199 protein-coding genes, 4 tRNA genes and 1 riboswitch (1 of these 204 only partly in view) are annotated in these 225,828 nt (G+C 72.0%); of the genes, 94 read left to right on the top strand and 109 right to left on the bottom strand.

What is annotated here, in order from left to right; genetic code table 11:
- Together ACIGAN_RS18025 and ACIGAN_RS18020 are read right to left on the bottom strand one after the other, a co-directional pair.
- On the bottom strand, positions 1–2,435 hold the 5' portion of the coding sequence (locus ACIGAN_RS18025; RefSeq protein WP_399858579.1) for a glycosyltransferase family 2 protein. It extends 1,258 nt beyond the left edge of the window; 2,435 of the gene's 3,693 nt are visible here — the first part of the coding sequence; it begins with the start codon at positions 2,433–2,435; its stop codon lies off the left edge, out of view.
- A gap of 161 nt (positions 2,436–2,596) precedes the next feature.
- Positions 2,597–2,860, bottom strand: a complete 264-nt coding sequence (locus tag ACIGAN_RS18020; RefSeq protein ID WP_010034659.1) for a WhiB family transcriptional regulator — start codon at positions 2,858–2,860, stop codon at positions 2,597–2,599.
- Between the two features lie 663 nt (positions 2,861–3,523).
- Here ACIGAN_RS18020 and ACIGAN_RS18015 point away from each other — a divergent pair.
- From ACIGAN_RS18015 to ACIGAN_RS18000, 4 genes are all read left to right on the top strand, one after another.
- Positions 3,524–4,030: a cysteine dioxygenase gene (locus tag ACIGAN_RS18015; protein WP_399858576.1), complete on the top strand. Its 507-nt coding sequence runs from the start codon at positions 3,524–3,526 to the stop codon at positions 4,028–4,030.
- Positions 4,031–4,124: 94 nt separating this feature from the next.
- The gene (gene cofD, locus ACIGAN_RS18010) at positions 4,125–5,084 is read left to right on the top strand and encodes a 2-phospho-L-lactate transferase (RefSeq protein ID WP_365744577.1); all 960 of its coding nucleotides are present in this window, start codon (positions 4,125–4,127) and stop codon (positions 5,082–5,084) included.
- Positions 5,081–6,397, top strand: a complete 1,317-nt coding sequence (locus ACIGAN_RS18005; protein ID WP_399858573.1) for a coenzyme F420-0:L-glutamate ligase — start codon at positions 5,081–5,083, stop codon at positions 6,395–6,397. Before cofD ends, ACIGAN_RS18005 begins: the two co-directional genes overlap by 4 nt.
- 96 nt (positions 6,398–6,493) lie before the next feature.
- Complete coding sequence (locus tag ACIGAN_RS18000) at positions 6,494–7,495, top strand: DNA-3-methyladenine glycosylase family protein (RefSeq protein WP_365744581.1); 1,002 nt, start codon at positions 6,494–6,496, stop codon at positions 7,493–7,495.
- A gap of 64 nt (positions 7,496–7,559) precedes the next feature.
- On the opposite strand, the gene ACIGAN_RS17995 is transcribed toward ACIGAN_RS18000, so the two are convergent.
- Positions 7,560–8,642, bottom strand: a complete 1,083-nt coding sequence (locus ACIGAN_RS17995) for a sugar phosphate nucleotidyltransferase (protein WP_399858571.1) — start codon at positions 8,640–8,642, stop codon at positions 7,560–7,562.
- Positions 8,643–8,785: 143 nt separating this feature from the next.
- Positions 8,786–10,240, bottom strand: a complete 1,455-nt coding sequence (locus ACIGAN_RS17990) for a peptidoglycan recognition protein family protein (protein ID WP_399858569.1) — start codon at positions 10,238–10,240, stop codon at positions 8,786–8,788.
- A gap of 149 nt (positions 10,241–10,389) precedes the next feature.
- On the opposite strand from ACIGAN_RS17990, the gene ACIGAN_RS17985 reads away from it, so the two are divergent.
- The 5 genes from ACIGAN_RS17985 to ACIGAN_RS17965 all read left to right on the top strand — a co-directional run bounded on the left by ACIGAN_RS17985 (position 10,390) and on the right by ACIGAN_RS17965 (position 18,460).
- Complete coding sequence (locus ACIGAN_RS17985) at positions 10,390–11,145, top strand: TIGR03089 family protein (RefSeq protein WP_365744587.1); 756 nt, start codon at positions 10,390–10,392, stop codon at positions 11,143–11,145.
- Positions 11,146–11,303: 158 nt separating this feature from the next.
- A complete protein-coding gene (locus ACIGAN_RS17980) occupies positions 11,304–12,530 on the top strand; it encodes an LCP family protein (protein WP_399858567.1) in 1,227 nt (408 codons plus the stop codon).
- A 241-nt stretch (positions 12,531–12,771) separates the two neighbouring features.
- Complete coding sequence (locus tag ACIGAN_RS17975; protein WP_399858565.1) at positions 12,772–14,580, top strand: LCP family protein; 1,809 nt, start codon at positions 12,772–12,774, stop codon at positions 14,578–14,580.
- Positions 14,581–14,813: 233 nt separating this feature from the next.
- Positions 14,814–16,580 carry an LCP family protein gene (locus tag ACIGAN_RS17970; RefSeq protein WP_399858563.1) on the top strand — a complete coding sequence of 589 codons (1,767 nt, stop codon included), beginning with the start codon at positions 14,814–14,816 and terminating at the stop codon, positions 16,578–16,580.
- Between the two features lie 221 nt (positions 16,581–16,801).
- Positions 16,802–18,460 carry an LCP family protein gene (locus ACIGAN_RS17965; RefSeq protein ID WP_399858561.1) on the top strand — a complete coding sequence of 553 codons (1,659 nt, stop codon included), beginning with the start codon at positions 16,802–16,804 and terminating at the stop codon, positions 18,458–18,460.
- 59 nt (positions 18,461–18,519) lie between these two features.
- On the opposite strand, the gene ACIGAN_RS17960 is transcribed toward ACIGAN_RS17965, so the two are convergent.
- On the bottom strand, positions 18,520–19,557 hold the full coding sequence (locus tag ACIGAN_RS17960; RefSeq protein ID WP_365736137.1) for a glycosyltransferase family 2 protein: 1,038 nt from the start codon (positions 19,555–19,557) through the stop codon (positions 18,520–18,522).
- A gap of 127 nt (positions 19,558–19,684) precedes the next feature.
- Between ACIGAN_RS17960 and ACIGAN_RS17955 the strand changes: the two genes are divergently transcribed.
- Positions 19,685–21,169, top strand: coding sequence for an LCP family protein (locus ACIGAN_RS17955; RefSeq protein WP_365092626.1), 1,485 nt, complete (start codon positions 19,685–19,687; stop codon positions 21,167–21,169).
- Between the two features lie 31 nt (positions 21,170–21,200).
- Here the strand turns inward: ACIGAN_RS17955 and ACIGAN_RS17950 are convergent, their stop codons facing one another.
- Positions 21,201–21,758, bottom strand: coding sequence for an acyl-CoA thioesterase (locus ACIGAN_RS17950; protein ID WP_365092629.1), 558 nt, complete (start codon positions 21,756–21,758; stop codon positions 21,201–21,203).
- Between the two features lie 119 nt (positions 21,759–21,877).
- Between ACIGAN_RS17950 and ACIGAN_RS17945 the strand changes: the two genes are divergently transcribed.
- Positions 21,878–23,155 (top strand): LCP family protein, encoded by a 1,278-nt coding sequence (locus ACIGAN_RS17945; protein ID WP_399858558.1) that lies wholly within the window; start codon positions 21,878–21,880, stop codon positions 23,153–23,155.
- Between the two features lie 58 nt (positions 23,156–23,213).
- On the opposite strand, the gene ACIGAN_RS17940 is transcribed toward ACIGAN_RS17945, so the two are convergent.
- Positions 23,214–23,579 carry a four-helix bundle copper-binding protein gene (locus ACIGAN_RS17940; RefSeq protein ID WP_309098026.1) on the bottom strand — a complete coding sequence of 122 codons (366 nt, stop codon included), beginning with the start codon at positions 23,577–23,579 and terminating at the stop codon, positions 23,214–23,216.
- A 223-nt stretch (positions 23,580–23,802) separates the two neighbouring features.
- Between ACIGAN_RS17940 and ACIGAN_RS17935 the strand changes: the two genes are divergently transcribed.
- Positions 23,803–25,008, top strand: coding sequence for a phospholipase D-like domain-containing protein (locus tag ACIGAN_RS17935; RefSeq protein ID WP_365092635.1), 1,206 nt, complete (start codon positions 23,803–23,805; stop codon positions 25,006–25,008).
- An 87-nt stretch (positions 25,009–25,095) separates the two neighbouring features.
- Here the strand turns inward: ACIGAN_RS17935 and ACIGAN_RS17930 are convergent, their stop codons facing one another.
- Positions 25,096–26,253, bottom strand: coding sequence for an acyl-CoA dehydrogenase family protein (locus tag ACIGAN_RS17930; RefSeq protein ID WP_365092638.1), 1,158 nt, complete (start codon positions 26,251–26,253; stop codon positions 25,096–25,098).
- 187 nt (positions 26,254–26,440) lie between these two features.
- Here ACIGAN_RS17930 and ACIGAN_RS17925 point away from each other — a divergent pair, with 187 nt between their 5' ends.
- Positions 26,441–27,784 (top strand): UDP-glucose dehydrogenase family protein, encoded by a 1,344-nt coding sequence (locus tag ACIGAN_RS17925; RefSeq protein ID WP_365092641.1) that lies wholly within the window; start codon positions 26,441–26,443, stop codon positions 27,782–27,784.
- Positions 27,785–27,989: 205 nt separating this feature from the next.
- Here the strand turns inward: ACIGAN_RS17925 and ACIGAN_RS17920 are convergent, their stop codons facing one another.
- The gene (locus tag ACIGAN_RS17920) at positions 27,990–28,499 is read right to left on the bottom strand and encodes a CGNR zinc finger domain-containing protein (RefSeq protein ID WP_365736132.1); all 510 of its coding nucleotides are present in this window, start codon (positions 28,497–28,499) and stop codon (positions 27,990–27,992) included.
- 117 nt (positions 28,500–28,616) lie between these two features.
- Between ACIGAN_RS17920 and ACIGAN_RS17915 the strand changes: the two genes are divergently transcribed.
- Together ACIGAN_RS17915 and ACIGAN_RS17910 are read left to right on the top strand one after the other, a co-directional pair.
- On the top strand, positions 28,617–28,988 hold the full coding sequence (locus ACIGAN_RS17915; RefSeq protein ID WP_399858553.1) for a VOC family protein: 372 nt from the start codon (positions 28,617–28,619) through the stop codon (positions 28,986–28,988).
- Between the two features lie 14 nt (positions 28,989–29,002).
- Positions 29,003–29,395 carry a VOC family protein gene (locus ACIGAN_RS17910; RefSeq protein ID WP_365092646.1) on the top strand — a complete coding sequence of 131 codons (393 nt, stop codon included), beginning with the start codon at positions 29,003–29,005 and terminating at the stop codon, positions 29,393–29,395.
- Between the two features lie 31 nt (positions 29,396–29,426).
- Here the strand turns inward: ACIGAN_RS17910 and ACIGAN_RS17905 are convergent, their stop codons facing one another.
- Both ACIGAN_RS17905 and ACIGAN_RS17900 read right to left on the bottom strand, forming a co-directional pair.
- Positions 29,427–30,560, bottom strand: coding sequence for a dipeptidase (locus ACIGAN_RS17905; protein ID WP_399858551.1), 1,134 nt, complete (start codon positions 30,558–30,560; stop codon positions 29,427–29,429).
- A 107-nt stretch (positions 30,561–30,667) separates the two neighbouring features.
- Positions 30,668–31,027, bottom strand: coding sequence for a MerR family transcriptional regulator (locus tag ACIGAN_RS17900; protein WP_365736159.1), 360 nt, complete (start codon positions 31,025–31,027; stop codon positions 30,668–30,670).
- A gap of 52 nt (positions 31,028–31,079) precedes the next feature.
- Here ACIGAN_RS17900 and ACIGAN_RS17895 point away from each other — a divergent pair, with 52 nt between their 5' ends.
- Complete coding sequence (locus ACIGAN_RS17895) at positions 31,080–32,222, top strand: alkene reductase (protein ID WP_399858548.1); 1,143 nt, start codon at positions 31,080–31,082, stop codon at positions 32,220–32,222.
- Here ACIGAN_RS17895 and ACIGAN_RS17890 read toward each other — a convergent pair.
- The 3 genes from ACIGAN_RS17890 to ACIGAN_RS17880 are packed head-to-tail and all read right to left on the bottom strand — an operon-like array spanning position 32,162 to position 35,018.
- Positions 32,162–33,349, bottom strand: coding sequence for a dipeptidase (locus ACIGAN_RS17890; protein WP_399858546.1), 1,188 nt, complete (start codon positions 33,347–33,349; stop codon positions 32,162–32,164). The two genes, ACIGAN_RS17895 and ACIGAN_RS17890, sit on opposite strands and share 61 nt — an antisense overlap.
- A 5-nt stretch (positions 33,350–33,354) precedes the next feature.
- Positions 33,355–33,882 carry a 5-(carboxyamino)imidazole ribonucleotide mutase gene (purE, locus tag ACIGAN_RS17885; protein WP_365092657.1) on the bottom strand — a complete coding sequence of 176 codons (528 nt, stop codon included), beginning with the start codon at positions 33,880–33,882 and terminating at the stop codon, positions 33,355–33,357.
- Positions 33,879–35,018, bottom strand: coding sequence for a 5-(carboxyamino)imidazole ribonucleotide synthase (locus tag ACIGAN_RS17880; protein WP_399858543.1), 1,140 nt, complete (start codon positions 35,016–35,018; stop codon positions 33,879–33,881). The genes purE and ACIGAN_RS17880 overlap by 4 nt, the downstream gene beginning before the upstream one ends.
- A gap of 183 nt (positions 35,019–35,201) precedes the next feature.
- Between ACIGAN_RS17880 and ACIGAN_RS17875 the strand changes: the two genes are divergently transcribed.
- On the top strand, positions 35,202–35,693 hold the full coding sequence (locus tag ACIGAN_RS17875; RefSeq protein ID WP_365092664.1) for a GtrA family protein: 492 nt from the start codon (positions 35,202–35,204) through the stop codon (positions 35,691–35,693).
- Positions 35,694–35,721: 28 nt separating this feature from the next.
- On the opposite strand, the gene ACIGAN_RS17870 is transcribed toward ACIGAN_RS17875, so the two are convergent.
- Together ACIGAN_RS17870 and ACIGAN_RS17865 are read right to left on the bottom strand one after the other, a co-directional pair.
- Positions 35,722–36,999, bottom strand: a complete 1,278-nt coding sequence (locus tag ACIGAN_RS17870) for an ATP-binding protein (RefSeq protein WP_365736122.1) — start codon at positions 36,997–36,999, stop codon at positions 35,722–35,724.
- 31 nt (positions 37,000–37,030) lie between these two features.
- Complete coding sequence (locus ACIGAN_RS17865; protein ID WP_150481273.1) at positions 37,031–37,708, bottom strand: response regulator transcription factor; 678 nt, start codon at positions 37,706–37,708, stop codon at positions 37,031–37,033.
- Between the two features lie 520 nt (positions 37,709–38,228).
- On the opposite strand from ACIGAN_RS17865, the gene ACIGAN_RS17860 reads away from it, so the two are divergent.
- Positions 38,229–39,767: a peptide MFS transporter gene (locus tag ACIGAN_RS17860; protein WP_365092670.1), complete on the top strand. Its 1,539-nt coding sequence runs from the start codon at positions 38,229–38,231 to the stop codon at positions 39,765–39,767.
- Positions 39,768–40,239: 472 nt separating this feature from the next.
- On the opposite strand, the gene ACIGAN_RS17855 is transcribed toward ACIGAN_RS17860, so the two are convergent.
- Both ACIGAN_RS17855 and ACIGAN_RS17850 read right to left on the bottom strand, forming a co-directional pair.
- Complete coding sequence (locus ACIGAN_RS17855; protein ID WP_365092673.1) at positions 40,240–40,794, bottom strand: ATP-binding protein; 555 nt, start codon at positions 40,792–40,794, stop codon at positions 40,240–40,242.
- Between the two features lie 243 nt (positions 40,795–41,037).
- On the bottom strand, positions 41,038–41,415 hold the full coding sequence (locus ACIGAN_RS17850; RefSeq protein WP_309095574.1) for an STAS domain-containing protein: 378 nt from the start codon (positions 41,413–41,415) through the stop codon (positions 41,038–41,040).
- A gap of 238 nt (positions 41,416–41,653) precedes the next feature.
- On the opposite strand from ACIGAN_RS17850, the gene ACIGAN_RS17845 reads away from it, so the two are divergent.
- Positions 41,654–42,580, top strand: coding sequence for an RNA polymerase sigma factor SigF (locus tag ACIGAN_RS17845; protein ID WP_365092675.1), 927 nt, complete (start codon positions 41,654–41,656; stop codon positions 42,578–42,580).
- A 74-nt stretch (positions 42,581–42,654) separates the two neighbouring features.
- Here ACIGAN_RS17845 and hutI read toward each other — a convergent pair whose 3' ends face one another.
- Genes hutI through hutU form a run of 4 tightly spaced genes read right to left on the bottom strand, consistent with a single transcriptional unit; the run spans position 42,655 to position 48,177 of the window.
- Positions 42,655–43,950, bottom strand: coding sequence for an imidazolonepropionase (gene hutI, locus ACIGAN_RS17840; protein WP_399858537.1), 1,296 nt, complete (start codon positions 43,948–43,950; stop codon positions 42,655–42,657).
- Positions 43,947–45,296 carry a formimidoylglutamate deiminase gene (locus ACIGAN_RS17835; protein WP_399858534.1) on the bottom strand — a complete coding sequence of 450 codons (1,350 nt, stop codon included), beginning with the start codon at positions 45,294–45,296 and terminating at the stop codon, positions 43,947–43,949. Before ACIGAN_RS17835 ends, hutI begins: the two co-directional genes overlap by 4 nt.
- The gene (locus ACIGAN_RS17830; protein ID WP_399858530.1) at positions 45,293–46,516 is read right to left on the bottom strand and encodes an allantoate amidohydrolase; all 1,224 of its coding nucleotides are present in this window, start codon (positions 46,514–46,516) and stop codon (positions 45,293–45,295) included. Before ACIGAN_RS17830 ends, ACIGAN_RS17835 begins: the two co-directional genes overlap by 4 nt.
- Complete coding sequence (gene hutU, locus ACIGAN_RS17825) at positions 46,513–48,177, bottom strand: urocanate hydratase (protein WP_399858528.1); 1,665 nt, start codon at positions 48,175–48,177, stop codon at positions 46,513–46,515. Before hutU ends, ACIGAN_RS17830 begins: the two co-directional genes overlap by 4 nt.
- Positions 48,178–48,304: 127 nt before the next feature.
- Between hutU and ACIGAN_RS17820 the strand changes: the two genes are divergently transcribed.
- A complete protein-coding gene (locus ACIGAN_RS17820) occupies positions 48,305–49,720 on the top strand; it encodes a diaminopimelate decarboxylase (protein WP_399858525.1) in 1,416 nt (471 codons plus the stop codon).
- A 94-nt stretch (positions 49,721–49,814) separates the two neighbouring features.
- On the opposite strand, the gene ACIGAN_RS17815 is transcribed toward ACIGAN_RS17820, so the two are convergent.
- A complete protein-coding gene (locus ACIGAN_RS17815; RefSeq protein WP_399858522.1) occupies positions 49,815–50,456 on the bottom strand; it encodes a hypothetical protein in 642 nt (213 codons plus the stop codon).
- Positions 50,457–50,604: 148 nt separating this feature from the next.
- A complete protein-coding gene (locus ACIGAN_RS17810; protein ID WP_365736107.1) occupies positions 50,605–51,447 on the bottom strand; it encodes a MurR/RpiR family transcriptional regulator in 843 nt (280 codons plus the stop codon).
- 212 nt (positions 51,448–51,659) lie between these two features.
- On the opposite strand from ACIGAN_RS17810, the gene ACIGAN_RS17805 reads away from it, so the two are divergent.
- Positions 51,660–52,082 carry a hypothetical protein gene (locus ACIGAN_RS17805; protein ID WP_365092804.1) on the top strand — a complete coding sequence of 141 codons (423 nt, stop codon included), beginning with the start codon at positions 51,660–51,662 and terminating at the stop codon, positions 52,080–52,082.
- A gap of 16 nt (positions 52,083–52,098) precedes the next feature.
- Here ACIGAN_RS17805 and ACIGAN_RS17800 read toward each other — a convergent pair whose 3' ends face one another.
- Positions 52,099–52,860, bottom strand: a complete 762-nt coding sequence (locus ACIGAN_RS17800; protein ID WP_399858519.1) for an SDR family oxidoreductase — start codon at positions 52,858–52,860, stop codon at positions 52,099–52,101.
- Positions 52,861–53,005: 145 nt separating this feature from the next.
- Between ACIGAN_RS17800 and ACIGAN_RS17795 the strand changes: the two genes are divergently transcribed.
- The gene (locus ACIGAN_RS17795; RefSeq protein ID WP_399858516.1) at positions 53,006–53,863 is read left to right on the top strand and encodes a helix-turn-helix transcriptional regulator; all 858 of its coding nucleotides are present in this window, start codon (positions 53,006–53,008) and stop codon (positions 53,861–53,863) included.
- 359 nt (positions 53,864–54,222) lie between these two features.
- Here ACIGAN_RS17795 and ACIGAN_RS17790 read toward each other — a convergent pair whose 3' ends face one another.
- Positions 54,223–55,611 (bottom strand): cystathionine beta-synthase, encoded by a 1,389-nt coding sequence (locus tag ACIGAN_RS17790; RefSeq protein WP_365092705.1) that lies wholly within the window; start codon positions 55,609–55,611, stop codon positions 54,223–54,225.
- Between the two features lie 158 nt (positions 55,612–55,769).
- Between ACIGAN_RS17790 and ACIGAN_RS17785 the strand changes: the two genes are divergently transcribed.
- The 3 genes from ACIGAN_RS17785 to ACIGAN_RS17775 all read left to right on the top strand — a co-directional run bounded on the left by ACIGAN_RS17785 (position 55,770) and on the right by ACIGAN_RS17775 (position 59,229).
- Complete coding sequence (locus ACIGAN_RS17785) at positions 55,770–56,798, top strand: SGNH/GDSL hydrolase family protein (protein ID WP_365092708.1); 1,029 nt, start codon at positions 55,770–55,772, stop codon at positions 56,796–56,798.
- Positions 56,799–56,940: 142 nt separating this feature from the next.
- Positions 56,941–58,158 (top strand): acetyl-CoA C-acetyltransferase, encoded by a 1,218-nt coding sequence (locus tag ACIGAN_RS17780; protein WP_365092711.1) that lies wholly within the window; start codon positions 56,941–56,943, stop codon positions 58,156–58,158.
- 273 nt (positions 58,159–58,431) lie between these two features.
- The gene (locus ACIGAN_RS17775; protein ID WP_365736100.1) at positions 58,432–59,229 is read left to right on the top strand and encodes a hypothetical protein; all 798 of its coding nucleotides are present in this window, start codon (positions 58,432–58,434) and stop codon (positions 59,227–59,229) included.
- Positions 59,230–59,283: 54 nt separating this feature from the next.
- Here the strand turns inward: ACIGAN_RS17775 and ACIGAN_RS17770 are convergent, their stop codons facing one another.
- A complete protein-coding gene (locus ACIGAN_RS17770) occupies positions 59,284–59,589 on the bottom strand; it encodes a hypothetical protein (protein WP_365092717.1) in 306 nt (101 codons plus the stop codon).
- 101 nt (positions 59,590–59,690) lie between these two features.
- Here ACIGAN_RS17770 and ACIGAN_RS17765 point away from each other — a divergent pair, with 101 nt between their 5' ends.
- Positions 59,691–59,921: a DUF4287 domain-containing protein gene (locus tag ACIGAN_RS17765; protein ID WP_059424410.1), complete on the top strand. Its 231-nt coding sequence runs from the start codon at positions 59,691–59,693 to the stop codon at positions 59,919–59,921.
- 84 nt (positions 59,922–60,005) lie between these two features.
- On the opposite strand, the gene ACIGAN_RS17760 is transcribed toward ACIGAN_RS17765, so the two are convergent.
- The 3 genes from ACIGAN_RS17760 to ACIGAN_RS17750 form a co-directional block, all read right to left on the bottom strand.
- Complete coding sequence (locus tag ACIGAN_RS17760) at positions 60,006–60,917, bottom strand: Bax inhibitor-1/YccA family protein (RefSeq protein WP_399858510.1); 912 nt, start codon at positions 60,915–60,917, stop codon at positions 60,006–60,008.
- Positions 60,918–61,067: 150 nt separating this feature from the next.
- Positions 61,068–62,249 carry a 4-hydroxybenzoate 3-monooxygenase gene (locus ACIGAN_RS17755; protein WP_399858508.1) on the bottom strand — a complete coding sequence of 394 codons (1,182 nt, stop codon included), beginning with the start codon at positions 62,247–62,249 and terminating at the stop codon, positions 61,068–61,070.
- Positions 62,250–62,472: 223 nt separating this feature from the next.
- Positions 62,473–62,556 (bottom strand) — tRNA-Leu (locus ACIGAN_RS17750).
- Between the two features lie 415 nt (positions 62,557–62,971).
- Between ACIGAN_RS17750 and ACIGAN_RS17745 the strand changes: the two genes are divergently transcribed.
- Positions 62,972–63,742: an ABC transporter ATP-binding protein gene (locus tag ACIGAN_RS17745; protein ID WP_365092725.1), complete on the top strand. Its 771-nt coding sequence runs from the start codon at positions 62,972–62,974 to the stop codon at positions 63,740–63,742.
- Positions 63,743–63,779: 37 nt separating this feature from the next.
- Positions 63,780–66,314 (top strand): ABC transporter permease, encoded by a 2,535-nt coding sequence (locus tag ACIGAN_RS17740; RefSeq protein WP_399858506.1) that lies wholly within the window; start codon positions 63,780–63,782, stop codon positions 66,312–66,314.
- A 77-nt stretch (positions 66,315–66,391) separates the two neighbouring features.
- Here ACIGAN_RS17740 and ACIGAN_RS17735 read toward each other — a convergent pair whose 3' ends face one another.
- From ACIGAN_RS17735 to ACIGAN_RS17660, 16 genes are all read right to left on the bottom strand, one after another.
- Positions 66,392–67,699 carry a class I SAM-dependent methyltransferase gene (locus ACIGAN_RS17735; protein ID WP_399858503.1) on the bottom strand — a complete coding sequence of 436 codons (1,308 nt, stop codon included), beginning with the start codon at positions 67,697–67,699 and terminating at the stop codon, positions 66,392–66,394.
- A gap of 239 nt (positions 67,700–67,938) precedes the next feature.
- Positions 67,939–69,327: an NAD(P)/FAD-dependent oxidoreductase gene (locus ACIGAN_RS17730; RefSeq protein WP_365092734.1), complete on the bottom strand. Its 1,389-nt coding sequence runs from the start codon at positions 69,325–69,327 to the stop codon at positions 67,939–67,941.
- Positions 69,328–69,748: 421 nt separating this feature from the next.
- Positions 69,749–70,690, bottom strand: a complete 942-nt coding sequence (locus tag ACIGAN_RS17725; RefSeq protein WP_399858500.1) for a Ppx/GppA phosphatase family protein — start codon at positions 70,688–70,690, stop codon at positions 69,749–69,751.
- Positions 70,687–71,217, bottom strand: coding sequence for a DUF501 domain-containing protein (locus ACIGAN_RS17720; protein WP_399858498.1), 531 nt, complete (start codon positions 71,215–71,217; stop codon positions 70,687–70,689). The genes ACIGAN_RS17725 and ACIGAN_RS17720 overlap by 4 nt, the downstream gene beginning before the upstream one ends.
- A gap of 53 nt (positions 71,218–71,270) precedes the next feature.
- Entirely contained in the window at positions 71,271–71,747 is a 477-nt protein-coding gene (locus ACIGAN_RS17715) for an FtsB family cell division protein (protein WP_365092741.1), read from the bottom strand.
- A gap of 110 nt (positions 71,748–71,857) precedes the next feature.
- A complete protein-coding gene (gene eno, locus ACIGAN_RS17710; protein ID WP_365092744.1) occupies positions 71,858–73,138 on the bottom strand; it encodes a phosphopyruvate hydratase in 1,281 nt (426 codons plus the stop codon).
- Between the two features lie 252 nt (positions 73,139–73,390).
- Complete coding sequence (locus ACIGAN_RS17705; RefSeq protein WP_365736085.1) at positions 73,391–74,092, bottom strand: transglycosylase family protein; 702 nt, start codon at positions 74,090–74,092, stop codon at positions 73,391–73,393.
- Positions 74,093–74,096: 4 nt separating this feature from the next.
- Positions 74,097–74,263, bottom strand: a riboswitch (cyclic di-AMP (ydaO/yuaA leader).
- Positions 74,264–74,491: 228 nt separating this feature from the next.
- Positions 74,492–75,484, bottom strand: a complete 993-nt coding sequence (locus tag ACIGAN_RS17700) for a transglycosylase family protein (RefSeq protein WP_399858494.1) — start codon at positions 75,482–75,484, stop codon at positions 74,492–74,494.
- A gap of 143 nt (positions 75,485–75,627) precedes the next feature.
- On the bottom strand, positions 75,628–76,920 hold the full coding sequence (locus ACIGAN_RS17695; RefSeq protein WP_399858492.1) for a cytochrome P450: 1,293 nt from the start codon (positions 76,918–76,920) through the stop codon (positions 75,628–75,630).
- A gap of 46 nt (positions 76,921–76,966) precedes the next feature.
- Positions 76,967–77,974 (bottom strand): nucleoside triphosphate pyrophosphohydrolase, encoded by a 1,008-nt coding sequence (locus ACIGAN_RS17690; protein WP_365092756.1) that lies wholly within the window; start codon positions 77,972–77,974, stop codon positions 76,967–76,969.
- 167 nt (positions 77,975–78,141) lie between these two features.
- A complete protein-coding gene (locus ACIGAN_RS17685; RefSeq protein WP_365736078.1) occupies positions 78,142–78,786 on the bottom strand; it encodes a SurA N-terminal domain-containing protein in 645 nt (214 codons plus the stop codon).
- 142 nt (positions 78,787–78,928) lie between these two features.
- Complete coding sequence (locus ACIGAN_RS17680; protein ID WP_399858489.1) at positions 78,929–80,470, bottom strand: serine/threonine-protein kinase; 1,542 nt, start codon at positions 80,468–80,470, stop codon at positions 78,929–78,931.
- Positions 80,467–81,114 carry a hypothetical protein gene (locus tag ACIGAN_RS17675; protein ID WP_365736075.1) on the bottom strand — a complete coding sequence of 216 codons (648 nt, stop codon included), beginning with the start codon at positions 81,112–81,114 and terminating at the stop codon, positions 80,467–80,469. The genes ACIGAN_RS17680 and ACIGAN_RS17675 overlap by 4 nt, the downstream gene beginning before the upstream one ends.
- Before the next feature lie 197 nt (positions 81,115–81,311).
- Positions 81,312–81,449: a hypothetical protein gene (locus ACIGAN_RS17670; protein ID WP_399858487.1), complete on the bottom strand. Its 138-nt coding sequence runs from the start codon at positions 81,447–81,449 to the stop codon at positions 81,312–81,314.
- A 17-nt stretch (positions 81,450–81,466) separates the two neighbouring features.
- Positions 81,467–82,243, bottom strand: coding sequence for an HNH endonuclease family protein (locus tag ACIGAN_RS17665; protein WP_399858483.1), 777 nt, complete (start codon positions 82,241–82,243; stop codon positions 81,467–81,469).
- A gap of 189 nt (positions 82,244–82,432) precedes the next feature.
- On the bottom strand, positions 82,433–83,269 hold the full coding sequence (locus tag ACIGAN_RS17660) for an SCO6745 family protein (protein WP_399858610.1): 837 nt from the start codon (positions 83,267–83,269) through the stop codon (positions 82,433–82,435).
- A gap of 194 nt (positions 83,270–83,463) precedes the next feature.
- Here ACIGAN_RS17660 and ACIGAN_RS17655 point away from each other — a divergent pair, with 194 nt between their 5' ends.
- Positions 83,464–84,150, top strand: a complete 687-nt coding sequence (locus tag ACIGAN_RS17655) for a TetR/AcrR family transcriptional regulator (RefSeq protein WP_399858481.1) — start codon at positions 83,464–83,466, stop codon at positions 84,148–84,150.
- A 317-nt stretch (positions 84,151–84,467) separates the two neighbouring features.
- Here ACIGAN_RS17655 and mfd read toward each other — a convergent pair whose 3' ends face one another.
- The 3 genes from mfd to ACIGAN_RS17640 form a co-directional block, all read right to left on the bottom strand.
- A complete protein-coding gene (gene mfd, locus ACIGAN_RS17650) occupies positions 84,468–88,001 on the bottom strand; it encodes a transcription-repair coupling factor (RefSeq protein WP_399858479.1) in 3,534 nt (1,177 codons plus the stop codon).
- A gap of 345 nt (positions 88,002–88,346) precedes the next feature.
- Positions 88,347–90,926: an ABC transporter permease gene (locus ACIGAN_RS17645; RefSeq protein ID WP_399858476.1), complete on the bottom strand. Its 2,580-nt coding sequence runs from the start codon at positions 90,924–90,926 to the stop codon at positions 88,347–88,349.
- Positions 90,923–91,711, bottom strand: a complete 789-nt coding sequence (locus ACIGAN_RS17640; RefSeq protein WP_362279706.1) for an ABC transporter ATP-binding protein — start codon at positions 91,709–91,711, stop codon at positions 90,923–90,925. Before ACIGAN_RS17640 ends, ACIGAN_RS17645 begins: the two co-directional genes overlap by 4 nt.
- A gap of 470 nt (positions 91,712–92,181) precedes the next feature.
- Here ACIGAN_RS17640 and ACIGAN_RS17635 point away from each other — a divergent pair, with 470 nt between their 5' ends.
- From ACIGAN_RS17635 to ACIGAN_RS17620, 4 genes are all read left to right on the top strand, one after another.
- Positions 92,182–93,675 carry an MFS transporter gene (locus tag ACIGAN_RS17635; protein WP_399858474.1) on the top strand — a complete coding sequence of 498 codons (1,494 nt, stop codon included), beginning with the start codon at positions 92,182–92,184 and terminating at the stop codon, positions 93,673–93,675.
- A gap of 20 nt (positions 93,676–93,695) precedes the next feature.
- Positions 93,696–94,226 carry a GNAT family N-acetyltransferase gene (locus ACIGAN_RS17630; RefSeq protein WP_399858472.1) on the top strand — a complete coding sequence of 177 codons (531 nt, stop codon included), beginning with the start codon at positions 93,696–93,698 and terminating at the stop codon, positions 94,224–94,226.
- A gap of 340 nt (positions 94,227–94,566) precedes the next feature.
- Positions 94,567–94,848: a DUF485 domain-containing protein gene (locus ACIGAN_RS17625; protein ID WP_399858470.1), complete on the top strand. Its 282-nt coding sequence runs from the start codon at positions 94,567–94,569 to the stop codon at positions 94,846–94,848.
- A complete protein-coding gene (locus tag ACIGAN_RS17620) occupies positions 94,845–96,458 on the top strand; it encodes a cation acetate symporter (protein ID WP_399858468.1) in 1,614 nt (537 codons plus the stop codon). Before ACIGAN_RS17625 ends, ACIGAN_RS17620 begins: the two co-directional genes overlap by 4 nt.
- 47 nt (positions 96,459–96,505) lie before the next feature.
- Here ACIGAN_RS17620 and ACIGAN_RS17615 read toward each other — a convergent pair whose 3' ends face one another.
- The 4 genes from ACIGAN_RS17615 to ACIGAN_RS17600 form a co-directional block, all read right to left on the bottom strand.
- Positions 96,506–97,390 carry a cellulose-binding protein gene (locus ACIGAN_RS17615; protein WP_399858466.1) on the bottom strand — a complete coding sequence of 295 codons (885 nt, stop codon included), beginning with the start codon at positions 97,388–97,390 and terminating at the stop codon, positions 96,506–96,508.
- Between the two features lie 89 nt (positions 97,391–97,479).
- A complete protein-coding gene (locus ACIGAN_RS17610; protein WP_399858463.1) occupies positions 97,480–97,638 on the bottom strand; it encodes a hypothetical protein in 159 nt (52 codons plus the stop codon).
- Positions 97,639–97,737: 99 nt separating this feature from the next.
- Positions 97,738–100,695, bottom strand: a complete 2,958-nt coding sequence (locus ACIGAN_RS17605; RefSeq protein ID WP_399858460.1) for an SUKH-4 family immunity protein — start codon at positions 100,693–100,695, stop codon at positions 97,738–97,740.
- A gap of 8 nt (positions 100,696–100,703) precedes the next feature.
- Positions 100,704–101,738, bottom strand: a complete 1,035-nt coding sequence (locus ACIGAN_RS17600) for an SMI1/KNR4 family protein (protein WP_365094936.1) — start codon at positions 101,736–101,738, stop codon at positions 100,704–100,706.
- 387 nt (positions 101,739–102,125) lie between these two features.
- Here ACIGAN_RS17600 and ACIGAN_RS17595 point away from each other — a divergent pair, with 387 nt between their 5' ends.
- Together ACIGAN_RS17595 and ACIGAN_RS17590 are read left to right on the top strand one after the other, a co-directional pair.
- Positions 102,126–102,731 carry a YwqJ-related putative deaminase gene (locus tag ACIGAN_RS17595; protein ID WP_365736051.1) on the top strand — a complete coding sequence of 202 codons (606 nt, stop codon included), beginning with the start codon at positions 102,126–102,128 and terminating at the stop codon, positions 102,729–102,731.
- Positions 102,732–102,817: 86 nt separating this feature from the next.
- Positions 102,818–103,312, top strand: a complete 495-nt coding sequence (locus tag ACIGAN_RS17590) for an SUKH-3 domain-containing protein (protein WP_365094942.1) — start codon at positions 102,818–102,820, stop codon at positions 103,310–103,312.
- 25 nt (positions 103,313–103,337) lie between these two features.
- Here the strand turns inward: ACIGAN_RS17590 and ACIGAN_RS17585 are convergent, their stop codons facing one another.
- On the bottom strand, positions 103,338–104,639 hold the full coding sequence (locus ACIGAN_RS17585) for a sensor histidine kinase (RefSeq protein ID WP_365736049.1): 1,302 nt from the start codon (positions 104,637–104,639) through the stop codon (positions 103,338–103,340).
- A 167-nt stretch (positions 104,640–104,806) separates the two neighbouring features.
- Here ACIGAN_RS17585 and ACIGAN_RS17580 point away from each other — a divergent pair, with 167 nt between their 5' ends.
- The 8 genes from ACIGAN_RS17580 (at position 104,807) to ACIGAN_RS17545 (ending at position 111,230) form a co-directional block, all read left to right on the top strand.
- Positions 104,807–105,622 (top strand): helix-turn-helix domain-containing protein, encoded by an 816-nt coding sequence (locus ACIGAN_RS17580; RefSeq protein ID WP_399858456.1) that lies wholly within the window; start codon positions 104,807–104,809, stop codon positions 105,620–105,622.
- 12 nt (positions 105,623–105,634) lie between these two features.
- Positions 105,635–105,706: transfer RNA gene (locus ACIGAN_RS17575), tRNA-Gln, on the top strand.
- Between the two features lie 122 nt (positions 105,707–105,828).
- On the top strand, positions 105,829–107,277 hold the full coding sequence (glmU, locus tag ACIGAN_RS17570) for a bifunctional UDP-N-acetylglucosamine diphosphorylase/glucosamine-1-phosphate N-acetyltransferase GlmU (protein WP_399858454.1): 1,449 nt from the start codon (positions 105,829–105,831) through the stop codon (positions 107,275–107,277).
- Positions 107,278–107,411: 134 nt separating this feature from the next.
- Positions 107,412–108,392, top strand: a complete 981-nt coding sequence (locus ACIGAN_RS17565) for a ribose-phosphate diphosphokinase (RefSeq protein ID WP_094053509.1) — start codon at positions 107,412–107,414, stop codon at positions 108,390–108,392.
- A gap of 171 nt (positions 108,393–108,563) precedes the next feature.
- Positions 108,564–109,160: a 50S ribosomal protein L25/general stress protein Ctc gene (locus ACIGAN_RS17560; RefSeq protein ID WP_365736043.1), complete on the top strand. Its 597-nt coding sequence runs from the start codon at positions 108,564–108,566 to the stop codon at positions 109,158–109,160.
- Positions 109,161–109,229: 69 nt separating this feature from the next.
- Positions 109,230–109,832, top strand: a complete 603-nt coding sequence (gene pth / locus ACIGAN_RS17555; RefSeq protein WP_399858451.1) for an aminoacyl-tRNA hydrolase — start codon at positions 109,230–109,232, stop codon at positions 109,830–109,832.
- A gap of 54 nt (positions 109,833–109,886) precedes the next feature.
- Complete coding sequence (locus ACIGAN_RS17550; RefSeq protein WP_365094957.1) at positions 109,887–110,378, top strand: hypothetical protein; 492 nt, start codon at positions 109,887–109,889, stop codon at positions 110,376–110,378.
- Positions 110,379–110,516: 138 nt separating this feature from the next.
- The gene (locus tag ACIGAN_RS17545; RefSeq protein WP_399858448.1) at positions 110,517–111,230 is read left to right on the top strand and encodes an LPXTG cell wall anchor domain-containing protein; all 714 of its coding nucleotides are present in this window, start codon (positions 110,517–110,519) and stop codon (positions 111,228–111,230) included.
- A gap of 67 nt (positions 111,231–111,297) precedes the next feature.
- On the opposite strand, the gene ppc is transcribed toward ACIGAN_RS17545, so the two are convergent.
- Positions 111,298–114,030, bottom strand: coding sequence for a phosphoenolpyruvate carboxylase (gene ppc, locus ACIGAN_RS17540; protein ID WP_399858446.1), 2,733 nt, complete (start codon positions 114,028–114,030; stop codon positions 111,298–111,300).
- Positions 114,031–114,324: 294 nt separating this feature from the next.
- On the opposite strand from ppc, the gene ACIGAN_RS17535 reads away from it, so the two are divergent.
- Entirely contained in the window at positions 114,325–115,344 is a 1,020-nt protein-coding gene (locus tag ACIGAN_RS17535; RefSeq protein ID WP_365736035.1) for an acyl-CoA desaturase, read from the top strand.
- The gene (locus ACIGAN_RS17530; RefSeq protein WP_311681662.1) at positions 115,341–116,018 is read left to right on the top strand and encodes a TetR/AcrR family transcriptional regulator; all 678 of its coding nucleotides are present in this window, start codon (positions 115,341–115,343) and stop codon (positions 116,016–116,018) included. Before ACIGAN_RS17535 ends, ACIGAN_RS17530 begins: the two co-directional genes overlap by 4 nt.
- A gap of 113 nt (positions 116,019–116,131) precedes the next feature.
- Here the strand turns inward: ACIGAN_RS17530 and ACIGAN_RS17525 are convergent, their stop codons facing one another.
- Positions 116,132–116,950 carry a trans-aconitate 2-methyltransferase gene (locus ACIGAN_RS17525; RefSeq protein WP_399858443.1) on the bottom strand — a complete coding sequence of 273 codons (819 nt, stop codon included), beginning with the start codon at positions 116,948–116,950 and terminating at the stop codon, positions 116,132–116,134.
- Positions 116,951–117,089: 139 nt separating this feature from the next.
- Here ACIGAN_RS17525 and tamR point away from each other — a divergent pair, with 139 nt between their 5' ends.
- Complete coding sequence (tamR, locus tag ACIGAN_RS17520; protein ID WP_309093749.1) at positions 117,090–117,587, top strand: MarR family transcriptional regulator TamR; 498 nt, start codon at positions 117,090–117,092, stop codon at positions 117,585–117,587.
- On the opposite strand, the gene ACIGAN_RS17515 is transcribed toward tamR, so the two are convergent.
- Positions 117,546–118,313: a response regulator transcription factor gene (locus tag ACIGAN_RS17515; RefSeq protein ID WP_365736030.1), complete on the bottom strand. Its 768-nt coding sequence runs from the start codon at positions 118,311–118,313 to the stop codon at positions 117,546–117,548. The two genes, tamR and ACIGAN_RS17515, sit on opposite strands and share 42 nt — an antisense overlap.
- Before the next feature lie 314 nt (positions 118,314–118,627).
- Here ACIGAN_RS17515 and ACIGAN_RS17510 point away from each other — a divergent pair, with 314 nt between their 5' ends.
- Positions 118,628–119,074: a GNAT family N-acetyltransferase gene (locus ACIGAN_RS17510; RefSeq protein WP_399858440.1), complete on the top strand. Its 447-nt coding sequence runs from the start codon at positions 118,628–118,630 to the stop codon at positions 119,072–119,074.
- 42 nt (positions 119,075–119,116) lie between these two features.
- Here ACIGAN_RS17510 and galK read toward each other — a convergent pair whose 3' ends face one another.
- Genes galK through galT form a run of 3 tightly spaced genes read right to left on the bottom strand, consistent with a single transcriptional unit; the run spans position 119,117 to position 122,329 of the window.
- On the bottom strand, positions 119,117–120,280 hold the full coding sequence (gene galK / locus ACIGAN_RS17505; RefSeq protein WP_399858438.1) for a galactokinase: 1,164 nt from the start codon (positions 120,278–120,280) through the stop codon (positions 119,117–119,119).
- A 28-nt stretch (positions 120,281–120,308) separates the two neighbouring features.
- On the bottom strand, positions 120,309–121,271 hold the full coding sequence (gene galE, locus ACIGAN_RS17500; RefSeq protein WP_365094979.1) for a UDP-glucose 4-epimerase GalE: 963 nt from the start codon (positions 121,269–121,271) through the stop codon (positions 120,309–120,311).
- The gene (gene galT / locus ACIGAN_RS17495) at positions 121,268–122,329 is read right to left on the bottom strand and encodes a galactose-1-phosphate uridylyltransferase (protein ID WP_365736025.1); all 1,062 of its coding nucleotides are present in this window, start codon (positions 122,327–122,329) and stop codon (positions 121,268–121,270) included. Before galT ends, galE begins: the two co-directional genes overlap by 4 nt.
- Positions 122,330–122,493: 164 nt before the next feature.
- On the opposite strand from galT, the gene ACIGAN_RS17490 reads away from it, so the two are divergent.
- Together ACIGAN_RS17490 and ACIGAN_RS17485 are read left to right on the top strand one after the other, a co-directional pair.
- Positions 122,494–124,173: a sodium:solute symporter family protein gene (locus ACIGAN_RS17490; protein ID WP_365736023.1), complete on the top strand. Its 1,680-nt coding sequence runs from the start codon at positions 122,494–122,496 to the stop codon at positions 124,171–124,173.
- Positions 124,174–124,193: 20 nt separating this feature from the next.
- Entirely contained in the window at positions 124,194–124,511 is a 318-nt protein-coding gene (locus ACIGAN_RS17485) for a hypothetical protein (RefSeq protein ID WP_399858433.1), read from the top strand.
- A gap of 203 nt (positions 124,512–124,714) precedes the next feature.
- Here ACIGAN_RS17485 and ACIGAN_RS17480 read toward each other — a convergent pair whose 3' ends face one another.
- The 11 genes from ACIGAN_RS17480 to rsmI all read right to left on the bottom strand — a co-directional run bounded on the left by ACIGAN_RS17480 (position 124,715) and on the right by rsmI (position 137,776).
- Positions 124,715–125,395 carry a helix-turn-helix transcriptional regulator gene (locus ACIGAN_RS17480; RefSeq protein WP_365094994.1) on the bottom strand — a complete coding sequence of 227 codons (681 nt, stop codon included), beginning with the start codon at positions 125,393–125,395 and terminating at the stop codon, positions 124,715–124,717.
- 248 nt (positions 125,396–125,643) lie between these two features.
- Complete coding sequence (locus ACIGAN_RS17475) at positions 125,644–127,512, bottom strand: outer membrane protein assembly factor BamB family protein (protein ID WP_399858431.1); 1,869 nt, start codon at positions 127,510–127,512, stop codon at positions 125,644–125,646.
- Between the two features lie 58 nt (positions 127,513–127,570).
- Positions 127,571–129,349, bottom strand: coding sequence for an outer membrane protein assembly factor BamB family protein (locus ACIGAN_RS17470; RefSeq protein WP_399858428.1), 1,779 nt, complete (start codon positions 129,347–129,349; stop codon positions 127,571–127,573).
- A gap of 190 nt (positions 129,350–129,539) precedes the next feature.
- Positions 129,540–131,351 (bottom strand): ABC-F family ATP-binding cassette domain-containing protein, encoded by a 1,812-nt coding sequence (locus ACIGAN_RS17465; RefSeq protein WP_399858425.1) that lies wholly within the window; start codon positions 131,349–131,351, stop codon positions 129,540–129,542.
- Between the two features lie 71 nt (positions 131,352–131,422).
- Complete coding sequence (locus ACIGAN_RS17460) at positions 131,423–131,749, bottom strand: HEAT repeat domain-containing protein (RefSeq protein ID WP_399858422.1); 327 nt, start codon at positions 131,747–131,749, stop codon at positions 131,423–131,425.
- Between the two features lie 67 nt (positions 131,750–131,816).
- On the bottom strand, positions 131,817–132,716 hold the full coding sequence (locus tag ACIGAN_RS17455; RefSeq protein WP_365736013.1) for a 4-(cytidine 5'-diphospho)-2-C-methyl-D-erythritol kinase: 900 nt from the start codon (positions 132,714–132,716) through the stop codon (positions 131,817–131,819).
- Between the two features lie 35 nt (positions 132,717–132,751).
- On the bottom strand, positions 132,752–133,639 hold the full coding sequence (rsmA, locus tag ACIGAN_RS17450; protein WP_365095011.1) for a 16S rRNA (adenine(1518)-N(6)/adenine(1519)-N(6))-dimethyltransferase RsmA: 888 nt from the start codon (positions 133,637–133,639) through the stop codon (positions 132,752–132,754).
- A 32-nt stretch (positions 133,640–133,671) separates the two neighbouring features.
- Positions 133,672–135,189 carry a ubiquitin-like domain-containing protein gene (locus tag ACIGAN_RS17445; RefSeq protein WP_399858419.1) on the bottom strand — a complete coding sequence of 506 codons (1,518 nt, stop codon included), beginning with the start codon at positions 135,187–135,189 and terminating at the stop codon, positions 133,672–133,674.
- 137 nt (positions 135,190–135,326) lie between these two features.
- Complete coding sequence (locus ACIGAN_RS17440; protein WP_365736009.1) at positions 135,327–136,208, bottom strand: TatD family hydrolase; 882 nt, start codon at positions 136,206–136,208, stop codon at positions 135,327–135,329.
- A 106-nt stretch (positions 136,209–136,314) separates the two neighbouring features.
- Positions 136,315–136,731 carry a hypothetical protein gene (locus tag ACIGAN_RS17435; RefSeq protein ID WP_365095020.1) on the bottom strand — a complete coding sequence of 139 codons (417 nt, stop codon included), beginning with the start codon at positions 136,729–136,731 and terminating at the stop codon, positions 136,315–136,317.
- A gap of 199 nt (positions 136,732–136,930) precedes the next feature.
- Positions 136,931–137,776, bottom strand: a complete 846-nt coding sequence (rsmI, locus tag ACIGAN_RS17430) for a 16S rRNA (cytidine(1402)-2'-O)-methyltransferase (protein WP_365095023.1) — start codon at positions 137,774–137,776, stop codon at positions 136,931–136,933.
- Between the two features lie 111 nt (positions 137,777–137,887).
- On the opposite strand from rsmI, the gene ACIGAN_RS17425 reads away from it, so the two are divergent.
- The 3 genes from ACIGAN_RS17425 (at position 137,888) to ACIGAN_RS17415 (ending at position 141,669) form a co-directional block, all read left to right on the top strand.
- Complete coding sequence (locus ACIGAN_RS17425) at positions 137,888–139,636, top strand: dolichyl-phosphate-mannose--protein mannosyltransferase (protein WP_399858415.1); 1,749 nt, start codon at positions 137,888–137,890, stop codon at positions 139,634–139,636.
- A gap of 1,003 nt (positions 139,637–140,639) precedes the next feature.
- Complete coding sequence (locus tag ACIGAN_RS17420) at positions 140,640–141,101, top strand: GntR family transcriptional regulator (protein ID WP_399858412.1); 462 nt, start codon at positions 140,640–140,642, stop codon at positions 141,099–141,101.
- A 1-nt stretch (position 141,102) separates the two neighbouring features.
- Positions 141,103–141,669 (top strand): HD domain-containing protein, encoded by a 567-nt coding sequence (locus ACIGAN_RS17415; RefSeq protein ID WP_399858409.1) that lies wholly within the window; start codon positions 141,103–141,105, stop codon positions 141,667–141,669.
- On the opposite strand, the gene ACIGAN_RS17410 is transcribed toward ACIGAN_RS17415, so the two are convergent.
- Positions 141,657–142,130, bottom strand: a complete 474-nt coding sequence (locus ACIGAN_RS17410) for an NUDIX domain-containing protein (RefSeq protein WP_399858406.1) — start codon at positions 142,128–142,130, stop codon at positions 141,657–141,659. The genes ACIGAN_RS17415 and ACIGAN_RS17410 overlap by 13 nt on opposite strands.
- Positions 142,131–142,132: 2 nt before the next feature.
- Positions 142,133–142,849, bottom strand: a complete 717-nt coding sequence (locus ACIGAN_RS17405; protein ID WP_399858405.1) for an XRE family transcriptional regulator — start codon at positions 142,847–142,849, stop codon at positions 142,133–142,135.
- A gap of 550 nt (positions 142,850–143,399) precedes the next feature.
- On the opposite strand from ACIGAN_RS17405, the gene ACIGAN_RS17400 reads away from it, so the two are divergent.
- From ACIGAN_RS17400 to ACIGAN_RS17375, 6 genes are all read left to right on the top strand, one after another.
- Positions 143,400–143,579, top strand: coding sequence for a hypothetical protein (locus tag ACIGAN_RS17400; RefSeq protein ID WP_399858403.1), 180 nt, complete (start codon positions 143,400–143,402; stop codon positions 143,577–143,579).
- Positions 143,580–143,674: 95 nt separating this feature from the next.
- Positions 143,675–143,944 carry a DUF6284 family protein gene (locus tag ACIGAN_RS17395; protein WP_399858400.1) on the top strand — a complete coding sequence of 90 codons (270 nt, stop codon included), beginning with the start codon at positions 143,675–143,677 and terminating at the stop codon, positions 143,942–143,944.
- A complete protein-coding gene (locus ACIGAN_RS17390; protein WP_399858398.1) occupies positions 143,941–144,387 on the top strand; it encodes a Pycsar system effector family protein in 447 nt (148 codons plus the stop codon). The genes ACIGAN_RS17395 and ACIGAN_RS17390 overlap by 4 nt, the downstream gene beginning before the upstream one ends.
- Positions 144,388–144,529: 142 nt before the next feature.
- Entirely contained in the window at positions 144,530–145,048 is a 519-nt protein-coding gene (locus ACIGAN_RS17385) for a GGDEF domain-containing protein (protein ID WP_399858396.1), read from the top strand.
- Positions 145,045–146,193 (top strand): DUF2637 domain-containing protein, encoded by a 1,149-nt coding sequence (locus tag ACIGAN_RS17380; protein ID WP_399858393.1) that lies wholly within the window; start codon positions 145,045–145,047, stop codon positions 146,191–146,193. The genes ACIGAN_RS17385 and ACIGAN_RS17380 overlap by 4 nt, the downstream gene beginning before the upstream one ends.
- An 88-nt stretch (positions 146,194–146,281) precedes the next feature.
- Complete coding sequence (locus ACIGAN_RS17375) at positions 146,282–147,517, top strand: tyrosine-type recombinase/integrase (protein ID WP_399858391.1); 1,236 nt, start codon at positions 146,282–146,284, stop codon at positions 147,515–147,517.
- A gap of 137 nt (positions 147,518–147,654) precedes the next feature.
- Here the strand turns inward: ACIGAN_RS17375 and ACIGAN_RS17370 are convergent, their stop codons facing one another.
- On the bottom strand, positions 147,655–147,792 hold the full coding sequence (locus tag ACIGAN_RS17370; protein WP_399858388.1) for a hypothetical protein: 138 nt from the start codon (positions 147,790–147,792) through the stop codon (positions 147,655–147,657).
- A 1,309-nt stretch (positions 147,793–149,101) separates the two neighbouring features.
- On the opposite strand from ACIGAN_RS17370, the gene ACIGAN_RS17365 reads away from it, so the two are divergent.
- Both ACIGAN_RS17365 and ACIGAN_RS17360 read left to right on the top strand, forming a co-directional pair.
- Complete coding sequence (locus ACIGAN_RS17365) at positions 149,102–150,733, top strand: penicillin-binding transpeptidase domain-containing protein (RefSeq protein ID WP_399858386.1); 1,632 nt, start codon at positions 149,102–149,104, stop codon at positions 150,731–150,733.
- Between the two features lie 95 nt (positions 150,734–150,828).
- The gene (locus tag ACIGAN_RS17360; RefSeq protein WP_399858384.1) at positions 150,829–152,499 is read left to right on the top strand and encodes a penicillin-binding transpeptidase domain-containing protein; all 1,671 of its coding nucleotides are present in this window, start codon (positions 150,829–150,831) and stop codon (positions 152,497–152,499) included.
- Between the two features lie 21 nt (positions 152,500–152,520).
- Here the strand turns inward: ACIGAN_RS17360 and ACIGAN_RS17355 are convergent, their stop codons facing one another.
- Entirely contained in the window at positions 152,521–152,886 is a 366-nt protein-coding gene (locus ACIGAN_RS17355) for an SsgA family sporulation/cell division regulator (RefSeq protein ID WP_365095091.1), read from the bottom strand.
- Between the two features lie 169 nt (positions 152,887–153,055).
- Between ACIGAN_RS17355 and ACIGAN_RS17350 the strand changes: the two genes are divergently transcribed.
- From ACIGAN_RS17350 to ACIGAN_RS17325, 6 genes are all read left to right on the top strand, one after another.
- The gene (locus tag ACIGAN_RS17350; protein ID WP_399858380.1) at positions 153,056–154,132 is read left to right on the top strand and encodes an energy-coupling factor ABC transporter permease; all 1,077 of its coding nucleotides are present in this window, start codon (positions 153,056–153,058) and stop codon (positions 154,130–154,132) included.
- 1 nt (position 154,133) lies between these two features.
- Entirely contained in the window at positions 154,134–154,895 is a 762-nt protein-coding gene (gene cbiQ / locus ACIGAN_RS17345) for a cobalt ECF transporter T component CbiQ (protein WP_399858378.1), read from the top strand.
- Positions 154,883–155,650 (top strand): energy-coupling factor ABC transporter ATP-binding protein, encoded by a 768-nt coding sequence (locus ACIGAN_RS17340; RefSeq protein ID WP_365735997.1) that lies wholly within the window; start codon positions 154,883–154,885, stop codon positions 155,648–155,650. Before cbiQ ends, ACIGAN_RS17340 begins: the two co-directional genes overlap by 13 nt.
- 10 nt (positions 155,651–155,660) lie before the next feature.
- On the top strand, positions 155,661–156,122 hold the full coding sequence (locus ACIGAN_RS17335) for a MarR family winged helix-turn-helix transcriptional regulator (protein WP_365095102.1): 462 nt from the start codon (positions 155,661–155,663) through the stop codon (positions 156,120–156,122).
- A 112-nt stretch (positions 156,123–156,234) separates the two neighbouring features.
- Entirely contained in the window at positions 156,235–156,699 is a 465-nt protein-coding gene (locus tag ACIGAN_RS17330) for an organic hydroperoxide resistance protein (protein WP_399858375.1), read from the top strand.
- A gap of 38 nt (positions 156,700–156,737) precedes the next feature.
- On the top strand, positions 156,738–157,910 hold the full coding sequence (locus ACIGAN_RS17325) for a serine hydrolase domain-containing protein (protein ID WP_399858373.1): 1,173 nt from the start codon (positions 156,738–156,740) through the stop codon (positions 157,908–157,910).
- A 6-nt stretch (positions 157,911–157,916) separates the two neighbouring features.
- On the opposite strand, the gene ACIGAN_RS17320 is transcribed toward ACIGAN_RS17325, so the two are convergent.
- The 5 genes from ACIGAN_RS17320 to ACIGAN_RS17300 all read right to left on the bottom strand — a co-directional run bounded on the left by ACIGAN_RS17320 (position 157,917) and on the right by ACIGAN_RS17300 (position 160,779).
- Complete coding sequence (locus tag ACIGAN_RS17320; protein ID WP_365095111.1) at positions 157,917–158,192, bottom strand: DUF1876 domain-containing protein; 276 nt, start codon at positions 158,190–158,192, stop codon at positions 157,917–157,919.
- Between the two features lie 72 nt (positions 158,193–158,264).
- Complete coding sequence (locus tag ACIGAN_RS17315) at positions 158,265–159,110, bottom strand: EamA family transporter (RefSeq protein ID WP_399858370.1); 846 nt, start codon at positions 159,108–159,110, stop codon at positions 158,265–158,267.
- The gene (locus ACIGAN_RS17310) at positions 159,107–159,622 is read right to left on the bottom strand and encodes a YbaK/EbsC family protein (protein ID WP_399858367.1); all 516 of its coding nucleotides are present in this window, start codon (positions 159,620–159,622) and stop codon (positions 159,107–159,109) included. Before ACIGAN_RS17310 ends, ACIGAN_RS17315 begins: the two co-directional genes overlap by 4 nt.
- Positions 159,623–159,751: 129 nt before the next feature.
- Positions 159,752–159,937 carry a DUF397 domain-containing protein gene (locus ACIGAN_RS17305; protein ID WP_399858365.1) on the bottom strand — a complete coding sequence of 62 codons (186 nt, stop codon included), beginning with the start codon at positions 159,935–159,937 and terminating at the stop codon, positions 159,752–159,754.
- Positions 159,934–160,779 (bottom strand): helix-turn-helix domain-containing protein, encoded by an 846-nt coding sequence (locus ACIGAN_RS17300; protein ID WP_365735986.1) that lies wholly within the window; start codon positions 160,777–160,779, stop codon positions 159,934–159,936. The genes ACIGAN_RS17305 and ACIGAN_RS17300 overlap by 4 nt, the downstream gene beginning before the upstream one ends.
- Before the next feature lie 137 nt (positions 160,780–160,916).
- Here ACIGAN_RS17300 and ACIGAN_RS17295 point away from each other — a divergent pair, with 137 nt between their 5' ends.
- The gene (locus ACIGAN_RS17295; RefSeq protein WP_365735985.1) at positions 160,917–161,318 is read left to right on the top strand and encodes an ATP-binding protein; all 402 of its coding nucleotides are present in this window, start codon (positions 160,917–160,919) and stop codon (positions 161,316–161,318) included.
- A 61-nt stretch (positions 161,319–161,379) separates the two neighbouring features.
- Here ACIGAN_RS17295 and ACIGAN_RS17290 read toward each other — a convergent pair whose 3' ends face one another.
- Both ACIGAN_RS17290 and ACIGAN_RS17285 read right to left on the bottom strand, forming a co-directional pair.
- A complete protein-coding gene (locus ACIGAN_RS17290; protein WP_399858363.1) occupies positions 161,380–163,587 on the bottom strand; it encodes an MMPL family transporter in 2,208 nt (735 codons plus the stop codon).
- 101 nt (positions 163,588–163,688) lie between these two features.
- Positions 163,689–164,291 (bottom strand): TetR/AcrR family transcriptional regulator, encoded by a 603-nt coding sequence (locus tag ACIGAN_RS17285; RefSeq protein ID WP_399858361.1) that lies wholly within the window; start codon positions 164,289–164,291, stop codon positions 163,689–163,691.
- 155 nt (positions 164,292–164,446) lie between these two features.
- Here ACIGAN_RS17285 and ACIGAN_RS17280 point away from each other — a divergent pair, with 155 nt between their 5' ends.
- Positions 164,447–167,677 (top strand): S41 family peptidase, encoded by a 3,231-nt coding sequence (locus tag ACIGAN_RS17280; protein ID WP_399858358.1) that lies wholly within the window; start codon positions 164,447–164,449, stop codon positions 167,675–167,677.
- 58 nt (positions 167,678–167,735) lie between these two features.
- Here ACIGAN_RS17280 and ACIGAN_RS17275 read toward each other — a convergent pair whose 3' ends face one another.
- From ACIGAN_RS17275 to ACIGAN_RS17260, 4 genes are all read right to left on the bottom strand, one after another.
- Positions 167,736–167,933, bottom strand: coding sequence for a hypothetical protein (locus tag ACIGAN_RS17275; protein WP_351359440.1), 198 nt, complete (start codon positions 167,931–167,933; stop codon positions 167,736–167,738).
- Positions 167,934–168,009: 76 nt separating this feature from the next.
- Positions 168,010–168,894, bottom strand: a complete 885-nt coding sequence (locus ACIGAN_RS17270; RefSeq protein WP_365735978.1) for an SDR family oxidoreductase — start codon at positions 168,892–168,894, stop codon at positions 168,010–168,012.
- Positions 168,891–169,814, bottom strand: a complete 924-nt coding sequence (locus ACIGAN_RS17265; RefSeq protein WP_399858354.1) for an alpha/beta fold hydrolase — start codon at positions 169,812–169,814, stop codon at positions 168,891–168,893. Before ACIGAN_RS17265 ends, ACIGAN_RS17270 begins: the two co-directional genes overlap by 4 nt.
- A complete protein-coding gene (locus ACIGAN_RS17260; protein ID WP_399858352.1) occupies positions 169,811–171,340 on the bottom strand; it encodes a flavin-containing monooxygenase in 1,530 nt (509 codons plus the stop codon). The genes ACIGAN_RS17265 and ACIGAN_RS17260 overlap by 4 nt, the downstream gene beginning before the upstream one ends.
- Before the next feature lie 130 nt (positions 171,341–171,470).
- Between ACIGAN_RS17260 and ACIGAN_RS17255 the strand changes: the two genes are divergently transcribed.
- Positions 171,471–172,112: a MerR family transcriptional regulator gene (locus tag ACIGAN_RS17255; protein WP_399858349.1), complete on the top strand. Its 642-nt coding sequence runs from the start codon at positions 171,471–171,473 to the stop codon at positions 172,110–172,112.
- A 3-nt stretch (positions 172,113–172,115) separates the two neighbouring features.
- Here the strand turns inward: ACIGAN_RS17255 and ACIGAN_RS17250 are convergent, their stop codons facing one another.
- Positions 172,116–172,940: an exodeoxyribonuclease III gene (locus ACIGAN_RS17250; protein ID WP_399858346.1), complete on the bottom strand. Its 825-nt coding sequence runs from the start codon at positions 172,938–172,940 to the stop codon at positions 172,116–172,118.
- Positions 172,941–173,000: 60 nt separating this feature from the next.
- Here ACIGAN_RS17250 and ACIGAN_RS17245 point away from each other — a divergent pair, with 60 nt between their 5' ends.
- Entirely contained in the window at positions 173,001–173,477 is a 477-nt protein-coding gene (locus ACIGAN_RS17245) for a GNAT family N-acetyltransferase (protein WP_399858344.1), read from the top strand.
- Between the two features lie 86 nt (positions 173,478–173,563).
- On the opposite strand, the gene ACIGAN_RS17240 is transcribed toward ACIGAN_RS17245, so the two are convergent.
- From ACIGAN_RS17240 to galU, 7 genes are all read right to left on the bottom strand, one after another.
- Positions 173,564–173,637 (bottom strand) — tRNA-Ala (locus ACIGAN_RS17240).
- An 81-nt stretch (positions 173,638–173,718) separates the two neighbouring features.
- On the bottom strand, positions 173,719–174,936 hold the full coding sequence (gene glpR / locus ACIGAN_RS17235; protein ID WP_365735969.1) for a divisome protein SepX/GlpR: 1,218 nt from the start codon (positions 174,934–174,936) through the stop codon (positions 173,719–173,721).
- A 172-nt stretch (positions 174,937–175,108) separates the two neighbouring features.
- The gene (locus ACIGAN_RS17230) at positions 175,109–175,726 is read right to left on the bottom strand and encodes a GNAT family N-acetyltransferase (protein ID WP_365095161.1); all 618 of its coding nucleotides are present in this window, start codon (positions 175,724–175,726) and stop codon (positions 175,109–175,111) included.
- Between the two features lie 26 nt (positions 175,727–175,752).
- Positions 175,753–176,250 (bottom strand): MogA/MoaB family molybdenum cofactor biosynthesis protein, encoded by a 498-nt coding sequence (locus ACIGAN_RS17225; RefSeq protein WP_365095164.1) that lies wholly within the window; start codon positions 176,248–176,250, stop codon positions 175,753–175,755.
- Positions 176,247–176,756 (bottom strand): cyclic pyranopterin monophosphate synthase MoaC, encoded by a 510-nt coding sequence (gene moaC, locus ACIGAN_RS17220; RefSeq protein WP_365095167.1) that lies wholly within the window; start codon positions 176,754–176,756, stop codon positions 176,247–176,249. Before moaC ends, ACIGAN_RS17225 begins: the two co-directional genes overlap by 4 nt.
- Before the next feature lie 82 nt (positions 176,757–176,838).
- Positions 176,839–178,179, bottom strand: coding sequence for a molybdotransferase-like divisome protein Glp (gene glp, locus ACIGAN_RS17215; RefSeq protein WP_399858340.1), 1,341 nt, complete (start codon positions 178,177–178,179; stop codon positions 176,839–176,841).
- A 4-nt stretch (positions 178,180–178,183) separates the two neighbouring features.
- The gene (galU, locus tag ACIGAN_RS17210) at positions 178,184–179,083 is read right to left on the bottom strand and encodes a UTP--glucose-1-phosphate uridylyltransferase GalU (protein WP_365735963.1); all 900 of its coding nucleotides are present in this window, start codon (positions 179,081–179,083) and stop codon (positions 178,184–178,186) included.
- A gap of 168 nt (positions 179,084–179,251) precedes the next feature.
- Here galU and ACIGAN_RS17205 point away from each other — a divergent pair, with 168 nt between their 5' ends.
- The gene (locus tag ACIGAN_RS17205; RefSeq protein WP_399858336.1) at positions 179,252–179,800 is read left to right on the top strand and encodes a 5-formyltetrahydrofolate cyclo-ligase; all 549 of its coding nucleotides are present in this window, start codon (positions 179,252–179,254) and stop codon (positions 179,798–179,800) included.
- A gap of 63 nt (positions 179,801–179,863) precedes the next feature.
- Here the strand turns inward: ACIGAN_RS17205 and ACIGAN_RS17200 are convergent, their stop codons facing one another.
- Positions 179,864–182,734, bottom strand: a complete 2,871-nt coding sequence (locus ACIGAN_RS17200; RefSeq protein WP_399858334.1) for a penicillin acylase family protein — start codon at positions 182,732–182,734, stop codon at positions 179,864–179,866.
- Positions 182,735–182,972: 238 nt separating this feature from the next.
- On the opposite strand from ACIGAN_RS17200, the gene ACIGAN_RS17195 reads away from it, so the two are divergent.
- From ACIGAN_RS17195 to mscL, 6 genes are all read left to right on the top strand, one after another.
- A complete protein-coding gene (locus ACIGAN_RS17195) occupies positions 182,973–184,502 on the top strand; it encodes a potassium/proton antiporter (RefSeq protein ID WP_365098237.1) in 1,530 nt (509 codons plus the stop codon).
- Positions 184,503–184,831: 329 nt separating this feature from the next.
- The gene (locus tag ACIGAN_RS17190; RefSeq protein WP_365098239.1) at positions 184,832–186,124 is read left to right on the top strand and encodes an MFS transporter; all 1,293 of its coding nucleotides are present in this window, start codon (positions 184,832–184,834) and stop codon (positions 186,122–186,124) included.
- A 66-nt stretch (positions 186,125–186,190) separates the two neighbouring features.
- The gene (locus tag ACIGAN_RS17185; RefSeq protein WP_399858329.1) at positions 186,191–186,496 is read left to right on the top strand and encodes an FmdB family zinc ribbon protein; all 306 of its coding nucleotides are present in this window, start codon (positions 186,191–186,193) and stop codon (positions 186,494–186,496) included.
- Positions 186,497–186,573: 77 nt separating this feature from the next.
- A complete protein-coding gene (locus tag ACIGAN_RS17180; protein WP_365735957.1) occupies positions 186,574–187,461 on the top strand; it encodes an S-methyl-5'-thioadenosine phosphorylase in 888 nt (295 codons plus the stop codon).
- 258 nt (positions 187,462–187,719) lie between these two features.
- On the top strand, positions 187,720–188,265 hold the full coding sequence (locus ACIGAN_RS17175) for a hypothetical protein (RefSeq protein ID WP_399858607.1): 546 nt from the start codon (positions 187,720–187,722) through the stop codon (positions 188,263–188,265).
- A gap of 150 nt (positions 188,266–188,415) precedes the next feature.
- On the top strand, positions 188,416–188,874 hold the full coding sequence (gene mscL / locus ACIGAN_RS17170) for a large conductance mechanosensitive channel protein MscL (protein WP_365098245.1): 459 nt from the start codon (positions 188,416–188,418) through the stop codon (positions 188,872–188,874).
- A gap of 52 nt (positions 188,875–188,926) precedes the next feature.
- Here the strand turns inward: mscL and ACIGAN_RS17165 are convergent, their stop codons facing one another.
- A complete protein-coding gene (locus ACIGAN_RS17165; RefSeq protein WP_365098247.1) occupies positions 188,927–189,106 on the bottom strand; it encodes a hypothetical protein in 180 nt (59 codons plus the stop codon).
- A gap of 56 nt (positions 189,107–189,162) precedes the next feature.
- On the opposite strand from ACIGAN_RS17165, the gene ACIGAN_RS17160 reads away from it, so the two are divergent.
- The 4 genes from ACIGAN_RS17160 (at position 189,163) to ACIGAN_RS17145 (ending at position 193,974) form a co-directional block, all read left to right on the top strand.
- Positions 189,163–190,392: a low temperature requirement protein A gene (locus ACIGAN_RS17160; RefSeq protein WP_399858325.1), complete on the top strand. Its 1,230-nt coding sequence runs from the start codon at positions 189,163–189,165 to the stop codon at positions 190,390–190,392.
- A 60-nt stretch (positions 190,393–190,452) separates the two neighbouring features.
- Entirely contained in the window at positions 190,453–191,493 is a 1,041-nt protein-coding gene (locus ACIGAN_RS17155) for a P1 family peptidase (protein WP_399858322.1), read from the top strand.
- Between the two features lie 337 nt (positions 191,494–191,830).
- Entirely contained in the window at positions 191,831–193,048 is a 1,218-nt protein-coding gene (locus ACIGAN_RS17150; RefSeq protein ID WP_399858319.1) for a L,D-transpeptidase, read from the top strand.
- Between the two features lie 179 nt (positions 193,049–193,227).
- Positions 193,228–193,974: a DUF6227 family protein gene (locus ACIGAN_RS17145; RefSeq protein ID WP_365098255.1), complete on the top strand. Its 747-nt coding sequence runs from the start codon at positions 193,228–193,230 to the stop codon at positions 193,972–193,974.
- A 16-nt stretch (positions 193,975–193,990) separates the two neighbouring features.
- Here ACIGAN_RS17145 and ACIGAN_RS17140 read toward each other — a convergent pair whose 3' ends face one another.
- The 5 genes from ACIGAN_RS17140 to ACIGAN_RS17120 all read right to left on the bottom strand — a co-directional run bounded on the left by ACIGAN_RS17140 (position 193,991) and on the right by ACIGAN_RS17120 (position 199,893).
- Complete coding sequence (locus tag ACIGAN_RS17140; RefSeq protein ID WP_365098256.1) at positions 193,991–194,146, bottom strand: hypothetical protein; 156 nt, start codon at positions 194,144–194,146, stop codon at positions 193,991–193,993.
- A gap of 168 nt (positions 194,147–194,314) precedes the next feature.
- Positions 194,315–196,366, bottom strand: a complete 2,052-nt coding sequence (locus ACIGAN_RS17135; RefSeq protein WP_399858315.1) for a PTS fructose transporter subunit IIABC — start codon at positions 196,364–196,366, stop codon at positions 194,315–194,317.
- 163 nt (positions 196,367–196,529) lie between these two features.
- Positions 196,530–197,477 (bottom strand): 1-phosphofructokinase, encoded by a 948-nt coding sequence (gene pfkB / locus ACIGAN_RS17130; RefSeq protein WP_365098260.1) that lies wholly within the window; start codon positions 197,475–197,477, stop codon positions 196,530–196,532.
- Positions 197,474–198,235 carry a DeoR/GlpR family DNA-binding transcription regulator gene (locus ACIGAN_RS17125; protein WP_365098262.1) on the bottom strand — a complete coding sequence of 254 codons (762 nt, stop codon included), beginning with the start codon at positions 198,233–198,235 and terminating at the stop codon, positions 197,474–197,476. The genes pfkB and ACIGAN_RS17125 overlap by 4 nt, the downstream gene beginning before the upstream one ends.
- A 161-nt stretch (positions 198,236–198,396) precedes the next feature.
- Positions 198,397–199,893: an MFS transporter gene (locus ACIGAN_RS17120; protein ID WP_399858311.1), complete on the bottom strand. Its 1,497-nt coding sequence runs from the start codon at positions 199,891–199,893 to the stop codon at positions 198,397–198,399.
- 62 nt (positions 199,894–199,955) lie between these two features.
- Between ACIGAN_RS17120 and ACIGAN_RS17115 the strand changes: the two genes are divergently transcribed.
- A complete protein-coding gene (locus tag ACIGAN_RS17115; protein ID WP_399858309.1) occupies positions 199,956–200,927 on the top strand; it encodes a helix-turn-helix transcriptional regulator in 972 nt (323 codons plus the stop codon).
- Positions 200,928–200,985: 58 nt separating this feature from the next.
- Here ACIGAN_RS17115 and ACIGAN_RS17110 read toward each other — a convergent pair whose 3' ends face one another.
- Both ACIGAN_RS17110 and ACIGAN_RS17105 read right to left on the bottom strand, forming a co-directional pair.
- Positions 200,986–201,762: a TetR/AcrR family transcriptional regulator gene (locus tag ACIGAN_RS17110; protein ID WP_399858306.1), complete on the bottom strand. Its 777-nt coding sequence runs from the start codon at positions 201,760–201,762 to the stop codon at positions 200,986–200,988.
- A gap of 515 nt (positions 201,763–202,277) precedes the next feature.
- Positions 202,278–203,276, bottom strand: a complete 999-nt coding sequence (locus ACIGAN_RS17105) for a sigma-70 family RNA polymerase sigma factor (protein WP_351365852.1) — start codon at positions 203,274–203,276, stop codon at positions 202,278–202,280.
- Positions 203,277–203,480: 204 nt separating this feature from the next.
- Here ACIGAN_RS17105 and ACIGAN_RS17100 point away from each other — a divergent pair, with 204 nt between their 5' ends.
- Positions 203,481–204,017 carry a GNAT family N-acetyltransferase gene (locus ACIGAN_RS17100; protein ID WP_399858304.1) on the top strand — a complete coding sequence of 179 codons (537 nt, stop codon included), beginning with the start codon at positions 203,481–203,483 and terminating at the stop codon, positions 204,015–204,017.
- On the opposite strand, the gene ACIGAN_RS17095 is transcribed toward ACIGAN_RS17100, so the two are convergent.
- Positions 204,005–204,790 (bottom strand): dioxygenase, encoded by a 786-nt coding sequence (locus ACIGAN_RS17095; protein ID WP_399858301.1) that lies wholly within the window; start codon positions 204,788–204,790, stop codon positions 204,005–204,007. The two genes, ACIGAN_RS17100 and ACIGAN_RS17095, sit on opposite strands and share 13 nt — an antisense overlap.
- Positions 204,791–204,876: 86 nt before the next feature.
- On the opposite strand from ACIGAN_RS17095, the gene ACIGAN_RS17090 reads away from it, so the two are divergent.
- Positions 204,877–205,410: a MarR family winged helix-turn-helix transcriptional regulator gene (locus tag ACIGAN_RS17090; RefSeq protein WP_365098271.1), complete on the top strand. Its 534-nt coding sequence runs from the start codon at positions 204,877–204,879 to the stop codon at positions 205,408–205,410.
- Between the two features lie 102 nt (positions 205,411–205,512).
- On the opposite strand, the gene ACIGAN_RS17085 is transcribed toward ACIGAN_RS17090, so the two are convergent.
- Complete coding sequence (locus ACIGAN_RS17085; protein ID WP_365735936.1) at positions 205,513–207,042, bottom strand: MFS transporter; 1,530 nt, start codon at positions 207,040–207,042, stop codon at positions 205,513–205,515.
- Positions 207,043–207,353: 311 nt separating this feature from the next.
- Positions 207,354–208,007, bottom strand: a complete 654-nt coding sequence (locus tag ACIGAN_RS17080) for a TetR/AcrR family transcriptional regulator (protein ID WP_365735934.1) — start codon at positions 208,005–208,007, stop codon at positions 207,354–207,356.
- Positions 208,008–208,453: 446 nt separating this feature from the next.
- Here ACIGAN_RS17080 and ACIGAN_RS17075 point away from each other — a divergent pair, with 446 nt between their 5' ends.
- Entirely contained in the window at positions 208,454–209,698 is a 1,245-nt protein-coding gene (locus ACIGAN_RS17075) for a M6 family metalloprotease domain-containing protein (RefSeq protein WP_399858298.1), read from the top strand.
- 448 nt (positions 209,699–210,146) lie between these two features.
- Entirely contained in the window at positions 210,147–211,658 is a 1,512-nt protein-coding gene (locus ACIGAN_RS17070) for an IclR family transcriptional regulator domain-containing protein (protein WP_399858296.1), read from the top strand.
- A 228-nt stretch (positions 211,659–211,886) separates the two neighbouring features.
- Here the strand turns inward: ACIGAN_RS17070 and ACIGAN_RS17065 are convergent.
- Positions 211,887–211,959, bottom strand: a tRNA-Arg gene (locus tag ACIGAN_RS17065).
- Between the two features lie 1,148 nt (positions 211,960–213,107).
- On the opposite strand from ACIGAN_RS17065, the gene ACIGAN_RS17060 reads away from it, so the two are divergent.
- Complete coding sequence (locus tag ACIGAN_RS17060; protein WP_399858294.1) at positions 213,108–214,583, top strand: P-loop ATPase, Sll1717 family; 1,476 nt, start codon at positions 213,108–213,110, stop codon at positions 214,581–214,583.
- 385 nt (positions 214,584–214,968) lie between these two features.
- Here the strand turns inward: ACIGAN_RS17060 and ACIGAN_RS17055 are convergent, their stop codons facing one another.
- Positions 214,969–215,631, bottom strand: a complete 663-nt coding sequence (locus tag ACIGAN_RS17055) for a formylglycine-generating enzyme family protein (RefSeq protein WP_399858291.1) — start codon at positions 215,629–215,631, stop codon at positions 214,969–214,971.
- 627 nt (positions 215,632–216,258) lie between these two features.
- On the opposite strand from ACIGAN_RS17055, the gene ACIGAN_RS17050 reads away from it, so the two are divergent.
- The 5 genes from ACIGAN_RS17050 (at position 216,259) to ACIGAN_RS17030 (ending at position 221,484) form a co-directional block, all read left to right on the top strand.
- Complete coding sequence (locus tag ACIGAN_RS17050) at positions 216,259–216,462, top strand: cold-shock protein (RefSeq protein WP_028799214.1); 204 nt, start codon at positions 216,259–216,261, stop codon at positions 216,460–216,462.
- 237 nt (positions 216,463–216,699) lie between these two features.
- On the top strand, positions 216,700–218,250 hold the full coding sequence (locus tag ACIGAN_RS17045; RefSeq protein ID WP_399858289.1) for a DEAD/DEAH box helicase: 1,551 nt from the start codon (positions 216,700–216,702) through the stop codon (positions 218,248–218,250).
- Positions 218,251–218,502: 252 nt separating this feature from the next.
- Positions 218,503–218,787 (top strand): CBS domain-containing protein, encoded by a 285-nt coding sequence (locus ACIGAN_RS17040; protein ID WP_399858287.1) that lies wholly within the window; start codon positions 218,503–218,505, stop codon positions 218,785–218,787.
- Positions 218,788–219,278: 491 nt separating this feature from the next.
- The gene (locus ACIGAN_RS17035) at positions 219,279–219,629 is read left to right on the top strand and encodes a MerR family transcriptional regulator (protein WP_365735919.1); all 351 of its coding nucleotides are present in this window, start codon (positions 219,279–219,281) and stop codon (positions 219,627–219,629) included.
- 670 nt (positions 219,630–220,299) lie between these two features.
- Positions 220,300–221,484, top strand: a complete 1,185-nt coding sequence (locus ACIGAN_RS17030; protein WP_399858285.1) for a type III polyketide synthase — start codon at positions 220,300–220,302, stop codon at positions 221,482–221,484.
- Positions 221,485–221,811: 327 nt separating this feature from the next.
- On the opposite strand, the gene ACIGAN_RS17025 is transcribed toward ACIGAN_RS17030, so the two are convergent.
- Positions 221,812–223,965: an ATP-binding SpoIIE family protein phosphatase gene (locus tag ACIGAN_RS17025; protein WP_399858282.1), complete on the bottom strand. Its 2,154-nt coding sequence runs from the start codon at positions 223,963–223,965 to the stop codon at positions 221,812–221,814.
- Between the two features lie 296 nt (positions 223,966–224,261).
- On the opposite strand from ACIGAN_RS17025, the gene ACIGAN_RS17020 reads away from it, so the two are divergent.
- Both ACIGAN_RS17020 and ACIGAN_RS17015 read left to right on the top strand, forming a co-directional pair.
- A complete protein-coding gene (locus ACIGAN_RS17020; protein WP_399858279.1) occupies positions 224,262–224,957 on the top strand; it encodes a glycoside hydrolase family 11 protein in 696 nt (231 codons plus the stop codon).
- Complete coding sequence (locus ACIGAN_RS17015) at positions 224,954–225,664, top strand: polysaccharide deacetylase family protein (protein WP_365098309.1); 711 nt, start codon at positions 224,954–224,956, stop codon at positions 225,662–225,664. Before ACIGAN_RS17020 ends, ACIGAN_RS17015 begins: the two co-directional genes overlap by 4 nt.
- The last annotated feature ends 164 nt before the right edge of the window (positions 225,665–225,828 follow it).

Raw genomic sequence — 225,828 nt, 5'->3', positions numbered from 1 at the left:
GCGGCGATCAGCAGCGGGCCCGCGGCCGAGGCGAAGGCGATCAGGGCGGCGACCGGCTGGCGCCAGCCGAAGCTCTGCTCGGCCACTCGCGCGCGTGCCCCGTCGGCGCCGAGCGCGGCGGCCGCGAGGAGGGCGATGCCGTACACGAGGGTGGCGGGGCCGGCCCAGGTGGAGCCGTTGGACAGCACCGCGAGGACGTAGCCGACGAGGGCGACCGTCCAGGCCGTGCGGATGCCCGCCTGGCGTTCCGAGCGCAGCAGGGCGGCGAGCGCGGCCAGCACGATGCCGATGAGCATCAGGCCGCTGACGGTGCCGGGGCCGCCCGGGCTGGCGCCGAGCAGGTCGAGGGCGGAGGCCGCCGAGGCGCCGTACTCCAGGCCGGCCTCGCGGAAGAAGCCGAACGGGAGCAGCGTCAGCGACCAGGGCGCGAGGAGCAGCAGGGGCGTGCCGAGCTGGGCGAGGAAGCGCAGCCCGTAGGCCGGCAGGTCGGACCGGCGCACGGCCAGCAGCGCGAGGCCGAGCAGCAGCGCGATCGGCCACACGACGGGCGTGAACGCCGTGGTGACGGTCAGCAGCAGCGCGTACGCCCAGGTGGCCCGCCAGCTGCCGCGGGTGCCCGCGGGGTTGGCGAGGCCGCTCGCGGCCATGCCCGCGCGGGCGGCGAGCGGCAGCAGCACCGCCAGCACGGCCGTGCCGATCCGGCCGCCGGCGAGGGCGCCGGTGGCAGCGGGCAGGAAGGCGTAGACGACGGCCGCCCACGCGCGCAGCAGCCGGGACGCGACCAGGGGGCGGGAGGCGAAGTAGGCGGTGAGGCCGGCCAGGGGCACCGAGCAGACCAGCAGCAGCGTGACGGCGAGGCCGGTCGAGCCGAACAGCAGGGACGCCAGCATCGCCACGATCGCCACGTACGGGGGCGCGGCGGAGGTGCCACCGGCGCCGACCGGATGCCAGGCGTCCAGGTAACGCGCCCACAGCTCGGCGGAGTCGGCCGGGGCCGGCAGCAGCGCGCCGCCCGCGAGGGCGCCGCCGCCGAGGAGCGCGCGGCAGGCGACCAGGGAGACCAGCAGCAGCACCAGGAAGAGCACGGGGCCGGGCTTGCGGGCGATGCGCTTGAGCCGGGCGAACTGCTCGATCTCCAGGAAGTCGGCGTCGTCGCCGCCGGGGCCCGACTCGACGGCTCCGCCGTGCCGTCCGGCGCCGGAGGTGGCCTCCGGGTCGGAGCGGCCCACGAGGTCGCCGGCGACCTGCTCGACGGTGGCGCGGACGGTCGCGCCGGGTGGCGGGAACAGCTGCCGCAGCTCGCCCTTGTCGATCCGCGGGGCGCCTCTGCCGCGCCGCCCGGCGAGGATCCGCTCGGGCCGCAGCAGCGTGCCCATCAGGCCGCGGATCTCGTCGACGGCCTGTCCGGGGACCTTGCCGACGAGGTAGGCGAGGGTCCGCAGCACGGTGCCCAGCACGATCCGCAGCAGCACCCAGGGGAGCACGGCCGTACGGGAGTTGACCAGGAGGGTGTAGACCGCGCCCGCCTTGTCGACCTTGTGCGGGGAGGCGGCCGTGCGGCCCACGCAGTCGACCGTGCGGCGCTCGCGGGAGGCCGCCTCGGCGTGCCGGACCACCGCCTCGGGGGCGACGAGGACGCGGTAGCCGGCCGCGTGGGCGCGCCAGCACAGGTCGACGTCGTCGCGCATGAGGGGCAGGTGCCGGTCGAAGCCGCCGAGCTCCTCGAAGACGTCGCGGCGGATCAGCATGCCGGCGGTGGACACCGACAGCACGGGCCGGACGTGGTCGTGCTGGCCCTGGTCCTGCTCGCGGCGGTCCAGGCCGGTCCAGCGGCGGCCGGAGTGGGCGATGGTGACGCCGACCTCCAGCAGCTGACGCCGGTCGTACCAGCCGCGCAGCTTGGGACCGACGACGGCGACGTCCTCGCGGCCCAGCTCGTACTCGTTGTCCACGACCCGCAGCAGCTGGGCCAGGGCGTCGGGCTCGGGGGCGCAGTCGTCGTGCAGCAGCCACAGCCACTCGACCGGTTCGCCGTGCGGCAGCTCGGGCAGGTCGTAGGCGTCGTCGCGCCACGTGCGCGTGACGGGGTCCCAGCCGCTGGGCCGCTTCAGGTACGGCAGTTCTTCCGGGGTGAGGTGGGGGGCCGTGCGGTCGCACTCCTCGACGGCCTGGCCGAAGCCCGTGCGGCGGGCCAGGTGCAGGACGCGGTCGGCGCCGAGGGCGTCGGTGACCAGCTGGGCGGAGTCGTCCGCGCTGCCGGTGTCGGCTCCCATCGCGTACTGGACGGGCCGCTCCTGGCCGAGCAGTCCGGCCAGCGCGTCGGGCAGCCAGCGGGCGCCGTCGTGGGAGACGAGGACCGCGGTCACCACATGACGCGGGAACTCAGGTGTGGCAGCGCTGTCGTGAGGAGCTGCCGGGTGGCTGTGCACGGACATCGAGGTACGGGCCCCGGTTCGGTGGACTGCGGTGGACGCCCGCGACCGGTGGGGGCAGCGTGGCGTCTCGGACGAGCGACCACACTATCGGCTGCGCAACAAGGGGGCCCGCCGCCTGTGGACAACCCACCCGCGACGGGCCGTTCACACCGGGGGCCGGGTCAGACGGCAGCCTTCTTCAGCCGGCGGCGCTCCCGCTCGGACAGGCCGCCCCAGATGCCGAAGCGCTCGTCGTTGGCGAGGGCGTACTCAAGGCACTCGGAGCGGACCTCGCAGGCGAGGCAGACCTTCTTGGCCTCCCGGGTCGAGCCGCCCTTCTCGGGGAAGAAGGACTCGGGGTCGGTCTGGGCGCACAGTGCGCGCTCCTGCCAGCCGAGCTCCTCGTCCGCGTCGTCGACCAGCAGTTGCTGCACCGTCTCGGTCATGTGCGCCCCTCGTCTGTCTTTCGCGTCCCCGTGATCTAGCCGTTACCGATTCCGGCTGAACGACACGAGTGAAATTACAAGTGTGCTGCTCCGGGCGAGTCAAGCCGAGATCTGCTATTGAGCCCCTTATTCACTCTGCGGAACCAAGCCCATGCGGAAAGTGTTCAAATCACCATAAAACCTGACACACAGACAGAGCCCCGTGGGGCTCGTGCTGTCCGCCGGACCCCTCGCAGACCTCTGTGAAGAAGGACGCCCAGGAGTTCGATCCCGTTCCGACCCGTCCCTCGAAGCGAACCGGATCACAGTCGGATCACGAGTACGCAACGGGGTTTGTCCGTCCGGATGGACGCCATGTGTCCCGGCAAGGCCATGAACAAACCTTTCATCTGAGCGATCGACCGGATGAGGTGAACCTCATCCCACATCCCGGGTGCCGAGTTGACAGTGCGGGTGTGAACCGGTGTCCTTGTGGGCATGCTCGCGAACTTGGCACTCACCACGACCCGCACCGCCGGGTCCCTCGGTGCTGCCCACGCTCGCTGTAGCTGTTGCTGTTCCAGCTGTTGAGCCCCACCCGCTCCAGCTGAAGGCCCGGACCACCCGTCTCTCGGGCCGCCGTTCCCTCTGACCTTTCTTTTTCGCTGAGGAACCACCACACCCATGAACAGCGACAGCGACCTCCAGATCGCCGGCGACATCCTCGAGGTGACGCACCTGCTCCAGACCCCGCGGGAGCACCCGTCCACCGTCGCCGAGTTCGTCGGACTCGCCCGCACCCTCGCCGAGGACCGCTCCCAGTGGGAGCACCTCGTGCGCTACGACGCGACCAGCCGCTGGTACCACCGGCTGCGCACCGGCCCGGGCTACGAGGTGTGGCTGCTGTCCTGGGTGCCCGGACAGGGCAGCGGGCTGCACGACCACGGCCGCTCCTCCGGGGTGCTCACCGTGCTGGAGGGCACGCTGACCGAGCGCACGGAGCGGGGCACGCGCGCGTTGCGAGCGGGCGCACAGCGCGTGTTCGCGCCGGGGTACGTGCACGAGGTGGTGAACGACGCACTGGAGCCCGCGGTGAGCCTGCACGTGTACCACCCGGGGCTGACGGAGATGCCGATGCACACCGCCCCGCACTGCGAGGCCCGCACCGAGCCCGGCGCCGTCACGGCCTGACCGGTCGAGCCGCCGGCTGTCCCCTGACCGGCCGCGCCGCCGGTTGTCCACAGCCGCGCACCGGTTGTCGCGGGGGCCTGCGAGACTGGCTCCCATGCGCATTGTGGTTCTGGCAGGCGGCATCGGCGGTGCCCGGTTCCTGCGTGGTCTGAAGCGGGCCGTGCCGGACGCGGACATCACGGTCATCGGCAACACCGGCGACGACATCCACCTCTTCGGGCTGAAGGTCTGCCCGGACCTCGACACGGTGATGTACACGCTCGGCGGCGGCATCAACGAGGAGCAGGGCTGGGGCCGGGCCGACGAGACCTTCCATCTGAAGGAGGAGCTCGGGGCGTACGGCGTCGGGCCCGAGTGGTTCGGCCTGGGCGACCGGGACTTCGCCACGCACATCGTGCGGACGCAGATGATCGGCGCCGGCTACCCGCTGAGCGCGGTGACGCAGGCGCTGTGCGACCGGTGGCAGCCGGGCGTGCGGCTGATCCCCATGACCGACGACCGGGTCGAGACCCATGTGGCGGTCGAGCTCGACGGCGAGCGCAAGGCGATCCACTTCCAGGAGTACTGGGTGCGGCTGCGCGCCTCGGTGCCCGCGCAGGCGGTCGTGCCGGTCGGTGCCGACCAGGCCAAGCCGGCGCCGGGCGTCCTGGAGGCCATCGCCGAGGCGGACGTGATCCTGTTCCCGCCGTCCAACCCGGTCGTGTCGATCGGCACGATCCTCGCGGTGCCCGGCATCCGGGAGGCGATCGCCGAGGCCGGGGTGCCGGTGGTCGGCCTCTCCCCCATCGTCGGCGACGCGCCCGTGCGGGGCATGGCCGACAAGGTGCTGGCCGCGGTGGGTGTGGAGTCGACGGCGACGGCGGTGGCCGAGCACTACGGCTCGGGCCTGCTGGACGGCTGGCTCGTCGACACGGTCGACGCGGGCGCGGTGGAGCGGGTCGAGGCGGCCGGGATCCGCTGCCGGGCCGTGCCGCTGATGATGTCCGACGCCGAGGCGACCGCGCAGATGGCCCGCCAGGCGCTGGCCCTGGCGGAGGAGGTGCGTGGCGCGTGAGCGGCGAGGAGCCGCGTACCGGCGGGTTCCGGGTGTGGGCCGTGCAGGGGCTGCCCGAGGTCACCGCCGGGGACGATCTGGCCAAGCTGATAGCGGCCGCCGAGCCGGGGCTGGCCGACGGGGACGTCCTGCTGGTCACGTCGAAGATCGTGTCCAAGGCGGAGGGCCGGATCGTCCGGGCGGCGGACCGGGAGGCCGCGATCGACGCCGAGACGGTCCGCGTGGTCGCCCGCCGGGGCAGCCTGCGGATCGTCGAGAACCGGCAGGGCCTGGTCATGGCCGCGGCCGGGGTCGACGCCTCCAACACCCCGGCCGGCACGGTGCTGTTGCTGCCGCAGGACCCGGACGCGTCCGCCCGTGCCCTGCGCGCGGGGCTGCGGGACGCCCTCGGCGTCGACGTCGGGGTCGTCGTGACCGACACGTTCGGGCGGCCCTGGCGGGCCGGGCTGACGGACGTGGCGATCGGCGCCGCCGGGGTGCGTGTGCTCGACGACCTGCGCGGCGGCACGGACGCCCACGGCAACCCGCTCAGCGCCACCGTCGTCGCCACGGCCGACGAACTCGCCGCCGCGGGCGACCTCGTCAAGGGCAAGGCCGCCGGGCTGCCCGTCGCGGTGGTGCGCGGACTGGCCCACGTCGTGGCGGAGGACGGCGGAGAGGGGGCGCGGGCCCTGGTGCGCGGCGCCCGCGACGACATGTTCCGCCTCGGCACGTCGGAGGCGGTCCGGCTGGCGGTGACCCAGCGGCGCACGGTCCGGGCCTTCACGGACGAGCCCGTGGACCCCGGTGCCGTACGGCGGGCGGTGGCCGCGGCCGTGACCGCGCCGGCGCCGCACCACACCACGCCGTGGCGGTTCGTGCTGCTGGAGTCGCAGGAGTCGCGGACGCGGCTGCTGGACGCCATGCGGGAGGCGTGGATCGCCGATCTGCGGCGGGACGGGAAATCGGAGGAGTCGATCGCCCGGCGGGTGCGGCGCGGGGACGTCCTGCGCAACGCGCCCTACCTGGTCGTCCCCTGCCTGGTCATGGACGGTTCGCACACGTACGGGGACGCGCGGCGGGACGGTGCCGAGCGGGAGATGTTCGTCGTCGCCGCCGGCGCCGGCGTGCAGAACCTGCTGGTGGCGCTGGCCGGGGAGCGGCTGGGATCGGCGTGGGTGTCCTCGACGATGTTCTGCCGGGACGTGGTGCGCGAGGTGCTCGGGCTGCCGGCGGACTGGGACCCGATGGGCGCGGTCGCGGTGGGTCATCCGGCCGAGGAACCGCGGCCGCGGGCGGAGCGGGACGCGGAGGCGTTCATCGCGGTGCGATGAGAGGTCCGTGACAGGCGTGGTGACAGGGGCGGTGGAAGGTACCGGTCCGGGCCTACCCTCATAGAGCCCCATTCGGTCGTCCAGGGACGTTCACTCATGGCAGGACGCTTCGCCCCCGAACCCACGCGTACCACCGTGCGCGGTGGGCATGTCGCCGTGGGCGGGGGCGTGCCGCGGCAGGCGGCGGGGCCCGGGCGGGTGCGGGAGTGGGTGCCGGAGTGGCCGCTGGACCTCGGGCTGGTGCTCGGGCCGTTGCGGCGCGGGCCGGGGGATCCGACGTTCCGCGCGATGCCCGACGGGTCGGTGTGGCGGGCCGCCCTGACGCCGGCCGGGCCCGGGACGCTCCGGGTGTCCGCGGCCGGTGGCCGGGTCCGCGGGGAGGCCTGGGGGCCCGGCGCGCCGTGGCTGCTGGAGCGGCTGCCGGAGCTGCTCGGGGCGGCCGACGATCCGTCGGCGTTCGTGCCGCGGCACCGGCTGCTGGCGATGACGCGGCATCGGCGCCCGGGTTTGCGGCTGACGCGGACCGGGCTGGTGCTGGAGTCGCTGATCCCGTCGATCCTGGAGCAGAAGGTCACGACCGACGAGGCCTACCGGGCGTGGCGGCTGCTGGTGCGCAAGTACGGGGAGCCGGCGCCGGGGCCCGCGCCCGGGCGGATGCATGTGATGCCGGCGCCGCGGACCTGGGCGCTGATCCCGTCCTGGGAGTGGCACCGGGCCGGGGTCGACGACAAGCGGGCGTCGACGATCCTGCGGGCCGTCCGGGTCGCCGCGCGGCTGGAGGAGGCCGTGCGGATGGATCCGGTGGCGGCCCGGGCACGGCTGGAGCTCGTGCCCGGGGTGGGTCCGTGGACGTCGGCGGAGACGGTGCAGCGCAGTCACGGCGCGGCCGACGAGGTCACGGTCGGGGACCTGCACCTGCCGGGGATCGTCGGGTGGGCGCTGGCCGGGGACCGGGACGCGGACGACTCGGTGATGCTGGAGCTGCTGGAGCCGTACGCGGGGCAGCGGCACCGGGCGGCCCGGCTGATCCTGCTGAGCGGGCGGGTGCCGGGGCGCAGGGCGCCGAAGATGCCGCGATGGGACATCGGGCGGATCTGAGGGACTGCCCGATGACCGGTACCCGGCGTCGGCGCCCCGGCCGGGGGCCGTGGCGGGCGGCCCGCTACTGGTCCGACGAGAAGCGGACCGCGCCCGCCGGGATCCGCGCGTCGCACCATATGCGGGCGCCGTCCCGCAGTTCGTTGTCCGCGCCGATCACCGCGCCGTCGCCGATGACGGTGCCGGTGAGGACCGAGCGTTCGCCGACCCGGGCCCGGGTGCCGATGAGGGAGTCGGTGATGACCGCGCCGGGTTCGATGACCGCGCCCGGCAGGATCGTGCTGCCGAAGACGCGGGCGCCCTCGGCGACGAACGCGCCCTCGCCCACCACCGTGCCGCCGGCCAGCTTGGCGTCGGCGGCGACCGTCGCCGTCGGCAGCACCAGGCGGTCGCCGCAGCGGCCGGGGACCGCGGGGGACGGGGCCCGGCCCAGGACCAGGTCCGCCGAGCCCCGGACGAAGGCCGCCGGGGTGCCGAGGTCCAGCCAGTACGTCGAGTCGACCATGCCCTGCAGGTGGGCCCCGGCCGACAGCAGGCCGGGGAACGTCTCGCGCTCCACCGACACCGGCCGGCCCGCCGGGATCGTGTCGATGACCGAGCGGCGGAAGACGTAGGCGCCCGCGTTGATCTGGTCGGTGACGATCTCCTCGGGCGTCTGGGGCTTCTCCAGGAACGCCAGCACCCGGCCCGTGCCGTCGGTGGGGACCAGGCCGTACGCCCTCGGGTCGGTCACCTTCGTCAGGTGCAGGGAGACGTCCGCGCCCGTCGACTCGTGGGTGTCGACCAGGGCCCGGATGTCCAGGCCCGTCAGGATGTCGCCGTTGAAGATCAGGACCGGGTCGTCGGGGCCGGAGTGCAGCCGGGAGGCGACGTTGCGGATGGCGCCGCCCGTGCCGAGGGGCTCCTCCTCCGTCACGTACTCCAGGTGCAGGCCCAGCGCGGAGCCGTCCCCGAAGTACGGCTCGAAGACCTCGGCCAGGTAGGACGTGGCCAGGACGATGTGCTCGACGCCCGCCGCTCTCGCTCTCGCCAGCTGGTGCGTGAGGAAGGGCACCCCGGCCGCCGGGACCATGGGCTTGGGCGTGTGCACCGTGAGCGGGCGCAGCCGGGTGCCCTTGCCGCCGACCAGGAGGATCGCTTCTGTCACGTGTCGTCTCTGCTTCCTGCCGGGACCGGCCGAACTGTCTTTCGGCCGGTCAGTGTATGCAGACCGTTCCGTGGCGCCTTCGCCGGCCGTGCGGCAGTTCCGTCCGTGTCCCCGCATGCCCCCGACGGCGGTCGAGCGTGCCCTCAGCGGCCCTGGTACCGCGCCGCCTTGGAGCGGGCCGAGCCGAGCTTGCCGTAGAGCTTCCGTCCCGGGCACTCCGTGATGAAACCGTCCCGGTGCCCGGAGATCACGTTCAGTCGTACCTTCTTACCTTTGTGGTGCAGATTGCTGCCGGCCGACTTCAGGTACGTCTTTCCCTTCGGATTCACCCGGTACAGGCCCAGCTTCCACGCGGTCAGCCGGGCGACGGCCCGGACGGCGGCCTTCGACGGCTTCTTGGTGTCGTACGACCCGAGGACGGCGATCCCCATGCTGTTGTTGTTGAAACCGAGGGTGTGCGCGCCGAGGACCGGTCGTGCCACGCCCCCGGCGCGGCCCTCGTAGATCTTTCCGCACTTGTCGATGAGGAAGTTGTAGCCGATGTCCCGCCACCCCATGCTCTCGACGTGGTAGCGGTAGATACTGCGGATGAGTGACGAGGCCTGCGAGCAGCGGTAGTTGTTGCCGCTTGCGGTGTGGTGCACGAAGGCGGCCCGGACCTTCTTGGTGTACCGGAAGCCGCTCTCCCGCAACCCCTCGTCCGCCCCCCAGCCGCGTCGCGTGACGATACCGGGGCGCGGCCCGATGTACGGCTTGGCGCGCAGCTGCCGCTCCGTCAGCTCGCCGGCGTTGAGGGCGAGGAACTCCCGCTCGGTCTCCGCCCGGTCCAGGGCCGCGATCTCGGTGGCGCCCAGGGGGGCGAGGTCGGCGTTGACGGCGGAGGCCTCGGTGGCGGCGGAGTTCTCGCCGGCCAGGGCGGCGGTGCGGGGGCCGTCCGCCGGGGCCTCGTCGCCCGGGTCGACCAGTTCGAGCCGGAGGCCGGACGGGAGCGGCGGTGCGGCGGGCCGGCTGCGGGCGCCCGTGCCGTGCCGCGCGGCGCCGGATCCCGCGCTGCCGGACTCCGAGCGGACCCGCAGTTCCACACCGTCGGAGTCGCCCACCCACAGCGGGGCGGTGGCGCCGCGGACCCGGCCCGAGGCGCTCTCGGGGGTGTTGCGGTCGGCGCCGTGGTCGGTGTTGTGCGTCTCGACGTCCTGCCAGCCGGACCAGGAGCCGGTGTCCGCGGCGCGGGTGCGGACCTGGACGCGGCCGTGCAGTTCGGCTTCGGGGTCGTCCCAGACCACGCCGACGAGGGAGAAGTGGCGTACGGCGCGGCGGTGCAGGCCCTGCTCGGTGGCGGGGGCGGAGGGGGTGGCGCGGTGGCGGGCGAGGGGTTCGAGGGGGAGCGACTGGGTGCTGCCGGGGGTGGCCGGTTCGGCCGCGCGCCGGAGGGTCGTGGCGGCGGCCGGGGTCCCCGCGTGGGGCGCGGGTCTCGCCGCCGTCGCGGCTTCCGCGGTCGGCACCGGTCTCGCGGTCGCCGCGACGGCGGTCGGGGTGAGGGGAAGGGCCAGAGCGGCCGCACAGGTGACACCGATCGAGGAAGCAAGGAATCCACGCATGCCCCTGATCTTGGACATAGTCGTATAAGTCTGTCCATTTGGGATTTGACGGTCCGTCGGTCGCGTTCGGCCGAACCGGTGGCCGATCCGGGGCGGGACGGGCGCCGGGCCGTTGGGGCGCGCGGGGTGCGGCGCGTACGCTTGCGCGGGTGAACGCCACCGATCGCACCCCTGCCGACCTGCTGGGTTCCGCGCTCGCCGCGGATCCGGGACGCCCCCTGGTGACCTTCTACGACGACGCCACCGGCGAACGGGTCGAACTGTCCGTGGCCACCTTCGCCAATTGGGTGGCCAAGACCTCGAACCTGCTCCAGGACGAGCTGTCCGTCGAGCCCGGCGACCGGGTGGCGCTGCTGCTGCCGGCGCACTGGCAGACGGCGGTGTGGCTGCTGGCGTGTTCGTCGGTGGGCGTCGTCGCCGACGTGACGGGCGATGTGCGCGCCGCCGACGTCGTGGTGAGCGGGCCGGACCGGCTGGAGGCGGCGCGGGCCTGTTCCGGGGCCCGGGTCGCGCTGGCGCTGCGGCCGCTCGGGGGACGGTTCCCGCAGCCGCCGGAGGGGTTCGTCGACTACGCGGTGGAGGTGCCGGGGCAGGGGGACCGCTTCGTGCCGTACGCGCCGGTGGACCCGGAGGGACCCGCGCTGATCGTGGCCGGACGGGAGTTCAGCGGGGCCGAGGTCGTGGAGCGGGCGCGGGCCGAGGCGAGCGGGCTGGGGCTGACCGGCCCCGGGTCCCGGATCCTGTCGGGGCGCCCGTACGACACGTGGGAGGGGCTCAGCGCGGGGCTGTACGCGCCGCTGGCGACGGGCGGTTCCGTGGTGCTGTGCCGGAATCTGCAGCAGGCGGGTGACGGGGTGCTGGACCAGCGGGTGGAGAGCGAGCGGGTGACGGCCATCGCCCGGTAGCCGCTGCGACGGCACCGGGCGGAGCGGGTCCCGGCGGAGGACTCCCCCGCACGAGCGCGGCCCCTCCCCCGTCCGGCCCATCCCGACCCCGCCCCGGCCGCCCTTCCACGCCATCGTCGGAGGAGCACTGCGCGTGGGACGTGCCGGCGTCAGGAGGGGTGGTTGCTGCCGTGGGCTACAGGGTCGGGCCGGGCGCGGGGGCGTCCGCCAGCGGGCGGGGGCTGCTGCGGCGGCGCCGGGCGCGGCGGGTGCGGATCGCGGCGCTGGCGGCCGCCGGTCTCCTGGTGGCGGGCGTCGCGGCCGGCTGGGCGGTGTACGCGAAGCTCAGCGGGAACATCACCCCCGACGAGGCGGCCGCCGCCGAGCTCAGGCGGTACGAGAAGGAGCGGCCCACCTCGCTGGTCAAGGACGCGCGGAACATCCTGCTGATCGGGTCGGACTCCCGCCGCGGCGACGGCAACGCCCGCTACGGGCGCGACTCGGGCACCGAGCGGTCGGACACCACGATCCTGCTGCACCTGTCGGCGGGGCGGCGCAGCGCCACCGCCGTCTCGCTGCCCCGGGATCTGATGGTGGACCTGCCGGCCTGCCGGCGCCGGGACGGGTCGCGCAGCGCGCCGCGGTTCGCCATGTTCAACCAGGCGTTCCAGGTGGGCGGCTCGGCCTGCACCATCCGTACCGTCGAGAGGCTCACCGACATCCGCGTCGACCACCACGTCGTCGTCGACTTCCACGGCTTCAAGGAGATGGTCGACGCCGTCGACGGGGTCGAGGTGTGCCTGCGCGAGCCGATCGACGACCGGGCCGCCAGGCTGCGGCTGCCGGCGGGGCGGGTGACGCTCGACGGCGAGCAGGCCCTCGGCTACGTCCGGGCCCGCAAATCCCTGGGCGACGGCAGCGACACGGAGCGCATGGAACGGCAGCAACGATTCCTCGGAGCGCTCGTCAACAAGGTACGCAGCAATGACGTCCTGCTGAATCCGGCGAAGCTGTACCCCGTCCTGGACGCGGCCACGTCCTCGCTCACCACCGACCCGGAGCTGGCGAGCCTGCGCGGCTTGTACGAACTCGTGCGCGGTCTGCGCGACATCCCCATGGAACAAGTGCAATTCCTGACCGTCCCCCGGGAGTCGTACGCGTTCGACGCCAATCGCGACCAACTGGTGGAGCCCGAGGCGGACCGGCTGTTCGAGCGGCTGCGGACGGATGCGCCGGTGGTGATCGCGCGGGACGCGCCGCGCGGTTCCGCCCCCTTGCGGCCCACCCGAACCCGTGACGGGTCGTACGGGGATTCGTACGCGGGGCCGTTCTCCGCGCCGGCCGTCACCGTTTCTCCGCCTCCGACGTTCGAGGGGAACACCGCGGCCGAGGACACCTGCGAGTAAAGCGGGCGCCAAGGCACCTTCAACGTAACGAACTCTTCACTTGGGAAATGGGCGAATTGCCCAGGTGTAGGGACGTGGAATTTGTCACCGCCGTCGCTCTGCACTGAAGTGGGCGGTTAGTGTGAGCGATCCGGTGCGCCCGGCCCTGAAGAACGGTCCGGAGGTCGCGCACCGTGTGAACGAGACCCGGGCGCCTTGGTGGGGGAGGCGCCGCGTGCCCCGACGGAGGAAACAGGCAACCGTGGACGCGCAAGGCCGTGGGCGGGCGGACGACATCGACCCCGCAGACCAGTGGGTGCTCAACCCGGACACCGGCGAATACGAACTGCGACTGCCCGCTTCCCCACCGCAGTCGGGCGTGCCCTCGCCCCGCAGGCCGCCCGCGTCCGACGCGGGCCCGCGCGCCCGCTCCCGTTCGCAGGCACCGACCCGTTCGCGCACGGACGCCCCCGGCCGTTCGCGCACGGACGCCCCCGGCCGCTCCGACCCGCCGGCGTCCGGCCGTTCGCGGCCCGAGACGCCCGGCCGCGCGGTGCCGTCGCCACGCAGGCGGCGCGGGGCGCCCCAGGAGCCGCCGGGACGGCGCGGGCGACGGCCGGCCAAGGCCTCCAAGGGCAAGAAGGTCCTGCTGTGGACCGGCGGCACGATGGCGTTCGTGCTGATCGCCGGCGCGGGAGCGGGCTACCTCTACATCGAGCACCTGAACGACAACATCGCCTCGGTCTCCGACGACGGCGCCGGCACCGGCGGCTTCCAGAAGGACAAGGCGATCAACATCCTGCTGATCGGCACCGACAAGCGCACCGGCAAGGGCAACGACAAGTACGGCGACGCGGGCAGCGTCGGGCACGCCGACACCACGATCCTGCTGCATGTCTCCAAGGACCGTTCGAACGCGACCGCGCTGAGCATCCCGCGTGACCTGGTCACCGACATCCCGGACTGCCCCACCACGCAGGAGGACGGCAGCCAGAAGATCATCCCCGGTACGCCGAACGCCCGCTTCAACACCAGCCTCGGCCAGGACGGCCGCACGCCGAGCTGCACCATGCGCACCGTGACCGAGCTGACCGGGATCAAGCCGGACAACTTCATGGTCGCCGACTTCAACGCCGTCAAGACGCTGACCAGCGCGGTCGGCGGGGTCGAGGTCTGTCTGGCCAAGGACATCGACGACCCGGACTCCAAGCTGAAGCTGTCCAAGGGCACGCACACCATCGAGGGCGAGCAGGCGCTGGCCTTCGTGCGCACCCGGCACTCCGTGGGCTTCGGCGGCGACCTGAGCCGCATCGGACTGCAGCAGCAGTTCCTGAGCGCGCTGATGCGCAAGCTGAAGTCCAACGACACGCTCACCAGCCCGCAGAAGATGCTCGACCTGGCGGAGGCGGGCACCAAGGCGCTGACCGTCGACTCGCAGCTGGACAGCATCGGCAAGCTGAAGGACCTCGGCCTGGAGCTGGGCAAGCTCAACGTCAAGAACCTGACCTTCACCACGGTCCCGGTGGTCGACAACCCGGCGGAGAAGGTCAAGAGCACGGTCGTCCTCGACGAGTCGACCGCTCCCCAGGTCTTCGACATGATCAGGAACGACGTGTCCTTCACGGCCGTCAAGGAGCGGAAGAAGAAGGAGGCCGCCGCGGTGGCCGCCCGGCTGAAGGGCAGCAAGGCCCCGGCCTCCGAGGTGCGGGTGCGCATCCTCAACGGCGGTGCCGTCGCCGGCAGTGCCCAGGAGACGCTCAGCTGGCTGCAGAACGAGGAGGGCGTCACCAAGTCGGAGAACGCGGGCAACGCCCCCGCCGAACTGGCCAGGACGACCCTGGAGTACGCGCCCGACCAGGCCGCCCAGGCCCGCCGTCTCGCCGACCTGCTGGGGCTCGCCGGGTCGGCGATGAAGCCGGGCGAGAGCGTGGACAACTCCCAAGGGCTGCCCGCGATGACGCTCACCCTCGGCAAGGACTTCAAGGGCGCGGGCATCCCCCTGACGACGCCCTCGAAGGCGCCCGAAGGCGTGCAGAAATCCACGGCCGACAAGGTGAAGTGCGCCAAGTGACGGTAATCAGGCGGGAGTTCACCGGGCTCCCCGCAAACGAATGGGCGGTATTGCCCAGTTGTAAGAACGTGGAGTTTGTCACCCACGTCGCTTGACGCCGAAGTGTGCGGATAGTGTGTGCGATCCAGTGCTCTCACCCACGAGGTCCGTCCCGGGGACGGGCACTGCTTGACCGACACCGTGCGCCTTCCGGGGGAGGGCGCCGCGTGGCCCGACGGAGGAATCAGGCAACCGTGGACGCGCAAGGCCGTGGGCGGGCGGACGACGTCGACCCCGCAGACCAGTGGGTGCTCAACCCGGACACCGGCGAATACGAACTGCGACTGCCCTCTTCCGCACCGCAGTCGTCCGTGCCCGGCCCCCGCGCCTCCGGCTCCCGCGGCGCCGCGGCGGCGGGCGGCGCGGCGCGCGCCCGCCGGACCGCCACCCCCGCCCGGCGGCCCGGGGCCGCGGCCCCGGGCGGCGAGCCGGCGTCCCCGCGCAGACGCGGCGGCGCCCCGGCCGAGGCGGCCGCCGGGCGGCGCGGCCGCCGCCCCGCGCCGCAGAGGCCGCAGAAGTCGAAGGGCCGGAAGGCCCTGATGTGGACCGGCGGCTCGCTGGCCTTCGTGCTGGTCGGCGTGAGCGCGGCCGCCTACCTCTACTACGAGCACCTCAACGACAACATCACGTCCGTCTCCGACGACGGCGCCGGCACCGGCGGGTTCAGCAAGGACCGCGCGATCAACATCCTGCTGATCGGCACCGACAAGCGCACCGGCGAGGGCAACGAGGGCTACGGCGACCAGGGCAGCTCCGGGCACGCGGACACCACGCTGGTGCTGCACGTCGCCAAGGACCGCTCGAACGCGACGGTGCTGAGCATCCCGCGCGACCTGATCACCGACATCCCCGACTGCCCGACGACCCAGGAGGACGGCTCGGAGAAGGTCATCCCGGGCAAGCAGCGCACGCGCTTCAACGAGAGCCTCGGGCAGGAGGAGCGGACGCCGAGCTGCACCATGCGCACGATCACCGAGCTGACCGGGCTGAAGATGGACCACTTCATGGTGGCCGACTTCAACGCGGTCAAGACGCTGACCAGCGCGGTCGGCGGGGTCGACGTGTGCCTGGCCAAGGACATCAAGGACAAGGACTCCAAGCTCGACCTGCCCAAGGGCGAGCACACGATCGAGGGCGAGGAGGCGCTGGCCTTCGTGCGCACCCGGCACTCCGTCGGCTTCGGCGGCGACCTGAGCCGGATCGAGCTGCAACAGCAGTTCCTGGGCTCGCTGATGCGCAAGCTGAAGTCCAACGACACCCTCACCAGCCCCGCCAAGATGATCAAGCTGGCGGAGGCGGGCACCAAGGCACTGACCGTCGACTCCCAGATCAGCACGATCAAGAAACTGGCCGATCTCGGGGCGGAACTGGGCAAGTTCGACACGAAGAACCTCACGTTCGCGACCGTGCCCGTCGTCGACAACCCCCAGGAGACGGTCAAGGCCACGGTGGTGCTGAAGCAGCCCCAGGCGCAGCAGCTCTTCGCGATGGTCCGGGACGACGTGTCGCTGACCGAGGTCAAGCAGCAGAAGAAGAAGGAGAAGGACGCCGAGGCCGCCCGGCTCAAGGGCAGCAAGGCCCCGGCCTCCGAGGTGCGGGTGCGCATCCTCAACGGCGGTGCCGTCGCCGGCAGCGCCCAGGAGACCCTCAGCTGGCTCCAGGTCAGGCAGGGCGTCACCAAGTCGGAGAACGCGGGCAACGCGCCCGAGGCGCTGGCGAAGACGACTCTGGAGTACGCCCCCGACCAGGCCGCCCAGGCGCGCAGGCTGGCCGCGATCCTGGGGCTGTCCGGAGCCGCGATGAAGCCGGGCGGGAGCGTGGACAACTCCCAGGGGCTGCCCGCGATGACGCTCACCCTCGGCAAGGACTTCAAGGGCGCGGGCGTTCCGCTGACCACTCCGTCGAAGGTCCCGGACGACGTGCGGAAGTCCACGGCCGACAAGGTCGAGTGCGCGAAGTGACCTGACCGTCCTTTCCCGCGTCTCACAGGGGGACAGGACATGCCCGGACATCGGTCCGGGTGTACATCCGAGCGGGCCTGTCAGGCGTCCAACCAGGAGCGGGAACCGCCGTGTCCCGGCGCGGACCGGGAGATTCCCGGTCCGAACGGACACGGTTCGCCCGTGCTCGAACACGACGCGGGACGGGCCCGCAGGTCAGCCGTAGGGGTGGGAGGCAGGGTATGGCGCAGAGTGACGTGCGCGGAGGCGGCACGCGGCGCGACGCGGGGGGCCTGGTCCAGGACGAGCGTCCGGGGGCGGCGGCGGACCCCTCGGGCGGGGACGACGCGGACCAGGGCGGCCCGGGCCGGCAGCGCGGCCGGCGACGCGGCGGCGGACGCCGGATACTGCGCTGGTCCGCGCTGGTGCTGTCGGTCCTGATACTCGGGACGGCCGGCGCCGGATACCTGTACTACCGCCATCTCAACGGCAACATCGACAAGGGCAAGCGCAACGCCGGCGACTCCGACGTGCGGCGCTCCGAGCCCAACGCGGCCGGCCAGACCCCGCTGAACATCCTGCTGATCGGCTCCGACAGCCGGAACTCCGCGGAGAACGTCAAGCTCGGCGGCAGCCGGGACAACGTCGGCAGCAAGCCGCTGGCCGACGTGCAGATGCTGCTGCACGTGTCGGCGGACCGGGAGAGCGCGTCCGTGGTGAGCATCCCGCGGGACACCCGGGTGGACATCCCCAAGTGCACCGACCCCGACACCGGTGAGACCTACCCGGCGAAGAACACGATCATCAACGAGTCGCTCCAGCGCGGCGGGCCGGGCTGCACCTTGGCCACCTGGCAGGAACTGACCGGCGTGTACATCGACCACTGGATGATGGTCGACTTCGCCGGCGTGGTGGACATGGCGGACGCGATCGGCGGCGTCCCGGTCTGCGTCAACCAGAACGTGTGGGACCGGCCGCTGCCCGGCCAGCGCGGCGGCTCCGGCCTGAAGCTCGAGGCCGGCACGCACAACGTGCGGGGCAAGCAGGCGCTGCAGTGGCTGCGCACCCGGCACGCCTGGGGCAGCGACCCGCTGCGGGCCAAGGCGCAGCACATGTACATGAACGCGATGATCCGCACGCTGAAGAAGCAGAACGTCTTCACCGACACGGGCCGGCTGATGGGCCTGGCCGAGGCGGGCACCAAGGCGCTGAAGGTGTCCGAGGAGATCGGCACGGTCAAGGAGCTGTACGACCTGGCCATGCAGCTCAAGTCGGTCCCCACCGAGCGGATCACGATGACGACGATGCCGTGGATCGAGGACCCGCTGAACCGCAACCACCTGCTGCCCAAGCCGGTGGACGCGGACAAGGTGTGGGCGATGCTGCGCGACGACGTCTCCTTCGACAAGGGCGGCAAGGCCGGCAAGACCGGCACCGGCGCGTCCTCCCCGGCCTCGGCCCGGGCCACCGGGCCCGCCGCCGCGCCCGCGGAGGGGCTGTCGGTCACGGTCGTCAACGGCACGGCGGGCGAGCAGGGGCCCGCGGTGCCTCACCGGGCCGCCGCGATCGTGGCCGCCCTGCAGCAGGAGGGGTTCGCCCGGGCGGTCGCCTCGGGGCAGCAGGACCCGCAGCCGCGCACGCTGGTGACGTACCCGAAGAGCACCGGGGCGCAGGGCAGGGCCAACGCGCTGTCGGTGGCCGGGGCGCTCGGCATCCCGGGCGGCCAGGTGCGCGCCACCGACGGTGTCACCACCACGCTGGTCATCGGCGCCGACTGGCGGGAGGGCACCGGCTACCCGAAGCAGGAGCCGGTGAAGGCCGGAGACCTGCCCGACAGCGCGGACGCCCTGACGGCGGACAAGAAGGAGTGCATGGACGTCTACCGGCCCTACCGGTGGTGACGAGGGCCGGACACGCCGCGGGCCCCCTCCCGGGACGGGAAGGGGCCCGGGCGGGAGCGTCAGCGCGTCGCCGCGTCCGCGTGGACCGCGGGGCGCCGGGAGGCGATGACCTTCCGGGCCAGTGAGCGCGGGCTGGTCAGGAAGCCCCAGCCCCAGGACATGTGCATCGTGGCCAGCGCCACGGGGATCTGCAGCCGGGCCTTCAGCGGCAGGCCCTTGCCCGCCGGGACCGAGCCCAGCAGGATCGCCGCGAGGTAGCCGCCGGGCACCACGAAGCCCCACGGGGTGAGCGCCGCGCCCACCAGGATCCCGGCCGCGATCGCGCACACCGCGGTCGGCGGGGCGAGGTAGCGCAGGTTGATCGAGCCCTCGTGGTAGCGGGCGACCACGTGCCGCCAGCGGCCGTAGTCCTTGTACTGCTTGGCGAGCGCCTTCACGCTCGGCCGGGGCCGGTACGACACCTTCAGCTCGGGCGAGAACCAGATCAGGCCGCCGGCCTCACGGATGCGGAAGTTCAGCTCCCAGTCCTGGGCACGGATGAACTCCACGTTGTAGCCGCCCTGTTGCTCCAGCGCCTCGCGCCGGAACACCCCCAGGTAGACGGTCTCGGCCGGGCCCGCCTGGCCGCCGGTGTGGAACGCGGCGTTGCCGACCCCGATCTTCGAGGTCATCGCGGCGGCGACCGCGCGCTCCCAGTCGTTCTCGCCCTCGGCGTGCATGATGCCGCCGACGTTCTGCGCGCCGGTCTCCTCCAGGAGCCGTACGGCGGTGGCGATGTAGTTGGGCGAGAGCATGCCGTGGCCGTCGACGCGGACGACGATCGGGTGCTTCGAGGCGTTGATCGCCGCGTTCAGCGCCGCGGGCGTACGGCCGGTGGGGTTGGGGACGGTGTGGACACGCGGGTCTTCGGCCACGAGCTCGGCGGCGATCTCGTCCGTGCGGTCCGTGGACGGACCGAGGGCGATCACGACCTCCATCTCGCCGGCGTACTCCTGCGCGAGGATGGCTTGGACTGCTCCCCGCAGATGCCGCTCCTCGTTGAGGACGGGCATGATCACGGAAACGGCGGGGTGCCGCACGTCGGGATTGGCGTTCATAGGGGGCTCACGTTACCGCGAACGGGGGACACCGGTGCGCGCCGCGGGGGCGGTACCGCGGGCCGCAGATCGTATCGGCCTACGGTTTCACGGATCCCACGTACGGCCGTCGTCCGGAGGTGTCCCCATGCCCACGCCGCCGCGGTCCCCTCGGTCCACCGCCGCTCCCCAGCGTCGTCCGCAGCCCACCGCCCGCCGTGCCCCGCGCCGGCCCGCGCCGCCCGCCCGGCGCCGCAGGCCGCGCTGGGGCATGCGGGCCGTCACCACGCTGTCGGTGGTGGTGCTCGCCTCGGCCGGGATCGGGCACGCGGTGGTGACCAGCCTGGACGCGGACATCACCCGGGTCGACGCCTTCAAGGACATGAAGAACCGGCCCCGGGCGGGCCACGGGATGAACCTGCTGCTGGTCGGCACCGACGGCCGCGAGAAGATCAGCAGGGCGGAGCGGCACAAGTACCGGCTCGGCGGCGCGCCCTGCCACTGCACCGACACGATGATGATCGTGCACATCTCGGAGGACCGGGAGCGCGCGAGCGTGGTGAGCCTGCCGCGCGACTCCTACGCCGTGACGCCCCCGCACACCGACCGCACCTCCGGCAGGCGGCACGGCGGGCACCCCCTGAAACTGAACGCGGCGTACGCGGAGGGCGGGCCGCAGCTGACCGTGCGGACGGTCGAGAGCATGACCAAGGTGAAGATCGACCACTATGTGGAGGTCGACTTCACCAGCTTCATGAAGACGGTCGACGTGGTCGGCGGCGTGCAGATCTGCACCGCCGACCCGCTCAAGGACAGCTACACGGGCCTGGACCTCGCACCCGGCCGGCACACCCTGGCCGGCGGTCAGGCGCTGCAGTACGTGCGCGCCCGCCATGTCGACGGCGCCTCCGACCTGGGCCGGATGAAGCGGCAGCAGCGCTTCATGGCGGCGCTCGTGGAGCGGATCACCTCGTCCGGGATCCTGCTCAACCCCATGAAGTTCCGGGACGTCACCCGGGCGGTGCTCGGCTCGGTGCGGGCCGACAAGGGCTTCGGCACGGACGAGATGCTCGACCTGGGCCGGGCCATGCGGAACTTCTCGCCCTCCTCCTCGGAGTTCACCACCGTCCCGATCGGGCGCATGGGGTACGCCGTGCGGGGCGTCGGCTCGACGCTGAAGTGGGACCCGGTGAAGTCGGAGCGGCTCTTCCACGCCCTGCGCCAGGACCAGCCGCTGTCCGCGCACCGCTCGCGCGGGGTGGCCCGGATCGTCTCGGTGGCCCCGCAGCAGATCCGGGTCCAGGTGGAGAACGGCACGGGCACGCCCGGGCTCGGCCGCCGGGTCGACGCGGCGCTCGCGTCGACCGGCTTCCGCACGACGAAGGCCCCGGTGAACGCCGCGGCCCGCGACGTCAAGCGCACGGTCGTCGCCTACGACCCCCGCTGGGACCGCTCGGCCAAGTCCCTGGCGACGGCCCTGCCGGGCAGCGAGCTGCGTGCGGTCAAGGGCCTGGGCGCGACGCTGAAGGTGATCGCGGGCGCGGACTTCGAGCGGGTGCGCAAGGTACGCGCCGAGGACCCGGGCCAGGGCGAGTTCGGGGTGGTGCGGGGCGACGAGGTGGCGTGCTCGTAGGAGGCCGCGTGCTCCTGGGTGGCCGGCCGGCTCAGTCCTCGAAGCCCTCCGCCGCGCGCTTCTCGCGCAGTTCCATGATCGCCCGGCGGCGGGCCAGGCGGTGGGTGCGGCGGATCTGGGCCTCCTGGTAGCGGCGCTTGTCGCGCTCGGTCTCCGGGAGGACCGGCGGGACCCGGCGGGGCTTGCCGTCGGCGTCGACCGCCGCGAAGACGAGGTAGGCGGAGCCGACCTGGGTGGGCGGCGCGGACTCGTTCCAGCGCTCGGCCAGCACCCGGACCCCGACCTCCATGGAGGTGCGGCCGGTCCAGTTGACCTGCGCCTTGACGTGGACGAGGTCGCCGACGCGGACCGGCTCCAGGAACACCATCTCGTCCATGGAGGCGGTGACGGCCGGACCGCCGGAGTGCCGCCCGGCCACGGCCCCGGCCGCGTCGTCGACCAGCTTCATGATCACCCCGCCGTGCACGGTGCCCAGCAGGTTCGTGTCGTTGTGGGTCATGATGTGGCTGAGGGTGGTGCGGGAGGCCGAGGTCGGCTTGCCCGGGATATCCGTGGTGCCGGAATCCGCAGCTGGGGCCTGGTCTGTCATGGCCCCTACCTTATGCCGAGGCGGCACGAGGGTGATTTGTGTCAGCTTCGCCACAGCCGTGCTCTGATTTTCCGACGACTCTTGTATGGCACACCTCCGGGACCTGCACACTGTTCGGCATGAATGATTGGCCCGAGGGGTTCTCCGGCGACAACCGCGGCAGCCGGTACGGACGGGGCAGCTCCAGCGCACAGCCGGAGAGCGCCCGTGTCATGCGGCAGGTCCGCCGCGGTCCGGCGGCACCGCCCGGGCAGGGCGGCTACGGCGGGGTGCCGCAGCAGCCGTCGTACGTGGACGGCGGCTACGCCGAGCCGCAGTCGGGGTACGACAGCGGCTACAACACCGGCCAGGTCTACGGCTCCCCCGGCGGCCGCGGCCCCGGCGGGGGAGGCGGCGGCGGGTACGACCGTCCGGCGCCGAACTGGCGCCGCCGGATCAAGGTGACGGCGATCGCGCTGGTGACGGTGCTGGTGGTGACGAGCGTCGCCACGTACTTCTGGGCCGACTCCAAGCTCAACCGCGACGTCGACCTGTCGAAGGTCATCGAGCGGCCGGAGGCGGGCGAGGGCACCAACTACCTGATCGTCGGCTCCGACAGCCGCGCGGGCATGTCGGCCGAGGAGAAGAAGAAGCTGCACACCGGGTCCGCCGAGGGCAAGCGCACGGACTCGATGATGATCCTGCACACCGGCAGCAACGGCCCGACGCTGATCTCGCTGCCGCGTGACTCCAACGTCACCATCCCGTCGTACAAGGGCTCCGAGTCCGGCAAGCTCTACCCGGCCTCGGGCCGGCAGACGAAGCTGAACGCGGCGTACGCCGAGGACGGCCCCGAGCTGCTGGTCCGCACGGTCGAGGCCAACACGGGCCTGCACATCGACCACTACGTGGAGATCGGCTTCGGCGGCTTCGCGAACATCGTGGACGCGGTCGGCGGGGTCGAGATCGACATCCCGCAGGACATCAAGGACACCAAGTCCGGCGCGGACCTGAAGAAGGGCAAGCAGACCCTGAACGGCGAGCAGGCGCTGGCGTTCGTCCGCACCCGCTACGCCCTGAAGGGCTCCGACCTGGACCGCACGAAGAACCAGCAGAAGTTCCTCTCGGCCCTGGCCAACCAGGTCGCCACCCCGGGCACCATCCTGAACCCGTTCAAGCTCTACCCGACCATGGGCGCCGGCCTGGACTCCCTGGTCGTCGACAAGGACATGGGCCTGTTCGACCTGGCCTCCATGTTCTGGGCGATGAAGGGCGTCAGCGGCGGCGAGGGCAAGTCGATGAACATGCCGATCGCGGGCAACGCCCCGAACGGCAACCTCCAGTGGGACACCGCGAAGGTGAAGACGCTGGTGAGCCAGTTGAAGAACGACGAGACGGTCACCGTCTCGGGCAACTGAGCCGGCGGCGACGCGGAAGGGGGCACCCGGGCGGGTGCCCCCTTCGTCGTACGGCTGCTCACATCGTGGTGGCCGACATGGCGCGGCACATCTCGGCGCAGGCGCGACAGGACTCCGCGCAGCGCATCATCTGGGCGTCGTCCGGCATGGACATACACGCCTCGGCGCACATGTCGCAGGCCCGGGCGCACATGGCGCACATGTCGGCCGCGAGGGGCGAGCGGCGCATCATCATGTCGGCGCACATGCGTGTCATCTCGGCGCAGTCCATCACGGCGCGCATGATCTGCATCTGGGCCGGACCGCCCATCTGCAGGCAGGAGCTCATGGTCTCCTCGCACACGCCGTGGCAGGTCATGCACGCCTGGACGCAGTCCTGCATCTCCTTGCTGAGCGGGGCGGTGGTGGCGGGCTGCTGGGTCATGTCTTCCTCCCGTGGGGACGGCGAGGGCCGGGGGCCGGCCCCCGTGCCTTCCGTCCTACGCCTTCGGCCCCATGAGCACCACAGGGCGGACCGGCCCGTGTGCGGCTCGCCACGGTCCTGCGTGAAACCGGCGGCAGCGGCAAAGAGGACCAGCAGGCGCGTCCCGGGTCCGGCGGCGCGCCGCAGGGGGCGGAGAGCAGGCCCGTGGCAGGGGAGACCACACGTGACGACGCAGACGTACGAGGAACGGCGGACACCGGAGCCGAGTACGCCCGAGGAACGCAAGCAGCGGCTGCGCCGGCGGCTGGAGCGGCTGATCGGCATCGCCGCGACCGAGGGCAACGACCTGTTGCCGTTGCGCAACGGGGACGAGATCTTCCCCGCGATGCTGGACGCGATCCGGGCCGCCGAGCACACCGTCGACATGATGACGTTCGTGTACTGGCGGGGGGAGATCGCCCACGAGTTCGCCGAGGCCCTGGCCGACCGGGCCCGGGCGGGCGTGCGGGTGCGGCTGCTCCTGGACGGCTTCGGGGCCAAGGAGATAGAGCCGGACCTGCTGAACGCCATGGACGAGGCGGGGGTCCAGGTGGCCTGGTTCCGGCCGCCCACGCGGCTGTCCCCGATGCGGCAGAACCACCGCTGCCACCGCAAGGTGCTGGTGACCGACGAGCACACCGCGTTCACCGGGGGCGTCGGCATAGCGCAGGAGTGGTGCGGCGACGCCCGCAATCCCGACGAGTGGCGCGACACCCACGTACGGGTCCGCGGTCCCGCCGTGGACGGCATCGCCGCGGCCTTCGCGCAGAACTGGGCCGAGTGCCACGACGACCTCTACGACGAGCACGACCGCTTCACCGCGCAGGAGCAGCCGGGGCGGTCCACGGTCCAGGTGGTGCGCGGCTCGGCCTCCTTCGGCTGGCAGGACATGCAGACGGTGCTGCGGGTGCTGATCACCTCGGCGCAGGAGCGGCTGCGGCTGGCCACGGCGTACTTCGCGCCCGACACGTACTTCATCGGCCTCCTGGCCGACGCGGCCCGGCGCGGGGTCCGGGTGGAGATCCTGCTGCCCGGACCGCACACCGACCAGCGGGCGTGCCTGCTGGCCGGACGGCAGCACTACCAGACCCTGGTCGACGCCGGGGTGGACGTGCGGGAGTACCAGCCGACCATGCTGCACACGAAGATCGTCACGGTGGACGGGGTGTGTGCGCTCATCGGCTCGACCAACTTCAACCGCCGCTCCATGGAGCACGACGAGGAGGTCGTCCTGGCCGTCCTGGACGAGGACTTCACCGCCGCGCTCGACGCCGACTTCGACGCCGACCGGAAGCTGAGCGAGCCGATCGACGCCGCCCGCTGGCGGCGGCGCCCGCTGACCGAGCGCCTCACCGAGGCCGTGGTCACCCCGATCCGCCGCTTCCTGTGAGGGCCCGCAGGCGGTCCTCGCCCGTCCGCGCACGCACGAAGGTCCCCGGCACCAGCCGGGGACCTTCGTGTGTGCGTGCCGTCCGGGCTACGGCAGGTTGCGCGCCATCACGATGCGCTGGACCTGGTTGGTGCCCTCGTAGATCTGCGTGATCTTGGCGTCGCGCATCATGCGCTCCACCGGGTAGTCGCGGGTGTAGCCGTAGCCGCCGAGGAGCTGGACGGCGTCCGTGGTGACCTCCATCGCCACGTCCGAGGCGAAGCACTTGGCGGCGGCGCCCAGGTAGGTGAGGTCGGCGTCGACGCGCTGGGAGGCGGCGGCGGCCTGGTAGGTCAGGGCGCGGGCGGCCGAGATCTTCATGGCCATGTCCGCGAGCATGAACTGGATGCCCTGGAAGTCGGCGATCGGCTTGCCGAACTGCTTGCGCTCCTTGACGTAGCCCTTGGCGTAGTCGAGGGCGCCCTGGGCGATGCCGAGGGCCTGGGCGGCGATGGTGATGCGGGTGTGGTCGAGGGTCTTCATCGCCGTGGCGAAGCCGGTGCCCTCCTCGCCGATCATGCGGTCGGCGGGGATGCGGACGTTGTCCAGGTAGACCTCGCGGGTGGGCGAGCCCTTGATGCCGAGCTTCTTCTCGGGGGCGCCGAAGGAGACGCCCTCGTCGGACTTCTCCACGACGAAGGCGGAGATGCCCTTGGAGCGCTTCTCCGGGTCGGTGACGGCCATCACCGTGTAGTACTCCGACTCGCCGGCGTTGGTGATCCAGCGCTTCACGCCGTTGAGGATCCAGTGGTCGCCGTCGCGGACGGCCCTGGTCTTCATGCCGGCGGCGTCGGAGCCGGCGTCCGGCTCGGACAGGCAGTAGGAGAACATGCCCTCGCCCTTGGCGAGCGGGGTCATGTACTTCTTCTTCAGCTCCTCGGAGCCGGAGAGGATCACCGGCAGGGAGCCGAGCTTGTTCACGGCCGGGATGAGGGAGGACGAGGCGCAGACGCGGGCGACCTCCTCGATCACGATGACGGTGGCCAGGGCGTCGGCCCCGGCGCCGCCGTACTCCTCGGGCACGTGCACCGCGTGCAGGTCGTTGGCGACCAGCGCCTGGTGGGCCTCGCGCGGGAAGCGGGCCTCCTCGTCCACCGCGGCGGCGTACGGCGCGATCTTCGCCTCGGCCAGCGAGCGGACGGCGTCACGGAGCATGTCGTGCTCCTCGGACGGGCGGTACAGGTCGAAGTCAGCCGATCCGGCCAAGGTCTCTCACGCTCCAAAACGCTGCGATGGTGGCGCTAACTACCGTTAAGTAATCAAAAGTTTATGGGGTCGCCCACGGGAGGGATACGTGAGCTAGACGACAGCGAGAAGTTGCCCGGTGAAGCGCGCCGCCATGCCCCGGCTATGCTCGGGCGCGCACCACATGCCGTAGACCCCTGGAGCACCCATGGCCCTGAAGATCACCGTGATCGGCACCGGTTATCTCGGCGCGACCCACGCCGCGGCCATGGCCGAACTGGGCTTCGAGGTGCTCGCTCTCGACGTCGTCCCCGAGAAGATCGAGAAGCTGGAGCGGGGCGAGGCCCCGATGTACGAGCCGGGTCTGGACGAGCTGCTGCGCAAGCACGTCCCCGGCTTCGAGGGCTCCAGCGGGCGGCTGCGCTTCACCCAGGACTGGGCCGAGATCGGCGCGTTCGGCGATGTGCACTTCGTCTGTGTGAACACCCCGCAGCGGCACGGCGAGTACGCCTGCGACATGTCGTACGTCGACTCCGCGTTCGCCTCGCTCGCGCCGCATCTGCACGGGCCCGCGCTGGTGGTCGGCAAGTCGACGGTGCCGGTGGGCTCCGCGGACCGTCTCGCGGCGTACCTGGCGGCGCACGCGCCCGCCGGGCAGGACGCCGAGCTGGCCTGGAACCCGGAGTTCCTGCGCGAGGGCTTCGCCGTCGACGACACGCTGCACCCGGACCGGATCGTGGTGGGCGTGCGCAGCGAGCGGGCCGAGAAGCTGCTGCGGGAGGTGTACGCGACGCCGATCGCGGAGGGCTCGCCGTTCGTGGTGACCGACTTCCCGACCGCCGAGCTGGTGAAGACGTCCGCCAACTCCTTCCTCGCGACGAAGATCTCCTTCATCAACGCCATGGCGGAGGTGTGCGAGGCGGCCGGCGGTGACGTGGCGAAGCTGGCGGAGGCCATCGGTTACGACGACCGGATCGGCAAAAAGTTCCTGCGGGCCGGGATCGGCTTCGGCGGTGGCTGTCTGCCCAAGGACATCCGGGCGTTCATGGCGCGCGCCGGTGAGCTGGGCGCTGACCAGGCGCTGACGTTCCTGCGGGAGATCGACTCGATCAACATGCGCCAGCGCGGGCAGATGGTGGAGCTGACCCGGCAGGCGCTGGGCGGGGGGCCGTTCCTCGGCAAGCGGGTGGCGGTGCTGGGCGCGACCTTCAAGCCCGACTCGGACGACGTGCGGGACTCCCCCGCGCTCAACGTGGCCGGGCAGATCCACCTCCAGGGCGGCCAGGTCACGGTGTACGACCCGAAGGGCATGGACAACGCCCGCCGGGTCTTCCCCACCCTCGGCTACGCGGACTCGGCGCTGGAGGCCGTGCGGGGTGCCGACATCGTGCTGCACCTGACGGAGTGGCGGGAGTTCCGCGAGCTGGACGAGGAGGCCCTGGGCGAGGTCGCGGCGGCCCGGGTCATCCTGGACGGCCGCAACGCGCTCGACCCGGAGCGCTGGCGCAAGGCCGGCTGGACGTACCGGGCGATGGGGCGTCCCAGGGCGTAGGCGCCCGCCGAGACGAGAACAGGCGACGCCGGTTCGGCCGAGGCTCAGTCGGCCGAACCGGCGTCTCGCTGCATTCTGCCCCACGGAACCCGGACGGGGGGCGTCTGTGCCCCCGTCGAGCCGGAGGCACCTGGTCCCTCTCGGCATCGACGGGACGGCTCTCGGGGGTCGTGCGCCCGGAGTCTTCGGCCCCCGGTGGTGTGGCTCAGGTCGCCTTGGACCGGTAGCGGCGCATCTTGGCCCGGGCTCCGCAGACCTGCATGGAGCACCAGCGGCCGCGGCCGGCCGGGCTGCGGTCGTAGTAGGCCCAGTGGCAGTCGGCGGCCTCGCAGGCCTTCAGGCGGGTCCAGGTGCCGGCGACGAGGGCCTCGGCCACGGCGGCGGCCACGCGGGCGCGCAGGGACGTGCCGTCGGCGGGGGCGAGGGCGGCCGAGCCGTCCGCCGGGTCGACCGTGACGACGAGCGGGGCGGCGGCCAGGAGTTCGCCGAGCGGGGGCACCTCACGGTGCGGCGGGTGACCGGCATGGGCCAGGAGCGCGGCCCGCAGCGACTCGCGCAGGGCGCGGGCCTCCGCCGCCTCGTCGTCCCGGCTGATCCCGACGCGCGCCCGGCCCTCCGCCGTGTCCAGCGCGTCGGCGCCCGACTCGATGTCCAGCGTGTTCACCAGGGTCTCGACCAGGGCCAGGCCGCCGGGTGCGGGCGATCTCTCCGTCATGGCTGGACCGTACCTCTCGGGATATCCCTTGCGAGGTTACCGCCGATAGGGGAGCATGAGGTAACGGTTACCGGTTACCCGGCCCATATGGGTAACAGCGACTTCGAGGAGGAAGTCATGGCTCTCGCCACACTGGGTGTCGTCGTCCTGGACTGTCCCGACCCGCGCGCCCTGGCGGGCTTCTACGCGGAGGTGCTCGGCGGCACGCCGTCGGTGCAGACGGACGGCCAGGACGAGTGGGTGGACCTGGAGGTGCCGGGCGGACCGTCGCTGGCGTTCCAGGCCGCCCCCGACCACGTGCCGCCGCGGTGGCCCTCGTCCGAGCACTCGCAGCAGTTCCACCTCGACCTGGTCGTGGAGGACCTGGACACGGCCGAGAAGGGGGTGCTCGCGCTCGGCGCCACGCCGCTGGACGCCAACGACCGGGAGCGCAGCTTCCGGGTTTACGCCGACCCGGCCGGGCACCCGTTCTGCCTCTGCGCCGGCTGAGATCGGGAGGCCCCATGTCCGCAGTGGCACGTTTCCGTTCCGTGGTCGTCGACTGCCCCGACCCCCGCGCACTGGCCCGCTTCTACGCACAGGTGGTGGGCGGCACGCCGGAGGACGACGGCCCCGACTGGGTGGTGCTGCGCGTCCCGGGCGGCCCCCGGCTCGCCTTCCAGCGCTCCCCGGGCTACACACCGCCGGAGTGGCCGCGGGCCGACCGCAACGCCCAGCAGTTCCACCTGGACTTCGACGCCGGGTCGACCTGGGCGGAGATGGACGCGGCCGAGGAGCGGGTGCTGGCCCTGGGCGCGCGGGTGCTGGACCGGGAGGACGACGAGAAGAAGGACTTCCGGGTGTACGCCGATCCGGTGGGGCATCCGTTCTGCCTGTGCCGGATCGAGCACGACTGACCCCACGGGCCCGTCCGCGAGGACGGGCCCGTCAGCCGTCCAGGTCCGAGATCGTCGCCGTGGACGGTGCGCGGCGTTGCTGGGCGGCCCGGGCGGTGAAGTCGGCCCCGCGCAGCACGCGCTGGACGTTGCCCCAGGTCAGCAGGGCCACATCGGCCTCCTCCCAGCCGCGGCGCAGCAGTTCGCCGACCAGCCGCGGGTAGCAGGAGGTGTCACCGAGCTCCTGGGGATGGGCGGAGCCGGTGTCGTAGGTGCCGGACAGTCCGACGCTGTGGGCTCCGGCCACGGCCCGGATGTGGTCGAGGTGGTCGGCCACGTCACGGACGGTCGGGCCGGTCTGCTCTGCGGTCAGCGGCACCAGGCACAGCCCCTTGGCCGCGCCCAGCTCCGCGAGCAGGTCGTCGGGGAGGTTCGCCGGGTGGGGGCGGACGGCCCGGGCGGCGGAGCGGCTGCACAGCACGGGGGCCCGGGAGAGGCTGAGGGCGCGGCGCAGGGTCTGCGGCGAGGCACCGGAGAGGTCCGCGATCACGCCCAGCCGGTTCATCTCGCGCACCACCTCCTCGCCGAACCGGGTCAGCCCCGCCTCGCTCGCCCAGGACACCCCGGTCAGGGTCAGCACGCGCAGTCCGAGCAGATGCAGCTGGCGCAGGGTGCCCAGGGAGTCGCCGAGGGCCGAGGCCCCGGCGGGGCCGAACAGCACGGCGACCCGGCCGCAGCTGCGGGCGTCCACCACCTCCCCGGCCGTGGTGGCGGGGCGCAGGCCCTCGTCGCAGCCGCGGACGACCGTCTTGGCCAGGTCCAGCTGCTCCAGGGTGGCGCCGACGGCCCGGTCCCCGTCCAGCCCCTCCGGCAGGTGCAACGACCAGAACAGGGCGCCCACATGACCCTCGCGCAGCCGGGGCACGTCGGTGTCGACGGTGCTCTCGCCGAGTTCCAGGTCGTAGTAGGACAGGCGCTTGAGGGCCCAGGGCAGCCCGTTGTAGCCGTCGGCGACGGGGTGCGCGGCGAGGACGGCGTGGGCACGGGTCAGCGGCGTGTCGCCGGGGTCGGAGACGGGCTCGTACGACTCGGCCGCGACGACGGCCTCCTCGGCGTACGGGTCGGCCAGGTCGTCGAAGTCGCCGGCCGCGGCGGTGGGGCGCAGGTCGTCCTGGAGATCTGCCATGGCGGCTCCCGTACGGTCGTTCGTGAGGTACGGTCACCGTCGCACGGCGCGGGGGGCGGTTCCTGGTGGGAGCGGCGTTCGGGGTACGGCCCGGTACGGCCGCGCGCTCAGGGCAGCCGGGCCGCCTCGATCACCTCGTCCAGGGTGTCCCGGGAGCGGACCAGGTCGGTGATCATCCGGTCGATGCGGTCCCGTTCGGCGGTGAGGTCGGCGACGAGCTTCGGCGTGGCCACCACGGAGGGGCCGCCGTCGCTGTCCCGCATGCAGGGCAGCAGTTCGGCGATCTTCGCGCTGCGCAGTCCCGCCGCGTACAGCTCCTGGATCCGCACGACCCGGTCCACGGCCTTCTCCGGGTACTCCCGGTGCCCGCCCGGGGTCCGCTCGGCGGTGAGCAGCCCCTGCTGCTCGTAGTAACGCAGCGACCGCTCGCTCACGCCGGTGCGCCGGGCCAGTTCACCGATCCGCACGTGCCCTCCCGGACTTGATTCTGACATCAGCGTCAGGTTCTAGCGTACGGGCATGACGCAGCAGACCACAGCGCTCCTCGCGCCGTTCCGGCTTTCCGCCCTCGACCTGCCGAACCGCCTGGTGATGGCCCCGCTGACACGGAACCGGGCCGCGGCCGACGGCACGCCGACCCCGCTCATGGCCACCTACTACGCCCAGCGCGCCTCGGCCGGGCTGATCATCGCCGAGGCCTCGACGCCCAACGCGGCCGGGCAGACGTACCCGAACATCACCGCCATCCACCGCCCGGCCCACGTGGCCGGCTGGCGGCGCGTCACCGGCGCCGTGCGTGAGGCGGGCGGGCGGATGTTCCTCCAGCTCCAGCACGGCGGCCGGGTCGGCCACCCGGCGACCAGCGGACTCACCCCGCTCGCGCCCTCACCCGTCCCGCTGCCCGAGACGATCGTCACGCCCCAGGGGCACCGGCCGGCCGTGGTGCCCCGGGAGATGACCGCCGAGGACATCCGCACCACGATCGCCGACTTCGCCCGGGCCGCGCGCAACGCCCTGGACGCCGGCTTCGAGGGAGTGGAGGTGCACTCGGCCAACGGCCACCTGCTCCACCAGTTCCTCGCCCGCAACACCAACCTGCGCACCGACGGCTACGGCGGCACGATCGCCCGGCGCATCCGGTTCACGGCCGAGGTGACCGAGGCCGTGGCCGCCGAGATCGGGGCGGAGCGCGTCGGGCTGCGGGTCTCCCCCGGCAACACCGTCAACGGCATCGCGGAGGGCGAGACGGAGGAGCTCTACCCGGCCCTCGCCGAGCGGCTGCGCGGGCTGGGCCTCGCCTATCTGCACCTGGTCCACGCCGATCCGGCCACCCCGGTGTTCCGGTCGGTGCGGGCCGGCTGGCCGGGCGTACTCGTCGGCAACCCGGTGCTGAGGGAGATGACGCCGCAGGGCGTGCTCGCCGCGTCCGGGACACTGCTGGAGGCGGGGGCCGACCTGATCGCGCTCGGCCGGCCCTTCCTCGCCAACCCCGACCTCGTGGAGCGGCTGCGGCGCGGGGCACCGCTGAACCCGCTGCGCGAGCGGTACTTCATGTACGTGGGCGGGGCGGCCGGCTACACCGACTACCCCTCCCTCGACGCTCAGCGGACGGGCGCGTCCAGCGACTCGATCATGGCGTTGGACGGCGAGCGGGTCTGCTGAAGCCCTCGGGCGACGTCCTCGGCCGCGTCCAGCACCCGCACCGCGTTCTTCCAGGTCAGCTTGGCCAGGTCGGCCTTGGACCAGCCCCGGTCGAGCAGTTCGGCGATCAGGTTCGGGTAGCCGGAGACGTCGTCCAGGCCGTCGGGGGTGAAGGCCGTGCCGTCGTAGTCACCACCGATGCCGAGGTGGTCGACGCCGGCGACCTCGCGCATGTGGTCCAGGTGGTCGGCGACCGTCGCGACGGTGGCGACCGGGCGCGGGTGCCGCTCCTCGAAGGCGCGGTGGACCCGCATGGCCTCGGCGGTGGTGTCGAGGTGGTGGAAGCCGTGGGCGCGCATGTTCTCGTCGGCCGCCGCCGTCCAGTCCACGGCCGCCTGGAGCACGAACTTCGGCACGAACGTCACCATCGCCATGCCGCCGTTGGCGGGCAGCCGCTCCAGGACGTCGTCCGGGACGTTGCGCGGGTGGTCGCACACGGTCCGCGCGGAGGAGTGGGAGAAGATCACCGGGGCCGAGCTGGTGTCGAGCGCGTCCCGCATGGTCGTCGCCGCCACATGGGACAGGTCGACGAGCATCCCGAGCCGGTTCATCTCCCGCACGACCTCGCGGCCGAACGCGGTCAGGCCGCCGGCCCTCGGCTCGTCGGTCGCGGAGTCCGCCCAGTCGACGTTGTCGTTGTGGGTGAGCGTCAGGTAGCGCACGCCCAGGCCGTACAGCCCGCGCAGGGTGCCCAGGGAGTTGGCGATGGAGTGACCGCCCTCCGCGCCCATGAGCGAGGCGATACGGCCCTCCCCGCGCGCGGCCTCCATGTCGGCGGCGGTGAGCGCCGGGCGCAGGTCCGCCGGGTGGCGGGCGATCAGTTGCCGCACGCAGTCGATCTGCTCCAGCGTGGCCGCGACCGGGTCGGGAGCGTCGGTGCGGACGTACACCGACCAGTACTGCGCGCCGACCCCGCCGGCCCGCAGCCGGGGGATGTCGGTGTGCAGGTGCTCGCTCTGGTCGACGGCGACGTCCCGGGCGTCGAGGTCGTAGCGGACCTGCTCGCGCAGCGCCCAGGGCAGGTCGTTGTGCCCGTCGGCCACCGGGAACTCGCCCAGGAGTTCCCGGGCCGCCTCCCGGGACGTCACCGCCGTCACTTCCCCGCGCCGAAGCCGAAGCCGCCCGTGCCCTCGACCTTGGAGCGCAGGCGCTTGCCCTTCTCGGTGGCCTGGTCGTTCAGCTCCTGCTGGAACTCGCGCATCCGCGCGCGCAGGTCCTCGTCGTGGGCGGCGAGGATGCGGGCCGCCAGCAGACCGGCGTTGCGCGCGCCGGCGACCGAGACCGTGGCGACCGGGACACCGGCCGGCATCTGCACGATCGACAGCAGGCTGTCCATGCCGTCGAGGTACTTCAGCGGCACGGGCACGCCGATGACCGGCAGCGGGGTCACCGAGGCGAGCATGCCGGGCAGGTGGGCGGCGCCGCCCGCCCCGGCGATGATCACCTTGAGCCCGCGGGCGTCGGCCTGCTCGCCGTAGGCGACCATCTCGCGCGGCATGCGGTGCGCGGAGACGACGTCGACCTCGTAGGCGATCTCGAACTCGTCGAGGGCCTTGGCGGCGGCCTCCATGACGGGCCAGTCGGAGTCCGACCCCATGACGATGCCAACAACGGGGCTCATTCGGTGATAGTGCCTCTCAGATAGCCGGCAGCGTGACGGGCGCGCTCCAGCACGTCGTCCAGGTCGTCGCCGTAGGTGTTGACGTGTCCGACCTTGCGGCCGGGCTTCACGTCCTTGCCGTACATGTGGATCTTGAGCTGCGGGTCGCGGGCCATGCAGTGCAGGTACGCCGAGTACATGTCCGGGAAGTCGCCGCCGAGGACGTTGACCATCACGGTCCACTTCGCGCGCGGGCGCGGGTCGCCCAGGGGCAGGTCCAGCACCGCGCGGACGTGGTTGGCGAACTGGCTGGTGACCGCGCCGTCCATCGACCAGTGGCCGGAGTTGTGCGGGCGCATCGCCAGTTCGTTGACGAGGATGCGGCCGTCGTGGGTCTGGAACAGCTCGACCGCGAGGTGGCCGACGACGCCGAGTTCCTTGGCGATGTTCAGCGCCATCTCGGAGGCCTCCAGGGCGAGGGCCTCGTCGAGGTCGGGGGCCGGGGCGATGACGGTGTCGCACACGCCGTTCACCTGCTGCGACTCCACCACCGGGTAGGCCACGGCCTGGCCGTGCGGGGAGCGGACGACGTTGGCGGCGAGCTCGCGGACGAAGTCGACCTTCTCCTCGGCGAGCACGGGGACACCGGCCTTGAACGGCTCGGCGGCCTCCTCGACGGAGCCGACGACCCACACGCCCTTGCCGTCGTAGCCGCCGCGGACGGTCTTCAGGACCACGGGGAACCCGTCGCCCTCGGCCGCGAAGGCGGCCACGTCCTGCGGATCGGAGACGATCCGGTGCCGCGGGCAGGGCACGCCGATCGAGTCGAGCTTCGCGCGCATCACCCCCTTGTCCTGGGCGTGCACCAGCGCGTCCGGGCCGGGGCGCACGGGGATGCCGTCCGCCTCCAGCGCCCGGAGGTGCTCGGTGGGTACGTGTTCGTGATCGAAGGTGATCACATCGCACCCGCGCGCGAACTCACGCAGCGTGTCGAGGTCGCGATAGTCGCCGACGACGACATCGCTCACGACCTGCGCGGCGGAGTCCTGCGGGGTGTCACTGAGGAGCTTGAACCTGATGCCGAGCGGGATGCCAGCCTCGTGCGTCATACGCGCGAGCTGGCCGCCGCCCACCATGCCGACTACCGGGAACGTCACGCCTCCAGGGTATCGGCCGCGCCAGGGTGGCCGGTTCCCGTCCCCGCCCGCCCCGGTCCGGACCCTCTCCGGCCGTCCACCCGCCGTCCACCGGCCGTCCACCGGCATCCACAGGAAGATCGCGTTCGAGGGTGGTTAGCATGGCTGGGTTGACGCCAACCACGGACGGGGGCCTGCACGACCATGGGACATGGTGCTTCGCGGCTCCGGCGGCTCGTCCACGAGGTCGCCAAGTTCGGCGCGGTGGGCGGGGCCGGCGTGCTGGTCAACCTGCTCGTGTTCAACCTGGTGCGGCACGTCACCGACCTGCCGGTGGTCCGGGCGAGCGTCGTCGCGACCGTCGTCGCGATCGTCTTCAACTACGTCGGCTTCCGGTACTTCACCTACCGCGACCGCGACAAGACCCGCCGCACGCGGGAGCTGACCCTGTTCCTGCTGTTCAGCGCGGTCGGGCTGGTCATCGAGAACGGCGTGCTGTACACGGCGACCTACGGCTTCGGCTGGGACACCCCGCTGCAGAACAACGTCTTCAAGTTCGTCGGCATCGGGATCGCCACGCTGTTCCGCTTCTGGTCGTACCGCACCTGGGTGTTCCGCGCGCTGCCCGCCCCCGGGGCCGTGGCGGACGCGGAGTCGGTCCTGGAGCGGGAGCGCACCCGGCAGCGGGTGCCCTAGCCGGACCCGGTGCCGGCCGCCGGGCCGGTCAGCGGATCGTCGGCTCGTCGTCGCCGTCCGCCGCCTTGCGGACGGCCGTGCGGGACAGGAACAGGCCGAAGACCGGCGGCTTGGTCTGCAGCATCTCCAGCCGGCCGCCGTCGGCTTCCGCCAGGTCGCGGGCGACGGCGAGCCCGATGCCCGTGGAGTTGCGGCCGCTGATCGCCCGCTCGAAGATGCGGGCGCCCAGGTCGGCGGGGATGCCCGGGCCCTCGTCGGTGACCTCGATGACGGCCTGGTTGCCGGTGACGCGGGTGCGCAGGGCGACCGTGCCGCCGCCGTGCATCAGGGAGTTCTCGATCAGCGCGGCCAGCACCTGGGCCACCGCGCCGGGCGTGCCCACCGCCTCCAGGTGCCGTTTGCCGGAGCTGACGATGGCCCGGCCGGCGCTGCGGTAGGCGGGGCGCCACTCGGCGAGCTGCTGCTGGATGACCTCGTCGAGGTCGAAGGTGACGGCGGAGCCGGTGCGCGGGTCGCGCGAGTTCGTCAGCAGCCGTTCCACGACGTCCGTGAGCCGCTCGACCTGCGTGAGGGCGATCGTCGCCTCCTCCTTCACCGTATCCGGGTCGTCGGTGAGGGTGATCTCCTCCAGACGCATGGACAGCGCCGTCAGCGGGGTGCGCAGCTGGTGGGAGGCGTCGGCGGCGAGCCGCCGCTCGGCGGTCAGCATGCGCGCGATGCGCTCGGCGGACCCGTCCAGCACGTCCGCGACCCGGTCCAGCTCGGGCACGCCGTAGCGCTTGTGCCGCGGGCGCGGGTCGCCCGAGCCGAGCCGTTCGGCGGTCTCGGCGAGGTCGGTCAGCGGTGAGGCCAGCCGGTTGGCCTGGCGGACCGCCAGCAGCACCGCGGCCACCACCGCCAGCAGCGCCACCAGGGCGATGATCAGCAGGGTCCGGCCGACCTCCCGGGTGACCGAGGAGCGCGGCTCCTGGACCGTGACCGTCTCGCCCTCCTCGCCGGGCGCGGTCGCGCTGATGACGTCACCGGAGGGCTTGTGGCCGATCTCGATGGGCGCCTCGCCGGGGATCCGGATGACGGCGTAGTAGCGGTCCTGCGTGACCTGCTTGCGCAGCACCTCCGCGTCGACCTGCTGGGCGACGAAGAGCCGGCTGTCGACGATGCTGGCCAGCCGCACCGCCTCGGACTCCACCCGTTCCTGGGCGCTGTTGCTGATCGTCCGGGTCTCGACGATGACGAGCGAGACGCCGAACACGGCGATCACGACCAGCACCACGGCGAGCGTGGACTGGATCAGTCGGCGGCGCATGTCCTGTTACCCGATCACCGTGCTCCGCGGCTCAGCTCTTCTCGAAACGGAAGCCCACACCGCGCACGGTGGCGATGTAGCGCGGGTTGGCCGCGTCGTCGCCGAGCTTCTTGCGCAGCCAGGAGATGTGCATGTCGAGGGTCTTGGTCGACGACCACCAGGTGGTGTCCCAGACCTCGCGCATCAGCTGGTCGCGCGTGACGACCCGGCCCGCGTCGCGCACCAGCACCCGCAGCAGGTCGAACTCCTTGGCGGTGAGCTGCAGCTCCTCCTCGCCCATCCAGGCGCGGTGCGACTCGACGTCGATGCGCACGCCGTGGGTGGCGGGCGGCTGCTGGGGCTCGGCGGCACCGCGCCGGAGCAGGGCCCGGACGCGGGCGAGCAGCTCGGCCAGCCGGAACGGCTTGGTGACGTAGTCGTCGGCGCCCGCGTCGAGCCCGACGACCGTGTCCACCTCGTCGGCGCGCGCGGTCAGGATGAGGATGGGGATGCTGTGGCCTTCGCCACGCAGGCGGCGGGCCACCTCCAGTCCGTCCATGCCGGGCAGACCCAGGTCGAGCACGACCAGGTCGACGCCGCCCTGCAATCCGGCGTCGAGAGCGGTGGGTCCGTCCTCACGCACCTCGACCTCGTAGCCCTCCCGGCGCAGAGCACGGGCCAGCGGCTCCGAGATGGACGCGTCGTCCTCGGCGAGCAGTACTCGGGTCATGGGGTGATGGTAGACCTGCGGGGCCCTGAGCCGGGGTGTGACCGGAAGCCTCGGTTCTTACCGCCTCCACACCGGCTTCTTACGCCCGTCGGGAACCGACACGGACCTGCACCTGTGGGGTGGGATCCTGGTAAGGACCTTGGAAACGGGGCGTACGGTTCCCTCGTCACCTGTGATCCGTGTCTCAAGTCCTTCCATATGCGGCGGTGTCCTGCCGTATGGTGAATCGACGCCTGTAGCACCACGGCGACCTTCGGAGGCCGTTCGCCCTGGAGGTCTCTTTTGTGTGCGGGCCGGTTCGCCGCCGGCCCCCCCGAGTGAAACGACCTGTGGCCGGGCCTCGTCGTGCGGTGACGCGCGTAGAGGCGTGGATCCCGGTGGCGACCGCCCACCGCTTCGCGATCCGGAGCGGACCCCCGTAGGCGTCGGGCGGACGGCCGTACGCACCGGTGCCGGCAACCCCCACCGGGCGCACCACCGCAGTCGCGGACGGCGCGTCCCGAGCAAGCAAGGAACCACCATGGCGTCCAGCCTGACGAAGGACTCGGCCCGCCCGGGCACCCCGGGCCCCGAGCGGACCTTCTTCGGCCACCCCCGCGGACTGGCCACCCTCTTCATGACCGAGATGTGGGAGCGGTTCAGCTTCTACGGCATGCGGGCCCTGCTCGTCGTCTACCTGCTCTCCGGCGGTCCGGACGCCAAGAAGGGCAGCATGGGCGGCGGTCTGGGCATGGACCTCGCCACGACGACGGCGATCTACTCGGTCTACCTGTCGATGGTGTACCTGCTCGCCATGCCCGGCGGCTGGCTCGGCGACCGGGTCTGGGGTCCGCGCAGGACGGTGGCGATCGCCGCGGTCACGATCATGGCGGGTCACCTGGTGCTGGCCCTGCCCGGCGGGCAGGCGCCCTTCTTCGCCGGTCTGGCGCTGGTCGCGCTCGGCTCCGGCCTGCTGAAGGCCAACATCTCCACGATGGTCGGCCACCTCTACGACGGGCCGGACGACCCGCGCCGCGACGGCGGCTTCACGATCTTCTACATGGGCATCAACATGGGTGCCTTCTTCGCGCCGCTGATCATCGGCACCGTCGGCCAGCAGGTCAGCTGGCACCTCGGCTTCGGCCTGGCCGCGGTCGGCATGGGCATCGGCCTGATCGCCTTCCTCCTCGGCACCCGCCACCTGAGCCCGCAGAGCGACATCGTGCCCAAGCCGCTGGCCGCCGAGGAACGCACCGCCTGGCTGCGCAAGGGCCTGCTGTGGCTGATCGTCGCGACCGTCTTCTACGGCGCCGTCGGCTTCACCGGCCACTTCACGCTCAACTGGGCGATGATCCCGCTCACCGTGATCGGCCTGATCATCCCGGCCGGTGTGCTGATCCGCATCAAGCGGGACAAGGAACTCAGCGACGTCGAGCAGTCGAAGATGACCGGCTACATCTGGTTCTTCGTCGCGGCCGCCGTGTTCTGGATGATCTACGACCAGGGCGGCTCCACGGTCCAGGCGTTCGGCGAGACCAAGGCCTCGGGCTCGCTGCTCGGCTTCGACTTCCCGTCCTCCTGGTACCAGTCGCTGAACCCGGTCTTCATCATGGCGCTGGCCCCGGTCTTCGCCTGGATCTGGCTGTGGCTGAACCGCAAGGGCAAGGAGCCGAGCACCGTCGCCAAGTTCGCCGCGGCGCTGTTCTTCATCGGTGTCTCGTTCTTCTTCTTCCTGCTGCCGCTGGGCATGGCCGACGGCGACACGCTGGTCAGCCCGATGTGGCTGGTGGGCATCTACCTGATCCAGACCGTCGGCGAGCTGTGCCTGTCCCCGGTCGGCCTGTCGGTGACCACGAAGATGGCCCCGGCCAAGTACGCCAGCCAGATGATGGGCGTGTGGTTCCTCGCGGTCACCGCGGGCGACTCGGTGACGGGCCTGCTCTCCAACCCGGCCGTCGGCGGCGTGGACCTGAGTGGCACCGGCGCGGTCGCCGTGGAGGCCGTGCTGGCCGCCCTCGCCGGTATCGCGGTGTACATGTACCGCCGGAAGGTCAAGTCCCTGATGGGCGACGTCCACTGACGCCGGCCCCCGGACCGTGACGAGGGCCGCCGCACCGCCGAGGTGCGGCGGCCCTTTCGCGTGCTCATGGCCTTCGGCTTCCCGGTGGGTCGGCGTCCGGGATGCCCGGCGGCGGAGCGGGCGGGGTGCCCGGCGGCGGAGCGGGCGGGCGGGCGCCGGGGGTGTGACCGGGCGGACTCGGACGGCGGGCCCGGTGGGCTCGGCGGGCCCGGTGGGCTCGCCGGGACGGCGATCCCCGTTCACCCGTTCACCCGTTCGGCCGTACGGAAGACACTCGCCTCAAGAGGGCAGATTCACGGTCCGGACAGAAGAAAGCCCAGGCGGTGGGAAGCCCGGGCGGAGAGGAACGCGGAGGGCGCAGCCCCCCGAACGGCCGCACCTCGGAGCGAGAACAGCCCAGAACCAGGGCCGTGTGGCGGTCGGGCCCGGCCGTAGCCGTACGGCACGGGAGCCGTGGGACTCGGGTCGGCCGTCAGGCCGGTGCGCCCAGTTCCGCCCACACCGTCTTGCCGCCGACCCCCGGGGTGCGCACGACACCCCAGTCCAGGCACAGGCGCTGGACGATGAACATGCCGTGCCCGCCGGGGCGGCCCGCGCGGTGGGGCGTACGCGGCGCCGGCTGGCCGCTGCCGCGGTCGGTCACCTCGACGCGGATCACCTTGTTGTCGCAGGTGATCTGGAGTTGGTCAGGCCCCTCGGCGTGCAGGCAGGCGTTGGTGACCAGCTCGGAGACGACGAGCAGGACGTCCTCGGCGGCGGCCCGCTGGTCGGCGGAGGCGGCGGGCAGCCAGCCCCACGCGTACAGCGCCTGGCGGGTGAAGTCGCGCGCGAGGGGGACGACCCCGCTCTCCCCCTCGAAGCTCAGCCGGCGCACCTGCCGACCGCCCGGCGGCGCCGCGGCTCCGTCCTGCGCGGCCATGCCCTCGCCGGCCGCGCCGGCCGCCGCCACGCCACCCTCGGACGCCCCGGAAGCGCCGCTGGGCTCCGGCCCGCGGTCGCCCGGCGAGTAAGGCCGGGTGGTGCTCATCAGCGCTTCACCTCACCGATTCACCAGTTCACGATTCAAAAGATTCAGTACACAGTCAGTCACGCACGTGCGCGGCCCATCGGTTTCACAGCTCCCCCGGTCACCCCGCGGCCGACAGGCTCAGGTTGTCTCCTGCCCGGGCGGACCCGGGGAACACCCCTGTATTGCGCACGAAACCCGTGACGGGGGCAGGACACCGGTCACAGGGGGGCGTCAGGGGCACGGCGGGCCGGGGCACTCCGGTCAGCCCGACTCGTCGGCGAGGGCCGCCTCGAGCGTGTCGTGGACGCTGAAGACCGCATCCGCTCCGGTGATCTCGAACACGCGCGCCACCACCGGCTGCATTCCGGCGAGCGAGACACCACCACCGGCGGCCTCGGCCTTCAGGCGCGCCCCGAGGAGCACGTTCAGCCCCGTGGAGTCGCAGAACTCAAGGCGCGCGCAGTCGATGACCAGGCGCTTGAATCCCTTGGCGAGGCAGTCCTCCAGTGGCTCGCGCAACAGATCGGCGGTGTGGTGATCCAACTCACCCGCCGGGGTCACGACGGCACTGGGGCCCTCTTCCCGCACCTCCACCAGAAGCCGGCCAGACTGTGCGCTGCCGACCGTCCCGCGGTCCATGCCGTCTCTCTCTCCCGACGTCGTGGCTGTTGCTGACGCCCTCGAACACTACGCCTTCCTCACACGCTCCGACACCCGAACAACCACACACAAACGGACATATGCCCACAGAACGCACTTGCGGTCGGCTCAGGAAAGCGGGTAGGCCTAGTAAGGACACGTACCCGACACGGCCGGCTTTGGAGGCGCCGCACACCGCAGTGCACGTACTGGCTCCGGCAGCCATATGCCGAGAACGATGGAGGACATCATGTCACCCCGGCTCGACGCATCGCGTACCCCGAAAGCGACGTCGGCATCCCCTCCGGAACATCTGGAACCCATCGAGCACGACGAGACGCTCGTCACACCCGACGACCTTCTCTCCGGACTTCCGGACATCCCCCCGTACGAGGAAGTCGACGCGGTCGACGCCCGGGCCCTGTCCAAGACCCTCTTCGAGCGGCTGGAGTCGCTGGAGGAAGGGACCCCCGAGTACTCCTACGTCCGCAACACGCTCGTCGAACTGAACCTCGCGCTGGTCAAGTTCGCCGCCTCCCGGTTCCGCTCCCGCAGCGAGCCGATGGAGGACATCATCCAGGTCGGCACCATCGGCCTCATCAAGGCGATCGACCGCTTCGAGCTGTCCCGCGGGGTGGAGTTCCCCACCTTCGCGATGCCGACCATCATCGGCGAGATCAAGCGCTTCTTCCGCGACACCTCGTGGTCCGTGCGCGTGCCGCGCCGGCTTCAGGAGCTGCGGCTCGACCTGGCCAAGGCCGGTGACGAGCTGGCGCAGAAGCTGGACCGCGCCCCGACGGTGCACGAACTGGCCGAGCGCCTCGGCATCTCCAACGACGAGGTCGTCGAGGGCATGGCCGCGTCCAACGCCTACACCGCCTCCTCGCTGGACGCCCAGCCGGAGGAGGACGACTCCGAGGGCGCGCTCGCGGACCGCATCGGCTACGAGGACCACGGGCTCGAAGGCATCGAGTACGTCGAGTCGTTGAAGCCGCTGATCGCGGAACTCCCGCCGCGCGACCGGAAGATCCTGTCCCTGCGGTTCGTCGCCGGCATGACCCAGTCGGAGATCGGCGAGGAGCTGGGCATCTCGCAGATGCACGTGTCGCGGCTGCTGTCGCGGACGCTGGTGCGGCTGCGCAAGGGGCTGACGGTCGAGGAGTGAGCCTCACCGGGTGATCGTGTCCTTCGGGGGCGGGCCGCAGGGCCCGCCCCCGCGCGCGTGCCGGTGCCGACCTCTCACATGACGCGCTTTCCGCGCCGCCAGACCCCGCTGACCAGCGGCACGCCCGGCCGGTAGGCGAGGTGGACGTGGCTCGGCGCGTCCAGGAGCACCAGGTCGGCACGGGCGCCCGGGGTGAGGCGGCCGACGTCGGTGCGGCGCAGGGCCGCGGCGCCGCCCGCGGTGGCCGACCAGACGGCCTCGTCCGGGGTCATCCCCATGTCCCGTACGGCGAGCGCGACGCAGAACGGCATGGACGAGGTGAAGGACGAGCCCGGGTTGCAGTCCGTGGACAGCGCGACCGTCACGCCCGCGTCCAGCAGCCGCCGCGCGTCCGGCCAGGCGGCCCGCGTGGAGAACTCGGCGCCGGGCAGCAGCGTCGCGACCGTCCGGCTGTGGGCCAGGGCGTCCACGTCGGCGTCGGTGAGGTGGGTGCAGTGGTCGGCGCTAGCCGCGTCGAGTTCGACGGCGAGCTGCACGCCGGGGCCGTGGGAGAGCTGGTTGGCGTGGATGCGCGGGTGCAGCCCTCTGGCCTTGCCGGCGGTGAGGATCGCGCGGGCCTGGTCGCCGTCGAAGGCGCCCTGCTCGCAGAATACGTCGATCCAGCGGGCGTGCGGCGCGCAGGCGTCGAGCATCTCGCCGGTGACCAGGGCGACATAGCCGGCCGGGTCGTCGGCGAAGTCGGGCGGCACGATGTGGGCGCCGAGGTAGGTGACCTCGTCGGTGTGGGCGGCGGCGATGCGCAGGGCGCGGGCCTCGTCCTCGACGGTCAGGCCGTAGCCGGACTTCGTCTCGAACGTGGTGGTGCCCTGGCGCAGGGCCTCGGCGAGGTAACGGGTGACGTTGGCCTCCAGTTCCCCGTCGCTCGCCGCGCGGGTGGCGGCGACCGTGGTGCGGATGCCGCCCGCGCTGTACGGGCGGCCCGACATGCGGGCGTTGAACTCCTGCGTCCGGTCGCCCGCGAAGACGAGGTGGGAGTGGGAGTCGACGAAGCCGGGCAGGACGGCCCGGCCGCCGGCGTCGACCCGGTTGTCAGTGGCGGGTGCTTTGCTGTGATCACCGGTCCACACGACGCGGTCGCCCTCGATGGCGACCGCCGCGTCGTGGACCAGTCCGAGGGGGGAACCGTCACCGAGGGAGGGGTCGTTGGTGACCAGGACGGCGATGTTGGTGATGAGCGTGCTCGCGGTGCTCGCGGAGTGGGCGGGGCTGACGGTCGTGGCGTTGCTCATGGCGTCCTCGGTGGCCTGGTCGGCGGTGGGATCGGGTACGGGGGCGGAGCCGGGCCGCGCGGGTGGGTGGCCCGGGGTCATCCGCGCAGGGCTGCGACGGCGTCCGCGAGGGCGCGCGGCACGTCCGGCACCAGGGTGTGGACCCCGTCCCGTACGACGTGCCGGCCTGCCACGACCGTATGCGACACGTCCGCTGCCGACGCGGCGAATACGGCCGTCTCGGCCCCGAGCCGCGGAAGCGGCCCTGCCGTCCTGACGGAGTCGAGGGCGATCGTGGTGAAGTCGGCGAGCGCGCCGGGCTCCAGGGCGCCCGCCTCGTCCCAGCCGAGGGCCGCGTGGCCGTCGGCCGAGGCCGCCCGCAGCAGGGCCGCCGCCGTCCAGTGACCTCGGGTGCGGGTGCGCAGGCGCTCGTTCAGCTCCATCGCCCGCGCCTCCTCGAACAGGTCGATCACGGCGTGGCTGTCGGAGCCGAGACAGAGAGGGGAGCCCTCGTTCTGCAGGGCGGCGGCGGGCCCGATGCCGTCGGCCAGGTCGCGCTCGGTGGTCGGGCACATGCAGGTGCCGGTGGAGCTGGAGCCGAGGAGCGTGATGTCCTCGGCGGTCAGGTGGGTGTTGTGGACGCCGGTGGTGCGCGGTCCGAGCACGCCGTACTGGGCGAGCAGCTGCGTTGGGGTGCAGCCGTGGGCCTCGCGGCAGGCGTCGTTCTCGGCGGTCTGCTCGGACAGGTGCACGTGCAGCGGGGCCCGCCGCTCCTCGGCCCAGCGGGCGACGGTCTCCAGCTGTCCGGCGGGCACGGCCCGCACCGAGTGGATCGCCGCCCCGATCCGTGCGTGGTCCCGTTCCTTGAGAAGTGCACAGCGTGCGGCCCAGGCGTCGGCGTCCCCGTCGGAGAAGCGGAGCTGGTGGCGGGTGGGCGGCCGGCCGAAGCCGGAGGAGAGGTAGGCGGTGTCGAGGAGGGTGATGCGGATGCCGGCCTCGGCGGCGGCCTCGACGAGGGCCTCGCCCATGGCGTTGGGGTCGGCGTACGGCGTGCCGTCCGGGGCGTGGTGCACGTAGTGGAACTCGCCGACGGACGTGATGCCGGCGAGGGCCATCTCGGCGTACACGGCCCGGGCGAGCGCGTGGTACGTGTCCGGGGTCAGCCGGTCGGCGACGGAGTACATGACCTCGCGCCAGGTCCAGAAGGTGCCGGAGCCGACCTGGGCGGTGCCGCGCAGGGCGCGGTGGAAGGCGTGGCTGTGGGCGTTGGCCAGGCCCGGCAGGGTGAGACCGCGCAGGGGCTCGGCGCCGGGGGGCGGGGCGGCCACGTCGGTCCGGACGGCGGTGATGCGGCCGTCGGCGGTGTCCAGGGCGACGCCCGGCTCGACGTGGGTACCGAGCCAGGCGTGCTCCAGCCAGTAGGTGCGGCTGTGCTGGGCGGGCGTCACGGGCAGGCCAGTCCTTCCAGTACGTCGGCGAGGGCGAGCACTCCGGCCACGCAGTCGTCCTCGGCGGCGGACTCGGCCGGGGAGTGCGAGACGCCCGTGGGGTTGCGCACGAACAGCATGGCGGTCGGGATGCTCCCGGAGAGGATCCCGGCGTCGTGTCCGGCGCCGGTGCCCAGGACGGGGACGGTGAGCCCGGGCTCCCGGTCCTTGCCGAGGATGCGGGCGAGTTCGTCGCGCAGGGCGTGGTCGAACTCGACGACCGGGGTGAAGGACTCCCGGGTGACGGAGAGTTCGACGCCGTGGGCGGCGGCGTGCTCCCCGGCGGCCTTCCGCACCCCGGTCACGACGGCGTCCAGGCCGTCCTGGTCGGCGGCGCGCGAGTCGAGCCAGCCGCGCACCAGCGAGGGGATGGCGTTGACGCCGTTCGGCTCCACGGCGATCTTGCCGAAGGTGGCGACCGCTCCGGCCAGTTCGGCCTCGCGGCGGGCGGCGAGCACGGTCTCGGCGTAGGCGAGCATGGGGTCGCGCCGGTCGGCGAGCCGGGTGGTGCCGGCGTGGTTGGCCTCGCCGGCGAAGTCGAACCGCCACCGGCCGTGCGGCCAGATCGCGCTGGCGATGCCGACGGCGTCGCCGGACAGGTCCAGGGCCCGGCCCTGCTCGACGTGGAGTTCGACGAAGGCGCCGATGCGGGCGAGCCGTTCGGGGTCGGGCCCGATCGCCTCGGGGTCGTAACCGGCGGCCTCCATGGCCCGGGGCAGGGTGGTGCCGTCCCCGTCGGTGAGCCGGTGGGCGTCCTCGACGGTGAGCTGCCCGGCCGTGAGCCGGGAGCCGACGCAGGCGAGTCCGAAGCGGGCGCCCTCCTCGTCGCCGAAGTTGACGATGCCGAGCGGCCGGGTGAACTCCACTCCCCTGCCGCGCAGCTCGTCCAGGGCGGCGAACGCGGACACGACGCCCAGAGGGCCGTCGAAGGCACCGCCGTCGGGGACGGAGTCCAGGTGCGAGCCGGTCACGACGGCGTCGCCGCGGGCGGGGTCGCCGAGCCAGGCCCACTGGTTGCCGTTGCGGTCGGTCTCACAGGTCAGCCCGCGGGACTCGGCTTGCTCCTCGAACCAGGCCCGGCAGTCCAGGTCGGCGCCGGTCCAGGCGAAGCGGCGGTAGCCCCCGGAGGCGGAGCTGCGGCCGATCGGCAGCAGCTCCGCCCACATGCTGTGGAAGGTCACGCCCGGTCACCCTCGCGCATCGGGATCCGGACACCGCGCTCGCCGGCGACCGACTCGGCGATGTCGTACCCGGCGTCGACGTGCCGGATGACGCCCATGCCGGGGTCGTTGGTGAGGACGCGGCGGATCTTCTCGCCGGCGAGCGGGGTGCCGTCGGCGACCGTGACCTGCCCGGCGTGGATCGAGCGGCCCATGCCGACGCCGCCGCCGTGGTGGAGGGAGACCCAGGACGCCCCGGAGGCGACGTTGACCATGGCGTTGAGCAGCGGCCAGTCGGCGATCGCGTCGGAGCCGTCCAGCATGGCCTCGGTCTCGCGGTAGGGGGAGGCGACGGAGCCGCAGTCGAGGTGGTCGCGGCCGATGACGACCGGGGCGGCCAGCTCGCCGCTCGCGACCATGTCGTTGAAGCGCTCGCCGGCCTTGTCGCGCTCGCCGTAGCCGAGCCAGCAGATGCGGGCGGGCAGGCCCTGGAAGTGGACCCGCTCCCCGGCCATTGTGATCCAGCGGGCCAGGGACTCGTTCTCCGGGAAGAGGTCGAGGATCGCCTTGTCGGTCTTGGCGATGTCGGAGGCCTCGCCGGACAGGGCCGCCCAGCGGAAGGGGCCCTTGCCCTCGCAGAACAGGGGGCGGATGTAGGCGGGGACGAAGCCGGGGAAGGCGAAGGCCCGGTCGTACCCGGCGAGCTGGGCCTCGCCGCGGATGGAGTTGCCGTAGTCGAAGACCTCGGCGCCGGCGTCCTGGAAGCCGACCATGGCCTCGACGTGCCTGGCCATGGACTCGCGGGCGCGGGTGGTGAAGCCGGCCGGGTCCTTGGCGGCGGCCTCGGCCATGTCCTCGAAGGCGGTGCCGACGGGCAGGTAGGCCAGCGGGTCGTGCGCGGAGGTCTGGTCGGTGACGATGTCGATGGGCGCGCCCAGGGCGAGCAGCTGCGGGACGAGTTCGGCGGCGTTGCCGAGGACGCCGATGGACAGCGGGCGGCGGGCGTCGCGGGCCTCGGTCGCCAGGGCGAGGGCGTGGTCCAGGCTGTCGGCCTTCACGTCCAGGTAGCGGTGCGCGATGCGGCGCTCGATCGCGCGCGGGTCGCAGTCGATGCACAGGGCGACGCCGTCGTTCATGGTCACGGCGAGGGGCTGGGCGCCGCCCATGCCGCCGAGTCCGGCGGTGAGGGTGATGGTGCCGGCGAGGGTGCCGCCGAACTTCTTGGCGGCGACGGCGGCGAAGGTCTCGTAGGTGCCCTGGAGGATGCCCTGGGTGCCGATGTAGATCCAGGAGCCGGCGGTCATCTGGCCGTACATGGTCAGGCCGAGCTGTTCCAGGCGGCGGAACTCCTCCCAGTTGGCCCAGTCGCCGACGAGGTTGGAGTTGGCGATGAGGACGCGCGGGGCCCACTCGTGGGTCTGCATGACGCCGACCGGGCGCCCGGACTGGACGAGCATCGTCTCGTCCTGCTTCAGGCCCTTCAGCGTGCGCACCATCGCGTCGAAGGAGCGCCAGTCGCGGGCCGCCTTGCCGGTGCCGCCGTAGACGACGAGCTGGTCGGGGTGTTCGGCGACCTCCGGGTCGAGGTTGTTCTGCAGCATCCGCAGGGCGGCTTCCTGCTGCCATCCGAGGGCGCTCGGTTCCGTGCCGCGCGGCGCTCGGACGGGGCGGGGTCCGGACATGGTCTGCCTCCTGGTGGGGTCTCCCGGCGGATGTTGCTGCTTCTATTCACATCCTGACCTCATGAATAGAGCTAGTCAATACAGCGGGAGGCCGGCACGGCCGTGGCGTGGATGTTTGGCTGGACGCATGGGCGCACACATCGACACGGAAGATCCGGACGGCACGGACGGCGAGCACGGCACGAATGGCGAGCACGGCTCGGACGGCGAGTACGGCGAGCACGGCTCGGGGGCGTCGCGGGCGGCCCGGCGGGACGAGGCGGTGCGGGCCGCGGTGGAGCAGGGGCTGCTCGGACCGGACCGCCCCCTGGTGGGACTGCTGGACGTCGTCGGCATCCGGGAGTCGGCCGCGGAGCTGCGGGCGGCGTTCGAGGCGGTGACCGCGCCGGGCACGCCCGTGCTGCACGCCTTCGCGGTGAAGGCGACCCCGCTGGTGCCGGTGCTGCGGCTGCTGCGCGAGGAGGGCGTCGGCGCGGAGGTGGCGAGCCCGGGCGAGCTGGCGCTGGCCCGGGCCGCGGGGGTGCCGGCGGGGATGACGGTGCTGGACTCGCCCGCGAAGACGCCGGCCGAGCTGCGCGAGGCACTGGACCTGGGCATCGCGGTCAACGCCGACAATCCGCAGGAGCTGGCCCGCATCGACGGACTGCTGCGGACGCGGTCCAGCGGCTCCCCCCTCGGGATCCGGGTGAACCCGCAGGTCGGCGGCGGCGCCATCGAGGCGCTGTCCACGGCGACGGCCACGTCCAAGTTCGGGGTGGCGCTGCGCGACGAGGGGGCGCGGGAGTGGGTCGTGCGGGCGTATCTGGACCGGCCGTGGCTGACCCGGCTGCACACGCACACCGGCTCCCAGGGGGTCCCGCTGTCCCTGATGGCGCGGGGCGTGGCGGAGGCGTACGCGCTGGCGGAGGAGATCAACCGGCGGGCCGGACGGCGGCAGGTCGACACCCTCGACATCGGCGGCGGGCTGCCGGTGAACTTCGCGTCGGACGCGACGACGCCGACGTACGCGCAGTACGCGCGGATGCTGGCCGGGGAGGTGCCGGGGCTGTTCGACGGGCGGTACGGGCTCGTCACCGAGTTCGGGCGGTCGCTGCTGGCGAAGCACGGGACGGTGGTGGCCCGCGTCGAGTACGCGAAGACCTCCGGCGGGCGGGCGGTCGCCGTGACGCACGCCGGGGTGCAGGTGGCCGCGCGGACGGTGTACGCGCCGGGGAGCTGGCCGCTGCGGATCGCGGCGTACGACGCGAAGGGCCGGGTGAAGGAGGGGCCCGTCGTGGTGCAGGACGTGGCGGGGCCGGCCTGTTTCGCGGGGGACCTGCTGGCCCAGGGGCGGTCCATGCCGCTGCTGGAACAGGGGGACTACGCGGCGGCGCTGGACACGGGGGCGTACTACTTCGCCCACCACTACGGGTACAACTCGCTGGTGCGGCCCGGGGTGTACGGGTTCTGGCCGGGCGGGCGGTTCGCGCTGGTGCGGCGCGCGCAGAGCGTGGAGGAGGTCGTCGCGGAGTCCGGCGGGGCGCAGGTGGACGCGTTGGCCTGAGCACCGCGGGAGTTCGCACGGCGGGGTGGCCGCGGGGGCGTGGGGGCTGATCGCGCGGTTCCCCGCGCCCCCGGAGGCCTGTCCCCGCCGCCGGTCAGACGAGGGCCGGCGTCTTCCTGCGCGTACCGCCGGCGACCGGGGACTTCCTGCGCGTACCGCCGGCGACCGGGGTCTTCCTGCGCGTACCGCCGGGGGCGGCGTCGCCCGCCGCGATGCCCGTGCTGCGGAACGCCTTGACCCGCTTGCCGGTCGGGCGGGCGACACCCGCGCGCAGCCAGTCCACGCGGACCCACAGCAGCACCTCGTCCGCGCGCTCGCGGCGGCCGAGCCACGCCGCCTTCAGCCACAGGCCCACCGCGCAGCCGGCCAGCAGCATGCCGCCCGCGGCGGGCAGCGCGAAGGAGGTGCCCAGGGCGGCGAGGAAGGCCAGCAGGAGCCACCAGCGGTGCGCGCGGCGCCAGTTGCGCGCCGTGACCGCGCGGTCCTGGAGCACGTCGTGCTTGCCGGCCCGGGCGGCCGCGCCGGCCAGCGCCGTGTAGCGCTTGCGGCGGGTCGTGGACACCACGGCCGCGGCCAGCAGGAAGAGGGCCGCCCCCGTCAGCACCCCGATACGGCGGCCGGCGAGCCCCTCGGGCAGCAGCCCGAGGCCGGCCGTCAGTACTCCCAGCCACCACAGCGGGGCGGCACCCGCCCGTACCACGACGGCCACCCGGGCCAGTCCGTGTCCTCCGCGCATGTCAGTCAGCCTCCGTCCGGTACCCGAAGCGTCTGAAGAGTGTTGTAGGAGAAGGACGTTAGCGGCGCAACGTGAGACGAGTCTGAGAATCGCGGCGCGCTCCGTCAGCGGCACGTTCCGTCAGCGGCGCGCTCCGCAGCGCGTTCCGTCAGTCGACGAACAGGCCGCGCGCCGCCGCCTTGGCGTCGAACTCCTCCAGGCGGGCCTGGGCCTCGGGCAGGTCGTCGCACATGGCCTCCAGCAGGACCCGGCCGAGCAGCATCGGGGCGCAGGCCGTGTCGAAGGCGAGCCCGGTGCCGACGGCGGCGGGCAAAAGCAGGTCGGACACCTTGGCGACGGGGGCGAAGGCGGAGTCGGCGACCGTGACAACGGTCAGACCGGCCTCCTTGGCGTGGGCGAGGGCGTCGACGACCTCGCGCGGGTGCCGGGGCAGCGCGAAGCACAGCAGGGCGGAGGCGCCGGCGCGGACGGCTGCGTCGACGCGGTCGGCGAGCATCGTGCCGCCCTCGTTGAGCAGCCGCACGTCGGGGTGGACCTTGGCGGCGAAGTAGGCGAAGCCGTGGGCCTGGGCGGCCGCCGCGCGCAGCCCGAGGACGGGCAGCGGACGGGAGCCCGCGAGGAGCCGCCCGGCCCGCCGCACGGGCCCGGGGTCGGCCAGCGCCTGAGCCAGGTGCCGCAGGTTCTCGATCTCGGCCTCGACGGCCTGCTGGTACTCGTTGGCCGACCCGGCCTCCCCCGCGGGCTCCGCGGGGGCGACCTCGCGCAGGTGGCGGCGCAGGGCGGGGTAGCCGTCGAAGCCGAGGGCGACGGCGAAGCGGGTGACGGAGGGCTGGCTGACCCCGGCCAGCTCGGCGAGCTCCACGCTCGACAGGAACGGCACGTCGGCGGCGCGGCGCACCATGCTGTGCGCGATGCGCCGCTGGGTGGGCGTCAGCCGGTGGCCCTCGAAGAGCGCCTGCAGCCGCGCGGCAGGGCTGTCGGTCGCGCTCATGACGTGCTCCCCCTCGCCTATTCAGTAGCTGAGGATTCTGCATGAGCATATGCAGCCCGGCAAGCGGCGGCAGGCGCCGCGACACCACCCGGACCCGGTCGCCGCCGGGCCGCCGGCCGGGCGGCGCCGTGCGGCAACCCACCGGTCCGACAGGGGGGCTAACCCCAGTGCGGCCCCGGTTCCGGCTGCCTACCGTGGACGGCATGAGCGGAATGGACGCGCGGGACACCGAGCTGAAGAAGGAACTCGACGCCACGCTGCACGCCCGCAGGGAGCTGGGCGAGGAGTACGAGTCGGCGCTGGTCGACTCCTTCCTGGAGAAGGTCGACCAGCGCATCGACGGCGCGGTCGAGCGCCGGGTGCGCCGGCAGCTCGCCGAGCAGCAGATGCAGACGGCCCGGGACTCCCGGACGCCGGGGGCCACGGACTCCTGGGGCGAGCGCTTCGGCTTCGGGATCGTCTCCCTCGTCCTCGCGGTGCCCCTGTCCGCGATCGGCGGGGGCGTGGCCCACCTGCCCGGCCTGCTCACCGCCTGGGCGGGCATCGTCGGCGTGAACGTGGTGCAGGCCGCCCGTACCAACCCCGGCCTGTTCGGACGCCGCAAGTCCTCCCAGGACAGCGGCTGGGAGGACTGAGGGGGCGGCCCGGCGGTCAGACCTGCCGGGTCGGCAGGGCCACGATCTGCCGCAGGTTGACCCGGCGCGGCCGGCTGGTCACATAGGCCACGAGGTCGGCCAGCTCCTCGGCGGACAGCGCACCCACCACGTCCAGCATGCCCTCCACCTGCCGGGACAGCTCCGCGTCGGAGATGTGCGTGCGCAGCTCGCTCTCGACGAAGCCGGGCTCGATGTTGGTGACCCGGACGTCCTGCGGCCCGAACTCGCCGCGCAGCGCCTCCGACAGATAGGTGACGGCCGCCTTGGTCGCGCCGTACACCGCGTAGTTCGGGAAGCTGACGTGCGCGGCGATGGACGAGATGTTCACGAGGTCGGCGGTCCGGCCCGCCCGGGCCGCGCCCACCAGGTCGGCGGTGAAGGCACCGGTGACCCGCAGGACCCCGGCGACGTTGGTGTCGAGCATCCGCTGCCACTCGTCGGCGCGCCGGGCCTCCACGGGGTGCGGCAGCATCACGCCGGCGGCGTTCACCACCAGGTCGGCGGGCCCGTACTCGGCGTGGACGCGGTCGACGGCGTCGGCGACGGACGTCTCGTCGGTGACGTCGGCGGCCACGGCCAGGGCCTGTCCGCCGTCGGCCCGGATCTTCCCGGCGAGGGCCGTCAGGCGTTCCTCGCGCCGGGCGAGCAGCGCCACGCGTGCGCCCTCGGCGGCCAGCAGCGCCGCGACGGCCGCTCCGATGCCGCTCGCGGCTCCGGTGACGACGGCGGTGCGGCCGGCCAGGTTCTCGTACGCCATGGGAGTTCTCCTCGGTGGTGGCCGGGGCGTCTCCCCGGCTTCGTCCACCACCCTCGGCGCCACCGGCCGCCGTACCCAGGGCGACGCTTTTCCTGGGTCCGGCAGTACCAGGTTCGCCGGGCCCGGACCGCCTACGCTCGCAGGCATGGACGGAGAACTGGGAGACTTCCTGCGCTCGCGCCGCGCCCGGATCCGCCCGGAGGAGGTGGGGCTGCCCTGCTACGGCCGCCGGCGCGTCCCCGGACTGCGCCGTGAGGAGGTGGCGCAGCTGGCCGGGGTGAGCGTCGACTACTACGTACGCCTGGAGCAGGGCCGGGGGCCCGGCGGCCCCTCCCGGACGAAGGCGGGGGGCGTCTCCGACGCCGTGCTGGACGCCATTGCCCGGGTGCTGCGGCTGGACGCGGCCGAGCGGGAGTACCTGCGGGCGGTGGCCCGGCCGCACCGGCGGGCGGCGGGCGGACCGGCCGTGCCGGGGGTGCGTCCCGGGATCCGGCTGATCCTGGACGGCATGGACCGCAACCCGGCCTACGTGCTGGACCACCGGATGAACGTCCTCGCGTGGAACGCCCTGGCGGACGCCGTGCTCGGCTTCGACGGCACCGGCGTCGGGGAGCGCAACCTGCCCCGCCGGACCTTCCTCGACCCCGCCTCCCGCGCGCTCTACCCGGACTGGGACGCGATCGCCGAGCAGACGGTCGCCCACCTCCGGCTGAAGGCGGGCCACCACCCGGGCGACGCCGCCCTGGGGCAGCTCGTCGGGGAACTGACGCACGCCAGCGCGGACTTCCGCCGGCTGTGGGCCGACCACCTGGTCAAACCCTGCGACCACGGCGTGAAGCGGCTGCGGCACCCGGTCGCGGGCCTGCTGACCCTGCCGTACGAGACGCTCACCGTCCCGTCCGCACCCGACCAGACGATCGTGGCCTACGCCCCGGAGCCGGGCTCGGAGACGGCGGAGCGCCTGGCGCTGCTGGCGAGCTGGACGACGAGCCGCACGGGCTGATCCGCCCGGGAGGACCCGGGGGCCCGGGGGGAGGAGTTGCGCGGGGACCGCCGCACCCCCGTGAACGAGGGGCGGGACGACGGCGGTCCCCGCGAAGGACGCGGACCTGGTCAGGGCCGGGCCCCCGCGTCCGTGGCGTCGGTGGAGGTCCGGGAGCCGCTCCGGAGGTCCGTGACGCCTACGGCGCCGGCGGGGGCGGGGAGCCGCTCCCGCCCTGCCGACACCCACCACTGTGCAGGGCCCGTGTTAAGCGGGTGCTGCGTGGACGTGACGCCCTCGTACCACTTGCGCGACGTCCGCGAAGATCGCGGACGTCACGGGTTCACCCGGTACGCGGGCCGTTCACCGGCTGTTCGCCGTCACTTCCCGCCGCGGGCGAGGAACGACAGCAGGTCCTGGCGGCTGACCACGCCGGTCGGCTTGCCCTCGACCAGGACGATCGCCGCGTCCGCCTTGCCCAGCACGGCCATCAGGTCCGCGACCGGCTCGCCGGAGCCGACCTGCGGCAGCGGGGCGGACATGTGCTTCTCCAGCGGGTCGTCGAGCGAGGCGTTCTTGCTGAACAGCGCGTCCAGCAGCTCGCGTTCGACGACGGAGCCGACGACCTCGGCGGCCATCACGTCGGGGTGGCCCGCGCCGGGCTTGACGACCGGCATCTGCGAGACGCCGTACTCGCGCAGCACGTCGATGGCCTGACCGACCGTCTCCTCCGGGTGCATGTGGACGAGGGAGGGCATGCGGTCGCCCTCCTTGTCGTTCAGGACGTCGCCGACGCGGGCGCTGGGGCCCGTGTCCTCCAGGAAGCCGTAGTCGGCCATCCACTCGTCGTTGAAGATCTTGCTGAGGTAGCCGCGGCCGCTGTCCGGCAGCAGCACCACCACGACGTCGTCCTCGCCGAGCCGCGCGGCGACCTCCAGCGCGGCGACGACCGCCATGCCGCAGGAGCCGCCGACCAGCAGGCCCTCCTCCTTGGCGAGGCGGCGGGTCATCTGGAAGGAGTCCTTGTCGGACACGGCGACGATCTCGTCCGCGACGGTGCGGTCGTAGGCGGTGGGCCAGAAGTCCTCACCGACGCCCTCGACGAGGTACGGCCGGCCGGAGCCGCCGGAGTAGACGGAGCCCTCCGGGTCGGCGCCGATGACCTTCACCCGGCCGTCGCTGGCCTCCTTGAGGTAGCGGCCGGTGCCGGAGATGGTGCCGCCGGTGCCGACGCCCGCCACGAAGTGGGTGATCTTCCCCTCCGTCTGCTCCCACAGCTCGGGGCCGGTGGAGTGGTAGTGGGAGAGCGGGTTGTTCGGGTTGGAGTACTGGTCGGGCTTCCAGGCTCCGGGCGTCTCACGGACCAGCCGGTCGGAGACGTTGTAGTAGGAGTCCGGGTGCTCGGGGTCCACCGCGGTGGGGCAGACCACGACCTCGGCGCCGTAGGCGCGCAGCACGTTGATCTTGTCGGTGCTCACCTTGTCGGGGCACACGAAGATGCACTTGTACCCCTTCTGCTGGGCCACGATGGCCAGCCCGACGCCGGTGTTGCCGCTGGTCGGCTCGACGATCGTCCCGCCGGGCTTGAGCGCGCCGCTCTCCTCCGCCGCTTCGATCATGCGCAGGGCGATGCGGTCCTTCACCGAGCCGCCGGGGTTGAAGTACTCCACCTTGGCCAGGACGGTCGCCCTGATGCCCTTGGTCACGCTGTTGAGCCTCACCAGCGGGGTGTTGCCGACGAGACTGATCATCGAGTCGTGAAATCGCACCGTTGTCTCCGGATGCCGCAAAAGTTTCGGTCGTAGTGTGCGGCCAGCCTATGACCTCGCCGTCGCCCGTGACGGTCGTTCACTCCCCGTTGAGATTCGGCGACCCCCTGTACGGGGCAAGCACTGGGTGTAGGGGTTCGAGGAGGTGGCGGCGACGCATGTCGAACATGTCGAGGGCGAGGGTGGCCCGGCGGATCGCGGCCGGCGCCGCGTACGGCGGCGGCGGGATCGGTCTGGCCGGGGCGGCCACGGTGGGGCTGGTGCTGGCGGAGGTGCAGCTGGCCCGGCGCCGGGTGGGCAACGGCACGTCGGGGCACGTGCCGAACGCGGACGGGCTGTACGGCCGGACGTACGCCGTCTCCTCCGAGCTGCCGCCGCTGCGGCTGACCATGCTGGGTGATTCCACGGCGGCCGGCCAGGGCGTGCACCGGGCCGGGCAGACACCGGGCGCGCTGCTCGCCGCGGGGGTCGCGGCGCTGGCGGAGCGCCCGGTGGAGCTGCGCACGGTCGCGTTGCCGGGGGCCCAGTCGGACGACCTGGACCGTCAGGTGGCCCTGGTGCTGGCCGGTCCCGGCCCGGTGCCCGACATCTGCGTGATCATGATCGGCGCCAACGACGTCACCCACCGCATGCCCCCGACCCGCTCGGTGCGCTGCCTGGCCACGGCGGTCCGGCGGCTGCGCACGGCCGGCGCGGAGGTCGTCGTGGGCACCTGTCCCGACCTGGGCACCATCGAGCCGGTCCGGCAGCCGTTGCGCTGGCTGGCCAGACGGACCTCCCGCCAGCTGGCGGCCGCCCAGACGATCGGCGTGGTCGAGCAGGGCGGCCGCACGGTGTCCCTGGGCGACCTGCTGGGCCCCGAGTTCGCCGCGAACCCGCGGGAGCTGTTCGGCCCGGACTACTACCACCCGTCCGCCGAGGGCTACGCGACGGCGGCGATGGCGGTCCTGCCGACCGTCTGCGCCGCGCTGGGCCTGTGGCCGGCCGAGGAGGAGCGCCCGGACGCCGCCCGCCGCGAGGGCTTCCTGCCGGTGGCGCGGGCGGCCGCGGAGGCCGCGGCGGAAGCCGGTACGGAGGTCGCGGCGGCCATGCCGACCGGCCCGCGCGGCCCCTGGGCCCTGCTCAAGCGCCGGCGCCGCCGGCGGCTGCCCGAGCAGGAACCGGCGCCCGCGACGCCCTCGGTCTGACGACGCCCGGAGCGACCGGGCAAAGCAAGCGCTTGGAAACTGCGGTCAGAGTCACACCGCGCCACCCGTGACCCGGCCTCGTACGTACGGGTAACTTCCCAGTCAGCCCTGCCCGACCACCCGGTACGTCAATGGAGCCGTGATGCCCGAAGCCGTGATCGTCTCAGCCGCCCGCTCCCCCATCGGCCGCGCCGTCAAGGGCTCCCTCAAGGACCTCCGCCCGGACGACCTCACCGCCACGATCGTCCAGGCCGCCCTCGCCAAGGTCCCCGAGCTGGACCCGAAGGACATCGACGACCTGATGCTCGGCTGCGGCCTGCCCGGCGGCGAGCAGGGGCACAACCTCGGGCGCATCGTCGCCGTGCAGATGGGCATGGACCACCTGCCGGGCTGCACGATCACCCGGTACTGCTCGTCCTCCCTGCAGACCTCGCGCATGGCCCTGCACGCCATCAAGGCGGGCGAGGGCGACGTCTTCATCTCGGCGGGCGTCGAGATGGTCTCCCGCTACGCCAACGGCAGCTCGGACATCCCCGGCACGCACAACCCGCTGTTCGCCGAGGCCGAGGCCCGCACCGCCGCCACCGCCCAGTCCGAGGGGTCCACCTGGCACGACCCGCGCGAGGACGGCCTGCTGCCCGACCCGTACATCGCGATGGGCCAGACCGCCGAGAACCTGGCCCGCGCCAAGGGCGTCACCCGCCGGGACATGGACGAGTTCGGCGTCCGCTCGCAGAACCTCGCCGAGGAGGCCATCAAGAACGGCTTCTGGGAGCGCGAGATCACCCCGGTGACCCTGCCCGACGGCACGGTCGTCGCCAAGGACGACGGCCCCCGCGCGGGCGTCACCCTGGAGGGCGTGCAGGGCCTGAAGCCGGTCTTCCGCCCCGACGGCATGGTCACGGCGGGCAACTGCTGCCCGCTGAACGACGGCGCCGCCGCGCTCGTGATCATGTCCGACACCAAGGCCCGCGAGCTCGGCCTCACCCCGCTCGCCCGGATCGTCTCGACCGGCGTCTCCGGCCTCTCCCCCGAGATCATGGGCCTCGGCCCGGTGGAGGCGAGCAAGCAGGCCCTGCGCCGGGCCGGGCTGACCATCGGCGACATCGACCTGGTCGAGATCAACGAGGCCTTCGCCGCCCAGGTGATCCCCTCCTACCGCGACCTGGACATCCCGCTGGAGAAGCTGAACGTCAACGGCGGTGCCATCGCCGTCGGCCACCCCTTCGGCATGACCGGCGCCCGCATCACCACCACGCTCATCAACTCGCTGCAGTTCCACGACAAGCAGTTCGGCCTGGAGACGATGTGCGTCGGCGGCGGCCAGGGCATGGCCATGGTCATCGAGCGCCTCAGCTGAGCGGCGCACCGTAGCCGCTTTACCACCGGCCGTGAGGCCGTGGCCCAGAACCCGGGAAACTCCTGGGTTCTGGGCTGTTTGGTGATCCAATCTCCCTCAGGATGTGACCTATCTCCCTCTGCACCGGCAGAAGCCCAGGTCACAGCGGCCCCACCCCCTCCCCCGAGCCCGAAGCCCTGTCCGTTTCGTGACGTTACGCACTGACAGCTGGTTAGTCCGCCCTTCAAGCTGATGTAGGAAGTCGGGGGTCGACCTTGAACCGGGAGTACGTCAGTGAGCGCCATGCCGATCGCGTTGCTGGTCACCACGGCCGCCACGGGCGCCGTGGGCGTCGCCGTCCTGCGCACCGTGCTGCAGCTGCGCCGGCAGGTCGCGGCCCTGCACACCGCGCTGGCGGAGAACCGCGCCGCCACCACCCGCGCCCTGCTGCCCGCCGCCCGTACCACCGCCGACACCGACGAGATACGGGCCGCGGTGGCCGCGGCGCTGGCCGAGGAGCGGGAGCGCGAGCTGGCCGAGGCGCGGGCGTTCTGGGCCGCCCAGGAGGCCCGTGACGCCTCGGACGCGCCCTCCCTGCTGGGCCTGGGCGACACCGACCTGTTCCTGCCCCGGCAGGCCGATCTCGCCGGCCTGGAGCAACTCGCCGAGTCCGGCGCGGACGCCGACGAGCCGAGCGTGCGGGACACGCCCTCCGAGTCCGCCGAGCTGGCCGCCGCCCGCCGCCGCCACCCCTCCCACCCGGACTTCGTGCCGAACCCCTCGCCCGTCGTGGGCGACCACGAGCGCACGGTGGCCACTCTGGAGGAGCTGGCCGCCTCGCGCGTCGAGCTCACGGACGTCCGCCCGGGCCCCCTGGGCACGCTGGACGTCTACGTCTTCGCCGACGGCACGACCCTGTGCATGACCCCGGGGCACCGCGAGACGGCGGAGCGTCTGGCCGCGGCCCTGCGCGCGGGCGTGACGCCGACCCTGCTGGGCGGCTCGGGCATCTCCGGCGCGTACACACTGACGTTCGAGTGCGGCGAGGAGAACGTCTACATCCTGGCGGACCGGGTCATCGCGTCGCTCTAGGGCGCCGGGAACCGCGCGACCAGCCACGGCGAGGTCCGCGCCCGCGGACGAGGCTCAGACCCCCGCCCGCTTCTGCGCCTCCTCCACCAGCCGCACCGCCTCGTCGACCTCGGCGTCGCCGGGAACCACCACCGCCAGGTCATGCCCGGCGACGGTGATCTGGTCCGCCGCCGCGAACATCCCCGCGTCCGGCATCTCCCGGGGCTCCACACCTTCGAGGACCTGCGCCCTGCGGGCCAGCTCCCGGGCCAGCCCGAGAGCCTCGGCGGCAGCGCCCCGCTGCAGCCGGCTCTGGGGCGCGGCCCTCAGACGATCGGCGAAATGATCCACCGCACGGGTCAGAGGCGTCGTATCAACCACGCCGCGAGCGTACGCGTCGCACCGGGACTGTTGCCAACGGGCGAACACTCAGGCACGGTGACCTGAAGGACCGGCTTACATCCCAGCGTCCGGAGGCGCCGATGTCCCAAGTCTTCTCCGAAGAGACCCACCGCAACATGCTCGCCCGCATCCCCCACTGCACCGGTCGTGAGATCTCCGACTGGCTGCGCACCGTCGAAGAAGGCCCGGCACTCTTCCGCTTCGAGGAAAAGGTCAGCTGGCTCCGGCACGAACACAACCTGGCGTACGGCCACGCCAAGGCGATCATCCACGAGTACGACCTGAGGAGGGCCGCGCGCAAACTGCTCTAGGCGCGCACCGTTCCGGGTCCGCGGGCCCTGGACGCCGAAGGGCCCCGGCCGGAGCCGGGGCCCTTCGCGCACGACGGCCGGGGACTAGTCGTTGCTGCTGAGGATCGAGATGAGCCTCAGGAACTCCAGGTAGATCCAGACCAGCGTCAGCGTGAGGCCGAAGGCCGCGAGCCACGCCTCCTCGCGCGGGGCGCCGTAGGCGACGCCGTCCTCGACCTGCTTGAAGTCCAGGGCGAGGAAGCAGGCACCGAGGATGATGCCGATGATGCCGAAGACGACACCGAGCGCACCGCTGCGGAAGCCGAGGCCGTCACCGCCGCCGAACACCGCGAACAGCAGGTTCACGGTCATCAGCAGGATGAAGCCGAGCGCGGCCGCCATCACGAAGCCGTAGAAGCGCCGGTTGACGCGGATCCAGCCGGCCTTGTAAGCGATCAGCACGCCGGCGAAGACCGCCATGGTGCCGATCACGGCCTGCATGGCGGCGCCGTCGGCGATGCGGTTGTCGACGATGTTGGACACCACGCCGAGGAAGACACCCTCGAACGCGGCGTACGTCAGGATCAGCGCGGGCGAGGCCTTGCGCTTGAAGGACTGGACGAACGCCAGGACCATGCCGATCAGCGCGGCGCCGATACCGATGCCGTAGCTGCGGCTGATGTTGGCGTCGTCGACCGGCAGCAGGGCCCAGGAGAGCGCCGCGGTGACGATGAGCACGCCGAGCGTGGTCGCCGTGCGCAGGACGACGTCGTCGATGGTCATCCGGCCGGTGGTGGCCGGGGCCTGCGGCGGCGCGCCGTGCTGCAGGTCCTGCGGGGCGTAAGGGTTCTGCGCGTACGGGTTCTGCGCGTACGGGTTGCCCGTCGGCTGCTGCGCGTACGGGTTGCCCTGCGTGGCGACAGCGGGACCCCCGGCCTGCGGCGCGGTGTTGAAGCCCGCGTAGCCGTTGTCGCGGCTGAACCCCCGTCGCGAGAAGACCGGGTTTCTGCTCCTCATTTCACTCCTCCATGGCCACACAGCATGGCCTTGGCTCAAGAGTAATAGGTAGGCAAAGGAATGACCCTACTGCTTGGGGAGGATCTTTCCCTCGTCGTGCAGCGCAACACGCTACGCCGCTTCGTGATTCCCCTCACCGGAGGGGCTCATTCATCCCTCGTCGAACGGGAAGCCCGTGTAGGCCTCCGCGAGGTCCGCCTCGGCGGCACGGGAGGAGGCGATCCGCTCCAGCCGGGCCAGCTGGAGCCGCTCCTCGAAGGGCGTGGCGCCGGGGAGGCGGTGCAGCAGGGTCGTCATGTCGCAGGAGAACCGCTCGGCCTGCCAGACCCGGCGCAGGCAGGTCTCGGAGTAGCCGTCGAGCAGCTCGGGCGAGCCGGTCCGCTCCCGGTGGACGAGGGCCCGGGCGAACGTGACGACGTCGCCGACAGCGAGGTTCAGCCCTTTCGCCCCCGTCGGCGGGACGATGTGCGCGGCGTCCCCGGCGAGGAAGAGGCGGGCGTGGCGCATGGGCTCGTGGACGTAGGAGCGCATGGGGGTGACCGACTTCTGGGTGATCGGGCCGCGCTCCAGGCGCCAGTCGCCGGCGGTGGCGAAGCGGCGCTCCAGCTCGTCCCAGATCTCCTCGTCGCTCCACGCCGCGGCGTCGGTGCCGTCGGGCACCTGGAGGTAGAGGCGGGAGACGGACGGCGAGCGCATGGACAGCAGGGCGAAGCCGCGGTCGTGGCGGGCGTAGACCAGCTCGTCGTGGGAGGGCGGCACGTCGGCGAGGATGCCGAGCCACCCGAAGGGGTACGTCCGTTCGAACTCGCGGGTGAGTTCCGCGGGGATCGCCCGGCGGGCCACGCCCCAGAAGCCGTCGCAGCCGACGACGTAGGAGCACTCCAGGACGTCCTCGCGGCCCTGGTGCCGGAAGCGGACGCGCGGGGCGTGCGTGTCCGCGTCCTCGACGGCCAGCGCCTCGGCCTCGAAGAGCAGCGGCCCGCCCTCCTCCAGCTGCAGGGCGATGAGGTCCTTGCAGACCTCGGTCTGGGCGTAGACCGTCACGGACCGGCCGCCGGTGAGGCCGGGGAAGTCGATCCGGTGGCGGGTGCGGCCGAAGCGGAGTTCGATGCCGTCGTGGCGCAGTCCCTCGCGGTCCATGCGCTCCCCGGCGCCGGCCGCGCGCAGCACGTCGGCCGTGCCCTGCTCCAGGATTCCGGCGCGCTGCCGCCGTTCGACGTAGGCGCGGTCGTGGCTCTCCAGGACGACCGCGTCGATGCCGGCGTTGTGGAGCAGGCGGGCGAGGAGGAGTCCGGCGGGCCCGGCTCCGATGATGCCGACCGTGGTGCGCATCGGGGCGCCTTCTTCCTCGGGTCCGCAGGGCCCGCTCCCGTGGTCGCGTAGTCGCGCAGTTCGTGTGGGTTCGTGTGATTCGCGTAGTGGGTGGTTCGCGTAGTGTCCGGTTCGCCCAGTGAAAAATATTTCACTACTTTCGGATGTGAGTCTCCGACGGCATGTGAACCCTGTCAACGGGCATGCGGTGAACACTTCAATGAAGCATGCAGGGGTCGGAAGGTGCCCGGAGCCGGACTCGAACCGGCACGCCCGCGAAGGGGCAGCGAGGTTTAAGCTCGCCGTGTCTGCATTCCACCATCCGGGCAGGCCATGGGCTCCGCAACGAGGTTCCGAGACTATCGGGACGGATCCCCCGAACAGCGGAAGGGCGGACCGATGTTGTCTTATTTTATTGACGTCTGAGGGTGCATCAGCCCACGGAACGCGCCATCCGCACTTGCCAATAGCCTTACGTGCGCCGGTGGGCGGCGTATGCGGAATGACGGAATTTCACCGCCCGAACGAGGGCACTCCACCTGTTCTCGACACCTGGACGCATCGGTTCCCGACAACGGGGCTCCTCGGGGGCGTTCGTCATTCCCAGGTATGACACCGCGGCGCTCCGTCAGACCGGAGTCGGCCCCGAGAACCGGAACTACGGGTGACTCCAGGGCGGCGTGGGACCCGGACGATGGAACACGTCCTTCCCGCACACCGTCGTCCGACAGGAGTCCCATCCCGTGACCACCGCACCCCTCACCGACCGGGCCACCACCGTGGCCGCGCGCGCCACGGATCTGTCGAAGATCTACGGACAGGGTGAGACCCAGGTGGTCGCCCTGGACCAGGTCTCCGTCGACTTCCGGCAGGCCGAGTTCACCGCGATCATGGGCCCGTCCGGCTCCGGCAAGTCGACCCTGATGCACTGCGTGGCCGGCCTCGACACCTTCTCCTCCGGGTCGGTGCGCATCGGCGACACCGAACTGGGCTCCCTGAAGGACAAGCAGCTGACCAAGCTGCGCCGGGACAAGATCGGCTTCATCTTCCAGGCGTTCAACCTGCTGCCGACGCTGACGGCCCTGGAGAACATCACCCTCCCGATGGACATCGCGGGCCGCAAGCCGGACAAGCAGTGGCTGGACTCCGTGATCGGCATGGTCGGCCTGGCCGACCGGCTGGGCCACCGGCCCGCCCAGCTCTCCGGCGGCCAGCAGCAGCGCGTGGCCGTGGCCCGGGCCCTGGCCTCCCGGCCCGAGATCATCTTCGGGGACGAGCCCACCGGCAACCTCGACTCCCGCTCCGGCGCCGAGGTGCTGGGCTTCCTGCGCAACTCCGTGCGGGAGATGGGCCAGACGGTGGTCATGGTGACCCACGACCCGGTGGCCGCCGCCTACGCGGACCGGGTGGTCTTCCTGGCGGACGGCCGGATCGTCGACGAGATGCACCGGCCCACGGCCGACTCGGTCCTGGACCGCATGAAGGAGTTCGACGCCAAGGGCCGCACGAGCTGATCCCCCGCCAGGACCGACAGGACTGAGAAACACCACCATGTTCCGTACCGCCTTGCGCAACGTCCTCGCGCACAAGGCCCGGCTGCTGATGACCGTGCTCGCCGTGATGCTCGGCGTCGCGTTCGTCTCCGGCACCCTGGTCTTCGCCGACACCCTCTCCCAGGCCTTCCGCAACCAGTCGGCGAAGAGCTACGACGACGTCGCCGTCTCCGTCACCTCGCACGCCGACCCGGACGACCCGAAGGAGGAGCCGGGCCTGACCGGCAAGGTCCTCGACGAGATCGCCGCCGTGGACGGCGTCGCCGGGGTGTACGGCCGTGTCGAGGGCTTCGCCGGGGTCGCCGACCCCGACGGCAAGCTCATCGGCGTCGGCTGGTCCAACAAGGGCTCCAACTTCGCCCCCGGCAAGGACGGCAAGGACGCCGCCTACACGTTCACCGACGGCTCGGGCCCGGTGAAGGACGACCAGATCGCCCTGGACCGGGAGTCCGCCGCCAAGGGCGAGTACCAGGTCGGTGACCGGGTGCGCGTCGCGACCAACGGCCCGGTGAAGGAGTACACCCTCAGCGGCGTGTTCACCACCGAGGACGGCGCCGTCAACGCCGGCGGCAGCCTGGTCCTCTTCGACACCGCCGTCGCCCAGAAGCAGTACCTCGCGCCGGGCTACTTCGAGAGCGTCACCGTCACCGCCGCCCCGGGCGCCGACGACGTGAGGATCCTGGACGCGGTCAAGCCGCTGCTGCCGGACACCGCCGAGGCGCGGACCGGCCGGGCGCTCGCCGACGAGCAGGCCGAGCAGATCGAGCAGGGCATGGGCAACCTCAAGCAGGTCCTGCTCGGCTTCGCGGGCATCGCGCTCTTCGTCGGGATCTTCCTGATCTCCAACACGTTCACGATGCTGGTCGCCCAGCGCACCAAGGAGATCGCCCTGATGCGCGCCGTCGGCGCGTCCCGCAGGCAGGTCACCCGCTCGGTGCTCGCCGAGGCCGCGCTGGTCGGACTGGTCGCCTCGGCCGTCGGCTTCGCCCTCGGCATCGGCCTGGCGGTCGGGCTGCGTTCCGGCATGGCCGCGTTCGACATGAAGATGCCGGACGGTCCGCTGGTCCTGTCCGCCACGCCGGTGGTCGCGGCGTTCGCGGTGGGCGTGCTGATCACGATGCTCGCCGCCTGGCTGCCCGGCCGCCGGGCCGCGAAGATCCCGCCGGTGGCGGCCATGAACAGTGTCCACGCGGCGGCCACGACCAAGTCGCTGGTGCTGCGCAACTCCATCGGTGCGGCCGTCACCGCCCTCGGCGCGGCGGGGATCGTGGCGGGTGCCTCGACCGGCGGCGACGACGGCCGGATGTACATCGGGGCGGGCGCGTTCCTCGCGCTGATCGGCGTGATCATCCTGATCCCGCTGCTGTCCCGTCCCGTGATCGCGCTGGTCCGTCCGCTGCTGGTCGGCCCCTTCGGGGTGGCGGGCAAGCTCGCCGGGCAGAACGCGGTGCGCAATCCGCGCCGCACCGGGGCCACCGCCTCGGCGCTGGCGATCGGACTGACGCTGGTGACCGGCCTGTCGGTGCTCGGCATCACGGTCGGCACGGCCATCGACAAGATGACCACCGACAACATCAAGGCCGACTACATGGTCTCGATGGCCAACGGCGGTCACCTCGACCGGTCCGCGCTGACGGCACTGGAGAAGGCCGACGGCGTGTCCGCGGTCTCGCCGCAGCAGGACGCCTACTTCCAGCTCGACGGCAAGGACTTCGTGTCCGCCTCGGCCGTCACCCCGGGCGACATCGGCAAGGTCCTGACCGTCGACGTCGTCAGCGGCTCCGTGGACTCCCTCGCCGAGGGCCGGATCGCGGTCGCCGAGAAGACGGCGAAGAGCAGGGGCTGGAAGACCGGCGACCGACTCCCCGTCACCTTCGGCGACGACAAGAAGGCCACGCTGACGGTCGGCGCCGTCTACAAGGACAGCGAGTTCCTCTCCCCCGTCCTCATCGACCGGAAGATCGTGGACCGGCACGAGACGAAGCCGTCCATCATGCAGATCTTCGTGAAGATCGACGGCGGCCGGACGGCGGCGAACGAACAGGTTCTCGTCGACGCGCTGGGCGACAACCCGGCGATCACCGTGATGGACAAGCAGGACATCCGCGACGAGTTCGGCGGCGCCATCAACACCCTGCTGAATGTCATGTACGGCCTGCTGGCGATGGCCCTGATCATCGCGGTGCTGGGCGTCGTGAACACCCTCGCGATGTCGGTCTTCGAACGGCAGCAGGAGATCGGCATGCTGCGCGCCATCGGCCTGGACCGGCGCCGGGTGAAGCGGATGGTCCGTCTGGAGGCCGTCGTCATCTCGGTCTTCGGCGCGGTGGTCGGCATCGCTCTGGGCGCGTTCCTCGGCTGGGCCATCGGCGAGACCTTCGCCGACCAGATCCCCGGCTACGCGCTGGTCCTGCCCTGGGACCGGATCGGGATCTTCCTGGTGCTGGCCGGTCTGGTGGGCGTCCTGGCCGCCATGTGGCCGGCCCGCAACGCCGCCCGGCTGAACATGCTGAACGCGATCAAGGCCGAGTGACCTCACCGCTCGACGGAACGGCCGAAGGGCCGGGCTCCCCCGCGGCGGGGGAGCCCGGCCCTTCGGCCGTCGCCGGCTCAGTCGGGGTCGGGCGCACCCCAGGTGCGGGCCCGCAACGGCATCCCGGAGGCACCCGATTCCGGGGTCCGTACGGCCAGGACCTGGTTGACGCCGATGCGGTTGCGTTCGAACGCCAGGGCGGAGGCGGCCATGTAGAGGCGCCAGACGCGGGCGCGGCCGGGGCTGGTGAGCTGGACGGCGCGCGCCCAGTCGGCCTCCAGCCGGGCCACCCACCGGCGCAGGGTGAGCGCGTAGTGCTCACGGATCGACTCCACGTCGCGCACCTCGAACCCGGCGCGCTCCAGCAGGGCGACGGTGCTGCCGACGGGCTGCAGCTCACCGTCGGGGAAGACGTAGGAGTCGATGAACGCGTCGACGCGGTACGCCGTCTCGTCGCGCTGCGGGCGGCGGGCGATCTGGTGGTTCAGCAGCCGTCCGCCGGGCTCGAGCAGCTCGAACAGGGTGGCGGCGTACTCCAGGTAGCGGTCGGCGCCGACGTGTTCGGCCATGCCGATGGAGGAGATCGCGTCGTACGGCCCGTCGCGGACGTCGCGGTAGTCCTGGACGCGGATCTCGACCTTGTCGGTGAGCCCCTCGTCGGCGACGCGCTTGCGGGCGTAGGCGGCCTGTTCCTGGGAGAGCGTGACGCCGACGACGCTCACGCCGTGCTCGCGGGCGGCGTGGACGGCCATCGAGCCCCAGCCGCAGCCCACGTCGAGCAGCCGCTGACCGGGCTTCAGGTCCAGCTTGCGGCAGACGAGTTCCAGCTTGTCGTGCTGGGCCTGTTCGAGGGTGGCGTCCGGGGTGGGCCAGTAGGCGCAGGAGTACACCATGGACGGGCCCAGGACGATCTCGTAGAAGTCGTTGCCGACGTCGTAGTGGTGGCTGATGGCGCGCCGGTCGGTGCGCTTGGTGTGCAGATGGCGGCGGGGGCTGCGGGTCTCCTCGCGCGGCGGGGCGGGGGGCAGCGGGGAGCCGGCCAGCCGGACCAGGCCGCGCACCGCGGCACGGACCTCCGGGTCGCGCAGGGCCTGGGCGAGGGTGCGGGCGTCCTCGCCGCGCTCCCAGATCAGCCCGGACAGCAGGTCGAGGGTGGCGTAGAGGTCGCCCTCGATGTCGAGGTCGCCGGCCACCCAGGCCCGGGCCAGGCCCAGTTCGCCGGGCTTCCACAGCAGGCGGCGCAGGGCGCGGCGGTTGCGCACGACCAGGGTCGGCGCGCCCGGCGGGCCCGCCTGCGAACCGTCCCAGGCGCGGATGCGCACGGGAAGCGGTGCGTCCAGCACCTGTGCGAAGAGGCCCTGCAGCCGCTGCGCGGCGTCTGCCATGGTGTACACCTCCGATAGGGCCGTCCCCTGCTCGAGCGAGGTCGAGAGCGTGGGGAGGGGAATCCCGCAGTGTCCGACACCACGTAAACACCTGCCGGGCTCCGGCGCAGTCCCAGGCACGCGTCATGACTGGGCAAAGCCCCTGGTTCGCCCGCCCGGAGGCGCCGGGCGGGAACGCCGAAGGGCCCCTCGCACCACGGACGGCGAGGGGCCCTTTCGGGGCAGGGACGGACCGGAGGTCAGGAGGCCTTGGCCTTCTCCTCGGTCTTCTCCTTGGGCGCGGCGGCGACCGGGGCCGGCTTGGCGGCCTCGTAGAACTCCTCGCGCGGCGTCTCGATGGCGCCGAGCGAGACGACCTCGCGCTTGAGGAACATGCCGAGGGTCCAGTCGGCGAAGACGCGGATCTTGCGGTTCCAGGTCGGCATCGCCAGGCCGTGGTAGCCACGGTGCATGTACCAGGCGAGACGGCCCTTGAGCTTGATCTTCATCTTGCCCATGACGATCATCGCGACGCCCTTGTGCAGGCCGAGACCGGCCACCGCGCCCTTGTTGGCGTGCGCGTACTCCTTCTGCGGGAAGCCCCGCATGCCGGAGAGGACGTTGTCACCGAGCACCTTGGCCTGGCGCAGCGCGTGCTGGGCGTTCGGCGGGCACCAGGCGTTCTCGTTGCCGGCCTTGCGGGCGGCGAGGTCCGGGACCTGGGCGTTGTCGCCGGCGGCCCAGATGTAGTCGGTGCCCTGGACCTGGAGGGTCGGGGTGCAGTCGACGTGGCCGCGCGGGCCGAGGGGCAGGCCGTAGCGGGCCAGGACCGGGTTGGGCTTGACGCCGGCGGTCCAGACGATGGTGTTGGAGTCGACCTCGAGGCCGTTCTTGAGCACCACGTGGCCGTCGACGCAGGAGTCCATGGAGGTCGACAGGTAGACCTCGACGCCGCGGCCCTCCAGGTGCTCCTTGCCGTACTTGCCGAGCTTGGGACCCACCTCGGGGAGGATCTTGTCGGCGGCGTCGACGAGGATGAAGCGCATGTCCTCGCGGGACACGTTCTTGTAGTACTTGGCCGCGTCGCGGGCCATGTCCTCGACCTCGCCGACGGTCTCGGCACCGGCGAAGCCGCCGCCCACGAAGACGAAGGTGAGCGCCTTGCGGCGGATCTCCTCGTCGGTGGTGGAGTCGGCCTTGTCGAGCTGCTCGAGGACGTGGTTGCGCAGGCCGATGGCCTCCTCGATGCCCTTCATGCCGATGCCCTGCTCGGCGAGGCCGGGGATCGGGAAGGTGCGGGAGACCGCGCCGAGGGCGACGACCAGGTAGTCGAAGGGCAGCTCGTAGGCCTCGCCGACCAGCGGGGAGACCGTGGCGACCTTGCGGTCCTGGTCGATGGTGGTGACCCGGCCGGTGAGGACCTCCGCCTTGGGCAGCACGCGTCGCAGCGGGACGACGACGTGGCGAGGGGAGATGTTGCCGGCGGCGGCTTCGGGGAGGAAGGGCTGGTAGGTCATGTACGACCGGGGGTCGACGACCGTGACGGTCGCCTCGCCGTAACGCATCTTCTTGAGGATGCGCCGAGCTGCGTACAGGCCTACGTACCCACCGCCTACTACGAGGATCCTGGGACGCTCCGTGGTGCTCATGCCATCGAGTATCCACCCGCCTCAGGGGGGTACCTCGTGCGCCCCTTCACAAGGTTGTTCAAGGGGTGTGCTATCCTCCGCCGCCCGCGTGATCCACGTCATGGTGACAACCGGAACCGTTTGTGCACCGCCGGCCGTTGTCAATGCCGCGTGAGCTGCCTCTCTGGGTCCTGCGAGCCCCTGTGAGAACCTCCGGGGGCGTCGATCCGGGGATCTCTCCGACCCCCTCCATACCATGCTTCTGAACATGTTCAAAGGGCAGTTCGGCCCTCGGACGGGTCAACGGGACCCTTCCGATCGCCCGCAGGGGCCGAATTCCTTGTGAAGAACTTCACGAACTTTTCCGACGGACTGTCGCCGGGGGGTTCCCGCGGGCCCCCCGGAGACGCTCATTCGTGATCCATGCCTGCTCAGAAGCGGGCTACGCCACCGACCAGGCGATGCCGTCGAGGATGTCGTGCTCGCTCACGACGACCTCCTCCGCGCCGATCCGCTCCATGATCGACAGCAGGACCAGGGCCCCCGCCCCGATCACGTCGACCCGGCCCGGGTGCATGGAGGGCACGGCCGCGCGCTCGGCGTGGGTGGAGCGCAGCAGCCACTCGGTGATCTCGCGGACCCGCTCCCGCGACACGCGCGAGTGGTGGATGGCCTCCGAGTTGTACGCGGGCAGCTCCTGGGCGATCGCCGACACGGTCGTCACGGACCCGGCCAGGCCCACCAAAGTCCGCGCCTCGCGCAGCGGGACCGTCCCCTCGGCCAGGTCGAGAGCGGCCTCGATGTCGGCCCGCATCGCCGCGATCTGCTCCGCCGACGGCGGGTCACTCACCGCCCCGTCCCGGACCAGGTGCCGCTCGGTCATGCGCACGCAGCCGACGTCCACCGAGCGGGCCGCCCGGACCCGGTCGTCGCCCACGACGAACTCGGTGGAGCCGCCGCCGATGTCCACCACCAGGTAGGGCCTGGCCAGGTGGTCCCGGCCCGTCAGCTCCCTGGTGGCGCCGGTGAAGGAGAACTCCGCCTCCTGGTCCCCGGAGATCACCTCCGGCTCGACGCCCAGGATGTCCAGCACACCGCGCACGAACTCGTCCCGGTTCTCGGCGTCCCGGGAGGCGGAGGTGGCCACGAACCGCAGCCGCTCCGCCCCGTGCTCCTTGACGATCCCGGCGTACTCGCGGCACGCCGCGAAGGTCCGCTGGAGCGCCTCGGGGGCGAGCCGGCCGGTGCGGTCGACGCCCTGCCCGAGCCGGACGATCGTCATCCGGCGGTCCAGGTCGACCAGCTCGCCGGTGGCCGGGTCGGCGTCGGCGACCAGGAGGCGGATGGAGTTCGTACCGCAGTCCACGGCGGCGACACGGGTCACTGGGCGGCCTCCTCGGCACTCGTCACACAGGCGCCCTTGCGCCACCACTCCGGCAGCATGGCCAGCGCCTCGTCGCCCAGCGGGTTCACACCCGGGCCCGCGGCCAGCGAGTGCGCCACCAGCACGTGCAGGCACTTCACGCGGTCCGGCATGCCGCCCGCGCTCGGGAAGTTCTTCAGCTCCTCGATCGCGTCGCGGCGTTGGACGTAGTCCTCGTGCGCCGCCCGGTAGGCCGCCGCCAGCTCCGGGTCCGAGGCGAGGCGCTCGGTCATCTCCTTCATCACGCCGTTCGCCTCCAGCGTGCCGATGGCCGAGTTGGCCTTCGGGCACGTCAGGTAGTACAGCGTGGGGAACGGCGTGCCGTCCGGCAGCCGCGGGGCCGTCTCGACGACGTCGGGCTGTCCGCAGGGGCAGCGGTGCGCGATGGCCCGCAGGCCGCGCGGGGGCCGACCGAGCTGCTGCTTGAAGGCCTCGACGTCCGCGTCGGTGGGCTCGGTGCGCGGGGTGGTCGGCGGGGGCGTTTCCATGACTGTCTTCAGGGTGTCTTTCTCTGGGAGTTCTGCGGGACAACCGGGGCGGGTCACTGGTCGGAGGCGTCGGCCTTGTCGACCCCGTCCCAGACGTTCGCGTACCAGGGGCGGTCGGCCGCCCCGAGGTCGGTGCGCGACTGCTTCGCCGCGTGCGGGTCGATCACGATGAAGCCCGTCTCCCCCGGCATGACGTAGTGCAACCGCCGGCGGATCTGCTGCTCGGCGTACGCGTCGTCCTGCCACCGCGCCTTGAGGTCGCGCAGGCGTTCGACGCGCTCCCGGGCCTGCTGCTGCTCGCGCCGCAGGTCCTCGATCTCGGCGCGCTGGGAGACGTACTGCCGCATCGGGTAGGCCAGGGCCACGATCAGCGAGCACATCACCAGGGCGAGCAGCGCGGCCCGGCCGGTCAGCCGGGAGCGGCGGGCCTGCCGCTTGGTCTGGGACCGGTAGACCCGGGCCGCGGTCTGCTCGCCGAGCAGCCGGATCCTGGTCGCGGTGGAGAACCGGTCCCGGTCCTTCACGGCCATGTCTGTCCGCCTCCCGCTGCACCGTCATACGCGCGTACGTCCCCGGACACGGTACGGGACCGAGTACGGGGACGTACGTACGACGCTGCCTCTTGGGGGCCTTTCGGCGCTCAGCCCTTGAAGCGCGGGAACGCGCTGCGGCCGGCGTACACCGCCGCGTCGTCGAGGATCTCCTCGATGCGCAGCAGCTGGTTGTACTTGGCGACACGCTCGGAGCGGGCCGGGGCGCCGGTCTTGATCTGGCCGCAGTTGGTGGCGACGGCCAGGTCGGCGATGGTGACGTCCTCGGTCTCGCCGGAGCGGTGGGACATCATGCACTTGAAGCCGTTGCGCTGGGCCAGCTCGACGGCGTCCAGGGTCTCGGTCAGCGAGCCGATCTGGTTGACCTTGACCAGCAGGGCGTTGGCCGCGCCCTCCTCGATGCCGCGGGCGAGACGCTCGGGGTTGGTGACGAACAGGTCGTCGCCGACGAGCTGGACCTTGTCACCGAGCTTGTCGGTGATGGTCTTCCAGCCCTCCCAGTCGTCCTCGAACAGCGGGTCCTCGATGGAGACGAGCGGGTACGCGTCGACGAGCTCCGCGTAGTACTCGGTCATCTCGGCCGCCGAGCGCTCCTTGCCCTCGAAGGTGTAGACGCCGTCCTTGTAGAACTCGGAGGCGGCGACGTCGAGCGCCAGGGCGATCTGCTCGCCGGGGGTGTAGCCGGCTTCCTTGACGGCCTCGAGGATGAGGTCGAGGGCCTCGCGGTTGGAGCCGAGGTTCGGGGCGAAGCCGCCCTCGTCGCCGAGGCCGGTGGCCAGGCCCTTGCTCTTCAGGACCTTCTTCAGCGTGTGGTAGACCTCGGCGCCCCAGCGCAGGGCCTCGGAGAAGGACTCCGCGCCGATCGGGGCGATCATGAACTCCTGGATGTCCACGTTGGAGTCGGCGTGCGAGCCGCCGTTCAGGATGTTCATCATCGGCACCGGCAGCAGGTGCGCGTTCGGGCCGCCCAGGTAGCGGAACAGCGGCAGGTCGCTGGCCTCGGAGGCGGCGTGGGCCACGGCGAGCGAGACGCCGAGGATGGCGTTGGCGCCGAGGGAGCCCTTGTTGTCGGTGGCGTCCAGGTCGAACATCGCCTGGTCGATCAGGCGCTGCTCGGTGGCGTCGTAACCGACCAGCTCCGGGCCGATCTGCTCGATGACCGCGAGGACGGCCTTCTCCACACCCTTGCCGAGGTAGCGGTTCGAGTCGCCGTCGCGGAGCTCGATGGCCTCGAAGGCGCCCGTGGAGGCGCCGGACGGGACGGCGGCACGGCCGGTGCTGCCGTCGTCGAGGCCGACCTCGACCTCGACCGTGGGGTTGCCTCGGGAGTCCAGGATTTCCCGGGCTACGACGACGTCGATGGACGGCACGAGCATCTCCTTCTTATGTGACGCGGTGACGCGGGTCGCGTGGACCCGGCGGGGTGCGGGCCGTGGTGGCTCGCGACATGAGCCTAACCGGCTCCGGGCGATCGGCCACCGGGTCGCCCACCCCATGGACAGAACCGAGAGTAAATTGTTTCCGAACGGAACAAAGCCGATTGCCGAAAAACCCCGTCCCGGTGCGTACGGGGGACGACGCATCGGGACGGGGAGCCCGTGGGGACGGGGTGGACCGGCTGCTTACTTCAGGTGCAGCTGCTGGCCCGGGTAGATGAGGTTGGCGTCCTCGACGATGTCCTTGTTCAGCTTGAAGAGCTTCTCCCAGCCGCCCTTGACCTTCTCCTCGGCCGCGATCGAGCTCAGGGTGTCGCCCTTGACGACCTTGTACTCGCCGTCGCCCTTCTTGACCTTCTTGCCGGTCGGGGTGGTGACGGTCTTCTTCGCGGCCGGGCGCTCGTCGGAGCGGGAGGCCGGCTGCTGCTGGGTCTCGCGGGTCTCGGTGCTCTGCTGGCTCTGGCTCTGGCTCTGCGCGGAGCTGCCGGAGTCGGTGGAGCCGCCGCCGGTGTAGCCGGCGCTCGACAGGCCCTTGCCGCAGACCGGCCAGGCGCCCTTGCCCTGGCTCGCGAGCACCTTCTCGGCGATCTCGATCTGCTGGGCCTTGGTGGCCTGGTCAGCGGTGGAGGCGTACTTCGTGCCGCCGTAGCCGGCCCAGGTGGAGGCGGAGAACTGCAGACCGCCGTAGTAGCCGTTGCCGGTGTTGATGGACCAGTTGCCGCCGGACTCGCACTGGGCGACGGCGTCCCACTCGGAGGCGGTGGCGGCGGAGGCGTTGCCGGCCGCCATCAGCGGGGCGGCGACGGCGGCACCGGTGACACCGGCGATGGCGATGGCGCGAGTGGCCTTGGACGGACGGCGGTGCGTGCCCTTGCCGGAAAACAGCATGGAGAGATCCCCTCACCGACGCCTGCGAGGTGAGCTGTCGGGTTCGGGCCGGTTGAGTTGCCCGGCCACGCCCCTCACGGGACGCGGCTCCACCCCAAGCCCTTCCGGCGCAACCGGCCGGTCGGGCACCTACCTTGGGTCCCCCGCTCCTGCCTACGGCGCTTGACGCGACGACTGTTCCCGTGCGGCCGCTGGCAGGATTCGGCGTTGCGGCAGCCGGGGCTCGCATTGACGAGCGGTCACGACCGTAGACAGATGATCGGCGGAATTTCAAAGACGATCAGGGCTTCTGAGATCTATCTCTCACCGCACTTATACGGGACATACGGCGCGAAACATGACGCTAACTCACCCGGTTTCGCGGTGACTTCGACCCTCGTTTCCGCACTGCCCGATGGGCTACCGCTCGTCCGCTTCGCCCTCCGCGGTGAGCGTCTGACCGGGCTGAACGAGGTCCGCGGCGCCGTCGGCGGCCTTCTCGTCCCCGGTGGCCGACTCCTGCCATCCGCCGCCCGCGTTGAGGGAGTCGGCGATGGACCAGGAGCTGTCGCCGACGCCGACGATGTAGGCACCTTCGGACGCCTCGCCGGCACCCGCGTCGCCGCGTGAGGCGTGCCGGCCCGAGGAACCGCTCTCGTGGCCGCCCGCGACTTCGGCGCTCTCCTCGGCGCTGGGACCCCGGTGACGGCCGGAGCCGCGGTCCGCGCGGTCCGAAGCCTCGCCCGCCGTCCGGGAGTTGCCGGACGCTTCCCCCTCGGGCGTGGCCGAGGGCGAGCCGTCGGACGCCCGGCCGGAGGGACGGGAGTCGGGCGACTTGTCGGACTTGGCGGAATCGTCCCGAGCAGTCGACGAGCCGTCAGGCGACTGTGATGCGGACGGGGAAGGCGACGGGGACTCCGGGGACTCCGAAGGCGAGGAAGAAGCGGAGGACTCGGATCCCGGCGAGTCGAGCAGGCCGGACGAGTCCACCGGAGCGGACTCATCGGGCGAACCGGACTTGCCGGACTCCCCCGACGCGCCCTGCTCGAGGCCCGAGAGCAGCCCGCAGGTGCGCCACGCGCCGACCCCCTGGTCGGCGAGGATTCTCTCCGCCACGGATATCTGCTGGGAGCGGCTGGCGAGATCGGCACTCGGCGCGTAATCCAGACCGCCGTAGTTCTCCCAGTCCTCCTGGGAGAGGGCGAGGCCGCCGTAGTAGCCGTTGCCGCTGTTCTGACTCCAGGCACCACCCGTCTCGCAGTCCGCGACCCGGTCCCAGGTCGTGCCGTCGGCCGCGCTGGCACCGGAGGCCCCGAGGAGCGGGATCGCGATGGCGGAGCCGGTCACTCCGGCCGCAACGAGGAGTGCCGGAGCCTGGCGGGGGCGGCGGTGCCGACCGTTCCCGGAGAGCATGCGGATACCTTTCGCGAGACAGCAGTGACCCACGCGGCCCGGGAGTCCCCGGCCGCGCTGATGGGTGAACGTATCGGCACACGATCACTTGTCACAAGTTCATGCCGCGCAGATCACGTGAAGATCACAGAGTTGAGGGCGTGTCACTTTGCGCTCGGGGTGAATTCCACCGGCAGGGTGCGCAGCCCGCGCATGATGAGCCCGCCGCGCCACCGCAGCTCCGCCGGGTCCGCCGCGAGGCGGAGGTCCGGCAGGCGCGTGAGGAGGGTGGCGAGGGCGGTCTGGCCCTCCAGGCGGGCGAGCGGGGCGCCGAGGCAGTAGTGGATGCCGTGGCCGTAACCGAGGTGCTGGTTGTCGCAGCGGGACAGGTCGAGCACGTCCGGGTCGGCGAACCGCTCCGGGTCCCGGTCCGCGGCGGCCAGGACGACCAGGACCGGGTCGCCCGCGTCGATCCGCTGCCCGCCGATGGTGAGCGGCTGCGTGGCGAACCGCCAGGTGGCGAGCTCGACCGGGCCGTCGTAGCGCAGCAGTTCCTCCACTCCGGTCTCCAGCAGGCCGCTCTCCCCGGCGGCGAGGGAGGCCTGCAGGCGGGCGCGCTGCTCGGGGTGGGTGAGCAGGGCGTAGGTGCCGTTGCCGATGAGGTTGACCGTCGTCTCGAAACCGGCGAACAGCAGGATGAAGGCCATGGCCGCCGCCTCGTTCTCGGTGAGGTGCTCGCCGTGGTCGGAGGCGCGGATGAGGCCGGAGATGAGGTCCTCGCCGGGGCCGGGCTCGGCGGGGAGCGCCTCCCGCTTGCGGTGGATGAGGTCGGCGAGGTAGCCGCGCATCTTCTTCACCGACCGGGCCACGCCGCCCCGCGGCCCGCCCTGGTGACGGATCATCATGCCCGCCCAGTCCCGGAAGTCGTCCTGGTCCTCGCGGGGGACGCCGAGCAGGTCGCAGATGGCGTAGATGGGCAGCGGGAAGGCGAACTCGTGGATGAGGTCGGCGGACCCCTTTTGCGCGAACCCGTCAATGAGGGTGTCGGTGAGCTCCTGCACCCGTGGCGCGAACTCGGCGACCCGGCGGGGGGTGAACGCCTTGGAGACGAGTCGCCGCAGCCTGGTGTGGTCCGGCGGGTCGATGTTGAGCAGGTGCGTCATCAGCTCGGCCTTGCGCTCGCCGGGGATGCCGGTCTTGCCCTTGGCGTGCGCCGGTTCGTCGTGGTGCGCCGGGTTCTTGGACAGGCGGGGGTCGGCGAGGGTCTGCCTGGCGTCGGCGTAGCGCGTGACCAGCCAGGCCTCGACGCCGCTCGGGAGCCGTGTCCTGTGGACGGGGCTGTGCTCGCGGAGCCAGGCGTAGGCGGGGTAGGGGTCGCTCGCGAACTCCCAGGTGAACAGGGCGGGGGCGGGGGCGGGCGCCGGAGCGGGCGGGCCGGGCTGGGGCTGGTCGGTCACCCCCCGACGGTATCCGGCCCGCCGCCGCTCCCCCGTGCCGGTCCGCTCAGCCCTCGGCCTGCCTGATCGCGTCCCGGTAGGCGCGGGCCGCCGCTCTCAGGGCCGCCTCCGGGTCCACGCCCTCCGCCTCCGCCCGGACGGCCAGGGCGAGGAGCTCGTAGCCGATGCCCTCCACGGGTGGGAGCGGTATGTCCAGGTTCGCCGTGCGGGCGCGGGACGCCAGCTTGGCGGCGAGGGCGAGGCCGGGCTGGCCCAGGGGGATGCCCTCGGTGATCGAGGTGCGCTGCTTCTCGACCGCCTTGGTGCGCAGCCAGTGGGCCTTGACCTCCTCGGGGGTGGTGGCCGTCGCGTCACCGAAGACGTGCGGGTGGCGGTGGATCAGCTTGGCGACGATGCCGCCGGCCACGTCGTCGACGGAGAACGGCGCCTCGGGGTCCTCCTCCGCGATGCGGGCGTGGAAGACGACCTGGAGCAGGACGTCGCCGAGCTCCTCGCGCAGCTCGTCCCGGTCGCCCTCCTCGATCGCCTCGACCAGCTCGTACGCCTCCTCGATGCCGTACTTGGCCAGGCCCTTGTGGGTCTGCTGGGACGACCAGGGGCACTCGGTGCGGATCCGGTCCATGACCTGGACGAGGTCGAGCAGGCGGGCGCCCGGCAGGTCGTAGGAGGCGGGCAGCAGCTCCAGCTCGGGCATCGCGAGGCGTCCGGTGCCGGCGAGGCGGGCCAGACCGTCGGTGAGGGCCGGCTCGCCCTCGCCCGTCGCCACGACGACCACCGTGCGGCCGCCGGCGCAGGCGTCGACCAGCTCCTGGGCGGTGGGAGACGCCTCCTCGACCGCGATGCCCGCCTCGCGCAGATACGGCAGCTGCGGATGCGCGCCGTCCGCGCACAGCACCCGGTCGGCCGCGTGCAGGGCCTGCCAGGCGGGCCAGGACAGCAGGCCGGGGGCGACGCGGTGGCTGGTGGTGAGCAGGACGATGCGGCCGGGGGCGGCGACCGCGCCGGGGGCGGTCTGCCGGGGGCCCGGGGTGGGTTCGGGGCTGTTGGCGTTCACGGTTCGAAGCTATCCCACGGCGCCGACGGGGCCCGAAGTTGTCCACAGGGCCGGGACCGGTCGGGGCCGCGAGGTTTTCCACAGGGCCGACGGGGCCGGCTGGGTGGGTCGGGTGGAGCAGGGTGAGTCAGGGTGGGTCGGGGTGGAGCGGGGTGGGTCGGGAGGTACTACATGTTTTGCTGAGGCTGTGGCGTCGTCACGTCGCGCAGCCACGGGGTCTTGGCGTCGGCGCGGCTGCTCTTCTTGGCGTCCCACGTGCCGTAGCGCGGGTTGAGGTCGACGTTCAGCTTCTCGGAGGCCTCGGACAGGGCCTTCCAGAACTCGGGGCGGGTGGTGTCCGTGCCGAGCTTCTCGGCGAGCTTCTGTGCCTCCAGCTGGAGGCGGAGGTTCTCCTCCAGGCGCTGCGGCGGGATGCCGTACCGCTGCAGCCAGGTCGTCTCCAGCGCCTCGGCGCCGCCGGCCTGCTCCTCCAGGCCGGACCGCATCTCCTGGATCTCCTTGCGGCTGACGGTCACCCCGGCGTCCTCGGCGGCGCGGTGCAGCACCCGGTCGAGGACCATGGTGTGCAGGGTGTCGCGGGTGAGGGTGCCGGTCCTGGCGATGGCCTGCTGGTACTCGGCGTCGTTGCGCACGGCCGCCCGCTGGGCCGCGCGGACCTCTCCGACCCGCTCCTCCAGCTGGGAGACGGTGATCCGCTGCCCGCCGACCACGGCTGCCGCGCCGGGACGCGCGTCGTTGCCGCAGGCGGTGAGCAGGGGCGCCGCGGCGATCGCGGCGGTGAGGAGGAGCGCGGTGCGACGGCGGCGGTGCAAGGAGACCTCCCGAGGAGATTGTGCGACGGTGCACAAAGTCTTGCGGTGATCGATGGTAGGCAGTGGCCAGGCTCTGGCCAACCCATTCGACCAACGATTCACCGGGACTTCCGGCACCGCCGCGCCCGTTCCGGGACGGTGGTCAGCCGCGGACCTGCCCCAGCCACTGCAGCGTCCTGCGGATCTCCGCCCCGAGGGGGTGGCCGGGACCGTGGGTGCGCTCCACGTCGTGCAGCAGCCGGGCCAGCGTGTCGTGGGCGGCGCCGCGGTCGCCGAGGGCGAGCAGGAGGTGCCCGATGCGGCGGCGGACGTCGTGCGCGAGTTCGGGGCCGCCGGCGGCGACGTACTGGTTCTCGTAGTACGGCAGCACCGCCCGGTACTCGGCGAGCGCCGCCCCCGGTTCGCCGAGTTGTTCGAGGCACTGGGCGGCCTCGTAGCGGAAGCGGAGGGCCTGCGGGTCGGCCTGTCCGGCCTCGGCGGCGCGTTCGTCGGCGAGGCGGCGCAGTTCGGGCAGGGCGCGCCGGAACTGTCCGTCGTCCAGGAGCGTGGCGGCGTACTGCTTGCGCAGCGTGCGCACCACCGGGGAGTTCTCACCGTGCTGCTGCGCCGCCACGGGCAGGATCGCGCCGAGGATGTCGACGGCCTGGGTGATGCGGCCCTCTCCGAGGAGCCGCTTGACCTCGTCGACGGCCCGGGCGATGTCCGTGTGCCCGGCGGCCTCGACGACGGGGGCGGCGGGCGGCGCCGGCTGGGGCGCCGGGGTGCGGGCCCGGTCCGGCCAGGGGGCGTGCGGGCGCAGGAAGGGGCGGGTGGGGTCGAGGGCCGCCCCGGTAGGCGTGCCGCGCGCGGGCAGCAGCGGTTCCAGGTGCTGGTAGACCTCCTGCGCGGAGGCGGGCCGGTGCTGCGGGTCCTTGGCGAGCAGCCGCAGGACGAGGGTCTCCAGGGCTTCGGGGACCTCGGGCCGCAGCCGCCGCACGGGCAGCGGGGGCTCGTACAGGTGCCGGTGCAGGACGCCGAGGGCCGTGGAGCCGGAGAAGGGCACGTCCCCGCTGAGCAGCTCGTGCAGGACGACGCCGAGGGCGTACAGGTCCGTGTACGGGCCGACCGCGCCGCCCATCGCCTGCTCCGGGGCCATGTAGGCGGGCGAGCCGATGGGAGTGCCGGTGTGGGTGAGACGGGTGGTGTCCGCCTCCAGGACGGAGGCGACGCCGAGGTCCAGCACGGTGACCGTGCCGTCCTGCTTCACCATCACGTTCCGCGGCTTGAGGTCGCGGTGGACGATCGGCACGGCGTGCACGGCGCTGAGCACGGCGCACAGCTGCGCGGCGACCGCGACCGCCCAGGGCCAGGGGTACGGGTTCCGCTCCGCGAGGTGGCCGGCGAGGTCGACGCCGTCGATGTGCTGCATGACGAGGAACAGTTCCTCGCCCTCACTGCCCGCGTCGTGCACCGTGACGAGGCCGGGGTGGTCGACCTGCGCGGTGACCCTGCACTCGCGCACGAACCGGCGGCGCAGCTCCTCCGCGTCCTGGCCGGCCACCTTGTCGGGCCGCAGCAGCTTCACCGCCACGCGCCGGTCGAGGCGCTGGTCGTACCCCGTCCAGACCTGGCCCATGCCGCCCTGCCCGAGGAGCGTGGACAGCGCGTAGCGGCCGGCGACGACACGTCCTGCCGTCGCGGTCATCTGCCGCCCTCGCGATCGCCGTCGCGCCGGTCGTCGCCTTCCTGCCGGCGCAGGTAGTCGCTGAGTTCGTCGAGTTCGGCGCGGACCTGGTCGATACGGGCGGGCGCGGGGCGCTGGGGGGTCGGGGGCGGCTGGACGGGAGCCGGGATCCGGGGCGCGGCGTCGTGCGGCACGGGGGTGTGCGGCACGGGGGTGTGCGGCGTGGGGAGCTGCGGGACGGGCGTGGCGGCCTGCGCGTAGGACGAGCCGGGGTGCGGATAGCCGTACGGGGAGTGGACGGTCGGCGCGTGGGGCGAGGCCGGGGGGCCGGTGAACTGCCGCCGCTCGCCGTGGTGGCCGATGTCCACGATCAGGTAGTAGATGGCGGCACCGAAGCCGAGCAGCAGGATCAGGCCCAGTGCGATGTCCGTCCGGACGTCCTCCTCCGGCAGGGTGCCGACCACCAGGAAGCAGGCGATGGACAGGGGCAGGGTCACCCAGGCCAGCACCCAGTCCAGGGCGCGTCCGCGCAGGACGGCCACCCGGAACAGCGGGACGCAGGCGAACACGCCGCACGTGAGGAAACCGGCTGCGGCGAACAGCACGCGCAGGGAGATGACCGTTGCCGCGCTGCGGGGAGGCGGCGCCGCGCCGTGGCCGTACATGACTGCTCCTGGACCGGTGTAGCCGATGGGGACGGATGTGCGAGTGACAGAGCCCGTTGGGAGTCCGAGCGTATAGCCCGACACGGACAACCGGTCACGGGTTGTACCGAACCGTTGTCGTGCTGATCACTTCGGACGCCGATCACTTCGTACGAGCGGCTGGTCCGGACCGCCCCGGAACGGGATCCTCCGGGCCCTCAGAGGGAGTGCGGCACCCACACGTCGGGCTCGGCGTACACCGCGTGCCCGCGCTCCGCCTCGCAGCGCACCGGCATCAGCGCCCCGGGCACCCGGCCTCGGTGGCGCAGGGTGGGCGGGCCGCCGGCATCACCCACCGCCGTCACCCCCCGCCTCACCCGCCGCACTGCCGCAGCATCATCTCCTTGTCGGCCGACGTCACGGGCAGGTCGTACTTCAGGGACACCTGGGCGAAGCGCACCGAGTAGGCGCAGCGGATGCGCCGGTCCGGCGGCAGCCAGGACGCCGGGCCGGAGTCCCCCTTCGCGCTGTTGGTCGGCCCGTCCACCGGAAGGAGGTTGAGCGGGTCGTTGGCGATGGACTCCCGCTTGTCCTCCGTCCAGCGCGAGGCGCCCATCTGCCAGTCGTAGGACAGGGGCATCACGTGGTCTATCTGGACTTTGATCGCACGGGACTTGGTCCACTCGATGACCTTGCCGGTGTACGGGTCGTGCAGCGTCATCGACGTCACGACGCAGTCGGAGCCCGACCGGAAGCGCAGGTCCCGGCCGTCGCGCTTGAGGAGGTCGTTGCGGGAATCGCAGCCGTTGTGCGAGTAGGGGACCTCGCGAGGCGCCGAGTCCATCCAGGCGTAGCCGAACTCGTCCCGGTCGTAACCCGTCCTGGGGCCGCGGCCCTTGGTCTCCACCTTCTCGATCAGGGCGCGCGCCCTCGCCTTGTCCTCGCTGGAGGTGATCGCCGCCAGCCCCGGCTTCGTGCCGTCCGGGTTGTCCAGCGGGTTCGCGGCCCGGGGGTCGCCGGCGGCCGGGGCACCGGATCCGGAGGCTCCACCGCCGTCCACCGGAGGGGCCAGGCCCTCGCAGCCGGTCAGCGCCGCACCGGCGAACACCATGGCGACGGCCAGCGCCGCCCCGCCCCTCAGACGCGTCACTCTGCGCCCCTCCCCTGCTTGCCCGTTCCGCCCTGGCGCGGGCGGCCTGTACCTGGTCCCACGGTAGCGAGGGAGAGGTTCAGACCACACCGGACCGAAATCGGCATTCCTCGCATGTCACGCGTATCGCCAAGACCTGAGTCGTCTTCGGGGGCCACCCCAGCAAGTCACTCGGTGAGCCTGTCCGCGTCAGACCTTGCCTATGCCCAGGGTGTTCTCCGAGGGCAGCAGACCCGACGCGAGCACCGCGACCCAGTAGTCGCCCAGCAGTGCGGCGAGGCGGTCGACGCCGTCCGGGCCGAGCGACTGCCAGGGGGCGGCGGCCAGTCGGTCGGTGTGCTCCTCGACCTGCCGGCGCAGGGCGCGGCCCGCCTCCGTGGCCGTACCGTCCGCGTCGACCAGGCCCCTGGCGGCCAACCGGTCGCGCGCGGCCGCCCATTGGGCACCGCTCCAGCCGCGGCTCTCGAAGCGCTCCACGGACGCGGCGCCCACCGCCGCGAAGGAGACGAGCGCCTCCACCGGATCCAGGCCGGCCACGAGCAGGGCCGCCACGTGACCGTCGCCGCGGTGCTCGCGCAGGATCGTCGCGGCGTGCCACAACTGCAGGTGCGGGGCCCGCGGCCAGGGGAGGGCGGCGTTGGCGGCGGCCAGCGGGCGACCGGCCGTCTCGGCGGCCTCCGCGGCGCGGCGGGCGAGGGCGGCGGCCTCCGCCAGCTCGGGACTGTCCACCCGGTCGCCGAATATCGTGCGGTAGACCCGGTCGACCGCCCGGGACCGCGCGTCGAGCACCGCGTCCGGGGCGGCGATGCGCCACGCCGGCCCGATGTGCTCGGCGACCATGCGCGGGCTGAAGCTGTAGAAGGCCGAGGCGACCTGGCGGGGCCCCGCCGTGCCCAACGGGGCCGCGCGGTAGGGGAAGTAGCTCGGCCAGCGCTCCTCGGTGCCGTACCCGAGGGCGGCCGCTTCCTCGAAGGCCTCCGGCGCGTAGTAGAGCACCGCGTGCAAAGGCTCCAGCAGGTGCCACATCTGCCGGACCCGGGCCGGCTCCAGGCACGCGGCCGCGACCTCCGCGCGCTCGCCGCCCCGCCCCTCTTCGGTCTCTCCGACGCGCTCCGGCATGGTCTGCCTCCGCTCCTCGCCCCGCCCGCAACTTGACACTGACAAGATTGCCCGCCGAGTCCCAACTTGTCAATGACTAGATTCGGCGTACGCTCCTCACCATGAGCTCCGGCGAGGCTTCGGCGAACAAGGCGAGCGAGATGAAGCAGGCGCATGAGGAGGGCAGACCGAGGAAGGCCGTGGCGGGCGGCCACGCGGCGGGCGACAGCCCCTACCACCACGGCGACCTGCGCCGGTACCACCACGGCGACCTGCGCCGGGCCATCCTCACCGCCGCCCTCGACGTCATCGCGGCGGAGGGCCCGTCCGCCCTGAGCCTGCGCGATCTCGCCCGGCGCGCGGGCGTCTCGCACGCCGCGCCCGCTCACCACTTCAAGGACCGTGCCGGGCTGCTCACGGCGATCGCCGCCGAGGGTTTCGGTCTCCTCGCGACCGCGCTCGGGGAGGCGGCCGACCTGAAGGAGGCGGGTGTGCGCTACGTGCGCTTCGCGCGCGAGAACCCCGCCCACTTCCAGGTGATGTTCACACCCGAGCTGCTGCGCAGCGGCGATCTGGAACTGGCCACGGCCCGCGCCCTCGCCGGTGACGCCCTGCGCACGGCCGTCGGAGCGGTACCGCCCGAGGGCCGCGGCACGGACGCCCGGCTCGCCGGTGTCGCCGCGTGGTCGCTGGCCCACGGCTTCGCCACGCTGCTCCTCGGTCACAACCTGGACGGGCCGGTGGGCGACCAGGATCCCGAGGAGGTGTTCCGGGAGTTGGCGGCGATGCTGTTCCGCCACGGCGGGTAGCGAGGTGCCGTCGGCTCGGACCCGCGTCCGCCCCGGCCGCCCCGGCCGACCCGACCGTCCGGACCTCCGGACCCGGTGCTGACGGAGCCTCAGCAGGACCGAGACCAGCAAGAACCCGGGACCGAGACCAGCGAGAACCCGGGGCCTGGACCAGCAAGGGCTGGGGCCGACCCCGGGGACCGGGGACCGACCCCCGAGACCCAGGACCGACCCCGGAGACCCGGGGCCCGCCCAAGGGCCTGGGGCCGACCCCAAAAAGGACCGGCCTCAGGAACCCCGGGACCGACCTCAGGCCCCCCCGGGACCGACCTCAGGAACTAGGAACCCAGAACCGACGTCAGGAACTCCCCCACCCACGCCAGCAGTTCCCGGCCGACCAGTGGCTTGCCGCCGACCTTCGCCGTCTTCGGGCGCGGCACCAGCACCTGGTGCGCCGCCGGCTTGATGACCGCCCCGGGGTACAGCCGCTTGAGCCGCAGCTCCTGCGACTCGCGCAGCTCCACCGGCGCGAAGCGGATGTTGGTGCCCTGCAGCACGATCTCACCGACACCGCACGCGCGCGCGAACATCCGCAGCCCGGCGACGAGCAGCAGATTCTCCACCGGCTCGGGCAGCTTGCCGTAGCGGTCGGCGAGTTCCTCGCGGACGGCCTTGATGTCCTCCTCCGAGTTGGCGGAGGCGATGGCCCGGTAGGCCTGCAGGCGCAGGCGCTCGCCGGGCGCGTAGTCGTGCGGGACGTGCGCGTCGACGGGCAGCTCGATCTTGACCTCGAGCGGCGGCTCCTCCTCGATCTCGCCGGTCTCCAGCTGGCGCCGGTAGTCCGCGACGGCCTCGCCGACCATCCGCACGTACAGGTCGAAGCCGACGCCCGCGATGTGGCCGGACTGCTCGCCGCCGAGGAGGTTGCCCGCGCCGCGGATCTCCAGGTCCTTCATGGCGACGTACATGCCGGCGCCCATCTCCGTGTGCTGGGCGATCGTCGCGAGCCGTTCGTGCGCGGTCTCCGTCAGCGGCTTCTCCGGCGGGTAGAGGAAGTAGGCGTAACCGCGCTCGCGGCCACGGCCCACCCGGCCGCGCAGCTGGTGCAGCTGGGACAGGCCGAAGTTGTCGCCGCGCTCCACGATCAGGGTGTTGGCGTTGGAGATGTCGATGCCGGACTCCACGATCGTCGTGGACACCAGCACGTCGAACTTCTTCTCCCAGAAGTCGACGACGACCTGCTCCAGCGCGGACTCGGACATCTGGCCGTGCGCGGTGGCGATGCGCGCCTCGGGGACGATCTCGCGCAGGCGGGCGGCGGCCCGGTCGATGGACTCGACGCGGTTGTGGATGTAGAAGACCTGGCCCTCGCGCAGCAGTTCGCGGCGGATGGCGGCGCCGATCTGCTTCTCCTCGTAGGGGCCGACGAAGGTCAGCACCGGGTGGCGCTCCTCCGGCGGGGTGGTGATCGTCGACATCTCGCGGATGCCGGTGACCGCCATCTCCAGGGTCCTGGGGATCGGGGTGGCGGACATGGTCAGCACGTCGACGTTGGCGCGCAGCTTCTTCAGCTGCTCCTTGTGCTCGACGCCGAACCGCTGCTCCTCGTCGACGATGACCAGTCCGAGGTCCTTGAACTTCGTCTCGGACGAGAACAGCCGGTGCGTGCCGATGACGACGTCGACCGAGCCCTCGCGCAGGCCCTCCAGGACGGCCTTGGCCTCGGTGTCGGTCTGGAAGCGGGACAGGGCCTTCACCACGACCGGGAACTGCGCGTACCGCTCGCTGAACGTACCGAAGTGCTGCTGCACCAGCAGGGTCGTCGGCACGAGCACGGCGACCTGCTTGCCGTCCTGGACGGCCTTGAACGCGGCCCGCACGGCGATCTCGGTCTTGCCGTAGCCGACGTCGCCGCAGATCAGGCGGTCCATGGGGATCGACTTCTCCATGTCCTCCTTGACCTCGGCGATGGTGGTGAGCTGGTCGGGCGTCTCCGCGTAGGGGAAGGCGTCCTCCAGCTCGCGCTGCCAGGGGGTGTCCGCGCCGAAGGCGTGTCCGGGGGCCGCCATCCGCGCGCTGTACAGCTTGATCAGGTCGGCGGCGATCTCCTTGACGGCCTTCTTCGCCCGCGCCTTGGTCTTCGTCCAGTCCGCGCCGCCCAGGCGGTGCAGGGTGGGCGCCTCGCCGCCGACGTACTTGGTGATCTGCTCCAGCTGGTCGGTGGGGATGTAGAGCCGGTCGCCGGGCTGGCCGCGCTTGGCGGGGGCGTACTCGACGACCAGGTACTCGCGGGTGGCGCCCTGCACGGTGCGCTGCACCATCTCGATGTAGCGGCCCACGCCGTGCTGCTCGTGGACGATGTAGTCGCCCGCCTCCAGGGTGAGCGGGTCGATGGTCTTGCGGCGGCGGGCCGGCATGCGGGCGCCCTCGCGGCCGGACGCCTTCTGGCCGGAGAGGTCGGTCTCGGTCAGCACCGCGAGTCTGAGGGCGGGGTCGACGAAGCCGTGGTCGATCGAACCGCACGCCACGTGCACCACGGACGGGGAGATCTCGCCGAGGTCCCCGTCGAGCCGGGCGGCGATGCCCTCACCGCCGAGCACCTCGACCGTACGGGCGGCGGGGCCGTGTCCCTCGGTGACGAACACCGTCCGCCAGCCGTCGGCGAGCCAGCCCTTGGTGTCGGCGAGGGCCTTGGCGGTGTCCCCGCGGTAGGTCTCCGGGGCGTGCATGCCGAGCTTGAGCGTGTCCGCGTCGAGCTCTTCGTCGGCGGCGAACGGCGACACCGACCACCACATCATGTCCAGCTCGCGGGCCCGCTCGCGCACGTCCGCGATGGACCACAGGGAGGCCGCGCCGACGTCGATGGGCGCTTCCCCGCCGCCGGCGGTGGCCGCCCAGGAGGCCTGGAGGAACTCCTGGGAGGTGGCGACCAGGTCCGAGGCGCGCGTGCGCACCCGCTCCGGATCGCAGACGACGGCCATGGCGCCCTTGGGCAGGACGTCGAGCAGCAGCTCCATGTCGTCGACCAGGACCGGGGCGAGGGATTCCATGCCCTCGACGGCGATGCCCTCGGCGATCTTGCCGAGGAGTTCGCCCAGCTCGGGGTGTTCCTCGGCGAGGGCCCGGGCCCGCGCGCGGACGTCCTCGGTGAGCAGCAGCTCGCGGCAGGGCGGCGCCCACAGGCCGTGCTCGGCGATCTCCAGGGAGCGCTGGTCGGCGACCTTGAAGTAGCGGATCTCCTCGATGTCGTCGCCCCAGAACTCCACGCGCAGCGGGTGTTCCTCGGTGGGCGGGAACACGTCGAGGATGCCGCCGCGTACGGCGAACTCGCCGCGCTTCTCCACCAGCTCCACGCGCGCGTAGGCGGCCGCGGAGAGGGCCTCCACCACCTCGTTCAGATCGGCGCTCTGGCCGGTGCGCAGCGCGACGGGCTCCAGGTCGCCCAGCCCCTTGACCTGTGGCTGGAGCACGGAGCGGACGGGCGCGACGACGACGGAGACCGGGCCGGTCTCGGGGTCGTCGGGGCGGGGGTGCGCCAGGCGGCGCAGCACGGCCAGGCGGCGGCCGACGGTGTCGCTGCGGGGGCTGAGCCGCTCGTGCGGCAGCGTCTCCCAGGAGGGGTACTCCACGACGCCCTCGGGCGGGAGGAGGGAGCGCAGAGCGGCGGCCAGGTCCTCCGCCTCGCGGCCCGTCGCCGTCACCGCCAGCACCGGGCGGCCCGTGTCCCGGGCCAGGGCGGCCACCGCGAAGGGGCGGGCCGCGGGGGGGCCGACCAGGTCGACGTGCATGCGGTTGCCGTCGGCGGCGGCCCTGATCGCTTCCGCGAGGGCGGCGTCCTTGACGACGGCGTCGAGCAGACCGTGCAGGCTCATGGGGGGTGTTTTCCGTCCAGGGGGTGGGCAACACGACGGGCCCGACACGCGCCGCGGGCCGGGGGTCTCCAGCGTACGACGCTGCGCGGCCCGGCGCCGGGGCGTGTGGATGACGCCCCGCTGTGAGGTGCTCGGCGTTGTCACGAGGCTCCCGGAGGGCTCCGCCCCCCCCCCCGGATCCGCGAACCTGTGCCCATCCGCCGCCCGAAGCGGCCGGACGGCAAGCCGGGCCCACGGGTCGTGCACGTGCCCGGCGCCGGGACGTCCTGGAGTGGACTTCCCGGCGCCGGGCCCTCCGCAACCCCCGTGTGCGGTGGTTCCTCGGGATGACGGTGTGCCGGCCCGCTACTCCGTCGCGATCGCGTTCAGCACGTTCATCCGGCCCGCCCGGAACGCCGGGATCAGTGCCGCGAACAGGCCCACGAACGCCGAGCCGATGAAGACGCCGATGATGGTCGGCCAGGGGATGTCGAGGATCATCAGGCCCTCCAGCTCCAGCAGCTGCTGGGCCGTGGCGCCCCAGCCCATGCCCAGACCGAGGCCCAGCAGGGCGCCGAAGAGGGCGATGACCACCGACTCCATGCGGATCATGCGGCGCAGCTGGCGGCGGGAGAGGCCGATCGCCCGCATTAGGCCGATCTCCCGGGTGCGCTCGACCACCGACAGGGCCAGGGTGTTCACCACGCCCAGGATGGCGACGATGATCGCCAGGGCCAGCAGGCCGTAGATCATGTTGAGCAGCTGGCCGATCTGGTCCTTCAGGGCGTCCTTGTAGTCGGTCTGGTCGCGCACGGTGTACTGCGGGTAGTCGTGCAGGGCCGACTTCAGGGACGTGTAGGCGGCATCCTGCTGCCCCTCCTTGGCCGTGGCGAAGACCAGCGTGTCCAGCGGCATCTTGTCGGCCGGGACGTACTTGGCCATCGTCGCGATGGAGGTGTACATCGCGCCCGCGTCGATCACGACGTCACTGCTGGTGATCGCCCGGACCGTGAGGTCGGCCGCGGAGCCGTCCCTGAAGTCCACCTTGATCTTCGAGCCGAGGCGGATGCCGTGGTCCTCGGCGAACTTCTCGTGCACGGACATCGAGTCGGGCTTGTACGCGTCGGGGAGCTTGCCCGCGACGGTCTCGGTGCGCAGGTCCGTCGCGTACGACGGGTCGGCCGCCGTGATGGCCGTGTCCTTCAGGGTCTTGCCGTCGGGGGTGGTGAAGTCGGCCTGGGTCCACTTGTACTCGGTGACCCGCTCCAGCTCCGGCGTCGCCTTCATGGCCTTGACCGCCTGGGGGGTGATCAGCTGCCCGCTGTCGGACTGGACGATGAAGTCCGTGCCGACGGTCTTGTCGAGCTGGTCGGTGGCGGAGGCCACCATGGAGGAGCCGACCACGGACAGGCACGCCACCAGGGCGAGGCCGATCATCAGCGCGGCGCCGGTGGCGCCGGTGCGGCGCGGGTTGCGCAGCGCGTTGCGCTCGGCCATGCGGCCCACGGGGCCGAACATCCGCAGCAGGACCGCGCCGAGGACGCGGACCACGGCGCCGGCGAGCAGCGGGCCGATGACGACGAAGCCGATCAGCGACAGGACCACGCCGATGCCGAGCCACAGCGAGCCGTCGGTGGCCTTGTCGGCCGCCGACGCCAGGTACAGGGCGAAGACGCCGCCGGCGGTGAGGACGGTGCCGAGGATGCCGCGGATCCAGCCGGCCTTGGCGTCGGCCGGGGCGCCGGCGTCGCGCAGGGCGGCCATCGGGGAGATCTTGCCGGCGCGGCGGGCGGGCAGGTAGGCGGCAAGCACGGTGACGATCACGCCGAGGACGAGTCCGACCACGGGGGTCGTCCAGGCGACGGTGAGGTCGTCGGTGGACAGCTCCATGCCCATCTGGCCCATGAGCTTCATCAGGCCGACGGCGAGGCCGACGCCGGCGCCGACGCCGAGCACGGAGCCGACGAGGCCGAGCAGCAGCGCCTCGGCCAGCACCGAGCGGTTGACCTGCTTGCGGGAGGAGCCGATGGCCCGCATCAGGCCGATCTCGCGGGTGCGCTGGGCGACCAGCATGGAGAAGGTGTTGATGATCAGGAAGATGCCGACGAGGAAGGCGATCCCGGCGAAGCCGAGCATCGCGTACTTCATGACGTTCATGAAGCCCTCGACGTCCTTCTGGTTGGCGTCGGCGGTCTCCTTGGCGGTCTTGACCTGGAAGCCTCCGCCGAGTTCGGCGGTGACGTTCTTCTTCAGCTGTGCGTCGCTGACGCCGGCGGCCGCGGTGACGTTGACGTTGGTGTAGACGCCGGTCTCGCCGACCAGGGCCTGCTGGGCGGTCTTCGTGTCGAGATAGAAGATCGCGGCGCCGGGGTTGGTGACGGTGAAGTCGGCGATGCCGGAGACCTTCGCCTGGTGCGTGCCGACCGCGGTGATCACCGCGATCTCGTCGCCGAGCTTCAGGCCGTGCTTGTCGGCGGTGTCGGCGTCGACCATGATCTGGTCGCCGCTCTCGGGTGCCGCACCGGAGATGATCTTCATGGTGCGGGCGTCGGTGGCGTTCCAGCTGCCGACGATGGTCGGGCCGCCGCTGGTGGGCGAGAGGCTGTCCTTGTCGGCGTCGACGACGGTGACCGAGGTGGAGAAGACGGTGCCCTCGGCGGACTTCACGCCCTCGGCCTTGCGCACCTCGGCGAGCACGGAGGCCGGCATGACCGGCGGCTTGCCGTTGTCGGCGGTGGTCTCACCGGTGTCGGAGGCGCCCTTGGCGCTGACCGTGACGTCGGAGGAGGTGGCCGCGAACAGCTTGTCGAACGTGGTGGACATGGTGTCGGTGAAGACGAGCGTGCCGCAGACGAAGGCCACCGACAGCAGGACGGCGATCGCCGACAGGGCCATGCGTCCCTTGTGCGCGAGGAAGTTGCGCATGGAGGTCTTCATGACGGTCATGACGTGCGCCCCCGGGCGTCGAAGTCCTTCATGCGGTCCAGGACGGCCTCCGCGGTCGGCTTGTACATCTCGTCGACGATGCGGCCGTCGGCGAGGTACAGCACCCGGTCCGCGTAGCTGGCGGCGACCGGGTCGTGGGTGACCATGACGATGGTCTGGCCGAGTTCGGTCACGGAGCGGCGCAGGAAGCCGAGGACCTCGGCGCCGGCGCGCGAGTCGAGGTTTCCGGTCGGCTCGTCCCCGAAGATGATCTCGGGCCGGGCGGCGAGCGCCCGCGCCACGGCGACGCGCTGCTGCTGGCCGCCGGAGAGCTGGGTGGGCCGGTGCTTGAGCCGGTCGGCGAGCCCGACGGTCTCGACGACCCGGGCGAGCCACTGCTTGTCCGGCTTGCGTCCCGCGATGTCCATGGGCAGCGTGATGTTCTCGATGGCGTTCAGCGTCGGCAGTAGGTTGAACGCCTGGAAGATGAAACCGATCCGGTCCCGGCGCAGCTGCGTCAGCTTCTTGTCCTTCAGGCCGGTGATCTCGGTCTCGTCGAGGTAGATCTGCCCGCTGGTGACGGTGTCGAGCCCGGCCAGGCAGTGCATCAGCGTGGACTTGCCGGAGCCCGAGGGGCCCATGATCGCGGTGAACTGGCCGCGTGCGATGTCCACGTCGACGTGGTCGAGGGCGACGACCCGGGTCTCCCCGGACCCGTACGCCTTCACGACCTGCCGCGCCCGCGCGGCAACGGCCGTACGCCCTCCAGTACCCCCGTGCCTGGGAATGGTTACAGCCGAAGTCACGGTATGTCTCCTATATCGGTCAGCAGATGGTGAAGCCGGTTGCCCGGTCGGCAGCCGCGGTATGCGCCGCCGGACCTCGGTTCCGTCCGGCGCGCCTTCAGTCTCGCTGCGGGGAGGGGCCCCGCGCCCTGGTGTTCAGCGCAGTCTTGTGCTGAGGAAAACCCCACCCCCGCCGGTGTGTGAAACCGCCCCCCGGCGGCGTAAAGCCAGGTTAAGGAACGCCCCCTCGGCGTCTCGTCCTCCGCCGGTACGAACCCTCCCCAGGTCGTAGTACGGAGGTACCCCTAGGGGCAGTCCACCGAAGGGTGGAGTCCGTCTCAGGGTCGTCTCCTCCCCCCGGCTCATCGAGGCTCCACCCTCCCGCGACGTCAGGGTCAAGTGGGAAGCTGTCCGCGGCAGATACGTGCAAGGGGCAGACACAGGGACGGCGGCCCGGCGAGGGCGGCCGGGGCGAGGGGGAGGGACCCGGGGTGGGCAGCACGAGTCGGGCAGCGCAGCAGACCGCACGGCCCGTCGCGACCGGCCGGCGCGGGGCCGTGGTCGCCGCGCTGATGCTCTCGATGGCGCTGGCGGCGCTGGACTCCACCATCGTCTCGACCGCCGTCCCGCAGATCGTCGGGGACCTGGGCGGCTTCTCGGTCTTCTCCTGGCTGTTCTCCGGCTATCTGCTGGCCGTGACCGTCACGCTGCCCGTCTACGGCAAGCTCTCCGACACCTTCGGCCGCAAGCCGGTGCTGATCGCCGGCTCGGTGCTCTTCCTGCTGGGCTCCCTGCTGTGCGCGCTGGCGTGGAACATGGGGGCCCTCATCGCCTTCCGCATCGTGCAGGGCCTGGGCGGGGGCGCCCTGCAGGGCACCGTGCAGACCCTGGCCGCCGACCTCTACCCGCTGGAGGAGCGGCCCAGGATCCAGTCGAAGCTGTCCACGGTGTGGGCGGTGTCCGCGGTCGCCGGGCCCGGGCTCGGCGGGCTGCTCGCCGCGTACGCGGACTGGCGCTGGATCTTCCTGGTCAACCTGCCGGTGGGCGCGGTGGCGCTGTGGCTGATCGTGCGTCACCTGCACGAGCCGGAGCGGGCCGGGGCCCGGCACGCGCGCGTGGACTGGGCCGGCGCGCTCGCGGTGTTCGCCTGCGGCGGGGTGCTGCTGACGGCCCTGGTGCAGGGCGGGGTGGCGTGGCCGTGGCTGTCGGCGCCCTCGCTGGCCCTGTTCGGGGCGGGCCTCGCCCTGGTGGCGGTGGTGGTGCTGGTGGAGCGCCGCGCGGCCGATCCGATCATCCCGGGCTGGGTGTGGCGGCGCCGGACGATCGCCGCGGTCAACCTGGCCCTGGGCGCGCTGGGGCTGCTGATGGTCGCGCCGACGGTCTTCCTGCCCACCTACGCCCAGTCGGTGCTGGGCCTGGCGCCCGTGGCCGCCGGATTCGTGCTGTCCGTGTGGACGTTGAGCTGGCCGGTGTCGGCGGCGCTGAGCCAGCACGTCTACCGCCGGATCGGCTTCCGCAACACCGCCATGCTCGGCATCGGCGCCGCGGCCCTGATCCTGCTGGCGTTCCCCTTCCTGCCCTATCCGGGGCGGGCCTGGCAGCCGACGCTGCTGATGCTGCTGCTGGGCGCCGCGCTGGGCCTGTTCCAGCTGCCGCTGATCGTCGGGGTGCAGTCGACGGTGGGCTGGGCGGAACGCGGGACGGCGACGGCGTCCGTGCTGTTCTGCCGCCAGACCGGCCAGACGGCCGGCGCGGCCGTCTTCGGCGCCGTCGCCAACGGGGTGCTGGCCGCCCGGCTCGGCGGCGCGGGCGACCTCGACTCGGTGACCCGGGCGCTCGACTCGGGCACCGCGCCGGAGGCGACCCGGCGGGCGATCGCCGACGCGGTGCACGCCGTCTACCTGGGCGCCTCCTGCGCGGCGGCGCTGGCGTTCGTGGTGCTGCTGTTCCTCGCGCCCAGGAAATTCCCGGTGCTGAAGGACTGACCGTCCGTACTGTGCGGTCCATGCTGACCCTGGAACGGCTGCGCGCCGACCACGCGGACGCCCTGCTGGCCTTCGAGCGGGAGAACCGGGCGTACTTCGCCCGGACGGTCCCGGACCGCGGGGACGCCTACTTCACCCCGGCCGGGTTCGCCAAACGTCACCGGGCCCTCCTGGCGGAGCAGCACGCGCGCGTGTGCCACTTCCATGTCCTCCTGCAGGACGAGGTGCTGGTCGGCCGGGTGAACCTGATGGACGCGACCGACGGCAGCGCCGAACTCGGGTACCGGATCGGCGAGCGGGCCTCGGGCCGGGGTGTGGCGACGGCCGCCGTCGCGCTGATGTGCCGAGTGGCCGCCACCGAGTACGGGCTGACGTCCCTCACCGCGCGGACGACCCTGGACAATCCCGCCTCCTTGACGGTCCTGACCCGCAACGGCTTCACACCCGCCGGGGAGACGACCCTGGACGGCCGGCCCGGACTCCGTTTCGTGCGCCGGGAGTTGGCCGCCGCCCCGCCCCAGGCACCCGGAACCGAGGGTCAACGCGGGTAACACCCGAGGTCACGAAGGCAAGCGCATACCGACCAATCAGTTCGGCCAAACCCTCGCGCAGGTCCGGTACTCCGCAGTAACGTGCGGGGCCGCCCGCCCCCCACCTCCCTGCGGTCCGCCGCACCGGATCCGACCCGCGCAAGGAGCACCGGGATGTCCTACGACCCGCCGCCGCCCTCCCCGTACCCGCCGCCGGACTCGTCCCCCGGGTACGACACCTGTCCCTGGGTGCCGCGGCAGGAGCCCGAACCGGCCGGGCGGCGCCGCCGGCACCACACCGCCCCGGGCACCACACCGCCCCGGGCACCACACCGTCCCCGGGCAACACGGCGACCTGCGGATGCTGCGCGGCGCCTACCGCCGGCAGCGGCGCGTGGCCACGCTCACCGCCCTCGGCTACTTCGTGCTGTTCCTGATCCTGTCGGCGTTCGCCCCGTCGTTCATGACGGGCACCGTCACCGACGGCCTGCCCACCGGTCTGCTGCTCGCGCTCGTCCAGGTGCCCGTGACGTGGCTGGCGGTCGCCCTGTACGAGCAGACGGCGCGCCGGCGCGTCGACCCGACCGCGGACCGCATCCGCCGGCAGGCCGCGCCGGGCACCGAGCGGGAGGGGGCCCGGTGACCACCGAGTTCAGCGGAAACGCCCAGGCGATGTCCCTGGTCGGCTTCTCCGCCGTCGCCACGATCACGCTGCTGCTGTGCGTGATGACCGGCCCCGACCGGGACGACCTCGACGAGTTCTACACCGGCTACGGCTCGCTGTCGCCGATGCGCAACGGACTGGCCATCGCCGGCGACTACATCTCCGCCGCGACCGTCCTCGGCACCGGCGGCGTCATCGCCCTGTTCGGCTACGACGGGACCGTCCTGGCCCTGAGCACGGCCCTGTCGCTGATGCTGCTGATGTTCCTGCTGGCCGAACCGCTGCGCAACGCGGGCCGGTTCACCATGGGCGACGCACTGGCCCGCCGCATGCCCGGACGCGCCGTGCGCATCGCGGCCTGCGCGGTGACCCTGGCGGCGCTGCTGCCGCTGATGCTGGTCCAACTGGCCGGGACCGGGCAGCTGATGGCGTTCATCCTCGGCTTCTCCGGCGAGTCGCTGCAGACCGGCTGCATCATCGGCGTCGGCGCCCTGATGATCAGCTACGCGGCGATCGGCGGCATGAAGGGCACCGCCCTCATCCAGATCCTGAAGATCGTGATGCTGCTCGGCTCCGGCCTGGTCGTCGCCGTGCTGATCCTGCACCGCTTCGACTGGGACCCGGGAGCGCTGTTCGGCGCGGCCGCCGAGAACAGCGGGGCGGGCCCGGCGTTCCTCTCGTCCGGACTGCAGTTCTCGGGCGGCGCCAGCCCCGAACTCGACATGATCACCTCGCAGTTGACGATCGTCCTCGGCGGCGCCTGCCTGCCCCACGTCACGATGCGCATGTACACCGCCTCCAGCGCCCGGCAGGTACGGCGCTCGATGTCCTGGGCGGTGTCCGGCGTGGCGCTGTTCGTGCTCGTCATCACCGTCGTCGGCTTCGGCGCGACCGCGCTGGTCGGGCGGGCCGCGATCGCCCGGGTCGACCCGCAGGGCAACACGGCCTATCTGCTGGGCTCCCAGGCGGCGTTCGGCGCGGACGTGTCGGCGGCGGAGACGTTCCTGTTCACGACCGTCACCACGGCCGTCTTCCTCACGCTGCTCGCCTCCGTCGCCGGGATGATCCTGGCCTGCGCCAACTCCCTCGCGCACGACGTGTTCGCCGCCCGGGTGCAGGAGATGTCCCCGCGCCGCGAGATGGCCCTGGCCCGCGTCTCGGCCCTGGCGGTGGGCGTCCCGGCGATCCTGCTGGCCACCCTCGTGCAGCACCGCAGCCTGCAGCCCCTGGTGACGCTGTCGTTCTGCCTGGGCGCCTCGGCCATCGCCCCCGCGCTGGTCTACGGCCTCTTCTGGCGCCGCTACACCCGCACGGGCCTGCTCAGCACGCTCATCGGCGGTTCGCTCGCCGTGCTGCTGCTGATGCCGGGAACGAACCTGGTCTCCGGCTCGCCCGTCTCCGCCTTCCCCGAGGCCGACTTCAACTGGTTCCCGTTCACCACCACGGGCCTGCTCTCCATCCCCCTGGGCTCCGCCTGCGGCTGGCTGGGCACGGTGGCCTCCGGCCGCCGCAGGTCGGCGGAGCAGCGCCGCCAGTACGAGGCGGTGGAGGGCTGGATCGTGGCGGGCGCGGTGCGCCGGAACGACTGAGCGGAAGGGGCGGGACGGCGGGGCGGTCCCGGGGAGCCCCGCCGGGTTCACTCCGCCGTCTGCCCCGCCCAGGCCGCCAGACTGCTGCGGACGTGGTCGATATGGGCGAGCACGCCGTCCCGCAGGCCGGCGTGCTCGCGCAGCAGCCGTTCCGTCTCGCGTTCGACTGCCTCCGCCCGGGCCCGGGCGCGGGCCAGCAGCTCCGCCGCACGCGCCCCGGCCTCGTCCTCCAGCCCGCGGGCCGCGTCCTCCGCGTCGGCGAGGGCCTGCTCCGCCCCGGCCTGCGCCCTTTCGGCGGACGCCCGTTCCTCCGCGTGCCGGGCCTGAAGGGCTGCCGCCCGCCCGGCCGCCTCCCGCTCGGCCTCCTCCCACCGGCCGGCGCGCTCCCTCTCCTGCTCGGCCGGCATGGCCGAGGTGCGCTGCCGCATCTCCCGCAGCGCGGCCACCGCCTCACCGCGCTCCTCCCCCGCCACGCGTTCCGCCTCGCCCCGGATCTCGTCGGCCTCGGCACGCGCCGCGAGCAGCCGCTGCCGGACCCGTTCCTCGGCGTCGGCGCGTACGGCCTCCGCGTGCGCCCGGGCGGACTCGCGCACACCGGCCGCCGACTCCCGCGCCTCCTCGACCTGCCGGCGCGCCTCCCGGTACGCCCCCTCCCGCACCGCCCCGGCCTCCAGCTCCGCCAGCTGCAACAGCCGTCGGGCCCGCTCGCCCAGCGTCTCGTAGGTCTGCGGGCCCCGTCGCGCCACCGCCTCGCGCAGCCGCCCCAGTTCCTCGTCCATCTGCCGGGCGAGCACGGTCAGCCGGGCGGCCCGCTCCCAGGCCGCGTCACGATCCGCGCAGAGGGCCGCGGTGTACGCGTCGACCTGCCCGGGGCGGTAACCGCGCCCCCGCACGACCGAAAAGCCCGGCGAGGACACCGCTGCGCTGCTCATCCTGGAACCCCTCTCCACCACACCGACGCGCTACGCGAGAAATCGGGAGGATTTCGCGCACATCCTGGTGGATCGGACGGGAGTGTTCATCACGCGACACTCCGCGCCCGGGTCACGCGGTTGCACAGGTTCGCCGGCGCGACGACGAGCATCAGCCCGGACGGCTCCCTCTCGTCGAAGTGGCCGGCCACCTCGTCCCCCAGGGCGTCCGGCACGGGCTCCCTGGAGCGGTCCGGCAGCCGCGTCATCGCCCCCGCCGAGCTCGGTCGAACGAACGACCGGGCCTGGTCGAGCGAACGACCGGGCCCGGCTCCCGCACGGCCCGTCGGCCGCGACGCGTCACGGCGTCACAGCAGCCCGTCCCACATCTGCTCCAGCAGCACCGACCACCAGCTCTCCGGCGAACCCAGCGCCGCCGGATCCAGCGCGGCCAGCTGCGCCTGGAAATCGACCGTCCAGCGACCCGCCTGCTCCTGGTTCAGACCGAACCGCAGCCGCCACATCCGGCCCAGCAGCGCCAGGCAGCGCGCGAACTCCGGCAGCCCGGTGTTCACGAACTGCGGCGGTACGGGCGCCCCGCCCGGCCCCGCCTCCACCGGCACGGCCACGATGTGCGCCGTGCCGTACTGGACGCAGATCGCCTTGCCGAAGTCGCTGCCCATCACCAGGTACGAGCCCGCGTCCGAGGCCGGCTGCACACCGCGCTCGGCCGCCAGCTCCGCCAGCGTCGGCACGGGCCGGCCCGGCTGGGCCTGCGCCCAGAAGAACGGGCCCATGTCCAACGGCAGTCCGGCCGCGACCAGCGTGTGCGCCACGACCGGCGGCACGCCCTGCCGGGACACGGCCGCCTGCTCGAACCGGAACACCCCCGGCCCGAACGCCGCAGCCAGCTCCTGCGCGATGCCCTCCGGCGGGATCGGCGGCACCGCCTGCACCGGCGGCAGCGGAGCGCGCACCGGGGCCGGACGCGCCGGGCCGTCCGCCACCTGGTGCAACTCGCCCTGGTGAGCCAGCAGTTGCTGCATGCCCTGCTGCCGGCTGGCGTGATCCGTGCCGTACGGGGCGATGGACGTGATCCGCGCCTGCGGCCACTGCTCCCGGATCATCCGCGCGCAGTACGCGCCCGGCAGCTCGCACGACTCCAGCTCGGTGTGCAGCTCCAGCACCTGGTCCGGGGGCACGTTCATGGCCCGCAGCTCGTGGAAGATCTGCCACTCCGGGTGCGGCACGCCCGGCGCGGAACGCCGGATCAGCTGCTGCTCGGAACCGTCCTGCGCGCGGTAGCGCAGCACGGCCTGATAGCCGGGGCCGACCGTGGGCTGCCCGGCCGGCTGCTGCGGATAGCCGTACGCCGGCGGCTGCCCGGGAACGGGCTGACCGGGCGGCATCACACCGGGCGGCACCGCGCCCGGCATGCCGCCGTGCGGCATCGGAGGCACGCCGGGGGGTGCGCCGGGGGCCTGCGGCGGCGGAGGCACGCCGGGGCCGCCCGCGGGGGGCGTGGCCAGCATGGTCTCCGCGTGATGCACGGGCCCCGGCCCACCGGGCACACCGGGGACACCGGGCGGCTGCGGGGCGCCGGGCGGCCCGGGCGGAGCGGGCGTACCGGGCGCCTGCGGAGCACCGGGCGGATACGGCCCTCCAGGAGGCTGCGGCGCACCGGGCCCACCCGGGGCTCCCGGAACACCGGGCGCACCAGGAGGCCCCGGCGGCTGCGGAGCCTGAGGCCCTCCCGGGCCCATCCGCCCCGGGCCGGCGAGCATGGTGGCGGCGTGATGAACACCACCGGGCGGAGTCCCACCCGGGGCACCGGGACCGCCCGGGGCACCAGGGGGGTTCGGAGCACCCGGCGGCTGGGGCACACCCGGGCCGCCCGGGGCACCCTGACCACCCGGGGCACCAGGGCCACCGGGCACGCCGGAACCGCTACCTGCACCAGGGGGGTTCGGGACACCCGGCGGCAGCGGCACACCCGGCCCCTGGCCACCCGGCCCGCCCGGCGCACCGGGACCGCCGGTGGCGCCAGGGATGCCCTGCCCGCCCTGGCTGCCCGGGCCGCCGGGGCCGCTGGGGCCGCCGGCAGCAGGTGCTCCAGGTCCTCCCGGACCCTCGGGTCCGAGTGCCGAGACCAGCTGCGTGGGCACGTAACCGCCCGCCGGCGTACCCGGAGCTCCCGGGCCCGACGGCGCGGGCGTGTCGCCGGGCCGCGTGCCCGGCGTTCCCGGGGCACCCGGCGGAGGCGGCGTGGCCGGACCCGCACCCAGGTTGCGTCCGGGCGGCGGAGTCGCCTTGCTGGTCGCGGCGTCGGCGATGTCCCCGGCGTTTGGCGCATCCCCCGGCCCGGCCGGGGGATGCGGCACGCCGGAGCTGCCCGGCCCCTGCGGATACCCGTACGGCTGACCCGCCTGCGTGGGCGGAGGCGTGCTGCCGTGCGGCGCACCGCCCGGCGGCGTACCGGGCCCGCCGGGCGCCGCGCTCGGATCGTCGATCGCCGGGGACAGCGCCGTGGGCGGAAGCCGGCTGCCGCCCGCCATCAGGGCCGTCTTGGCGTCCGGTGTCGTGGACGGCGGCGCGTCGCCGTCGCTCTCGCTCAGCGGCGGCGCGAACACCGTCGCGGGCAGCGGCACTGAACGGTCGTCACCGGCGTCACCGTTGGTGTCCGTGCCCGCCCAGGGCGTCGCCCCCGCGGGCGCACCGGGGGCACCCGGCACCTCCGGAACCCCGGACGCATCCGCCGCGGCCCCCGTGTCACTCCCCCCGGCGGCCGGCCACGACGCCCCACTCCCCGGCGCCACGGGCGCACCCTCACCGCCCGGAACACCCGAGGCACCCGGAGCACCCGGGGCACCCGAGACATCCGAAGCGCCCGGAGCGTCCAAGGCGTCCGCAGAGCCACCCGCGCCGGCGGACGTCGTCTCCCGCCGGTCCGGGATCCCCAGCCTGTCCGCCGCGTCCTGCAACCACTCCGGCGGAGTCAGCAGGAACGACGTCTGGTTCAGATCCACCCGCGCGGGCGCCGCCGGCGCGGGCTCGTCCGCCGCGTCGGAACGCCCGTACTCCTCCTCGTACCGGCGGATCACCTCACCGACCGGCAACCCGGGCCACAGCGTCGCCTCGCCGCTGTCCCGCGCGATCACCAGCCGCTGCGCGCCGCCGTCCGACCGCGGCCCGTCCGCCCGGTCCTCGGCCCACACCACGAACCCGAGGTCGAACTCCCGCACCCGCACCTCACGATGCTGGTACGACGGCACGTCCCCGTTGATCCACTCTTCCGCGCGCTCCTGCGCCTGTGCGAAGGTCACCATCGCTGACGTCACTCCCCCACGGCCGACGACGACACCGCGTCCACCGGCACCACACGCGCGAACCCGCCGTCCACCATCAGGTTCGCCACCGTCTCCAACTCCGGCGGACTGCCGGCCAGCCGCGACAGGAAGACGTCGAAGTCGTCCCCGCACGGCAGCAGCAGCCGCTCCACCCGCTCCGCCGGCGGCAGCGAGGGATCCACGTCCCGCACGTCGTCGTACGCGCAGAACCACACCGAACCGATCCGCTCGCCCTTCACCTTCACGGCCAGCAGACCGCCCTGGACGAAGGAGATCCCCAGGTAGTCCTTGGTCAGATGGTCACGCAGGCACTTGTTGACGTACACCAGGTCGTTGACCGCCGCCTCGTCACGCACCGTGAAGAACGGCTGGTCGATCAGCAGCCCCAGCTCCGCGTCGAGCGCGGCACCCACCGGAGCGCAGCCCCCCGCCGCCTTCAAAAACGACCGGTACGCACCCGGCAGCCGGTAGCCGAGGTCCTCCTCGACGCCCTGCACCTGCGACTCCGTCACCGCCACACCCGACTTCGGCAGCCCGAAGTGCGCCGGACGCGTCTCCTGCAACGGCCGCGTGCCCCGCTTGGCATGGTCGACGCCCGAGGTGGCCACCCCGCCGTGATGCCGCAGCAGCGCCTTCACCTCGACCGGGACCAGCTCCAGCCGCCGCGAGCCCACCACGTGGTGCCACGTCCAGCCGTGCGGCGTCGCCACCGCGGGCACCGTGTCCCACAGCTCGTGCCCGGACGCCGCCAGCGCCATGTTCGCCGACACGTAGTCCGTCAGCCGCAGCTCGTCGACGCCGAAACCCTCCGGCGGCTCCGCGATCTCCGCGGCCGCGCGCGCGTAGGGCGAGAAGTCGGGGTAACCACGCTCGTCCACCCGTACCCCTCTCGGGTGACGGGCCGCCCGGACCGGGTCCGGGAAATGCACGACCTGCCCGGCATAGGCCGCGTTCGGCGGCGCGGCTTGTCCCCCGGCCTGGCGGCCGGGAGGTGCCCCCAGCCCGAGCCGACCTGTCGTCATGGCGGTTGCCCCCTGCGGCACTCTGTACGACCCGTATCCACCACCTTGGCGCACTACGGCCCGTATCGACTGTCACGTCTTCTGTCTCGACTGCGGCGCGCCTCGGCACACCGCCACCGCGCGCGCCCACCTCACGGATCACCCTCCGGTTCACTGCATCGATCCCCGAACGGATCACCGCATCGCCCGCGGTGCCGACAGCCTATGCGGTACGACGACACCGGTCACCGGCACCGGCCGGCGCCCCCTCCGCTTCCGTGACCAGGCGTCACCCCACCGTGACGCCACGCCCCGGTACGGGCGTGTCGCCCCGCCCCAGCTTCCGCACGAGCCACGGCATTTGGCAGTCTGTGACCTCCCGGGGGATGCACGGAGGGGAATACGATCATGAACGCGACACAGACGGGACCACACACCGGCAGGCCCGCCGACCCACGAAACGGCGCCCCACGCGACGCCGACCCACGCCGCACGGACCCGCGCCACACCGACCCGCGGACCGGCGACCCCCGCAACGGCGGCGACCCCCGCATCGGCTGGAGCGCCACCGAGGCCGCCCACGCCCCCGTCCTCCTCCACCGCCGCGACGGCATCCTCCCCACCGTCGCCGCCGCCCTCTCCGTCCGCGGCGCCACCCTCACCGGCACCGCCGCCCGCGGCGACACACCCCCCGCCCTGCACCCCCTCGTCCAGGACTTCCTCGACACCCTCCCCAGCGCCCAGCGCGACCGCTTCACCGGCCGCTGCGCCGAGACCATCCTCATCTCCCGCCACATCGCCGCCGCCGACGCCGCGCGCAGCAAACGCGCCGCACGCAAACCCATGACCAACGGCGAGGCACGCAAAGCCCTCAAGCAGGCCAAACTCACCGCCCGCCGCATCCGCGAGGACGGCGACCCCCTCCACGGCAGCTTCGCCACCCCCTGCCGCGCCTGCACCGCGCTCAGCGCCCACTTCGGCGTCCGCATAGTCGACCCGGCCACCCGGAACTGACGCCACCACCCCCCACACCCGCACGACCCAGCACTCCGGCGCGCCCCCTCACGCGCCAGACATGACCTCGACGAGACGAAGGGCAGATGCACACCGACCGCACCTCTTCCACCCGCTTCGCCGTACCCGTCGACGCCGCCCTGCGCGCCGCCGGCTGGCAACCCGGACGCTGGGACATCAAACAGGCCGAGATCTGGGCCGACGCCCTGCGCGACCACGTCTCCCCCGCGGGCCACCGCCACACCGTCTTCCCCGCCGCCGTCGAGGCCTGGGCCGAATTCGGCGGACTCCACATCGCCCCCACCGGCCCCGGCCGCCAGGTCGCCCCCGCCACCCTCCACCTCGACCCGCTGCACGGCCTGCACATGGCCCGCACCCTCGGCGACCTCGGCCGCGCCCTCGGCACCGAGGTCTGCCCCCTCGGCGCCGAGACCGACACCCAGGCCCTGCTCGCCATCGACACCGAAGGCCGCGTCTACACCCTCGACCACACCGGCGACTGGTACCTCGGCGCCGACATCGACCAGGCCCTGACCACCCTCGTCGCCGGCACCGCACCCGCCCGCCTCACCACCGGCTGACCCGGGCCGCGCACCAAGAGGCGGACTACGACGCCGGAATCACCGCCGACACCCGGAAACCCCCCGCGTCCGTCGGCCCCGACACGAACACCCCGCCCAGCGCCGCCACCCGCTCCTTCATCCCCACCAGACCGTTCCCCCCGGACGGCAACCGCGCCGACGACGCCGCCTCCTCCCCCGGCGGCTCGTTCTCCACCTGCATCGCGATCTCCGACACCCGGTGCGCCAGCCGCACGTACGTCTTCGCCCCCGCCGCGTGCTTGTGGACGTTCGTCAGCGCCTCCTGCACCACCCGGTACGCCGTCTGCTCCACCTCCGGCGCGTACGACCGGGGATCCCCCTCCACCGACAGGTCCACCACCATCCCCGCGGCAGCCGACTGCCCCACCAGCTCCTCGATCTCGGCCAGAGACGGCCCCTCGTCGTCGGCCACCCGCGAGGCCGCCGCAGCGGCGGCCACCCCCACCGCCGCCAACGGCACCGACGCGGCCGGCACACGCCGCTCCTCCGCACCGCTGCGCAGCACCCCGAGCATCTCCCGCAACTCGGTCAGCGCCTGCCGCCCCATGTCCCCCACCAGCGCGGCGTTGCGCACCGCCTTCTCGGGATCCTTCCGGGCCACCGCCTGCAACGCCGCCGCGTGCACCACCATCAGACTCACCCGGTGCGCCACCACGTCGTGCATCTCCCGGGCGATCCGGGTCCGCTCCTCGTTGCGGGCCCACTCGGCCCGCTCCTCCGCCCGCTCGGCCAGCAGCTGAAGCTCCCGCTCCAGGCTGTCCGCCCGCTCCCGCAGGCTCTCCATCAGCCGCCGCCGCGCCCCCACGTACAGCCCGAGCAGCACCGGGGGCGCGGTGAAGCCCAGCGACATCGTGACGGCCGCGAACGGCACGAACCAGTCGCCCAGGTCCAAGTCCCCCCGGACCATGTCCTGCTGCGTCTTCACGAACGTCACGATGAGCGTCCCCACCAGCGACATCCCCGCCAGCGAGCCGATGATCCGCCGCGGCAGCTCGGCCGCGGCGAGCGTGTACAGACCGACGATGCCCAGCAGGAAACCCATCTGGGCGGGCGTGATGGCGATCGAGACCAGCACGACGGCGATCGGCCACCGCCGCCGCACCACCAGCACGGCACCGGCGAGCACGCCGAACACCACTCCCGCCGCGACCGGGACCCCCGCGTCCCGCGCGAACGGAATCCCTTCCAGCCCGCACTCCAGCGCGGACACCACGGCCAGACTCACATCGAACACGGCACTGCGCCGCCTGGCCCACCACCACGGCCCTCCCCGGGCCGTCACATGGTCTTCCCCCGTCGCGGTCATGCCTCCAGCCTACGGGCGCCCCCGGCCGGTTTTCCGGTGAGTTTCCCGTACTGGCCCACACCACACAGCGTGACCGTTCGGCTGCGAATCCACCCGATATCCCTCGAACTGCTGAACCACGCACCGTTCGACCCCGGAGCCGGCCATTCCGCCCGGACGGTATGCGTATGACACATGCCACCGGCAAACACACCGACGTCGAAGACCTCCGGGAACGGGCGGTGGCGCTGCGCCGCGAAGGCCACCTCCCGGAGGGCGAGCCCCCGCCAGCCTGGATGAAGCGCCCGAACGCCAAGGACGACCTCCGGGCACGGGCCAGGGAGCTACGGCTCCAGGGCTGGACGTACGACCGGATCCAGGCCGAACTCGGCTGCTCGAAGAGCTCGATCTCACTGTGGGTCCGGGACCTCCCCAAGCCCGAACGCAAGCGGACCCGCGAGGAGGCGTCGGCGATCGCGAGGCGCGGTTGGGAGGCCACGCTGCGCCTGCGCGACGAGGAACGGCAGCGCACCAAGGAGACGGCGAAGCAGGCGGTCGGCGCGCTGTCACCGCGCGAGCTGTTCCTCCTGGGCGTCGGCCTCTACTGGGCGGAGGGCGGCAAGGACAAGCCGTACGACCGCCGCGAGAACGTCTGCTTCGTCAACAGCGACCCCGGGATGATCGAGGTGTTCCTCGCCTGGCTCGACCTGCTGGGTGTGGAACGGGACCGGCTTCGGTTCACCGTGATGATCCACGAGTCGGCCGACGTGGCGGGCGCGGAGAGGTACTGGGCCGACCTCGTCGAAGCCGACCGCTCCGCGTTCAACAAGACGACGTTGAAGAGGCACAACCCCAGGACGGTTCGCAAGAACACCGGCACCGCGTACCGGGGTTGCCTCGTGATCAAGGTGAGGAGGAGCGCCGACCTGTACCGTCGCATCGAAGGCTCTTGGTACGGCATAGTGTTGGGAGCCACCCAGCCGATTGGCAAAATGTCCGATTAGCCGGGTTTACAGTCCCCTGTGGTGTAATTGGCAACACGGGTCACTTTGGATGATTTGTTCCAGGTTCGAGTCCTGGCAGGGGAGCACACACTCGGTTCGGGTCCTGACTGGCAAGCCCAGTCGGGACCCGCCCTCATGTCGGCCGCAAAACCCCCCGGTATCCTGCGGATGTCACCCCCACCCCATCCACAGCCGAAGGGCATCCCGTGAGCGCCAACCGCCCGGCAGCCGTCGTCGTTCTCGCAGCGGGTGAGGGCACCCGTATGAAGTCGGCCACACCCAAGGTCCTGCACGAGCTCTGCGGTCGCAGCCTCGTCGGGCACGTGCTCGCCGCGGCGGGCGAGCTGAACCCCGAGCACCTGGTCGTCGTGGTCGGCCACGCGCGCGAGAAGGTCACCGCGCACCTCGGCGAGATCGCCCCCGGCGTGCGTACCGCCGTGCAGGCCGAGCAGAACGGCACCGGGCACGCCGTCCGGATGGGCCTGGAGGAGCTGGGCGGGTCCGTCGACGGGACCGTCGTGGTCGTGTGCGGGGACACCCCCCTGCTGACCGGCGCCACCCTGCGGGCCCTCGCCGAGACGCACGCCGGGGACGGCAACGCGGTCACCGTGCTGACCGCCGAGGTGCCGGACGCGACCGGCTACGGGCGGATCGTGCGGGACGAGGCGACCGGTGCCGTGACCGCCATCGTGGAGCACAAGGACGCCACCGACGCCCAGCGGTCGATCCGGGAGATCAACTCGGGTGTGTTCGCGTTCGACGGCCAGTTGCTCGCGGACGCGCTGAAGAAGGTGCGCACGGACAACAGCCAGGGCGAGGAGTACCTGACGGACGTGCTCGGGATCCTGCGGGGGGCCGGGCACCGGGTCGGGGCCTGTGTCGCCGGCGACCACCGTGAGATCGCCGGGATCAACAACCGGGTGCAGCTGTCGGAGGCCCGCCGGATCCTGAACGACCGGCTGCTGACGGAGGCGATGCTGGCCGGTGTGACCGTGATCGACCCGGCCACCACGTGGGTCGACGTCACCGTGACGTTCGAGCAGGACGCGGTGGTCCACCCGGGCACGCAGCTGCAGGGCGCGACGCATCTGGCCGAGGGCGCGGAGGTCGGTCCGAACACGCGGCTGAAGGACACCCGCGTCGGTGCCGGGGCGCGTGTGGACAACACGGTGGCCGACGGCGCCGAGGTGGGTCCGGGGGCGTCGGTGGGGCCGTACGCGTATCTGCGTCCGGGGACGCGGCTGGGCGCGAAGGGCAAGATCGGTACGTACGTGGAGACGAAGAACGCCTCCATCGGTGAGGGGACGAAGGTGCCCCACCTGTCGTACGTGGGGGACGCGACGATCGGGGAGTACACGAACATCGGTGCCGCGAGCGTGTTCGTGAACTACGACGGCCAGGAGAAGCACCACACGACGGTCGGGTCGCATTGCCGGACGGGTTCGGACAACATGTTTGTGGCGCCTGTCACGGTCGGGGACGGCGCGTACACCGCCGCCGGGTCCGTGATCACGAAGGATGTGCCGCCCGGTTCGCTGGCCGTGGCCCGTGGTCAGCAGCGGAATATCGAGGGCTGGGTGGCCCGGAAGCGTCCGGGGAGCGCGGCCGCGAAGGCGGCGGAGGCGGCGTCCCGGGAGCCGGCCGGCGAAGGGTGACCGGAAACCGGTGCCTCAAACACGGCGTACGGTGATAAGTGCACACCCGCACCCCACCAGCTGAGACGGCCTCCGGCAAGCCGGCTGCGAGGTCTCTCGACACCCAGCTGCGACACCTCTGAGGAGACAGTGCTGTGACCGGGATCAAGACGACCGGCGAGAAGAAGATGATGTTCTTCTCCGGCCGCGCCCACCCCGAGCTTGCGGAGGAGGTCGCCCAACAGCTGGGTGTCGGGGTCGTCCCGACGAAGGCCTTCGACTTCGCCAACGGTGAGATCTATGTGCGTTATCAGGAGTCGGCGCGGGGTGCCGACTGCTTCCTGATCCAGAGCCACACGGCTCCGATCAACAAGTGGATCATGGAGCAGTTGATCATGATCGACGCGCTGAAGCGTGCGTCGGCCCGCTCCATCACGGTCATCGTGCCGTTCTACGGTTACGCGCGGCAGGACAAGAAGCACCGCGGGCGTGAACCGATCTCGGCGCGTCTGATCGCGGACATGATGAAGACGGCGGGCGCGGACCGGATCCTGACGGTCGATCTGCACACGGACCAGATCCAGGGCTTCTTCGACGGTCCGGTGGACCACCTGTTCGCGCTGCCGCTGCTGGCGGACTACGTGGGCCGGAAGGTGGACCGGGAGAAGCTGACGGTCGTGTCGCCGGACGCGGGCCGGGTGCGGGTCGCGGACCGCTGGTGCGACCGGCTGGGCGCGCCGCTGGCGATCGTGCACAAGCGCCGGGACAAGGACGTCGCGAACCAGGTCACCGTCCACGAGGTCGTGGGTGAGGTGAAGGGCCGCGTGTGCGTCCTGGTGGACGACATGATCGACACGGGTGGGACGATCTGTGCCGCGGCGGACGCGCTGTTCGCGCACGGTGCGGAGGACGTGATCGTGACGGCGACGCACGGTGTGCTGTCGGGTCCGGCCGCCGACCGGCTGAAGAACTCGCGGGTGAGTGAGTTCGTGTTCACGAACACGCTGCCGACGCCGTCGGAGCTGGGCCGGGATCTGGACAAGATCTCGGTGCTGTCGATCGCGCCGACGATCGCGAGTGCGGTGCGTGAGGTGTTCGAGGACGGTTCGGTGACGAGCCTGTTCGACGAGCAGTAGAGATCGTTTTGGGTGCGGCCTTCCCCTCCGAGTAGACTGCTGCAGTTGCTCGGCGAGGGAGGCCGTTCCCGTTTTCTCACGGGTCGGTGGTCCGTTATCGACGCGCTCTTCGTAGCAGGCCGTTCGTGGCCGGGTGACCACGTCCGTTTCTGACTTCGAGGAGTGAGTGCTATGTCCGAGGTGAAGATCTCCGCCGCCACGCGTACCGAGTTCGGCAAGGGTGCCGCGCGCCGTATCCGTCGCGAGGACAAGGTTCCGGGTGTCCTGTACGGGCACGGTTCGGACCCGATCCACCTGACGCTGCCGGGTCACGACCTGCTGCTGGCGCTGCGTACGCCGAACGTCCTGATCGCGCTGGACATCGACGGCAAGACCAACGAGCTGGCGATTCCGAAGTCGGTGCAGCGTGACCCGCTGAAGGGCTTCCTGGAGCACGTGGACCTGCAGCTGGTCCAGCGTGGCGAGAAGGTCACGGTGGAGATCCCGGTGCAGACCGAGGGCGAGCTGGCCCCGGGCGGCAACCTGCTGGAGCACGTGCTGAACGCGCTGCCGGTCGAGGCCGAGGCGACGCACATCCCCGAGTCGGTGACCGTGTCGGTGGAGGGTCTGGAGGCCGGTGCCTCGATCCTGGCCAAGGACATCACGCTGCCGAAGGGCACGACGCTGGCCGTCGACGAGGACGCCGTCGTCCTGCAGGTGCTGGCCGCGCAGGCCGAGGAGGCCCCGGAGGGCGAGGAGGGCGCCGGGGACGAGGCCGCCGAGGCCTGATCCTCCCCGTCGTCGTTTCGTCGGCCGCTGTTCCCGTGCGGGGCAGCGGCCGACGCGTATGAAGGAGACATGGACGTGACGACCGATGCCGCCGCTCCCTGGCTGATCGTGGGGCTGGGCAATCCGGGGCCGGAGTACGCGGGCAACCGGCACAACGTGGGCTTCATGGTGACCGATCTGCTGGCGGAGCGGGTCGGGGGGAGGTTCAAGCGGGCCGGGCGGGCGCAGGCGCAGGTGGTCGAGGGGCGGATCGGGCCGCCGGGTCCGGCGAACCGGCGGGTGATCCTGGCGAAGCCGATGTCGTACATGAACCTGTCGGGTGGTCCGGTGAGCGCGCTGCGGGACTTCTACAAGGTGCCGGTGGCTCATGTGGTGGCGGTGCACGACGAGTTGGACATCGACTACGGGACGCTGCGGCTGAAGCTGGGGGGCGGCGACAACGGGCACAACGGTCTGAAGTCGATGACGAAGGCGTTCGGGGCGGACTACCACCGGGTGCGGTTCGGGATCGGCCGGCCGCCGGGGCGGATGCCGGTGGCGGACTTCGTGCTGAAGGACTTCTCCTCGGCGGAGCGCAAGGAGCTGGACTACTTCGTGGACCGGGCGGCGGACGCGGTGGAGTGTCTGGTGATCGAGGGCCTGGAGCGGGCGCAAAGCACGTACAACTCCTGACTTGTCGCCCGGTGAGGTTGACGGGCCGTTGAGGCATGGCCAATGATCCCGGCCATGCCTGCCCATGCCCCCGCTTCCCGTCCGGCGTCGGTCGTCGTGCTGCGGTTCGGGCGGTTCGTGGCGATGGGCGCGGTCGCGGTGCTGATCCTGGTCGCGGGGGTGTGGGCGTCGTGGGGTACGGCGCAGCACGTGATGCTGACCAAGGGCCGGGAGCGGGGCACGGTCGACGTGGTGGGGTGCGGGGCGGAGACGTGCTGGGGCCGGTTCGCGCCGACGTCGGCGGGGGCGCAGCCGCGGCCGAGGGTGGTGCTGGAGCGGTCGGTGGCGGTGGAGCGGGGCCGGACGTACGCGGTGGTGCTGAAGCCGGGCGGTGCCGAGGCGGTGCGGTCGGGTCCGGCGGGTGTGCTGTACGCGTGGGTGCCGCTGGGTGGTGCGTTGTTGCTGGCGTCGGTGGTGGTGGCGGGCGGGTTGCTGCGGACGCGGGCGGCGTGGGTGCTGGCGTTGTCCGGGGTGGGCTTGCTGACGGCCGCTTTCGTGACTGTCTGAAGGGCCGGGGCGTTCTCCAGGTCTGTGGAGGGGCCCGAGTGTTGTGTGTTCGTGATTGACGTGCCGTCGGGCCGGGCTGGAAGCTGAGCCGCCCCCTCCACATCTTCCCGTCACTTCTCGAAGATGGACTACGTCCCCATGCGAAGCCTTCCCCGCCTCGGCGCCGTCTGCGCCGCCGCCTCCACCGCTTTCCTGTTCGCTCCGGCCGCGCACGCCACTGCGCCCGGCGACGACGGCACGGTCAAGATCCATGACGCCGCCACGGGTGAGGAGTTGCGCCGCAACGAGCCGCACGTGTGCACGTTCTACCTGGACGCCTTCGGTTTCGACGGCGGTCAGCGCGTCGACTGGCGCATCGACGCGATCCCCCCGAGCGAGAACAAGGGGGAGAGGGTGGACTCCGGCGCTCTGACGCTGGACGGCGAGGGCCACGGCCGCAGCGCGGACCTGTCGCTGCCCGACGGGCACTACAAGCTGGTCTGGAACTTCGACGGCGAGAAGGGCGCGGCGAAGCACAAGGTGTTCTGGACGGACTGCGAGGACGAGGAGGAGCCGGGCGGTTCGGTGCCCTCCGGTTCGCCGTCCGGGCCGGCGTCCGGTCCGGCGTCCGCGTCGCCGTCGTCCGGGGTGTCCGGGGCGCCGTCGGGTGGGCCGGGCGCTTCGGCGTCCCCGAGTGCGTCGGCGGGCGGGGGTGTGGCGGCGTCCGCGTCGCCGTCGCCGCAGGGTGCCGGCGGTGATCTGGCCGAGACGGGCAGCGGGGCGCCGGTGGGCCTGCTGTCGGGTGCGGCGGCGGTGCTGCTGGCGGCCGGCGGGTTGCTGGTCTTCCGTCGCCGGCGGGCGGGTCGCGGCTGAGGTGTGACATGAGCGGTGCCCCCGAGCCGGGTGCGGCTCGGGGGCACTGTTCGTGTGCGGGGCCGGGTCAGCCGGTGTTGCGCAGGCCGGCCGCCACACCGTTGACGGTGAGGAGCAGGGCGCGGGACAGCAGCGGGTCGGGGGTCTCGCCGGCGGCGGCCGCGTCGCGCTGCCGCTTGAGCAGGGCGACCTGGAGGTAGGAGATGGGGTCGAGGTAGGCGTCGCGGATGGCGAAGGTCTGCTTGAGGACGGGTTCGGCGTCGAGCAGTTCGTTCTCGCCGGTGACGCGGAGGACCTCGGCGACGGTCAGCTCGTGTTCGGCCTTGATGGTGTCGAAGACGTGCTTGAGCTCGTCGGGGACGAGGGTGTCGACGTAGTGCTGGGCGATCCGCAGGTCGGTCTTGGCGAGGGTCATCTCGACGTTGGAGATGAAGTTGCGGAAGAAGTGCCACTGCCCGTACATCTCGTCGAGGACGGTGTCGAGGCCGGCCTCGCGCAGGGCCTTGAGGCCGGAGCCGACGCCGAACCAGCCGGGGACGATCTGCCGGGACTGGGTCCAGCCGAACACCCAGGGGATGGCGCGCAGGCCGTCGAGCGAGACGCCGGAGCCGGGGCGGCGGGAGGGCCGGGAGCCCAGGTGCAGGTCGGCGAGCTGGTCCACCGGCGTCGACGCCAGGAAGTACGTCGGCAGGTCGGGGTCCTCGACGAGCCGGCGGTAGGCGGCGTGGGCGGCGTCGGAGACGACGTCCATGGCGGCGTCCCAGCGGGCGAGGGCCTCGGTGGACTGGCGGGGCGCGGTGTGCAGGGCGGACGCCTGGAGGGTGGCGGCGACCGTGAGTTCGAGGTTCTCGCGGGCCAGGGACGGGATGAGGTACTTGTCGGAGATGACCTCGCCCTGCTCGGTGACCTTGATCTCGCCCTCCAGGGTGCCCCAGGGCTGGGCGAGGATCGCGTCGTGGGTGGGGCCCCCGCCGCGGCCGACGGTGCCGCCGCGGCCGTGGAAGAGGCGCAGCCGGACGCCGTAGCGGTGGGCGACGTCGCGCAGGCGGCGCTGGGCGCGGTGGATCTCCCACTGGCTGGTGGTGATGCCGCCGAACTTGGAGGAGTCGGAGTAGCCGAGCATGACCTCCTGGACGTCTCCGCGCAGCGCGACCAGGCGCCGGTAGGAGGGGTCGGAGAGCATGTCCTCCAGGATGGTGTCGGCGGCCTTCAGCTCGTCGGTGGTCTCCAGCAGCGGGACGATGCCGATCTTGGCCCAGCCGGCGTGGAGGTCGATGAGGCCCGCCTCGCGGGCGAGGACGGCGGCGGCGAAGACGTCGTCGGCGCCCTGGCACATGGAGATGATGTAGGACTCGATGACCTCGGGTCCGAAGACCTCCAGGGCCTTCTTGACGGTCTGGAAGACGCCGAGGGTCTTCTCGCCGGGCGCGTCCACGGGTGCCGGGGTGGGGGCGAGGGGGCGCCGGGAGCGGAGTTCCTTGGCGAGGAGCTTGGCGCGGTACTCGCGGGGCATGTCGGCGTAGCGCCAGGACTCCTCGCCGAGGCGGTCGAAGAGCTGGCCGAGGGCGTGGTGGTGGGCGTCGGCGTGTTCGCGGACGTCCATGGTGGCGAGCTGGAGGCCGAAGGCGGCGAGGGTGCGGATGGTGCGGGCGAGGCGGCCGTCGGCGAAGAGGCCGCCGCGGTGGGCGCGCAGGGAGTCCTGGACGATCCGCAGGTCGGCGAGGAGTTCGCCGGTGCCGAGGTAGTCGCGGCCCGCGACGTGCGGGGTGCCGTCGGCGAGGCGCTTCTTGGTGTTCTGCAGCTTCTGCCGGATGCAGGTGGCCTTGAGCCGGTAGGGCTCCTCGGCGTTGAGGCGCTTGTAGCGGGGGCTGATCTCGGGGAGGTTCTCCAGGTCGGCCTGGAGGGAGTCCAGCAGTTCGTCGGTGGCGCCGGCGTAGCGGATGGAGTTGGACAGGAAGCCGCGGAGTTCGTCGATGGTCTCCAGGGCGTCGTTGATGCCGTGCTCGTGCTGGAGGATGAGGATGTCCCAGGTCACCTGGGGGGTGACGTTGGGGTTGCCGTCGCGGTCGCCGCCGATCCAGGTGCCGAAGGTGAGAGGGCGGGTGTCGTCGGGGAGCTTGACGCCGGCCCGCTCCAGTTCGGCGGTGAGGTCCTCCAGGACGTCGCCGACGGCGCCGGCGTGGAGTTCGTCGAGGTAGTAGATGGCGTTGCGGGCCTCGTCGGCGGGCTCGGGGCGCACGACGCGCAGTTCGTCGGTCTGCCAGACGAGGTCGATGTTCTCGGCGAGCCGGATGTCCAGGCGGCGGCGGTCGGACTCGATGACCGGGGTGTCCAGGAGCGCGGCGATGCGCCGGAGCTTGTTGAGGACCGACCGGCGTGCGGCCTCGGTGGGGTGGGCGGTGAAGACGGGGCGGACGTTGAGGTTGCGGACCGTCTCGCGCAGGTGTTCGGGGTCGGCGTCCTTGAGGCGGTCGGCGGTGCGGGCGAGGAGTCCGCCCTCGGCGGCGCGCCGGGCGCGCAGCTCGCGGCCGCGGTGGACCTGCTCGGTGACGTTGGCCAGGTGGAAGTAGGTGGAGAAGGCGCGGACCAGCTTGGCCGCGGTGTCGAGTTCGGTGCCGCGCAGCAGCTCGGCGGCGGCCTCGCCGTCCTCTCGGGTGAGGCGGCGTACCTTCTCGACGAGTTCCAGGAGTTCGGGGCCCTCCTGCCGGACGAGGGTCTCTCCGAGGAGGTCGCCCAGGCGGCGGATGTCGGCACGCAGCTCGCTGCTCGTCGTCGTGGTCTGGTCGTCGGCACTGCTCACAGGTGCGGCTCCTTGCAGTGTTGAAGCTCGTCTGGGAGGGAACCCGGACGGCGTCTCGCGCGGCGGGCGCCGCTTACGGGGCCGGACGTCCGGGAAGAAATCAGAGCGGACCGCGCTGTCCGACCGACTCAAGGATAGGTGTCGGGCGGGACGCGCAGGCTGTCGGGCTCTTGCCGCGGAGCGACGCACTGCCATACTTACGATGCCGTAGGTTACGGAACCGTAGGAAGCACCGCACGGATTCCCGTGGCCCGGCTACTCCCTCTTCGGCCACATACCCCCCAGGGGACGCGTATGACCAGTAGTTCCGACGTGATCGAGGACGCCGCGAAGGCGCCCGGTCAGCCCATCGACGCCGCAGCGGAATCCGCCACGCTGGGCGGCGAGAAGAAGCGGTCCATCGAGCAGATCGCCCTCCTCCTCTTCATCACCGTTCCGTTCCTCGCGCTGCTGGCGGCCGTGCCGCTGGCGTGGGGATGGGGGGTGAGCTGGCTGGACCTCGGTCTGCTGGTGTTCTTCTACTTCCTGGGGTGCCACGGCATCACGATCGGGTTCCACCGCCACTTCACGCACGGGTCCTTCAAGGCGAAGCGGCCGCTGAAGATCGCGCTGGCGATCGCGGGGTCGATGGCGGTCGAGGGGCCGCTGGTGCGCTGGGTGGCGGATCACCGCAAGCACCACAAGTTCTCCGACGCGGAGGGCGACCCGCATTCGCCGTGGCGGTTCGGCGAGACCCTGCCGGCCCTGATGAAGGGCCTGTGGTGGGCACACATCGGATGGATGTTCGACGAGGAGCAGACGCCGCAGGAGAAGTACGCCCCGGACCTGATCAAGGACAAGACGCTGCGCGCCATCTCCCGCCAGTTCGTGCTGTGGACGGTGGTGTCGCTGGCACTGCCGGCGGTGATCGGCGGCCTGGTGACGATGTCCTGGTGGGGCGCGTTCACGGGCTTCTTCTGGGGTTCGCTCGTCCGGGTGGCCCTGCTGCACCACGTGACCTGGTCGATCAACTCGATCTGCCACGCGGTGGGCAAGCGCCCCTTCAAGTCGCGTGACCGCTCGGGCAACGTGTGGTGGCTGGCGGTCCTGTCCTGCGGCGAGTCCTGGCACAACCTGCACCACGCCGACCCGACCTCGGCACGGCACGGTGTGATGCGCGGCCAGCTCGACTCCTCCGCGCGGCTGATCCGCTGGTTCGAGCTGGCCGGCTGGGCGTACGACGTGCGCTGGCCGTCACGCTCGCGTATCGATTCTCGGCGTACCACCGGGGAAGGCGGCTCCCGGCGCGGGAAGGAGCCCGTCGAGGCGGCATGATGGTCGCTGTGGCGACCGACTCGAGCAGCACCCCCAGCAATGACAAGCCGCGGCGAGCGCGTCGCACCCGGATGACCGGTGCCGAGCGCCGCCAGCAGTTGCTGGAGATCGGTCGCACGCTCTTCGCCGCCAAGGGGTTCGAGGGCACGTCGGTGGAGGAGATCGCGGCGAAGGCCGGGGTCTCCAAGCCGGTGGTCTACGAGCACTTCGGCGGCAAGGAGGGGCTGTACGCGGTCGTGGTGGACCGCGAGATGCGCCGCCTGCTGGACATGGTGACCGGCTCCCTCACGGCCGGTCACCCGCGCGAACTGTGCGAGCAGGCGGCTTTCGCCCTTCTGGACTACATCGAGGAGTACACGGACGGCTTCCGCATCCTGGTCCGTGACTCGCCCATCCCCCAGTCGACCGGCTCGTTCGCCTCGCTGATCTCGGACATCGCCACGCAGGTGGAGGACATCCTGGGGCGCGAGTTCAAAAGCCGCGGCTTCGACCCCAAGCTGGCCCCGCTGTACGCCCAGGCCCTGGTCGGGATGGTCGCGCTGACCGGGCAGTGGTGGCTGGACGTGCGCAAGCCGAGGAAGGCCGAGGTGGCCGCGCACCTGGTGAACCTGGCGTGGCACGGCCTGGACGGCCTGGAGGCCAAGCCGCACCTGATAGGACGCCGCAAGGCCTAGATGTATTGATCACTGGCCGTGTCGACCGGGCCGGTCCGGTCCCGCGGTTCGGGGTGCGCCTTGCCGGCCGCCCGGAAGTCCTGGCCGACCCCGACGCTCGGCGGCCGTGATCATCAGCCCTTTCTGCGCGCCACGGCGAAGATCCGCCGGAACGGGAACGGCGTGCCGTGCGGGCCGGCCGGATAGGCCTCGCGCAGGGCCGCCCGGTACTCGGCGAGGAAGCCCTCCCGGGCCTCGGGATCGTCCGCGAGCGCGGTGAGCACGGGCCGCAGCCCGGTCCCCTTCACCCAGTCGAGCACGGGATCCTCGCCCGGCAGCAGGTGCAGGTACGTCGTCTCCCACACGTCGGCCTCGCAGCCGAGGGAGTTCAGCCGCTCCAGGTAGGCCGCGGGGGTGTGGACGGCGTCGGCGTGGCGCAGGGTGCCGTCGAGCCGGTCGCGCCAGCGCGGTGAGGCGGCGAGGTCGCGCATCAGCCGGTGACTGGGGGCGTCGAAGTTGCCGGGCACCTGGAAGGCGAGGACTCCGCCGGGTTCCAGCCCGGCGATCCAGTCCGCGAAGCGTTCGGCGTGCCCCGGCACCCATTGCAGCGTGGCGTTGCTGACGATCAGGTCGTAGGGCTCGCCGGGGGTCCAGGTGCGGGCGTCGGCGGGGGCGAAGTCGAGGCGCCCGCCGCCGGGGGTGGGGCCCTCGTGGTCGACGTGGGCCCGGTCGAGCATCTCGGGCGAGTTGTCGTAGCCGGTGATCCGGGCGGTGGGCCAGCGGTCGGCGAGCAGCGCGGTGACGTTGCCGGGGCCGCAGCCGAGGTCGGCGACGCGCGGCGGCTCACCGGGCAGGTCGGGGACGCGGGCGAGGAGGTCGGCGAAGGGCCGGGCGCGGTGCCCGGCGTGACGCAGGTACTGGGCGGGGTCCCAGCCGGGGGCGGCTGCGGGCATGGGTCCTCCTGGAGCCTCGGGGCGGCCGTGCGTCCGGGTCGGCACGGGTGCACACCCAGCGTGATCGGCAATGTATCTCGATGTCAAGATAATGGACGTCAAGAGACTCTACGTCGACACAACCACTACACTGATCGTCATGGAGGACGAGGTCGACCGGCTGGTCGCAGCATGGCGCCGGGAGCGCCCGGACCTCGACGTGGAACCGCTCGAGGTGCTCAGCCGTGTGAGCAGACTCGCCCGGCACCTGGACCGGGCGCGCCGCCTGGCCTTCTCGGAGCACGGCCTGGAGCCGTGGGAGTTCGACGTGCTGACGGCCCTGCGCCGCGCGGGCACGCCCTACCAGCTCTCGCCCGGGCAGCTCCTCACCCAGACCCTGGTCACCTCGGGCACGATGACGAACCGCATCGACCGCCTGGCCAAGAAGGGCCTGGTGGAACGGCTGCCCGACCCCAGCGACCGCCGGGGCGTGCTCGTCCGGCTGACGGACGAGGGCCGGGACCGCGCGGACCAGGCCCTGGCGGGGCTGCTGGACCAGGAGCGCGCGATCCTCGCCGAGCTCACCCGGGCCCAGCGCGGCGACCTGGCGGGGCTGCTACGCCAGCTGACCGCCCCGTTCGACAACATCCCCGGCTAGGTCGACGGGCCCCACTCCGGCCCGCCGGGCGAGGGCCACGGCGGCGAGCGTCGAGTGCACCCCCAGCTTGCCGAGGACGTTCTGCATGTGCGTCCGGACGGTGTGCGGCGACAGGTACAGGCGCTCGGCGACGGCCTTGCGTCCCAGCCCCGCCACCATGCACCGCAGCACCTCGCGCTCACGCGGAGTGAGCGACTCCACCAGCCGCTCGCTCTCCGTGCGGTGCTTGCGGGCGGCGGTCAGCTCGCGCAGCACGCCGGTGAGCAGGGCGGGCGGCAGATGCGTCTCGTCCCGCAGCACGCCCCGGATGACGGTGAGCAGCCGGGACAGCGAGCAGTCCTTGGCGACCCACCCGGAGGCACCGGCCTGCAGGGCGAGCGCGGCCCGGCGCGGGTCGTCCTTCTCCGCCAGCACGACGATCCGTACGTTCGGCTGCGCGGAACGCACGCCCGCGACGAGGGATATCCCGTCCACGAGCCCGTCCTCGTTGCCCTCCTGCACGGGCACGGCCGGGCGCGCGCCCGGCACCTTGCCGCCCAGGTCGGCGTCGACGAGCAGCACGTCGAACCGGCGCCCCTCGGCGACCGCGCGCTCCAGGCTGCGCAGCGCGGCGGGGCCGCTGCCGGCGGCGGAGACGTCGACGTCGGGCTCGGCGGCCAGGGCCGCGGCGAGCGACTCGGCGAAGATGCGATGGTCGTCGACGACCAGGACTCGGATGCGAACCACGAAACCCCCTTACCCGAGCTCTCGGAAGAGCAGGGGATACCCCATCGTCGGGAGACGACACCGCGGGTACGACCCCGGAGTGTGCGTCCGCTGCGTCTGTCCGTCCGTCCTTGCCGCAGCCTGACCGGGGCGCCGCAGCCGCACGGCCGCCGCCGTGCAGGAACCGCTACCCCCACTCCGGGTGTCGTACCCGGCTGTCTCGCCCCCTGAGCGGCACCGGCCCCCACCGGTGCTGTTCATCAGGGTACGGACGGGGGCCCGGAGCGGAAGGTTATTTGCAGAACTGACTGTCCGGCACGTTTATCGTGTGCCGCATGTTTCGTCTTGAGACAGAAGTCGACAAGGCCCGACGTGATCTGCTCCGCATGCGCCTGCGGGACGCGAACACGGCCGCCTCCCCGGTGCTGCGCGCCCTGCGCGGAACACCGGACGAACGGGACGTCCCGTTGCACGTGTGGGCTGTGAACGACACCGGCGGCGAACTGGCCGGCGGCCTGGTCGGCCACACCTGGGCGACCTGGCTGCACGTGACGTACCTGTGGGTGGACGAACGCCACCGGGGACGCGGCCTGGGCGCCGGGCTGCTCGCCCGGGCGGAACACATCGCCGCGACGGAACGCGCCTGCCGCGCGTCCCGCCTGGAGACCTGGGACTTCCAGGCCCCTCGCTTCTACGAGAAGCAGGGGTACGAGGTGGTGTGCGTGGTGCCGGACTACCCCCCGGGGATCACGGAGTACACGCTGGTCAAGAGGCTGGTCTGAGCACACCTCACGGTGCCGGAAGGGGCCGGTCCCGGGGCGGGGTCAGTGCAGGCGGCGGGCTCCCGGGGAGGGGACCGCTTCGAAGACGCGGGGGGTGGTGAAGCCCGCCGCGGCGAAGGCCTCCCTCACCGCCTTCGTGATCGCCTCCACGTCCGCCTCCTCCGCCAGGACGATCGCCGAGCCGCCGAAGCCGCCGCCGGTCATGCGGGCGCCCAGGGCGCCGGCCGTCAGGGCCGTGTCGACGACCAGGTCCAGCTCCGGGCAGGAGATGCGGAAGTCGTCGCGCAGGGAGGCGTGGCCCTCCACCAGGACCGGGCCGATCGCGCGGGTCTCGCCGGATTCGAGGAGGGACACGACCCGTTCGACGCGTTCGTCCTCCGTGACGACGTGGCGGACCAGGCGGCGGACCTCCTCCTCGTCGCCGAGACGGGCCAGGGCCTCGTCCAGCCCGTCGTAGGGGATGTCCCGCAGCGCGTCCACGCCCAGCAGGGCCGCGCCCTTCTCGCAGCCCGCGCGGCGCTTGCCGTACTCGCCCTCGCTGTGGGAGTGCTTGACCTGCGTGTCGACGACCAGCAGGCGCATGCCCTCGGCCGCCAGGTCGAAGGGGATCTGCCGCTGGGAGAGGTCGCGGGTGTCGAGGAACAGCGCGTGCCCGGACTCGCAGCACGCCGACGCCGTCTGGTCCATGATGCCGACCGGGGCGCCGACGTAGACGTTCTCCGCGCGCTGGCACAGGCGGGCCAGCTGCCAGCCGCGCAGGCCGAGGGAGAACAGGTCGTTCAGGGCCAGGGCGACCACGACCTCCAGGGCCGCCGACGACGACAGGCCCGCGCCCGAGGGGACGGTGGAGGCGAGGTGGATGTCCGCGCCCGTCACCGCGTGGCCGGCCTCGCGCAACGCCCAGACCACGCCCGCCGGGTACGCCGTCCAGTTCTTGTCCGACTCGGGGGCCAGGGCGTCCAGGTGGAGTTCGGTGACGCCCCCCTCGACGTCCGCCGAGTGCAGGCGCAGGACGCCGTCCTCGCGGCGGGACACCGCGGCCACCGCCTGGTGCGGCAGGGCGAACGGCATCACGAAGCCGTCGTTGTAGTCGGTGTGCTCGCCGATGAGGTTGACGCGGCCCGGCGCCGCCCACACCCCGTCCGGCGCGGATCCGTACAGCTCCGCGAACCGCCCGGCGACCGTCTCGGCAACAGCCTCGCTCATGCCCTGACCCCTGACCCTTCCGTATGTCCTAGTTGCCGCGCCGCTGCGCGAAGTCCCACGCGTCCGCGACGATTCCCGCGAGGTCCGCGCGGGACGGGTTCCAGCCCAGCTTCTCGCGGGCCGTGGCGGCCGACGCCACCAGCACCGCCGGATCGCCGCCCCGGCGCGGGGCCACGACCTCCGGGATCGGGTGGCCGGTCACCCGCCGGACCGTCTCGATGACCTCGCGGACGGAGAAGCCGTTGCCGTTGCCGAGGTTGCAGATCAGGTGCTCGCCGGGGGTGGCGGCCGTCAGGGCCAGCAGATGGGCCTCGGCCAGGTCGGCGACGTGGATGTAGTCGCGCACGCAGGTGCCGTCCGGCGTCGGGTAGTCGTCGCCGTAGACGGAGATCGCGTCCCGGCGGCCCTGGGCGACCTGGAGGACCAGAGGGATCAGGTGGGACTCGGGGTCGTGGCGCTCGCCGTACGCGCCGTAGGCGCCGGCGACGTTGAAGTAGCGCAGCGAGACCGCTCCCAGGCCGTGCGCCGCCGCCTCGCCGGTGATCATGTGGTCGACGGCGAGCTTCGAGGCGCCGTAGGGGTTGGTGGGCTTCGTCGGGGCGGACTCGACGATCGGGACCTGCTCCGGTTCGCCGTAGGTGGCCGCCGTGGAGGAGAAGACCAGCGTGCGCACGCCCGCCTCGCGCATCGCGGCCAGCAGGGCCATGGTGCCGCCGACGTTGTTGTCCCAGTACTTCTCCGGCTTCACCACCGACTCGCCGACCTGCGAGAACGCCGCGAAGTGCAGGACGCCGTCGAAGGAGGAGTCCAGCCACTTGGCCGCGTCGCGGATGTCGCCCTCGACGAACGAGGCACCGGCGGGGACGCCCTCGCGGAAGCCGGTGGAGAGGTTGTCGAGGACGACGACCTCGTGACCGGCCTCCAGCAGGTGCTGGGCGACCACCCCGCCGACGTATCCCGCGCCGCCCGTCACCAGGTACTTCCCGCTCATGAACTCGCTACCTCTCGCAGTCGTTCGGCCGCGCGCTCCGGCGGCACGTCGTTGATGAACACGTTCATGCCGGACTCGGAACCCGCGAGGAACTTCAGCTTGCCGGAAGTGCGGCGGATGGTGAAAAGCTCGAGGTGGAGCGCGAAGTCCTCGCGCACGACCCCGTCGAACTCCTCCAGCGCGCCGAACGGGGCCTGGTGCCAGGCCGCGATGTACGGCGTCGGCGGCTCGTCGTCGCCGAAGATCCGGTCGAAGCGCCGCAACAGTTCCAGATACATCGTGGGGAACTCCGTGCGCGCGGCCTCGTCCAGGCCGAGCAGGTCGGGCACGCGGCGCTTGGGGTACAGGTGGACCTCGTACGGCCAGTGCGCCGCGTACGGCACGAAGGCCGCCCAGTGCTCACCCTCCAGGACGACCCGCTCACCGGCGAGTTCGCGTTCCAGGACGGCGTCGAAGAGGTTCTCCCCGCCGGTCATCTCCTTGTGGGCGGCGACCGAGCGGAGCATCAGGGCGGTGCGCGGGGTGGTGAAGGGGTAGGCGTAGATCTGCCCGTGCGGATGCTGGAGGGTCACCCCGATCTCGGCACCCCGGTTCTCGAAGCAGAACACCTGCTCGACGGAGGAGAGATGGGACAGCTCCGACGTGCGGTCCGTCCAGGCGTCCAGCACCAGGCCCGCCTGTTCCTCGGAGAGGTCGGCGAAGGAGGCGTTGTGGTCGGAGGTGAAGCAGACGACCTCGCAGCGGCCGGAGTCGCCGGCGAGCGAGGGGAAGCGGTTCTCGAAGACCACGACGTCGTAGGAGGAGTCGGGGATCTCGCTGAGCCGGTCGCCCTGGGAGGGGCACAGGGGGCACTCGTCGGCCGGGGGGTGGTAGGTGCGGCCCTGGCGGTGGGAGGCGATGGCGACACGGTCGCCGAGCAGGGGGTCGCGGCGGATCTCGGACGTGGTGACGGTGCGGTCCAGCGGGCGGCGGTCGGCCGCACCGCGCACGCGGTCGTCACGCAGGTCGTAGTAGATGAGCTCGCGACCGTCGGCCAGCCGGGTCGAGGTCTTCTTCACGCCGGACTCCTCATCCTTCAAACATAACCGAACATATCAAAACACCGCCCCCCTCAACCGTCAACATCACAATCCAACAAAGAGCATCACCCGACGTGTTCAATTGCTGAACGCGGACACGTAGATTCCGCGAGGTATCGGTTCGCGCGACAAAGCGAGGGCTCATGCAAACCCCCACATTCCTGGCAGCCGAGCTACGGCTCCCCACCAACTGGCTCGACTACACCATCCTCGGGATCTACTTCGTCGTCGTCCTCGGCATCGGATTCGCCGCCAGACGTTCGGTGAAGACCAGCCTCGACTTCTTCCTCTCCGGCCGCTCCCTGCCCGCCTGGGTCACCGGTCTGGCGTTCATCGCCGCCAACCTGGGCGCGACCGAGATCCTGGGCATGGCCGCCAACAGCGCCCAGTACGGCGTCTACACGACGCACTGGTACTGGATCGGCGCCATCCCGGCCATGGTCTTCCTCGGCCTGGTCATGATGCCGTTCTACTACGGCTCCAAGGTCCGCTCGGTCCCCGAGTTCCTGCTGCTGCGCTTCGACAAGGCGGCGCACCTGCTCAGCTCGGTCCTCTTCGCCTTCGCCGCCATCCTCATCGCCGGCGTGAACCTCTACGCCCTGGCCATCGTCGTCGAGGCGCTGCTGGGCTGGCCCGAATGGGTGGCGATCGTGGTCGCCGGCTTCTTCGTCCTGGCCTACATCACCCTCGGCGGCCTCTCCTCGGCCATCTACAACGAGGTCCTCCAGTTCTTCGTGATCCTGGCGGCCCTCATCCCCATCACCGTGCTCGGCCTGAAGAGCGTCGGCGGCTGGGACGGCCTGTCCGACTCCCTCACCGAGTCCCGCGGCGGCGACTTCATGACCGCCTGGGGCGGCACGGGCATCGGCAGCGACAACCCGCTCGGCGCGAACTGGCTGACCATCGTCCTCGGCCTCGGCTTCGTCCTGTCCTTCGGCTACTGGACGACGAACTTCGCCGAGGTGCAGCGCGCCCTGTCCGCGAAGAACCTCTCGGCGGCCCAGCGCACCCCGCTGATCGCCGCGTTCCCGAAGATCTTCATCGTGTTCCTCGTGATGATCCCGGGCCTGGTCGCCGCCGTCCTGGTCCCGAAGATCGGCACCGCCGGCTCGGACCTGCAGTACAACGACGCGATCCCCTACCTGATGGAACAGCTGCTGCCCAACGGCGTGCTCGGCATCGCCGTCACCGGCCTGCTCGCGGCGTTCATGGCGGGCATGGCGGCCAACGTGTCGTCGTTCAACACGGTGTTCACGACGGACATCTGGGCCAAGTACGTGGTGCGGGACCGCGAGGACGAGTACTACGTGCGCTTCGGCCGGATCATCACCGCGATCGGCGTCATGGCCTCGATCGGCACGGCGTTCCTGGCGTCGTCCTTCTCGAACATCATGAGCTACCTGCAGACGCTGTTCTCCTTCTTCAACGTGCCGATGTTCGTCGTCTTCATCATCGGCATGTTCTGGAAGCGGGCGTCGATGAAGTCCGGCTTCTGGGGACTGCTCGCGGGCACCACCGCGGCGATGGTCAACTACTTCGTCCTCTACAAGCAGGACATCATCGACATCCCCTCCGACCAGGGCGCCAACTTCGTCTCGGCGATCGCGGGCTTCGTCGCGGGCGCGGTCGTCATGGTGGCGGTGTCGCTGTTCACCGCGCCGAAGCCGGCGGAGGAGCTGCAGGGGCTGGTCTACGGCACGACCTCGCCCGGCATGACCGAACCGGCCGCGCCGGGGGACGAGGCCTGGTACCGCAAGCCGGCGCTGCTGGGCTGGGGCGCGGTCATCCTGGCCGCGGCCTGCTACATCCCGTTCTCGTTCTGACCCAGGGAGGCTGACAGAACATGTCCGAGTTCTACTCCGAGAAGGACGTGCAGCGGGAAGTCTCCGAGCTGCAGGGCAAGTCGGCGACCGCCGCGCGGCTGTTCGACATCCGGCGGATCATCGGCGGGCTGTTCGTGCTGTACGGCGTGATCGTCACGATCGCGGGGCTGACGGCGTCCGACGCCGACATCGACAAGGCCGAGGGGGTGAACATCAACCTGTGGACCGGGCTCGGCATGCTCGCGCTGGGGCTGTTCTTCCTGGTCTGGCTGAAGCTGAGGCCGGTGGCTCCACCGCCGCCGTCAGTCGAGCCGGAGGGTGACGAGCGGGTGGGGTGACCCGGCGGCGTCGATGCTGAGGCCGGGGTGGGTGCGCAACCCGGCGGAGCGGGGTACCGCTGCGCCCACCCGTGCCGCCCCTAGCGGCACGCATGCCCGCAGCCCAAGCGGACCCGCACCGGCGCGGCCCCGCCCCACGCCCCACCGTCAGGCGAAGGCGAGGACGCGCCGCTCATGGGTCCGCCGCTCGCGGGTCCCGCCGCTCACGGCTCCCGCCGCACCGCCCCCGCCCGGTCCAGCAGCCCCGTCCGCGCCGCCAGCGCAGCCGCTTCGAGGCGGGAGCCGACGCCCAGTTTCATCAGCACGCGCTGGACGTGCGTACGCGCCGTCGACGGTGCGATGCCCATGCCGGCCGCGATGACCCGCGTGTCCTCGCCGTCCGCGACCCGGACCAGCACCTCCACCTCCCGCGGCGTGAGCATCGACAGCAGCCGCTGCCCCTCGTCGTCCGGCTGCGCCGCCGGGTTGAGCAGCTCGCCGAACGCCCCCTGCAGCAGCTGCGGCGCCACCGCCGCCTCCCCGGCCCGGGCCTTCATGATGGCCCGCTCGACACCCTCTATGCGCTCGTCGTGCCGGACATAGCCGCAGGCCCCCGCCGCGAACGCCGCCGCGATGCCCCGCGGACTCGGTACCGGGCCCAGCACCAGCACCGCCACCTGCGGCCGCTCCCGCTTGATCTTCACGACGGGGTCGAAGATCCCCGGCTCGGCCGGCGTGGCCGTTCCCAGCAGGCACACCTCGGGCGCCCGCGTGATCACCAGATCGGCCGCCCCCGCGGCGGGCGCCGCCGCGGCCAGCACCCGGTGCCCCCGCAGCTTCAGCGCCGAGGCCAGCGCCTCCGCCAGCAGTCGGTGGTCGTCGACCACCATGAGCCGCACTCCCATCGAGCAACCCCCCAGTCACCCAGTCCCCCCATGGAAGCCCCCCGGCTCCCCCGCCTTCATGCCCCCGGAAGCTACACGCTTGTTCGACGTTGCGCTCCCCCTACCGGCGAGAATCGCCCCGGATCGCCGAAATTCCTCTCATTCGAGGTTGACCGCACCAAACGCGAACGGTCCCGCCCCTGAACAGGGACGGGACCGCACCGGCCAACGGCCGATCAGAAAACGATCAGAAGGCGATCACAGCACCATCAGCCCGTGCCGAAGCCGACCGCGAGGTACTCCTTGTCCCGCCCGGCGGACCGCTTGCTCGCGTACACCTTGGACATGTAGAGCTGCCCGTCGCCGTACAGGAACTCGGAGTAGTCCGGCGACATGCTGGTCTCCACGTCCCGCACCTGGTCGGTCGCGGGGTTCTCCAGCAGGGTCGTCTGCTTGAAGCTGCCCCCGTCGATGCTCACGATCTGCCCGCCCTTGTCGTACGGCGGGCGCTTGTAGGCGATGACGTTGCCGCCGTCCATGCGCAGCGGCGAGATCGTGTAGCCGTCGCCCGCGTCGGCCCGCTGCCCGGTCTGCTTGCCGGTGGCGAGGTCGAAGGCGACGATCTCGTTGGTCTGGCTGTACTTGCCGGTGCCGTCGTGCTCCTCGGTCGGCAGGTAGAGCCGGTCGTTGCCGACGGCCAGCTGGTTGCAGTACTCGATGCGGGTGATGCCCTCGCAGCGGGCCGCGAACTGCTCGCCCGGCGCGGAGATGCGGGTGCGCAGCTTGCCGGTCTTGTTGTCGATGGAGAAGAAGTCGGAGATGCCGCTGCCGTCGCCCGCGGAGTCGCCGACGTCGGCGGCGACCACGAGCGGGTTGGTCGACACGACGCTCGCGTACTCGATGCCCTCGGCCATCTTGTACTCGGAGATCACCTTCCCGGACTTCGGGTCGATGGTCTGGATGTGCAGCTGCCGCTGCTCGTAGGAGCCGCACTTGCGCACCGCGACCAGCTTCTCGCCGCCGCCGTAGCCGGCGTCGTAGCAGGAGTCGCTCGGCTTGGGGCTCCACAGCAGCTTGCCGGAGACGTCGTAGGCGGCGCCGCCGCTGGTGCTGCCGACGGCGATGGTCTTGCCGCTGAGGGTGACGTTGTCGAAGTTGATCGGATCGCCACCGACCTCGACCGTCTTGGTCCACAGCTTCTTGCCCGCGTCGAGGTCGATCAGGGCGATCTGGCTGCACCCGTGCGAGGGATCGGCCTTGGTCGGCATCGCGGGCTGGTAGAGGATCGCCGTCAGGTCGTCGTCGGTGACGTGCCGGCTGACCTGGCAGACCGGACCGGCCAGCGGGATCGACCAGAGCTTGCCGCCCTCGGTCCGGTCGTAGCCGACGAGTTCGGCGATGCCGCTCTTGACGTAGGCCTTGTCGGTGAGCCACGAGCCGGAGACGACGACCGTGCTGTCGTTCTTCACCTCGGGCATCGGGACCTGGAAGAGGACCTTGGCGGCCGGGTCGTCGGGCGCCTTCTCCGTGCCGCCGGAGGAGCTGCCGCCCTTGCCCTCGGTCGTGCCGCCGGTGGCGCCGCCGGAGCTGGCCGTGTCGTCCTTCGTGCCGTCGTCCTTGGACGAGGAGTACCAGACGCCGCCGCCGATGATCAGGGCGATCGCCACGACCGCGGCGACGATGATCGCCACCTGGGCGTTGAACTTCCCGCCGCCGCCCGGCTGTCCGGGGTGCGGCTGGAGCGGCACGGTGGCCTGCGGGTAGCCGTAGCCGGGCTGCTGCCCGTATCCCGGCTGGCCGTATCCCGGCTGGCCGTAGGGCGCCGTCGGCGGCTGCCCGTACGGACCCGGCTGCTGGCCGGGGTAGCCGTAGCCGGGCGGGTTCTGTGGAGGCTGGGCCGGCTGGGGGGCGCCCTGGGGGTAGCCGTACCCGGGCTGCGGCTGCTGCGGCGGAGTGGGCGGGGCGGCCGGCGGGGGCGTCTGTGGGGCCTGCGGGTAGCCGTAGCCCGGCTGGGGTGCCTTGCCGAGGTTCGGCCCGCCGGCGGGCGGCGGGGTCTGCGGGGGCGGGGGCTGGTCCTGCGGCGGCCCGAACCCGCCCCCCTGCGGGGGCTGCTGGGGCGGCGGCGGAGGCTGGGTCATGACGTGGGCACCTCGGGGAAGGGGACGGGCGGCGAAGGGCGTGCGGGGAGGGGAAGGATCACTTGCCGTAGGCGAGCATCAACTTCTCCTTCGTGTCGTCGTTCCCGCTCAGCCGGGTCGTGGAGATGTAGAACCGTCCGTCGACCCAGTCGATGTCCTTGGAGAAGAACCCGTTCTCGATGTCCGCCGCGCCCTGCGGGTTCTGCAGCAGCGTGACCGGCTTGTGGCTGCCGCCGCCGGTCGGGACGGCGACGATCCGGCCGCCCGCGTCGTACGACGGCTGCACATAGGCGATGAGCTTGCCGCCCTCGACCTTCATCGGCAGCATCGACTCGTCGGCCGGGGACTTCACCCGCCACTTCTCCTTGCCGTCGGCCAGGTTGACCGCGACGATCTCGTTGGCGCCGGTGGTCGCCTCGGTCGGCAGGTAGAGCGTGTCGCCGTCGACGGCGACGCCCTGGCAGCCCTGGAGGTCGCGCTCCAGGATGGCCCAGCCGCACTCGGGGGCGAAGTCCTCGTCGAAGCCGACCTGGGAGCGGAACTTGCCGCCGGAGGTGAAGGTGGAGATGTTCCAGGCCTTCTTGTCCTCGTTGGTGCTGTAGACGACCAGCGGGCTGACCGAGTAGGTGCGCGCGACCCGCCAGCCCTTGTCGAACGGCTGGGTCCACTTGGCCTTGCCGGTCTTCGGGTCCAGCTCCTGCACCTCGTCGTGTTCCTTGTCGGTGCCCGCGCCGCAGGAGGAGACGGCGATCAGCTTCTCGCCGCCGGCGAACGCGGCCGGGAAGCAGGAGTCGCCGTAGCGCTTCTTGTCGAAGAGCTTGTCGCCGTCGGTGACGTCGTAGGCGGTGCCCGACTGGGAGCGGCCCACCATCAGCGTCGTGCCGGTGAGGGACAGTTCGACGGAGAGCGTGGAGTCGAACAGGGCGCCGTCGGCTACCTTCTCCGTCCAGCCCTTCTCGCCGGTGGCGAGGTCGATCTCCTGCAGCTGGTTGCACTTGGCGCGGTCGCTGCTGCCGCTCATGTAGGCGACGACGATCTTGTCGTCGGCCGTCTTCTGCGGGGTGGTGGCGCAGATCTTCTGCGGGAAGGTGATGGCGTCCCAGGTGGGCTTGCCGTCACCGACATTGAAGGCGAGGAGCTGCTTGTACGCCGCCTTCACCACCGTCTTGTCGGTGATCCACATGCCGGGGGCGTCGGCGCCGGAACCGGGCGCGTCGGGCGCCTCCTTGTACCAGAGGACCTTGGCCTCGCCGGCCTGGCGGCCCTCGTTGAGGTTCTCCGGGTCCTCGCCGCCGTCGCCGTCGCCGTCACCGGGGTTGACCGGGGCGGAGGCGTCGCCCTTGGGGTCGTCGCTCTGCTGCGCCACCGGCTTCTTCTCGCCCTCGCCGCTGTCGCCGCCGGTGACCGCCCAGACGGTGCCGCCGACGACGAGCAGCGCGGCGACGGCCGCACCGATGATCATCGCCGGCTTGCCCTTGAAGGGGTTGCGGGAGCCGCCGGGCGGCGGGGTGCCGGGGGCGCCGGGGAACGGGGGCTGCTGCGGGTAGCCGTAACCGGGCTGGCCGTACGGGCCCGGCTGCTGCGGCTGACCGTACGGTCCCGGCTGGCCGTAGGGACCCGGCTGCTGCGGCTGGCCGTACGGTCCCGGCTGGCCGTAGGGACCGGGCTGCTGCGGGTAGCCGTAGCCGGGCTGCGGCGGGCCCTGCGGGGGCGGTGGGGTCTGGGGCGGGCCCTGGGGTGGCGGCGGGGTCGGCGCCCCGAAACCACCGCCCTGCGGCGGCGGGTCCTGCGGTGCTCCGAAGCCACCGTGCGGTGGCTGACTGGGCGGCTGAGTCATCAGTCGCTCCCCCCGTTTCACTCATTTCTAGCCACGCCCTGAGGCACGCGATGGGCTCAGAGTCGCTTCACAAAGTTGTAAGACGGCTCTTTCTATCACCCCGTTCCGACGGCGGACCGGGCCGTCTCACCCCCTGTTCCCAAGGGAGGACCGGCCCGTGATGCCGTCGTTATGCGCCTTCACGCACCCTTCACGCGTCCTCGGCCAGTTCCAGCCAGCGCATCTCCAGCTCCTCGCGCTGACCGGCCAGTTCCCTTAGCTCGGCGTCCAGTTCGGCCACCTTCGCGAAGTCCGTGGCGTTCTCGGCGATCCGGGCGTGCAGCGTGGTCTCGCGCTCGGCGACCTTGTCGAGCTGCCGCTCGATCTTCTGCAGCTCCTTCTTGGCGGCGCGCTGGTCGGCGGCGCTCCGCTCCGGGGCGGCCGACTGCTGCGGCGCGGCGGCGGGGGCCGAGGCGGCCGCGGCCTCCTCCATGCGCTGCCGCCGCTCCAGGTACTCGTCGATGCCGCGCGGCAGCATCCGCAGGGCGCCGTCGCCGAGCAGCGCGAACACCCGGTCGGTGGTGCGCTCGATGAAGAACCGGTCGTGGGAGATGACGATCATCGAGCCGGGCCAGCCGTCGAGGACGTCCTCCAGCTGCGTCAGCGTCTCGATGTCGAGGTCGTTGGTGGGCTCGTCGAGGAAGAGGACGTTGGGCTCGTCCATGAGCAGGCGCAGCAGCTGCAGCCTGCGGCGCTCACCGCCGGAGAGATCGCCGACGGGCGTCCACTGCTTCTCCTTGGTGAAGCCGAACGTCTCGCACAGCTGCCCGGCGGTCATCTCCCGGCCCTTGCCGAGGTCGACGCGCTCGCGCACCTGCTGCACGGCCTCCAGCACCCGCGTGTCCGGGTCGAGTTCGGCGACCTCCTGGGAGAGGTAGGCGAGCTTGACCGTCTTGCCGACGCGGACCCGGCCGCCCTCGGGCTGGACCTCCCCGTCGGTCCGGGCCGCCTGGGCCATGGCCCGCAGCAGGGACGTCTTGCCCGCGCCGTTGACACCGACCAGTCCGATCCGGTCGCCGGGCCCGAGCTGCCAGGTGACGTGCTTGAGCAGGACCTTGGGGCCCGCCTGGACGGTGACGTCCTCCAGGTCGAACACGGTCTTGCCGAGCCGCGAGGACGCGAACCGCATCAGCTCGCTGCTGTCGCGGGGCGGGGGCACGTCCTTGATGAGCTCGTTGGCGGCCTCGACCCGGAACCGCGGCTTGGACGTACGGGCCGGGGCGCCGCGGCGCAGCCAGGCCAGCTCCTTGCGGACGAGGTTCTGCCGCTTGGCCTCCTCGGTGGCGGCGATGCGCTCGCGCTCGGCCCGGGCGAAGACGTAGTCGGAGTAGCCGCCCTCGTACTCGTAGACGGAGCCGCGCTGGACGTCCCACATGCGCGTGCAGACCTGGTCCAGGAACCAGCGGTCGTGCGTGACGCAGACGAGCGCCGAGCGGCGGTTCTGCAGGTGCCGGGCGAGCCAGGCGATGCCCTCGACGTCGAGGTGGTTGGTGGGCTCGTCCAGGACGAGCAGGTCCTGCTCCTCGATGAGCAGCTTGGCGAGCGCGATGCGGCGGCGCTCACCGCCGGACAGCGGCCCGATGACCGTGTCGAGCCCCTTGGGGAACCCCGGCAGGTCCAGCCCTCCGAACAGGCCGGTCAGCACGTCCCTGACCTTGGCGACGCCGGCCCACTCGTGGTCGGCCAGGTCGCCGATGACCTCGTGGCGGACGGTGGCCTCGGGGTCGAGCGAGTCGTGCTGGGTGAGGACGCCGATGCGCAGGCCGCCGGAGTGCGTGACGCGCCCGGTGTCGGCGTCCTCCAGCCGGGCGAGCATCCGGATCAGCGTGGTCTTGCCGTCGCCGTTGCGGCCGACGACGCCGATGCGGTCCCCTTCGGAGACGCCGAGGGAAACGCCGTCGAGCAGGGCACGGGTGCCGTACACCTTGCTGACGTTCTCGACATTGACCAGGTTGACGGCCATTTCGCTCCTGACGAGGGGGATGGATCGACCCTCCAGGGTAGTCGGGCCGCGGGGTGCTCCGGCCGGGGTGTTCAGGAGCCGGCGGCACGCTCCCGGCGCCGGCGGTACCGGCTCACGTCCAGCAGCCTGGGGTCGAACGGCGGCTCCGGGCCGAGGGGGCCGATCCGGTGCTCGGCCTCCACGCAGCGCGGATCGTCGCGGTGGGCGAGGCCGGAGACGGCACCGATGCGGACGGACTGCCGCTCGTCGTGGGTGAGGGCGACCAGCGCGTCCTCCACCTCGGGCTCCGGCCCCCGGTGGTGCGCGAGCCACCGGCAGGCCGCCTCGCGCACGCCGGGGTCCTCGTCGCGGGCCAGGGCGAGCACCGCCCGCCGCACGGCCGCGAGCAGTGCCTGCACGCCGCGCCCTCCCCGGTCCTTCGGAATCCGGGGAGCCCAAGCGCCGGTGACCGGCCGCCGCATGTGATTAACGCCCGGCCACCGTCGCCCCGGGCGCCGGGCCCGACGCCGTGCGCACCGCGCGGCACGTCCCGGACGCCAGCAGGGCCTGCGCCACCGCCGCCGCCGACTCGGGGTCGCGGACGAGGAACGCCGTGGTCGGGCCGGAGCCGGAGACCAGGGCCGCGAGGGCGCCCGCGGCGCGGCCCGTGGCCAGGGTGCCGGCGAGTTCCGGGAAGAGGGAGAGGGCCGCGGGCTGCAGGTCGTTGGTGACGGTCGCGGCGAGCGCGTCCGGGTCGCCCTTGGCGAGGGCGGCGATCAGTTCCGGTGAGGCGACGGGCGCGGGGATGTCCCGGCCCGCGCCGAGCCGGTCGAACTCGCGGAACACGGCCGGGGTGGACAGGCCGCGCGTGGCCATGGCGAACACCCAGTGGAAGGTGCCGCCGACCTCCAGGGGCGTCAGCCGCTCGCCCCGCCCGACGCCGAGGGCGGCCCCGCCGACCAGGCTGAACGGCACGTCGCTGCCCAGCTCGGCGCAGATCTCCAGCAGTTCCTCGCGGGTGGCGCCGGTCCGCCAGAGGGCGTCGCAGGCGACCAGGGCCCCGGCGCCGTCCGCGCTGCCGCCCGCCATGCCGCCGGCGACGGGGATGTCCTTGACGATGTGGACGTGGACGTCGGGGCTGCGGCCGTACCGCTCGGCCAGCGCGATCGCGGCGCGCGCCGCCAGGTTCGTCCGGTCCAGGGGGACCTGGCCGGCGTCGGGGCCCTCGCAGGTGACGCGGAGCTCCTCGGCCGGGGTGACGGTGATCTCGTCGTGGAGACCGACCGCGAGGAAGACGTTGGCCAGGTCGTGGAAGCCGTCGGGGCGGGCGGCGCCCACCGCCAGCTGGACGTTGACCTTGGCGGGGACGCGGACGGTGACGCTCACACGGTCTCCTTCTGCTGGTGCCGGTCGGCCGCGGCTCACGCGGTCTCCTCCTGCCGGTGCCGGTCCGCCTTGTGCTCGGCGATCCGCGCGAACTCCTCCACGGTGAGGGACTCGCCCCTGGCCTGCGGCGAGACCCCGGCGGCGACGAGGGCCTCCTCGGCGGCGGCCGCGGATCCGGCCCAGCCGGCCAGGGCGGCCCGCAGCGTCTTGCGGCGCTGGGCGAAGGCCGCGTCGACCACGGCGAACACCTCGGCCTTCGACGCGGTGGTCTTGATCGGCTCGGTGCGGCGGACCAGGGACACCAGGCCGCTGTCCACGTTCGGCGCGGGCCAGAAGACGCTGCGGCCGATGGCTCCGGCGCGCTTGACCTCGGCGTACCAGTTGGCCTTGACCGACGGGACGCCGTACACCTTCGAGCCGGGGGCGGCGGCGAGGCGGTCGGCGACCTCCGCCTGGACCATGACGAGCGTGCGCTCGATGCTCGGGAACGTGTCGAGCATGTGCAGCAGGACCGGGACGGCCACGTTGTAGGGGAGGTTGGCGACCAGCGCCGTCGGGGCGGGGCCGGGCAGCTCGGCGACGTGCATCGCGTCGGAGTGGACGAGGGCGAACCGGTCCGCGCGCCCGGGCATGCGGGCCGTGATGGTGGCGGGCAGCGCGGCGGCGAGGACGTCGTCGATCTCCACGGCCGTGACCCGCTCGGCGACCTCCAGCAGCGCGAGGGTGAGCGACCCGAGCCCCGGGCCGACCTCGACGACGACGTCGTCGGGCCGGACCTCGGCGGTGCGGACGATCCGGCGGACGGTGTTCGCGTCGATGACGAAGTTCTGTCCGCGCTGTTTGGTGGGGCGTACGCCGAGGGCCGCCGCGAGTTCGCGGATGTCGGCGGGGCCGAGGAGGGCGTCGGGGGCGGGGCTGGTCACGGGGACAAGGGTACGGGGGGTTTCGAAGCCGCCTACCCGCGCAGCCGGCCCCCGCAGTGCGGCCAGGGGCTCGCCCCGCGCCGCACGTACAGCTTCTTCGCCCGGTACGTCTGTTCCGCCGCCGGGGCGTCCTGAGGGCGGCCCCGGCCGCCGAGCGCCTGCCAGGTTGGGGTGTCGAACTGGTAGAGGCCGCCGTAGGTGCCGGACGGGTCGACCGCGTCGGGGCGGCCGCCGGACTCGCAGGCGGCCAGGCCCTGCCAGTCGAGGTGGTCGGCGCCCCGCACGGAGGCGGGGCGGGGCTTGGTGCCGAACCTGACCAGCTGCGGACGCGGCTCGCGCACCACCTCGGCCCCGATCCGGCGCGGCTTCTGCCGGACGCCGTTGACCGTGCGCAGGGAGTAGGTGATCCGGCGCAGGCCCGGCTCGCCGGCGCGGTCCACGACCTCCGTGCCCCGGAACAGCTCCGGGTCCTCCGTCCGCCGCACCTGGAAGGGGATCGCCTCCTCGCGGACCTCCCTGCCGCCGGTGATGCGCAGCACCGTGACGGTCTGCCCGTCGCGCGGGAAGCTGCCCTGGGGCACGGACGTGGTGTCCTGGCCGCGCAGGGTGATGCCGGCCTCCTCGACGGCTTCCCGCACGGTCGCCGCGTTGGTGCGGACGGTGCGGGCCCGGCCGTCGGCCATGACCGTGAGCGTGCGTTCGGTCCGCACGTCCAGTGCGAGCCCTTCGCGCCCGATGCGCCGGGAGCGCGAGGTGGAGACGTACGCGCCCTCCTGGCGCACCCCCAGCTGCCGGAGCGCCCCCTCGACCGTGCGGGCCGTGGTCCACACCTGGCGCCGGTGCCCGTCGAGGGTGAGCCGTACCGGGCGGGCGTAGTGCACGGCGATCTCGTCGCCGCTGCTGAGTTCCGTGCCGGGGCCGGGCGCCACCACGTCGTGGGAGCCGATCTCGACGCCCTCCTCGGCGAGCAGTTCGGTGACGTCGTCGGCGAAGGTGTGCAGGGTGCGCGTCGTGCCGTCGACGTTCAGCTCGACGGCCTTGTCCTTGGCGACGAACGCCGTGGTGCCGCCCGCGAGGAAGGCGACGACCAGGGCCTGCGGGAGCAGCCGCCGCAGGGAGCTGTCGGGCCGCTCGGCGTACCGCGTCTTCCGCCGGCGCGCGGATCTGCGGTGCGAGCCGGCGCGCGCCGCGGCGCGCGATTCGGCGCGCGATTCGGCGCGCGATTCGGCGCGCGTCCCGGCAGGGGACTCCGCTCGGGACGCGGCTCGTGCTGCGGCGCGCCCCGCGGGGACGGGCTCCGGCTCCTCGGGGTACGCGGCCGCCGTCCGCCCGTCCGGGCCGCCGGCGCCCTGGCGGGGCAGCCCGGGCAGCGGCGGGGTCTCGTAGGCGGGCCGGTAGGTGTCCTCGTGGACACCCGGCGTCCCGGGCGTCCCGTAGCCGAGCGTGTCGGCGCTGTGCGGCTCGGCGGGCGGCGCGTCGAAACCGCCGTACGCGGGATCCGCGTAGGCCGGGCCATACGTCTCGTACGTCTCGTACCGCGCGTTGCTCACGCCGACACGCTCCAGGGGCCGAGGGGTCCGAAGGGGTCCGGATCGGGCCCCCAGAACCTAGCGGAGCGTTCGTCACTCTCCAAAGCGACGCGACTACGCACAGTCGTGCGGCCGGGGCGGCGCGGTGGCCGCGAGGGTCAGTAGCCGAACGCGCGTGCCGTGTTCGCGCCGAGCGCCGCGGCCAGGGTGTCCTCGTCGACGCCGCGCACGGCGGCCATCGCCCGCACGGTGAGCGGCACGAGGTAGGGGGCGTTGGGCCGCCCGCGGTAGGGCGCCGGGGTGAGGAAGGGCGCGTCCGTCTCCACGAGGAGCAGCTCCAGCGGGGCGACGGCCACCGCGTCGCGCAGGTTCTGGGCGTTCTTGAAGGTGACGTTGCCGGCGAAGGACATGAAGTAGCCCGCGCTCGCGCAGATCTCCGCCATCTCGGCGTCGCCCGAGTAGCAGTGGAAGACGGTCCGCTCGGGGGCGCCCTCCTCCTTCAGCACGCGCAGGACGTCGGCGTGGGCCTCGCGGTCGTGGATGACCAGGGCCTTGCCGTGCCGCTTGGCGATCTCGATGTGGGCGCGGAAGGACCGCTCCTGCGCGTCCTTGCCCTCGGGCCCGGTGCGGAAGTAGTCGAGGCCGGTCTCTCCGACGCCCTTGACCTGCTCCAGCGCGGCCAGCCGGTCGATCTCGGCGAGGGCGTCGTCCAGGGCGGCCTGCCCGCCCGGTGCGCGCGCGCCCTGCCGCGACCAGCCGTCGGGGTCGCCGTGGACGATCCGGGGCGCCTCGTTGGGGTGCAGGGCGACCGTCGCGTGGACGGCGTCGTGGGCCGCGGCCGTCTCGGCGGCCCAGCGGGAGCCCTTCAGGTCGCAGCCGACCTGCACCAGGGTCGTCACCCCGACCGACGCCGCCTTGGCCAACGCCTCCTCGACCGTGCCGGACTGCATGTCCAGGTGGGTGTGCGAGTCGGCGACGGGCACCCGCAGGGGTTCCGGCAGCGGGGGCGCGGCGTGCTTGTCGGAGTCGTTCGAAGGCATGCCCCGATCCTACGGAAGGGCGACGCCCTCCCCGGCGGGGAGGAGCGGGGAGGGCGTCGACAAGGCGAGGTGCGGCAGCGGCGTCGCGGCCGAGCCGCGGGACGGGTCAGCTCGCCTTGCGCTGGAAGGGGTGCAGCAGGTCGGACAGGTGCCAGTGGTGCTGTGCGCGCGGTTCGGCCGGGCCCTCGGCTGCCGGGGCGGGCGCCTCGACGGGACCCGCGGGCGGCGCCACCCGGTGGGACCGGTGTGCCGCGTCCCGGGCCGACGCGACCCGCCCGGGCCGCATGATCCGCAGGACGTGCCCGTCGCAGTTCTGGCAGGAGGGCCTGCTCAGCGGCGAGGGCACGACCTTGCCGTCGGCCACGTAGAGGACGAACTCGTGGCCCGTGGCGTCCGTGTGGTGCTCTATCTCGTACGACTGCTCCCACCCGTGCCCGCACCGCATGCAGGCGAAGGAGTAGGACTCGTTGACGACCGCGGTCGCACCGGCGCGGAGCCCGGTCTGCCCTGCGATCTCACTCATGCCAGCTCCTAGTTCCGCTGAGGCGTGAGAGCGGTTCGGCTCTCGCGCTCCAGTGGACTCCTCGGCCGGCCCGAAGGCAGCAGACCTGTCGAGTGTTGGCCCCGATTTGGGCGTCCCTTGCCCCGGGCCCCCGGCGCTTTTACCCCCGCATGGGGCGCCCGCTCAAACGACAAGCGCCCTGCTCAAGGGGGTGTTCCGGTCAGCCGGAGTTCTTCGCGGCGACCACGGCGTCGAAGACGACCCGCTTCGGCACCCCGGCCTCCACGGCGACCGCGGCGATCGCCTCCTTGCGCCGCTCCCCCGCCTCTTCCCGCAGCCGCACGCGCCGCACCAGCTCCTCGGGCCCCACGTCCTCCGGTCCCCGCTCCGGCGCCCCCTCCACCACGACCGTGATCTCCCCGCGGACGCCCTCCGCGGCCCAGACGGCCAGTTCGCCGAGCCCGCCCCGCCGCACCTCCTCGTAGGTCTTGGTCAGCTCCCGGCACACCGCTGCGCGCCGGGACTCCCCGAAGACCTCGGCCATCGCCGCCAGCGTGTCGTCCAGCCGGTGGGGCGCCTCGAAGTACACGAGCGTCCGCCGCTCCCCGGCCACCTCGCGCAGCCGCCCGAGCCGCTCCCCCGCCTTGCGGGGCAGGAACCCCTCGAAGCAGAACCGGTCCACGGGCAGCCCCGACAGCGCGAGCGCGGTGAGCACCGCGGACGGCCCGGGCACGGCCGTCACCCGCACGTCCCGCTCGACCGCGGCCGCGACCAGCCGGTAGCCCGGGTCGGACACCGACGGCATCCCCGCGTCCGTGACGAGCAGCACCCGCGCCCCGCCCACCAGTTCCTCGACCAGCTCCGGCGTCCGCGCGGACTCGTTGCCCTCGAAGTACGACACCACCCGGCCCTTGGGCGTGACGCCCAGCGCCTGGGTCAGCCGGCGCAGCCGCCGCGTGTCCTCGGCGGCGATCACGTCGGCCCCGGCCAGTTCCTCGGCGAGCCGGGGCGGGGCGTCCGCGATGTCGCCGATGGGGGTGCCTGCGAGTACGAGGGTTCCGATCACGCCCCCATCCTCCCAGGGGCAGGGGACGCGCACTCCTCCCAGGGGCGGAGGATGCGGACGCATACCGGCCATGCACGGGACTCACACAGCACGGTTCCCTACGATGGCGCGGTGACCAGTACCGCGTCCTCCACGGACACCCGGCAGGGCCAGGCACCGCTCGATCAGCGGCCGCCCTGGCAGCAGCGGCTGCGCCGCTTCGGCTACCAGGGGCAGCCCAGCAGCGACGCCCGCGACGTCCGGGACCGCCTGGTGCCGCCGTACACCGAGCCCTCGCCGCGCCTGTGGGCCGCGCTCGGCGTGCCGCACACGCTCGCGGGCCGGCTGGTGCGCTGGTCGGGCTGGATCGGCCCGCTGCTGGTCACGCTGCTGGCGGGGGTGCTGCGGTTCTGGAACCTGGGCAGTCCCAGGGCGGTGATATTCGACGAGACGTACTACGCCAAGGACGCCTGGGCGCTCGTCCACCGCGGTTTCGAGGTCAACTGGGCCAAGAACGCCAACGACCTGGTCCTGTCCTCGGGCGGGAACGTGAAGCTGCCGACCGACGCGGCGTACGTGGTGCACCCGCCGGTCGGCAAGTACGTCATCGGGCTGGGCGAGCTGATGTTCGGCTTCGACCCGTTCGGCTGGCGGTTCATGACGGCCCTGCTCGGCACGGTGTCGGTGCTGCTGCTGTGCCGGATCGGCCGGCGGCTGTTCCGCTCCACGTTCCTGGGCTGTCTGGCCGGTGCGCTGATGGCGCTGGACGGCCTGCACTTCGTGATGAGCCGCACGGCGCTGCTCGACGGCGTGCTGATGTTCTTCGTGCTGGCCGCGTTCGGCTGTCTGCTGGTCGACCGGGACAAGGCCCGCGAGAGGCTCGCCGCCGCGCTCCCGGCGGACGCCGACGGCCGGGTCCGGCCCGACCGGCACGCCGCGGAGGCGACCCGCCTCGGCCTGCGCCCCTGGCGCTGGGCGGCCGGCCTGATGCTGGGGCTGGCCATCGGCACGAAGTGGAACGGCCTGTACATCCTGGCCGCGTTCTGCCTGATGGCGGTGGTGTGGGACGTCGCCTCGCGCCGGGTGGCCGGCGCCCGGCACCCGTACGGCGTGGTCCTGCGCCGCGACACGGGCCTGGCCTTCCTCGCCACGGTGCCGGTCGCCCTGGTCACCTACCTCGCCTCCTGGGCCGGCTGGATCCTCTCGGCGACGAACGGCTCGGGCGGCTACTACCGCGACTGGGCCGCGACCGCGGGCAAGGGCGGCAGCTGGACCTTCCTGCCCGACTGGCTGCGCAGCCTGTGGCACTACGAGCACCAGGTGTACGAGTTCCACGTCGGGCTGTCCTCGCCGCACACCTACCAGTCCAACCCGTGGAGCTGGCTGGTCCTGGGCCGCCCGGTGTCGTACTTCTACGAGTCCCCGGCGCCCGGCAAGGACGGCTGCCCCTCCGACGCCGGCGAGAAGTGCGCCCGCGAGGTGCTGGCCCTCGGCACGCCCCTGCTGTGGTGGGTGGCCTGCTTCGCGGTGCTGTACGTGCTGTGGCGCTGGTTCTTCCGCCGCGACTGGCGGGCGGGCGCCATCGCCTGCGGCATCGCGGCGGGCTACCTGCCCTGGTTCATGTACCAGGAGCGCACGATCTTCTTCTTCTACGCCGTCGTCTTCCTGCCGTTCCTGTGCCTGGCGGTGGCGATGCTCCTGGGCGCGATCATCGGACCGCCCCGCTCCTCGGACACCCGCCGCGTCGCCGGCGCCACGGCCGCGGGCGTCCTGGTCCTGCTGATCACCTGGAACTTCATCTACTTCTGGCCCCTGTACACGGGCCAGGCCGTCCCGATCGACGACTGGCGGTCGCGGATGTGGCTCGATACGTGGGTCTAGCTGGGCTCACGACGGTCACGGCGTGAGGGAGGACGTCACGCCATGACCGTCGTTGTTGGTCGTTAGTGGCCGTCGCTGGTCCCCCTCGGGCGGCCCGGGGACGGCCCCGCCTGCACCCGGAAGTACCAGCTCAGAGACCCGGACAGAGTGCCGGACTTGGCGTGGCTGGTCCGGGACCGAACCGGCCCAGCTACGGCCACAGCAGGCTGTGACGAGGCTTGACGCCCCAGACAGGTCACGTGTCAAAGTTCAGCCGAAATGCGCGATGGACGCACATTCACGGTTCGATGTCCCGAACTTTCAAAGTTGACGCGGCAGCCAAATTGAATCTGTGATGAGACACGCGATTTGCAGGTCTCGTTTCAACCTGGCCGCTAAGGTAGTACCACCAACGCATCGGTTGTTGCGTTTGAGTGGGCCCGCATCATGACGGGTCACACAGGGAGGGGGTCCCTCGTTGCCTGCTAAGCGAAGAGGAACCCCCGTGGGCTAACGGCCGCGTAGAAGCCAGGCCAGGATGAGCCCCGAGGCGACGGCGGCAACCGTTGCCTGCGAGGTCTGGCGGATCCAGCGCTTCGCGCGGCCGTAAGTCTTGCTAGACGTCAGCCGCGCGAGCCAGGACCTGAAGCGCTCCACTCGACGACGTCGAGCCTCGCGCTCCCTGGGCCACAACACCTCAATGAGGCGCCTGATTGCATCCATATCCCAGATGTCACATCCCTTCCATACACCGCGAGTCGTCTCCGGCACGGGGACGTGCCGCCACAAGTGACTCTGATCCAAACTCGTGGTGCACGAGAGGGATGTAGACCCTGGAAGTATTTCGGATCACCCCGCACCCTGTCCTGTAGATCAGCGGAAAAGTCGAGAACCGCAGTCCGAACGCCTTTGCGACTAAGAGTCAGTGCCACGTCCCGCCAGCACATGCTTGCGGGGCAGCCGGGAGACTCGCCTCCCATGCGAAGCTTGGTCGTGACGACTGGCAGACGGAGAGGGAGAGGGAGTGACGCAGCAGGCGAGCCCTCGGGGCACTTTCCTGGAGATCGCGGCGGCAGTTGGGGCCCAAATCAAGGCCGATCCGAAGATGACGACGCTGCCATCGGCAGCCGATCTCATGAAGGCTCATGGGGTATCGCGCGGGGTCGTGCTCCGGGCCTTCGGCGCGCTGCAGAAGGAAGGCGTTGCCGAACCGGTGCCGGGTGGGCGTTGGCGAGTCGTACGCGCAGGCGAGCGGAGTGACCGCCGTCCGCTGGAAGACCGCATTGCGGACATCATCACGGATGAAGGCATGCCCGTCGGGGCAGCGTTTCCCAGTGCGTCTGTCCTGGCCGAGCGCTTCGGAGTCTCACGCCCCACCGTGACCAAGGCTCTCAACAAGCTGGAGGCCGCCGGCGTGCTCGCGGGTGGAGGACAGGGCAGGGTGCGGACGGTTCGCGCCCTGCCGATTCGAGAGGAGCGTTCCTAGCTTGTCGGAGCTGACGAAGTGGGCCTATCCCCTCGCCAAGTCGCTGCTTGCCGAGCCGCTGCCGCGTCGGTGGCAGCACTCACAGGGCGTGGCTGAGCGGGCGCGCATCATCGCGCCCATCCTCGGTGAGGACGCTGAGCTGCTGGAAGCCGCGGCCGTCCTGCACGACATCGGGTACTCACCCGATCTCGCCAAGACGGGCTTCCATCCGCTGGACGGCGCCCGCTACCTCCGGGACGTGGCCAACGCTGACAAACGGGTCGTGAACCTGGTCGCGCACCACTCCTGCGCGTGGATGGAGGCAGAAGCGCGGGGCCTGCGCGAGGAGTTGGAAGGCGAGTTCCCCCGCGAGCCCGCGCAGCTCAATGACGCCCTGTGCTACTGCGACATGAACACCACGCCGGACGGCACACCCACGAACCCGATCGACCGCGTGAACGAGATCGCTGGACGGTACGGGCCGGACAGCCTGATCGGTACGTTCATCCGCCGCGCTGAACCGGAGATCCTGGCGAGCACCTCCCGCGTGCTCGAACGAGTCGCCGCCGCAAAGCGTCAGCCGATGTAGGGAGTCGTGCGCGTCCGGTCCATGGCGTGCTCGATGCGTAGCCGCATGGTGGGGTGGATGTCGAGTTCGGACAGGTCCGCTGGGTCGACCCAGCGGACCTGTGTCGTCTCGTTGCTCGTGCTCAGCTCACCGCCCGTCGGCCGGGCCCGGAAGCAGATGCTGAACTGCTGGCGGACCTCGCCATCGTCGTACTGCATCACGTGACCGGGGTCGGTGTAGATCCCGGACATGTCGACGACTTCGGCCTTGATGCCGGTCTCTTCCCAGACTTCACGCACCACGGTGTCACTGATGGACTCGCCCACGTCGTGCCCGCCACCGGGCAGCGCCCATCGCCCGTTGTCGGACCGCTGAATCACGAGCACCTGCCCCGCATCGTTCTGAACGAACGCCACGACGGAGGGCACGACCGAGTTGGCCGGCGGGGCGTCGGGGTCGTGCAGGTAGTCAATGCGTCCCATGGTCAGGCTCCCGTGATGTCGCTGTCCGTAACCTGGCGAGCGCCTCCCCAGGTCTGTTCGATGCTATTCGCGTACGTGTCGAACAGGCCGCCGCCCGGCATACGACGCAGATGGAAGACGGGGGCCATGTAGGCGCCGATGCCGTAGACGTGGGGATTGACGAGCATCTCGTCATCGGACCTGTAGATGGAGTTGTAGAGCGTCGTGGCGTGCAGTCGGAAGCTGATCTCAGGATGGCTCTCGAAGAGCGGCCGGTAGTTCACCAACACGTTCCGAATCTTGCCGTCCATGATCCGGTGCCCCTCGTCTATGCCCCGCTGCCGAACGGCCTCGCAGTCCGGATCTCCGAGCAGGATGCGCACCTGAGTGTTCCCCTCGACCTTCTTCTTCAGAAGGTCGATGAACAGGGGGTCCTCCGACAGGAAGAGCCCGGAGTAGACGAGCACGTCAAGGTTCGTCTCGGCTCGCGCGTACATCTCACGCCACAGGTTCGGTGGCACCGTGTGGCGGTGCGGGTAGACGGCCACAATCTCCGCCTTGGTCAGGTCCGTTGCGCTCTCCAGCGTGCGGCTGTCGTCCCACAGCGTCGTCACGTCGACCTGGAGCGCTGCGGCTGTGGCGTACTGGTGTCGCCGATACGGAACCTTCCCTTGCGTAATCCAACGTTCGACCGTCTTCGGGTTGACCTTGATCTCTTCGGCTAGGTCCTGAACGGACATGCCGCGAGCCAACAGGGCCGACCGCAAACGCTCGTTGGACATCTGCACCCCCCGATGGGACATCTAGGGACCTCTTGACCGTAGTGAGAACTCCCCGAGCTGTCCACTCATGGGGTAACCAACTCCCCTGACCTGCGGCGATTCTGATGGTGCGCCAAGAAGTCCCGGCGCAAAGCCAAAGAAGTTCTGCGGCCCTACTTGACGGATCCATATGCAATACCTGTAAAACAGGTACTGCATCACCGGACAGGATAGCTCGGCAGGAAGGCGGCTTCGGCCGCACGCCGCGAGCCCCGTACCGGGTGATCTTTGACAACGCTCCGTTGCTGACGGAGCTACATAAGCGGGTTTCTGAGCCGTCTCCCCCGAAGTGACGGCCGCGCGGCTGCAAGACCGCGCACCTGTACGACTTCGCCCCCTCCGCACAGCTCAAGCGCTGCGGTCGGTTGCCTCCCCTGTCTGTCTGGCTCCGCACTGTGTGCGGCGGTCGTACGGGCGGGGCGTGGGGAGCCGCGAGGGCTTCACCCATCACCAATCGAGAGGACTGTTCATGGACCGCATGAAGGCACAGGCCGCTAAGAACCGTGAGGCGGCGAAGGTGCTGCGCCGCCGGGGCAAGGACACCGCCGCGGAGGAGATGGAGGCCCGGGCCAGCGAGCTGGAGTCCGGCCGGGTCACCGACTGCACCGACGCCGTCAGTGACCTCATCTCCTGGGCCTTTCGTCGCTGACCTGGCATTACCCCTTCATCAACGGCGCGCGGCTCCCGGGTGGCACCCCGGGAGCCGCTGTCGGGCCGTTCACCTGTGAGAGGACACACGACCCAATGAAGACCATCGTCACTGTTCAGGACGCTGTTACCGCGTTCGCCGACTGGATGGAGCCGACAGACGCAGAGCTGGACGCGATCGAGCAGGAGATGCCCGTCATCCTGGCGGACATCGAGCTGCTGGACGCGCAGATCAGCACCCTGGACCGCATCCCGACCGAGCTGGACAACCGGCGCCTTCGCCGGGCCCGCCGCCGGGCACTGGCCGCCCGCGTCGCCCTGGCCAACCGCACCGCCGGCGCTGCCCTGCCCGGGGGAGCCGCATGAGCGCCACCGCACGGAGTCTGGCCGCTGCGCACGCTGAGGTGAAGGCGGAGATCACGCGGACCGACACCAAGACCGGTCTTCTGCTGGCGTTCGTCGGCGCGGTGCTGGCCGGCGCCTGGTCGGTCGCCCGGGACCTGCCGATGAACCTGCCCGCCTACCTCGTGGGCGGGGCCGGTATCGCGCTACTGGTCGCGGCGGCCGGGATGCTGCTGCGCTCCACTCGGCCGAACCTGCGCGGCCGGCACGGGTTCCCGCTGTGGGCCACGCTCACCGCCGAGGAGATCACTGACGCCGTCGCGACCGACTTGGCCGCCGACATCGCCGGACTGTCCCGGTTCGCGGTCGCCAAGTTCACGATCCTGCGCCGTGCGGTCGACCTCACCTTGACCGGCGGCGGACTGCTCATCGCCGCCGCGCTGCTCACCATTGGGGGTGCCCGGTGAACGGTCTGCTGCACACGCTGTCCGCCGCAGGCCCACTCGCGGCCGGGTGGGGTATCCACGGCCTGTGGATGCGCCGCCGCCTGACCGCCGCCCGCCGTGACCCGTTGTCGGGTCTGTGGACGAGTCCCGCGCCATCCGCACTATGGCTCGCCGCCCGCACGTCGCCGTCCTCCTGGTCGATCTCGACGGCTTCAAGGCCGTCAACGACCGCTTCGGACATGCGGCCGGGGATGCCGCGATCCGCGCTACCGCCGCGAGCCTGACCGACGCCCTGAACGAGCGTTCGGGTGCGGTCGCCGCGCGGCTGGGCGGGGATGAGTTCGCCGCCGTCATCCCGCTCATCGAACCGGGCGGGCTGCCGTGGCTGTTGCGCGGCCTGCACCACGAGATCACCGCCCCGTTCCGCCACGCCGGCCGTGACCTGACGGTGGGCGCCTCGATCGGCGCCGCCCTCTCCTCCGACCTCGCCTCCGAGGATTCCCGCCCGAGTGAGGCGCTGGGGGCGCTGCTGCGGCTGGCGGACGAAGCCATGTACGCGGCAAAGCGCGCCGGGGGCGGCTGGCACTACCCCGCGACGGACGCCCCCACCGCAGGCACGACGGCCGGGCGCCGCACCGGACGACCCGGCACCCACACCACGTACCGGAAAGGAGCGGCATGAGCGCCGAGAGCCTTCCCCCCTCCACCGGCGCGCCCGCTCCCGGGGTGCCGCCGCTGACCCGCCCGGAGATGGGCCTTGCCGGACTCGGGGCGCTGGCCGCCGCCGGGGTCGGCGCGCTGGGGCTGGTCTCTTCCTTCGACGCCGTATCGGCCGCCGCCGCCCGCTGGGGGTTCGGCGAGCCGTGGATGCTGCCGGTCGGTATCGACGTGGCCATCCCGGTGTTCACCGTGGCCAACCTGCTGCTGATCCGCATGGACATGGCCCTGGCCTGGGTGCGGTTCGTGCCCTGGGTACTCACCCTGATCACCTGCGGCCTGAACATCGCCGCCGGACGCGACGTGTGGGCCAAGGTCGCGCACGGCACGATGCCGCTGCTGTGGGTGGTCTTTTCCGAGATCGGCGCGCACATCTACGCCGTCCGCATCGGCGCAGCCACCGGCCGCCGCATGGAGAAGATCCGCGTCTCACGGTGGCTGCTCGCCCCGGCCTCGACGTTCGCGCTGTGGCGGCGCATGACGCTGTGGGAGGTCACCTCCTACGCCGTCGCGCTGGAACTGGAGCGGGAACGGCAGTTGGCCCGTGCGGATTTGCGCGAGCGCTACGGGCGGCGCTGGCGGTCCAAGACGCCCCGGCGCGAGCGGGTCATGCTGCGCATGGGCGACCACGCCCCCGCCGCGCCTGAAAAGGCCACCCCCGCCCCGCCGCAGCCCACGAGCGCTGAGAGCGGCGAGGCGTCGGCCGGAGGCAAGGCGCCCGTCCCGCGCCGCCGCCCGGCGTCCAAGGCCAAGTCCAAGACCCGGCAGCGCTCTCATCGCGACTCAAGCCCCCTCAAAGCCGCGCTGAGTCGCGATGAGTCACGACTCAGCGCAATGTGGCTCCAACTCACGGAGGACGTAGTGACGCCGCCCCGCCTCCTTGAGGAGACCGATCCCCGCGCCATCCTCCGGGGTGGCCTCCCGGACCGGTACCTCAACCCAGACGACATCGCCGAGATCTTCGACGTGCCGAAAGAGACCGTCTACCAGTGGCGTAAGAAGCGCATCGGCCCGCCCGGATTCCGCATCGGCAAGTACGTCCGATACGACCCCGCCGACGTGCACGCCTACGTCACCAGCCGCAAGGACGCCGAGAACGACGCCGCCTAACGCAGCCCCACACAGCAGCGCAGAACTCCCCGGGGAGGGTCACGCCGTGGCCCTCCCCGTCCCATGCTCAGAAAGGACTACCGCCTACATGGCAGGCCATATCCAAGACCGATGGTTCAAGACCGTCATCGGCCCGGACGGCAAGCCCGTCAAGGTGAAGACCGACCGTCACGGTACGGGACTTCGGTACCGCGCCCGGTACGTCGGCCCGGACGGCACAGAGAAGAGCAAGTCATTCCGTGACAAGGAACTGCGGCTCGCCAAGCAGTGGCTCACCCAGATCGAAGCGGATATGTCGCGCGGCCAGTACGTCGACCCCCGTTCCGCGCGGACCACGTTCCGGCAGTACGCGGAACGATGGGTCAAGACGCACACGGGCGAGATCAACAGTCGCGAGGCCGCGGAACGTCGGCTCAGGCTGCACGCCTACCCTCACATCGGCTCGCGCCCGCTCGGCTCGTTCAAGCCGGAGCACATACGCGCCTGGATCGCAGCCCTGGAAGCCACCGTGCCGGCGGAGTCCCACCGCCGCATCATCGTCGGTACCGTCTCCGCAGCGCTGAGCGCGGCGGTCGACGACGGGCTACTCAGCAAGAACCCCTGCCGCGCCCGCACGGTGCAACTCCCGAAACCGGGCAAGCCGCGCGTCGTCCCGTGGACGGCAGAGCAGGTCTTCGGCGTACGGGCCGTCCTCCCTCGCCGCTACCAGACCGCCGTAGACGTTGGGGCGGGCTGCGGACTGCGCCAGGGCGAGATCTTCGGCCTGGCCGTCGATGAACTCGACTTCGAGGGCGGTTGGCTGGCCGTTGGCCACCAGCTCAAGCGCATCCGCGGCAAGTACGTCTTCGCCCTGCCCAAGGGCGGCAAGGTCCGAGATGTGCCGTTGCCGAGGGCCGTGGCCACCGCACTCCAGCGCCACTCTCAGGAGTTCGAGCCGATCAGCGTCACCCTTCCGTGGCGTACTCCGGACGGCCCGCTCACAACCAAGCGGCTTGTCTTCAGCGGAGTCGGGGGGAGGCACGTTCGGGTGAGCAACTTCAATGACCACCACTGGAAGCCCGCTCTGGCAGCAGCCAACGTTATGCCGGTTCCGGAGCCGGGTCAGCGATACGCCTCGGCTCCGGAACACGGAATGCACGCACTCAGACATTATTATGCCTCGGTACTGCTAGACGCGGGTGAGAATATTCGCGCTCTGAGCCAGTACCTCGGCCACAGCGATCCAGGGTTCACGCTGCGCACCTACACGCACCTCATGCATAGCAGTGAAGGGCGCACCAGAAAGGCGAATATAACGCTTGGAGTGGCACCCACCTTGCGATAGCACGAGGATTGGAAGTGCGAGTAGAATGCGGCGCCCTAGCAGGACTCTCGACTAAAACGCCGCATTCACCGCCAATATGCAGTGGTTGTCGCCGCAGGGATGCGGTACACCCATGTGACACTGGCGAGCAGTTCGACCTAACTGGCCTTGGTGGTGATGCCGCCGCTAAGAACCTGGGTCAGCGGCGGACAGAAGACGTAGGAGATGCCGCTGGACTTCCACACGGTCGCCTCGCGCCAGACCAGGGGCCCACCGTCTTCGGGTCGACAGGTCACATTGGCCCTGTAGTGGCCGCCATTGCTCTTAGTGCACCTGGCCTCCCAGCCATTGTCGAACTTGCCATTGGTGCACCCAGTGGGCCAGCCCGTCGCGCCGGCGGGGGCTGCGCTAGCGGCGCCCTGAACACCGAGGGTCAGACAGGCCGCCAGCCCCGCGGCGGCGAGCAGCTTCGAACTTGACTTCCTCATCACTGCAGATTCTCCTGGTCGATCCGGCGATTTTTCAGTTGACCCGCGTAGTGATTCCCGCACTAATGGCGGACGAATCTCCGGGGCAATACGCGTAAGACGTCCCCGTCTTCTTCCACGGACCCGAAATCCAGTCCACCTTCCCGTTCGGGTACTTGCATGAAGCGTCAGCCCGGTACGATCCCCCGTTGCTATCCGTACAGAGAGCGGCCGTACCCCACTTCCCGAGAACTTCATAGTGACACCCGGTCGGACGCGCTGTAGCGCCGGAATCAGCAGCCGACGCCGGCGATGCCGAACCGAAAGCGAAGAAACCGGCAATCAGGACTCCAAGTGCCGCCATGGAACCGGTTCGACGAGCACGAGCACTTTTTATTTGCACCGACAACTAATTCTCCAGTCCCCGTAGTTGAGGCCTTTCACTGGAAGGCCCTTGGTCACCATCATCCTGACAGTCCGCCATGTGCACCACAACGAGATGACAATGATTTGAGATAGATCTGAGCTTGCAAGGTTCCTCACTCACTCCGCGAGCAGTGCTTAAATTCGCCATAGGCTGTCTTGTTACAGACGATGAAGTAGCGAAGTGACGTGCGCAGCGGAGATCGAGACATTGACTGCAACCGCACTGAGCTGGGTGCAGTCGGAAGGCCAAGAGCACCAGGTGTCCCGCCATGTACAGGCCGGCGACAGTGGAGCTGATCCGACAACCAAGCCATCACATCGCCACTCGCCGCTTCTACGGGCGGCGCGAGACCCGGCCGTGACCGCGACGGAGTGCCGTGCGGAAGCGTGGGATCAAGCGAGATCGCGGCCCAGAGACGGCCCAGGGAGGCGCCTGCGAGCGTCAGTGTGCACAAAATGGCTGGTCAGTGACAGGATGGCAAGAAGGTGACGAACTTCATCTACTTCTGGCCCCTGTACACCGGCCAGGCCGTGCCCATCGACGACTGGCGGGCGCGGATGTGGCTGGACACCTGGGTCTGAGCCGCTATTCGGTCAAAAAACCGAATCAGTCGCCCCCGGTGTCGCCCCGTGCGCCTAGAGTGCTCACGGACCGGGCTTCTGAACACGTTCAAAGGAGCGTGTGAGGCTCGCACGGGGAGGGGACGGCCCAATGGGCAAGGGGGTCAAGGCCGCCGTCATAGGCGGCGTGTTCGCGGTGATGCTGGGCGGGGCCGGCTACGGCACCTACAACATCGTGAGCGCGCTGAGCGGTGACGGGGGCGGCAGCGGCGTGGCCGCACAGCAGAAGTCGGGGCCGCCCGGCGAGGACGAGGTCGAGAAGACCAGCGCCGCCTTCTTCGCCGCCTGGGAGAAGGGCGAGGCCGCCAGGGCGGCGTCGTACACCAACAACGACGCGGCCGCCGAGCAGCTGCTGACCGCCTACGGGGACGACGCGCGGATCACCGACGTGAGGATCACCCCGGGCGCGGTCCGGGGCACCACCGTGCCGTACGCGGTGAAGGCGAAGGTCGTCCACGACGGCCGGTCCAAGCCGCTGAGCTACCGGAGCCGGCTGACCGTGGTGCGCGGGCTCACCACGGGCCGGGCCCTGGTCGACTGGCAGCCGTCCGTCGTGCACCCCGCGCTGAAGAAGGACGACACCCTCGTCACCGGGGAGTCGGCCGCCCCGCCCGTCCAGGCCGTCGGCCGCGACGGCTCCGAGCTGACGAAGGAGAAGTACCCCTCCCTCGGCCCGGTCCTGGACGCCCTGCGCGACAAGTACGGCGAGCGGGCCGGCGGCACCCCCGGTGTCGAACTGGTCGTGCGGCACACCGCCGAAGACGCTCCCGACACCCCGCTGCTCACCCTCGCCGAGGGCAGGCCGGGCAAGCTCACCACCACGATCAGCCCAACCGCCCAGGCCGCGGCCGAGCGGGCGGTCAAGCGGTTCGCCCAGTCCTCGGTGGTGGCCGTCAAGCCCAGCACGGGCGAGGTCCTGGCCGTCGCCAACCACCGCACGGACGCCTTCAACGCGGCCTTCCAGGGCCAGGCGGCACCCGGCTCCACCATGAAGATCATCACCGCCGCCATGCTCATCGACAACGGCGTGACCTCGATGAACGGCCCGGCCCCCTGCCCCGGCACGGCCGTGTGGCAGAGCCAGACGTTCAAGAACCTGACGGGCCTGGCGCCCAAGGAGAACGCCACGCTCGCCGACAGCTTCATGCGCTCCTGCAACACCGCCTTCGTCAAGCTCATCGACGAGAAGCCGCTCACCGGCGCCTCGCTGGCCCAGGAGGCCGAGCAGCGCTTCGGGCTGGGGCGGGACGACTGGAAGACCGGCATCGCCTCCTTCGACGGCAGCGTCCCGGCGGTCGACGGCCCGGACCGGGCGGCCGGTGCCATCGGGCAGGGGCAGGTGCAGATGAGCCCGCTGAACATGGCCTCGGTGACCGCCACCGCCATCACCGGCACCTTCCGCCAGCCCTACCTCGTCACCCCCGAGCTGGACGGCCGGCAACTGGCGCAGGCCCAGGGGCTGAAGGCGAGCACCGCGGCCCAGCTGAAGCAGATGATGCGGCTCACCGCCACCCAGGGCACCGCGCGGGAGGCCATGCGCTCGCTCTCCGGCGACATCGGCGCCAAGACCGGATCGGCCGAGGTCGACGGCAACGCCAGGTCCAACAGCTGGTTCACCGGCTTCCGGGGCGACCTCGCGGCGGCGGCCATGACCGAGGAGGGCGGGCACGGCGGTGACGCGGCCGGGCCGATTGTCGCAGCCGTGCTACGAACGGGTGGCTGATCTCACCCGCGCCGGACGGGACTCTAGGGTGGTGGCCGTCGTTGGGACGGCTGAGGGCACGGGGACCCTGGGGATTCACGGAGGGCACAACAGCAGTGGGCAACAGAAGGCGCGTCGCCGAGCGACGGAAGACGAGCCCCGCCGTGATCGGCGGGATGATCGCCGTGGTCGTCGTGGGTGCCGGGGCCGGAGCCTACGCGCTGTACGGCGGCGGCGCCGCGGCCGACGACGGGACCCGCGCGTCCGCGGACGGCAAGCCCCGGGTGAAGACCGGGCCGCTGTCGGCCACCGAGGTCACCACCACCGCCCGGGCCTTCCTCACCGCCTGGCAGTCCGGGTCGGTCCCGCGGGCCGCGGCGGCCACCGACGACCCGGCCGCGGCCCGGGCCCTGCTCACCGGCTACGCCAAGGACGCCCGCGTCAAGGACGTCACCCTCACCCCGGGTGCGCGCACCGGCGCCAGGGTGCCGTTCTCCGTCAAGGGCACGGTGGCCTACAAGGGAACCGAGAAGCCGCTGGCGTACACCGGCGCCCTCACCGTCGTCCGCCGCGCGAGTGACGGAAAGCCCCTGGTCGACTGGCACGCGGCGGTCGTCCACCCCGACCTGCGGGACGGCGACCGGCTGGTCACCGGCGAGGCGGGCACGCCCCCGGTCAAGGCGCTCGACCGGGACGGCGGCGAACTGACCACGAAGAGGTACGCCTCGATCGGCCCGATCCTGGACGGCCTGCGCGAGAAGTACGGCAAGGAGGCCGGCGGCAAGGCGGGCATCGAGCTGCGGGTCGTGCGCGGGAAGGCCGCCAGGGCCGAGGACCTGTCCGACAAGACGCTGCTGGAGCTGAGCGAGGGCACGCCGGGCACGGTCAGGACCACGCTGGACCCGGCGCTGCAGGCCGCCGCCGAGCAGCAGGTGGCGAAGAAGGCCCGGTCGTCGGTGGCCGTGGTGCGGGTGTCGACCGGCGAGATCCTGGCCGCCGCCAACGCCTCCCCCGGCTTCAACACCGCCTTCCAGGGCTCCCTGGCCCCCGGCTCCACGATGAAGGTCATCACCTCGTCGCTGCTGATCGAGAAGGGCCTGGCCGCGGCGGACAAGAAGCACCCGTGCCCGAAGTACTTCACGTACGGGCACTGGAAGTTCCAGAACGACGACAAGTTCGAGATCAAGAACGGCACGTTCAAGGCGAGCTTCGCCCGCTCCTGCAACACCGCCTTCATCAGCCAGGCGCCGAAGCTGAAGGACGACGACCTGACCAAGCAGGCCCAGCAGGTGTTCGGGCTGGGGCTGAACAACTGGGCGATCGGGGTGCCGTCCTTCGACGGCGCGGTCCCGGTGCAGTCGGCGGCCCAGATGGGCGCCTCGCTGATCGGGCAGGGCGGGGTGCGGATGAACCCGCTGAACATGGCGTCGGTGTCGGCGACCGTGAAGGCCGGCACCTTCCGCCAGCCCTACCTGGTCTCGCCGAAGGTGGACGGGCGCACGCTGGCGAAGGCCTCGCGGACGATGTCGGCGGGCACCCTGTCCCAGCTGCGCGAGCTGATGGCGTACACGGCGGCGGCCGGCACCGCGGCGGAGGCGATGGCCGGGGTCGGCGGGGACGTCGGCGCGAAGACCGGCTCCGCCGAGGTCGACGGGCAGAAGAAGCCCAACGGCTGGTTCACGGCCTACCGGAACGACCTGGCGGCCGCGGGCGTGGTCCAGCAGGGCGGGCACGGTGGCTCCACGGCCGGCCCGATCGTCGCGGCCCTGCTGAAGGCGGGCGGCTGAGGCCCGGGCCGGACACGGGTTTCAGTGCGTGACGGGTTCCGCGGCGGCCGTGTACGTCCGCCGCAGGAACCGCAGCAGCGCCTGCCGCTCGAACTGCACCACCGACACGCCCCGCTCGGAGTGGAACTCCACGATGGCCTGCACCCGGCCGCACGGCCAGACCCGGACCTCGCCGCTGCCCGCGGGGGCCCGCAGCCCCTCCTCCAGCAGCCGCCGGTCGAAGGCCCACTCCCGGCCCCCGGCCCCGGGCAGCGCGATCCGCACCTCACGCGGGTCGCGCTCGGGGTCGTACCGCAGGGTGACCGGAATCGCCTCCAGGTCGTCGATCAGCGGGACCGCCGCGTCCGTGACGATGTGGGCTCGCGCGTACTGCTCGACTACGGACATCGGACGGTCCCTTCACCGTGCGTCGTCTCCGGAGAGAATGTGCGCCCACCCCTTCTCCAATGTCGCATATTTTCCGGATTGCGCCCCTTGAGGCTGCCCATATCACGGATGAGATAAAACGAGGAGCACGCTCTTGCATATCGTTCGCATCTAGCCACATCATCGAACGGTGCATGTACCTGACGGATTCATCGACGCCCCCACCTCCGCGGCCACCGGTGTGATCGCCGCGGGCGCCGTCGCCGTGAGCCTGCGCGGCGCACGGCGTGAGCTCGACGAGCGCACGGCGCCGCTGGCCGGTCTCGTCGCGGCGTTCATCTTCGCGGTGCAGATGCTCAACTTCCCCGTCGCGGCGGGGACCAGCGGCCATCTGCTCGGCGGCGCGCTGGCCGCGATCCTCGTGGGGCCCTTCACGGGCGTCCTGTGCGTGTCCGTGGTGCTGCTCATGCAGGGCATCCTCTTCGCCGACGGCGGTCTGACGGCGCTCGGCGTCAACATCACCAACATGGGGATCGTCACCGTGGTGGTGGCCTACGCCCTCTTCCGCAGCCTGGTGAAGGTGCTGCCCCGCTCCCGCCGCTCGGTCACCGCGGCCTCCTTCGTCGCCGCCCTGGTGTCCGTGCCGGCCGCCGCCGTCGCCTTCACGCTGATGTACGCCGTCGGCGGCACCACCGACGTCTCGATCGGCAAGGTCGCCACCGCCATGGTCGGCGTGCACGTCCTCATCGGGCTCGGCGAGGCCGTGATCACCGCCCTGACGGTGGGTGCGGTCGTCGCCGTGCGGCCGGATCTCGTGCACGGGGCGCGCGGGCTGGAGCAGCGGCTGAAGCTGCGGGTCGGCGGCGAGCTGGTCGACGCGCCGCAGGCCGGGCCCGCGCCCGCCGCCGCCCGCACCTCACGGCGCACGCTGTGGATCACCGGCCTGGTCACCTCGCTCGTCCTCGCCGGATTCGTCAGCTTCTACGCCTCCGCCGACCCGGACGGGCTGGAGAAGGTCGCCGCCGACCACGGCATCGACAAGAAGGCCGAGGAGCACGCCGTCGCGGACTCCCCGCTCGCCGACTACGGCGTCAAGGACGTCGACGACGCGCGCCTGTCCGGCGGGCTGGCCGGGGTCATCGGCGTGGGGGTGACGGTCGTCGCCGGCACGGGCGTGTTCTGGGCGGTGCGCCGCCGCCGTACCGCCGACGCCTCGCCCACCGCCGTGGAGGGGTCCGTGGAGGAGCCCGCCGGGAAGCGCGTCTGACATGGGTGCCGGGCACGCGCACAGGCTCTACCGGCACGGGCACTCGCCCGTGCACGGCCTGCCCCCGCACACCAAGCTGGCGGCCGTGTTCGCCTTCGTGGTGGTCGTGGTGTCGACACCGCGGGAGGCCATGTGGGCGTTCGGGCTGTACGCCGTGCTGCTCGGGGGCGTGGCGTACCTCGCGCGGGTGCCCGCCGCCTTCCTGCTCCGGCGGCTGCTGATCGAGGTGCCGTTCGTGGCGTTCGCGGTGCTGATGCCGTTCGTGGCGGAGGGCGAGCGGGTCGAGGTGCTCGGGCTGTCCCTGAGCGTGAACGGCCTGTGGGGCGCCTGGAACGTGCTCGCCAAGGGCACGCTCGGCGTCGCCGCGTCCGTCCTGCTCGCCGCCACCACCGAGCTGCGCGAACTCCTCCTCGGCCTGCAGCGGCTCAGGCTCCCGCCGCTGCTCGTGCAGATCGCGTCCTTCATGATCCGCTACGGCGACGTCGTCACGGACGAGATGCGCCGCATGCGGATCGCCCGGGAGTCGCGCGGCTTCGAGGCGCGGGGCGTGCGCCACTGGGGCGTGCTCGCCACGTCGGCGGGCGCGCTGTTCATCCGTTCCTACGAGCGCGGCGAGCGCGTGCACCTGGCCATGCTCAGCCGCGGGTACGCCGGTTCCATGCCGGTCATCGACGAGGTGACCGCGACCCGGGCGCAGTGGTCGTACGCCCTCGCCCTCCCGGGCGCCGCTCTCGCCGTCTGTCTGCTGGGATGGACCCTGTGACTGCTTCCCTCGAGGTCTCCGGCCTCGCCTTCGCCTACCCCGACGGGCACCAGGCCCTGTTCGGGGTCGACTTCTCGATCGCGCGCGGCGAGCGGGTCGCGCTGCTCGGCCCCAACGGCGCCGGCAAGACGACCCTGGTGCTGCATCTGAACGGCATCCTCACCGGCGGCGCCGGCACGGTGCGGGTGGCCGGGCTGCCGGTGGACCAGCGGAACATGGCCGAGGTCAGGCGGCGGGTCGGCATCGTCTTCCAGGACCCGGACGACCAGCTGTTCATGCCGACGGTCCGCGAGGACGTGGCGTTCGGGCCGGCGGCGGCCGGGCTGAAGGGCCCGGAGCTGGAGCGGCGCGTGCAGTCGGCGCTGGAGCGGGTCGGGATGGCGGAGTTCAAGGACCGGCCGCCGCACCACCTGTCCTTCGGGCAGCGCCGCCGGGTGGCCGTCGCGACGGTGCTGGCGATGGAGCCGGAGATCCTCGTCCTGGACGAGCCGTCCTCCAACCTCGACCCCGCCTCCCGCCGCGAGCTGGCCGACATCCTGCGCTCCCTGGACGTGACCGTGCTGATGGTCACGCACGACCTGCCCTACGCGCTGGAGCTGTGCCCGCGCTCCCTGATCCTCAGCGAGGGCGTGATCGCGGCGGACGGGCCGACCGCCGGGCTGCTCTCCGACGAGGAGCTGATGCGGGCGAACCGCCTGGAGCTGCCGTTCGGCTTCGATCCGCGTTCCGTGCCGGCCGCGCCCGCCCGTCCGTGACAATGGGCGCGTGACGAACGAGGAGAGCGACGCGTCGCTGCTGCTGGACCAGCAGCTGTGCTTCGCGCTGTACGCCGCCCAGCGCGCGGTGACGGCCGCCTACCGTCCGCTCCTCGACGACCTCGGCCTCACCTATCCCCAGTACCTCGTCCTGCTCGTGCTCTGGGAGCGCGGCGAGACCTCGGTCAAGGAACTGGCCGCGGCCCTGCGCCTCGACTACGGCACCGTCTCGCCGCTGCTGAAACGGCTGGAGTCGGCGGGTCTGCTGCGGCGTGCCCGGTCGGTGCGGGACGAGCGGTCGGTGCGCGTGGCGCTGACCGGGCGCGGGGAGGAACTGCGCGAGCGGGCCGCCCGGGTGCCCGGCGCGCTGCTCGCCGCGACGGGGCTGGACGCGGCACAGGTCGCGCGGCTGCGCGCGGAGCTGGGTCAGCTGGCGGAGCGGGCGGACGCGGCGGCGGACCGGGCCCGCTGATCCCGCTGCCGGGTTACCCCCGGTTGCCACCCCCTGGTGCCCCAGGCGGGTTACTGGTCAGTACCTTGTGCACGATGTACTTGCGCGCATCTGTTCCTGGGGAAGGCCCGCCATGACCGAAGCCACCGCTGCCACCGCCGAAACCGCCGGAGACACCCGGCCCACGAAGATCGTGTACGTCGCCGAGGCCACCGCGCACGGCGGCCGCGAGGGCTATGTCACCAGCCAGGACGGGCAGCTCGACCTCAAGGTCGCGATGCCCGCGCAGCTCGGCGGCGACGGCGACGGCACCAACCCCGAACAGCTCTTCGCGGCCGGCTACAGCTCCTGCTTCCACAACGCCCTGATCCTGGTGGGCAACCGCGAGGGCTACGACCTCACCGGCTCCACGGTCTCCGCGAAGGTCGGCATCGGCCCCAACCGGCAGCGCGGCTACGGCCTCGCGGTCGCCCTCGCCGTCTCCCTGCCGGTCGTCGACCCCGGCCTCGCGACCCGGCTGGTGGACGCGGCCCACGAGGTGTGCCCGTACTCGAACGCGACCCGCGGGAACATCGACGTGACCATCCTGCTTGGGTGAAGGGGAGCGAACCGGCGCGACGAGGAGGAGTCAGGGACGTGGACGTGCACGGCACAGTGGCCGAGGGCTTCGAGCCGGTCAGGGAAGCGTTCGCGCGGAACTTCGACGCCCTCGGGGAGCGGGGCGCGGCGGTCGCCGTGCTGCGGGACGGGCGCCCGGTCGTCGACCTGTGGGCCGGCACCAAGGACGTCGACGGCACGGCCCCCTGGGAGCGGGGCACCGCCCAGGTGGTGCGCTCGGCGACCAAGGGCGTCGCCGCGGCCGTCCTGCTGCTGCTGCGCCAGCGCGGGCTGCTGGACCTGGACGCCCCGGTGGGGCACTACTGGCCGGAGTTCAAGGCACGGGGCAAGGAGCGGGTGCTGGTCCGGCACGTGCTGAACCACCGCGCCGGGCTCCCGGTCCTGGACCGGCCCCTCACGCCCGAGGAGGCCCTCGACCCGCTGCGGGGCCCGGAGGCCGTCGCCGCGCAGACCCCGGTTTGGGAGCCGGGCACCGACCACGGCTACCACGCGCTGACCTACGGCTGGCTGGTCGACGAACTGGTGCGGCGCGTCACCGGGCAGGGCACCGGCGAGTGGCTGGCCGCGCAGGTCACCGGCCCGCTCGGGATCGACCTGTGGCTCGGCCTGCCGGCGGCGGAGGCGGGGCGGGCCGGGCGCGTGGGCCGCGTCGAGGGACCCGAGCCGGCCGGCGGGCTGCGCGCCCGGCCCAAGCGCTCGGTCACCGAGGCCTACCAGGACCCGGAGTCCCTCACCCGCCGCGCGTTCGCGGCGATCACCCCGTTCCCGGAGCAGAACGACCCCGCCTACCTCGCGGCGGCCCTGCCCGCGACCAACGCCGTCGCGACGGCGGAGGGACTGGCCCGCTTCTACGCGGCGCTGATCGGCGACACCGCCGGTGCCGCCCGGCTGTTCACGCCGGAGACGGTGGAACTGGCCCGGGCCGAGGAGTCGGCGGGCCCGGACCGGGTGCTGGTGGTCGGCACCCGCTTCGGCCTCGGCTACATGCTGCACGGCACCGCCTCCCCCTTCCTCGCCCCCGGCTCCTTCGGGCACCCGGGCCGCGGCGGCGCCCTCGGCTTCGCCGACCCGGAGACGGGGATCGCCTTCGGCTACGTCACCAACGGCTTCCGCAAGACGGTGACGGCGGACCCGCGGGCGCAGGCGCTGGTGCGGGCGGTGCGGGACGTACTGGGCCGGCAGTCCGCCTGAGCCCCGCTAGACGTGGATCGGGTGGGAGGTCCGCCCGGACGCCTGGTCGATCTCCTCGTGCGCCTTGGTCAGCAGTTGCATGGCCAGTTCGTTGAGCGCCCGCGCACCGGCGATCTCCTCCCCGACCCGGGGCTGATTCGGGTCGGACCGGTGCCGGCTGGCGTGCCCGTGCGCCCGTACCTCGGTGCCGTCGGGCAGCCGGACCATCGCGGCCGCGCGGGTGTGCTGGTCGTCCTCCATGAACTCCAGCTCGACGTGCCATCCCGTCGTGGTGTGCATCATGTGGATCACCTCCGGAGCGTCTAGTTCCAGGGTGCTCCTCGCACCCGCCCGACGCACCCGTCCCGCCCGGGGCTAACCGGCGTGCAGCATCAGCCCGATACCGACGACGAGCAGCCCGGCCGCCGCGATCCTCGGCCCCCCGAACCGCTCCTTGAAGCACACGGCCCCGATCACCGCGCCCACGACGACCGACGACTCGCGCAGGGCCGCGACAGGGGCGAGTGGGGCCCTGGTCTGGGCCCACAGCACCAGCGCGTAGGCGGCGACGGACAGGGCCGCCCCGGTCAGTCCGAGCGCGGCGAAGGGCCGCAGGGCCGCCACCGTCCCGCCGCGCCGGCGCCACAGGACGTACGCCGGGAGCACCGTCCCCTGCACCGCCATGAGCCAGGCGATGTACCCCAGGGAGGACCCGGAGGCGCGCACGCCCAGCCCGTCGACGACGGTGTACGCGGCGATCGTCAGCCCGGTCGCCAGGGCCGCCCCGACCGCCGCCCGGTCGGGCCGGTGCCCGCGCAGCCCCCACAGGGCGACGCCGGTCAGCCCGGCACAGGCCAGGGCGATGCCCGCGGCGGCCCGGGCGTCGGGCACCTCGTCGGCGAGCAGGGCGGCGAGCACGGTCACGACCAGGGGCGCGGTGCCGCGCGCGAGGGGGTAGGCCTGGCCGAAGTCCCCCAGCCGGAAGGACGTCATCAGCAGCGCGTAATAGGCGATGTGGATGACGGCCGAGGACAGCAGGTACGGCCAGGCCGCGGCCGCCGGGAACGCGGCGAACGGCGTCAGGGCCAGCCCGATCACCAGTCCGCCGCCCGAGATCAGCGCGAAGCCGGCGAGCTTGTCGGTGATCTTGTGGGCGAGGGCGTTCCAGGCGGCGTGGGTCACGGCGGCGAGCAGGACCGCGGCGGTGACCAGCGGTGTCACGAGGTGCGCTCGCGCACGTCCACGAGCGTGCCGCCGGCGTGGGCGACGAGGTCCCGCGGCGCCATGGGGAAGACGGTGTACGGGGTCCCGGCAGCGGCCCAGACGATGTCGTGGGCGAGCAGGGAGCGGTCGGCGAGGACGCGGGTCCTGGTGCGGTGCCCGAAGGGCGGCACGCCGCCGATGGCGTACCCGGTGGTCTCCCGCACGACCTCCGCCTTGGCCCGGGTGACCTGTTCCGCGCCGAGTTCCCGGCGCACGCGCTCGACGTCGACGCGGGAGGCGCCGTCCATCAGGACGAGCACGGGCACCCCGTCCGCCGCGAAGATCAGGGACTTGCAGATCTGGCTCAGTTCGCATCCGAGCGCGGCGGCGGCCTCGGCGGCGGTGCGGGTGGCCTCGGGGAAACGCCGTACGCGCCCTTCGAGTTCGTCGAGCCCGAGGTCGCGCAGGGCACGCGCGAACCGGGGGTGCGCTCCGGAGCTGCCGGCGTCAGTGGCGGCTGTCGTCGTCATGCGGGCACGCTAGCGGTGCGTGTATCGGACACGCGAGCCGGTTTCTCAGGCGGCGCCGTCCTCAGCGGGGACGTCCGCGAACTCCCACCACGCCGTCGTCTCCCACAGGCGGCGTGGGAGGTCCGGCTGTCACTCGGCGACGTACGCGAGGAACGACTCCCACGTGGCGGGGACTACCGTCACGTGGGGAGACCCCGGGGTCTTGGAGTCGCGGACGTGGATCACGGCGGGCGTGTGGGCGACCTCGACGCAGTCGCCGGGCTCGCTGCTGCTGCTGTAGCTGCTCTTGAACCAGTGCAGTTCCGGCGTGCTCATAGTCTCTCCAGGACTTGCTCGATAAAGGTCTGCGACTCCCGCGGCGTGAGAGCCTGCGCCCGGATCATGCCATAGCGCAGTTCAAGGACCCGTAGGTCACGGGGGCTTGAGACCGGACGTCCGTTGAACGCGCCCTCGGAACGCCCGATGGCCGTGCCGTCGGCGAACTTCAGCACCTCGATCAGGCCTTGCGTACCCGCGTGCTCTTCCCGGTCTGTCGGCATGACTTGGAGCGACACATTTCGCAACTTGGCCATCTCCAGCAGGTGTTCGAGTTGGCGACGCAACACCATCTTGCCCCCGAGGGGGCGTTCGAGCGTCACCTGTTCCTGGACAAAACTGAGATCCGGCACGGGGTCCCGCTCGAAGACGGACTTTCGAGCCATGCGTGCGGCGCCCTCCCGCTCGATCACGTCGGCAGAGAGGGCGGGCTGCCGCATCTCGAACAACGCCCTCGCATACTCCGGCGTCTGCAGCAGCCCGTGGATGTTGTGATTGCTGTAGAGCAGCATCTCCACCGCCCGCCCCTCCAGCTCCGCCAGTTCCCGCACCTTCTTCGGATACCGGGCCCGCTCCATGTCCTTCGTGAACGCCCTCAGATGCCCCTGGGCGTTCAGCACCCGGTCCGCCCTGTCCAGGTACTCCGGCCGGGGAATCCGCGCCCCCCGTTCCATCTTGCGGATCATGTCCTCGCCGTAGCCGAGCATGTCGCCCAGCTCGGTGACCCGCAGGCCCGCCGCCTCCCGGCACACCTTCAGCAGCTTGCCCACCGCCTGGACCAGCGGCTCGATCTCGTCGCCCGGCTCGACATCCCAGCCGGCCTCGTCGACAGCCTCGTTCATACCCCACCTCCATCGCGCAGCCGTACCCGTACAACGACCGGGACAGCCGGGACAGCACGAGACAAGGTCGGGACAACAGCGGTACGCCCGCCCGCAGTCGCCGGTCACGGCGCCCGGACTCGGCCACGCTGAGTCACATGGACCAGGAGACCACCATCCGCAACCTCAGCCTTCTGCTCTCCCCGACGCCCCGGGGCGCGCGGCTCGCCCGGCTCCTCGCCGTGGAGCAACTGCGTGCGTGGGACGTGCCGTCGGACCCCGCCGAGCAGATCGTCGCCGAACTCGCGGCCAATGCCGCCACCCACGGCCGCGTGCCCGGCCGGGACTTCCGGCTGACGCTCTACGTCGTCGGCGGCACCCTCCGCATCGAGGTCACGGACACGCGCGGCGACCTGCTTCCCCACGCCACCCGGCCGGCCCCGGACGCCACCACGGGCCGGGGCCTCCTCGTCGTGGCCGCCCTCGCCGGCCGCTGGGGCGTGACACCGGGGCCGCACCCGCGCAAGACGGTGTGGGCCGAAGTCGAGGTGCCCGGGTGAAAGGCCGGTGAGGACGCACCGTCCCACAGTGCGCCCTCACCGGCAGGTTTCTGACGATCCGTCAGACGCGGACCAGTTGCCTGTCTCCGTCGTCGTCGCCGGAGGCGGCGCGCAGGCCCTCGCCCTCGACGTCGACGTTCGGCAGGGCCCGGTCGAGCCACCCGGGCAGCCACCAGGCCTTGCGGTCGAGGAGGGCCAGGACGGCCGGGACGATGGCCATGCGCACGACGAACGCGTCGAAGAAGACCGCGATCGCGAGGCCGAAGCCGATCATCTTGACCATCGACTCGGAGGAGCCGATGAAGCCGGCGAAGACGGCGATCATGATGACCGCGGCGGCGCTGACGACCCGTGCGCCGTGCCGGAAGCCGGTCACGACGGCCTGGGCCGGCTTCTCGCCGTGGACGTAGGCCTCCCGCATCCGGGTCACGAGGAACACCTCGTAGTCCATGGCCAGGCCGAAGACCACGCCGACCATGAAGATCGGCATCATCGACATGACGGGCCCGGTCTGCTCGACGCCCATGAGGCCGGACAGCCAGCCCCACTGGAAGACCGCGACGACCGCGCCGAGCGCCGCCATCACCGACAGCAGGAAGCCGAGGGCCGCCTTCAGCGGGACGAGGATCGAGCGGAACACCACGATCAGGAGCAGGAAGGCCAGGCCGACGACCAGGACCAGGTAGGGCACGAGGGCGTCGTTGAGCTTCTGGCTGACGTCGATGTTCATGGCCGTGCTGCCGGTGACCAGGACGTTCGCGCCGGTGTCGGCCCTGACCTCCGTGCCCGCGTCCCGGATGCCGTGCACCAGGTCTTCGGTGGTGACGGAGGACGGCTTGGAGGCCGGGACGACGGTGATGGTGGCGGTGTCACCGGCCTTGTTCGGCGCGGGCGGCGTCACCGTGACGACGTCCTTCAGGCCCTTGATCTCGTCGCCGACCGCGGTGAAGGCGGCCTTCGGGTCGCCGCTGCCCTTGGCGTCGACCACGACCATCAGCGGGCCGTTGAAGCCCGGCCCGAAGCCCTCGGACAGCAGGTCGTAGGCGCGGCGCTGAGTGGTGGAGGTGGGCTGGGAGCCGTCGTCGGGCAGGCCCAGTTCCAGGCTCGCGGCCGGGACGGCGGCCGCGCCGAGGCCGACGACGCCGAGCAGCAGGACCGCGACCGGGCGGCGCACCACGAAGCTCGCCCAGCGGCTGCCCAGGTTCGGCTTGGCCGGCGCGTCCTGCGCCCTGGCCCGGCCGAACAGCCTGCTCTTCTCCCCGGCCGGCCTGACCTTGCGTCCGGCGTAGCCGAGCAGGGCGGGGATCATGGTGAGGGCGATCAGGACGGCGATGGCCACCGTGGCGGCCGCCGCGACACCCATCTTCGTCAGCATCGGGATGTTGACGACGGACAGGCCCACCAGGGCGATCACCACGGTCAGGCCGGCGAACACCACGGCGGAGCCCGCCGTGCCGACGGCCCGGCCGGCCGCCTCCTCGCGCTCGCGGCCCTCGGCCAGTTCGGCGCGGTAGCGGGAGACGATGAACAGGGCGTAGTCGATGCCGACCGCGAGGCCGATCATCATCGCGAGGGTGGAGGTGGTGCTGCCCAGGTCCAGGGCGCTCGCCAGGGCCGTGATGCCGGAGACCCCGATGCCCACGCCGATGAGCGCGGTGAGCAGCGGCAGTCCGGCCGCGACCAGCGAACCGAAGGTGATGACGAGGACGACCGCGGCGACCGCGATGCCGATGATCTCGCTGGATCCGGTGTGCGGCACGGCCTGCAGCGCGTCACCGCCGATCTCGACGGTCAGCCCGGCCTCGCGCGCGTCCTGCGCGGAGTCCTCCAGGGCGTCCTTGGAGGCGTCGTCGAGCTCCATGCCGGAGACCTTGTACGACACCTGCGCGTAGGCGATCGTGCCGTCCTTGCTGACGGCCTTGGCCTGGTACGGGTCGGTGACGCGGGCGACCTCGGAGCCGTCGGACAGCTCCTTGACGGTCTCGCGCACCGTCGCCTTGTTGCCCGGGTCGGTCATCTTCTCGCCGCTCGGCGCCTTGAAGACCACGCGTGCGGTGGCCCCGTCGGCGCTGGTGCCGGGGAAGCGCTGTTCCAGCAGGTCGAAGGCCTTCTGGGCCTCGGTTCCGGGGATGGAGAACGAGCTGTTGCCCGCGGCGGGGGCGCCGGCCGCGCCGACTCCGGCGAGGGTCAGCAGGGCCACCCATATCAGGGCGATGACGTGGCGCCGCCGGAACGAGAGCCGGCCGAGTTTGTAGAGGAATGTGGCCACGAGGGCGTACTCCCGGTCAGGTCGTGAGGGTCTTCAGGGCAGGGGTGATCAGCCCGACGACGTGAGCGGTGACGTCAGGTGGAGGGCTAGCGGGAAGGGGACTAGTCGGTGGTGGGGACGCCGAGGGCGGGGAGGACCACGGCGTCGATGTACGAGGTGAGGAACGCCTGGGTGGGCGGCTGATCGTCGATCAGCGTGCGCGTGGCGAAGGCGCCGACGAGCATGTGCACGATGTAGTCCAGCGCCGGCCGGCCGGCCGGGACCTCGCCGCGGTCGACGGCCCGTTGCACCACCCGGCGGAACTCCTCCATCTCGGGCTCGATGAGCAGTTCCTTGAACGCCTGGAGGAGGTCCGGGTTGCCGTGCACCGCCATGAACAGGCCCCGCATCAGCGCGGCGTTCTGCTGCATGGCGCAGTCGTCCTCACGTGCGGTGAGGGCGTGCAGGTCGCCGCGCAGGGTTCCCGTGTCGACGTCGGCGATGCTGCCCGGCTTGTTGTGCCGGATCGCCTTGGCCACCAGCTCGGGCTTGCCGCCCCACTGGCGGTAGAGCGTGGCCTTGCTGGACCGGGTGCGAGCGGCCACGGCGTCCATGGTGAGGGCGTCGTAGCCGACTTCGCGGAGCAGGTCGAGCACGGCCGCGTACAGCTCGGCCTCGCGCTCGGGGGTGATCCGACTGCGACGCGCGGTGGCGACCTCAGCCATCCGACTCACCTTCCTGTTCCGAACGACACGGTTTCGTACACCACGACGATAGCGCACCCCGGCACAGAAACGAAACCGTTTCGTACGTGTGCTGGATCACGGCGGCGGATTTGTCCTGACTTGCTGCGGTCCGCACCCGGGCAAAGCATGGTCGGGTGACCTATCTGCGTCTGCCGCATCTCCATGACGACCTGCTGTGCTTCGTCGCCGAGGACGACCTCTGGCTCGCCCCGCTCGACGGTCCGGGCCGCGCCTGGCGGCTCACCGTCGACCGCACCAAGGTGGGCCACCCGCGCTTCTCGCCCGACGGCCGCCACCTCGCCTGCACGAGCTGGCGCAGCCTGGTGCCCGAGGTCCACCTGGTCCCGGTGGACGGCGGCCCGGGCCGGCAGCTGAGCCACTGGGGCAGCACCGACACCCGGGTGTGCGGCTGGACCCCGGACGGCGAGATCCTGGCCGTCGCCTCGCACGGCGAGCCGTTCTCCTACTTCACCTGGGCCTACAAGGTCTCCCCCGACGGCGACCCGGGCCGCAAGCTGCCCTGGGGGCCGGTCTCCGACATCCAGGTGGCCGACCTGGACGGGGAACGCAGGACGCTGCTGCTCACCGGCACGCCCCCGCACGAACCGGCCGCCTGGAAGCGCTACCGGGGCGGCGCCACGGGCCGGCTGTGGCTGCACGGCGAACGCCTGCTCGAAGGCCTCGGCGGCCATCTGCACTCCCCCATGTTCGTCGGCGGCCGGATCGCCTTCCTCTCCGACCACGAGGGCGTCAGCAACCTCTACTCCTGTGCCCACGACGGCACCGACGTGCGCCGCCACACCGACCACGACGCCTTCTACGCCCGGCACGCCGCCAGCGACGGAACACGGGTGGTGTACCAGTGCGCGGGCGACCTGTGGCTGGTGGAGGACCTGTCCCCGGACGCCGAGCCGCGCCGGCTGGACGTACGGCTGGACGGGCCGCGCGCGGGGCGGCGCCCGTACCAGGTGGCGGCCGCCCGGCACGTCGACGGGCTCTCCGTCGACGAGACCGGCCGGGCGAGCGCGGTCGTCGTGCACGGCAGCCTGTACTGGCTGACCCACCGGGACGGTCCCGCCCGCACCCTCACCGACACCCCGGGCGTCCGGGTGCGCCTGCCGGAGATGCTCGGCGCGAGCGGGCGGGTGGCGTACGTGACGGACGCGGAGGGCGAGGACGCCGTCGAGATCGCCTTCCTGCCCCGGGCGAGCGGCGACCGCACCCCCCGGCGGCTCTCGCCGGGCACGCTGGGCCGGGTGCGCGAGCTGGTCTCCGACCCCGAGGGCGAACGCCTGGCGGTCGCCGCGCACGACGGGCGGCTCCTCCTCGTCGACGTCGGCGAGGACGGCGACGGCGGGGTCACCGAGCTGATCAGGTCGGTCAACGGCCCCGTGCGCGACCTCGCGTTCTCCCCCGACGGGGCGTGGCTGACCTGGTCGCACCCGGGCATCGGGCGCACGCTGCGGCAGGTCAAGCTGGCCCGCATCAAGGACCGGTTCGTCGTGGACGTCACCAACGGCCGCTTCGAGGACGAGAACCCGGTGTTCACCCGCGACGGCCGCTACCTGGCCTTCCTGTCCTGGCGCGGCTTCGACCCGGTCTACGACGTGCACACCGGCGACCTGTCCTTCCCGCTGGGCTGCCGCCCCTACCTCGTGCCGCTGTCCTCGGCGACGCCATCCCCCTTCGCGGTGAACCCCGAGGGCCGCCCGGCCGCCGGGGGCCTGGACCCGGTGGAGGACGACGGGAACGGCGAGAGCGGGGCCGTGACCGTCGAGGCCGAAGGGCTGGAGAGCCGGGTGACGCCGTTCCCGGTGGCCGCCTCCAAGTACTCGGCGCTGCACCCGGTGGCCGGCGGCGGACTGGTGTGGCTGCGCTGGCCGATCTCGGGCGCGCTGGGCGAGACGTTCGCCAACCCGGACGACACCAGCGGCCGGCCCACCCTGGAGCACTTCGCCCTCACCAAGGCCAAGAAGTCCGAACTCGCCCAGCAGCTCGACTGGTTCGCGGTCAGCGGCGACGGCAGCCGGCTGGTGGTCGTCGACGAGGGCGAACTGCGCGCGGTACCCGCGAACGAGCCGGGCGACTCCGACTCCACGGTGTGGATCGACGCCCGCCGCATCCTGCACACGGTCGACCCGGCGGCTCAGTGGCGGCAGGCGTACGACGAGGCCGGGCGGCTGATCCGGGCCCACTTCTGGGATCCGGGCATGTGCGGCATCGACTGGGACGCGATCCTGGACCAGTACCGTCCGCTGGTCGAACGGGTCGCCTCCCCGGACGAGTTCGCCGACCTGCTGCGCGAGGTGCTCGGTGAACTGGGCACCTCCCACGCCTACGTCACCGCCGCCCGGCGCAACGAGGGGCCGCCGCACTACCAGCGCCGCCAGGGCCTGCTCGGCGCCAACCTCGTCCGCCGGGACGGCGGCTGGACCGTCCGGCGGATCCTGCCCGGTGACTCCTCCGACTCCAAGGCCCGCTCCCCGCTCGCCGGTACGGGCATCCGGGAGGGCGCGGTCCTCACCCACGTCGACGGCCGCCCGGTGGATCCCCTCGCGGGCCCCTACCCGCTGCTGGCCGGTGCGGGCGGGACGACGGTGGAGCTGACCTTCTCACCCGCCGAGGGCGCGGGCCCGCCCCGGCGGGTCGCCGTCGTGCCGCTGGTCGACGAGCGGCCGCTGCGCTACCAGGACTGGGTGGCCAAACGGCGGGCGGTGGTCCGCGAGTTGAGCGGGGGCCGCTGCGGCTATCTGCACATCCCGGACATGGGCGGCTCCGGCTGGGCGCAGTTCAACCGGGACCTGCGCATGGAGGTGTCCCGGCCCGCGCTGATCGTGGACGTGCGCGGCAACGCCGGCGGGCACATCAGCGAGCTGGTCGTCGAGACGCTGAGCCGCAGGATCCTCGGCTGGGACCTGACCCGTGACGCCCAGCCCGTCTCGTACGCCTCGAACGCGCCGCGCGGCCCGGTGGTGGCCCTGGCCGACGAGGCGACCTCCTCCGACGGCGACATGATCACCGCCGCGTTCCGACTGCTGAAGCTGGGGCCCGTGGTGGGGCAGCGCACCTGGGGCGGGGTGGTGGGCATGACCGGCCGGCACGAGCTGGGCGACGGCACGGTGATCACGGTGCCGATGAACGCGGCCTGGTTCGACGCCTACGGCTGGTCGGTGGAGAACAGGGGTGTCGCGCCCGACATCGACGTCCTGCGCACCCCGCTGGACTGGGCCGAGGGGCGGCACGCACAGCTGGCCGACGCGGTCGAACTCGCCCTGGGACTGCTGGAGACCGACCCGCCGGCGACACCGCCGACCTACCGCGACGTGCCGGACCGCTCCCGTCCGAAGCTGCCGCCCCGGAGGTGACCGGCAGGGGAAAGGGGCGCCCCGCAACGGGGCGCCCCGGTCCGCTCAGCACGCAACGTCAGGCGTCGTAGTCCTGGTCGAAGCGGTCCTCGTGCTCGCGCTCGCGCTCACGGTCGCGCTGCGGCTGCGAGGGGTCCATGTCCTCGTCGCGCCGGCGGCCGCGGCCCTGCATCTGCTCGCGAGCCTGGTCCGCCTTCTGACGGGCCTGGTTCTGGAACTGCTCGGACTTCTCCTGGAACTGGTCCTTCATACCCATGTGGGTTCACTCCCGTTGGGGGTGAGGGGATCTGGCTCGATCAGATTCACACGGGTCGTGACGCTGCGCATGTCGATCACTCACGCACCGTAGTGCGCTGCTGCTCGTCGGCGGCACCACCGGCTCCGACCAGGCCCGTTCGCATGCCCGTCAGCCGGTCGGCGAACCGCCGCATCTCGCGCTGGCCCACCGTCCCGATGACCGCGGGCAGATAGCCGCGCACCCCCTGCATCCCGCGCAGCCACCACTGCCCGTAGACGTGGCTCGACCGCCGCTCGATCCCGGCCACGAGCCGGTCCACGGCCGGGCCCAGCGGGTAGGTCTTGTTGGACGGCCAGGGCAGCCGCTGCCGCAACTCCCGCATGACGTCCTCCTGGTCGGCCCCGCGCACCATGTCGGTGTCGGTCCACGACAGGTACCCGACGCCGACCTTCACGCCCCGGTACCCGACCTCGGCGCGCAGACTGTGCGCGTACGCCTCCACGCCCGACTTGGAGGCGCAGTACGCGGTCATCATCGGCGCCGGGGTGATCGCCGCGAGGGAGGCGATCTGCAGCAGGTAGCCGCGGCTGTCCAGCAGCATCGGCAGGAACGCGCGGGCGGTCACCGCCGAGCCGACCAGGTTGACCTCGATCACCCGCCGCCAGGACTCCGGGTCGGAGTCGGCGAACGGACCCCCGGTCGCCACACCGGCGTTGGCGACGACGATGTCGACCCGGCCGAAGCGCTCCTTCACCTCCTCGGCGACCCGGGCCATCGCCTCGTGGTCGGTGACGTCGGCGTGCCAGTGCTCGCTGTCGCTGTGCAGCCGCGCGGAGACCTGCTTGAGCGCGTCCGGCTCCAGGCCGACCAGGGCGATCCGCACGCCGCGCGCGGACAGCTTGCGCGCCAGCAGCTCCCCGACGCCGCGCGCCGCCCCGGTCACCACGGCGACCTTGCCCTCAAGGTTCACCCTGCTCATGCGCTCTCCTCGGTTACGGCCTCGATGTGGGTGGTGACGAGTTCGCGCATCTTCCCGGTGACCTGCTCCGGCGCCTCGATCGGGGCCATGTGGCCGATGCCGGGCAGTTCGGTGAACCCGGTGCAGTCCGGCAGCGCCTCGCACAGGGCCCGGGCCTGCGCCGGCGGGGTCAGCCGGTCCGCCGTGCCGACCAGGACGGCCGTGGGCACGGTCAGGTCCCGCACGGCGTGGTCGAGGTCGAGCAGGTCCAGCACCCGCGACCAGCCGTAGCGGACCGTGCGGGGGCAGGCGTGCACGATCCGGGCGCACGCCTCGACCATGTCCGGGGCCGAAGCGGGGCCCATGGTCCCGTACTTGAGGATCCGGCGGGCCAGGGGCGTGACCGGCCCGAGCGGAGCGCGGGAGCCGAGGATCCGCCGGGTGAGCCAGGTGCGCACCGGCCCGGGCCGCATGGGCACGACGGTGGAGGCGGCCACCAGCTGCGAACTGCCCGTGCTGCACAGCAGGACGGCGGCGGCGTGCGCCCGGAAGGCGGGCCGCGCGGAGGCCGCCATGACGGTCATGCCGCCCATGGAGTGCCCGGCGATCACGGCCCGTTCGCCCGGCGAGAGGGTGGCTTCCAGGACGGCTTCCAGGTCGTCGGCGAGCGCGTCGGTGCTGCACGCCGGGCTCGCGGGGCTGCGGCCGTGGCCGCGCTGGTCGTAGGCGATGACCCGGTGGTCGGCGGCCAGTTCGCGGATCTGGGCCGCCCAGAAGGCGGTCGAGCAGGTCCAGCCGTGGGCGAGGACGACGGCGGGCGCGAACTCGGGCCCGTGGATCTCGACGTGCAGCCGGGCACCGTCGGCGGAGACGGCGGTCAGCTCGCGCACGGGGGCGGGCGGGGCGTAGGGCCCGGACGCGACGGGCAGGAGACGGCTCACGCGTCCACCTCGGCCTTCCGCTCACCCCGCGCCTGGCTCCGCCCGGTCCCGGGGGCCCGCAGCACGTCGTACTCGGTGAGGTCCACCCGGCGCGTCTCGCGCCGGAACTCGGCGGTCGTGCCGGGCCAGATGGTGGTGTTGCGGCCGTTGGCGTCGAGGTACCAGCTGGTGCAGCCGCCGGTGTTCCACACGGTCCGCTTCATGCGCTCCTGCACCCGGTGGTTCCAGCCGCGCACGGCCTCGGGGCGGGCGTCGAGGGCGACCCGGCCGCCGAGCACGTCCAGCTGGCGGACGTAGTCGGCGAGGTAGTTCAGCTGGGACTCGATCATCAGGATCATCGAGGAGTTCCCCAGGCCCGTGTTGGGTCCGATGATCGTCATCCAGTTCGGGAAGCCGGCCGCGGAGGCGCCGCGCAGGGCCTCCATGCCGCCCTTCCAGGTCTCGGCGAGGGTGCGCCCGTCGGCGCCCACGACCCGTTCGGCGATGGGCATGTCGGTGACGTGGAAGCCGGTGCCGAACACGATCGCGTCCACCTCGGCCTCACTGCCGTCGGCGGCGACGAGGGTCGAGCCGCGCACCTCGGCCAGGCCGCTGGCGACGACGTCCACATTGGGCCGCGCGAGCGCCGGGTAGTACTCGCTGGACAGCAGGATCCGCTTGCAGCCGATGCGGTAGTCGGGCGTGAGCTTGGCCCGCAGCGCCGGGTCCTTGATGGCCCGGGCCATGTTGCGCTTGGCGAGCTGCTCGACGAAGCCCAGCTCGTTCGGGCGCTTGGTGAACGCCTGGACCTGCAACTCCCGGATGCCCCACAGCAGTCCGCGCCGCAGCTGCGAGGTGAAGGGCAGCTGCCGGTGCAGCCACCGCTCGGCGTCGCTGATGGCCCGGTCCATCCGGGGCATGACCCAGGGCGGGGTGCGCTGGAAGAGGGTGAGCCGGGAGACGTCCGGCTGGATGGCCGGCACGATCTGGATGGCCGAGGCGCCGGTGCCCACCATGGCGACGCGCTTGCCGCGCAGGTCGTAGTCGTGGTCCCAGCGGGCGGAGTGGAAGACCTTGCCGGGGAAGGAGTCCAGGCCGGGGATGTCCGGCACCTTCGGGTCGGACAGCGGGCCCGTGGCCGACACGACGAGGTCGGCGGAGAGGTTCCCGCTGCTGGTCTCGATGTCCCAGCACAGCCGCTCGGCGTTCCACGTCATCCGCTTCACCTCCGAGTCGAAGCGGATGTGCGGCCGCAGCCGGAAGGTGTCCGCGACGTGCTCCAGGTAGGCCCGGATGTGCTCCTGCCCGGAGAAGGTGCGCGGCCAGTCCGGGTTGGGCGCGAAGGAGAACGAGTACAGGTGCGACGGCACGTCACACGCGCACCCAGGGTAGCTGTTGTCCCGCCAGGTGCCGCCGACGCTGCTCGCCCGCTCCAGGACGACGAAGTCGGTGACACCCTCCCGGCGCAGCCGCACGGCGGCCCCCAGCCCGCCGAACCCGGACCCGACCACCGCGACGCGCACATGCTCGTGTTCGCGCTCGCCCATGCCGACACCTCCACACACCACGAGAACCGTGCCAGTGAACACTGGCGCAATGGGAGCGTAGAGCAGCGGCGTACTGATGGGTAGGGGGCAGGACGAGGAAGTTACCCGCGGTACGGCTTAGGGTGCCCAGGTGGCCGAGAAGCGTGAATACCGCATGGAAGAGCTGGCCCGCCTGGCCGGGATCACGGTGCGCACCCTGCGCTTCTACCGCGAACGCAAGCTGATCCCGCCACCGCGCCGCGAGGGCCGCATCGCCTGGTACGACGACCAGCACCTGGCCCGGCTGCGCACGATCACGGCCCTGCTGGAGCGCGGCCACACCCTCAGCGGCATCGCGGAACTGGCCGAGGCATTCGACCACGGCCGGGACGTCGGCGACCTGCTCGGCGTGGGCGGCCCGACCGAGGAGGAACCGGTCCACCTCACCCCCGAGGAGCTCGCCGACCACTTCGCGGGCGAGGCCACCCCGGAGAACCTGGCCGCCGCCATGGACCTCGGCTACCTCGGCACCGACGGCGACGAGATCGTCCACATCAGCCGCCGCCTGCTGGAGGTCTCCTCGGCCCTGGTCCACGAGGGCATCCCGCTCGCGGACGTGCTCGCCGCGGCCAAGGAGGTCCGCACCCACACCGACGCCCTGGCCGGCCTCTTCACCGACCTCGTCCTGCGCCACGCCTCCGCTGCGGACCTGCCCCGCCTGCGCCCCCTGGCGCGCAGCGTGGTGGAGGCGGAGCTGTCGCTCGCCCTGGACCGCAGGATGCGCACGCCCTGACGGTCAGCGGCTGCCGGCGGCCGGCTGACCGTCGTAGACGACGGTCACCGGCGCGTGGTCGGACCACCGCTCGGCGTGCGTGGCGGCGCGCTCCACGAACCCCTTGACCGCCCGCCCGGCGAGCCCGGGGGTCGCCATGTGGTAGTCGATCCGCCAGCCGGTGTCGTTGTCGAAGGCCCGCCCGCGGTAGGACCACCACGAGTACGGCCCCTCGGTGTCCGGGTGCAGGGCGCGCACGACGTCGACGTAGCCGCCGTCGGCCGGGTCGAGCACACGGCCGAGCCACTCGCGCTCCTCGGGCAGGAAGCCGGAGGACTTCTGGTTGCCGCGCCAGTTCTTCAGGTCGGCCGTCGTGTGGGCGATGTTCCAGTCGCCGCAGACGAGGACCTCGCGCCCCTCGGCCGCGGCCCGCCCCCGCAGTTCCTTGAGGTGGGCGAGGAACTCGCCCATGAAGCGCTCCTTCTCGTCCTGCCGCTCGGTGCCGACCTCGCCGGAGGGCAGATAGAGGGAGGCGACGGTGACCCCCGGCAGATCGGCCTCCACATACCGTCCGCTGCCGTCGAACTCGGCGGACCCGAACCCGATCCGCACCCGGTCGGGCTCGCGCCGGCTGTACAGCGACACCCCGGCCCGGCCCTTGGCGGCGGCCGGCGCGTGCACCACGTGCCACCCCTCGGGCGCGCGGACGTGCCCGGGCAGCTGCTCCGGCTCGGCGCGCACCTCCTGCAGGCACAGCACGTCGGCGTCGGTTTCGGCCAGCCACTCCACGAAGCCCTTCTTCGCGGCGGCCCGCAGCCCGTTCACATTCACAGAGGTCACAGTGAGCACCCGGGCACGATACCGGCACTCTGGACGGAGTCCAGTTCCGGATCACATACGGTGGTCGGCATGCACATACGCCGGGTCTCCTTCGACCACCCCGACGCCATGAAGCTGAACGACCAGGTCCAGGCCGAGTACGCCGTCCGCTACGGCGACGACGGCGACGCCACGCCCATGGCCGTCGCGGACTTCGACCCGCCGAACGGCATCTACCTGATCGCCTACGACGCGGACGGCACGCCCGTCGCCTCGGGCGGCTGGCGCGCCCAGGACGCCAACGACGAGGGCAACCTGGACGGCGACGCCGAGCTGAAGCGCATGTACGTGATCGAGCAGATGCGCGGCCGGGGCCTGGCCCGCCGCATCCTGGCGGCGCTGGAGGAGGACGCCCGCGCGGCCGGCCGGGTCCGCATGGTCCTGGAGACGGGCACCAAGCAGCCGGAGGCCATCGCCCTGTACACGTCCAGCGGTTACGAGCCGTGCGCCAAGTTCGGCTACTACCGCCACCACGAGGCCAGCCGCTGCTTCGCGAAGCGGCTCTGACGCCCCGACGGACCGACGGGCCCTTCGGGGCCCGCGAACAGAGCAGAGCCCCTGTCGGCTGTCGCCGACAGGGGCTCGAAGCTGCGTGGACCTGAGGGGATTTGAACCCCTGGCCCCCTCGATGCGAACGAGGTGCGCTACCGGACTGCGCCACAGGCCCTTGCAACGAGTGAAACTCTAGCACCCCGATCGGCCCGCATAAAAATCCGTTCCGGAGCCGGTGACCCGCGGGTGCGCGGGGCTACTCGTTGGCGGCCCGGGGCCGGTCCCCGTCCTCGTACTGGTCGAACAGCGGCGTACGGCCGCGCTCCCGGGCCCGCCGGGCGGAGGCCGCGGCGGGGTTCGCGCCGCGGCCGCGCTTCCGGGCGGGCGGCAGGGCGTCACCGCGTCCGTCGCCGTCCGTCCCCTCCGGCGCCTGCGGCTCCGCCGCCGGGCCGGGGTCCGCGGGGCCCGCGGTGTCGTCCGCCGCCTCGGGGGCGACCGCGCTGGACCGCGCCGAGCTCCAGGTGTCGGGGGCGCCGAGGTCGACGTCGCTCGTCGCCCGGGGCGCGACCGGCGCGGTCACGTAGGTCGGCAGGGGCACCGGCACCGGCTCCCAGCTGTCGCCCTGGCCCGGCCGCCGCTGCCGCTCGCGCTGCTGGTCGACCCACTCCGCGTGGTCGGTCTGCTCGACGAGGGCGCGCCGGTCCGCCGCGAGGGCCGACAGGCCGGGGTCGGTCGCCGGCTCGGGTCCCTCCTCCGGTTCGTCGGCCTCGTCCTCGGCCAGGGGGCGCCGGCGGGGCTGGCGCTGCCGCTCCCGCAGCCGCTGGGCGGCGGCCTCGGCCCGGCGGCGGTCCATCTGGTAGGCGAAGCGGCGGCGCTCCTGGGAGCGCAGGTACGCGATGTACACGCTGAGCATCACGGCGGGCACGCCCGGGGCCCACAGGAACGCCAGGCCGCCGACCGCGGCGACGATCGCGCCGAGGGTGAAGGCGAGGAACAGCATGGTGGTGGTGCGCCGGCGGCGCGCGAGCACCTTCGAGCGCCGGGCCCGCGCCGCGGCCGCCTGCTCCGCCGGGGACGGCGCGCCGCGCCGGGCGGCGGGCACGCCGCCCGTGCCGCGATCGGGACGGGCCGCGTGCGGTGCCGGGCGGGCCGGCTGCTCCGGGGCGGGCTCCGGGAGGGGCGCCCGGGTCTGGGGACGGGTCTTGGACACCGCGAAGGCCCGGACGTCCACCGACTCGGTGACGGCGTCCGGGTCGCCGGCGTCCTGCTCCCCCTCCTCGGCGGAGCGCGCCTGCAGGTCCTTGGCGTACCGGCGCTCCATGGCCGCCTTTCCGGACAGAAGCCGGATGGCGGTGCTGAAGCGTTCCGTCGGACGGGCCTCGTTCAGCTCGTCCTGCCTACGGAGCCACATCGGCACCAAGTAGGCGGCCCAGGCCCCGACGATGACTGCGTAGATGAGGCCGCTGCTGCTCACGCCTCACACCGTAGAGGGGTTTGCGTGAGGCCATCTGCCAATTGAGCCGGTGTGTCGCACGATCTGGCTGATATTTCGAACTTTTTTTGCGACTGATGCGATCAGCACACCACCGAGGCCGGGAATTCCTCGCCCCGAGACGGTCAACGGCCGATCAATTTCGAACACATATTCAATTTCCGGAGTGCGGCCGCATTCCCGGATTACTCTGGGATCGTGCCCGCTGCCAGCGCCTGAGCAAACCGTCGGGCACCTCCTCCGCCGTGAGCGCGAAGACGAGGTGGTCGCGCCAGGCCCCGTCGATGTGCAGATAACGGGGCCGGAGCCCCTCCTCGCGGAATCCGAGCTTTTCGACGACCCGGCGGCTGGGGCCGTTCTCGGGACGAATGCAGACCTCGACGCGGTGCAGTCCGACGGTGCGGAAACAGTGGTCGACGACGAGCGCCACCGCCGTCGGCATCACCCCGCGCCCGGCCACGGCCTCGTCCACCCAGTACCCGACGTGCCCCGAGCACATCGAGCCCCAGGTGATCCCGGCGACCGTCAGCTGCCCGACCAGCCGCCCCTGGTACTCGATGACGAAGGGCAGCATCCGGCCGGCGTTCGCCTCCGACCTCAGGTGGCGGACCATCTGGCGGAAGGTCGGGCGGTGCGCCATCGGCCCGCCCGGCGTGGGCGGCGGGATCGTCGCCTCCCAGGGGCGCAGCCAGTCGCGGTTGCGCCGGTTGACCTCGCGCCACGCCCGCTGGTCGCGCAGTTTTATCGGCCTGAGGACGACGTCGCCGTCCACCAGCTCGACGGGCCAGGATGGGCTGTTCAGCTCGCACCCCCGTCGGGTCTGGGGTGGTCGCCGCCGCGCAGCTGCTCGACGGCGTGCACCAGCAGCGGCTCCAGCACGGCGAGGCCGTCCTTCACGCCGCCGCTGGATCCGGGCAGATTGACGATCAGCGTGCTCCCGGCCACACCCGCCAGCCCCCGGGACAGCGCCGCGGTCGGCACCTTCTCCCGGCCGAACGCCCGGATGGCCTCGGCGATGCCGGGCACCTCGTGGTCGATCACCCGGCGCGTGGCCTCGGGGGTGCGGTCGGTGGGCGAGATGCCCGTGCCGCCGGTGGTGACGACGACGTCGTAGCCGGCCTCGACCCCGGCGCGCAGGGCCGCCTCCACCGGGTCGCCGTCGGGCACGACCTGCGGGCCCTCGACCTCGAAGCCGAAGCGCTTCAGGCCCTCGGCGATCAGCGGGCCGCCCTTGTCCTCATAGACGCCGGCGGCGGCCCGGTTCGACGCCGTCACGACGAGTGCGCGGTACGTCATGTCCGGCTCCAGTCGCCCGACTTGCCGCCCGTCTTCTCCTCGACCCTCACGTCCGTGATGACCGCTCCCTTGTCGACCGCCTTGACCATGTCGATCACGGTGAGCGCGGCGACGGAGACCGCGGTGAGCGCCTCCATCTCGACGCCCGTGCGGTCCGTGGTCTTCACGGTGGCCAGGATCTCCACGGCGTCGTCCGCGACCGACAGGTCCAGTTTCACACCGGACACCGACAACGGGTGGCACAGGGGGATCAGATCGGGGGTGCGCTTGGCGCCCATGATCCCGGCGATGCGCGCGGTCGCGAGGGCGTCGCCCTTGGGGACGCCCTCACCCCGCAGCAGCTCGATCACCCGGGGCGAGACGAGGACGCGGCCGCTGGCACGGGCGGTGCGCGCGGTCACGTCCTTCTCCGACACGTCCACCATGCGGGCGGCGCCCGCCTCGTCGAGGTGCGTCAGCCGGTCCTGTGCGGAGCCGTCCGGCGTGCGTGGGTCCTGCGTGCTCATGCTGTGTGGCGCTCCCGGTCCGGGCCCGTCGCGGTGCGGCGCACGGGCCTGCTGTGCGCGACACGGTACCCCCAACCAGCGGCTATCGGCCGAGCAGGACCACCTCGACGTCGGCGCCGGGCTCGACGGACTCGGTGTCCTCGGGGACGACGATCAGCGCGTCGGCGTGGGCGAGGGCCGCGACCAGGTGGGATCCGGCGCCGCCGACCGGGGTGACGCGGCCGTCCCGGTAGGTGCCGCGCAGGAACTGGCGGCGGCCCTTCGGCGAGGTCAGCGCCTTGTCCGCGGCCAGGGTCGCCCGGGTCGTCGGGCGGTGGACGTCCGGCAGGCCCATCAGGGCGCGGATCGCGGGGCGGACGAACAGCTCGAAGGAGACGTACGACGACACCGGGTTGCCGGGCAGGGCCAGCAGCGGGGTGTGGTCGGGGCCGATGGAGCCGAAGCCCTGGGGCTTGCCGGGCTGCATGGCCAGCTTGCGGAACTCCACGCCGCTGCCCGGCTCGTCCTCGTCGGCGACGTGGGACAGGGCCTCCTTGACGACGTCGTAGGCGCCGACGCTCACCCCGCCCGTGGTGACCAGCAGGTCGGCGCGGACCAGCTGGTCCTCGATGGTGGAGCGCAGGGTCTCGGCGTCGTCGGCGACGGCGCCGACGCGGTAGGCGAGGGCGCCGGCGTCACGGGCGGCGGCGGTGAGGGCGAAGCTGTTGGAGTCGTAGATCTGACCCGAGCGCAGTTCCTCGCCGGGCTGGACGAGTTCGCTGCCGGTGGAGAGCACCACCACGCGCGGGCGCGGGCGCACGCGTACGCGGCCCCGGCCGATCGCGGCGAGCAGGGCGATCTGGGGCGGGCCGAGGATCGTGCCCGCCTCCAGGGCGCGGTCACCGGCCTTCACGTCGCTGCCCTGTGCGCGCACGTGCGCGCGGGCCTCGGCCGGGCGGTAGACCTGCACCTGGCCGGTGGCGCCCTCGGGGCCGAGGCTGCGGGCGCGCATCCCGCGCACCGGGCCCTCGCCGAGCCCGCCGTCGGTCCACTCCACGGGCACGACCGTCTCGGCGCCGGGCGGCAGCGGGGCGCCGGTCATGATGCGGGCGGCCTGGCCGGGCCCGACGTGGAGCGGTTCCGACTGGCCGGCGGCGACGTCCCCGACGACCTCCAGGGCCGCCGGGAACTCCTCGCTCGCGCCCGCCACGTCCGCGACCCGCACCGCGTAGCCGTCCATCGAGCTGTTGTCGAAGGGCGGCAGGGACACCGGCACCGTGACGTCCTCGACGAGGACGCAGCCCTGGGCGTCGAGCAGGTGCAGCTCGATCGGCTCCAGGGGCCGGACGGTGGCGAGGATGTCCTCCAGGTGCTCGTCCACCGACCAGAGGTGGTCGGGGCCCGAGTGGTCCCGGTCCGTGACGCGGGGCGCGGCGCTGCTCAACGTGCTACATCTCCTCGGCTACGTAACTGCGGAGCCAGGTCCGGAAGTCCGGGCCCAGGTCTTCACGTTCGCACGCGAGCCGGACGATGGCACGCAGGTAGTCGCCGCGGTCGCCGGTGTCATAGCGGCGGCCCTTGAAGACCACGCCGTGCACGGGGCCGCCGATCTTCTCGTCCTCGGCGAGCTGCTGCAGGGCGTCCGTGAGCTGGATCTCGCCGCCGCGGCCCGGCTCGGTCCGGCGCAGTATGTCGAAGATGTTCGGGTCGAGGACGTAGCGGCCGATGACCGCGTAGTTGGACGGGGCGTCGGCCGGGTCGGGCTTCTCGACCAGGCCGCCGACCCTGACGACGTCGCTGTCCTCGGTGGTCTCCACGGCCGCGCAGCCGTAGAGGTGGATCTGCTCCGGGGCGACCTCCATGAGCGCGATGACGCTGCCGCCGCGCTGCTCCTGGACCTCGACCATGCGCTGCAGCAGCGGGTCGCGGGGGTCGATCAGGTCGTCGCCGAGGAGGACCGCGAAGGGCTCGTGGCCGACGTGCGGGGCGGCGCACAGCACGGCGTGGCCGAGGCCCTTGGGGTCGCCCTGGCGGACGTAGTGCATGGTCGCGAGGTCGCTGGACTCCTGCACCTTGGCCAGACGGTCGGCGTCGCCCTTCTTCTGGAGCGCCGACTCCAGCTCGTAGTTGCGGTCGAAGTGGTCCTCGAGGGGGCGCTTGTTGCGGCCCGTCACCATGAGGACGTCGTCGAGGCCCGCCGCGACGGCCTCCTCGACCACGTACTGGATCGCGGGCTTGTCCACGACCGGCAGCATCTCCTTGGGAGTGGCTTTGGTGGCCGGCAGGAACCGGGTGCCGAGGCCTGCTGCGGGAATGACAGCCTTGCTGATCCGAGGGTGCTGAGTCATGTGCGCCACCCTATCCGGTGCCTTTGCATGGAATCTGAGGCTCCGGTTCATAGGCGCTCATATGAGCGTATTGCCATAGTACGGGAGCAACCATTGAGGCCTATCGCACGTCCGGGCGAGCCTGACAAGCGGAGTTTGCGGCGCGAGATCCTCGCGGTGAGGAACAGGTTGACGGCCGATGACCTGCGGGAAACGTCGGCCGCGCTGGCCGCGCGGGCCATGGGGCTGCCCGAGTTGGCCCGGGCCGGCACGGTCGCGGCGTATGTCTCCGTGGGGAGTGAACCCGGGACGCTCGCGCTCCTGGACGCTCTGCGCGCCCGGGGCGTGCGCGTGCTGTTGCCGGTGCTGCTGCCCGACAACGACCTCGACTGGGGGCCGTACGAGGGCGAGGACTCGCTCGCGCGGGTCCGGCACGGCGGCCGGATGGCCCTCTTCGAACCCGCGGGCAAGCGCCTCGGACCGGACGCGGTGACCACGGCGGACGCGGTGCTGCTGCCGGGCCTCGCCGTCGACGCGCGCGGCATGCGCCTGGGCCGGGGCGGCGGCTCGTACGACCGGGTGCTGGCGCGGCTGGAGCGCGCGGAAGCGCGTCCCGCGCTGGTGGTGCTGCTGTACGACACGGAGGTCGTCGGGCAGGTCCCGGCGGAGCCCCACGACCGGCCGGTGCACGCGGTGGTGACGCCGTCGGGGATCCGGCGGTTCCGGCCCGGGCCCTGACGCGCGAGCGGCCCTCCACGCGGGCGTGGAGGGCCGCTCGTGGCCGCCTGAGGCTTCAGCGGCTCACGGCTTGAGCACCAGCTTGTCGGTCGTGCTCTGGTCGACCGCCCGGTCCGAGAAGGACCACGGCAGCAGTTCGCCGTCGGCCCACTTGTCGGTCTGGTCGACGTAATGGGCGCTGTAGGCGTGCCCGGAGGCCCCGGTGAGGTTGATCCAGCGGGACTTGTCCAGGTCGCCCAGGTTCACCACCATCCGCATGGACGGCACCCACACCACCCCGTAGCCGCCGGCGGCGTTCCAGCCGGTCGCGTTCACCGTCGCCTCGCCGCCGCTGAGCTCCCAGGGGCCGCGGTTGAGGGCGTACCGGACGAAACCGGGGCCCGCGGTGCCGAGGGTCTGGTTCTTCAGGAACAGGCGGTGCAGCCGGCCCCAGCTCCAGGTGTCGATGTCCTTGCCGAGCTTGGCGGTCAGCTCCCAGCGGGCGTCGACCATGGCCCGCTTGAACAGCTGGTCGCGGTTGACGGCGCCGTCGCGGGTGCCCACCTCGGGCGTCCTCCACCAGTCGCTCTTCGGCTGGTCCATCAGCTTGCGGACCACCTCGAACCAGCGGTCGCCGCCGTCGGGCTGCGCCTTGTCGGGGGCGCGCTGCCCGCACTCGCGGACCTCCTCGGCCTCGTCGGCCGGGCCGGTGGTGTTGACCGGCTTGACCCACAGGCACTGCCCCTTGGGCCGCAGCTCCTTGGGCAGCTTGTTGCCGAAGGCCAGCTTGAGGATGTTGCGCCAGACGGCGTTGAAGTAGGCGGCGGCCGCCGAGTCGGCGTCCTGGGTGTAGTCCCAGCCCTCCAGGAGCTTCTGCGCCTCGCGGACGTCCTTGTCGCCGGTGTCGATCTTCAGCAGCGTGGGCACCAGCAGCCGGGCGATCTCACTGCTGTTGTCCAGCTGCATCTGGCGCATGTCGTCGGTCGAGATCTTTCCGCCGTCCTTGATCTTCGACTGGATCAGGTCGGTGATCCGCTGGCTGCGCGCGCCGTAGCCCCAGTCCGTGGTGAGCGTGTAGGGGTAGTCGTCCTCGTCGATCACGGCCTGGTTGGCGGTGACGATGTAACCGCGCTCCGGGTCGTACTCGTAGGGCAGCGCGTCCTGCGGGACGTAGCCGGTCCAGCGGTACTTCGGGTCCCAGCCGGGCGCCGGCAGGGAGCCGTCGAAGCCCTCGGCGCGCAGCGGGATCCGCCCCGGCAGGGTGTAGCCGATGTGGTCCTCGGTGTCGGCGTAGACCAGGTTCTGCGAGGGCACGTCGAACAGGGACGCGGCCTTGCGGAAGTCGGTCCAGTTCTTCGCCCGGTTCATGGCGAAGACGGCGTCCATGGTGGTGCCCGGCTGCAGCGCGGTCCAGCGCAGCGCGACTCCGTAGCCGTCGCCCCGGTCGGGCGCGGCCGTGTCGACCGTGGCCTTCTTGCCGACCTTCACGAGTTCCTCGTCGCGGTCGGAGAGCAGCGGGCCGTTGTTGGTCTCGCGGACGACGATCTTCCGGGGCGAGCCGCCGGCGACCTCGATGGTCTCCTCGCGGGTCTCGAACGGCTTGACCTTGCCGTCGTAGAGGTAGCCCGCGCCGGTGATCTTCTCCAGGTAGAGGTCGGTGACGTCCACGCCGGAGTTGGTCATGCCCCAGGCGATGTCCCGGTTGTGACCGATGATCACGCCGGGCATGCCGGCGAAGGTGTAGCCCGCCACGTCGTACTGGCAGGTGCTGGAGACGCTGCGGCAGTGCAGGCCCATCTGGTACCAGACCGACGGCAGCGAGGGCGACAGGTGCGGGTCGTTGGCCAGCAGCGGCTTGCCGGTGATGGTGTGCTTCCCGCTGACGACCCAGGAGTTGGAGCCGATGCCGTCGCCGTTCACGCCGACGGCCGGCGGGAGGTCGTCCATGACCCGGGTGAGGCCGGTGAGCTGGCTGTCGAGGCCGGAGGTGCCGGAGGGGGTGCCGGACGTGCCCGCGGTGCCGGACGTGCCGGACGTGCCCGCGGTGCCCGTGCCGGCGGTGCCCGCGCCCGTGCCGGACGTGCCCGCGGTGCCCGCGCCGGCCGTGCCACCGGTTCCGGCGGTACCTCCCGTGCCGGCCGTGCCGCCGGCGCCACCGGTCGTGCCGCCCTGCTCGAAGGCGCCGGTCAGCTGGCTGAACTGGCCCTCCTGGACGATCGCCTTGTTCCGGCTGTACGGGTACTGCGGGTACAGGTCGGCGATCTGCTTCGGGCCGAGGCGGCTGGTCAGCAGGGCGCGGTCGATCTCGTCCTGCATGTTGCCGCGCAGGTCCCAGGCCATCGCCTTCAGCCAGGAGACCGAGTCGACCGGGGTCCACTGCTTCGGCTTGTAGTCGTTGGTGAAGCCCAGCGCCGCGTACTCCAGGGAGATGTCCTTGCCGTCCTTGCCCTGGAGGTAGGCGTTGACCCCCTTGGCGTAGGCCTGGAGGTACTTCTTCGTGGCGGCCGACAGCTTGGTGTCGTACTCCCGCTTGGCGACCCGGTCCCAGCCCAGGGTGCGCAGGAACTCGTCGTTGTCGATCTGGCTCTTGCCGAACATCTCCGACAGGCGCCCGGCGGCCATGTGGCGGCGGACGTCCATCTCGTAGAAGCGGTCCTGGGCCTGGACGTAGCCCTGGGCCATGAACAGGTCCGCGTCGGAGGAGGCGTAGATCTGCGGGATGCCGTGGTCGTCCCGTCTGACCTCGACGGGCCCGGCCAGCCCTTCGAGCGTGAGCGTGCCCTTGGTCTGCGGGAAGGAGGCCCGGACCGTGCTGATGGTCCAGTACGCGCCGAAGGCGACGCCCCCCAGGAGGGCCAGCACCAGGACGAGCACGAGGAGACGGACTTTGCGCCCCTTTCTCCTGCCGGACTTGCCGGGCTGCTGACCCGTGGAGGCGGTGGTGTCGGTGGGCATCGCTGTCCTTGCTGTCCTAACGCGAGCGGCAGGTTCGGCTGTGCTTTTAACTGAGCGCTGGAGCAACGATAGGCGCAGGGCCTTGCGCCCCTTGACGCGGAGTCGGGAACCGGCGCGGACGGACGTTCGATCTTGCCCTCCCGAGCGTCAAGAAATCGTCAAGAGTTAGGTAAGGTAACGAAGTAGTCGGCGCGCTGCGCCACCTCGTCTTGTGCGATGTACGTGAGCCCACGCGCGCGTGTGTGCGGGCCAGGAAAGGATTCGGCCGCTGACTGTCCACCACCTCAACCAGCTCCTGCTCGTCTGCTCGCTCGTCCTGCTCGTCGCCGTCGCAGCGGTACGGATCTCCTCGCGCAGCGGGCTCCCCAGCCTGCTCGTGTACCTGGGCATCGGCGTCGCCATGGGTCAGGACGGCATCGGGGACATCCACTTCGACAACGCCGAGCTGACCCAGGTCATCGGGTACGCGGCGCTGGTCGTGATCCTGGCCGAGGGCGGTCTGGGCACGAAGTGGAAGGAGATCGAGCCGGTCATGCCGGCCGCCACGGCACTGGCGCTGGCCGGTGTCGCGGTGAGCGTCGGGGTCACGGCGTCGGCCGCGCACTACCTGGTCGGGCTGGAGTGGCGGCAGGCGCTGATCATCGGGGCGGTGGTCTCCTCGACGGACGCGGCGGCCGTGTTCTCCGTGCTGCGCAAGATCCCCCTGCCCGCGCGCGTGAAGGGCACGCTGGAGGCGGAGTCCGGCTTCAACGACGCCCCCGTGGTCATCCTCGTGGTGGCCCTGTCCACCGCCGGACCCGTCGAGCACTGGTACGTGCTGCTGGGCGAGATCCTGCTGGAGCTGGCGATCGGCGCGGCCATCGGGCTCGCCGTGGGCTGGCTCGGCTCCTGGGGGCTCAGGCACGTGGCGCTGCCCGCGTCCGGCCTGTACCCGATCGCCGTCCTGGCGATCGCCGTGGTGGCCTACGCGGCGGGCGCCCTGGCCCACGGCAGCGGCTTCCTCGCCGTCTACCTGGCCGCGATGGTGATGGGCAACGCCCGCCTGCCGCACTGGCCGGCCACCCGCGGGTTCGCCGACGGGCTCGGCTGGCTGGCGCAGATCGGCATGTTCGTGATGCTCGGCCTGCTGGTCACCCCGCACGAGCTGGGCGACGACATCGTGCCCGCGCTGGTCATCGGGCTGGTCCTGACGGTGGTGGCGCGTCCGCTGGGCGTGTTCGCCTGCCTGCTCCCCTTCCGGGTGCCCTGGCGGGAGTCGGCGCTGATGTCCTGGGCCGGGCTGCGCGGGGCGGTGCCCATCATCCTGGCGACCATCCCGATGGTGAAGGGCGTCGACGGCAGCGGCCGGATCTTCAACATCGTCTTCGTCCTGGTCGTCGTCTACACCCTCGTCCAGGGCCCGACGCTGCCCTGGCTGGGCCGCACGCTGCGCCTGGGCGAAGGGTCGGAGGCGGCCGACCTCGGCATCGAGTCGGCGCCGCTGGAGCGGCTGCGCGGGCACCTGCTGTCCGTCGCGATCCCCGACGGGTCGAAGATGCACGGCGTGGAGGTGGCCGAGCTGCGGCTGCCGCACGGCGCCGCCGTGACGCTCGTGGTGCGCGGGGGCGAGTCCTTCGTGCCGCTGCCGACGACGATATTGCAGCGGGGCGACGAGCTCCTGGTGGTCGCCACCGACCCCGTCCGGGACGCGACCGAGAGCCGGCTGCGGGCGGTCGGGCACGGCGGCAAGCTGGCCGGCTGGCTGGGAACGGACGGGCCGGGTTCCTGACGGGCCGGGTTCCCTGACGGGCCTGATTCGCTGACGGGCCGGTTTCCCCGACGGGCGTCGGCTGATCATTTTTCCCGGTTTGGCATTGCAAGGCGGGCAGCGGCATGGTGCTCGTTTTCACAGGCACCGGGGACCTTGATCCCTGTAGGATGAAGGGCGTACCCAGATCGAACCAACTCTGCCTGACGCAGAGCTGGCGCGACCGTATGGCGGTCGGGACACCCCTCCTCACCGGGCCCCGGCATCTACCGCAGTTCCGCGCAAGAGGACAGCTCTCGGCGCCGCCCGCTGACGCGGCCGCGCTACCAGGCGGCAGAAAGGCACGGGCCGTGGCATCCACGGTCACCTCGAAGACGTCGGAGAACCCGCCGGCTTCCGCCCGCCCGGGATACGGCCGGCTGCTGCGCACCCGCGGCGCCTGGACGTTCCTGCTCCCCGGTTTCGCGGCGCGCCAGCCGTTCGCGATGCTGACGATCTCCATCGTGCTGCTGGTGCAGCACACCACCGGCTCCTACGGGGCGGCGGGCGCCGCGGCGGCCGTCACCGGTGTCTCCATGGCCCTGTTCGCGCCCTACAGCGGCCGCCTCGCCGACCGCTACGGGCAGCGCGCGGTGCTGATCCCGGGCGTGCTGCTGCACGCCGCGTCCGGGCTGACACTGACGGCGCTGGCGCTGATGGACGCGCCCCTGTGGGCGCTGTTCGCGGCGGCCGTCCCGACCGGCGCCTCGGTCCCCCAGGTCGGGCCGATGGTGCGGGCCCGCTGGGGCGTCACACTCAAGGGCTCGCCCCTGATGACCACCGCGGCGGCCTTCGAGTCCGTCACGGACGAGCTGACCTTCGTCGTCGGGCCGCTGCTGGCCACCGCCCTGTGCACCGCCGTCGACCCGGCCGCCGGGCTGGTCACGGAGGCCGGGCTCACCCTGGTCGGCGGTCTGCTGTTCGCCGCCCAGAAGCGCACCCAGCCCTCGGTCTCCGGCGGCGGCCACGCGCGCGTGGAGCGCACGTCCGCCCTGCGCGTCCCCGGGGTGCGCGTGCTGATCGTGACCTTCCTCGGCATCGGCACGGTCTTCGGCGGGATGCAGGTCTCCCTGGCGGCGTTCACCGAGTCCATCGGCGAGCCCGGCCTGAACGGCGTGCTGTACGGCGTCTTCGCCGCCGGCAACATGCTCTCCGGCCTCGTCTGCGGCGCCATCGCCTGGAAGGCGGCACCGCACCGGCGCCTGGTCGTCGGCTACACGGCGCTGGCGCTCACCGCCTCGGGCCTGTGGGCCGCCCACTCGGTCCCGGTCCTCGCCGGCCTCGGCCTGCTCGTCGGCATGTGCATCGCGCCCGCGCTGATCACCGGCTACACCCTGGTCGAGGGTCTGGTCCCCGCCGGTGCCCGCACGGAGGCCTTCACCTGGCTGACCGGCGCGGTCGCCCTGGGCCAGGCGGCGGCCGTCACGGTCGCCGGGCAGCTGGAGGACCGCTTCCGGGACGGCGCCGGTTTCCTGGTCCCGATGGGCGGCACCGTGCTGGCCCTGGTGACCCTGCTGGCGCTGCGTTCCCGGCTGTCGCCGAAGGGGCGGGGCCGGACGGTCGCACGTGGCGTGGGTCACCGCGTGCCGGTGGCAGTGGACTGAGCGGCCGGAATACGTCACTATGGAGCGTCGTTAGCACTCATCGAGTGAGAGTGCCAGGAGGAGACAGTGCCCACCTACCAGTACCAGTGCACCGAGTGCGGCGAGGGCCTCGAGGCGGTGCAGAAGTTCACCGACGACGCCCTCACCGAGTGCCCCAACTGCCAGGGCCGCCTGAAGAAGGTGTTCTCGGCGGTCGGCATTGTCTTCAAGGGCTCCGGCTTCTACCGGAACGACAGCCGCGGCTCCTCGTCGAGCAGCTCCCCGGCGTCGAAGTCGTCGAGCTCCTCCTCGTCGTCCTCGGACTCCGGCTCGTCGACCTCCTCGTCGAGCGCGGGCAGCAGCTCCACGAGCAGCAGCACCACCGCCGCCTGAGATCTGATTCCTCCGGGACCCTGCCGCCTCCGGGCGACGGGGTCCTCGGCGTTTGTGCGTGCGGTTAAGGTGCGGGCATGGCGAACAACGCGAACGCGGCGACCTCGGCGGACCCGGCGGACCCGGCGGGCCAGAGGGGCGCCGAGATCGGCGTCATCGGCGGCTCAGGGTTCTACTCCTTCCTCGACGACGTGACCGAGATCCAGGTCGACACCCCGTACGGACCGCCCAGCGACTCCCTCTTCCTCGGTGAGGTCGCCGGGCGGCGGGTCGCCTTCCTGCCCCGGCACGGACGGGGCCACCACCTGCCGCCGCACCGGATCAACTACCGGGCCAACCTGTGGGCGCTGCGGTCGGTCGGCGTGCGCCAGGTGCTCGCCCCCTGCGCGGTGGGCGGTCTGCGCCCCCAGTACGGGCCGGGCACGCTGCTGGTGCCGGACCAGCTGGTCGACCGCACCAAGTCCCGTGCGAACACCTACTTCGACGGACTGCCGCTGCCCGACGGCACGGTGCCCCACGTGGTGCACGTGTCGCTGGCCGACCCCTACTGCCCCACCGGGCGGGCCGTCGCGCTGAAGGCGGCGCGCGGGCGGGACTGGGAGCCGGTGGACGGCGGCACGCTGGTGGTGGTCGAGGGACCGCGCTTCTCGACCCGTGCCGAATCGTTGTGGCACCAGGCGCAGGGCTGGTCCGTGGTGGGCATGACCGGCCATCCCGAGGCGGCGCTCGCCCGCGAGCTGGAGCTCTGCTACACGTCCCTGACGCTGGTCACCGATCTCGACGCCGGTGCGGAGACCGGCGAGGGCGTCTCCCACGACGAGGTGCTGCGCGTGTTCTCGGCGAACGTGGACCGGTTGCGGGGGGTGCTGTTCGACGCGGTGGCCGGACTGCCGCGGACGGACGAGCGGGAGTGCCTGTGTGTGAGCGCGCTGGGCGGCATGGACCCCGGGATCGCCTTGCCGTAGCCGCTGTGCGAGCCCTTCAGGGTCGGGTGGCCGGGGCGGAACTCGCCGTTCGGGTGAGGGAGTTGTCCACAGCCCGGGGGTGGGTCCACAGGCCTGAGCGGGATGCGGCGGGACGCCTCATCGTGGGGAGCGCAAGCCGTTCCCTCGTCGCAGGTGGTGGTCTCCGTGTCCCTCGCTCGCCCTTCGTCCGCGCCGCCGTCCCCCTCCTGGTCCGTCGCACCGGGCCCGCCCGGGGCCGAGGTCCCCGCCACCCGCGAGGTGCCGGGGTTCGACCCGGTCCGGGTGCGCGGCCGGTGCCGCTCGGGCCGGCTCGTGCGGCACCGGCGGCGGGCCGTCGCGGCCGGGCTGGCGGTCACGGCGACCGCCCTGGTGGCGGCGGGCCCGCGCGACGCCGACGGGGCCCGCGGTCATCCCCGGGCGCAGTCCCCCGCCCGCACGGCCCCGCTCTCCCGCGAGCAATCCGGTGAGCACCCCGGTGAGCAATCCGGTGGGCAATCCGGTGAGCACTCCGCCCGGACCCACCGCGCGGCCGGTGCTATGACGGCCCCGGTCCGGATCGCCGACGCCGCGACCGTACGGCTGCTGCGGCCCGGTGACCGCGTCGACGTCATCGCCGCCGAGGAGACGGCGACGGGCGGGGACGCCCGGGTCGTCGCGCGCGGGGCCCGGGTGACGGAGGTGCCGGAGCCGCTGGAGGGCGCCGTGGACGACGGGGCGCTGATCGTGCTCTCGGTGCCGCGTGCCACCGCCGCCCGGCTGGCCGGCGCGAGCGCCACCGCCCGGCTGGCGGTGACGCTGTGGTGAGCGGCGCGGGGGCGAGGAGTGCGGCGCCGCGGAGCGCGGTTTTGGCCGGTCCCTCGTCGGAGGGACCCACGTGCCCGGTCCGGCCCGACGGTGCCGTAGGTTGCGGAGCGTTTTGTTCCACAAGCTGCTCGTACGAGGAGAGGCCCCCAGGTGAGCGAGAAGAAGGAACCGAGCGTCTGGGAGGGCTTCAAGGCCTTCCTGATGCGTGGGAACGTCGTCGATCTGGCGGTGGCGGTCGTGATCGGTGCCGCCTTCACCAACATCGTCAACGCCGTGGTGAAGGGGATCATCAACCCGGTCGTCGGGGCCATCGGGACCAAGAACCTCGACCACTACAGCTCGTGCCTGAGTTCGACCTGCGAGGGCGAGCAGGGCATCCGCATTCTGTGGGGCTCCGTCCTCGGCGCCACCCTGAGCTTCGTGATCACGGCGGCGGTCGTCTACTTCCTGATGGTCCTGCCCATGGCGAAGTACCTGGCCCGCATGGAGGCCCGCCGCAAGGCGAAGGAGGGCACGCAGGAGGTCATGGAGGTGACCGAGCTGGAGGTGCTGAAGGAGATCCGGGACGCCCTGGTCGCGCAGCGCGGTTCGGGCCACGACCGGCCGTAGCGCTCCGGGCGGCGGCCGTCCGGCGGTTTCGCCGGGGGGTGCGCCGGCTGTCTCAGAGGTGGTGCGGCGGCTTCTCGTCCAGGAAGCGCTTGAGGTCGGCCGCGCCGCCGCCGGAGTCCGTGCGCTCGCCCCAGCCGCGGTCGGTGTCGTCGGCGGACTGCTGGTCGAGCGGGTCGTCGAAGACCAGCGCGGGCCGGGGCGCGCGCGGCTCGGGTTCGTCAGCGGTGCTCATGCGTCCAGGGTACGGTCGCGGAGAAAATCCCGGCGCCTTCTGTTGTGCTGGGACTCATGACCTCCAGCACCCCTCCCCCGCCCGACCTGTCCGACGCGCCCGGCGGCCGGGGACCGCTGCGCCGGCTGAGCGCCCGGGGCCGCGGCGAGGAGCACCGGACGGCCTCGCCGCTGGAGCTCTTCTTCGACCTGTGCTTCGTCGTGGCCGTCGCCCAGGCCGGCGTCCAGTTGGTGCACTCGGTCGCCGAGGGGCACGCGGGCCAGGGGATCGTCGACTACGCGATGGTGTTCTTCGCCCTGTGGTGGGCGTGGATGAACTTCACCTGGTTCGCCTCGGCGTACGACAACGACGACGTGCTGTACCGGGTGGTGACACTGGTGCAGATCGCGGGCGTGCTGGTCCTCGCCGCGGGGGTCTCCCAGGCGTTCGAGGAGCACGAGTACCTCCTGGTCTGGCTGGGCTACGTCATCATGCGGCTCGCCCTGGTGGCGCAGTGGCTGCGGGCGGCCCGGTCGAGCGAGGGCCCGGAGCGGGCGACGGCCCTGCGCTACGCCGGCGGCGTGCTGCTGTGCCAGGTCGGCTGGCTGGGGCTGCTGCTCCTGCCCGAGGGGGCCAGGTCCTGGTGGTTCCTGGCGATGGCGCTGCTGGAGATGTGCGTGCCGCCGTTCGCCGAGCGCGGGTACAACACGGCCTGGCATCCGCGCCACATCGCCGAGCGGTACGGGCTGTTCACCATCATCGTGCTGGGCGAGACGATCGCCGCGGCCACCGTCGCCGTGAAGTCCGGCGTCGACGAGAGCGACGCGCTGGGCGAGCTCCTCCCCATCGCGGCGGGCGGCCTGCTGATCATCTTCGCCGCGTGGTGGCTGTACTTCGTGGTGCCCATCCACGGCCATCTGCGCTCCAACCGGCAGGCGTTCCTGTGGGGCTACGGCCACTACCTGGTGTTCGCCTCGGCGGCCGCGATCGGGGCGGGGCTGGAGGTGGCGGTGGAGCAGACGGTCGGCAAGGCCCACATCTCCACGCTGGCGGCGTCGGCCGCGGTCACCCTGCCGACGGCCCTGTACCTGCTGACCCTGTGGGCGCTGCACTCCCGCCACTTCAAGGTGGGCATCACCCAGCAGCTGGTGCTGCCGACGACGGCGCTGCTGGTGATCTGCTGCACGTTCGTGGGCGACTGGGCGGTGCTCACGGCGGGTGTGGTGTGCGCGCTGTCGGTGGTGGCGGGAGAGACACTGGCGACCCGTCCGGCGAGGTCCCACGCCGCTTCGGGCCGGGCGGCCTGAGCCGGCACCGCCCGGCCGTGCCGGTCCGCGCGGGCCGCGCTGTGGACGAGACTGTGCGCCATGACAGTCGAAGCTCGGGTGGACGCTCTGACGGATGTGGCCGGTCTGCGGGTGGGGCACGCGACCCGCGCCGGCGACGGCTGGCTCACCGGCACCACGGTCGTGCTCGCCCCAAAGGGCGGCGCCGTGGCCGCCGTGGACGTACGGGGCGGCGGTCCCGGCACCAAGGAGACGGACGCGCTGGATCCGCGCAACGTGGTGCGGAAGGTCGAGGCGGTGGTGCTGACCGGCGGCAGCGCGTACGGGCTGGACGCGGCGTCGGGCGTGATGGCCTGGCTGGAGGAGCGGGGGCGCGGGATCCGGGTCGGGGCGGACCCGGCGCACGTGGTGCCGGTGGTGCCCGCGGCGTGTGTCTTCGATCTGGGGCGCGGCGGCGACTTCCGGGCCCGCCCCGACGCGGCCCTGGGGCGGGCCGCGGTCGAGGCGGCCGCGGCGAGCGAGCCGGGCGCGCGGGTGCCGCAGGGGTGTGTGGGCGCCGGCACGGGCGCGGTCGTCGGGGTGGTGAAGGGCGGCGTCGGCAGCGCGAGCACGGTGCTCGGCTCGGGCGTGACGGTGGCGGCGCTGGCGGTGGCCAACGCGGCGGGGTCGGTGCTGGATCCGGAAACGGGGGTGCTGTACGGGGAGTTGTTCCAGGGGCGGGTCGAGTACCCGCGGCCGGAGGTGCACGAGGCCGCGCGGCGGCGGCTGGCGGAGACGTCCGCGCGCAGCGCGCCGCCGCCGCTCAACACCACGCTCGCCGTGGTCGCCACGGACGCCGGCCTGACGAAGGCGCAGGCGCAGAAGCTGGCCGGCACGGCCCACGACGGCATCGCCCGCGCGGTGCGGCCGGTGCATCTGCTGAACGACGGGGACACGGTGTTCGCGCTGGCGACGGGCGAGCGCGCCCTGGACGCGGCGGATCCGCTCGCGCTCAACGAGGTCCTGGCGGCGGGCGCGGACGTCGTGACCCGGGCGATCGTCCGGGCCGTGCGGGCCGCCGAGCCGGTCGACGGACCGGGTGGGGCGTGGCCGTCGTACGGCGAGTTGTACCCCGGGCACTGAACGGGGCGTCCGCGCACGCCGACGACACGACGGACCGTGCGCGCGCAGGACGGTCACAACGGCCGTCCGCACACGCCGACGGCACAACGGACCGTCCTCGCAAAGCACAGTCGCAACGGACCGCCGCGCACGCCGATGAACACGCCGGACCGTCCGCGCACGGCAGGGTCACACCGGCCGTCCACGCACGGTGATGTTACGGCGGAGCCGGACTTTGTCGCGGTTTCGTCACGTGACGGCGTTCACCGCGCACGGACGGAACCCGGCCGGGTGCCGCTCCCCTCTTCTCCCACGTACTGGAGCGGATCACGCACCTCACACGAACTGGGAGCAGCCCGTGACAACGCCGAACATTTCAGCGCGGCGCACTCTGGGGGCCTGTGCCGCCCTGGTGGTCGGCGCCCTGACGCTCACCGCCTGCGGTGGCAGCGCCAACGCCGAGGGCGACGAGAAGGGCGGCGGGGGCGCCACGAAGACGTCCGTGGCGAAGATCGCCATCTCGGCCGAGGACGGCTCGACCGGCGCGTCCATCAACACGACCGGCGTGAAGGTCAGCGACGGCAAGCTGACGGACGTGAAGATGACGGTGGCGGACGGCGGGCAGGCCGTGCCGGGCTCGCTCTCCGCGGACGGCCGGGTGTGGAAGCCCAAGGAGCAGCTGGAGCGCGGGACGAAGTACCGGATATCCGCGACCGCCGAGGACGCCGACGGCCGGACGGCGGCGGCCAACTCCGTCTTCACGACGGTGACGACGTCGAACAGCTTCATCGGGACGTACACGCCGGACGACGGCACCACGGTCGGGGTCGGCATGCCGGTGTCGTTCACCTTCGACAAGGCGATCACCGACCGCAAGGCCGTGCAGTCGCACATCTCGGTCACGTCCAGCAGTGGGCAGAAGGTGGTCGGGCACTGGTTCAACGGGCAGCGGCTCGACTTCCGGCCCGAGGAGTACTGGAAGGCCGGGTCCAAGGTCACCATGAAGATCGACCTGGACGGGGTCGAGGGCGCCAACGGCGTGTTCGGCGTGCAGAAGAAGACGGTCACCTTCACGGTGGGGCGCTCGCAGGTCTCCACGGTCGACGCGAACACGCAGACCATGACCGTCGTACGGGACGGCAAGACGCTCAAGTCGGTCCCGATCTCCACCGGCGACGCGCAGCACACCACGTACAACGGGCAGATGGTGATCTCCGAGAAGTTCGTGCAGACGCGGATGAACAGCCGGACGGTCGGGCTGGGCGGCGAGTACGACATCCCGGACGTGCCGCACGCGATGCGCCTGACGACGTCGGGGACGTTCCTGCACGGCAACTACTGGTACGACAAGGGCAACCCGCCCTTCGGCCGCAAGGGCACCAGCCACGGCTGTGTGGGTCTCGCCGACGTCCGCGGTGCCGGGGGCGACACCCCCGCCAAGTGGTTCTACGACAACTCCCTGATCGGGGACGTGGTGATCGTCAAGAACTCGCCCGACAAGACGGTGGGCCCGGACAACGGGCTCAACGGATGGAACATGGACTGGAGCCAGTGGGTCGCGGGCAGCGCCTCCTGACCTGAGCAAGCATCAACCCAGCAGGGGTTTTTGACGGACCGACGGGGCCGCGCGGGAACTTTTCGCGCGGCCCGCGCGTTTTCCCGGACGTACGTTTTCTCGGTTCCCGGACATGATGTCCGACCGAGGGGCTACGGTATGCACCCACAAGGTGACATGCAGCAACGCCGGGAGAAACCTTGAGCGTTCCGTACGAGACGGCAGCGTACGAACCCCATGACTCGCCCGAGTCTCCGGAGGAGCACCTCGCGCGACTCCTCGGCCGTGCCCTGAACTCGTTCGAGCTACCGGACGAGACGATAAGGCGGCTGGACTGCGCGCTGGCGCACGACGGTTCACTCCACTCCGCGCACCACAGCGCGGGCCTGCACCGGGAGACGTACCGGCACACCTGGCTGCTGGCCGACGGCTCGGCGCTCACGCTCTGGGAGCTCGTCCACAACACCGCGCCGGGCCGGGAGCCGCAGCACGAGGTGTACGTCGACGAGGAGGAGCTGCGGGCCGCGACCTCGCGGCTCCCGCTGCCGCCGGACACACCGGACTTCGAGCTGCCGGTGACGGTGCAGCTGTCCCCCGCCCCCACGCCCCGGCACGCCTACGCGGCGGAGGACTCGGCGGATCACGCCCGCCGGTTACTGCGCCGGGCGGAGAACGCGGACCGGCCGGGCGCGGAGACGGCGGCCCGGCTGGCCACGGCGTCCGGTCACCTGATCACGCAGGCCTTCGGCCGCCCCTGCCGCGCCGGCCGGGCGGGGCTGGGCTTCTCGCTCTACGAGCACGCGTTCCTGCTGCCCGACGGCGAGGAGGTGTCCCTGTGGGAGGTCGAGCACACGGCGACGCCGGACGGGCGGCACATGTGCGAGGTGTACGCGAGCGAGGACGCGGCGCGTGAGGCGATGGAGCGGCGGGCGGCGCAGCTGTCGTGAGCCGCGCCGCGGCGGGTCAGTCGCCTTCGGCGAGGCGGCGTACCAGCGCGGCGAAGGCTTCTTCTTCCTCGGGGGTCAGGTCCACGGACTCCGACCGGGAGCCCGTTTGCCGCTGGCGCGGGAGGGCGGGGAGGGAGTGGCCCTCGGGCCACCGGGAGACGTGATCGGGCATGCGCCCCAGTGAACACCACGGCCCCGGGACATCGGTCCCGGGCCGTGATTTTCGTGATCTATCTCGCAGGTGGCATGAACGGCTCACACACCCCGAAAGGGACGTCCTGGCGCGGTCTCACGCCCCTGGCGGGCCTTCGCCCCGCCGTACCTCACGTCCCGCCGGGCCTCAGGCCGCCACCGGCTGCTTGCGTTCCGCAGCCGGGGCCGCGGCGTCCTCGCCGGGGGTCGTGGTGGCGCCGGGTGCGGGCGTGCGCAGGCCCTTCAGGACGACGACCAGGGCGGTGGTGACGCAGACGCCCGCGGCGATGGCGACCAGGTAGAGCAGCGGGTTGCCGATCAGCGGGACCACGAAGATGCCGCCGTGCGGGGCGCGCAGGGTGGCGCCGAAGGCCATCGACAGGGCGCCGGTGAGCGCGCCGCCCGCCATCGAGGCGGGGATGACGCGCAGCGGGTCGGCCGCCGCGAAGGGGATCGCGCCCTCGGAGATGAAGGAGGCGCCGAGCACCCAGGCGGCCTTGCCGTTCTCGCGTTCGGTGCGGGTGAAGAGCTTGCCGCGCACGGTCGTGGCGAGGGCCATCGCCAGCGGCGGGACCATGCCGGCGGCCATCACCGCGGCCATGATCTTCATCGCCGAGTCGCTGGGGGTGGCGACGGCGATGCCGGCGGTGGCGAAGGTGTAGGCGACCTTGTTGACGGGACCGCCGAGGTCGAAGCACATCATCAGGCCGAGGAGGGCGCCGAGCAGGACGGCGTTGGAGCCGGACAGGCCGTTCAGCCAGTCGGTCATGCCCTTCTGGGCCTCGGCGATGGGCTTGCCGATGACGACGAACATCAGGAACCCGACGATCGCCGAGGAGATCAGCGGGATCACCACCACCGGCATGATGCCGCGCATCGCCGCCGGGATCCTCACCTTCTGGATGGCGATCACCACGCCACCGGCGATGAGGCCGGCGGCCAGACCGCCGAGGAAGCCCGCGTTGATGGTGAGCGAGATCGCTCCGCCGACGAAGCCGGGGACCAGGCCGGGGCGGTCGGCCATGCCGTAGGCGATGTAGCCGGCGAGGACCGGGACGAGGAAGCCGAAGGCGACGCCGCCGATCTGGAAGAGCAGGGCCGCCCAGCTGTCGGCCTGCGTCCACAGGAAGTGGTCCATCACCGACGGCGCCTTGTTGATCTTGTATCCGCCGATCGCGAAGCCGAGGGCGATCAGCAGACCGCCCGCCGCGACGAACGGGACCATGTAACTGACGCCGGACATCAGCCACTTGCGCAGCTTGGTGCCGTAGCCCTCGCCGGAGTCGCCGGAGCGCTCCACGGGGGTGGCAGGGGCGGATCCGGCGGTGACCTCGCCGCGGGCGGCCTTCTCGCGGACCTCGGCGATGAGTTCGGCGGGGCGGTTGATGCCCGCCTTCACGCCGACGTCGACGGTCGGCTTGCCGGCGAAGCGTTCCTTCTCCCGTACGGGCACGTCGTGGGCGAAGATCACGGCGTCGGCGGCCGCGATGACCGCCGGGTCGAGCCGGGTGAAACCGGCCGAGCCCTGGGGCTCGACGGTGAGTTCGACGCCCGCCTCGCGGCCGGCGTTCTCCAGCGACTCGGCCGCCATGTAGGTGTGGGCGATGCCCGTGGGGCAGGAGGTGACGGCGACGATCCGGAACGGGCGGTCCCCGCCCGCGGCAGCACCGTCGCCGGCGGTGGCCGTGGCGGCGGCGGGAGAGGCCGCTCCCGCCGACGCCACGGGGTCTGCGGAGGCCGCCCCCGCGGGCGCCGCCGGCTCGTCGCCGCGGATCAGCGCCGCGGCGGCGGCCGGGTCGGCCACCGCGCGCAGGGCGTCGGTGAACTCGCTGTTCATCAGCTGCCGGGCCAGGGACGACAGGATCGTCAGGTGGGCGTCGTCGGCGCCGGCCGGAGCGGCGATCAGGAAGACGAGGTCGGCGGGTCCGTCCGCCGCGCCGAAGTCGATGCCGGCCGTGCTGCGCCCGAAGGCGAGCGTCGGCTCGGTGACGTGCGCGCTGCGGCAGTGCGGGATGCCGATGCCGCCGTCGAGGCCGGTCGGCATCTGGGCCTCGCGGGCGGCCACGTCGGCGAGGAAGCCGTCCAGGTCGGTCACCCGGCCCAGGGCCACCATGCGCTCGGCGAGGGAACGGGCCGCCGCTTCCTTGGTGTCGGCGGACAGGTCGAGGTCGACCAGCTCCGCCGTGATCATGTCGCTCATCGCGGGCTCCTTAGCACGCGTATCGCCCGGTCGGTGGGGTGGGCGGAAAAGGGGACGGGGGTGCGGTGGGGGGTGACGGGAGGGACAGGGGTGACGGGGACGGCGGCGGGGAGTAACGGGGAGGTCCGCCGCCCGGTCGTGGGCGGGCCCTGCACGTCGTGGCTCATGACACCGGCTCCTTCAGCTCACGGTCCGCGGGCAGATCGGAGGTGACCGTCACCGCAGCCGGGTCCAGGTCGGCCGGTGTGGGCATGACGCTGCCGGGCAGCTGGACGGCCGCCGCGCCGTGGGCGACCGCGCTGGCGAGGGCCTCGGGGCCGCTGCCGCCGGCGACGAGGAAACCGGCGAGGGAGGAGTCGCCGGCGCCCACGTTGCTGCGCACGGCGTCCACCCGGGCACTGCCGAACCAGGCGCCCTGGTCCGACACGAGCAACTGCCCGTCCGCGCCGAGGCTGGCGAGGACGGCCCGGGCCCCCATCTCGCGCAGTTCCTCGGCGGCCTTCACGGCGTCGCCGACGGTGGCGAGGGGGCGCCCGACGGCCTCGGACAGTTCCTCGGCGTTGGGCTTGACGACGTCCGGGCGTTCGCGCAGGGCCGCGAGGAGGGCGGGCCCGGAGGTGTCCAGGGCGATCCGGGCTCCGGCCGCGTGGGTGCGGGCGACCAGATCGGCGTACCAGGAGGGGGCGAGGCCGCGCGGGAGGCTGCCGCAGCAGGCGATCCAGGAGGCGTCGCGGGAGAGCCGCCGTACGGTCTCCAGGAGGAGTTCGCGTTCGGCGTCGGTGAGTTCCGGGCCGGGCGCGTTGATCTTCGTCAGGACGCCGTCGGCCTCGGCCAGGGCGATGTTGGAGCGGGTGGCCCCGGCGACCGGGACCGGGGCGACCTCGATGCCCTGCTGGTCGAGCAGTTCGGCGACGAGCGCGCCGGGGGCGCCGCCGAGCGGCAGGACGGCCACCGTGCGCTGCCCGGCGGCGGCGACCGCACGCGAGACGTTCACGCCCTTGCCGCCCGGGTCCATCCGCTCGCCGGTGGCGCGGATGACCTCGCCGCGGTCGAGGGAGGGCACCTCGTAGGTGCGGTCCAGGGAGGGGTTGGGGGTGACGGTGAGGATCATGCGCGCACTACTTCCGTGCCGCCGCGCTCGATCGCGACGGTGTCTTCGGGGCTCAGCCCGCTGTCGGTGATCAGCAGGTCCACATCGCCCAGGTCGCCGAAGCGGGCGAAGTGCTCCTGGCCGTGCTTGGAGGAGTCGGCGAGCAGCACCACCCGGCGGGCGGCGGCCACCGCCGCCCGCTTCACGGCGGCCTCGGCGAGGTCGGGGGTGGTCAGACCGTGTTCGGCGGAGAAGCCGTTGGCGGCGACGAACAGCACGTCGGCGCGGATCTCGCCGTAGGCCCGCAGCGCCCAGGCGTCCACGGCGGCGCGGGTGCGGTGCCGTACGCGGCCGCCGACGAGGTGGAGCTGGATGCCGGGGTGGTCGGCGAGGCGGGCCGCGATGGGCAGGCTGTGCGTGACGACCGTGAGGGAGGCCTCCAGCGGGAGCGCGGCGGCCATGCGGGCCACCGTCGTGCCGGCGTCGAGGATCATCGTGCCCTCGGTCGGCAGCTCCGCCAGGGCGGCCTTGGCGATGCGGTCCTTCTCGTCGGCGGCCGTGGACTCGCGCTCGGCGAGGTCCGGCTCGAAGTCGAGGCGCCCGACCGGGATGGCACCGCCGTGCACCCGGCGGACCAGCCCGGCGCGGTCCAGGGCCTTCAGATCCCGGCGGATGGTCTCCGCGGTCACCTGGAACTCCTCGGCCAGCGACACGACATCCACTCGGCCGCCGTCACGGGCGAGCCGGAGGATCTCCTGCTGCCGTTCCGGTGCGTACATGTCCGTTCGCCTCCGCCTCATGCCCGAACGTGTGGTTTCAGCGGGAGGCTACGCCGAGATGTCCGTGAAGTAAACAGGTTCGGACCCAATCGGGCATGATCAGAAATGCGCGACGGGCCCGGCACCCCACGGTGCCGAGCCCGTCCCCGCCGCCGGACCGGTCAGACCAGCGCCGGCTCCTGCTCCTCCCGCCCGGTCGGCGCCTGCTCGCCCTCCACGTGCTGCGCGGGCCGCTTCGGCAGCGCGAACATCAGCAGGAAGATGGCGCCCATGACCGCGGCGACCCAGCCCAGCGCGTTCTCGAAGGCGTCCGCGAAGGCCGGACCGACCTGCTCCGGGCGCAGGTGCTCGGCGATCGCGCCGAAGAAGACCACCGAGACCAGCCCGAGCCCGAGCGCGTTGCCCATCTGCTGCACGGTGTTGATCAGGCCGGAGGCCGAACCGGAGTGCTCGCGCGGCACCTCGGACAGGATCGCGTCGGTCAGCGGCGCGACGATCAGGCCCATGCCGACGCCCATCACGACCAGCGGCAGGGCCATCTGCCACGGGGTGATGGCGAGGCCGTAGTGGCCGGACTCCCAGATGTAGAGCAGCACTCCGGCCGCCATCACCAGCGCGCCCGCCTGGAGCACCCTGCGTCCGAAGCGCGGCACCAGCAGCTGCACCGACATCCCCGCGGCCGCAGACACGGCGATCGAGAACGGCACCCCGGTGAGCCCGGCCTTCAGCGGGCTCCAGCCCAGCCCGATCTGCATGTACAGCGTCCAGACCAGGAAGAACACGCCGAGTGCGACACCGAAGACGGTCTGCACGGCGATCCCCGCGGCGAAGCTCTTGACCTTGAACAGCGACAGTTCCACCAGCGGCGAGCCGTCCCGCGCGGCCTTGCGCCGCTCGTACGCCACCAGCACCGCGAGGACCACCAGCGAGCCGGCCATCGACAGGTGCCCCCACAGCGGCCAGCCGAGCTCACGGCCGCGGGTGAGCGGGTAGATCAGCATCAGCAGGCCCAGCGTCACCAGCGCGACGCCCACGAGGTCGAGCTTCAGCGCCCGCGGCGCCCTGGACTCGGTGATGAAGCGGCTGCCGAGGACCAGGCCCGCGATCCCCACGGGCAGGTTGATCAGGAAGATCGAGCGCCACTCCCAGCCGAACAGGTTCCACTCGGTCAGCAGCGCGCCGAGCAGCGGGCCGGACACGGCACCGAGGCCGACGACCGCGCCGAACAGCCCGAACACCTTGCCCCGCTCGTGCGCCGGGAAGGTCGCGTGCACGATCGACAGCACCTGCGGCACCATCAGCGCCGCCATGGCGCCCTGCAGGAACCGCGAGGCGACCAGCATCTCGGGGTTCACCGCGAGACCGCACAGCGCGGAGGCGACGGTGAAGCCCCCTATGCCGACGAGGAAGACGCGCTTGCGGCCGTGGATGTCGCCGAGCCGACCGCCGGTGATCAGCCCGGCGGCGAAGGCGAGGGCGTAGCCGGCGGTGATCCACTGGATCTCGCTGAAGGACGCGCCCGCGTCCCGCTGGATCGACGGGATGGCGATGTTGACGATGGTCACGTCGACGAGGTCCATGAAGGCCGCGGTCATCACGATCGCGAGGGCGAACCAGCGGCGCCGGTCCGTGCCCGAAGGGGTCTCGGTGGAGTTCATGCACCGACCGTAGAAGCCCAATAGGTCAGATCGTGTCCTAGTGGTACGGCATCCTCGACGGCATGACGACGGACACCCCGGCCCGGCTGCTGACGCTCCTCTCCCTCCTCCAGACGCCCCGCGAATGGCCCGGCGGCGAGCTCGCCGACCGGCTCGGGGTCTCCCGCCGCACGGTCCGGCGCGACATCGACCGGCTCCGTGAACTCGGCTATCCCGTCCAGGCGACCAAGGGCACCGACGGGGGTTACCGGCTCGTCGCCGGCAAGGCCATGCCACCGCTGGTGCTCGACGACGAGGAGGCGGTGGCCATCGCGGTCGGCCTGCGCGCCGGGGCCGGGCACGCGGTGGAGGGCCTGGACGAGGCGTCGGTGCGGGCCCTGGCCAAACTGGAGCAGGTCCTGCCGGGCAGGCTGCGCCACCGCGTGACCACCCTGCAGGCCGCCACCACGCCGCTGACCAGCGGGGACGGCCCCAGTATCGCGCCCGAGACGCTGACCGTCATGGCCTCGACGGTGGCCGGGCACGAGCGGCTGCGGTTCGCCTACCGGGCCGCCGACGGCACCGAGTCCCGGCGCCTGACGGAGCCTTACCGGCTGGTGTCGACGGGCCGCCGCTGGTACCTGGTGGCCTACGACCTCGACCGGGACGACTGGCGCACCTTCCGGGTCGACCGGGTGAGCGAGCCGTTCGCCACGGGCGCGCGGTTCACACCGCGCGAGCTGCCGACGGGGAGCGCCGCGGAGTACCTGCGGCGGTCGATGCAACGGCAGCAGCCGACCTACGACTTCGAGGTCACGTTCGCGGCACCGGCCGACTTCATCGCCGCCCGGCTGCCGGGGTGGCTGGGCACGCCCGAGCCGGTGGACGAGCACAACTGCCGGCTGCGCGGGTCCGTCGGGGACGCGACACCGTGGGTGGCCTTCCGGCTGGCCATGCTGGAGTGCGACTTCACCGTCCACGAGCCCCGGGAACTGGTCGACGCCGTACGCGACCTGGGGGCACGGCTGAGCAGGGCGGCCGGGGCGGGGGCGTGAGGGGTGGGGGCGTGGAGGGTGAGCGGCGAAACCCCGGGTGGGCGAAGCCGGGGCCGGGTCACGCACCGAACGGGAAGTTCCGTAGCGCCGCGAGGTTGCGCAGGGCCAGCTCGGCCGGGCTGCCCGGTCCCTCCGTCGGCCCGTCCCCCTCGGCCCACCCCTCCAGCGCGGTCCGCACGGCGGCACTCGCGACGGCGGCGGCGAAACGCAGTTCGGGGGTGTCGCCGGACCGGAGGTCACGAGCCTGGGCAACGTTGTCGGCGCGGTGCGTCGCCGCACCCTCCACAGCCCCGTCCGCACCGGTCTCCACAGCCCTGTCTGCACCGGTCCCCACAGCCCCGTCCGCACCGGTCTCCACAGCCCTGTCTGCACGTGTCACCCGTTCCGCCAGCGCCTCCCCCAGCATGCGCTCGGAGTCCTGGCACACCTCCGCCCACACCCGCCGCAGCGACGGGTTGGCCGCAGCCAGCCGCAGGAGCGTGCGGACCCACTCCCAGGAGGACGCGGAGACGCCCACGCCGGGCGTGAGGGTGTGGCGGACCCCGTCCTCCAGGGCCTGCGCGACACTCACCGTCGCCGGCGCGGCCCGGACCGCCTCCACCCAGCGCTGGGCACCGGCCGCGTACAGCGGGGCGACGGCCTCCTCCTTGGTGGCGAAGTACCGGTAGAAGGTGCGCGGGGCGATGCCGGCGGTCTGGGCGATGTCCTCCGCGCGGGTGGCGCGCAGACCGCGCCGCACGAAGAGACCGGCCGCCGCCCGGGCGATCTCCATGCGGGTCTCGGCCTTGCGCCGCTCGGTCAGCGAGGCCTGGGGGGTGGGGGTGGTGCTGCTCACGAGCGGCAGGCTATGCCCATGTGACACAATCTGCCATCTGGCGGGCCACCCCGTGGTTCAGGTACGGGGTGGCCCGCTCTCCAGCACCGTCCGGCCACGGGTGCGGCCGGTCCCGATCCGCCCGCGGGCGACCCGCACCGCATCGCGCCGCCCTCCGGGCAGGCGCCCGCACCACCGCCCGGCCCGCGGGCAGGCCGCACCGCCCCGTGCGCGGGCACGAAAGAGCCGGGCCCCGGCGTCCGGGGGGAAGGACGCCGAAGCCCGGCCTTGGGAGAGTCCCGGCGCCGGGGGGAGTGCGACGGGACTTGGCTCTGCGGGGCCGGGGTGTGACCCCCGGACCCGAACTGGTGGACCCGGAAGTCTTGTTCCCGGCGCCCTGGGACTTGAAGCGGCGTTACAACGCCATGTTTGCGCGGTCTTTCGCCACCCGGCGTACGCGGTGACCACCGGTCGCACACACCCCGTCACGCAGGGGCCACGGGTGGTGCGCCGGGGCGATCGGCGGTGATCGCCGGTCAGGCCGCCGCGTCGAAACCGGTGCTGCGGGCCAGCTTCTTCAGCTCCAGCAGCGCGTGCTTCTCGATCTGCCGGATGCGCTCGCGGGTCAGGCCGTGCTCCTTGCCCACCTCGGTGAGCGTGCGCTCGCGGCCGTCCTCGATGCCGTAGCGCATCTTGATGATGGAGGCCGTGCGCTGGTCGAGGCGGCCGATGAGGTCGTCGAGTTCCTCGCTGCGCAGCAGCGTGAGCACCGACTGCTCGGGCGACACGGCCGAGGTGTCCTCCAGCAGGTCGCCGAACTGCGTCTCGCCCTCGTCGTCCACCGACATGTTCAGCGAGACCGGGTCGCGGGCCCAGTCGAGCACGTCGGTGACGCGCTCCGGCGTGGAGCCCAGCTCCGCGGCGATCTCCGCGGGCTCCGGGTCCCGCCCGTGCTCGCGGTTGAACTCGCGCTGCACACGGCGGATCCGGCCGAGCTCCTCCACCAGGTGGACGGGCAGGCGGATCGTGCGGGACTGGTCGGCTATGGACCGGGTGATGGCCTGGCGGATCCACCACGTGGCGTACGTGGAGAACTTGAAGCCCTTGCGGTAGTCGAACTTCTCGACCGCGCGGACCAGGCCGGCGTTGCCCTCCTGGATCAGGTCCAGCAGCGGCAGGCCGCTGCGGGGGTAGCGACGGGCGACGGCGACGACCAGGCGGAGGTTGGAGCGGATGAACACGTCCTTGGCGCGCTCCGCGGCGTCGACCAGCGCTTCGAGCTCCTCGCGGGTCGCGTCCGTCTTCGTCTCCTCGTACCCGTCGAGGACCTGCCTGGCGAACACACCCGCCTCGATGACCTGCGACAGCTCGACTTCCTTGGCCGCGTCGAGCAGCGGTGTGCGCGCGATCTCGTCGAGATACATGCCGACCAGGTCGCGGTCGGCGATCTCGCCGCCATGGGCGCGAACACTGCTTGCCGCTTCAGCCGTCTCGCCGGTGGCGGACTGACGACGGGCGACGGCACGGGTTGCCATGCGTGCTCCCTTGCGATGTGAGGTCAGCGGGTGGTCCTTCGGACGCCTGACTCCGTCTTCCGGACTCTCTCCGGACTCTCCTCGGGTGCCCTGCATCCGATGGAAACAACGACTGGAATCAGGACAGAATTCCCAACCGGTCCTCCAAATTTTCTGATCATGCAGTACCCTGTCGGGCCGCCATCCGGCCCGGAGGGAGACGCGATGCCGTCGGAGCATGCAGAGGTGCAGGTCAGACCGGGAGTCGAAGCGGACCTCTCGGCTCTCACAGCCCTCTACAACCACTACGTGCGGAAGACGGCGATCACGTTCGACACCGCGATCTTCACTCCGGAGGAGCGGCGCCCCTGGCTGCTCTCCCACCCTGAAGACGGGCCGTACCGCCTGAGGGTTGCCACGGACCGGGACTCCGGCGGGCTCCTGGGTTATGTCACGTCCAGCCCGTTCCGCCCGAAGCCGGCCTACGCCACCTCCGTGGAGACGACCGTCTACGTCGCCCCGGACGCCGGCCGCCGGGGCATCGGCACGCTGCTGTACGAGGCGCTCTTCGAGGCCCTGTCCGGCGAGGACCTGCACCGGGCCTACGCGGGCATCGCCCAGCCCAACGAGGCGTCGACCCGGCTGCACGAACGCCTCGGCTTCCGGCACGTCGGCACCTACCGGGAGGTGGGCCGCAAGTTCGGGCGGTACTGGGACGTGGCCTGGTACGAGAAGCCGCTGGGGGACGGTCAGCCGAACTGAACCGACCGCTTGGCCAGCCCCATCCAGAATCCGTCGATCACCGACCGCTGCGCGTCCAGCTCCCCCGCGGCGTCGGCCGCGCCCATGGTGACGAAGAGCGGGGCGAAGTGCTCGGTGCGCGGATGGGCCAGCCGCCCGGCGGGCGACTTGCGGGTGAAGTCGAGCAGGGCGTCCACGTCCCGCGCCTCCAGCGCCCGCCGCCCCCAGTCGTCGAACTCGGCCGACCAGGCGGGGATGCCGCCCTGCCGGAGCGCGGCCAGGTTGTGGGTGAAGAAGCCGGAGCCGACGATCAGCACGCCCTCGTCCCGCAGCGGGGCGAGCCTGCGGCCGATCTCCAGCAGCCGGACCGGGTCGAGCGTCGGCATGGAGACCTGCAGGACCGGGATGTCGGCCTCCGGGTACATCTCGACCAGCGGGACGTACGCGCCGTGGTCGAGGCCCCGGTCGGGGACGTCCTGGACGGGCGTGCCGGGGGCGCGCAGCAGCTTCCGCACGGACGCGGCCAGCTCCGGCGCGCCGGGGGCGGCGTAGGTCACCTCGTAGTAGTGCTGCGGGAAGCCCCAGAAGTCGTAGACGAGCGGGACGGTCTCGGTGGCGCCGAGGGCGAGCGGGGCCTCCTCCCAGTGCGCGGAGACCACCAGGATCGCCTTGGGCCGGGGCAGGGCCGCGGCCCAGGCGGCCAGCTCACCGGGCCAGACGGGGTCGTCGGCCAGGGGCGGGGCGCCGTGGCTGAGGTACAGAGCGGGCATGCGCTCCTGAGTGGCGGCGGACATGCTGTGGCTCCTTCCGACCGGGGTACTTGAAAACTGTACGACACACTTGTTTAAAGTTCAAGGAGAGTCCGCGTAAAGTGGAACGCATGAAGGCACCCGCATCCGCACCGGCAACCGGCTCCGCCGCCGCGCCCCAGGAACCGCGCTGGCTCACCGACGAGGAACAGCGCGTGTGGCGCTCGTTCATGGAGGGCGTCACCCTCCTCGACGACCATCTCGACCGTCAGCTCCAGCGCGACGCGGGCATGCCGCACGTCTACTACGGCCTCCTGGTCAAGCTGGCCGAGGCGCCGGGGCGGCGGCTGCGGATGACCGAGCTGGCGATGCTGGCGAAGATCACCCGCTCCCGCCTCTCGCACGCGATCGCGCGCCTGGAGAAGAACGGCTGGGTGCGCCGCGAGGACTGCCCCGACGACAAGCGGGGCCAGTTCGCCGTCCTGACCGACGAGGGCTACGAGGTGCTGCGGCGGACCGCGCCGGGCCATGTGGAGGCCGTGCGGCAGGCGGTCTTCGACCGGCTCAGCCCCGAACAGCAGAAGTCCCTCGGCGAGATCATGCGGATCATCGCCGAGGGACTCCAGCCGGCCGAAGCCGGTGCGGACCTGCCCTGGCTCCGCTGAGCCGGAGCAGGTCCTGGATTCCGCGGGTACGGGGCGTCCCCTTCCCCGTGCCCACGGATGGCCCGAAGTGCCCGTGCAGGGCTCAGGGGGTGGACCCTGCCGTCAGTGGGCGACGACCGGGATCGGCACCTCGTCCAGCGCGTCCTCGTCCGAGCCGGTCACCGCGGTCATGTTCGGGCGTCCGGCGTTGACGAAGGTGAAGGCGATCGTGGCGGCCACCACGAGGATGCCGACGGCGAACCAGATGGCGCTGGTGTAGCCCCGCACCATGCCCTCCAGCTGGACCAGCTGCTGCTGGGACCGGCTGGTCGCCCCCACGATGTGGTCGGCGATGTAGGAGGTCGTCGCCGAGGCGGCGATGGTGTTCAGCAGAGCCGTGCCGATCGCGCCGCCCACCTGCTGCGAGGTGTTGACCATCGCGGAGGCGACACCGGAGTCCCGGGGCTCGACGCCCTGCGTGGCCAGGGACATGGCCGGCATGAACGCCGTACCCATGCCGAGGCCGAGCAGCACCATCGCCGGCAGCAGCAGGGCCGCGTACGAGGAGCCGATCTCCAGCTGGGTCAGCAGCAGCATGCCGAGCGCGGCGACCAGGAAACCGGGGCCCATCAGCAGGCGCGGGGCGACCCGGGTCATCAGACGGGTGCCGATCTGGGTGGAGCCCGTGATCATGCCCGCGATCATCGGCAGGAAGGCGAAGCCGGTCTTGACCGGCGAGTAGCCCTTCACGATCTGCAGGTAGTAGGTCAGGAAGAGGAACAGGCCGAACATCGCGATGATCGCGAGACCGAGGGAGAGGTAGATGCCCCCGCGGTTGCGCTCGGTGACCACGCGCAGCGGCAGCAGCGGGGCCTTGACCCGGGACTCGACGACCACGAAGGCCAGCAGCAGCACGACCGAGGCGACGAACATGCCCACGGTCACGGCGTCGCTCCAGCCCTCCGACTCGGCGCGGGTGAAGCCGTAGACCAGGGCGACCAGGCCGAGGGTGGACAGGATCACGCCGGGGACGTCGAGCGGGGAGCGGTTGCGGCCGCCCGCCGGCTCACGGATGACGAAGTAGGCACCGGCCGCGGCGACGACGGCGAACGGGATGTTCACGAAGAACGTCCAGCGCCAGTCCAGGTACTCGGTGAGGAAGCCGCCCAGGATCAGACCCACGGCACCGCCACCACCGGCGATCGCGCCGTAGATGCCGAAGGCCTTGGCGCGCTCCTTGGCGTCGGTGAACATCACGGCCAGCAGGGAGAGCGCGGCGGGCGCGAGCAGGGCGCCGAAGACGCCCTGGAGGGCGCGGGCGCCGAACATCATGGCCTCGTTGGTGGCCGCGCCGCCGAGCGCGGACGCCGCGGCGAAGCCGCCCAGGCCGACGACGAAGGCCTTCTTCCGGCCCCACAGGTCGGCTATCCGGCCGCCGAACAGCAGCAGACCGCCGAAGGCGAGGGCGTAGGCCGTGACGACCCACTGCCGGTTGCCGTCGGAGATGCCGAGGTCCTCCTGGGCGGAGGGCAGGGCGATGTTCACGATGGTCGCGTCGAGCACGACCATCAGCTGGGCGAGGGCGATGAAGACGAGCGCTTTCCAGCGATTGGCGTCCGGGACGCTCGGTGCCTTGACGGCTGTTTCAGACATGGGGGTACCCACTTCGGGACTTCGTGACGGAAAAAAGCGACGAAAGGTACGGGCTCGTCGACGGTGACGGCCGCGGGGACTGTCGTCCGTGTCCGGGCGACTGGTTGTCGCCCGTGTTCCAGACGGCTGGGACGAGCCGAACTAATCGGTCAGGACTGGACTGTCGGTAAGGACGGGACTGCGGGTAAGGATCGGACTGCGGGTAAGAACGGGACGGCCGGTCGGGACCGGACTGTCGTCGAGGTCGGGACGGCCGGTCGGAACCGGACTGTCCTCCAGGTCGGGACGGCCGGCCGGGACCGGTCCGTCGGTCAGGACGGGCAGGGCTTGCGAAGGTCCTCCAGGGTCACGGCCGTGCCCGGGAGGGCGGAGCGGGCCGGAGCCCGCAGCCCGTCCAGGAACAGCTGGAGATGGCGGTGGACGAAGCGGTCGGCACGGAAGCAGTCCGTACCGGCCGGGGGCCGGCTGAGCTGGGCCACGGCGATCATCACGTCTCCGACGTCCACGTCGGAGCGGAGCTGACCGGCCGTCCTGGCCCGGTCCATGACCTCCGCGACCAGCCGCTCGACCCGTTCGCGCGCCGCCTCCAGGTCGGGGTGGTGCTGGTCGAACGTGCTGGACACCATCGGGCACAGCGCGCTGATCCGCTCGTCGGCGGTGGCGTGCACGAAACGCTCCAGCGCCTCGAACGCGTCCCCGGACTCGGCGAGCGCGAGCTCCGCCGCGGCGGCCGTACGGTCCATGACGGAGCACACGACCTCGCGGACCAGCGCGTCCCGGTCCGGGAAGTTGCGGTACACCGTGGCATTGCCGACGCCGGCCCGGCGGGCGATCTCGTCGAGCGGCACCTCGGGGCCGTGCTCGACGAACATCTCCCGGGCGGCGGTGACGATCCGCTCCCGGTTGCGCAGGGCGTCGGCGCGGGGCCGGGACGCCTTGCGCTGTACGGGGGTTGCGGTCTGCACGGCGTACTCCTGATCGGTGGGTCTTGCTTCGATCCGCGATCCGGGGAAGGGCTCCCCGTTTCGCGCGGACACATGGCTAAACGGGGAGTGGGTCCCCGGTATTTCCCGCCAGCCCGCAGATTATCTGTGACCTGAGTCACATCCGGTCGCCCGTCCGGAGGCTACTCGCCGGAAACCCACGATCGGGCTCCCCCGACGGGCGTCCCCGCACCGCGCGAAGCAGGGTGATCGCAAGGGTGCAGCCGGAGACCGGAGGCTGCCGTGGCGCGGGAGGTCCTGTGCAGGTGCCTGACATGCAGCCACCCCCACACAGGCCCGGGCCGAGCGCGTCCGCCCCTCCGGGACACGCGTCCGCCCCTCCGGGACACGCGTCCGCCCCTCCGGGACACGCGTCCGCCCCTCCGGGACACCGGATACCCCGGCGGCGGCTGGCCGCCCTGTCCTGCGTGTCCGCCCTGACCTTCGCGGTCAGCACCTCGGCCGGTACGGCCCACCTGGCCCCGGGCCCCACAGCGGCCGGAGCGGGCCCGATACCCCTGTCCCGCACCTCCGCCCACGCCCCCTGCCTGATCAGCGGCGCCCGCGAGGTCCAGATGTCCGAGGGCATCCCGACCTCCGAGGGCTACGCCCGCTCCACCGGCACCGTCCGCGCCCTCACCCTGATGATCGACTTCTCGGACGCTCCCGGCGAGGGCAGCGCCCAGGACCGCTTCCGCGAGTTCTTCCCGCAGACCCGCGCATGGTTCCGCACCAGCTCCTACGGCCGCCTGGACTACCGTCCCGAGACCCCGATCCCGGACTGGCTGCGGATGCCGAAGTCGTTCCGCGAGTACGGCATAGAGCGCGGGGCCCCCTTCGAGCCCGGCTACCGGTCGCTGGTCCAGGACCTCGTCGCCGCGGCCGACCCGAAGGTGGACTTCGGCGCCTACGACCTGCTGAACGTCCTGGTCACCCCGAACGCCGGCCCCTCCGCCCTGGACACGGTCCTGTCCGTCACCTTCGCCGGCAACCCCGACGCCCCGAGAGCCGACGGCACCGCCGTGGCCAACGCCTCGTTCGTCTACTCCCGCCAGGACGACGGCTCCGGCTCGTACCACCGCACCGGCTACCGCGTCCTGCCCCACGAGAACGGCCATGTCTTCGGCCTGCCCGACCTGTACACGGCCGAGGGCGGGGGCGCGGTCGGGCACTGGGACATCATGAGCGAGGACTGGGGCGCCAACAACGACTTCCTCGGCTGGCACAAGTGGAAGCTCGGCTGGCTGGACGCGAGCCAGGTGCACTGCGCGACGTCCTCCGGTCCCGCCGAGTACACCCTGACCCCGCTGGCCCGCACGGGCGGCTCCAAACTGGTCGTCGTGCCGTTGGACTCCCGGACCGGCTACGCCCTGGAGCTGCGGACGCGCGGCGGCAACGACGAGTCGGTGTGCCGTCCGGGCGTGCTCGTCTACAAGGTCGACGCGGAGGTCGACACGGGCATGGGCCCGGTCACCGTCCACGACTCCCGCCCCGACAGCGGCGGCTGCACCCGCGCCCCCAACGTCCACGCGGAACTGTCCGACGCGCCCTACGTCCCCGGGGAGACCTTCCGGGACGCGCGCCGGGGCGTCACGATCGAGGTGACGAGCACGGACGGCGAGGGCAACCACCGGGTGCGGGTGACCCGGGACGAGCAGACGCGCCGGAGCTGACGGGCCGGCCGACGCCACTGACGGGGCTCGACGGAGCCGAGGAGTCCGCACGACGGGGAGCGAGCCCCTCGGGACGCCGGGCGCCCGGTTCCGCATTACGGTGGGCCTGCCCCGACCGCGTACCGGAGAGCCGATGCCACCGCAGCCCACCCCCCAGCCCCGCGAGGGGTCCGCCCCACCGGCCGACGAGAGGGGCACACGGGCGGGGGCTACGGAGACGCGGGCAGGCGCCACGGGCACACGTGCAGGCGCCACGAGCACAGGGCGATCCAGACCTGCGGACACCGCACGGGCCTCGCGCACGTCGCGGGTCGGTGCCACCGCCCCGGCCGAGATCGACACCCGGCGCTCCACCTCCACGGACACCACACGGGGATCGCGCACCGAGCGGGCCGGCGCTGCCGCCGTCCCGGCGGAGGCGGTCACTCCCCTCATCCGCGGCATCGCGGTGCTGCGCGAACTGACCGACGCCGACGGCACGCTGAGCCTGAGCGCCCTGGAACGGGCCACGGGCCTCGCCCGCTCCACGGTCGACCGCATCACGGCCACGCTCGCCCGCATGGGTTACGTCCGCGTCGACGGCCGGGACGTCTTCCTGGCCCCCCGCCTGATGGAGCTGGGCAACGCCTACCTGGCCGCCCTGCGCCTGCCCGCCTCGCTCTCCCCGCACGCGGACGCCCTGGCCGACGCGCTGGACGAGTCGGTCTCCCTGGCGGTCGCCGACCGCGACGGCATCCGCTTCATCCACCAGGCGACCCGCCGCCGCGCGATGTCGCTCAGCTTCCGCATCGGCGACCTGCTCCCCGCCGAACGCACGGCCCCGGGCCCGCTGTTCGCGACCGAGTGGACGCCCGCCGACTGGCAGCGCTGGCGCGAGCGCAGGGCGGCGGACCCGAGGGACCTGTCCTTCACGGCCGTACCGCCCCGCACGTCCGGGGCGGACCCGGCGTACGACGAGGCCTTCGTCCGCCGCACGCGGGAGGCGTCGGCGGACGGCTGGGCCCTGGACGACCAGCTGATCGAACCGGGCCTGGTGGCGATCTCGGTCCCGGTCCGCGGGGAGGGCGGGACGGTGGTGTGCGTGGCGAGCGTGGTCAGCCACACGAGCCGCCACACGGCCCACGGCCTGCGCACCGACCTGCTGCCGCGGCTGCGCTCGGCGGTGGCGGAGATGGAAGAGGAACTCCAGCGCACCCCACCCCCGGAACCCGGCCGGCGACCCGCCGACCTGGCCCTGTGGACCGGCGCCACCAAACTGCAGCTCGGCCGCGACTTCATCGAGTCCCTGGCACGGGGCCTGACCGTCCTCACGGCCTTCGGGGAGGGCCGGCCGCGCCTCACCCTCACGGAGGTGGCCCGGGCGACGGGCCTGGCCAGGGCGACGGCGCGCCGGGCCCTGATCACCTACACGCACCTGGGCCTGGTGACCACGGCGGACCGCGCCTTCGCCCTCACCCCCCGCGTCCTCTCCCTCGGCTTCCCGCCCCTGTCCCGCACCACCCTCCCGGAGATCGCCCAGCCCCACCTGGTGGACCTGACGTCCCGTATCCACGAGTCGACGGCACTGGCGGTGCTGTCGGACTCGGGCGAGGAGATCCAGTACACGGCGAGGGTGGCGACGGGCCGGGTGATGAGCGTGAACGTCACGGTGGGCACGAGACTCCCGGCCCACGCGACGGCCTCCGGCCGGGTCCTCCTGGCCGAAGCCGGCACCCCGGTCCACACCCAGGGCTACGCCTTGGTGGACGAGGAACTGGAAGAGGGCCTCCGCTCCCTGGCGGTCCCGGTCCGCGACCGCGAGGGCAGGGTGGTGGCGGCCCTGAGCACGGCGATGCACGCGAGCCGCCACTCCCCGCACGAGTGCGTCACGGACCTCCTCCCCGAACTGACCACCACAGCCACCCGCATCGAGTCCGACCTCCACACGGCAGCCCGCTACACCCGAGTTGCCCCGACCTGACCCCACACATCAATTAGCTCTCCGCGTTGATCTAGCAGCACATGACCAGCGGCCGGGACCGGGCCATCACCGGCCGGCTCGGAGGCCATGATCCGCGACAGTGGGGAGGGGTCTCCGGCTAGGAGATGGGCATCCTCGTGGCATCAGTGGCACGCGTGTGGCACGACCCCGGACACGACGAAGAGCCAGCCTGAGAGGAGACCTCTCCTGGGCTGGCCCTTCTGGCTGTGCCCCCGGCAGGATTCGAACCTGCGACACCCGCTTTAGGAGAGCGGTGCTCTATCCCCTGAGCTACGAAGGCAGTGTTGTGGTCCGGGTAGGGCCACAGGCGTCAGCGTACCGGATGTGGGTCGGGCGGGTGTGGGGGTCGGGGGTGGAGCGGGCTGCGGTGTGGAGGGGGGTGGCCCGGGAGCCGCTGTGGCCCCATCCTCGTCATCAGCTCCCGCGCGCTGAACCCGGCCTTCGGGGTGTCCGCCGCCACCAGGCCAGCATGTTGCCCGTGACCCGAGAGCCGCCCCCTCCCCTACCGACGCCGATCCGCGGCCTACCCCTTGAACGAGGTCTGTTCCATCCCCCTGGGATCACACGACGCCACGAGCCCACGCCCTGGCACTGCGCTGGTTACGCGAGCGCACACAGCACGTCACCGACCAGCTCGACGTCGCATACGCACAACCGGGCCTGCCCTGGCTGACGAACGAGCCCTCGCCTACCTGGCCAACGGCACGGGGTACCAATTCCCTCTCTACGAGGAGAGCACTCGCCACACCCGGCGGGAGCGACCCCATGAACGGGCCCACCCACGACTTAGGGCGAATGCTGAACCGAGCAAGTCACCGGCACAGGAGGGTCGGCGCGCCTGGCATCGACGCATACTCAGCACCTCAGGCAAACCGCTGGTTAGCCATTGCTCTGCGCACCATCTCAACGGCGCTCGACTCCGACGCGTCGGACGAACCATGGACGTGGCTGTACGAAGAGCACGCCGAAACCCGCAGAGCCCTGATGCGCTGCGAGCCCTGAACAGTAACCATCACCTGTGCTCACCTGGACGGTCCGGCCAGTGCTCTGCTTGTCCCTCGCACACCGGCAAGACGCCGAACTTTTAACATGCGCACACAGCTCCAAGCCCCATCGCGGCGCGTTGAGATACAACTCTCTCTACTGCTTCAAGGCGGCTCGCTCCGCTCCCCGGCGCGGCCCGCTCCCGGTCGGGCCTGCGCTCCTGTCTCCGCCCCGCTCCAGGCCGGCTGGCGCCCACGCCACGCACACAGCAATCCGTCGTTCGCCACGAGGGAAGAGGTACGTCACGCCAGGGCGGCCAGTTCCATGGCTTCTCCCCCCAGACAGAAGGCCGTCGAGGCTCAAGCAAACGCGCCGAAGATGATGCGCCAGGCTCGCACGAGTGGAAGACTGCCTCCAGCGTCACAACCTTGGGGGGAAGCAGATATGAGTGTTGACATCACCCGTCTGTACTTCGGCAAAGCGGCGGCTGAATCTGAGGCCCCCGCGAACCCAGAGCGCTTCTTGAGGACATATCTCGACAGATGGAACCTCTCCGAGGAAATCGAGGAGCACGAGAAGTTCCTCATCCTCGGACCAAAGGGATCAGGAAAAAGCGCTGCAGCATATTACATTAAATATGATTGGGAACGCCGATTCGGCAAGGAGTCGGTCTTCTTTCAACTCGTCGACTTCGACGAACTGAACCGCACACAGAGTCCACTCCCTTCAATCGACAAGAAATTGGTTTCGGATGAAGTCTCAACCCTGACCGATGCCGCCTGGAAGCTATTCATCGGAATTCGACTCCTGGATTCTTTGATCAGCGACAATTCATGTTCACTGAGCCGCGATCCTCAGGTCGTCAAGTTTATTGCCGATCTGCGTGCTGCAGGTCTAGCATCCGATGATTACCCCCAGGTTCTCAGAAGAGTCCGGGAAAGAAAAGGCGGAGTCAAGATCCCAGTTGCCTATCTCGACGCAACATCGAGAGAAACTGATCTTGTCAGTCCGGGGCAACTCGGCGACGCAGTAATCAACTTAATCTCGCGGGCTACAACGCCGAATAAACACCTCCTAGCTGTCGATGGCCTAGATAAGGCCGTGGGCGAAAATGATGCCTACTGGCGCACCTTGGCAGCATTGATCCGCGTAGGGGAAAAGATTTCACGAAAGTTGCTGACCGCAGGGAATCGCAACGTATACCTGATGGTAATGTGCAGAAGCGATGTATTTAGGCGTGTAGATTTCGCCGATGCCCCCAAAATTGCGGCCGACAGTGGAATCAATATGGAGTGGGGTGCCGAACTCCAAGACTTTCGCAACGTCCTGCTATGGGAATACCTTGCACGAAAGGCAGACATTGAAACGGAACAGCTGTTTGACCTCTTGCCTGCATTCGTAGAAGTCGCGAATGGCCAGAGGCGGATCTCAACCGCTCGATACATTCTCGACTTCACCCGATACACCCCGCGCGACATGACCGAACTCTTCAAGAGTATCAAATCGAGAGCCCACACATATCGACCTCTAACCGGCGAACAAGTGCGCGCCGGGGCCGATAACTTCGCCCAGAACCATCTTCTGCACGAAATAAAGTCGGAATCGTTTGGCCTCCTCCCTCCTGATGCCACTAAGAGGCTGGAGCAGGTCTTGGCTGCTCTACCGTCGAGAGTTTTCGACAAGGCGTCTCTCGAACAAGCGATGGAAGAGGCGAAGATTTCCGACATCATCCCTCTAGGAGATTTCGGAGAATACCTTTTCCTGCAGGGAGCCATAGGCAATTACCGGGCAAATAGTGGATATGTGCAGTTCTATCACAGAAGGAATACTGCGGCCTTCGATCGCCGTGGTCCCTGGATCCTTCATACAGGGCTCACCTACGCGTTGAACATTCCGTTCGCTGAGCGACCGCCCAGATGAGGGCTTATGCACCGCCGTTGCGGGGTCTGCCGTCGTGGCTTGCTCCGGTCGACAGCAGAAGCCATGACCGCGGCTAAGGCCGGTGGGGGTGCAGCGAGGCCTACGCGCACCTGGTCCGTCGACGCACCCGCCGTCATTTGGTTGGTTGAGGCTCGTGCCACAACCATGCCAGATGCACGGGTCAACCACGGTCGACACCGGTGTCCCATGGGTGCATACCGCCCGCTTCCTGGCTTGGTGAGCCACGGCTCAGGAGGGAGAGATCACCCATCCTTCTCTCCTAAAGCGGTGCTCGCAGGTTTGAAGCGTGCCGGGCGCACCCTTCAAGGAGGGGAACACCTCCCTTATTTGGGAAGTGGCCCCCCTTGGCATCCTGAACTTGCCCCTAACTAGTTGGCACAAGTGCGACCGGGCGGACCGCTGTGAAGTCCTGGGACTCGTCGCGGGTGGCGGAGAGCAGCAGCAGCCATTCGTCGCAGCCCTGCCACGGAGAGAGGTCGCCGCCGCCTCCACGGACCACCCGCGGTCCGTCGCCGGCGCGGGGGCGTGCATCCACCGGCGCGTCCTTGTAGTGCGGGATCCACACATCGGCGCAGATCTCGTTCGCCGACCCCATCGCCGCCAGCCCGAAGGCGTTCTCAGCCGCGGCAGTGCGTTCCTCATCGGCAAAGTCGTCCAGCACCTGGTCCTCTTCCGGCCTCCCGTCCCCACGGAAGGTCAGAGTGGTCGTACCTGCCCGGGCCGCGTACTCCCACTCCGCTTCGCTGGGCAGCCGGAAGGGCAACGCCGCGAGCAGGTCGTCCAAGTCGTCCTCGAAGCGGGCCGTGCACGAATGCGATTCGGCGAAACTGTCCTCGTACTCGGGCAGCCAGTGCCGTGCTTGCGCCACCGTCAGAGGATGGCGGGCGATCAGGAACGGCTCGACCCGCACTTCTCGTACCGGTCGGGCCCGAACAGCACCGGCGAAGAACGCTGCGAGGTCGTCATCGGCGCCGTCGGACCGTTCAATGGCACGAACCGCGTCCAGTTCCGCGTCGGACAGACCCATCAGGAACGTGCCACCGGGCACAGCCCGGAATACCACTCCGGAAGGGGCGTGCCGCCACGCCGGTCGACCGGCCACTGTCTCGTGAGCCCACATGGTGCCGGACGCTAGCAGCCGGGGATTCCGGGCGAGGGAGGAGGAGGGCGGTGAGAGCCGACGGTACCCGCGAGAGTCCGTGTCAGCCATCGGCGCAGGCCAACATGTCCATGCAGGCTTGAACGACCGCAGCTCCCCATGCCGGGAGCTCCGACAGAGTGTGACTCTCCTCTCGGCTGCCCGGTTTTCGGGGGTTCGCCCGTGTGGGGCGGGCTGGGGGCTTCGGTGGGGGTGGGATCGCCGTCGGGGGAGGTCAGGGCGTTGCGAGGGGCGGGGCGGGTAGGAAAGGGCACTTGCCCGGAGGGTGATACCTGTGGTCGTCGCTACAGGTATTGGGGTCGGGCTCGGTGACTATTCCTCGTTGCGTGAATCGGGGGCAATTCGATGATCGCGCCGGGGCGATCGTGCCGTGCTAGTGTCTTTCCCAGTTGCAGGTGTGGTTGCCGAAGGTTCATTTCCTACGGGGTAATCATCACGGCGACACGGAATGCGCACAGGGCGTTTTCCTGACACCGTCTCCGAAGGAGAAATGAAATGGCTACTGGCACCGTGAAGTGGTTCAACGCGGAAAAGGGCTTCGGCTTCATCGAGCAGGACGGCGGCGGCGCCGACGTCTTCGCCCACTACTCCAACATCGCCACCCAGGGCTTCCGCGAGCTGCTGGAAGGCCAGAAGGTGTCCTTCGACATCGCGCAGGGCCAGAAGGGCCCGACGGCCGAGAACATCGTTCCTGCCTGATCCGGCGGCGTTCGACGCATACTTCGCAGCTGGGGCCCGCACCTGATGGGGTGCGGGCCCCGGCTCGCTGCTTTTCTCAGCGGGGCAGCCTTTGGGGCCTCGACGGTGACGCATTCCCGTCGGGTTCGGTCCAGGCTCGTCCCCTCATCACATCCGGCTCGTCTCGAGATTCTCTGCGCCGCTCCTCCGCTGCGGGAATTCCTTGCCACGTGCCCAACAAGGAAGGCCTCATCCCGCATGAAGCGCGCCCGTACCTCACAGGATTTCGGCACGTCCCGCACCTCTGGTGCCTCTCGCACCTCTCGTACTCATGACCGCTCCGGTGGTTCGCGTCGTTCCCAGGGTTATCAGGGTCGACGAAGTTACGGAGACCGTCCCGGCGGGCGGGGTCCGCAGGGCGAGTTCGCTCTGCCGAACACCGTCACCCCCGCACTGCCCGCCGTCGAGTCCTTCGGTGAACTCGGCATGCCCGACGGGCTGTTGGCCACGCTCGGACATGAAGGCGTGACCGTGCCGTTCCCGATCCAGGGGGCGACCCTGCCCAACTCGCTGGCCGGCCGTGACGTGCTCGGCCGGGGCCGCACCGGCTCGGGCAAGACCCTCGCCTTCGGCCTCGCCCTGCTGGCCCGTACCGCGGGACGGCGTGCCGAACCGCGGCAGCCGCTCGCGCTCGTCCTCGTCCCCACCCGCGAACTGGCCCAGCAGGTCACCGACGCGCTGACGCCGTACGCACGGTCCGTGCGGCTGCGGCTGGCCACCGTCGTCGGCGGGATGTCCCTCGGCCGGCAGGCCGGTGCCCTGCGCGCCGGCGCCGAGGTGGTCGTCGCGACGCCCGGGCGGCTGAAGGACCTCATCGACCGGGGCGACTGCCGGCTGGACGAGGTCGCCATCACCGTTCTCGACGAGGCCGACCAGATGGCCGACATGGGCTTCATGCCGCAGGTGACCGCCCTGCTGGACCAGGTGCGTGCGGACGGTCAGCGGATGCTCTTCTCGGCCACCCTGGACCGGAACGTCGACCTGCTGGTCCGCCGTTATCTGTCGGACCCGGTGGTGCACTCGGTGGACCCCTCGGCCGGTGCGGTCACCACGATGGAGCACCACGTCCTGCATGTGCACGGCGCGGACAAGCACCGCACGACCACCGAGATCGCGGCTCGGGACGGCCGAGTGATCATGTTCCTGGACACCAAGCACGCGGTGGACCGGCTGACCGAGCACCTGCTGAGCAGCGGGGTCCGTGCCGCGGCCCTGCACGGTGGCAAGTCGCAGCCGCAGCGCACGCGGACCCTGGCCCAGTTCAAGAGCGGGCATGTGACCGTGCTGGTGGCGACCAATGTCGCGGCGCGCGGGATCCACGTCGACAACCTCGACCTGGTCGTCAACGTGGACCCGCCCACCGACCACAAGGACTACCTGCACCGCGGCGGCCGTACGGCCCGGGCCGGTGAGTCCGGCAGCGTCGTCACACTGGTGACCCCCGATCAGCGGCGCGGCATGACCCGGCTGATGGTCTCGGCGGGCATCACTCCCCAGGTCGCCCAAGTGCGTTCGGGTGAGGCGGAGTTGAGCCGCATCACCGGTGCCCAGGCGCCTTCCGGTGTCCCGGTCGTCATCACCAGGCCGCGCGCGGAACGGCCTGCCGGGGCGTCCTCACCGTCTCGTAGCCGTCGGGGGCGCCGCGGCCCCGCCGGTCAGGGTGGGGCCGCCGGCCAGAGCAGGCGCGCCGCCGCCGAGGGGGCGCGTCGCGGATCGCAGCGGCGATCGGGCTTCGGCTCGGCCGCGTGACCGGATCGCAGCGGCGGCCGGGCTTCGGCTCGGCGGCATGACCGATCGCAGCGCGGCCGGGCTTCGGCCTGGCCGCGTGACCGGATCGCAGCGCGGCCGGGCTTCGGTCTCGCCGCGGGACCGGATCGCCGCAACGGCCGGGCTTCGGCCTGGCCGCACGGACCGGTCGCAGATGACCTGCGGCCGCGAGCCGGTCAGGTGCCCGCAGCACCGCCGTGACCATGAGCCGACCCCTTCCGGTAGGAGGCACCTGTGACGCCGACCGAGACCGCGCACCACGCGCTGGACTTCTCCCCCACGACCGTGATCGACGACGACCGGGCCGCGTTCGGACCTCGTGTCCGTGACGACATGACGGTCGAGGTGGCCCTGTCCCTCATGGCCGGCGCCCGCGTCGATCACCTCGTCCTCTGCGACGGGGACGACCAGGGCACGGGCCTGATCACCCTGGCGGGGCTCGCCCGTTTCAGCGGCAGCCCGGCCTACACGGACCGGCTCCGGCTGCGGGACGTGCTCGCCGGACCTGTCGTCCACTAGCACCGCCCGCCTCCCGTACCTCCGCAGCCGGTCCCGGCGGAGGACGTACGGGCTCCACGACCCGACGAGGGCCCTGCCGACGCGCGTCGGCAGGGCCCTCGTCGTCATGTCCGCCTGCAGAAAATCTACTCTTGTCGCTGTAGACATTGCCCCTCTGCCCGGCTAGCCTTTATCTCGTTGACACGGTCAAGTGAGACCCGCCAGACACGAACTGGCGGGTGGTTCCCCCGTAGGTCGGAGGAAGGGAGCAAGACGCCATCAGGATCGCCCGGCCGGGCTCAGTCCTCGGTCCGGGTACCGCAAGACCCCGGAATGGACGGTGGTTCCCGGTCAGGCAGTCGCGATCCCCGCACCCCTCCCTCAGCCGGACCGGGTAGCGGATACAGAAGGTCGGCGCAGCATGAGGGCCGACAGATGGTGTTTCATTTCCTTCGGGGCCCTGGTGCCGTACGGCACCAGGGCCCCTCGACGCGTTGCGACAACGAGGTGACATGGCAGCAGATACTCCGCTCAGCGATCGTCTGGACGACGACGACTACCCCGCCTACACGATGGGCCGCGCCGCCGAGATGCTCGGCACCACGCCGGCCTTCCTCAGGGCCATCGGGGAGGCTCGCCTGATCACTCCGCTGCGCTCCGAAGGCGGGCACCGCCGGTACTCGCGCTACCAGCTGCGGATCGCCGCGCGCGCTCGCGAACTCGTGGACCGGGGCACCCCCATCGAGGCCGCCTGCCGCATCATCATCCTCGAGGACCAGCTCGAGGAGGCCCAGCGGATCAACGCGGAGTACCGCCGCGCCGCCCGCCAGACGCCCGAGGGGTCGGACCCCGGTCAGGGCTGATCAGCCGGGCGGGATCCAGGAGCGCTGCCCTCCCGGCCGCCCTCACGGCCGCCCTCGCGTGCGGCCCCAGCCACTCCCCCGGCCGATGAGGTCTTACCCCGGCCGATGAGGCCTTGCCACGGCCGATGAGGTCTGCCCCGGGCGATGAGGTCTGTTCCGGGCGATGAGGCCTTGCCCCGGGCGACCGGAGCCCGGCACGCCGGTGAGCCCCGTACATCGCAGCGCACCGCGCACTGCGCACCGCGCGACGCGGCCCGGCATCTCCAGGCCCGCGGCCCGGCACCTCTCCCGGGCATCGCGGAACATCTTCTTCCAGCCCGCGCGCCTTTCTGACTCCCCTTCGGGGACACGGCATCGATCCTGGCGCCCGTGCCGTCGGTGTGTGCGGCCTCACGCACCGAAGTGCCGCCCAAGTTGCCCAGCTCACTGCGTAAATGTCCCTTTGGCGTCCATGCTCGGTTCGTACGACACCGGGCCGGAAGTGGACTACGGCGACGCCGACTTGGTACGCGCCAGGGTGAAGTGACCCGTGCCACAGCCTCGGTGAGGCTGTCCCCCCTCCAGCACACCGCTCCCCTCCGGGTCCTGCCCGGCTCACCCCTGCTCTGCTCCCGCTCTGCTCCTGCTCAGCTCACCTCAGCTCCCTTCAGACTTCAGAAAGGTGCCGACCATGGCCGCTTACCTGTGCCCCCCTGCCGTGATCCACGGCGAGCACACCGTGAAGACCAGCCAGATCGTGGAGGAGGTACGGGCCCGGCACCCCCATGCCGCCTGGGCGCCCCGGATCGACGGCATCGCGGCGAGCACGGGCATCGAGTCCCGCGGATGGATGCTCCCGCTGGAGACCGCCGTCGCGCCCGGGGACGGCGGTGGCCTGTGGCCGGCCGGCGCCGGGGCCGCCCGGGAGGCGCTGGCCCGTGACGGGTTCGGCGAGCAGGACGTGGAGCGGGTGATCGCCGCCCTGGAGTCGATACCCGCCCCGCAGACCGTCCAGGAGCGCACCGCTCCGGCCTGGGCGGCCGTGCAGTCGTACGGGGAGCGCGCGGCGCGCGGGGCCCTGCAGATCGCCGGGCTGGACGCCGCGGACGTCGACTGCCTGATCACGAGCAACTCCACCACGCCCACCCTGCCGGGGCTGGACGTCGCCCTGGCCAACAGGCTGCCGCTGCGCAGCGACGTGCTGCTGCTGCCGGCCACGCAGTGGGCGTGCATCGCCGGGACCCGTTCGCTGGCGCTGGCGGCGGACCTCGTGGCCGCCGACCCCGACCGGGTGGTGCTGGTCGTGATCGCGGAGGCGCTGAGCACGACCTACCAGCCGGCGGACGACACCCTGGAGTCGCTGATCGTCCGGCTGCTGTTCGCGGACACCGCCGTCGCCGCGGTCGTCACGGGGCGCCAGCGGCCCGAGTCCGTGCTGCGGCTGGACGCCGCCTGGCACCACACCCTGCCCGGCACGCAGGAGCTGCACCGGCTGGAGACGCGGGCGGACGGCACGCACTTCGTGATGGACCGGCGGGGGCCGCGTGCCGTGCAGCAGACGGTCACCGCGATGTGGGAGTGGCTGCGCGCCCGCTACGAGGACGATCCCGGCTCCTGGCACCCCGACGTCCTGCTCGCGCACCCCGGCGGTACGCGGGTGCTGGAGTACATGGAGCAGACGATGCCCGGCGGGTGGCCGTCGGGGCTGCTGGACCACAGCCGGGACAGCTACACCAGCGGCAACCGCGGGGGTGCGGCCGTCTTCGACATCATGCGCAGGGCTCATGACGCCGGTCAGGAACCGGGCAGCCGAGCCGTCCTGTACGCCGCGGCCCCCGGCTTGACGGCCACCGCGCTGGAGGGCGAGTGGCTGTAACCGCCGGCCCCGGCAAGCGGTCCCGGCCCCCGGCACCGGACGACAAGTGGCCGCAACCGCCGGTCTCGGCAAGCGGTCCCGCTCCTCGGCGCTGAAAGGCGCAGGCCGCAACCGCCGACTCCGGCAAGCCGTCCCCGCCCTCGGCACCGGACGACAAGTGGCCGCAACCGCCGGTCTCGGCAAGCGGTCCCGCTCCTCGGCGCTGAAAGGCGCAGGCCGCAACCGCCGACTCCGGCAAGCCGTCCCCGCCCTCGGCACCGGACGACAAGTGGCCGCAACCGCCGGCCCCGGCCAGCGGGCGCAGTCGTCGGCGGGCCGTCCCGGTCGTCATCGCGTGAGCGACGCCCAGACGACCTTCCCGGTGTCCGTCCACCGCACGCCCCAGCGGGTGGTGAGGCGGTGGACGACGTGCAGGCCGCGGCCCGCGTCGTCGAACGGTTCGGTGCGGCCCAGCCGCGGCCGGCCGTTGCCGGTGTCGCCCACCTCGCACAGCAGCCCGTCCCCGGTCCTGATCAGCCGTACCGTGATGGGGCCGCCGGCGAAGCGGACCGCGTTGGCGACCAGCTCGTCGACCACCAGCACCACCCGGTCCCGGGTCTCGGGCCGGGTGCGCCACCGCGCCAGCAGCGTGGAGACCAGGGCGCGGGCCCGGGCGGCGGCGTCCTCGCGGGCGGGCAGCCGCCAGGTCGCGGTGTCGCCCTTGCGGTAGCCGAGCATGCGGGCGAGCAGCAGGGTCACGTCGTCGCGCCGGCGCTCGGGCGCCAGCGTGGAGACCACGTGCCGGGCGGCCTGGGGCAGGGGGTCCCAGGGGTCCACCGCGGACACGGCGTCCGCCAGCCTGGCGATGCCCTCGTCGATCGACAGGGCGGGATCCTCCACCAGGCCGTCGGTGTAGAGGGCGAGGAGGGAGCCCGGGGGTGCGGCGAAGGAGTGCACGTCGAACGGTTCCCGCAGGGCGAACTCGGCGCCCAGCCCGGGGTGGGGCCGGATCGCCAGGGGGACGGCGGGCCCGTCCGGGGGTGCCAGGATCGGGGGGAGGTGGCCGGCGCTGGACAGTGCCACGTGCCGGCCGACCGGGTCGTAGACGGCGACGCAGCAGGTGGAGCCGAGCGCGCTGTAACCGGCCGCCAGGCCCGAGTCGGCGTCGTCCAGCAGGGACACGGTCTCGTCCAGGTGCTCCAGCACCTCGTCGGGGGCCAGCCCGGCGGAGAGCAGGGCCCGGGCCTCCATGCTCAGCTGCCCCATGGTCGCCGCGGCTCCCAGACCGTGTCCGACGACGTCGCCGACGACGAGGGCGGTACGGCCGTCCGGCAGCGGGAAGCTGTTCACCCAGTCGCCGCCGACGCCCGCGCTGTCGGGGGTGGCGGGCTGGTAGACGCTGGCGGTCTCGATGGTGTCGCCGCCGGTGCGGGGCAGCAGCCGGCGCTGCAGGGCCAGTACCTGCGTGTGTTCGCGCTGGTGCTGGCGGGCGAGGTCGACGTGGTGGGAGGTCCTGGCCACCAGTTCCTGCAGGTCGAGCAACTCGCCGTCGTGGAAGGGCCGGTCCGCCCGGCGCCATACCTCCGCCACGCCCAGGACGACGGGCGGTGTGCTGTCCAGGACCAGGGGGACGAACGCCACGGCGGCCGCCTGGTCGCCGGGGACCAGGGCGCGTACCAGGCGCGGGCCGCCCAGGACCCGCTCGATGGCGTCCCGGTCGGGCAGGACGATCGCCTGGGCCGCGTCGTCCCGCCGTATCGCGTGGGACAGCAGGCGGCTGGCGTCGCCGGGGAGGTCTTCGCCCGGGGTGACGTAGCCGTCGGGCCACGCCCGGTCGGGGACCAGGGCCGCCCGCCGCAGCCGGATGCGTCCCTGCGGCTGCCTGGCGACGGCCTCGCCGGTCCACACGGCGAAGTCGAGGTCGACGGCGGCGACGTCTCCCCAGGCCAGCAGGGACTCCGCCAGGGACTGCGCGGTCTCGCCGATGTCCAGGGAGGTGCCGATCGCGGTCTCGGCGGCGTACAGGTGGAGCCGCTTGGCCATGGCGATCAGGGAGACGGTCAGGCCCTCCTGGGGCGCCGCGGCGGCCAGGATGCTCATGGAGACCACCAGCTCCGACCCGTCGGCGCGCCGCAGGCGCTGGACCCGGGCGACGTGCGGCTCACCGGTCTCCAGGACCTGCCGCAGGCGCCGGGTGACCGTGGGTACGTCCCCGGGGGGCAGCAGGTCGACGAACGGGCTCCCGGGCGCGGCCTCCACCCCGGCGAAGACGGGGGCGCCCAGGTTGGAGCGGGTGATCCTGAGCTCGCGGTCCAGGCTGACCGCGCCGAGGATCTGTTCCTGGCGGGCCGGGGCGGGGTCGGCGGACACGAGGGAGCGGGCGGGCGGGTCGCCCTGCGGGGCGGCAGAACCGGCGGACGTTGCCGCTCCGCCGCGCGGGATGTACTTCCCCAGGGCGCTGCTGATCATGTCGAACGGCGACGAGGACGAGGATCCCGACATTCCTGACCGCACACCTCATTCAATAACAGGTAAGGAGACTTCGCCCACATCAGCGATCAGGGCCGAGGGTCCGCCGGACGGTTGGCTTGATTCGGAAGGGACTCGAAACATTCGACGAGCGGAGGCAATCATTCCGGGGTATCCGCGTCGACTGCAACCGCTCGCGCGGCCACCGTCCCTGCTCAACACCCCATCGAGCAGGGAAAACGGCAGGCCTCGAAGCCCATGGCGCGACGAATATTTCGAAACTCGTACCGAAACTGTTGACAGTTGTCAGGGCCCGGCCAACACTCCCGATGACCGACGAAGCGAAGGAGGAAGCACCCCCCATGAACACGCTGTCGAATCGCTTACGGCTGCTCATCAGCAGCGTCTGCGCCATGCTGCTGGTGACCGCGGCCGCCAGTACCGCGCACGCGGACACGGTGGTCACGACCAACCAGACCGGCACCAACAACGGCTACTACTACTCGTTCTGGACCGACGCCCCGGGCACGGTCTCCATGACCCTGTCGTCCGGGGGCAGTTACAGCACCTCGTGGCGGAACACCGGGAACTTCGTGGCCGGCAAGGGCTGGAGCACCGGCGCCCGCCGCACCGTGACGTACTCGGGCTCGTTCAACCCGTCCGGCAACGCCTACCTGACGCTCTACGGCTGGACGGCCAACCCGCTCGTCGAGTACTACATCGTCGACAACTGGGGCACGTACCGGCCCACGGGCCAGTACAAGGGCACCGTCACCAGCGACGGCGGCACGTACGACATCTACAAGACGACGCGGTACAACGCCCCGTCCGTCGAGGGCACCCGCACCTTCGACCAGTACTGGAGCGTGCGCCAGTCGAAGCGCACGGGCGGCACCATCACCGCCGGCAACCACTTCGACGCCTGGGCCCGCGCCGGCATGCCCCTCGGCAACTTCAAGTACTACATGATCATGGCGACCGAGGGTTACCAGAGCAGCGGCAGCTCCAACATCACCGTCCGATGACCGGGCGGACGGACTCGCGCTCCGCACCGCGCGCCCTGGTCACGAGGCCGGCCGTCCTCGCGGCGGCCCTGGCGGTCACCGCCGCCGCCCTCACCACCACCGCCACCGCCGCTCCCCCGCGGCCGGCCGCCTGCAACGGCTATGTCGGACTCACCTTCGACGACGGCCCGTCCGGGAGCACGACGCGGCTGCTGGACGCGCTCCGGCAGAACGGGCTGCGGGCCACGATGTTCAACCAGGGCCAGTACGCCGCCGCCAACCCGTCCCTGGTCAGGGCCCAGGTGGCGGCCGGGATGTGGGTGGGCAACCACAGCTACACCCACCCGCACCTGACGCAGCTGAGCCCGGCGCAGATCGACTCCGAGATCTCCCGGACCCAGCAGGCGATCGCCGGCGCGGGAGGCGGCACGCCGAAGCTCTTCCGCCCGCCGTACGGCGAGACCAACGCGACCGTGAAGTCGGCCGCGGCCCGCCACGGCCTGACCGAGATCATTTGGCACGTCGACTCGCAGGACTGGAACGGCGCGAGCACGGACGCGATCGTCCAGTCGGCGGCCCGGCTCACCAACGGCCAGGTCATCCTCATGCACGACTGGTCCGCCAACACCCTGGCCGCGATCCCCCGCATCGCCCGGGACCTGGCGTCCCGGAACCTGTGCGCGGGCATGATCTCCCCCCAGACGGGCCGGGCCGTGGCCCCCGGCTGAACCGGCCGGCCACGCGGCACCACCCCCACGGCGCGGGCGCCCCCCCCCCCCCCCCCCCCCCCCCCCCCCGGGGGGGGGGGCGGCCCCCCCCCCCCCCCCCCCGCCGGGGGGGGGCGGGGCCCCCCCCCCAAAACCCCCGCGGGGGGGGGGGGGGTGGGGTGTGG

The sequence above is a fragment of the Streptomyces sp. NPDC085931 genome (genome assembly GCF_044540565.1).
GTDB lineage: Bacteria > Actinomycetota > Actinomycetes > Streptomycetales > Streptomycetaceae > Streptomyces.
The sequence above is the reverse complement of the archived record's forward strand: the minus strand, read 5'-3'. Positions and strand labels throughout refer to the sequence as shown.

Excerpts from the sequence above, each read along its gene's own strand:
- ACIGAN_RS17015 (WP_365098309.1), top strand. The coding sequence starts at position 224,954 with ATGACCGGGCGGACGGACTCGCGCTCCGCACCGCGCGCCCTGGTCACG.
- ACIGAN_RS17925 (WP_365092641.1), top strand. The coding sequence starts at position 26,441 with ATGGCCCTGAAGATCACCGTGATCGGCACCGGTTATCTCGGCGCGACC.
- ACIGAN_RS17320 (WP_365095111.1), bottom strand. The coding sequence starts at position 158,192 with ATGATGCACACCACGACGGGATGGCACGTCGAGCTGGAGTTCATGGAG.
- ACIGAN_RS17485 (WP_399858433.1), top strand. The coding sequence starts at position 124,194 with ATGTCCGAGTTCTACTCCGAGAAGGACGTGCAGCGGGAAGTCTCCGAG.
- purE (WP_365092657.1), bottom strand. The coding sequence starts at position 33,882 with ATGAGCCCCGTTGTTGGCATCGTCATGGGGTCGGACTCCGACTGGCCC.
- ACIGAN_RS17435 (WP_365095020.1), bottom strand. The coding sequence starts at position 136,731 with ATGAGTGAGATCGCAGGGCAGACCGGGCTCCGCGCCGGTGCGACCGCG.
- ACIGAN_RS17765 (WP_059424410.1), top strand. The coding sequence starts at position 59,691 with ATGTCCCAAGTCTTCTCCGAAGAGACCCACCGCAACATGCTCGCCCGC.
- ACIGAN_RS17815 (WP_399858522.1), bottom strand. The coding sequence starts at position 50,456 with ATGCGCGGAGGACACGGACTGGCCCGGGTGGCCGTCGTGGTACGGGCG.
- ACIGAN_RS17440 (WP_365736009.1), bottom strand. The coding sequence starts at position 136,208 with ATGCCTTCGAACGACTCCGACAAGCACGCCGCGCCCCCGCTGCCGGAA.
- ACIGAN_RS17100 (WP_399858304.1), top strand. The coding sequence starts at position 203,481 with ATGCCGTCGGAGCATGCAGAGGTGCAGGTCAGACCGGGAGTCGAAGCG.
- ACIGAN_RS17940 (WP_309098026.1), bottom strand. The coding sequence starts at position 23,579 with ATGACCCAGCAGCCCGCCACCACCGCCCCGCTCAGCAAGGAGATGCAG.
- ACIGAN_RS17200 (WP_399858334.1), bottom strand. The coding sequence starts at position 182,734 with ATGCCCACCGACACCACCGCCTCCACGGGTCAGCAGCCCGGCAAGTCC.
- ACIGAN_RS17585 (WP_365736049.1), bottom strand. The coding sequence starts at position 104,639 with ATGACCGCGACGGGGGAAGACCATGTGACGGCCCGGGGAGGGCCGTGG.
- ACIGAN_RS17085 (WP_365735936.1), bottom strand. The coding sequence starts at position 207,042 with ATGTCTGAAACAGCCGTCAAGGCACCGAGCGTCCCGGACGCCAATCGC.
- ACIGAN_RS18000 (WP_365744581.1), top strand. The coding sequence starts at position 6,494 with ATGGCAGGACGCTTCGCCCCCGAACCCACGCGTACCACCGTGCGCGGT.
- ACIGAN_RS17410 (WP_399858406.1), bottom strand. The coding sequence starts at position 142,130 with ATGGGACGCATTGACTACCTGCACGACCCCGACGCCCCGCCGGCCAAC.
- pth (WP_399858451.1), top strand. The coding sequence starts at position 109,230 with ATGGACGTGACGACCGATGCCGCCGCTCCCTGGCTGATCGTGGGGCTG.
- ACIGAN_RS17895 (WP_399858548.1), top strand. The coding sequence starts at position 31,080 with ATGACGCAGCAGACCACAGCGCTCCTCGCGCCGTTCCGGCTTTCCGCC.
- ACIGAN_RS17595 (WP_365736051.1), top strand. The coding sequence starts at position 102,126 with ATGAACGCGACACAGACGGGACCACACACCGGCAGGCCCGCCGACCCA.
- hutI (WP_399858537.1), bottom strand. The coding sequence starts at position 43,950 with ATGACCCCGGGCCACCCACCCGCGCGGCCCGGCTCCGCCCCCGTACCC.
- ACIGAN_RS17035 (WP_365735919.1), top strand. The coding sequence starts at position 219,279 with ATGGCAGCAGATACTCCGCTCAGCGATCGTCTGGACGACGACGACTAC.
- ACIGAN_RS17340 (WP_365735997.1), top strand. The coding sequence starts at position 154,883 with ATGGACCCTGTGACTGCTTCCCTCGAGGTCTCCGGCCTCGCCTTCGCC.
- ACIGAN_RS17270 (WP_365735978.1), bottom strand. The coding sequence starts at position 168,894 with ATGAGCAGGGTGAACCTTGAGGGCAAGGTCGCCGTGGTGACCGGGGCG.
- ACIGAN_RS17655 (WP_399858481.1), top strand. The coding sequence starts at position 83,464 with ATGAGCTCCGGCGAGGCTTCGGCGAACAAGGCGAGCGAGATGAAGCAG.
- ACIGAN_RS17285 (WP_399858361.1), bottom strand. The coding sequence starts at position 164,291 with ATGGCTGAGGTCGCCACCGCGCGTCGCAGTCGGATCACCCCCGAGCGC.
- ACIGAN_RS17630 (WP_399858472.1), top strand. The coding sequence starts at position 93,696 with ATGCTGACCCTGGAACGGCTGCGCGCCGACCACGCGGACGCCCTGCTG.
- ACIGAN_RS17800 (WP_399858519.1), bottom strand. The coding sequence starts at position 52,860 with ATGGCGTACGAGAACCTGGCCGGCCGCACCGCCGTCGTCACCGGAGCC.
- ACIGAN_RS17055 (WP_399858291.1), bottom strand. The coding sequence starts at position 215,631 with ATGGGTCTGTCCGACGCGGAACTGGACGCGGTTCGTGCCATTGAACGG.
- ACIGAN_RS17795 (WP_399858516.1), top strand. The coding sequence starts at position 53,006 with ATGGACGGAGAACTGGGAGACTTCCTGCGCTCGCGCCGCGCCCGGATC.
- ACIGAN_RS17045 (WP_399858289.1), top strand. The coding sequence starts at position 216,700 with ATGAAGCGCGCCCGTACCTCACAGGATTTCGGCACGTCCCGCACCTCT.
- ACIGAN_RS17480 (WP_365094994.1), bottom strand. The coding sequence starts at position 125,395 with ATGGGAGTGCGGCTCATGGTGGTCGACGACCACCGACTGCTGGCGGAG.
- ACIGAN_RS17510 (WP_399858440.1), top strand. The coding sequence starts at position 118,628 with ATGTTTCGTCTTGAGACAGAAGTCGACAAGGCCCGACGTGATCTGCTC.
- ACIGAN_RS17225 (WP_365095164.1), bottom strand. The coding sequence starts at position 176,250 with ATGACGTACCGCGCACTCGTCGTGACGGCGTCGAACCGGGCCGCCGCC.
- ACIGAN_RS17675 (WP_365736075.1), bottom strand. The coding sequence starts at position 81,114 with ATGTACGGCCACGGCGCGGCGCCGCCTCCCCGCAGCGCGGCAACGGTC.
- cbiQ (WP_399858378.1), top strand. The coding sequence starts at position 154,134 with ATGGGTGCCGGGCACGCGCACAGGCTCTACCGGCACGGGCACTCGCCC.
- ACIGAN_RS17605 (WP_399858460.1), bottom strand. The coding sequence starts at position 100,695 with ATGGTGACCTTCGCACAGGCGCAGGAGCGCGCGGAAGAGTGGATCAAC.
- ACIGAN_RS17375 (WP_399858391.1), top strand. The coding sequence starts at position 146,282 with ATGGCAGGCCATATCCAAGACCGATGGTTCAAGACCGTCATCGGCCCG.
- ACIGAN_RS17645 (WP_399858476.1), bottom strand. The coding sequence starts at position 90,926 with ATGACCGTCATGAAGACCTCCATGCGCAACTTCCTCGCGCACAAGGGA.
- cofD (WP_365744577.1), top strand. The coding sequence starts at position 4,125 with ATGCGCATTGTGGTTCTGGCAGGCGGCATCGGCGGTGCCCGGTTCCTG.
- ACIGAN_RS17805 (WP_365092804.1), top strand. The coding sequence starts at position 51,660 with ATGGACGCGCGGGACACCGAGCTGAAGAAGGAACTCGACGCCACGCTG.
- ACIGAN_RS17560 (WP_365736043.1), top strand. The coding sequence starts at position 108,564 with ATGTCCGAGGTGAAGATCTCCGCCGCCACGCGTACCGAGTTCGGCAAG.
- ACIGAN_RS17105 (WP_351365852.1), bottom strand. The coding sequence starts at position 203,276 with ATGGCAACCCGTGCCGTCGCCCGTCGTCAGTCCGCCACCGGCGAGACG.
- ACIGAN_RS17140 (WP_365098256.1), bottom strand. The coding sequence starts at position 194,146 with ATGCCCGATCACGTCTCCCGGTGGCCCGAGGGCCACTCCCTCCCCGCC.
- ACIGAN_RS17820 (WP_399858525.1), top strand. The coding sequence starts at position 48,305 with ATGGGCGCACACATCGACACGGAAGATCCGGACGGCACGGACGGCGAG.
- ACIGAN_RS17730 (WP_365092734.1), bottom strand. The coding sequence starts at position 69,327 with ATGAGCACCACGGAGCGTCCCAGGATCCTCGTAGTAGGCGGTGGGTAC.
- ACIGAN_RS17960 (WP_365736137.1), bottom strand. The coding sequence starts at position 19,557 with ATGAACGCCAATCCCGACGTGCGGCACCCCGCCGTTTCCGTGATCATG.
- ACIGAN_RS17355 (WP_365095091.1), bottom strand. The coding sequence starts at position 152,886 with ATGTCCGTAGTCGAGCAGTACGCGCGAGCCCACATCGTCACGGACGCG.
- ACIGAN_RS17405 (WP_399858405.1), bottom strand. The coding sequence starts at position 142,849 with ATGTCCGTTCAGGACCTAGCCGAAGAGATCAAGGTCAACCCGAAGACG.
- ACIGAN_RS17310 (WP_399858367.1), bottom strand. The coding sequence starts at position 159,622 with ATGACGACGACAGCCGCCACTGACGCCGGCAGCTCCGGAGCGCACCCC.
- ACIGAN_RS17615 (WP_399858466.1), bottom strand. The coding sequence starts at position 97,390 with ATGAGCAGCGCAGCGGTGTCCTCGCCGGGCTTTTCGGTCGTGCGGGGG.
- ACIGAN_RS17865 (WP_150481273.1), bottom strand. The coding sequence starts at position 37,708 with ATGACCCGAGTACTGCTCGCCGAGGACGACGCGTCCATCTCGGAGCCG.
- ACIGAN_RS17845 (WP_365092675.1), top strand. The coding sequence starts at position 41,654 with ATGGAGGACATCATGTCACCCCGGCTCGACGCATCGCGTACCCCGAAA.
- ACIGAN_RS17475 (WP_399858431.1), bottom strand. The coding sequence starts at position 127,512 with ATGACCCAGCCTCCGCCGCCGCCCCAGCAGCCCCCGCAGGGGGGCGGG.
- ACIGAN_RS17715 (WP_365092741.1), bottom strand. The coding sequence starts at position 71,747 with ATGGCCGTGAAGGACCGGGACCGGTTCTCCACCGCGACCAGGATCCGG.
- pfkB (WP_365098260.1), bottom strand. The coding sequence starts at position 197,477 with ATGATCCTCACCGTCACCCCCAACCCCTCCCTGGACCGCACCTACGAG.
- ACIGAN_RS17165 (WP_365098247.1), bottom strand. The coding sequence starts at position 189,106 with ATGAGCACCGCTGACGAACCCGAGCCGCGCGCGCCCCGGCCCGCGCTG.
- ACIGAN_RS17785 (WP_365092708.1), top strand. The coding sequence starts at position 55,770 with ATGTCGAACATGTCGAGGGCGAGGGTGGCCCGGCGGATCGCGGCCGGC.
- ACIGAN_RS17090 (WP_365098271.1), top strand. The coding sequence starts at position 204,877 with ATGAAGGCACCCGCATCCGCACCGGCAACCGGCTCCGCCGCCGCGCCC.
- ACIGAN_RS17780 (WP_365092711.1), top strand. The coding sequence starts at position 56,941 with ATGCCCGAAGCCGTGATCGTCTCAGCCGCCCGCTCCCCCATCGGCCGC.
- mfd (WP_399858479.1), bottom strand. The coding sequence starts at position 88,001 with ATGAGCCTGCACGGTCTGCTCGACGCCGTCGTCAAGGACGCCGCCCTC.
- ACIGAN_RS17580 (WP_399858456.1), top strand. The coding sequence starts at position 104,807 with ATGACACATGCCACCGGCAAACACACCGACGTCGAAGACCTCCGGGAA.
- ACIGAN_RS17060 (WP_399858294.1), top strand. The coding sequence starts at position 213,108 with ATGAGTGTTGACATCACCCGTCTGTACTTCGGCAAAGCGGCGGCTGAA.
- ACIGAN_RS17660 (WP_399858610.1), bottom strand. The coding sequence starts at position 83,269 with ATGTGGCACCTGCTGGAGCCTTTGCACGCGGTGCTCTACTACGCGCCG.
- tamR (WP_309093749.1), top strand. The coding sequence starts at position 117,090 with ATGGAGGACGAGGTCGACCGGCTGGTCGCAGCATGGCGCCGGGAGCGC.
- ACIGAN_RS17125 (WP_365098262.1), bottom strand. The coding sequence starts at position 198,235 with ATGTACGCACCGGAACGGCAGCAGGAGATCCTCCGGCTCGCCCGTGAC.
- ACIGAN_RS17735 (WP_399858503.1), bottom strand. The coding sequence starts at position 67,699 with ATGGCAGACGCCGCGCAGCGGCTGCAGGGCCTCTTCGCACAGGTGCTG.
- ACIGAN_RS17535 (WP_365736035.1), top strand. The coding sequence starts at position 114,325 with ATGACCAGTAGTTCCGACGTGATCGAGGACGCCGCGAAGGCGCCCGGT.
- ACIGAN_RS17135 (WP_399858315.1), bottom strand. The coding sequence starts at position 196,366 with ATGAGCGACATGATCACGGCGGAGCTGGTCGACCTCGACCTGTCCGCC.
- ACIGAN_RS17465 (WP_399858425.1), bottom strand. The coding sequence starts at position 131,351 with ATGGCCGTCAACCTGGTCAATGTCGAGAACGTCAGCAAGGTGTACGGC.
- ACIGAN_RS17860 (WP_365092670.1), top strand. The coding sequence starts at position 38,229 with ATGGCGTCCAGCCTGACGAAGGACTCGGCCCGCCCGGGCACCCCGGGC.
- ACIGAN_RS17950 (WP_365092629.1), bottom strand. The coding sequence starts at position 21,758 with ATGACAGACCAGGCCCCAGCTGCGGATTCCGGCACCACGGATATCCCG.
- ACIGAN_RS17915 (WP_399858553.1), top strand. The coding sequence starts at position 28,617 with ATGGCTCTCGCCACACTGGGTGTCGTCGTCCTGGACTGTCCCGACCCG.
- ACIGAN_RS17470 (WP_399858428.1), bottom strand. The coding sequence starts at position 129,349 with ATGACTCAGCCGCCCAGTCAGCCACCGCACGGTGGCTTCGGAGCACCG.
- ACIGAN_RS17095 (WP_399858301.1), bottom strand. The coding sequence starts at position 204,790 with ATGTCCGCCGCCACTCAGGAGCGCATGCCCGCTCTGTACCTCAGCCAC.
- ACIGAN_RS17395 (WP_399858400.1), top strand. The coding sequence starts at position 143,675 with ATGAAGACCATCGTCACTGTTCAGGACGCTGTTACCGCGTTCGCCGAC.
- ACIGAN_RS17990 (WP_399858569.1), bottom strand. The coding sequence starts at position 10,240 with ATGCGTGGATTCCTTGCTTCCTCGATCGGTGTCACCTGTGCGGCCGCT.
- ACIGAN_RS17050 (WP_028799214.1), top strand. The coding sequence starts at position 216,259 with ATGGCTACTGGCACCGTGAAGTGGTTCAACGCGGAAAAGGGCTTCGGC.
- ACIGAN_RS17025 (WP_399858282.1), bottom strand. The coding sequence starts at position 223,965 with ATGTCGGGATCCTCGTCCTCGTCGCCGTTCGACATGATCAGCAGCGCC.
- ACIGAN_RS17400 (WP_399858403.1), top strand. The coding sequence starts at position 143,400 with ATGGACCGCATGAAGGCACAGGCCGCTAAGAACCGTGAGGCGGCGAAG.
- ACIGAN_RS18015 (WP_399858576.1), top strand. The coding sequence starts at position 3,524 with ATGAACAGCGACAGCGACCTCCAGATCGCCGGCGACATCCTCGAGGTG.
- ACIGAN_RS17545 (WP_399858448.1), top strand. The coding sequence starts at position 110,517 with ATGCGAAGCCTTCCCCGCCTCGGCGCCGTCTGCGCCGCCGCCTCCACC.
- ACIGAN_RS17030 (WP_399858285.1), top strand. The coding sequence starts at position 220,300 with ATGGCCGCTTACCTGTGCCCCCCTGCCGTGATCCACGGCGAGCACACC.
- ACIGAN_RS17550 (WP_365094957.1), top strand. The coding sequence starts at position 109,887 with ATGCCTGCCCATGCCCCCGCTTCCCGTCCGGCGTCGGTCGTCGTGCTG.
- ACIGAN_RS17380 (WP_399858393.1), top strand. The coding sequence starts at position 145,045 with ATGAGCGCCGAGAGCCTTCCCCCCTCCACCGGCGCGCCCGCTCCCGGG.
- ACIGAN_RS17850 (WP_309095574.1), bottom strand. The coding sequence starts at position 41,415 with ATGGACCGCGGGACGGTCGGCAGCGCACAGTCTGGCCGGCTTCTGGTG.
- ACIGAN_RS17755 (WP_399858508.1), bottom strand. The coding sequence starts at position 62,249 with ATGCGCACCACGGTCGGCATCATCGGAGCCGGGCCCGCCGGACTCCTC.
- ACIGAN_RS17305 (WP_399858365.1), bottom strand. The coding sequence starts at position 159,937 with ATGAGCACGCCGGAACTGCACTGGTTCAAGAGCAGCTACAGCAGCAGC.
- ACIGAN_RS17160 (WP_399858325.1), top strand. The coding sequence starts at position 189,163 with ATGACCTCCAGCACCCCTCCCCCGCCCGACCTGTCCGACGCGCCCGGC.
- ACIGAN_RS17155 (WP_399858322.1), top strand. The coding sequence starts at position 190,453 with ATGACAGTCGAAGCTCGGGTGGACGCTCTGACGGATGTGGCCGGTCTG.
- ACIGAN_RS17720 (WP_399858498.1), bottom strand. The coding sequence starts at position 71,217 with ATGGAAACGCCCCCGCCGACCACCCCGCGCACCGAGCCCACCGACGCG.
- ACIGAN_RS17945 (WP_399858558.1), top strand. The coding sequence starts at position 21,878 with ATGAATGATTGGCCCGAGGGGTTCTCCGGCGACAACCGCGGCAGCCGG.
- ACIGAN_RS17870 (WP_365736122.1), bottom strand. The coding sequence starts at position 36,999 with ATGCGCCGCCGACTGATCCAGTCCACGCTCGCCGTGGTGCTGGTCGTG.
- ACIGAN_RS17390 (WP_399858398.1), top strand. The coding sequence starts at position 143,941 with ATGAGCGCCACCGCACGGAGTCTGGCCGCTGCGCACGCTGAGGTGAAG.
- ACIGAN_RS17700 (WP_399858494.1), bottom strand. The coding sequence starts at position 75,484 with ATGCTCTCCGGGAACGGTCGGCACCGCCGCCCCCGCCAGGCTCCGGCA.
- ACIGAN_RS17365 (WP_399858386.1), top strand. The coding sequence starts at position 149,102 with ATGGGCAAGGGGGTCAAGGCCGCCGTCATAGGCGGCGTGTTCGCGGTG.
- ACIGAN_RS17275 (WP_351359440.1), bottom strand. The coding sequence starts at position 167,933 with ATGGGTATGAAGGACCAGTTCCAGGAGAAGTCCGAGCAGTTCCAGAAC.
- ACIGAN_RS17525 (WP_399858443.1), bottom strand. The coding sequence starts at position 116,950 with ATGCCCGCAGCCGCCCCCGGCTGGGACCCCGCCCAGTACCTGCGTCAC.
- hutU (WP_399858528.1), bottom strand. The coding sequence starts at position 48,177 with ATGTCCGGACCCCGCCCCGTCCGAGCGCCGCGCGGCACGGAACCGAGC.
- ACIGAN_RS17910 (WP_365092646.1), top strand. The coding sequence starts at position 29,003 with ATGTCCGCAGTGGCACGTTTCCGTTCCGTGGTCGTCGACTGCCCCGAC.
- ACIGAN_RS17245 (WP_399858344.1), top strand. The coding sequence starts at position 173,001 with ATGCACATACGCCGGGTCTCCTTCGACCACCCCGACGCCATGAAGCTG.
- ACIGAN_RS17115 (WP_399858309.1), top strand. The coding sequence starts at position 199,956 with ATGACGACGGACACCCCGGCCCGGCTGCTGACGCTCCTCTCCCTCCTC.
- galK (WP_399858438.1), bottom strand. The coding sequence starts at position 120,280 with ATGAGCGAGGCTGTTGCCGAGACGGTCGCCGGGCGGTTCGCGGAGCTG.
- ACIGAN_RS17705 (WP_365736085.1), bottom strand. The coding sequence starts at position 74,092 with ATGCTGTTTTCCGGCAAGGGCACGCACCGCCGTCCGTCCAAGGCCACT.
- ACIGAN_RS17490 (WP_365736023.1), top strand. The coding sequence starts at position 122,494 with ATGCAAACCCCCACATTCCTGGCAGCCGAGCTACGGCTCCCCACCAAC.
- ACIGAN_RS17260 (WP_399858352.1), bottom strand. The coding sequence starts at position 171,340 with ATGGGCGAGCGCGAACACGAGCATGTGCGCGTCGCGGTGGTCGGGTCC.
- ACIGAN_RS18020 (WP_010034659.1), bottom strand. The coding sequence starts at position 2,860 with ATGACCGAGACGGTGCAGCAACTGCTGGTCGACGACGCGGACGAGGAG.
- ACIGAN_RS17590 (WP_365094942.1), top strand. The coding sequence starts at position 102,818 with ATGCACACCGACCGCACCTCTTCCACCCGCTTCGCCGTACCCGTCGAC.
- ACIGAN_RS17610 (WP_399858463.1), bottom strand. The coding sequence starts at position 97,638 with ATGACGCGGCTGCCGGACCGCTCCAGGGAGCCCGTGCCGGACGCCCTG.
- ACIGAN_RS17965 (WP_399858561.1), top strand. The coding sequence starts at position 16,802 with ATGGCGCAGAGTGACGTGCGCGGAGGCGGCACGCGGCGCGACGCGGGG.
- ACIGAN_RS17180 (WP_365735957.1), top strand. The coding sequence starts at position 186,574 with ATGGCGAACAACGCGAACGCGGCGACCTCGGCGGACCCGGCGGACCCG.
- ACIGAN_RS17875 (WP_365092664.1), top strand. The coding sequence starts at position 35,202 with ATGGGACATGGTGCTTCGCGGCTCCGGCGGCTCGTCCACGAGGTCGCC.
- ACIGAN_RS17295 (WP_365735985.1), top strand. The coding sequence starts at position 160,917 with ATGGACCAGGAGACCACCATCCGCAACCTCAGCCTTCTGCTCTCCCCG.
- ACIGAN_RS17810 (WP_365736107.1), bottom strand. The coding sequence starts at position 51,447 with ATGAGCGCGACCGACAGCCCTGCCGCGCGGCTGCAGGCGCTCTTCGAG.
- ACIGAN_RS17300 (WP_365735986.1), bottom strand. The coding sequence starts at position 160,779 with ATGAACGAGGCTGTCGACGAGGCCGGCTGGGATGTCGAGCCGGGCGAC.
- moaC (WP_365095167.1), bottom strand. The coding sequence starts at position 176,756 with ATGAGCACGCAGGACCCACGCACGCCGGACGGCTCCGCACAGGACCGG.
- galE (WP_365094979.1), bottom strand. The coding sequence starts at position 121,271 with ATGAGCGGGAAGTACCTGGTGACGGGCGGCGCGGGATACGTCGGCGGG.
- ACIGAN_RS17680 (WP_399858489.1), bottom strand. The coding sequence starts at position 80,470 with ATGACCGCGACGGCAGGACGTGTCGTCGCCGGCCGCTACGCGCTGTCC.
- ACIGAN_RS17920 (WP_365736132.1), bottom strand. The coding sequence starts at position 28,499 with ATGACGGAGAGATCGCCCGCACCCGGCGGCCTGGCCCTGGTCGAGACC.
- ACIGAN_RS17955 (WP_365092626.1), top strand. The coding sequence starts at position 19,685 with ATGCCCACGCCGCCGCGGTCCCCTCGGTCCACCGCCGCTCCCCAGCGT.
- ACIGAN_RS17020 (WP_399858279.1), top strand. The coding sequence starts at position 224,262 with ATGACCGACGAAGCGAAGGAGGAAGCACCCCCCATGAACACGCTGTCG.
- ACIGAN_RS17600 (WP_365094936.1), bottom strand. The coding sequence starts at position 101,738 with ATGACGACAGGTCGGCTCGGGCTGGGGGCACCTCCCGGCCGCCAGGCC.
- ACIGAN_RS17740 (WP_399858506.1), top strand. The coding sequence starts at position 63,780 with ATGTTCCGTACCGCCTTGCGCAACGTCCTCGCGCACAAGGCCCGGCTG.
- ACIGAN_RS17855 (WP_365092673.1), bottom strand. The coding sequence starts at position 40,794 with ATGAGCACCACCCGGCCTTACTCGCCGGGCGACCGCGGGCCGGAGCCC.
- ACIGAN_RS17530 (WP_311681662.1), top strand. The coding sequence starts at position 115,341 with ATGATGGTCGCTGTGGCGACCGACTCGAGCAGCACCCCCAGCAATGAC.
- ACIGAN_RS17330 (WP_399858375.1), top strand. The coding sequence starts at position 156,235 with ATGACCGAAGCCACCGCTGCCACCGCCGAAACCGCCGGAGACACCCGG.
- ACIGAN_RS17625 (WP_399858470.1), top strand. The coding sequence starts at position 94,567 with ATGCTGCGCGGCGCCTACCGCCGGCAGCGGCGCGTGGCCACGCTCACC.
- ACIGAN_RS17120 (WP_399858311.1), bottom strand. The coding sequence starts at position 199,893 with ATGAACTCCACCGAGACCCCTTCGGGCACGGACCGGCGCCGCTGGTTC.
- galU (WP_365735963.1), bottom strand. The coding sequence starts at position 179,083 with ATGACTCAGCACCCTCGGATCAGCAAGGCTGTCATTCCCGCAGCAGGC.
- ACIGAN_RS17385 (WP_399858396.1), top strand. The coding sequence starts at position 144,530 with ATGGCTCGCCGCCCGCACGTCGCCGTCCTCCTGGTCGATCTCGACGGC.
- ACIGAN_RS17760 (WP_399858510.1), bottom strand. The coding sequence starts at position 60,917 with ATGAGGAGCAGAAACCCGGTCTTCTCGCGACGGGGGTTCAGCCGCGAC.
- ACIGAN_RS17905 (WP_399858551.1), bottom strand. The coding sequence starts at position 30,560 with ATGGCAGATCTCCAGGACGACCTGCGCCCCACCGCCGCGGCCGGCGAC.